Source organism: Tersicoccus mangrovi, assembly GCF_036881825.1.
GTDB lineage: Bacteria > Actinomycetota > Actinomycetes > Actinomycetales > Micrococcaceae > Tersicoccus > Tersicoccus mangrovi.
Genome location: NZ_JBAJMW010000004.1, coordinates 281,672 through 492,621, shown reverse-complemented (window position 1 = coordinate 492,621; position 210,950 = coordinate 281,672). Strand labels below are relative to the sequence as shown.

General features: G+C 70.6%; 182 protein-coding genes, 1 rRNA gene and 6 pseudogenes (1 of these 189 cut by a window edge). 105 read left to right on the top strand and 84 right to left on the bottom strand.

From position 1 onward, the window contains the following. Nucleotides 1-250 precede the first annotated feature (250 nt). Nucleotides 251-367: ribosomal RNA gene (gene rrf / locus V6N00_RS10710) — 5S ribosomal RNA — on the top strand. A gap of 266 nt (nucleotides 368-633) precedes the next feature. Continuing rightward, nucleotides 634-1,146 carry a GNAT family N-acetyltransferase gene (locus V6N00_RS10705; protein ID WP_334232212.1) on the top strand — a complete coding sequence of 171 codons (513 nt, stop codon included), beginning with the start codon at nucleotides 634-636 and terminating at the stop codon, nucleotides 1,144-1,146. Between the two features lie 36 nt (nucleotides 1,147-1,182). Here V6N00_RS10705 and V6N00_RS10700 read toward each other — a convergent pair whose 3' ends face one another. From V6N00_RS10700 to V6N00_RS10690, 3 genes are all read right to left on the bottom strand, one after another. Further along, a complete protein-coding gene (locus tag V6N00_RS10700) occupies nucleotides 1,183-4,950 on the bottom strand; it encodes an error-prone DNA polymerase (protein WP_334232210.1) in 3,768 nt (1,255 codons plus the stop codon). Nucleotides 4,951-5,025: 75 nt separating this feature from the next. Next, nucleotides 5,026-6,639 (bottom strand): DNA polymerase Y family protein, encoded by a 1,614-nt coding sequence (locus tag V6N00_RS10695; RefSeq protein WP_334232207.1) that lies wholly within the window; start codon nucleotides 6,637-6,639, stop codon nucleotides 5,026-5,028. Nucleotide 6,640: 1 nt separating this feature from the next. Continuing rightward, nucleotides 6,641-7,513, bottom strand: coding sequence for a P-loop NTPase family protein (locus V6N00_RS10690; protein WP_334232205.1), 873 nt, complete (start codon nucleotides 7,511-7,513; stop codon nucleotides 6,641-6,643). A 217-nt stretch (nucleotides 7,514-7,730) separates the two neighbouring features. Here V6N00_RS10690 and gcvH point away from each other — a divergent pair, with 217 nt between their 5' ends. From gcvH to V6N00_RS10665, 5 genes are all read left to right on the top strand, one after another. Then, nucleotides 7,731-8,117: a glycine cleavage system protein GcvH gene (gcvH, locus tag V6N00_RS10685; protein WP_334232203.1), complete on the top strand. Its 387-nt coding sequence runs from the start codon at nucleotides 7,731-7,733 to the stop codon at nucleotides 8,115-8,117. Nucleotides 8,118-8,277: 160 nt separating this feature from the next. Continuing rightward, entirely contained in the window at nucleotides 8,278-8,745 is a 468-nt protein-coding gene (locus tag V6N00_RS10680; protein ID WP_334232201.1) for an FHA domain-containing protein, read from the top strand. 86 nt (nucleotides 8,746-8,831) lie between these two features. Then, nucleotides 8,832-9,497: a transcriptional regulator FtsR gene (gene ftsR / locus V6N00_RS10675; protein ID WP_334232199.1), complete on the top strand. Its 666-nt coding sequence runs from the start codon at nucleotides 8,832-8,834 to the stop codon at nucleotides 9,495-9,497. Between the two features lie 24 nt (nucleotides 9,498-9,521). After that, complete coding sequence (locus V6N00_RS10670) at nucleotides 9,522-10,040, top strand: bifunctional nuclease family protein (protein ID WP_334232197.1); 519 nt, start codon at nucleotides 9,522-9,524, stop codon at nucleotides 10,038-10,040. 263 nt (nucleotides 10,041-10,303) lie between these two features. Next, nucleotides 10,304-10,891: a MerR family transcriptional regulator gene (locus V6N00_RS10665; protein ID WP_334232196.1), complete on the top strand. Its 588-nt coding sequence runs from the start codon at nucleotides 10,304-10,306 to the stop codon at nucleotides 10,889-10,891. Between the two features lie 173 nt (nucleotides 10,892-11,064). On the opposite strand, the pseudogene V6N00_RS10660 reads toward V6N00_RS10665, so the two are convergent. Next, nucleotides 11,065-11,909 (bottom strand): annotated as a pseudogene (locus V6N00_RS10660) (ParA family protein). A gap of 189 nt (nucleotides 11,910-12,098) precedes the next feature. Here V6N00_RS10660 and V6N00_RS10655 point away from each other — a divergent pair. Then, nucleotides 12,099-15,524, top strand: a complete 3,426-nt coding sequence (locus tag V6N00_RS10655) for a pyruvate carboxylase (RefSeq protein ID WP_334232194.1) — start codon at nucleotides 12,099-12,101, stop codon at nucleotides 15,522-15,524. 10 nt (nucleotides 15,525-15,534) lie between these two features. Then, nucleotides 15,535-16,965 carry a mycothione reductase gene (locus V6N00_RS10650; RefSeq protein ID WP_334232192.1) on the top strand — a complete coding sequence of 477 codons (1,431 nt, stop codon included), beginning with the start codon at nucleotides 15,535-15,537 and terminating at the stop codon, nucleotides 16,963-16,965. A gap of 48 nt (nucleotides 16,966-17,013) precedes the next feature. Here the strand turns inward: V6N00_RS10650 and V6N00_RS10645 are convergent, their stop codons facing one another. Continuing rightward, nucleotides 17,014-18,819: an AMP-dependent synthetase/ligase gene (locus V6N00_RS10645; protein WP_334232190.1), complete on the bottom strand. Its 1,806-nt coding sequence runs from the start codon at nucleotides 18,817-18,819 to the stop codon at nucleotides 17,014-17,016. Between the two features lie 216 nt (nucleotides 18,820-19,035). On the opposite strand from V6N00_RS10645, the gene V6N00_RS10640 reads away from it, so the two are divergent. After that, on the top strand, nucleotides 19,036-20,160 hold the full coding sequence (locus tag V6N00_RS10640; protein ID WP_334232188.1) for an ROK family glucokinase: 1,125 nt from the start codon (nucleotides 19,036-19,038) through the stop codon (nucleotides 20,158-20,160). A gap of 161 nt (nucleotides 20,161-20,321) precedes the next feature. Here the strand turns inward: V6N00_RS10640 and V6N00_RS10635 are convergent, their stop codons facing one another. Beyond that, complete coding sequence (locus V6N00_RS10635) at nucleotides 20,322-20,726, bottom strand: hypothetical protein (RefSeq protein ID WP_334232186.1); 405 nt, start codon at nucleotides 20,724-20,726, stop codon at nucleotides 20,322-20,324. Continuing rightward, entirely contained in the window at nucleotides 20,723-21,529 is an 807-nt protein-coding gene (locus tag V6N00_RS10630) for an alpha/beta hydrolase (protein WP_334232185.1), read from the bottom strand. The genes V6N00_RS10635 and V6N00_RS10630 overlap by 4 nt, the downstream gene beginning before the upstream one ends. Nucleotides 21,530-21,648: 119 nt before the next feature. Between V6N00_RS10630 and V6N00_RS10625 the strand changes: the two genes are divergently transcribed. Both V6N00_RS10625 and V6N00_RS10620 read left to right on the top strand, forming a co-directional pair. Further along, nucleotides 21,649-22,386, top strand: coding sequence for a lysophospholipid acyltransferase family protein (locus V6N00_RS10625; RefSeq protein WP_334232260.1), 738 nt, complete (start codon nucleotides 21,649-21,651; stop codon nucleotides 22,384-22,386). Between the two features lie 125 nt (nucleotides 22,387-22,511). Continuing rightward, the gene (locus V6N00_RS10620; RefSeq protein WP_334232258.1) at nucleotides 22,512-23,876 is read left to right on the top strand and encodes a class II 3-deoxy-7-phosphoheptulonate synthase; all 1,365 of its coding nucleotides are present in this window, start codon (nucleotides 22,512-22,514) and stop codon (nucleotides 23,874-23,876) included. Between the two features lie 127 nt (nucleotides 23,877-24,003). On the opposite strand, the gene V6N00_RS10615 is transcribed toward V6N00_RS10620, so the two are convergent. Together V6N00_RS10615 and V6N00_RS10610 are read right to left on the bottom strand one after the other, a co-directional pair. Next, nucleotides 24,004-26,301 (bottom strand): Stk1 family PASTA domain-containing Ser/Thr kinase, encoded by a 2,298-nt coding sequence (locus tag V6N00_RS10615; protein WP_334232184.1) that lies wholly within the window; start codon nucleotides 26,299-26,301, stop codon nucleotides 24,004-24,006. Between the two features lie 217 nt (nucleotides 26,302-26,518). Continuing rightward, the gene (locus V6N00_RS10610) at nucleotides 26,519-27,754 is read right to left on the bottom strand and encodes a LysM peptidoglycan-binding domain-containing protein (protein ID WP_334232256.1); all 1,236 of its coding nucleotides are present in this window, start codon (nucleotides 27,752-27,754) and stop codon (nucleotides 26,519-26,521) included. A gap of 402 nt (nucleotides 27,755-28,156) precedes the next feature. Between V6N00_RS10610 and V6N00_RS10605 the strand changes: the two genes are divergently transcribed. After that, nucleotides 28,157-28,570 (top strand): Rv2175c family DNA-binding protein, encoded by a 414-nt coding sequence (locus tag V6N00_RS10605; protein ID WP_416385069.1) that lies wholly within the window; start codon nucleotides 28,157-28,159, stop codon nucleotides 28,568-28,570. Between the two features lie 74 nt (nucleotides 28,571-28,644). Here V6N00_RS10605 and V6N00_RS10600 read toward each other — a convergent pair whose 3' ends face one another. Further along, on the bottom strand, nucleotides 28,645-29,748 hold the full coding sequence (locus V6N00_RS10600) for a polyprenyl synthetase family protein (protein ID WP_334232182.1): 1,104 nt from the start codon (nucleotides 29,746-29,748) through the stop codon (nucleotides 28,645-28,647). 154 nt (nucleotides 29,749-29,902) lie between these two features. Here V6N00_RS10600 and dinB point away from each other — a divergent pair, with 154 nt between their 5' ends. The 24 genes from dinB to dnaE all read left to right on the top strand — a co-directional run bounded on the left by dinB (nucleotide 29,903) and on the right by dnaE (nucleotide 59,343). Then, complete coding sequence (gene dinB / locus V6N00_RS10595; RefSeq protein ID WP_416385068.1) at nucleotides 29,903-31,393, top strand: DNA polymerase IV; 1,491 nt, start codon at nucleotides 29,903-29,905, stop codon at nucleotides 31,391-31,393. Nucleotides 31,394-31,648: 255 nt separating this feature from the next. Further along, nucleotides 31,649-32,023: a DUF3040 domain-containing protein gene (locus V6N00_RS10590; RefSeq protein WP_334232177.1), complete on the top strand. Its 375-nt coding sequence runs from the start codon at nucleotides 31,649-31,651 to the stop codon at nucleotides 32,021-32,023. A 604-nt stretch (nucleotides 32,024-32,627) separates the two neighbouring features. Then, nucleotides 32,628-33,059, top strand: a complete 432-nt coding sequence (gene mraZ / locus V6N00_RS10585) for a division/cell wall cluster transcriptional repressor MraZ (protein WP_334232175.1) — start codon at nucleotides 32,628-32,630, stop codon at nucleotides 33,057-33,059. A 316-nt stretch (nucleotides 33,060-33,375) separates the two neighbouring features. Then, nucleotides 33,376-34,386, top strand: coding sequence for a 16S rRNA (cytosine(1402)-N(4))-methyltransferase RsmH (gene rsmH, locus V6N00_RS10580; protein WP_334232174.1), 1,011 nt, complete (start codon nucleotides 33,376-33,378; stop codon nucleotides 34,384-34,386). Next, entirely contained in the window at nucleotides 34,383-34,973 is a 591-nt protein-coding gene (gene ftsL / locus V6N00_RS10575; RefSeq protein ID WP_334232172.1) for a cell division protein FtsL, read from the top strand. The genes rsmH and ftsL overlap by 4 nt, the downstream gene beginning before the upstream one ends. 188 nt (nucleotides 34,974-35,161) lie before the next feature. Further along, the gene (locus V6N00_RS10570) at nucleotides 35,162-36,907 is read left to right on the top strand and encodes a peptidoglycan D,D-transpeptidase FtsI family protein (RefSeq protein WP_334232170.1); all 1,746 of its coding nucleotides are present in this window, start codon (nucleotides 35,162-35,164) and stop codon (nucleotides 36,905-36,907) included. Nucleotides 36,908-36,933: 26 nt separating this feature from the next. Further along, a complete protein-coding gene (locus V6N00_RS10565) occupies nucleotides 36,934-38,721 on the top strand; it encodes a UDP-N-acetylmuramoyl-L-alanyl-D-glutamate--2,6-diaminopimelate ligase (protein WP_334232168.1) in 1,788 nt (595 codons plus the stop codon). After that, nucleotides 38,718-40,226: a UDP-N-acetylmuramoyl-tripeptide--D-alanyl-D-alanine ligase gene (locus tag V6N00_RS10560; RefSeq protein WP_334232166.1), complete on the top strand. Its 1,509-nt coding sequence runs from the start codon at nucleotides 38,718-38,720 to the stop codon at nucleotides 40,224-40,226. Before V6N00_RS10565 ends, V6N00_RS10560 begins: the two co-directional genes overlap by 4 nt. Continuing rightward, the gene (mraY, locus tag V6N00_RS10555) at nucleotides 40,223-41,329 is read left to right on the top strand and encodes a phospho-N-acetylmuramoyl-pentapeptide-transferase (protein WP_334232164.1); all 1,107 of its coding nucleotides are present in this window, start codon (nucleotides 40,223-40,225) and stop codon (nucleotides 41,327-41,329) included. The genes V6N00_RS10560 and mraY overlap by 4 nt, the downstream gene beginning before the upstream one ends. After that, complete coding sequence (gene murD / locus V6N00_RS10550; protein ID WP_334232163.1) at nucleotides 41,311-42,927, top strand: UDP-N-acetylmuramoyl-L-alanine--D-glutamate ligase; 1,617 nt, start codon at nucleotides 41,311-41,313, stop codon at nucleotides 42,925-42,927. Before mraY ends, murD begins: the two co-directional genes overlap by 19 nt. A 135-nt stretch (nucleotides 42,928-43,062) precedes the next feature. Further along, nucleotides 43,063-44,394 carry a putative lipid II flippase FtsW gene (gene ftsW, locus V6N00_RS10545; RefSeq protein ID WP_334232252.1) on the top strand — a complete coding sequence of 444 codons (1,332 nt, stop codon included), beginning with the start codon at nucleotides 43,063-43,065 and terminating at the stop codon, nucleotides 44,392-44,394. Continuing rightward, nucleotides 44,394-45,518, top strand: a complete 1,125-nt coding sequence (gene murG / locus V6N00_RS10540) for an undecaprenyldiphospho-muramoylpentapeptide beta-N-acetylglucosaminyltransferase (RefSeq protein WP_334232162.1) — start codon at nucleotides 44,394-44,396, stop codon at nucleotides 45,516-45,518. The genes ftsW and murG overlap by 1 nt, the downstream gene beginning before the upstream one ends. Before the next feature lie 77 nt (nucleotides 45,519-45,595). Continuing rightward, nucleotides 45,596-47,020 carry a UDP-N-acetylmuramate--L-alanine ligase gene (gene murC / locus V6N00_RS10535; RefSeq protein ID WP_334232249.1) on the top strand — a complete coding sequence of 475 codons (1,425 nt, stop codon included), beginning with the start codon at nucleotides 45,596-45,598 and terminating at the stop codon, nucleotides 47,018-47,020. Continuing rightward, nucleotides 47,013-47,885 (top strand): cell division protein FtsQ/DivIB, encoded by an 873-nt coding sequence (locus V6N00_RS10530; RefSeq protein ID WP_334232161.1) that lies wholly within the window; start codon nucleotides 47,013-47,015, stop codon nucleotides 47,883-47,885. The genes murC and V6N00_RS10530 overlap by 8 nt, the downstream gene beginning before the upstream one ends. A gap of 300 nt (nucleotides 47,886-48,185) precedes the next feature. Then, the gene (gene ftsZ / locus V6N00_RS10525; protein ID WP_334232159.1) at nucleotides 48,186-49,583 is read left to right on the top strand and encodes a cell division protein FtsZ; all 1,398 of its coding nucleotides are present in this window, start codon (nucleotides 48,186-48,188) and stop codon (nucleotides 49,581-49,583) included. Nucleotides 49,584-49,590: 7 nt separating this feature from the next. After that, on the top strand, nucleotides 49,591-50,298 hold the full coding sequence (locus V6N00_RS10520) for a purine nucleoside phosphorylase YfiH/LACC1 family protein (RefSeq protein ID WP_334232157.1): 708 nt from the start codon (nucleotides 49,591-49,593) through the stop codon (nucleotides 50,296-50,298). Continuing rightward, nucleotides 50,295-51,107: a YggS family pyridoxal phosphate enzyme gene (locus V6N00_RS10515; RefSeq protein ID WP_334232155.1), complete on the top strand. Its 813-nt coding sequence runs from the start codon at nucleotides 50,295-50,297 to the stop codon at nucleotides 51,105-51,107. The genes V6N00_RS10520 and V6N00_RS10515 overlap by 4 nt, the downstream gene beginning before the upstream one ends. A gap of 119 nt (nucleotides 51,108-51,226) precedes the next feature. After that, nucleotides 51,227-51,733, top strand: coding sequence for a cell division protein SepF (locus tag V6N00_RS10510; RefSeq protein ID WP_334232154.1), 507 nt, complete (start codon nucleotides 51,227-51,229; stop codon nucleotides 51,731-51,733). Nucleotides 51,734-51,839: 106 nt separating this feature from the next. Next, nucleotides 51,840-52,139: a YggT family protein gene (locus V6N00_RS10505; protein ID WP_334232152.1), complete on the top strand. Its 300-nt coding sequence runs from the start codon at nucleotides 51,840-51,842 to the stop codon at nucleotides 52,137-52,139. A gap of 235 nt (nucleotides 52,140-52,374) precedes the next feature. Next, a complete protein-coding gene (locus V6N00_RS10500) occupies nucleotides 52,375-53,286 on the top strand; it encodes a DivIVA domain-containing protein (protein WP_334232150.1) in 912 nt (303 codons plus the stop codon). Between the two features lie 187 nt (nucleotides 53,287-53,473). Continuing rightward, complete coding sequence (gene lspA / locus V6N00_RS10495) at nucleotides 53,474-54,178, top strand: signal peptidase II (RefSeq protein WP_334232149.1); 705 nt, start codon at nucleotides 53,474-53,476, stop codon at nucleotides 54,176-54,178. Beyond that, nucleotides 54,175-55,113 (top strand): RluA family pseudouridine synthase, encoded by a 939-nt coding sequence (locus V6N00_RS10490; protein WP_334232147.1) that lies wholly within the window; start codon nucleotides 54,175-54,177, stop codon nucleotides 55,111-55,113. Before lspA ends, V6N00_RS10490 begins: the two co-directional genes overlap by 4 nt. Nucleotides 55,114-55,122: 9 nt before the next feature. Further along, a complete protein-coding gene (locus V6N00_RS10485; protein WP_334232145.1) occupies nucleotides 55,123-55,638 on the top strand; it encodes a hypothetical protein in 516 nt (171 codons plus the stop codon). A gap of 93 nt (nucleotides 55,639-55,731) precedes the next feature. Beyond that, entirely contained in the window at nucleotides 55,732-59,343 is a 3,612-nt protein-coding gene (gene dnaE, locus V6N00_RS10480) for a DNA polymerase III subunit alpha (RefSeq protein WP_334232143.1), read from the top strand. Between the two features lie 52 nt (nucleotides 59,344-59,395). On the opposite strand, the gene V6N00_RS10475 is transcribed toward dnaE, so the two are convergent. Beyond that, on the bottom strand, nucleotides 59,396-59,941 hold the full coding sequence (locus tag V6N00_RS10475; RefSeq protein ID WP_334232142.1) for a flavin reductase family protein: 546 nt from the start codon (nucleotides 59,939-59,941) through the stop codon (nucleotides 59,396-59,398). 220 nt (nucleotides 59,942-60,161) lie between these two features. Here V6N00_RS10475 and hisD point away from each other — a divergent pair, with 220 nt between their 5' ends. Then, nucleotides 60,162-61,616 (top strand): histidinol dehydrogenase, encoded by a 1,455-nt coding sequence (gene hisD, locus V6N00_RS10470; protein WP_334232140.1) that lies wholly within the window; start codon nucleotides 60,162-60,164, stop codon nucleotides 61,614-61,616. A 176-nt stretch (nucleotides 61,617-61,792) separates the two neighbouring features. Continuing rightward, the gene (gene nrdR / locus V6N00_RS10465) at nucleotides 61,793-62,377 is read left to right on the top strand and encodes a transcriptional regulator NrdR (protein ID WP_334232137.1); all 585 of its coding nucleotides are present in this window, start codon (nucleotides 61,793-61,795) and stop codon (nucleotides 62,375-62,377) included. Nucleotides 62,378-62,530: 153 nt separating this feature from the next. Here the strand turns inward: nrdR and ppgK are convergent, their stop codons facing one another. The 6 genes from ppgK to V6N00_RS10435 form a co-directional block, all read right to left on the bottom strand. Then, a complete protein-coding gene (ppgK, locus tag V6N00_RS10460) occupies nucleotides 62,531-63,307 on the bottom strand; it encodes a polyphosphate--glucose phosphotransferase (RefSeq protein ID WP_334232248.1) in 777 nt (258 codons plus the stop codon). A gap of 290 nt (nucleotides 63,308-63,597) precedes the next feature. Further along, entirely contained in the window at nucleotides 63,598-64,476 is an 879-nt protein-coding gene (gene map, locus V6N00_RS10455) for a type I methionyl aminopeptidase (RefSeq protein WP_334232136.1), read from the bottom strand. 40 nt (nucleotides 64,477-64,516) lie between these two features. Beyond that, nucleotides 64,517-65,014: an FBP domain-containing protein gene (locus V6N00_RS10450; protein WP_334232134.1), complete on the bottom strand. Its 498-nt coding sequence runs from the start codon at nucleotides 65,012-65,014 to the stop codon at nucleotides 64,517-64,519. A 531-nt stretch (nucleotides 65,015-65,545) separates the two neighbouring features. After that, nucleotides 65,546-66,064 carry a MarR family winged helix-turn-helix transcriptional regulator gene (locus V6N00_RS10445; RefSeq protein WP_334232132.1) on the bottom strand — a complete coding sequence of 173 codons (519 nt, stop codon included), beginning with the start codon at nucleotides 66,062-66,064 and terminating at the stop codon, nucleotides 65,546-65,548. Continuing rightward, complete coding sequence (locus V6N00_RS10440) at nucleotides 66,036-66,752, bottom strand: CE1759 family FMN reductase (protein WP_334232130.1); 717 nt, start codon at nucleotides 66,750-66,752, stop codon at nucleotides 66,036-66,038. Before V6N00_RS10440 ends, V6N00_RS10445 begins: the two co-directional genes overlap by 29 nt. Before the next feature lie 3 nt (nucleotides 66,753-66,755). Continuing rightward, on the bottom strand, nucleotides 66,756-67,952 hold the full coding sequence (locus V6N00_RS10435; protein ID WP_334232128.1) for an LLM class flavin-dependent oxidoreductase: 1,197 nt from the start codon (nucleotides 67,950-67,952) through the stop codon (nucleotides 66,756-66,758). A 136-nt stretch (nucleotides 67,953-68,088) separates the two neighbouring features. On the opposite strand from V6N00_RS10435, the gene V6N00_RS10430 reads away from it, so the two are divergent. The 3 genes from V6N00_RS10430 (at nucleotide 68,089) to V6N00_RS10420 (ending at nucleotide 72,749) form a co-directional block, all read left to right on the top strand. Further along, nucleotides 68,089-68,253 carry an SPOR domain-containing protein gene (locus V6N00_RS10430; protein WP_334232126.1) on the top strand — a complete coding sequence of 55 codons (165 nt, stop codon included), beginning with the start codon at nucleotides 68,089-68,091 and terminating at the stop codon, nucleotides 68,251-68,253. Between the two features lie 105 nt (nucleotides 68,254-68,358). Beyond that, the gene (glnA, locus tag V6N00_RS10425) at nucleotides 68,359-69,699 is read left to right on the top strand and encodes a type I glutamate--ammonia ligase (RefSeq protein ID WP_334232124.1); all 1,341 of its coding nucleotides are present in this window, start codon (nucleotides 68,359-68,361) and stop codon (nucleotides 69,697-69,699) included. Nucleotides 69,700-69,707: 8 nt separating this feature from the next. After that, complete coding sequence (locus V6N00_RS10420) at nucleotides 69,708-72,749, top strand: bifunctional [glutamine synthetase] adenylyltransferase/[glutamine synthetase]-adenylyl-L-tyrosine phosphorylase (RefSeq protein ID WP_334232122.1); 3,042 nt, start codon at nucleotides 69,708-69,710, stop codon at nucleotides 72,747-72,749. On the opposite strand, the gene V6N00_RS10415 is transcribed toward V6N00_RS10420, so the two are convergent. Further along, nucleotides 72,737-72,916, bottom strand: coding sequence for a hypothetical protein (locus tag V6N00_RS10415; RefSeq protein WP_334232120.1), 180 nt, complete (start codon nucleotides 72,914-72,916; stop codon nucleotides 72,737-72,739). The two genes, V6N00_RS10420 and V6N00_RS10415, sit on opposite strands and share 13 nt — an antisense overlap. 49 nt (nucleotides 72,917-72,965) lie before the next feature. Between V6N00_RS10415 and V6N00_RS10410 the strand changes: the two genes are divergently transcribed. Then, nucleotides 72,966-73,184 carry an AsnC family protein gene (locus V6N00_RS10410; RefSeq protein WP_334232119.1) on the top strand — a complete coding sequence of 73 codons (219 nt, stop codon included), beginning with the start codon at nucleotides 72,966-72,968 and terminating at the stop codon, nucleotides 73,182-73,184. Between the two features lie 70 nt (nucleotides 73,185-73,254). On the opposite strand, the gene glnA (V6N00_RS10405) is transcribed toward V6N00_RS10410, so the two are convergent. Then, a complete protein-coding gene (glnA, locus tag V6N00_RS10405) occupies nucleotides 73,255-74,679 on the bottom strand; it encodes a type I glutamate--ammonia ligase (protein WP_334232117.1) in 1,425 nt (474 codons plus the stop codon). A 213-nt stretch (nucleotides 74,680-74,892) separates the two neighbouring features. On the opposite strand from glnA (V6N00_RS10405), the gene V6N00_RS10400 reads away from it, so the two are divergent. After that, nucleotides 74,893-75,324 (top strand): RDD family protein, encoded by a 432-nt coding sequence (locus tag V6N00_RS10400; protein ID WP_334232115.1) that lies wholly within the window; start codon nucleotides 74,893-74,895, stop codon nucleotides 75,322-75,324. 104 nt (nucleotides 75,325-75,428) lie between these two features. Here V6N00_RS10400 and V6N00_RS10395 read toward each other — a convergent pair whose 3' ends face one another. The 4 genes from V6N00_RS10395 to lipB all read right to left on the bottom strand — a co-directional run bounded on the left by V6N00_RS10395 (nucleotide 75,429) and on the right by lipB (nucleotide 79,355). Beyond that, nucleotides 75,429-76,157: a DUF4191 domain-containing protein gene (locus tag V6N00_RS10395; protein WP_334232113.1), complete on the bottom strand. Its 729-nt coding sequence runs from the start codon at nucleotides 76,155-76,157 to the stop codon at nucleotides 75,429-75,431. A 127-nt stretch (nucleotides 76,158-76,284) separates the two neighbouring features. Then, the gene (locus tag V6N00_RS10390) at nucleotides 76,285-77,397 is read right to left on the bottom strand and encodes a DUF2382 domain-containing protein (RefSeq protein ID WP_334232111.1); all 1,113 of its coding nucleotides are present in this window, start codon (nucleotides 77,395-77,397) and stop codon (nucleotides 76,285-76,287) included. Nucleotides 77,398-77,652: 255 nt separating this feature from the next. Continuing rightward, nucleotides 77,653-78,660: a lipoyl synthase gene (gene lipA / locus V6N00_RS10385; protein WP_334232110.1), complete on the bottom strand. Its 1,008-nt coding sequence runs from the start codon at nucleotides 78,658-78,660 to the stop codon at nucleotides 77,653-77,655. Continuing rightward, nucleotides 78,657-79,355 carry a lipoyl(octanoyl) transferase LipB gene (gene lipB, locus V6N00_RS10380; protein WP_334232109.1) on the bottom strand — a complete coding sequence of 233 codons (699 nt, stop codon included), beginning with the start codon at nucleotides 79,353-79,355 and terminating at the stop codon, nucleotides 78,657-78,659. The genes lipA and lipB overlap by 4 nt, the downstream gene beginning before the upstream one ends. A gap of 109 nt (nucleotides 79,356-79,464) precedes the next feature. On the opposite strand from lipB, the gene V6N00_RS10375 reads away from it, so the two are divergent. Further along, a complete protein-coding gene (locus V6N00_RS10375) occupies nucleotides 79,465-81,222 on the top strand; it encodes a protein kinase domain-containing protein (protein ID WP_334232108.1) in 1,758 nt (585 codons plus the stop codon). A gap of 225 nt (nucleotides 81,223-81,447) precedes the next feature. Here the strand turns inward: V6N00_RS10375 and sucB are convergent, their stop codons facing one another. From sucB to V6N00_RS10360, 3 genes are all read right to left on the bottom strand, one after another. Then, on the bottom strand, nucleotides 81,448-83,322 hold the full coding sequence (gene sucB, locus V6N00_RS10370; RefSeq protein ID WP_334232106.1) for a 2-oxoglutarate dehydrogenase, E2 component, dihydrolipoamide succinyltransferase: 1,875 nt from the start codon (nucleotides 83,320-83,322) through the stop codon (nucleotides 81,448-81,450). A gap of 56 nt (nucleotides 83,323-83,378) precedes the next feature. Then, nucleotides 83,379-84,764: a dihydrolipoyl dehydrogenase gene (gene lpdA, locus V6N00_RS10365; protein ID WP_334232104.1), complete on the bottom strand. Its 1,386-nt coding sequence runs from the start codon at nucleotides 84,762-84,764 to the stop codon at nucleotides 83,379-83,381. A 98-nt stretch (nucleotides 84,765-84,862) separates the two neighbouring features. Then, a complete protein-coding gene (locus V6N00_RS10360; RefSeq protein ID WP_334232102.1) occupies nucleotides 84,863-86,449 on the bottom strand; it encodes a leucyl aminopeptidase in 1,587 nt (528 codons plus the stop codon). A 209-nt stretch (nucleotides 86,450-86,658) separates the two neighbouring features. On the opposite strand from V6N00_RS10360, the gene V6N00_RS10355 reads away from it, so the two are divergent. The 4 genes from V6N00_RS10355 to V6N00_RS10340 all read left to right on the top strand — a co-directional run bounded on the left by V6N00_RS10355 (nucleotide 86,659) and on the right by V6N00_RS10340 (nucleotide 92,218). Further along, the gene (locus tag V6N00_RS10355) at nucleotides 86,659-87,660 is read left to right on the top strand and encodes a proteasome assembly chaperone family protein (RefSeq protein ID WP_334232100.1); all 1,002 of its coding nucleotides are present in this window, start codon (nucleotides 86,659-86,661) and stop codon (nucleotides 87,658-87,660) included. 99 nt (nucleotides 87,661-87,759) lie between these two features. Beyond that, on the top strand, nucleotides 87,760-89,016 hold the full coding sequence (locus V6N00_RS10350) for an MFS transporter (protein ID WP_334232099.1): 1,257 nt from the start codon (nucleotides 87,760-87,762) through the stop codon (nucleotides 89,014-89,016). Between the two features lie 95 nt (nucleotides 89,017-89,111). Further along, on the top strand, nucleotides 89,112-90,479 hold the full coding sequence (locus V6N00_RS10345) for a DUF4192 family protein (RefSeq protein WP_334232097.1): 1,368 nt from the start codon (nucleotides 89,112-89,114) through the stop codon (nucleotides 90,477-90,479). Between the two features lie 278 nt (nucleotides 90,480-90,757). Continuing rightward, complete coding sequence (locus V6N00_RS10340) at nucleotides 90,758-92,218, top strand: RNA polymerase sigma factor (protein ID WP_334232094.1); 1,461 nt, start codon at nucleotides 90,758-90,760, stop codon at nucleotides 92,216-92,218. Nucleotides 92,219-92,430: 212 nt separating this feature from the next. On the opposite strand, the gene V6N00_RS10335 is transcribed toward V6N00_RS10340, so the two are convergent. Beyond that, nucleotides 92,431-92,655 carry a DUF7455 domain-containing protein gene (locus V6N00_RS10335; RefSeq protein ID WP_334232092.1) on the bottom strand — a complete coding sequence of 75 codons (225 nt, stop codon included), beginning with the start codon at nucleotides 92,653-92,655 and terminating at the stop codon, nucleotides 92,431-92,433. A 181-nt stretch (nucleotides 92,656-92,836) separates the two neighbouring features. On the opposite strand from V6N00_RS10335, the gene V6N00_RS10330 reads away from it, so the two are divergent. Then, a complete protein-coding gene (locus tag V6N00_RS10330; protein WP_334232090.1) occupies nucleotides 92,837-94,948 on the top strand; it encodes a DNA gyrase/topoisomerase IV subunit B in 2,112 nt (703 codons plus the stop codon). A 58-nt stretch (nucleotides 94,949-95,006) separates the two neighbouring features. Here V6N00_RS10330 and V6N00_RS10325 read toward each other — a convergent pair whose 3' ends face one another. Continuing rightward, nucleotides 95,007-96,044 (bottom strand): M56 family metallopeptidase, encoded by a 1,038-nt coding sequence (locus V6N00_RS10325; RefSeq protein WP_334232086.1) that lies wholly within the window; start codon nucleotides 96,042-96,044, stop codon nucleotides 95,007-95,009. Between the two features lie 7 nt (nucleotides 96,045-96,051). Further along, the gene (locus tag V6N00_RS10320; protein ID WP_334232084.1) at nucleotides 96,052-96,423 is read right to left on the bottom strand and encodes a BlaI/MecI/CopY family transcriptional regulator; all 372 of its coding nucleotides are present in this window, start codon (nucleotides 96,421-96,423) and stop codon (nucleotides 96,052-96,054) included. A 196-nt stretch (nucleotides 96,424-96,619) separates the two neighbouring features. Here V6N00_RS10320 and V6N00_RS10315 point away from each other — a divergent pair, with 196 nt between their 5' ends. Genes V6N00_RS10315 through cydD form a run of 3 tightly spaced genes read left to right on the top strand, consistent with a single transcriptional unit; the run spans nucleotide 96,620 to nucleotide 103,202 of the window. Continuing rightward, nucleotides 96,620-98,224, top strand: a complete 1,605-nt coding sequence (locus V6N00_RS10315; protein WP_334232081.1) for a cytochrome ubiquinol oxidase subunit I — start codon at nucleotides 96,620-96,622, stop codon at nucleotides 98,222-98,224. Nucleotides 98,225-98,260: 36 nt separating this feature from the next. After that, nucleotides 98,261-99,304, top strand: a complete 1,044-nt coding sequence (gene cydB, locus V6N00_RS10310) for a cytochrome d ubiquinol oxidase subunit II (RefSeq protein WP_334232080.1) — start codon at nucleotides 98,261-98,263, stop codon at nucleotides 99,302-99,304. Then, complete coding sequence (cydD, locus tag V6N00_RS10305; RefSeq protein ID WP_334232078.1) at nucleotides 99,291-103,202, top strand: thiol reductant ABC exporter subunit CydD; 3,912 nt, start codon at nucleotides 99,291-99,293, stop codon at nucleotides 103,200-103,202. The genes cydB and cydD overlap by 14 nt, the downstream gene beginning before the upstream one ends. 84 nt (nucleotides 103,203-103,286) lie before the next feature. On the opposite strand, the gene V6N00_RS10300 is transcribed toward cydD, so the two are convergent. From V6N00_RS10300 to V6N00_RS10285, 4 genes are all read right to left on the bottom strand, one after another. Beyond that, nucleotides 103,287-103,463, bottom strand: a complete 177-nt coding sequence (locus V6N00_RS10300) for a hypothetical protein (protein ID WP_334232076.1) — start codon at nucleotides 103,461-103,463, stop codon at nucleotides 103,287-103,289. 113 nt (nucleotides 103,464-103,576) lie between these two features. Continuing rightward, a complete protein-coding gene (locus V6N00_RS10295) occupies nucleotides 103,577-103,870 on the bottom strand; it encodes a recombinase family protein (RefSeq protein ID WP_334232075.1) in 294 nt (97 codons plus the stop codon). 213 nt (nucleotides 103,871-104,083) lie between these two features. After that, complete coding sequence (locus V6N00_RS10290; protein WP_076695455.1) at nucleotides 104,084-104,458, bottom strand: ArsR/SmtB family transcription factor; 375 nt, start codon at nucleotides 104,456-104,458, stop codon at nucleotides 104,084-104,086. Nucleotides 104,459-104,473: 15 nt separating this feature from the next. After that, entirely contained in the window at nucleotides 104,474-105,382 is a 909-nt protein-coding gene (locus V6N00_RS10285; protein ID WP_076695457.1) for a cation diffusion facilitator family transporter, read from the bottom strand. 48 nt (nucleotides 105,383-105,430) lie between these two features. Here V6N00_RS10285 and V6N00_RS17260 point away from each other — a divergent pair, with 48 nt between their 5' ends. From V6N00_RS17260 to V6N00_RS10270, 3 genes are all read left to right on the top strand, one after another. After that, nucleotides 105,431-105,976, top strand: a complete 546-nt coding sequence (locus V6N00_RS17260) for a DUF6804 family protein (protein WP_465193109.1) — start codon at nucleotides 105,431-105,433, stop codon at nucleotides 105,974-105,976. Then, nucleotides 105,973-106,920: a cytochrome c oxidase assembly protein gene (locus V6N00_RS10275; protein ID WP_334232073.1), complete on the top strand. Its 948-nt coding sequence runs from the start codon at nucleotides 105,973-105,975 to the stop codon at nucleotides 106,918-106,920. The genes V6N00_RS17260 and V6N00_RS10275 overlap by 4 nt, the downstream gene beginning before the upstream one ends. A gap of 557 nt (nucleotides 106,921-107,477) precedes the next feature. Next, a complete protein-coding gene (locus V6N00_RS10270) occupies nucleotides 107,478-107,717 on the top strand; it encodes a hypothetical protein (protein ID WP_143588396.1) in 240 nt (79 codons plus the stop codon). A 213-nt stretch (nucleotides 107,718-107,930) separates the two neighbouring features. Here V6N00_RS10270 and V6N00_RS10265 read toward each other — a convergent pair whose 3' ends face one another. The 3 genes from V6N00_RS10265 to cmtR (V6N00_RS10255) all read right to left on the bottom strand — a co-directional run bounded on the left by V6N00_RS10265 (nucleotide 107,931) and on the right by cmtR (V6N00_RS10255) (nucleotide 111,101). Then, the gene (locus V6N00_RS10265) at nucleotides 107,931-108,590 is read right to left on the bottom strand and encodes a DsbA family protein (RefSeq protein WP_334232067.1); all 660 of its coding nucleotides are present in this window, start codon (nucleotides 108,588-108,590) and stop codon (nucleotides 107,931-107,933) included. Nucleotides 108,591-108,621: 31 nt separating this feature from the next. Next, the gene (locus V6N00_RS10260; RefSeq protein WP_416385067.1) at nucleotides 108,622-110,307 is read right to left on the bottom strand and encodes a heavy metal translocating P-type ATPase; all 1,686 of its coding nucleotides are present in this window, start codon (nucleotides 110,305-110,307) and stop codon (nucleotides 108,622-108,624) included. A 422-nt stretch (nucleotides 110,308-110,729) separates the two neighbouring features. After that, nucleotides 110,730-111,101 carry a Cd(II)/Pb(II)-sensing metalloregulatory transcriptional regulator CmtR gene (gene cmtR / locus V6N00_RS10255; protein WP_076695463.1) on the bottom strand — a complete coding sequence of 124 codons (372 nt, stop codon included), beginning with the start codon at nucleotides 111,099-111,101 and terminating at the stop codon, nucleotides 110,730-110,732. A gap of 358 nt (nucleotides 111,102-111,459) precedes the next feature. On the opposite strand from cmtR (V6N00_RS10255), the gene V6N00_RS10250 reads away from it, so the two are divergent. From V6N00_RS10250 to V6N00_RS10230, 5 genes are all read left to right on the top strand, one after another. Continuing rightward, complete coding sequence (locus tag V6N00_RS10250; RefSeq protein ID WP_334232063.1) at nucleotides 111,460-112,707, top strand: sodium/calcium exchanger protein; 1,248 nt, start codon at nucleotides 111,460-111,462, stop codon at nucleotides 112,705-112,707. 33 nt (nucleotides 112,708-112,740) lie between these two features. Next, nucleotides 112,741-113,424, top strand: a complete 684-nt coding sequence (locus V6N00_RS10245; RefSeq protein WP_334232062.1) for a metal-dependent transcriptional regulator — start codon at nucleotides 112,741-112,743, stop codon at nucleotides 113,422-113,424. 229 nt (nucleotides 113,425-113,653) lie between these two features. Then, entirely contained in the window at nucleotides 113,654-114,211 is a 558-nt protein-coding gene (locus V6N00_RS10240; protein WP_334232061.1) for a recombinase family protein, read from the top strand. Between the two features lie 6 nt (nucleotides 114,212-114,217). Further along, entirely contained in the window at nucleotides 114,218-114,907 is a 690-nt protein-coding gene (locus tag V6N00_RS10235) for a helicase associated domain-containing protein (protein WP_334232058.1), read from the top strand. 99 nt (nucleotides 114,908-115,006) lie between these two features. Further along, a complete protein-coding gene (locus V6N00_RS10230; RefSeq protein WP_334232054.1) occupies nucleotides 115,007-115,168 on the top strand; it encodes a hypothetical protein in 162 nt (53 codons plus the stop codon). A gap of 11 nt (nucleotides 115,169-115,179) precedes the next feature. Here the strand turns inward: V6N00_RS10230 and V6N00_RS10225 are convergent, their stop codons facing one another. Further along, nucleotides 115,180-115,491 carry a hypothetical protein gene (locus V6N00_RS10225; RefSeq protein ID WP_188668857.1) on the bottom strand — a complete coding sequence of 104 codons (312 nt, stop codon included), beginning with the start codon at nucleotides 115,489-115,491 and terminating at the stop codon, nucleotides 115,180-115,182. On the opposite strand from V6N00_RS10225, the pseudogene V6N00_RS10220 reads away from it, so the two are divergent. The 3 genes and pseudogenes from V6N00_RS10220 to V6N00_RS10210 all read left to right on the top strand — a co-directional run. Then, a pseudogene (locus V6N00_RS10220) lies at nucleotides 115,405-115,713 on the top strand (LexA family protein); the annotation flags it as partial. The gene V6N00_RS10225 and the pseudogene V6N00_RS10220 sit on opposite strands and share 87 nt — an antisense overlap. Before the next feature lie 2 nt (nucleotides 115,714-115,715). Then, nucleotides 115,716-116,009: a helix-turn-helix domain-containing protein gene (locus tag V6N00_RS10215; RefSeq protein ID WP_188668856.1), complete on the top strand. Its 294-nt coding sequence runs from the start codon at nucleotides 115,716-115,718 to the stop codon at nucleotides 116,007-116,009. 683 nt (nucleotides 116,010-116,692) lie between these two features. Further along, nucleotides 116,693-117,976, top strand: coding sequence for a hypothetical protein (locus V6N00_RS10210; protein ID WP_229660029.1), 1,284 nt, complete (start codon nucleotides 116,693-116,695; stop codon nucleotides 117,974-117,976). A gap of 7 nt (nucleotides 117,977-117,983) precedes the next feature. Here V6N00_RS10210 and V6N00_RS10205 read toward each other — a convergent pair whose 3' ends face one another. The 5 genes and pseudogenes from V6N00_RS10205 to V6N00_RS10185 form a co-directional block, all read right to left on the bottom strand. Next, nucleotides 117,984-118,295, bottom strand: a complete 312-nt coding sequence (locus V6N00_RS10205) for a thioredoxin domain-containing protein (RefSeq protein ID WP_026936351.1) — start codon at nucleotides 118,293-118,295, stop codon at nucleotides 117,984-117,986. A gap of 10 nt (nucleotides 118,296-118,305) precedes the next feature. Then, on the bottom strand, nucleotides 118,306-118,830 hold the full coding sequence (locus V6N00_RS10200; protein ID WP_026936350.1) for a signal peptidase II: 525 nt from the start codon (nucleotides 118,828-118,830) through the stop codon (nucleotides 118,306-118,308). Continuing rightward, complete coding sequence (locus tag V6N00_RS10195) at nucleotides 118,827-119,435, bottom strand: cadmium resistance transporter (protein WP_076693368.1); 609 nt, start codon at nucleotides 119,433-119,435, stop codon at nucleotides 118,827-118,829. The genes V6N00_RS10200 and V6N00_RS10195 overlap by 4 nt, the downstream gene beginning before the upstream one ends. Beyond that, nucleotides 119,435-121,351, bottom strand: a complete 1,917-nt coding sequence (locus V6N00_RS10190) for a heavy metal translocating P-type ATPase (RefSeq protein WP_028707591.1) — start codon at nucleotides 121,349-121,351, stop codon at nucleotides 119,435-119,437. The genes V6N00_RS10195 and V6N00_RS10190 overlap by 1 nt, the downstream gene beginning before the upstream one ends. Next, nucleotides 121,348-121,461 (bottom strand): annotated as a pseudogene (locus tag V6N00_RS10185) (Cd(II)/Pb(II)-sensing metalloregulatory transcriptional regulator CmtR); the annotation flags it as partial. The gene V6N00_RS10190 and the pseudogene V6N00_RS10185, both read right to left, overlap by 4 nt. A gap of 274 nt (nucleotides 121,462-121,735) precedes the next feature. Here V6N00_RS10185 and V6N00_RS10180 point away from each other — a divergent pair. Further along, complete coding sequence (locus V6N00_RS10180; protein WP_046746337.1) at nucleotides 121,736-122,971, top strand: IS256 family transposase; 1,236 nt, start codon at nucleotides 121,736-121,738, stop codon at nucleotides 122,969-122,971. Between the two features lie 555 nt (nucleotides 122,972-123,526). Here V6N00_RS10180 and V6N00_RS10175 read toward each other — a convergent pair. The 3 genes from V6N00_RS10175 to V6N00_RS10165 form a co-directional block, all read right to left on the bottom strand. Then, the gene (locus V6N00_RS10175) at nucleotides 123,527-124,243 is read right to left on the bottom strand and encodes a class II aldolase/adducin family protein (RefSeq protein WP_062633823.1); all 717 of its coding nucleotides are present in this window, start codon (nucleotides 124,241-124,243) and stop codon (nucleotides 123,527-123,529) included. A 95-nt stretch (nucleotides 124,244-124,338) separates the two neighbouring features. Beyond that, nucleotides 124,339-125,544, bottom strand: a complete 1,206-nt coding sequence (locus V6N00_RS10170) for a thiamine pyrophosphate-dependent enzyme (protein ID WP_062633824.1) — start codon at nucleotides 125,542-125,544, stop codon at nucleotides 124,339-124,341. Between the two features lie 273 nt (nucleotides 125,545-125,817). Further along, nucleotides 125,818-127,272, bottom strand: a complete 1,455-nt coding sequence (locus V6N00_RS10165; protein WP_062633835.1) for an aldehyde dehydrogenase family protein — start codon at nucleotides 127,270-127,272, stop codon at nucleotides 125,818-125,820. Between the two features lie 265 nt (nucleotides 127,273-127,537). Between V6N00_RS10165 and V6N00_RS10160 the strand changes: the two genes are divergently transcribed. The 6 genes from V6N00_RS10160 to V6N00_RS10135 are packed head-to-tail and all read left to right on the top strand — an operon-like array spanning nucleotide 127,538 to nucleotide 132,168. After that, nucleotides 127,538-128,980, top strand: coding sequence for a Rieske 2Fe-2S domain-containing protein (locus V6N00_RS10160; protein ID WP_228164524.1), 1,443 nt, complete (start codon nucleotides 127,538-127,540; stop codon nucleotides 128,978-128,980). Next, nucleotides 128,977-129,567, top strand: coding sequence for a 3-phenylpropionate/cinnamic acid dioxygenase subunit beta (locus V6N00_RS10155; protein ID WP_062633826.1), 591 nt, complete (start codon nucleotides 128,977-128,979; stop codon nucleotides 129,565-129,567). Before V6N00_RS10160 ends, V6N00_RS10155 begins: the two co-directional genes overlap by 4 nt. Beyond that, the gene (locus tag V6N00_RS10150) at nucleotides 129,564-129,908 is read left to right on the top strand and encodes a hypothetical protein (RefSeq protein WP_085603657.1); all 345 of its coding nucleotides are present in this window, start codon (nucleotides 129,564-129,566) and stop codon (nucleotides 129,906-129,908) included. The genes V6N00_RS10155 and V6N00_RS10150 overlap by 4 nt, the downstream gene beginning before the upstream one ends. Then, the gene (locus V6N00_RS10145; protein WP_062633830.1) at nucleotides 129,889-130,083 is read left to right on the top strand and encodes a ferredoxin; all 195 of its coding nucleotides are present in this window, start codon (nucleotides 129,889-129,891) and stop codon (nucleotides 130,081-130,083) included. Before V6N00_RS10150 ends, V6N00_RS10145 begins: the two co-directional genes overlap by 20 nt. 10 nt (nucleotides 130,084-130,093) lie before the next feature. Next, nucleotides 130,094-131,332, top strand: coding sequence for an NAD(P)/FAD-dependent oxidoreductase (locus V6N00_RS10140; RefSeq protein ID WP_062633832.1), 1,239 nt, complete (start codon nucleotides 130,094-130,096; stop codon nucleotides 131,330-131,332). Continuing rightward, nucleotides 131,329-132,168, top strand: a complete 840-nt coding sequence (locus V6N00_RS10135) for an aldo/keto reductase (protein ID WP_005050739.1) — start codon at nucleotides 131,329-131,331, stop codon at nucleotides 132,166-132,168. Before V6N00_RS10140 ends, V6N00_RS10135 begins: the two co-directional genes overlap by 4 nt. Before the next feature lie 99 nt (nucleotides 132,169-132,267). Here V6N00_RS10135 and V6N00_RS10130 read toward each other — a convergent pair whose 3' ends face one another. The 3 genes and pseudogenes from V6N00_RS10130 to cmtR (V6N00_RS10120) form a co-directional block, all read right to left on the bottom strand. Next, nucleotides 132,268-133,092 carry an IclR family transcriptional regulator gene (locus tag V6N00_RS10130; protein WP_005050741.1) on the bottom strand — a complete coding sequence of 275 codons (825 nt, stop codon included), beginning with the start codon at nucleotides 133,090-133,092 and terminating at the stop codon, nucleotides 132,268-132,270. 119 nt (nucleotides 133,093-133,211) lie between these two features. After that, nucleotides 133,212-134,141, bottom strand: a pseudogene (locus tag V6N00_RS10125) (IS256 family transposase); the annotation flags it as partial. After that, a pseudogene (gene cmtR / locus V6N00_RS10120) lies at nucleotides 134,139-134,384 on the bottom strand (Cd(II)/Pb(II)-sensing metalloregulatory transcriptional regulator CmtR); the annotation flags it as partial. The pseudogenes cmtR (V6N00_RS10120) and V6N00_RS10125, both read right to left, overlap by 3 nt. 107 nt (nucleotides 134,385-134,491) lie before the next feature. Between cmtR (V6N00_RS10120) and V6N00_RS10115 the strand changes: the two are divergent. After that, nucleotides 134,492-135,520, top strand: a complete 1,029-nt coding sequence (locus V6N00_RS10115; RefSeq protein ID WP_229660028.1) for a DUF4113 domain-containing protein — start codon at nucleotides 134,492-134,494, stop codon at nucleotides 135,518-135,520. A gap of 293 nt (nucleotides 135,521-135,813) precedes the next feature. Here the strand turns inward: V6N00_RS10115 and V6N00_RS10110 are convergent, their stop codons facing one another. After that, on the bottom strand, nucleotides 135,814-136,554 hold the full coding sequence (locus tag V6N00_RS10110; RefSeq protein WP_229660032.1) for a nucleotide-binding protein: 741 nt from the start codon (nucleotides 136,552-136,554) through the stop codon (nucleotides 135,814-135,816). A 283-nt stretch (nucleotides 136,555-136,837) separates the two neighbouring features. On the opposite strand from V6N00_RS10110, the gene V6N00_RS10105 reads away from it, so the two are divergent. The 4 genes from V6N00_RS10105 to V6N00_RS10090 all read left to right on the top strand — a co-directional run bounded on the left by V6N00_RS10105 (nucleotide 136,838) and on the right by V6N00_RS10090 (nucleotide 141,430). After that, nucleotides 136,838-138,538: an HsdM family class I SAM-dependent methyltransferase gene (locus V6N00_RS10105; protein WP_334232033.1), complete on the top strand. Its 1,701-nt coding sequence runs from the start codon at nucleotides 136,838-136,840 to the stop codon at nucleotides 138,536-138,538. Next, nucleotides 138,535-139,455 carry a hypothetical protein gene (locus tag V6N00_RS10100; protein ID WP_188668852.1) on the top strand — a complete coding sequence of 307 codons (921 nt, stop codon included), beginning with the start codon at nucleotides 138,535-138,537 and terminating at the stop codon, nucleotides 139,453-139,455. The genes V6N00_RS10105 and V6N00_RS10100 overlap by 4 nt, the downstream gene beginning before the upstream one ends. A 449-nt stretch (nucleotides 139,456-139,904) precedes the next feature. Beyond that, entirely contained in the window at nucleotides 139,905-140,792 is an 888-nt protein-coding gene (locus tag V6N00_RS10095) for an HAD family hydrolase (protein WP_334232030.1), read from the top strand. Beyond that, nucleotides 140,789-141,430 carry a hypothetical protein gene (locus V6N00_RS10090; RefSeq protein ID WP_188668851.1) on the top strand — a complete coding sequence of 214 codons (642 nt, stop codon included), beginning with the start codon at nucleotides 140,789-140,791 and terminating at the stop codon, nucleotides 141,428-141,430. The genes V6N00_RS10095 and V6N00_RS10090 overlap by 4 nt, the downstream gene beginning before the upstream one ends. A gap of 158 nt (nucleotides 141,431-141,588) precedes the next feature. On the opposite strand, the gene V6N00_RS10085 is transcribed toward V6N00_RS10090, so the two are convergent. From V6N00_RS10085 to V6N00_RS10060, 6 genes are read right to left on the bottom strand one after another with little or no spacing between them, the layout of a single operon-like run. After that, nucleotides 141,589-142,026: a helix-turn-helix domain-containing protein gene (locus tag V6N00_RS10085; protein ID WP_334232028.1), complete on the bottom strand. Its 438-nt coding sequence runs from the start codon at nucleotides 142,024-142,026 to the stop codon at nucleotides 141,589-141,591. After that, the gene (locus V6N00_RS10080) at nucleotides 141,927-142,352 is read right to left on the bottom strand and encodes an arsenate-mycothiol transferase ArsC (RefSeq protein ID WP_233121040.1); all 426 of its coding nucleotides are present in this window, start codon (nucleotides 142,350-142,352) and stop codon (nucleotides 141,927-141,929) included. The genes V6N00_RS10085 and V6N00_RS10080 overlap by 100 nt, the downstream gene beginning before the upstream one ends. Further along, nucleotides 142,337-143,734, bottom strand: a complete 1,398-nt coding sequence (locus tag V6N00_RS10075; RefSeq protein ID WP_188668850.1) for an FAD-dependent oxidoreductase — start codon at nucleotides 143,732-143,734, stop codon at nucleotides 142,337-142,339. The genes V6N00_RS10080 and V6N00_RS10075 overlap by 16 nt, the downstream gene beginning before the upstream one ends. Before the next feature lie 20 nt (nucleotides 143,735-143,754). After that, nucleotides 143,755-144,171 (bottom strand): arsenate reductase ArsC, encoded by a 417-nt coding sequence (locus V6N00_RS10070; RefSeq protein WP_038566165.1) that lies wholly within the window; start codon nucleotides 144,169-144,171, stop codon nucleotides 143,755-143,757. A 20-nt stretch (nucleotides 144,172-144,191) separates the two neighbouring features. Further along, nucleotides 144,192-145,589, bottom strand: a complete 1,398-nt coding sequence (locus V6N00_RS10065) for an arsenic transporter (protein ID WP_038569915.1) — start codon at nucleotides 145,587-145,589, stop codon at nucleotides 144,192-144,194. A 5-nt stretch (nucleotides 145,590-145,594) separates the two neighbouring features. Next, complete coding sequence (locus V6N00_RS10060) at nucleotides 145,595-146,998, bottom strand: FAD-dependent oxidoreductase (RefSeq protein ID WP_038566168.1); 1,404 nt, start codon at nucleotides 146,996-146,998, stop codon at nucleotides 145,595-145,597. 116 nt (nucleotides 146,999-147,114) lie between these two features. Here V6N00_RS10060 and V6N00_RS10055 point away from each other — a divergent pair, with 116 nt between their 5' ends. The 6 genes and pseudogenes from V6N00_RS10055 to V6N00_RS10035 all read left to right on the top strand — a co-directional run bounded on the left by V6N00_RS10055 (nucleotide 147,115) and on the right by V6N00_RS10035 (nucleotide 151,039). Continuing rightward, nucleotides 147,115-147,468: an ArsR/SmtB family transcription factor gene (locus V6N00_RS10055; protein WP_038566171.1), complete on the top strand. Its 354-nt coding sequence runs from the start codon at nucleotides 147,115-147,117 to the stop codon at nucleotides 147,466-147,468. A gap of 402 nt (nucleotides 147,469-147,870) precedes the next feature. Beyond that, nucleotides 147,871-148,098 (top strand): hypothetical protein, encoded by a 228-nt coding sequence (locus V6N00_RS10050; RefSeq protein WP_051805400.1) that lies wholly within the window; start codon nucleotides 147,871-147,873, stop codon nucleotides 148,096-148,098. A 199-nt stretch (nucleotides 148,099-148,297) separates the two neighbouring features. Further along, nucleotides 148,298-148,900 (top strand): recombinase family protein, encoded by a 603-nt coding sequence (locus tag V6N00_RS10045; protein WP_076693229.1) that lies wholly within the window; start codon nucleotides 148,298-148,300, stop codon nucleotides 148,898-148,900. A gap of 6 nt (nucleotides 148,901-148,906) precedes the next feature. Next, nucleotides 148,907-148,993: pseudogene (locus tag V6N00_RS17255) on the top strand (hypothetical protein); the annotation flags it as partial. 319 nt (nucleotides 148,994-149,312) lie between these two features. Next, a complete protein-coding gene (locus V6N00_RS10040; protein ID WP_465193094.1) occupies nucleotides 149,313-150,302 on the top strand; it encodes a transposase in 990 nt (329 codons plus the stop codon). Further along, the gene (locus V6N00_RS10035; RefSeq protein WP_188668846.1) at nucleotides 150,299-151,039 is read left to right on the top strand and encodes an AAA family ATPase; all 741 of its coding nucleotides are present in this window, start codon (nucleotides 150,299-150,301) and stop codon (nucleotides 151,037-151,039) included. The genes V6N00_RS10040 and V6N00_RS10035 overlap by 4 nt, the downstream gene beginning before the upstream one ends. A 269-nt stretch (nucleotides 151,040-151,308) precedes the next feature. On the opposite strand, the gene V6N00_RS10030 is transcribed toward V6N00_RS10035, so the two are convergent. The 10 genes from V6N00_RS10030 to V6N00_RS17225 all read right to left on the bottom strand — a co-directional run bounded on the left by V6N00_RS10030 (nucleotide 151,309) and on the right by V6N00_RS17225 (nucleotide 160,962). Continuing rightward, entirely contained in the window at nucleotides 151,309-152,679 is a 1,371-nt protein-coding gene (locus V6N00_RS10030; RefSeq protein ID WP_076693350.1) for an NADH-quinone oxidoreductase subunit N, read from the bottom strand. Between the two features lie 2 nt (nucleotides 152,680-152,681). After that, nucleotides 152,682-154,169, bottom strand: coding sequence for a complex I subunit 4 family protein (locus V6N00_RS10025; protein WP_076693367.1), 1,488 nt, complete (start codon nucleotides 154,167-154,169; stop codon nucleotides 152,682-152,684). A gap of 2 nt (nucleotides 154,170-154,171) precedes the next feature. Beyond that, nucleotides 154,172-156,001, bottom strand: a complete 1,830-nt coding sequence (locus V6N00_RS10020; protein ID WP_076693351.1) for a proton-conducting transporter transmembrane domain-containing protein — start codon at nucleotides 155,999-156,001, stop codon at nucleotides 154,172-154,174. Further along, on the bottom strand, nucleotides 155,998-156,300 hold the full coding sequence (gene nuoK, locus V6N00_RS10015; protein WP_076693352.1) for an NADH-quinone oxidoreductase subunit NuoK: 303 nt from the start codon (nucleotides 156,298-156,300) through the stop codon (nucleotides 155,998-156,000). Before nuoK ends, V6N00_RS10020 begins: the two co-directional genes overlap by 4 nt. Continuing rightward, complete coding sequence (locus V6N00_RS10010; RefSeq protein ID WP_076693353.1) at nucleotides 156,297-156,854, bottom strand: NADH-quinone oxidoreductase subunit J; 558 nt, start codon at nucleotides 156,852-156,854, stop codon at nucleotides 156,297-156,299. The genes nuoK and V6N00_RS10010 overlap by 4 nt, the downstream gene beginning before the upstream one ends. Nucleotides 156,855-156,859: 5 nt before the next feature. Next, nucleotides 156,860-157,792 carry an NADH-quinone oxidoreductase subunit H gene (locus tag V6N00_RS10005; protein WP_076693354.1) on the bottom strand — a complete coding sequence of 311 codons (933 nt, stop codon included), beginning with the start codon at nucleotides 157,790-157,792 and terminating at the stop codon, nucleotides 156,860-156,862. Beyond that, a complete protein-coding gene (locus V6N00_RS10000; RefSeq protein ID WP_158067123.1) occupies nucleotides 157,785-158,933 on the bottom strand; it encodes a hypothetical protein in 1,149 nt (382 codons plus the stop codon). The genes V6N00_RS10005 and V6N00_RS10000 overlap by 8 nt, the downstream gene beginning before the upstream one ends. Continuing rightward, nucleotides 158,924-159,274 (bottom strand): NADH-quinone oxidoreductase subunit A, encoded by a 351-nt coding sequence (locus tag V6N00_RS09995; RefSeq protein ID WP_076693356.1) that lies wholly within the window; start codon nucleotides 159,272-159,274, stop codon nucleotides 158,924-158,926. The genes V6N00_RS10000 and V6N00_RS09995 overlap by 10 nt, the downstream gene beginning before the upstream one ends. 537 nt (nucleotides 159,275-159,811) lie before the next feature. Beyond that, nucleotides 159,812-160,453, bottom strand: a complete 642-nt coding sequence (locus V6N00_RS09990; RefSeq protein WP_334232012.1) for a DUF305 domain-containing protein — start codon at nucleotides 160,451-160,453, stop codon at nucleotides 159,812-159,814. A gap of 59 nt (nucleotides 160,454-160,512) precedes the next feature. Further along, nucleotides 160,513-160,962 carry a DUF6153 family protein gene (locus V6N00_RS17225; RefSeq protein ID WP_416385066.1) on the bottom strand — a complete coding sequence of 150 codons (450 nt, stop codon included), beginning with the start codon at nucleotides 160,960-160,962 and terminating at the stop codon, nucleotides 160,513-160,515. 296 nt (nucleotides 160,963-161,258) lie between these two features. Here V6N00_RS17225 and V6N00_RS17220 point away from each other — a divergent pair, with 296 nt between their 5' ends. The 4 genes from V6N00_RS17220 (at nucleotide 161,259) to V6N00_RS09975 (ending at nucleotide 165,025) form a co-directional block, all read left to right on the top strand. Further along, nucleotides 161,259-161,624: a DUF6153 family protein gene (locus tag V6N00_RS17220; protein ID WP_368855334.1), complete on the top strand. Its 366-nt coding sequence runs from the start codon at nucleotides 161,259-161,261 to the stop codon at nucleotides 161,622-161,624. A gap of 99 nt (nucleotides 161,625-161,723) precedes the next feature. Further along, the gene (locus tag V6N00_RS09985) at nucleotides 161,724-162,632 is read left to right on the top strand and encodes a F510_1955 family glycosylhydrolase (RefSeq protein WP_158067126.1); all 909 of its coding nucleotides are present in this window, start codon (nucleotides 161,724-161,726) and stop codon (nucleotides 162,630-162,632) included. Beyond that, nucleotides 162,629-163,378: a cytochrome c biogenesis CcdA family protein gene (locus V6N00_RS09980; protein WP_334232009.1), complete on the top strand. Its 750-nt coding sequence runs from the start codon at nucleotides 162,629-162,631 to the stop codon at nucleotides 163,376-163,378. Before V6N00_RS09985 ends, V6N00_RS09980 begins: the two co-directional genes overlap by 4 nt. Nucleotides 163,379-163,399: 21 nt before the next feature. Next, nucleotides 163,400-165,025 (top strand): multicopper oxidase family protein, encoded by a 1,626-nt coding sequence (locus V6N00_RS09975; RefSeq protein ID WP_076693360.1) that lies wholly within the window; start codon nucleotides 163,400-163,402, stop codon nucleotides 165,023-165,025. Between the two features lie 168 nt (nucleotides 165,026-165,193). Here the strand turns inward: V6N00_RS09975 and V6N00_RS09970 are convergent, their stop codons facing one another. The 4 genes from V6N00_RS09970 to V6N00_RS09955 form a co-directional block, all read right to left on the bottom strand. After that, complete coding sequence (locus tag V6N00_RS09970) at nucleotides 165,194-165,619, bottom strand: VOC family protein (RefSeq protein ID WP_334232007.1); 426 nt, start codon at nucleotides 165,617-165,619, stop codon at nucleotides 165,194-165,196. Next, the gene (locus V6N00_RS09965; protein ID WP_334232006.1) at nucleotides 165,616-166,056 is read right to left on the bottom strand and encodes an ASCH domain-containing protein; all 441 of its coding nucleotides are present in this window, start codon (nucleotides 166,054-166,056) and stop codon (nucleotides 165,616-165,618) included. The genes V6N00_RS09970 and V6N00_RS09965 overlap by 4 nt, the downstream gene beginning before the upstream one ends. Beyond that, nucleotides 166,053-166,409 (bottom strand): GrpB family protein, encoded by a 357-nt coding sequence (locus V6N00_RS09960; RefSeq protein WP_334232004.1) that lies wholly within the window; start codon nucleotides 166,407-166,409, stop codon nucleotides 166,053-166,055. Before V6N00_RS09960 ends, V6N00_RS09965 begins: the two co-directional genes overlap by 4 nt. A 137-nt stretch (nucleotides 166,410-166,546) precedes the next feature. Continuing rightward, complete coding sequence (locus V6N00_RS09955; RefSeq protein ID WP_334232003.1) at nucleotides 166,547-169,177, bottom strand: DNA gyrase/topoisomerase IV subunit A; 2,631 nt, start codon at nucleotides 169,175-169,177, stop codon at nucleotides 166,547-166,549. 172 nt (nucleotides 169,178-169,349) lie between these two features. Here V6N00_RS09955 and V6N00_RS09950 point away from each other — a divergent pair, with 172 nt between their 5' ends. The 4 genes from V6N00_RS09950 (at nucleotide 169,350) to V6N00_RS09935 (ending at nucleotide 174,944) form a co-directional block, all read left to right on the top strand. Further along, entirely contained in the window at nucleotides 169,350-172,202 is a 2,853-nt protein-coding gene (locus V6N00_RS09950) for a bifunctional acetate--CoA ligase family protein/GNAT family N-acetyltransferase (protein WP_334232002.1), read from the top strand. 94 nt (nucleotides 172,203-172,296) lie between these two features. Then, on the top strand, nucleotides 172,297-172,971 hold the full coding sequence (locus V6N00_RS09945) for a DUF5998 family protein (protein ID WP_334232000.1): 675 nt from the start codon (nucleotides 172,297-172,299) through the stop codon (nucleotides 172,969-172,971). Next, nucleotides 172,964-174,271, top strand: coding sequence for an alkaline phosphatase family protein (locus tag V6N00_RS09940; protein ID WP_334231999.1), 1,308 nt, complete (start codon nucleotides 172,964-172,966; stop codon nucleotides 174,269-174,271). Before V6N00_RS09945 ends, V6N00_RS09940 begins: the two co-directional genes overlap by 8 nt. Beyond that, nucleotides 174,264-174,944: a thymidine kinase gene (locus V6N00_RS09935; RefSeq protein ID WP_334231997.1), complete on the top strand. Its 681-nt coding sequence runs from the start codon at nucleotides 174,264-174,266 to the stop codon at nucleotides 174,942-174,944. Before V6N00_RS09940 ends, V6N00_RS09935 begins: the two co-directional genes overlap by 8 nt. A 140-nt stretch (nucleotides 174,945-175,084) precedes the next feature. On the opposite strand, the gene sepH is transcribed toward V6N00_RS09935, so the two are convergent. Then, on the bottom strand, nucleotides 175,085-176,578 hold the full coding sequence (sepH, locus tag V6N00_RS09930) for a septation protein SepH (protein WP_334231996.1): 1,494 nt from the start codon (nucleotides 176,576-176,578) through the stop codon (nucleotides 175,085-175,087). Between the two features lie 313 nt (nucleotides 176,579-176,891). Here sepH and V6N00_RS09925 point away from each other — a divergent pair, with 313 nt between their 5' ends. After that, nucleotides 176,892-177,191, top strand: a complete 300-nt coding sequence (locus V6N00_RS09925) for a DUF4193 domain-containing protein (protein ID WP_076695164.1) — start codon at nucleotides 176,892-176,894, stop codon at nucleotides 177,189-177,191. A gap of 157 nt (nucleotides 177,192-177,348) precedes the next feature. On the opposite strand, the gene V6N00_RS09920 is transcribed toward V6N00_RS09925, so the two are convergent. Beyond that, nucleotides 177,349-177,885 (bottom strand): DUF3093 domain-containing protein, encoded by a 537-nt coding sequence (locus V6N00_RS09920; RefSeq protein WP_334231993.1) that lies wholly within the window; start codon nucleotides 177,883-177,885, stop codon nucleotides 177,349-177,351. A 106-nt stretch (nucleotides 177,886-177,991) separates the two neighbouring features. Between V6N00_RS09920 and dut the strand changes: the two genes are divergently transcribed. The 4 genes from dut to V6N00_RS09900 are packed head-to-tail and all read left to right on the top strand — an operon-like array spanning nucleotide 177,992 to nucleotide 180,549. After that, the gene (dut, locus tag V6N00_RS09915) at nucleotides 177,992-178,477 is read left to right on the top strand and encodes a dUTP diphosphatase (RefSeq protein WP_334231991.1); all 486 of its coding nucleotides are present in this window, start codon (nucleotides 177,992-177,994) and stop codon (nucleotides 178,475-178,477) included. Then, the gene (locus tag V6N00_RS09910; RefSeq protein ID WP_334231990.1) at nucleotides 178,474-179,460 is read left to right on the top strand and encodes a DUF3710 domain-containing protein; all 987 of its coding nucleotides are present in this window, start codon (nucleotides 178,474-178,476) and stop codon (nucleotides 179,458-179,460) included. Before dut ends, V6N00_RS09910 begins: the two co-directional genes overlap by 4 nt. Further along, the gene (locus V6N00_RS09905) at nucleotides 179,453-179,734 is read left to right on the top strand and encodes a single stranded DNA-binding domain-containing protein (RefSeq protein WP_334231988.1); all 282 of its coding nucleotides are present in this window, start codon (nucleotides 179,453-179,455) and stop codon (nucleotides 179,732-179,734) included. The genes V6N00_RS09910 and V6N00_RS09905 overlap by 8 nt, the downstream gene beginning before the upstream one ends. Continuing rightward, nucleotides 179,731-180,549 (top strand): DUF3159 domain-containing protein, encoded by an 819-nt coding sequence (locus V6N00_RS09900; RefSeq protein ID WP_334231986.1) that lies wholly within the window; start codon nucleotides 179,731-179,733, stop codon nucleotides 180,547-180,549. Before V6N00_RS09905 ends, V6N00_RS09900 begins: the two co-directional genes overlap by 4 nt. Here the strand turns inward: V6N00_RS09900 and V6N00_RS09895 are convergent. Both V6N00_RS09895 and V6N00_RS09890 read right to left on the bottom strand, forming a co-directional pair. Next, complete coding sequence (locus V6N00_RS09895) at nucleotides 180,515-181,264, bottom strand: potassium channel family protein (RefSeq protein ID WP_334232244.1); 750 nt, start codon at nucleotides 181,262-181,264, stop codon at nucleotides 180,515-180,517. The genes V6N00_RS09900 and V6N00_RS09895 overlap by 35 nt on opposite strands. Nucleotides 181,265-181,272: 8 nt before the next feature. Then, a complete protein-coding gene (locus V6N00_RS09890) occupies nucleotides 181,273-181,947 on the bottom strand; it encodes a potassium channel family protein (protein ID WP_334231984.1) in 675 nt (224 codons plus the stop codon). A 153-nt stretch (nucleotides 181,948-182,100) separates the two neighbouring features. Here V6N00_RS09890 and V6N00_RS09885 point away from each other — a divergent pair, with 153 nt between their 5' ends. From V6N00_RS09885 to V6N00_RS09865, 5 genes are all read left to right on the top strand, one after another. Beyond that, nucleotides 182,101-184,083, top strand: coding sequence for an APC family permease (locus tag V6N00_RS09885; protein WP_334231982.1), 1,983 nt, complete (start codon nucleotides 182,101-182,103; stop codon nucleotides 184,081-184,083). After that, nucleotides 184,080-185,582, top strand: a complete 1,503-nt coding sequence (locus tag V6N00_RS09880; RefSeq protein ID WP_334231980.1) for a class I SAM-dependent RNA methyltransferase — start codon at nucleotides 184,080-184,082, stop codon at nucleotides 185,580-185,582. The genes V6N00_RS09885 and V6N00_RS09880 overlap by 4 nt, the downstream gene beginning before the upstream one ends. Nucleotides 185,583-185,880: 298 nt before the next feature. Continuing rightward, the gene (locus tag V6N00_RS09875; RefSeq protein ID WP_334231978.1) at nucleotides 185,881-188,718 is read left to right on the top strand and encodes an aconitate hydratase; all 2,838 of its coding nucleotides are present in this window, start codon (nucleotides 185,881-185,883) and stop codon (nucleotides 188,716-188,718) included. 282 nt (nucleotides 188,719-189,000) lie between these two features. Further along, nucleotides 189,001-190,740 carry an ATP-dependent nuclease gene (locus V6N00_RS09870; protein WP_334231976.1) on the top strand — a complete coding sequence of 580 codons (1,740 nt, stop codon included), beginning with the start codon at nucleotides 189,001-189,003 and terminating at the stop codon, nucleotides 190,738-190,740. Between the two features lie 358 nt (nucleotides 190,741-191,098). After that, entirely contained in the window at nucleotides 191,099-191,854 is a 756-nt protein-coding gene (locus tag V6N00_RS09865; protein ID WP_334231975.1) for a TIGR02391 family protein, read from the top strand. A gap of 1,351 nt (nucleotides 191,855-193,205) precedes the next feature. Here the strand turns inward: V6N00_RS09865 and V6N00_RS09860 are convergent. Then, nucleotides 193,206-194,327, bottom strand: a complete 1,122-nt coding sequence (locus V6N00_RS09860) for a carboxylate-amine ligase (protein ID WP_334231973.1) — start codon at nucleotides 194,325-194,327, stop codon at nucleotides 193,206-193,208. A gap of 153 nt (nucleotides 194,328-194,480) precedes the next feature. Here V6N00_RS09860 and dxs point away from each other — a divergent pair, with 153 nt between their 5' ends. The 3 genes from dxs (at nucleotide 194,481) to V6N00_RS09845 (ending at nucleotide 198,627) form a co-directional block, all read left to right on the top strand. Further along, entirely contained in the window at nucleotides 194,481-196,538 is a 2,058-nt protein-coding gene (gene dxs / locus V6N00_RS09855; RefSeq protein ID WP_334231971.1) for a 1-deoxy-D-xylulose-5-phosphate synthase, read from the top strand. A gap of 67 nt (nucleotides 196,539-196,605) precedes the next feature. After that, nucleotides 196,606-197,580, top strand: coding sequence for an aldo/keto reductase (locus V6N00_RS09850; protein ID WP_334231969.1), 975 nt, complete (start codon nucleotides 196,606-196,608; stop codon nucleotides 197,578-197,580). A 183-nt stretch (nucleotides 197,581-197,763) separates the two neighbouring features. Next, nucleotides 197,764-198,627 carry a helix-turn-helix domain-containing protein gene (locus V6N00_RS09845; protein WP_334231967.1) on the top strand — a complete coding sequence of 288 codons (864 nt, stop codon included), beginning with the start codon at nucleotides 197,764-197,766 and terminating at the stop codon, nucleotides 198,625-198,627. Nucleotides 198,628-198,668: 41 nt separating this feature from the next. Here the strand turns inward: V6N00_RS09845 and V6N00_RS09840 are convergent, their stop codons facing one another. From V6N00_RS09840 to V6N00_RS09810, 7 genes are all read right to left on the bottom strand, one after another. Further along, entirely contained in the window at nucleotides 198,669-199,049 is a 381-nt protein-coding gene (locus V6N00_RS09840; protein WP_334231965.1) for a Rieske (2Fe-2S) protein, read from the bottom strand. A gap of 194 nt (nucleotides 199,050-199,243) precedes the next feature. Next, on the bottom strand, nucleotides 199,244-201,379 hold the full coding sequence (locus V6N00_RS09835; protein ID WP_334231963.1) for a 3-hydroxyacyl-CoA dehydrogenase NAD-binding domain-containing protein: 2,136 nt from the start codon (nucleotides 201,377-201,379) through the stop codon (nucleotides 199,244-199,246). Then, nucleotides 201,376-202,632 carry a thiolase family protein gene (locus V6N00_RS09830; RefSeq protein ID WP_334231961.1) on the bottom strand — a complete coding sequence of 419 codons (1,257 nt, stop codon included), beginning with the start codon at nucleotides 202,630-202,632 and terminating at the stop codon, nucleotides 201,376-201,378. Before V6N00_RS09830 ends, V6N00_RS09835 begins: the two co-directional genes overlap by 4 nt. Before the next feature lie 111 nt (nucleotides 202,633-202,743). Continuing rightward, nucleotides 202,744-204,072 carry an HRDC domain-containing protein gene (locus V6N00_RS09825; RefSeq protein ID WP_334231959.1) on the bottom strand — a complete coding sequence of 443 codons (1,329 nt, stop codon included), beginning with the start codon at nucleotides 204,070-204,072 and terminating at the stop codon, nucleotides 202,744-202,746. A 58-nt stretch (nucleotides 204,073-204,130) separates the two neighbouring features. Continuing rightward, the gene (locus V6N00_RS09820) at nucleotides 204,131-204,766 is read right to left on the bottom strand and encodes a DUF3000 domain-containing protein (protein ID WP_416385064.1); all 636 of its coding nucleotides are present in this window, start codon (nucleotides 204,764-204,766) and stop codon (nucleotides 204,131-204,133) included. An 84-nt stretch (nucleotides 204,767-204,850) separates the two neighbouring features. Further along, nucleotides 204,851-205,294, bottom strand: coding sequence for a peptide-methionine (R)-S-oxide reductase MsrB (msrB, locus tag V6N00_RS09815; RefSeq protein ID WP_334231956.1), 444 nt, complete (start codon nucleotides 205,292-205,294; stop codon nucleotides 204,851-204,853). A gap of 150 nt (nucleotides 205,295-205,444) precedes the next feature. After that, nucleotides 205,445-205,921, bottom strand: a complete 477-nt coding sequence (locus V6N00_RS09810; RefSeq protein WP_334231954.1) for a hypothetical protein — start codon at nucleotides 205,919-205,921, stop codon at nucleotides 205,445-205,447. A gap of 193 nt (nucleotides 205,922-206,114) precedes the next feature. Between V6N00_RS09810 and V6N00_RS09805 the strand changes: the two genes are divergently transcribed. Beyond that, entirely contained in the window at nucleotides 206,115-207,353 is a 1,239-nt protein-coding gene (locus tag V6N00_RS09805) for an alpha/beta hydrolase family protein (RefSeq protein ID WP_334231953.1), read from the top strand. Between the two features lie 521 nt (nucleotides 207,354-207,874). On the opposite strand, the gene V6N00_RS09800 is transcribed toward V6N00_RS09805, so the two are convergent. Both V6N00_RS09800 and V6N00_RS09795 read right to left on the bottom strand, forming a co-directional pair. Continuing rightward, the gene (locus tag V6N00_RS09800; protein WP_334231951.1) at nucleotides 207,875-208,348 is read right to left on the bottom strand and encodes a SufE family protein; all 474 of its coding nucleotides are present in this window, start codon (nucleotides 208,346-208,348) and stop codon (nucleotides 207,875-207,877) included. Nucleotides 208,349-208,497: 149 nt separating this feature from the next. After that, nucleotides 208,498-209,418 (bottom strand): sulfurtransferase, encoded by a 921-nt coding sequence (locus tag V6N00_RS09795; RefSeq protein WP_334231949.1) that lies wholly within the window; start codon nucleotides 209,416-209,418, stop codon nucleotides 208,498-208,500. A gap of 213 nt (nucleotides 209,419-209,631) precedes the next feature. Between V6N00_RS09795 and zapE the strand changes: the two genes are divergently transcribed. Further along, on the top strand, nucleotides 209,632-210,666 hold the full coding sequence (gene zapE, locus V6N00_RS09790; protein WP_334231947.1) for a cell division protein ZapE: 1,035 nt from the start codon (nucleotides 209,632-209,634) through the stop codon (nucleotides 210,664-210,666). A 162-nt stretch (nucleotides 210,667-210,828) separates the two neighbouring features. On the opposite strand, the gene V6N00_RS09785 is transcribed toward zapE, so the two are convergent. Then, nucleotides 210,829-210,950, bottom strand: the final stretch of a protein-coding gene (locus V6N00_RS09785) for an antitoxin (RefSeq protein ID WP_334231946.1). 241 nt of this gene lie beyond the right edge of the window; 122 of the gene's 363 nt are visible here — the last part of the coding sequence; its start codon lies beyond the right edge, outside the window — the gene reads right to left on this strand; the stop codon is at nucleotides 210,829-210,831.

The following is a 210,950-nucleotide window of genomic DNA, read 5'->3' as shown; positions in this document are numbered from 1 at the left end:
TGTGGAAGCGAGGACTGAAGACTCGTGAAGCTGACCGGTACTAATAGGCCAACAACTTACACCACACACCACCCAGGTAACTGGTGTGGTGGCCAGGATTACCCTGTTCGCGTCCACCATGCAGCTCCCGATCAACAAACCCCACCCCACACACGTCTCACGTGTGACTGGTGTTGGGGGAACATCAGGGAAAGATGACACCGACCAGCTGGTGTCCCACAGTTTCACCCCGGAAATGGGGGAATAGTGTTACGGCGGCCATAGCGTGGGGGAAACGCCCGGACCCATCCCGAACCCGGGAGCTAAGACCCACAGCGCCGATGGTACTGCACTCGTGAGGGTGTGGGAGAGTAGGACACCGCCGGACAACCCGTAACCGAGACGCCTCGGACCACACCCCGCAACGACGCAGGGCACGGTCCGAGGCCTCTCGCATTTAACAACCCGACCACCACACCATCCCGGCACTCCCCAATCGGCCGGCCCTTCGCATCGTGAATCCGGCGATGTGTGACGCCGCAGCGGATGGGCAGCCTGCTGCCGGATGATTCTGTCGGCGGTGTTCCCTACACTCCTGATCACAGGGCGGACGTGGGCGTCCGCCACGAGACAGTCAGGCTGAGGAGGGCGACCATGGCAGGAACCATCACGCTGACCGCGCAGACCGCACCGCTGGAGCGTGAGCCGGCAGTAGTCACCCGGCCCGCGACCGACGGCGACATCCCCGTGCTCGGTCAGCTCTACTACTCCTCGTACGCGGACAGCCGTCCGTGGACCCAGGAGGAGGCCACCGCCGATGTGCGGAAGGTATACGCCGACGAGTTCGGCCGTTTCCTGCCCGAGGCGTCCCTGGTGGTCCCCGATGAGCAGGACAACCCGCTGGCGGCCCTGCTCGTGGTCGACGGCTTCCCCGATTCGGGCCTGCCCGAGGCGCCGTTCGTCCTCGAGCTCTTCACCCACCCGGACCACCGACGCAAGGGCTATGCCGAGGAGCTGGTGCGCCAGGCCCTCGCCAGGCTCGCGGAAGCGGGCTACGAGCAGGTGGCACTGCGCATCAGTGAGAACAACGCGGCGGCCCTGGCGCTGTACCTGACGCTCGACTTCCAGCGCTGGGACCCGCCGACGGACGACGACATCGACTACTGACGCTCCTCGTCCGCCGTGGAGAAGGCGTGGCCTCCGTCAGTGGAAGTCGCGCGAGGTCAAGCGCAGGGACAGGGGCAGCTCCTCGAGCCGGTCGGCCACGAGATTGGTGACTCCCTCGGCGGAGCGTTCCAGGACCCCGCGCACGATCATCGCCTTCGCGTCGCGCGCCGTCCGCCGGTAGCGCGCCCAGACCCCGACGCTGCAGATCACGTTGAGGATCCCCGTCTCGTCCTCCAGGTTGAGGAACGTGATGCCCTGCGCGGTCTGCGGCCGCTGCCGGTGGGTGACGATCCCGCACACCTCGACCCGTCGGCCCGGCACCGCCTGCAGCAACCGGGCCACCCGGAGCACCTTCCGTTCGTCCAGCCGGGCGCGCAGGTGGGCGATGGGGTGGTCGTCGGTGCTCAGCCCGGTCGCCCACAGGTCGTCGGCCACCGTCTCGACGGCGGACGGCGCGTCGAACAACGGCAGCTGCAGGGGGACCGCCGTGCCCGGCAGCTGGCCTTCCCGCTCGCCCGCCGCGTGGCCGGCCTGCCAGAGCGCCTCGCGTCGGTTCAGCCCCCAGACGGCGAACGCCCCCGCGGTGGCGAGAGCCTCCAGCTGCTCGACGGTCATCGTCACCCGCCGTGCGAGGTCCGTCATGTCCCGGTAGGCGCCGTTCGCGTCGCGTTCGGTCACGATCCGCGCGGCCAGGTCCTTGCCGATGCCGCTGACACCGGCCAGGCCCAGCCGGACCGCCAGCGCCGCGTCGCGCCGGTGCTCGGCCGAGACGTCGGGAGCGTGCTGATCGAAGGGACCGACGGGCGGTTGGGTGAACGCCAGGCAGGCGTCCCGGCCACCCGGGCGCGAGCGGCCCGCCCGCGATCCACCCGGCCGTGGGCCGGATCCGTCGTCGAGCGGCTCCATCCCGGCGTCGACCCCTGAGCGGGCGATGTCCGGGCGCAGGAACCGGACCCCGTGCCGGCGGGCATCGGCCACCAGGGTGTGGGGGGAGTAGAACCCCATCGGCTGGGCCCGCAGCAGGGATGCCGCGAACACGCCCGGATAGTGCAGCTTGATCCAGGAGCTGGCGTACACCAGTACACCGAAGGAGAGGCTGTGGCTCTCCGCGAACCCGAAGTTCGCGAACGCCTGGATCTTGTCGTAGAGGACGTCGGCCTGCTCCCCGGTGATCCCGTTGCGGGCCATCCCCGCGTACAGCTTGTCCCGCAGCGTCTCGATCTTCTCCCGGCCGCGCTTGGAGCCCATCGCCCGGCGCAGCAGGTCTGCGTCCTCGGCCGAGCAGTCGCCGATCGCCATCGCCATCTGCATCACCTGCTCCTGGAACAGGGGGACGCCGAGGGTGCGCTCCAGCACGGGGATCGTCCGCTCGTGCGGGTAGGTGACCGGCTCGTCGCCCGAGCGGCGCCGGATGTAGGGATGTACCGCACCGCCCTGGATGGGGCCGGGCCGGATCAGGGCGATCTCGATCACCAGGTCGTAGAACCGGCGGGGCCGCAACCGCGGCAGCGTGCCCATCTGGGCGCGGCTCTCCACCTGGAAGACGCCGATGGAGTCGGCCCGGCACAGCATGTCGTACACGGCGGCCTCCTCCCGCGGGATGGTCTCGATCGTCCATGCCTCGCCCAGGTGCTCGCCGACCAGGTCGAACGCGTACTGCAGGGCCGCGAGCATGCCGAGGCCCAGCAGGTCGAACTTGACCAGCCCCATCCACTCGCAGTCGTCCTTGTCCCACTGCAGCACGGTCCGGTCCGCCATCCGGGCGTGCTCGATCGGCACCACCTCGCCCACGGGCCGGTCGGTCAGCACCATGCCGCCCGAGTGGATGCCCAGGTGCCGGGGGAAACTCAGCACCGACTCGGCCAGGTCGAGCACCTGCTCGGGGATCTCGACGTCGGCGGCCTCCCGCAGCGACCCCCACCGCTCCACCTGCTTCGACCACGCGTCCTGCTGGCCCGTGCTGTAGCCCAGCGCCTTCGCCATGTCGCGGACGGCGTTCTTCGGCCGGTAGGTGATGACGTTCGCCACCTGGGCGGCGTTGCGCCGGCCGTACTTGCCGTAGACGTACTGGATCACCTCCTCCCGCCGGTCCGAGTCGAAGTCGACGTCGATGTCCGGCTCCTCCTCGCGCAGGCTGGAGAGGAACCGCTGGAACGGCAGGTCGTAGAAGATGGAGTCCACGGCGGTGATGCCCAGCACGTAGCACACCGCCGAGTTCGCGGCGCTGCCCCGGCCCTGGCAGAGGATGCCGCGGGAGCGGGCGAACCGGACGATGTCGTGGACGATGAGGAAGTAGCCCGGGAAGTCCTTGGCCTCGATCACGGCCAGTTCCGCCTCGAGCCGCTCGGTGACGGCGGCGTCGGCGTCCGGATAGACCTTCTGCGCACCCGTGCGCACCAGCTCGCGCAGCCACGACATGGGGGTGTGCCCGGCCGGGACGTCCTGGTGGGGCAGCCGTGGCCGGGCGGCGCGCAGTTCGAACGCGAGCTCCTCGGCCAGCTCGACGGTCGCGGCGACGGCGCCGGGGTAGCGGGCGAACCGTCGGGCCATCTCGGCCCCGCTGCGCAGGTGTGCCCCGTCGGAGCCGGGCAGCCAGCCGTCCAGGTCGTCCAGGCTGCGACGGGCGCGGACCGCGGCCACCGCGGTGGCCAGGGGGAACTGGTCCTCGGTCGCGTAGTGCACCCCGTTGGTGGCCACGCAGCGCAGACCGTGCCGGGCGGCCAGCCCCGCGAGCACGTCGTTGTGGGTGCTGTCCGCCGGGCCGCCGTGGTCGAGGAGTTCGACGACGACGTTGTCCCGGCCGAACAGCTCCATGAGCCGGACCAGGGCCGCCTCGGCCCTTGCCGGTCCCTCCTCGGCGGGACCGCCCTCGGTCAGCGCGCGCCGGACCGCACCCTTCCGGCAACCGGTGAGGATCACCCAGTGCCCGGCGGCCGCTTCGGCCAGGGCCGCCAGGTCGTAGACCGGCCGTCCCTTCTGCGCGTCCGCGGCGAGATGGGCCGACGTCAACGCGCCGGCCAGCCGGTGATAGCCCTCCTCCCCGCGGGCCAGGACCAGCAGGTGCTCCCCGTGCGGATCGGGCTCCCCGTTCTGCGGACCGGGCAGGCCGAGGGAGAGCTCGGCCCCGAAGACGGTGCGCAGTCCATGGGCCTCGGCGGCCTCGGCCATCCGCACGATGCCGTACAGCCCGTCGTGGTCCGTCAGGGCCAGCGCGTTCAGCCCGAGCCGGACGGCCTCCTCGACCAGATGCTCGGGCGAGGCCGCCCCGTCCAGGAAGCTGTAGCTGGAGTGGGCGTGCAGCTCGGCGTACGGCACGGCGGGTTCCTCGGACGGCGTCCGACCGGCAGGCGTCCCCGGAGCGGCGGTCCCGACAGCGGCGGGCACGGGCGGCGGCGTGTAGGGACCGCGCTTGCGGGAGAACGCCGGCCCGTCGCCGCCGTCGGGTCGTTGGGTGAAACCGGGTCGTTGGGGGAGACCCCGCCGCGGGGTGGAGCCCGGCTGTTGGAAGGAGCTGGGCTGTTGGAAGGAGCTGGGCTGGTGGAAGGAGCTGGGCTGGTGGAAGGAGCTGGGCTGGTGGAAGGAGCTGGGCTGGTGGGAGGAGCCGGGGCGTGGCAAGGCACCCGGCTGCGGGGTGGCATCCGGCTGCTCGGATTCCGCGTGCTCGGGCTCCGGCTGCCGTGACCCACCCGGCTGTCGTCCGTTGCTTCCGTCGCTCGCGCTGCGATCGGTGAGCGCCGGGCCGGGCCGGTCGGAGAGCGCACGCTCGAGTTCCCGCCACGGGATCGGGGGATTGCGCCATCCCATGTCCGTCCTTCTTCCTTCTCGTGCCCTCGAGCCGCCCGCCTCGCCACGGGTATCTCGAGTCCAGTCGTGCCGGGCTCAGTCGTATCGGGCTTCGGCCCACCACAGGGAGCCGGTGGTGACCAGCAGCCAGGCCGCCGACGTCTCGTCGATCACCTGCACCCGGTCCACCCGCCGGTTCCGTTCGGCGTCCCACCAGCGCTGCCGCACCGGCCACGGGCCGGCCCAGCTCAACACCGCCCGGGTCGTCCCGGTGCCCTCGGGATCCAACCGGTCCGGGGGAGCGGAGAGCTCACCGCGCCCGGCCAGCACCACGGGGGCGCCCGTGCCGTCGAGCAGCAGCACCGGGTGCAGCCGGTCGAACACGGTGGCCGGCGGAGGACCGGGCAGCGCACCCGGCCACGGCCGGGCCGCCTCGGCGCGCACCGGCGCCGGCACCGCGTCCCCCCACGGCACGAGGACCCGCCGCTCACCCAGCAGCCGGCCGCCCCCGGTGACCGCGGTGAGCACGCCCCGGTGCCCGAGCATCGACTGGATGCGGGTCAACCCGTGGTCCACGTGCTCATCCACCCCGGCGCCCCACAGTCCGTCACCGCTCTGCCCGATCGGCTCGGTGCGTTCCGGGGTCAGCCGGACCCGGGCGACGGGCTGCTCGAGGCGCCCGGCTCCGGGCGCCGGGCCCGAGGAGACCTCGCCCTCGAGCTGCCAGCGGATCCGATCCGTGATCTCGGCGGCGGTGAAGTGCCGGGGATGCGTCCAGGAACGCTCCGAGGCGATCCCGTCCTCGCCGGTCAGTGTCAGATGGATCCGGGTGCAGGCCAGCCCCGCGTCGGCCAGGGTGGAGACGACGTCCTCGGCCGCCACCCGGAACGCGAAGGCCACCTGGTCCGCCCGCGTCAGTGGGGGCTCGAACTCGGCGACCCGGTCGAAGTCCTGCGGCGGGGTGCGGGCGACGACGGACCGGGGATCGGTCCCGGCGGCCCACCGGTGCAGGTCCACCCCGGCCGCCCCGAACCGGGCCCGCACGGCCCCGGCGTCCATGGCGGCGAACTCGCCCAGCGTGTGCCGGCCCAGCCGGTGCAGCAGTGAGACCAGCACCGGATCCGGCAGCACCGCCACCGGCAGCGGTGCCAGGAACGCAGCCGACCGGCCGGCCGGGACGACGACCAGCGGCACCTCGTCCGTGGCCCGGTCGGCCGCCTGCTGCGCCGCGAACAGGGTGTCCGCGATGCCGATCCGCCCCGGCACGTGCTGCCCGTCGAGCACGTGCAGCAGTGCCCGGGCCGCTTCCTCCTCGGTGCCGTGATAGCGGCGCACTCCGCGGGCCCGCAGCGCGCAGCGCCCGGGCTCGATGATCTGCACCGCCGGGCTGATCTCCTCGAGCGCCTTGACCACCGGCTCGAAGGCCTGCTCGTCGGCTGCCGGATCCCAGCCGGTGACGGCGAGTTCCGGACAGCGGGACTGGGCGTCCCGCAGTCGTTGCCCGGGCTGCACGCCGTCGTGCTCGGCCTCGACGGAGGCCACCGCCACCCGGCCGCGGTCGACGACGGCAGCCGGCCCGGCGGAGGGCAGCCGACCGGTGGTGCGGGCCGAGATGACGGGCCACCGCGGGCTGAGCACCACGACCACCCGGTCGGTGCCGGTGCTGCCGCCGGTGCCCCTGGTCGCCGCGCGTCCTGACGACGGGCTCATCTCATCCCGCCCGGCTGGCGCGGCGTTCCCAGCTGGGCCGCCCCGTCGACGCGGTACTGCCTGATCCGGTGCTGCCGGCACCGACACTGCCGGCACTGGTGCCACCTGATCCGGTACTGCTCGGATCCGCGGTGCCCGTGCCCGGGACGAGTGCGAGCCCCGGCCGCACCGGGCCGCCCAGATCCACCTCGCCGGTGCGCCGGCGTCCTCCGGCCCTCCGGTCGAGCACCTCGACGAGCAGGTTCCGCCCGGTCAGATACCCGTGCCCGGATCCCAGGCCGGACCACCGACTGCCGGTGACCCGCAGCGTCGCCTCGGTCTGCGGCCAGGGTCCCAGCGTGATCATCGTGGCCCGCCGCTGGCGGAGCCGGGCGTTCAGCCGCGCGACGTCGCCCCCGGCGATGGAGGGCGGGGGGACGACGACCATTACGGAGAGCACGTCGATCATCGCGGCCGCGACGGCGGCCCACTGCTGCCCGGCCGAGGGCACGAGGATCAACCGCTGCAGGTCGATCCCCAACCCGGCGGCGGCCTCCGTGCCCAGGTCCGGCATGCCCAGGGCCCCGCACCAGGCCCCGTCCGCGGAGGCCTGCGCGATCATGCTCAGCGCCAGGGTGGTGGAGCCGAGGACGGCGTAGCTCGATCCCGCGACCAGTCCCTGCGGCAGGAGCGGCGTCAGTGCCTCGGGCACGGGGAACCGCTGCGCTGCCAGATGGGCGGCCTCCAGCTGCCGGATCCTCGACCGCAGGGACGCCGTGATCGCCGAGGTGGCCGCCGGCGATCGGGCCGGTTCGTGCTCCCCGGCAGCACCTCCCGTGAGGACGTCCGCCTCCGGCCCCGCGTCGGCGAGAAGCACGCCGCGCCGGGCGGACACCGGCGCAGGCGAGAAGGCGGGAAGAGACATGACCCCATGTTCGAACACATGTTCGAATGTGTCAATCGAGCCGTCCACAGGGTCGAACCAGGTCCCCGAGGACCGATGAAGCCGCTGGTGAGGGCCCTGTGGACAGTCGTCGGAGCGCGTGCGGTGATGTGCCTATACTCGACGGACTCTCCCTCGACGAGGGAGGCCGGGTCGAGGAAGGCGTCTCATGTCCACCATCCCCGAAGAACTCAGCTACACCGAGGAGCACGAGTGGATCTCCGCGGTGGACGAGCAGACCGTGGTGCGCATCGGCGTCACCGATTTCGCCCAGCAGGAGCTCGGTGACGTCGTGTTCGTGCAGCTGCCCGAGGTCGGCACCGCCATCAGCCAGGGCGAGGCCGTGGGGGAGATCGAGTCCACCAAGAGCGTCAGCGAGGTGTTCGCCCCGCTGGACGGGGAGATCGTGGCCCGCAACGAGGCGCTCGAGGACGATCCGGCGCTCGTGAACTCCGACCCGTACGGGGAGGGATGGCTCTTCGACCTCCGGCTGGACGACCCGCAGGCCGTTGACCAGCTGCTCGATGCGGCGGGCTATCAACAACAGGTAGGCTGAGACCACCGCGGAGGAACCACGCGCCGGCAGCCGGTGCGTACCTCGGCGTTGCGGTCGCTGCGGGGGAGCAGGCGACGCGACGGACCAGGCCGATGACCACGGGGACGCACCCCGGAGGGATGGGAAACGCAGCATCGTGAACACACCACGGGAGTCGTCGTTGGACACGACGTCGATCAACGTCGCTCCGATCACCGGAGCGCACCATGTGGTACCCCGGCTCAGCCCCGAGGAGCAGGCCTCCATCGACGCGCTGCCGGTGGGCTCCGCGCTGCTCATCGCCCACCAGGGGCCCAACGCCGGTGCCCGTTTCCTGCTGGACCAGCCGGTCACCACGGCCGGCCGGCACCCGAACGCCGACATCTTCCTCGACGACGTCACCGTCTCGCGGCGTCACGTCGAGTTCCGGCGCACCGACGAGGGCTTCGACCTCGTCGACAGCCGTAGCCTGAACGGCACCTACGTCAACGGCGACCGGGTGGACCAGGTGACCCTGACGTCGGGCGACGAGGTGCGGATCGGCAAGTTCCGGCTCACCTTCTACCCGTCGCGGGCCGCCGCGGCCGCGGGCGCCCGCAGCGCCGACTCCGGTCCTTCCGCCGTCGAACCGGGTCAGGGCGGGTCCTGAGGGTGCCCGGTTCCGACCCCGCATCGCGGCGCGCACCGGTCTCCGCGGCGACGGGGGCATCCGGGCGCGTCTTCACCATCGGCGAGGTGCTGTCGCGGCTGCGGCACGACTTCGACGCGGTGACCGCGTCCAAGGTCCGCTTTCTCGAGGAGAAGGGCCTCATCACCCCGCAGCGGACCCCCGCCGGGTACCGCAAGTACACGCACGCGGACATCGAGCGGCTGCGCTTCATCCTCGCTCTCCAGCGGGACCGCTACCTTCCCCTGAAGGTGATCAAGGAGTACTGCGAGGCCATCGACCGCGGAGAGCGGCCGGAGAACCTGCCGGCCGCGGCGGTCAGCCCCCGGATGGTCTCCCCGCAGCTGGCCGAGGACCTGTCCGCCCGCACCCGCCGGCTCTCGGCCCTCGAGTTGCGCCGGCAGGCGCAGGCGCCCAGCGAGCTGCTGCAGAAACTGGTCAGCTTCGGGCTGATCAGCCCCGTGGACGGCTACTACAACGAGCACGACCTCGCGGCGGTGCGCTCCTGCGTGCAGCTGCAGGCCCATGGCATCGAACCGCGCCACCTGCGCGCGTTCCGCGTGGCCGCCGACCGGGAACTCAGCCTCGTCGAACAGGCCATCTCGCCGCTGGCCTCCCGCCGGGACACCGCATCGCGGGCCCGGGCGGCCGAGGCGGCCCGGGAACTGAGCGAGGCGTGCCTGACCCTGCACCGCGCCCTGGTCAACGGGCGGATCGACCGGCTGGACGAGTGAACCGATGACGGAGCAGGTCGCGCGATGATCGCCATGGAGGTGCTGGGCGTCCGGATCGAACTGCCGGCCAACCAGCCGCTCGTGCTCCTGAAGGAGTCCCACGGCGAGCGGCACCTGCCCATCTGGATCGGTGCGCCCGAGGCCAGCGCCATCGCGCTCGCCCAGCAGGGCATCGTCCCGCCCCGGCCGATGACGCACGACCTGATGGTCTCCGTGATCGAGGAACTCGGGGCCGAACTGACCCAGGTGCACATCATCGCCGTGCGCGACGCCGTGTTCTACGCGCAGCTGGTCTTCGGCACCGGTGCGACCGTCTCGTCCCGCGCCTCCGACGCCATCGCCCTGGCGATCCGCGTGGACTGCCCCATCCTGTGCACCCCCGAGGTGCTCGACGACGCCGGCGTGCAGATCACCGAGGCCGGCGAGGTCACCGAGGACGACGACGAGACCGCTGCTCGTCCGTCCGAGGAGAACGCCGAGAACGAGCTGCGCCGGTTCCGCCAGTTCCTCGACGACGTCGAGCCCGAGGACTTCGAGAACTGACAGCAGGCTGTCCGGCGACGGCGTGTGCGAGGGCGACACGCCGCACCGGACGGGCCGGGGTCTTTGACCCGCCGCACCCGGGCCTCTAACGTCATTCCTAGACAGCTCCTTCGGGTCCCGTTCAGCCTCTCGCGACGAGGGTCTCGGCACGATCACGGTCCACCGCTTGTACCGGTGACCCCTGATGCGCCGGGGACCCCTCTTGGTAGACTTGGCCGGTTCCCGCTTCCCCCCAGTGGAGCTACTGATCAAGGAGGGTCCACGTGAGTCCGAAAGGTGAAACCGGCGAACTGCGCCGCGCCGCTCACGATGCGCAGCCCGAAGGTGCTCAGGGCCTGCTGTTCACGGAGGACCTTCCGGTCCTGGACGAGGACGCCGGTTACCGCGGACCGACCGCCTGCAAGGCCGCGGGTATCACGTACCGCCAGCTGGACTACTGGGCCCGTACCGGCCTCGTCGAGCCGGCCGTCCGCTCCGCCTCGGGTTCCGGCTCGCAGCGGCTCTACAGCTTCCGCGACATCCTCGTCCTGAAGGTCGTCAAGCGACTGCTGGACACGGGGGTCTCCCTTCAGCAGATCCGCACCGCGGTCGAACACCTCCGCCAGCGCGGCGTCGAGGACCTCGCCCAGATCACCCTGATGAGCGACGGCGCGAGCGTGTACGAGTGCACCTCGGCCGACGAGGTCATCGACCTGGTGCAGGGTGGCCAGGGCGTGTTCGGCATCGCGGTCGGCCGGGTGTGGCGCGAGGTCGAGGGCAGCCTCGCCGAGCTCCCCTCCGAGCACGCGGACCAGCAGGACTTCCCCGACGACGAGCTCAGCCGTCGCCGCGCGGCGCGCCGCATCTCCTGACCCGCATCTCCTGAACCCGTCCCGGATCCGTCCGGGCCCCCACCGTCACGGCCGGTCCCTCCTGGGCCGGCCGTTCTCGTGTCCGGAACCGGTCCGGCCGTGTCCGGCTGAGGCGGGGCGCACGCTCCGGGGTGACGACGGATGTCCCCGGAGCCGGGTAGCGGGCCGCGGCTTCAGGCCGTGGTCGGCAGGGCGTCCGGCGCCTCGTCCTCGATCAGGTCGCCCAGACCGGCGAGCACCGCGTCGAAGTCCCGTGCCGCGGCGGCGGCCTCGGCACCGGGCCAGTGGTGCACCGCGTGCGCGGCGCCCTGGATCTGCTGCAGCACCGGGCGGTCGACGAGCGCGGGTCGCAGCAGGAGCGAGGCGAACATCCGTTCCATCTCGCGCAGCCGGAACGCCTGCTCGGGGGCTCCTGGCGTACGCGGTTGGCGACGACGCCGGCGGTGCGCAGCCCCGGGGCGTACTCGCGCCGGAACAGGTCCATCGCCCGCAGGGTCCGCTCGGTGCCGGCCACGGAGAACAGGGCCGGCTCGGCGACCAGGAGCACCCCGGAGCTGGCCGTCCACGCGATGCGGGTGAGCCCGTTGAGGGAGGGCGGGCAGTCGATCAGGGCGACGTCGTAGGCCGCGGCGGTCTCCTCGTCGCGGGTGAGGATCCGCTGCAGCCGCTTCAGGTCGCGGCGGCCGAGGTCGGGGCGATCGAAGATGCCGCTGTACGCCGACCCGGGCACGACGTCGAGCCGGCCGGTGGTGCCGGGCACCCGGGAGCGTTCCTCGCGGCTCCACGCGCTGGCGGCGACCGCCTCGGAGAGGCGCTGCCGCCGGTCGTTGCGCAGGAGGTGACCGGCGTCGATGCCGCGGCCCCGTCGGACGGCCAGGGCCGTCGTCGCATCCGCGTGGGGATCCAGGTCCACCACCAGCACCCGCAGCCCGGCGTGCAGGGCCGCGGAGGCCAGGCCGAGGGTGACCGTCGTCTTCCCCACGCCGCCCTTGAGACTGGTGATGCTGACGACGTGCACGCGTGACTCCGCTTCCTCTCCCGGCGATGCGCCGGCGGTGCGCACCGCTTCTCATCCTAGGGGAGACAGGCCCGCGGGAAGGGGTGTGACGAGGGGCACGCCCGGGGCCGCTCCCTGACGGCTAAGGTATGAACACACCTGACCCGGGCGCGCGATGACGCGCGCGACGACGCAGAGGAGTACCGCCTCATGTTCTCGAAGATCCTGGTGGCCAACCGCGGGGAGATCGCCATCCGGGCGTTCCGCGCCGGTTACGAGTCGGGCGCGAAGACCGTCGCGGTCTTCCCCTACGAGGATCGCAACTCGATCCACCGGCAGAAGGCCGACGAGGCGTATCTCATCGGCGAGGAGGGCCACCCCGTCCGCGCCTACCTGGACGTCGCCGAGATCATCCGCGTGGCCCAGGAGTCCGGCGCGGACGCGATCTACCCGGGCTACGGGTTCCTCTCGGAGAACCCGGACCTGGCGCGGGCGGCCGCCGACGCCGGCATCACGTTCGTCGGGCCGCCGGCCGAGGTCCTCGAGCTCGCCGGCAACAAGGTCGCCGCGCTCAAGGCCGCCAAGGAGGCGGGCATCCCGACGCTGGCCTCGAGCGAGCCGAGCGCCGACCCCGACACGCTGATCGCCGCCGCCGACGAGATCGGCTTCCCCATCTTCGTCAAGGCCGTCGCCGGGGGTGGCGGCCGCGGCATGCGGCGGGTGGACACCCGGGAGGGACTGCCGGAGGCCCTGAACGCGGCCATGCGGGAGGCTGACTCCGCGTTCGGCGACCCGACCGTCTTCCTCGAGCAGGCCGTGCTGCGGCCGCGCCACATCGAGGTGCAGATCCTCGCGGACGGCCACGGCAACGTCATGCACCTGTTCGAGCGGGACTGCTCCCTGCAGCGGCGCCACCAGAAGGTCATCGAGATCGCGCCCGCCCCGAACCTGGACGAGAACATCCGGCAGGCCCTGTACCGGGACGCCGTCGCCTTCGCGAAGGCCCTGAACTACCAGAACGCGGGCACCGTCGAGTTCCTCGTCGACACCGTCGGGGAGCGCGCCGGGCAGCACGTCTTCATCGAGATGAACCCGCGCATCCAGGTCGAGCACACGGTGACCGAGGAGATCACCGACGTGGACCTGGTCCAGTCGCAGCTGCGCATCGCGGCGGGCGAGACGCTCGAGGATCTGGGCCTGAGCCAGGACACGGTGCGGATCAACGGCGCCGCCCTGCAGAGCCGCATCACCACCGAGGACCCGGCGAACGGCTTCCGGCCCGACGTCGGGCGGATCACCGGCTACCGGTCCGCCGGTGGCGCCGGCGTCCGGCTCGACGGCGGCACCATCTACTCCGGCGCCGAGATCAGCCCGCACTTCGACTCGATGCTGGTCAAGCTGACCTGCCGCGGCCGTACCTACCCGATCGCCATCGCCCGGGCCCGGCGTGCGCTCGCCGAGTTCCGCATCCGCGGCGTCTCGACCAACATCCCGTTCCTGCAGGCGGTGCTCGACGATCCCGAGTTCGTCGCCGGCAACGTGGCGACGTCGTTCATCGACGAGCGCCCCGAGCTGCTCCAGGCCCGCGGCTCGGCCGACCGCGGTACCCGCCTGCTGACGTGGCTGGCCGATGTGACGGTGAACAAGCCCAACGGCGAGAACCCCGTGCACGACGACCCGGCGCTCAAGCTGCCCGTCGGCCCGTCCGACGGGGCCCTGACGACGACGACCCTGCCGGCCGTGCCGACGTCGGGCTCCCGGCAGCGGCTGCTCGAGCTCGGCCCCGAGGGTTTCGCCGCGGACCTGCGCGCCCAGCGGGCCGTCGCGGTGACGGACACGACGTTCCGCGACGCCCACCAGTCCCTGCTGGCCACGCGCGTGCGCACCCGGGACCTCGTGGCCGCCGGCCCGGCCGTCTCGGTGCTCACCCCCACGTTGCTCTCGATCGAGGCGTGGGGCGGGGCGACCTACGACGTCGCGCTCCGGTTCCTCGGTGAGGACCCGTGGGAGCGGCTCGCCAAGCTGCGGCAGGCCGTCCCGAACATCTGCCTGCAGATGCTGCTGCGCGGCCGCAACACCGTCGGCTACACCCCGTACCCGGTGGAGGTGACCGACGCGTTCGTGGCGGAGGCCGCCGAGACCGGCATCGACATCTTCCGCATCTTCGACGCCCTGAACGACGTCAGCCAGATGGAGCCGGCGATCGCCGCGGTCCGCAAGACCGGCACCGCGATCGCCGAGGTGGCGCTGTGCTACACGGCGGACCTGCTCGACCCCAACGAGACCCTGTATACGCTGGACTACTACCTGGACCTGGCGCAACGCATCGTCGACGCCGGGGCGCACATCCTCGCGATCAAGGACATGGCCGGCCTGCTCCGGCCCGCGGCCGCCGCGAAGCTCGTCGGCGCCCTGCGGGAGCGCTTCGACCTGCCGGTGCACCTGCACACCCACGACACGGCGGGCGGCCAGCTGGCCACCCTGATGGCGGCGGTCGACGCCGGCGTCGACGCCGTGGACGTGGCGACGGCCTCGATGGCCGGCACCACGAGCCAGGTCTCGGCATCGGCCCTCGTCGCCGCCCTCGCCCACACCGAGCGGGACACCGGCCTGAACCTGGACAACGTCAGCGCCCTCGAGCCCTACTGGGAGGCGGTCCGCCGGGTCTACGCCCCCTTCGAGTCCGGCCTGCCCGGGCCCACCGGCCGCGTCTACCGGCACGAGATCCCCGGCGGCCAGCTCTCCAACCTCCGGCAGCAGGCCATCGCCCTGGGCCTGGGGGAGAAGTTCGAGGCCATCGAGGACATGTACACCGAGGCCAACCGGATCCTCGGCCGCCTCGTGAAGGTCACGCCGTCGTCCAAGGTCGTCGGCGACCTCGCCCTGCAGCTGGTGGGGCAGGGCGTGGATCCGAAGGACTTCGAGGCGGATCCGCAGAGGTTCGACATCCCCGACTCGGTCATCCAGTTCCTCTCCGGCGAGCTCGGCGACCCGCCGGGCGGCTGGCCCGAGCCGTTCCGGACGAAGGCGCTGCAGGGCCGCACGGTCAAGCCGCGCACCGAGGACATCAGCGACGAGGACCGGGCCGCCCTCGCCGGTGACTCGCCGTCCCGCCGGGATGCGCTGAACCGCCTGCTGTTCCCCGGCCCGACGAAGGACTTCACGCACACGCGGGAGCTCTACGGCGACGTGTCCGTCCTCGACACCCGGGACTACCTGTACGGGCTGCGCAGCGGCACCGAGCACGTCATCCCGCTCGAGCGCGGCGTGCGGCTGATCGCCACCCTGGACGCCGTCGGCGAGCCCGACGACCGCGGCATGCGCACCGTCATGTGCACGCTCAACGGGCAGGGCCGCCCGGTGACGGTGCGGGACCGGACCGTCGAGTCGGACGTCAAGGAGGCCGAGAAGGCCGACCCCGGCAACGCCGGCCACGTCGCGGCGCCGTTCGCCGGAGCCGTCACCGTGACCGTCAACGAGGGCGACACCGTGGCCCCCGGTGGCACGGTCGCCACGATCGAGGCGATGAAGATGGAAGCGGCCATCACGAGCCCGGCCGGCGGCACCGTGTCCCGGGTCGCGCTGCAGGGCGTCGCCCAGGTGCAGGGCGGGGACCTGATCGTGGTCCTCGGATGACCGACCGCCGATGACCGCCCACCACGACCTGGTGATCGTCGGTTCCGGCTCGGGGAACAGCCTCCTCGGGCCGGAGTGGGACGACCGGTCCGTCGCCATCATCGAGGGCGGGACCTTCGGCGGGACGTGCCTGAACGTCGGGTGCATCCCGACCAAGATGTTCGTCTACCCGGCCGGTCTCGCGGGCGCACCCGCCGAGGCCGGTCGGCTCGGCGTCGACCTCACCCGCGACGCCGTGCACTGGCAGCAGATCCGGGACCGCATCTTCGGGCGGATCGACGCCATCTCCGCGAACGGCCGGGCGTACCGCGACGCCGGGCAGGAGAACGTCACGCTCTACGCCGAGCAGGCGCGGATGACCGGACCGCGCGAGTTCGTCACCGCGTCCGGGCGCACCGTCACCGGGGACCAGGTGGTGATCGCCGCCGGCTCCCGCCCCCGCGAACTCGCCGTGCTCGGCGCGGGCCTGCCGCAGGTGCACACCTCGGACACCGTCATGCGGATCCCGGAGGCGCCTCGCCGGTTGGTGATCGTCGGCGGCGGGTACATCGCCGCAGAGTTCGCCTCGATCTTCGCCCAGATCGGCGTCGAGGTGATCCAGGTGGTGCGCGGGACGGGCCTGCTCACGCACCTGGACGCGACCATCTCGGAGCGGTTCACGCAGCTGGCCGGCAAGCAGTGGGAGGTCCGGCTCGGCACCGAGGTCACCGCGATCACCCCGGCCGACGAGGACGCGCCCGGAACCGGCCCCGTGCGGGTGTCACTGATGGACGTCGACGGGAACGACGCCGGCCACGCCGACGCCGACCTCGTGCTCATGGCCGCCGGTCGCATCCCCAACACGGACCGGCTCGGCGCCGTCGACGCCGGGCTCGACCTGCACGACGACGGGCGGCTGCGCGTGGACGGGTTCCAGCGCGTGCTCGCCGACGATCGGCCCGTGCCCGGGCTCTGGGCGCTCGGCGACATCAGCTCCGAGCACCAGCTCAAGCACGTGGCCAACCACGAGGCCCGGGTCGTCGCGCACAACCTCACCGCCACCGGCCCCCTGCTGGCCAGCGACCACCGGTTCGTGCCGTCGGCCGTGTTCACGCACCCGCAGCTCGCTCAGGTGGGGATGACGGAGGACGAGGCGCGGAACCACTGCACCGCCGTGGGGGAGGAGCTCGCCGTCGCCGTCCAGGAGTACGGCAGCACCGCCTACGGGTGGGCGATGGAGGACGAGACGGGCATCGTCAAGCTGCTCGCCGAACGCGGCACGGGTCGCCTGCTCGGCGCCCACCTGCTCGGCCACGAGGCGTCGATGCTCATCCAGCCGCTGATCCAGGCGATGCACACGGACCTGCCGGCCCACCGGATGGCCCGCGGCCAGTACTGGATCCACCCTGCGCTGACCGAGGTCGTCGAGAACGCCCTGCTCAGCCTCAACACCGGCGGCTAGCGGTCTCGTCCCGACCGGTTCGGGGTCGTCAGCGCTGGTCGGCTGTGCTCAACGCTGCTTCGCCGTGTAGATGTCCTCGATGACGTCCTCGAAGTCCGCGATCACCCGCGCCCGCCGCAGCTTCAACGACGGCGTCAGGTGGCCGGTGGCCTCGGTGAAGTCGGTCGGCACCACGCGGAACGCCCGGATCGACTCGGCCCGGGACACCTTCTCGTTCGCCCCGTCCACGAGCTCCTGCACGCGGGCGAGGACGGCGTCGTTGCCGGCGGCCTCGGCCACGGACAGGGTCGGCAGGCCGTTGCGCTGCAGCCAGCCCGGCAAGGCCTCCTCGTCGAGCGTCACCAGCGCGCTGATGAACGGGCGGTGGTCGCCGACGACGATGCACTGGGAGATGAGCGTGTCGGCGCGGATGGCGTCCTCGAGGCCGCTCGGGGCGACGTTCTTCCCGCCGGAGGTCACGATGATCTCCTTCTTCCGGCCGGTGATGCGCAGATAGCCGTCGGCATCGAGCTCGCCCAGGTCACCCGTGTGGAACCAGCCGTCGGTGAAGGCCTCGGCGTTCAGGTCGTCCCGTCGCCAGTAGCCGGGGCTGACGCACACGCCGGTCGCGAGCACCTCGCCGTCGTCGGCGATCCGGATGCCGTTGCCCGGCAGCGCCGGTCCCACGGTGCCGATCTTGATCTTCTCGGGAGTGTTCACGGTCAGCGGCGCCGTCGTCTCGGTCAGGCCGTAGCCCTCGAGCACAGTCACGCCGATGCCGTCGAAGAAGTGACCCAGGCGCTCGCCGAGGGGGCCGCCGCCGGAGACGGCGAAGCGGACCCGCCCGCCCATCGCCGCGCGCAGCTTGCCGTAGACGAGCCGGTCGAACACCGCGTGCTTGACGCGCAGCCCGAGCGGAACGGAGCCGTCCTGCCGCGCCCGCGACCAGTCGATCGCGACCTGCTCGGCCGCGGCGAAGATCTTCCCGCGCCCGCCGTCCTCGGCCTTGAGCTTGGCGGCGTTGTACACCTTCTCGAACACGCGGGGGACCACGAGGATGAAGTCGGGGCGGAAGCCCTGCAGGTCGCGCAGCAGATTCTTCACGTCCGGGGTGTGGGCGACGACGCAGCCGGCGGAGACGGCGAGAACTGCGATGAAGCGCGCGAACACGTGCGCCAGCGGCAGAAACATGATGGTGCGGGCGCCGTCGTGCGCGACGGACGCGATGGCGGCGGCCGCATTGTCGGACAGCCGCACGAAGTTGCCGTGCGTCAGGGCGACGCCCTTGGGCCGACCCGTCGTCCCCGACGTGTAGATGATGGTCGCGGTGTCCTCCAGGCCGGCGGCGCTGCGCCGTTCCTCGAGGGTGTCCGCGGGAACGTCCCGTCCGGCCTCGACGAGCGGGGCGAGACCGGCGTCGTCCATGACCCAGATCTCCCGCACCGCGGAGAGATCCTCCTGCCGCCGGGCCCGCTCGACGATGTCGCGATGCCGCTCGGACTCGACGAAGATCGCCGTGGCCCCGGAGTCGCTGAGGTTCCAGGCGACCTGGCTGGGCGCAGAGGTCTCGTACACGGGCACGGACACCGCTCCGGCGAACCAGATCGCGAAGTCGACGAGGGACCACTGGTAGCTGGTCGAGGACATGATGCCGATGCGGTCACCGGGCCCGATGCCGCCGGCGATCAGTCCCCGGGCGATCGCGGAGACCTCCGCGAGGAAGCGGGAGGCGGGCACGTCCACCCAGGCGTCGTCGGCGCCGCGGCGGGCGAACAGCGCGGGGTCGTTCGGACGGGCCACCTGCCGCAGCAGCAGATCGGTGATGTTCAGGTCCGGGTCCACTTCGACCAGGGCCGGGACGACGGCTTCGCGCACGAGAGCTCCTTCGACATCGTGTGCAGCACACGCACGGGTCGGCCCTGACGTGGAGGCCGTCGCCGCCGTCTGCTGGTCGGATCAGCTTATCGGCCGGATACGGGCATCATGACCGAAGTTACTAACGAGTAACTATAAGCCGACGGGTCTCCCGGCCAAACTCGCGGCGATCCCGCCGGCCGGGTCCGCCCATCTCTCCGACCTACACTGGCGGCCATGGACGACCTCTCGCTGCCCGCTCCCGGTTCCTCCCGCACCGCCGGCGGCCGCGACCGGTCCCTCGGGCTGGGCCGGGCCCGGCCGTGGCCGGTCGCCCGGCACACGCGGCGCGATCCCCTCGGCGCCCGGTCGCCGCGTCGGTTGCCGTCCCGGCTGGCCCGGCGCTCGCTGTCCCTCGGGGTCGACATCGGCGGGACGAAGGTGGCGGCCGGCGTGGTCAACGCCGAGGGGGCCGTCATCGCCCGGGCGCAGCGTTCGACGCCGGCCACCGACGCGGCGGCGGTCGAGGAGACCATCGTCGGGCTGGTCCGCGAGTTCTCCGCCGAGTACCGGATCCTCTCGGTCGGCATCGGCGCCGCGGGGTGGATGGACCTGAGCGGCTCGACCGTCCTGTTCAGCCCGCACCTGGCGTGGCGCAACGAGCCGCTGCGGGCCACGCTCGAGGCCCGGCTGGGTCGCCGGATCCTCGTGGTCAACGACGCGGACGCCGCCGGGTGGGGCGAGTACCGGTTCGGCGCGGGACGGCACGTCTCCCGGCTCGCGTGCATCACGCTGGGCACCGGCATCGGCGGCTCGCTCGTGCGCGACGGGCAGCTCGAACGCGGCGAGTTCGGCCTGGCGGGGGAGTTCGGCCACCAGATCGTCGTGCCGGACGGGCACCGGTGCGAGTGCGGCAATCGCGGCTGCTGGGAGCAGTACGCCTCGGGCAACGCGCTCGGGCGCGAGGCACGGGGCCTCGCCCGGGCGGCCTCGCCCGTCGCCCACCGGCTCCTCGCCGAGGCCGGCGGCGACCCCGAGGCGATCTCCGGTGCCCTCGTCACGGCTCTCGCCATCGACGGGGACCCGGCCAGCCGGGAACTGCTCGAGGACATGGGGACGTGGCTCGGGATCGGGCTGGCCAACCTCGCGGCGGCGCTCGACCCCGGGCGGTTCGTCATCGGCGGCGGCCTCGGCGCGGCCGGCGACCTCCTGCTCGAACCCGCCCGGCGCGCCTTCGCCCGGCACCTGACCGGCCGCGGCTTCCGCCCGGTCGCCCCGATCGAGGCCGCCGAGCTCGGTCCCGACGCGGGCCTCGTGGGAGCGGCGGATCTGGCACGCGTCAGTTCCCGCGCTCGCCGCTGATCACGCGGCAACCGACGGTCTCGTCCGCGCTCGTCCGCGCTCGTTCGCGGCTGCAGAGCCGGTCGGTCCCGTCTGTGCGTGCTGAGTCGGGCGGTGTCGACCTGGGCCGGACTGATCCGGGGCCGTACTGATCCGCGCGGTACTGAGCTGGGCGCCGAGCGTCAGACCTGCGCGCCGTCGTCGCCGTCGTGCCGGTCGCGCGGCAGCCGGTAGCCGAGGTACCCGGCGCTGACCAGGAACAGCCCGGCGAGGGCCCACGTGAGCAGGCTCGGGGTGGAGCGGGCGAACACGGTGATGACGAGCAGCAGCCCGAGGGAGACCCCCACGCCGGTCCACGCCGCCGCGAGGGCCGGCTCGGCCGTGCTCAGCGGCGCCGGCTCGGGCGGCACGAAGTCCTCCTCCGGCTCCTCGACGACGTGGTCGCGCGGGCCCGCAGGGTCGGGGCCGGCCGGGGTGGACGCCGGCGGTGGGGTGACGGGATCCGACTCGTGGAAGCGGCGGACCAGGTCCTCCCACGCCGCCTCGTCGTCCGAGCGGGACGGGTCCACCGGACGCGGGTCGCTCATCGCGCGGGCGCCTCGTCGACCGCGTCATCGCCGCGGGCGTCCATCCGAGTGCCCGGATGGACGCACGCGTCGAGGAAGCGGACCGAGGCGTCGAAGATCTCCGGAGCGTCGTTGTCCAGCGTCGCCACGTGGTAGCTGTTCTGCAGCCGGACGACCTCGGGTGCGGCCCGCAGGCCGTCCACGATCGCCGTCAGGCTGCTCTCGGGCACCACCCCGTCGACCGTGGACCTGAAGATCTGCACGGGAGCGTCGATGTCACCGAGCAGCGGCACGGTCGCGGCGAACAGCCGGGCCAGCTCGTGCGTCGCGGCCAGGGGAGTACGCGGGTAGGCCTGCTCGTCGACGCCGGGGGCCTTGATGTCGCTGCCGATCGCGGGCAGGGACCGGCGGACGTACTTCAGCGCGCCGACCCAGCGCGCCGCCGGGGACGCGAACGTCATCGCCGGGTTGACGAGCGTGACACCGGCGACGGGGTACTGGGCGGCCAGCCGCAGCGCGAGCGTCCCGCCCATCGACAGGCCGGCGACCGCGACGCGGTCGACCTGGTCGGCGAGGTCGTGGTAGGCGGTGACCAGGCTGCCGTACCACTGCTGCCAGCTCGTCCGATTCAGCTGCTGCCAGCTCGTTCCGTGCCCCTCCAGCAGCGGCACCCGGACCGCGAAGCCCGCGTCGGCGAGATGGCGCGCCCAGGGCAGCACGGAGACGGGGGAGCCGGTGAATCCGTGACAGACGACGACGCCGGTGCGCTCGCGCTCGCCGGAGCCGGCCCGGGAGAACGCGAGGAAGTCTTCAGTGGCCCGCATGGTCCTATCGTGCCACTGAAGGCACCGTCGTGGTCGGTCCCGTCGCCACGCGCAACATCCCGTCGCCGGAGCGGCTCGCCGGTAGGGTGATGGCGTCATCGGAGCGGGAAGGGCATTCCTTGGTCTACTGGTTCTTCAAGCACCTCGTCGTCGGTCCGCTCCTCGTCCTGGTCTTCCGGCCGTGGGTGAGCGGACTGCGCCACGTCCCCGCCGCGGGCGGGGCGATCCTCGCGAGCAATCACCTCTCGTTCTCCGACTCGGTGTTCCTGCCGGTCGTCGTGCCGCGCCCGGTCGCCTTCCTCGCGAAGCAGGAGTACTTCACGGGCAAGGGCCCCAAGGGGTGGGTGATCGCCCTGTTCTTCCGGCTCATCAACCAGATCCCGATGGACCGCTCCGGCGGCGCCGCCAGCGCCCTGTCCCTGACCGCCGGCGCCGAGGTGCTGCGCGAGGGCAGACTGCTGGGCATCTATCCCGAGGGCACCCGCAGCCCCGACGGCCGGATGTACCGCGGGAAGGTCGGCGTCGCGACGCTGGCGCTGCAGGCGGGCGTGCCCGTCGTACCCGTCGCCATGATCGGCACCGACAAGGTCCAGCCCATCGGCCGGATCATCCCGCACGTGCGGCGGGTCGGCATCATCATCGGGCCGCCGCTGGACTTCAGCCGCTACCACGGCCAGCACGAGGACCGCGCGGTGCTGCGGACGGTCACCGACGAGATCATGGACACCCTCTCCCGGCTGTCGGGGCAGGATTACGTGCCGGACGTGTACGCCGCCACCGTCAAGGCGCAGCTCGCCCAGAAGCAGAAGCAGAAGCGGTCCGGCGTCACCGACGGGGACACGACGCCGGCGGACTGAGCCGCACCCGCATCGCAGGAGCGCCGCGATGGTGAGGCGTCGCGCAGCGGTCCGTTTTCGGCGCCCGCTCGCCCCGCCGGTACGCTGGTCGCGTGAGTCTTGACGCAGCCACCCCTGGTTCCCGTATGATCCCCGCGACCGGCACCCAGGAGGGCGCCGCCGTGTATCCGGGCCTGGACGCGTGGCGCTCGCTGCCGATCGAGCAGCAGCCGGGCTGGCAGGACGACCCCCAGCTCGACGCGGCCCTGACCGAGCTCTCCTCAGCCCCGCCGCTCGTCTTCGCCGGCGAGGTGGACCAGCTCCGCTCCCGGTTGGCCGCCGCCGCCCAGGGCCGGGCGTTCCTCCTGCAGGGCGGGGACTGCGCCGAGACGTTCGAGGGCATGACCGCCGACCGGATCAGCGCCCGCGTGCGCACCATCCTGCAGATGGCGGTCGTGCTGACCTACGGCGCCTCGCTGCCGGTGATCAAGATGGGCCGCATGGCCGGCCAGTTCGCCAAGCCCCGCTCGTCGAACGACGAGACCCGCAACGGCGTGACGCTGCCCGCGTACCGCGGCGACATGGTCAACGGATACGACTTCACCGAGGAGTCCCGCCGCCACGACCCGAAGCGCCTGGTGCGCGCCTACCACAACGCCGCCTCCACCCTGAACCTGATCCGGGCGTTCACGCAGGGCGGTTTCGCCGACCTGCGGGCCGTGCACGACTGGAACCGAGGCTTCGCGGCCCACCCCGCGCACGTGCGGTACGAGTCGACGGTCGCCCAGATCGACCGGGCCCTGAAGTTCATGGCCGCGTGCGGCGCGGACTTCGACGCCCTGCGCGGCGTCGAGTTCTTCGCCAGCCACGAGGCGCTCGTCCTCGAGTACGAGCGGGTGCTGACCCGCATCGACTCGCGCAGCCGGCTGCCCTACGACACGTCCGCGCACTTCCTCTGGATCGGGGAGCGGACCCGCGACCTCGACGGCGCGCACGTCGACTTCCTCTCCCGCGTGCGCAACCCGATCGGCGTCAAGCTCGGTCCCAGGACGAGTCGCGAGGACGTCCTCGGCCTCATCGAGCGGCTGGACCCGGACCGCGAGCCCGGACGGCTGACCTTCATCAGCCGGATGGGCGCCGGCGTCATCCGCGACAAGCTGCCCGACCTCGTGACCACGGTCAAGGACAGCGGCGCGACCGTGCTGTGGATCACCGACCCGATGCACGGCAACACGGTCACCTCACCGAACGGGTACAAGACCCGCAACTTCGACGACGTCGTCGACGAGGTCCGCGGCTTCTTCGAGGTGCACCGCGAGCTCGGTACCGTGCCGGGCGGCATGCACGTGGAGATGACCGGTGACGACGTCGCCGAGTGCCTGGGCGGCTCGGACCGGATCGACCAGGAGGCGTTCCTGACGCGCTACGAGTCGGTGTGCGATCCGCGGCTGAACCACCAGCAGTCCCTGGAACTGGCGTTCCTCGCGGCGGAGTCCCTCGCCGGCCACTGAGCCAGATCCGTCCGACCGGGCCGGATCTGGTCGACTGAGCTCGACTGTCCGACCATCGACGGCGGCGGAGTGTCACGCTCCGCCGCCGTCGTCGTCTCCGCGTTCGGAACGACGACCGCGACGAGCGTCAGACGACGGTCAGGACGATCGTCGACCCCTCCGGTGCCGTCCCGCCGCGGGGATCCTGGGCCCTGACCGTGCCGAAGAAGCCGCCGAGCACGTTGCGAACGTCCACCTGGAAGCCTGCGGCCTCCAGCTCCCGGCGCGCGTCGTCCACCTGCCGGCCGATGAGGTTCGGTATCGCGACCATGCGCGGCCCCTTCGAGAGGGTGAGGTTCACGGTCGAACCACGCGGGGCCTGGCCGCCGGCCGGCGACTGGGAGGCGACCGCACCGTCGGGCACCGTGCTGCTGAAGACGCGGGCGGGCGCCACGGCGGCCACGAGCCCGGCGTCGGTGAGTCGCCGGCGCGCCTGCTCCTCGGTGGTGCCGGTGAGACCCGGGACGTCGACGGGCTGCCGTCCGCGGGAGACGACGAGGTCGACGTCCGCGCCGGCACGGCGCTGGGCGTCGGCGGCCGGGGACTGACTGATCACCCGGCCACTGGCCACCGTCTCGCTCCAGGCCCCGCTGACGGTGCCGACACCGAGCCGGGCGCCGGTGATCGCCTCCTGCGCCTCGGCGCTGGTCCGGCCGATCACCCCGGGCACCGCGTACAGTGTCGGTCCGGCGGAGACGTACAGGGTCACCGGCTGGTAGCGGTGGATCGAGGTGTCCGCGGCGGGGTCGGTGTCGATCACCGTGCCGGCGGCCGCGATCTCGTCGTTGACGCGGCGGACCGTGCCGGCGAGGCCCAGGTCGGCCAGGGACTGCTGGGCGACCGCGAGCGTGCGCGCCCGCACGTCGGGCACGGCGACCGCGACGCCGGGCCCGTAGCCGAAGAACCAGGCGAGCAGGCCGGCGATGAGCGCGACCAGGACGGCGAGCACGATGAGCAGGGCGCCGCGTCGTCGCGGGTGGCCGTGGTGCAGGGAGAGCGTGGGGGAGACGCCCCGGCCCCGGGCGGCCGGCCGGGCGTCCCTGCGGCCGCCGTCGTCACGGGGACCGGGCTCGTGGCCGCCCGAACCGGGGCGACCGGACGCGTCCTGGTCCCGGGAGCCGAACCGGGCGTCGCCGGCGGGGCCCGGGAGCACGGTGGTCGCACCGGCGTCGTCCAGCTCGGCAGCGTCGTTCAGCTCGCCAGGGTCGTCCAGTTCGGCAGGGTCGTTCAGCTCGGCAGGGTCGTCCAGTTCGGCAGGGGACCACGGCAGCGCCGTCGTCGGCGCGGTGCCGTCCGGTGAACCGGGGTACGGGACGGCCGTGGTGGCGGCGAGCGGGGCGATGACCTCGGTGTGGCCGTCCGCGGCGTGGATCGTCCGGGGCTGCCGGTCCGGTCGTGCCGGGAGGGCGGTCCGCTCGGTGTCCCGGGCCGCGGCCGCAGTGATGCCCGGACTCGGCGTCGGGCCGTCGTCCCCCTCGTCGCCGTCCCCGTCGTCCCGCACCGGGGCACCGAGGCCCGGACGACCGACCGGGGGGACGCCGGCACCGGGAGCGCCGGGACCGTCCGCGTCGAGGTCCTCGTCCGAGAGGGTGCTCTGGATGTGCCGCAGTTCCTCGAGCAGGGCACGGGCGTCGACCGGACGGTTGTCCGGATCCGCGGCGGCGCACCACTGCACCAGCTCGTCCAGCTCCGCCGAGAGGCCGGGCACGAGCCGCGACGGGGGAGGGACCGCGGAGTTGACGTGGGCGTAGGCGACCTGGACGGCGCTGTCGCCGGTGAACGGCTGGCGTCCCGTGAGCAGCTCGTGGAGCAGGACGCCGACGGAGTACAGGTCGCTGCGGGCGTCCGTGGGCTCCCCGAGGACGACCTCCGGCGCGATGTAGGCGACCGTGCCGAGCAGCGTCGTGGACCGGCTCGGAGCGGTGATCGCGCGGACCAGCCCGAAGTCGGCGACCTTGACCCGCCCGTCGTGCCCGATCAGCACGTTCTCCGGCTTGACGTCCCGGTGGATGAGGCCGGCCTCGTGCGCCGCGGCGAGCCCGTCGATCACCGGGTCGATCAGCGCGAGCGCGTGGCGCGGCGTGAGCCGCCCGCGTTCGTCGAGCACCTGGCGCAGCGTGCGGCCCGGCACGTACTCCATCACCAGGTAGACGACGTCGTCGTCGGCCCCCCGGTCGAGCACCTGGACGACGTGAGGGTGGTTCAGGCGGGCCGCGGCCCGGGCCTCGCGGATGAACCGGTCGAGGAAGTCGGGATCGGCGGTCAGATGGTCCGCCATCACCTTGACCGCCACCTCGCGATCGAGGCGGGTGTCGATGGCGAGATGGACGGTGGACATGCCCCCGCGCGCCAGCTGCTCGACGATCTCGTAGCGCTGGTCGATCACCCGGCCCACCAGCCGNTGTCGATGGCGAGATGGACGGTGGACATGCCCCCGCGCGCCAGCTGCTCGACGATCTCGTAGCGCTGGTCGATCACCCGGCCCACCAGCCGGTCGGGTACACGATGCACCCGTCGATCGTACGATGCAGACGGGTCGGGCCCCGGCGCAACACTCGCACCGGGGCCCGACCCACGGGGACCTGCCCCGTGACGCACTCGCGTCAGCTGAAGCGCTTCATGTGCGCCTTGACGGCGTTGACGTAGGCGCGGGTGTCGGAGAAGAAGCCGTGCTGCGCGAGCGAGCCCTGCCCCTGGTAGTACGAGCCGATCGCGTGGTCCAGGTCCTTGCTGGACCGCACGAGCGACCGGATGATCGCGACGCCGGCCGTGACGTTGTCGTACGGGTTCAGCAGGTTCAGGTGCCGGCCCACGAGCTGCGAGGCCCACTCACCGGACGACGGGATGACCTGCATGACGCCGATCGCGTTCGCCGGCGAGACCGCCGAGGCCGAGAACCCGGACTCCTGGTAGGCGAACGCCATCGCCAGCGCCGGGTTGACGCCCATGGACCGCGCGGTGCTCGCGACGATCTGCTGCATCTGCGCCGGGCTCGGCAGGTGGGCCGCGAGCAGCGCCGCCTTGTTCTTGTTCGCGTCCGCGACGACGTCCTTCGGGTACGTGTAGTGCAGGAACGTGCTGGGCACCTTCGTCGAGCTCGACTGCGGCGCGACGGTGGTCCCGCGACCCGGGATGACCAGGGTGCGGCCGGCGTAGATGATGGTCCGCACCGTCATGTGGTTGGCGTTCAGCAGCGACTGCAGGGAGATGCCGTGGCGGTTGGCGATCCCGCCGAGGGTGTCGCCGCTGCGGATCGTGTACCGGCCGGACGGCGCGGCCGCCGGCTTCGCGGCGGGCTTGGGAGCAGGCTTCGCCGTGCTGGCGACCACGCGGGGAGCCTGCGAGCCGGACAGGCGCAGGTGCTGGCCCGGGTAGATGATCGAGGACATCGTCAGCCCGTTCGCGGCGAGCAGCGACGACAGGCCGATGCCGTGGCGCGCGGCGATCGCCGAGAGGGTGTCGCCGGACCGCACGGTGTACGAGGTGGATGGGGTCGCCGGGGCGGCGCTGGCCGGCCGGGGAGCGGCGGCCGCTCGCCGGGCGGGGGCGCTGACGGTGCCGGTCAGTCGGAGGACCTGCCCCGGGTGGATGACGCTCGCGCCCGTCAGCCGGTTGAGGGCGAGGACGGATGTGGGATTGAGGCCGTACCGGGAGGCGATGGCCCACACGCTGTCGCCGCGCTGGACGGTGTAGCGGGAGGGGACGGCCCGCATCGGGGCCAGGCGGCTCGGGGCCTGCACGGCGGGGGCGCCGACGAGCGGCACGTGGGCGACGGTGTGGGCCGGCACCTGGACGGGTGCGGCGGCGGCGGGCTCGGCGAAGGCGAGCGACGAGAGCATCACGGCCGGAACGGTGGCGGCGGTGACAGCGGCTCCGAGAACACGGCGGCTCGACGTGGGCGTGTCAGAGGGGCCCGGGGGCACGGCATGAGAGTGGGCAGCAGACATGGTCGTCCTCGAGGATCGGGGGCACCCGGCACCGGAACCATCCTCTGCTTCCCCAGTCGGCATGATGAGGATGGTTCCGGTGTTGAAGGTGTGGCGAATGAGACAGCTGTGAATCTACCGGACAATCGCGATATCACAAACAGGTCTCGCGAAACCGGATTTCATCGCTGTGATGTCGATCGTGTCGCGCCGGTCGCGGCAGGGCCTCGATCCCCGGCAGGCCGCGGATCGAGCCGGGTCGGCGACGTGGGGCTCGACGTGGCACCGGAGCCCGGTCCGTGACACCCTGAGCGGGTGGATACGCATGACACGACCCCGTCCGACGGCACGACGTCGCAGCCCGCCCCGAACGGTGAGACCGACCTCACCGAGCTCGTGAGCGACTGGCTCCCCCTGCCCGACGTCGCCGAACGGCTGGGACTGCAGGTCACGAAGGTGCATCGCCTCATCGACGACGGCACGCTGCTCGCGATGCGCGTGGGACGGCCGCCGGTGCGCAGCGTCCCGGCCGACTTCATCACCGAGGACGGGCCCGTCGACAGCCTGCGCGGCACGATCAGCGTGCTGCGGGACGCCGGGTTCGGGGACGACGAGGCGCTGCGCTGGCTCTTCACGCCGGACGAGTCGCTGCCGGGCCGGCCCATCGACGCGCTGCGCACGGGCCGCAAGACCGAGATCCGCCGGCGGGCGCAGGCCCTCGCCTGGTGACTCGGCCGTCCACTCGCGCTCGCTGACGCTCCCGCCGATCGGCGGTGTCGGCCCGACGGAACAGGCCCGACGGCCTAGGCCTGCCGGGTCACCGCGCGATCGGCGAGGCCGACGAGGGCGTCCCGCACCTCGCCCGGAACCGCCAGGCGGCCGATCCGGTCGACGGCGGTCCGGTGGAGCTGTCCGATCAGGTCCTCGGTCCGGCGCAGGGCGCCCGAGTCGGTGAGGATCGCCCGGAGCCGTTCGATCGCCGCCGCATCCAGGTCCGGGCGGCCGAGGCAGCTGCTCAGGTAGGCGGCGTCGTCGGCTCCCGCGTCCTGCAGGGCGTAACCGATCAACACGGTGCGCTTGCCCTCGCGCAGGTCGTCCCCGGCGGGCTTGCCGGTCAGGGCCGGGTCGCCGAAGACGCCGAGGACGTCGTCGCGCAGCTGGAACGCCTCGCCCAGGGGCAGGCCCGCCGCGCTGAACTCGTCGATCAGATCGGGATCCCCGCCGGCGAGAGCCGCGCCGAGCACGAGCGGACGTTCCACCGAGTACCGCGCCGACTTGTAGGAGGACACCGTGCGGGCGCGCTCGACCGCCTCCGCGGGATCCCGCTGCGGCCCGGCGACCTCCTCGAGCACGTCGAGGTACTGGCCGGTCAGCACCTCCATCCGCATCCGGTCGAAGATCAGGCGCGCCGGGGTTCCGCTCGCGGCGGCCGGCCCGAGCGAGCCGAACACCTGCTCGCTCCAGCTCAGGCACAGGTCACCGGCCAGGACGGCCGCCGAGACGCCGAAGTGCGCGCCGTCCAGCGCCCAGCCCTGCTCGGCGTGCAGGGCCTCGAAGCGGCGGTGCACGCTCGGCACGGAGCGCCGGGTGTCCGAGCGGTCGATGATGTCGTCGTGGATCAGGGCCGCGGTCTGGAACAGCTCGAGGGCCACGCCCGCGGCGACGACGTCGACCGCGGCCGGGTCGGCGACCGCGGTCCAGCCCCGGTAGCAAAGCGTGGCGCGCATCCGCTTGCCCCCGCTGCTCAGGCTGGCGACCGCGTCGACGAGGTGCCGCCCGTCCGGCGAGATGGCGATCAGCTTCTCGCCCTCGGCACGCAGGAAGGTCGTCAGGGCGGCGTCGACGGCGGCCACGAAGGCCCGGTCGTCGGCGGGGACGTCGTGGACCTGGCGTACCGGTGCGGACATGCGGACTCCTCCGGTTCGGGGCTGCGGTCCTGCCAGTCTAGGGTCGGCCCGGGCAGCGCCGGCCGGCGTGCCCTCCGTCCCGGCCGGCGCGGGCGCGGCGTCTGCCGACCCGGCCGTGCGGGCCCGTCCGGAAATGTCGGCGGCGACTTCTAGCATGGACACCGTGAGCGGGCAGGGACGAACGCGGGCCGGGGTCGAGGGAGCGCCGGGGACGCCGTCCGCGCGCAACCCGCGCGGCAGCGTCATCATGCACGTGGACATGGACGCGTTCTACGTCTCCGTCGAGGAACTGGACGACCCGTCGCTGAAGGGGCACGAGGTGCTGGTCGGCGGGGCGTCGCCGCGATCCGTGGTGCTCTCGGCGTCCTACGAGGCGCGGGCCTACGGCGTCCGGTCGGCGATGCCGGTGGGGGCTGCGCAACGGCTGTGCCCCCAGGTGCGCATCGTCGTCCCGTCCATGGAGAAGTACCGGCGCATGTCGGCCCGCGTGATGGCGGAGTTCGCGCGCGTGACCGACCTCGTCGAACAGGTGAGCGTCGACGAGGCGTTCCTCGACGTGGGCAGCGCCGTCCGGCGACTCGGCGAGCCCCTGCAGATCGCGCGGATGCTGCGCGAGCGCATCCGGACCGAACTCGGCCTGCCGGCGACGGTCGGCATCGCCGACACGAAGTTCGTCGCCAAGATCGCCTCGACGCAGGCCAAGCCCGACGGCCTGTTGCTGATCCCGTCCGAGCACACCGTCGACTTCCTGCACTCGCTGCCGGTGACGGCGTTGTGGGGCGTGGGGGAGAAGACCCGGCAGGTGCTGGCGAGGGCCGGCATCTCCACGGTCGCCCAGCTCGCGGCGACGCCGATCGAGACGATGCGGCGGATGCTCGGCGCCACCGGGGAACACGTGCACCGGCTCTCGTGGGGCATCGACCCGCGGTCCGTGACACCGGTTCGGGTGGAGAAGAGCATGGGCGCCGAGGAGACGTTCGCCGTCGACGTCGCGGCCGACGTGCGGCTCGAGGCGGAGTTGCTGCGCCTGGCCCACCGCACCGCCGCTCGGCTGCGCGCCGCGGGCCTGCAGTGCCGCACGGTCTCGATCAAGGTCCGCTACTCGGACTTCACGACCCTCACCCGGTCCCACTCGCTGGTGGAGGGCATCGACAGCGCCGCGCGGCTGCACGCCGTCTCCGTCGCCCTGCTGCGTGCGCTCGGACCGCGGCCCCTGCCGGTGCGCCTCATCGGTCTGCGCGCCGAGTCGCTGGCGGATGCCACCGGCGTCGCCGAGCAGCTGAGCATCGACCGGCAGGAGAACAACTGGCGCACCGCTGAACGCACCCTCGACGACGTCCACCGGCGGTTCGGTTCCACGGCCGTGGGCCCGGCGCGCCTGCTGCCGGGTCCGGCCGGCCGGCCGGGGGCGGGGGAGAGCGCCGCGGCGGCCCGTGGTGGGGCATCGACGGAGGGGCGTCCGAGGTCCTCCGGGAACTCCGCCGGCTCCCGGACCACGACGTCGCCCGGTGCCCGGATGCCGGCACCGGACGGGTCTCCGGACGCCCCTGGTACGGGGCGCGAACGGCGTCCCGGCGACGCCGGGACACCGCCGCCACAGGCCCGCTCCGGGTGGGGCCGCGAGGGATATCCCCGTCATCGATAAGACCGCTTTCCATTGCGTTCGGCGGGACCCTATTCTGGTGGAGGACACACTGTTCTGACTGCGCGGCCGCAACTCGACGGCGTGGTAGGAGCGACCCCTCGGGACGACCCCCCAGAAACTGCTCGGAATCCGAGCGATCAGGGAACATCATCCGTGCGAGAATCGTTCTCCAGACCAGGAGTCGGAGTTTTCCTCACGGGCCAATCAGCGGGGCGCGGGGATCCTTCAGGTCGGATCGAGGGCAAGGAGGCAGTGATGCCACTGTCGGAGCACGAGCAGCGCCTGCTCGAGCAGCTGGAACAGCAGTTGCACAACGAGGACCCCAAACTGGCGAGCACACTCGGGTCCGGGTCGACGCGATCGGTGGCCGCCCGGCACATCATCCTCGGATCGCTCGTGGCCGTGGTCGGCGTTCTCGTGCTGTTGTTCGGCATCTCGTCGCAGATCATCGTGCTCGGCGTCCTCGGCTTCCTCATCATGGGTGCCGGCATCTACTGGGCCTCGTCCCGGCGCCGCCGCACCCCGGCGGACGGGGCCGCCGGCGGGGGGAGTTCCGCCCGGCCCCGGCGCAGCGCCTTCATGACGTCCCTCGAGGAACGATGGGACGAGCGTCGGCGCGACGACTCCTGACACCGTCGGTCACGTCGGTGGACCGCCGGCCCCCCGGCCGGACGTCACGGTCGTCCGGCTGACGAGGTTGCACGACACCTGATCACCGAGCTTGCGAAGGGCCCGCCACGGCGGGCCCTTCGTCATGTCCGGGGTGTACCCGAAGCGCCGGTCGTCGGCGCCTGTTCCTCCCGCTCCGTGACGGCGGTCCTCCACTCCGCTCCACCGGGGTCCTCCACTTCCCTCCACGACGAGCGTCGAGCCCCGGGGCGGTGCCGGCGCGACGGCGCCGTCGATCGCGTACCGCCGTGCCACCGAGAGCAGACCGCCGACACCGGAGATCGCCGGATTGACAGGGAAGCAGGGGTGCCGCCGAGGGGTGCCGCATCGTGCGGCGTCGGGTCGGACGCTCTCCTCCCGGCCCCGGAGAAGGCACTCCACTCGCGTGAGCCGCCGTGCGCTCCGATCCGGTGTCCGCGGCGTCGTGTGCCCGCAGCCCACACCCCCGATCCGCGCCAGGACGCGCGGACACGGCGATCGGGGAACGATGTGCGTTGACAGTGGAGGGCGGTGGAGTAAAGTGGAGCGTAGTAGAGGATGACGGAGACGCGCTTGGGGGTGCGAGGTGTTCCTGGGAACGTACTCGCCCCGTCTCGACGAGAAAGGGCGTCTCATTCTTCCGGCGAAGTTCCGCGAGGAACTGTCGGAGGGCCTGGTGCTCACCCGAGGGCAGGAACGTTGCCTCTACGTGTTCAGTCAGAAGGAGTTCGAACGAGTCCACGAACAGATGCGACAAGCCCCCATCTCGTCGCGTCAGGTCCGGGACTACATTCGGGTCTTTCTCTCCGGCGCCTCCGACGAGGTGCCGGACAAGCAGGGACGGGTCACCATCCCTGCGGCGCTGCGGGACTACGCAGGGCTGGACCGGGAACTGGCCGTGATCGGCGCAGGGACCCGAGCCGAGATCTGGGACGCCCAGGCCTGGCAGGGGTACCTGACGGAGAAGGAGAACGCCTTCTCCGAGACCGACGAGGACGCCCTGCCGGGTGTCTTCTGAGGCCACGACGATGACGACGGGAACCCTGCGACGCGCCGGATGCGCTGTGGTGGGATCTCCAGCCGCCCGTCCTCTCGACCTGACTCACCTTCCCCGGAGTCAGGCTGACGGGGGCAGGCGCGGATGGGGATCCGACTGCACCGACATCACGGCGCGTCGCGCGCGTCCGTCCCGGCTCACGGGCCATCCGGATGCGATTGTTGATCAGGACATGACGACGCCGGACCACCCCCTCCCACGGAGGCGGCCCGGCACGGCCGTGACACTGCTTCCCGGTCGCCGGGACGGTGCGCGGCACGAGGTGGGGCGAGGTGTGATGAGCGGGCAGAAGCCGACGTCGATGCGCCACACCCCCGTCCTCCTGAACCGCACGCTCGACCTTCTCGCTCCTGCCCTCGACCGCCCCGGTGCCGTGGTGCTGGACGCGACGCTCGGCATGGGTGGCCACAGCGAGGCGATGCTCACCCGCTTCCCTGATCTGCGCCTCATCGGCGTCGACCGCGACCCCCAGGCCCTCGCGCTGGCCGGGGAACGCCTCGCCCCCTTCGGTGATCGGGCCACCCTGGTCAAGGCCGTCTACGACGAGGTGCCCGACGCCCTCGCCGAGGCCGGCGTGGACCACCTCGACGGCGCCCTCTACGACCTCGGCGTCTCCTCCCTGCAACTCGACGAGGCCGACCGCGGCTTCGCCTACGCCCAGGACGCCCCGCTGGACATGCGGATGGACACGACGACCGGCATCACCGCCCGCGAGCTGGTCAACACCGCGGACGAGTCCGAGCTCGTGCGGATCATCCGCCGCTACGGCGAGGAGAAGTTCGCCGGTCGCATCGCCCGCGCCATCGTCACCGCTCGCACCACCGCCGAGTTGGCGACCACGGGTGCGCTCGTCGACGTCATCCGCTCCGCCGTGCCCGCGGCCGCCGCCCGCACCGGCGGCCACCCCGCGAAGCGGACCTTCCAGGCCCTGCGCATCGCCGTGAACGAGGAGCTCGACGTGCTCGAGCGGGCCGTCCCGGCCGCCCTCGCCGCCCTCGCGCTGCACGGCCGGATCGTCGTGCTCTCGTACCACTCGCTCGAGGATGCCATCGTCAAGCGCGACCTGGCCGCGGCGTCGCGGTCGAGCGCCCCGAAGGGCTTCCCCGTCGAGCTGCCCGAGCACCGGGCGCGCTTCCGCCTGCTCACCCGGGGTACCGAGACCCCGACCGAGCAGGAGATCGCGGCCAATCCCCGCGCCGCCTCGGCCCGCCTCCGGGCGGCCGAACGCATCCTCGAGGATCCCGCACCACCCCGCACTGGCCACCACACAGACAGGAGAGGCGCATGAGTGCCGTCACCACCCAGCCCGATGCGCCCGCCGTCCACGAGGCCGCCGGCCGCGCGCGCACCGAACCGCGCCGCCGGACGCCCCTGTCGGTGGTCCCCGCCGGGCCCAGCCGCCGTCGCACGCCGTTCGTCGTGTTCTGCTTCCTCGTCCTGGCCTCGGCGCTGGTGGCCGTGCTCGTCCTGAACATCAACGTGTCCGGCGGCCAGTACGAGCTGATCAAGCTGCGCAACGAGCAGACGGCGCTGACCGAGGGCAACGAGGCGCTCACGGCCCAGGTGGAGAACAACGTGGCGCCCCAGAACCTCGCCGCGAAGGCCGCCAAGGCGGGCATGGTCCCCGCCCCGGCGCCCGGGTACATCAACCTGGACCGTCTCAGCGTCTCCGGCAACCCGACCGCGGCCGTGAAGAAGGACGCGCCGAAGGTTCTCATCCCCGCTCCGGCGGTTCCCGGCGCGCCCTCCCCGGTGAAGACGGGGGACAAGGCCGATGATGGCAAGAAGGGGTCGGCCGCGTCGAAGGGCACGGCGCCCCAGCCGGTCGATCTGCACGGCGGCACCATCGAGGCGCCGCGGCAGAAGGGCCAGTGACCCGCGGCATCCGCGGGACCACGAACCCCTGACGAACGGCCGACACTTGTCGGCCGCCGCCGGGACCACCAGCAGAGAACGACCGAGGAACGACGCGGCGGGCAGTCACCCGTGCGCGCCGCTCCTGAAGCGATGGGAAGAGCGTGGCAGCAGGCAGGACGACGACACCTGGACGGACTCGCGACGGGATGGCGCAGGCGGTGATCGGCCGGCGGCTGCGAACCGGGCTGGTCATGCTGCTGGCCCTGCTCGTGGTCCTCGGCGGCCGGCTCTTCTGGGTGCAGGGCCTGGATCCCTCGGGCCTCGCGCAGGCCGTCACGGCGAACCGCACCCGCGTCATCGACATGCCGTCCACGCGGGGCGAGATCGTCGACGCGAACGGCAACGTGCTCGCCAAGAGCGTGCAGAGCTTCAACATCACGGTGGACCAGACCCTGTTCCAGGACTACGACCGTGCGCAGGACAACGGCGCGATGACCCACGTGACCCGCGACCAGGCCATCGCCCAGTTCGCGGGTGTGTTGAAGATGGACCCGAAGAAGGTCCGCGCCGCTGTGACGGGCGACAAGCGGTTCAACTACGTGGCCCGCAACGTCAGTCCCGCGGTGCGCACCCGGATCATCGACCTGGACAACCCGGCGATCTACTCCGAGTCCAACACGCAACGCGTCTACCCGTCCGGCGCCGTCGCCGGCGGCCTGGTCGGTTTCATGAGCTCGGACAACCGCGCCCTCGCCGGCCTCGAGCTGACGCAGGACAAGCAGCTGACCGGCACGGACGGGCAGCGGAAGTTCGAGATCGGGGCCAACGGCGTCCGCATTCCCAACGCGACCTCCGAGGACGTGCCGGCGAAGAACGGCGAGACCGTCAAGCTCACGATCAACCAGGACATCCAGTGGGTCGCGCAGCAGGCCATCGCCAACCAGGTGGCCGCGAACAAGGCCGAGTGGGGCACCGCCGTGGTCGTCGAGGTCGCCACCGGCAACCTGATCGCCGTCGCCGACTCGACCACCGTGGACCCGAACAACCCGGGCGCCACCCCGGCCGACCGGCGCGGCTCGCTCGCCGTCAGCGCCGCCTACGAGCCCGGCTCGACCACCAAGATGATCACCGCCTCCGGCCTCATCGAGGAGAAGAAGGCCACCCCGCTCTCGCAGTACCTGCTGCCGCCGACCTACACCATCGACGGGCAGACGTTCTCCGACTCGTTCGAGCACGGGTACGAGCGGCGCACCCTCGCCGGCATCCTCGGCTGGTCGATGAACACCGGTACCGTCATGGCCGGCTCCGCGCTGACCCGTCAGCAGCGCTACGACTACCTCAAGCGCTTCGGCATCGGCCAGCCCCTGAACCTGCCGCTGCCCGGCACCAGCCAGGGCATCCTCGCCCCGCCGGACCAGTGGGACGGCCGCCAGCAGTACACGGTGCTGTTCGGCCAGGGCGTCTCCCAGACGCCCGTGCACACCGCGATGGCGTTCCAGACGATCGCCAACAACGGCATCCGTCTGCAGCCGCGCCTGATCGACGCCTACATCGACCCCGACGGCACCGAGCACAAGGTGCCCATCGCCCCCGGCACGCGCGTCGTCTCCGACGACACCGCGCATCAGGTGCAGCAGATCATCGAGGGCGTCATCACGGACGGCGGCGCCAAGGACGCCCAGCTGGAGGGCTACCGGGTGGGCGGCAAGACCGGTACCTCGGAGAACCCCGGACCCAACGGTCACTTCGACGGGTACACGGCGTCCTTCGTCGGGATGGCGCCGATGGAGAACCCCAGGTACGTCGTCGGCATCGTCCTGCAGAAGCCGCAGGGCAACATCTACGGCATCTCGACCGCGCCGGCGTTCAAGACGATCATGAGCCAGGTGCTGAACACCTACAAGGTGCCCCCGTCGACGGGCACCCCGCCGCATCTGCCGCTGAACTACTGAGCGCCGGACGCGCTACGGTGAACAGGATGCCTACTGATCATTCAGCCTCCGCCGACGCTGCCCGCGTCCCGGCCGGCGACCACGCGAATGCCGCCGACGAGCCGCCGGCCGGTGCGGCCGCGCTGCGGCCCGCCCACCCCCGCTCGGTGCCGCTGTCGGAGCTGCGCACCCTGATCGGGGCGCAGGCCGGTGCGGCCGGTGCGGCCGGTGCCGTCGAGGCCGTCGACCCCGCCGTCACGGGCGTGAGTCTGAACACGTCGCAGACCCTGCCGGGCGACCTCTATGCGGCGCTTCCCGGCGCCCACCGGCACGGGGCCCAGTTCGCGGCCGCCGCGGTCGAGGCCGGGGCCGTCGCCGTTCTCACCGACCCCGAGGGCGCCGCCCTCCTCGGAGCGGACACCGCCCGGGCCGGCGTCGCCGTGCCGGTGCTCGTCCACGCGCAGCCGCGCACGGTCGTCGGTGCCCTGTCGGCGCGGGTGTTCGGGCCGGCGCAGGGCGAGGCCGCCCCGGCGCTGTACGCGGTGACCGGCACGAACGGCAAGACCACGACGACGTACCTGACCACCGCCCTGCTCGGGGCCGCCGGAGCGAAGACCGGGCTCATCGGCACGATCGAGATCCTCGCCGGGCGCACGCCGATCCCGTCGGTGCTGACCACCCCCGAGGCGCCGCAGGTCCACTCCGTCCTCGCCCTGATGCGCGAGCACGGCGTCGGTGCGGCGGCCATGGAGGTCTCGTCCCACGCACTGTCCTACCACCGGGTCGACGGCATCCGCTTCGACGTCGCCGGCTTCACCAACCTGACCCAGGACCACCTGGACCTGCACGGCAGCATGGGGGAGTACTTCGCCGCCAAGGCACAGCTGTTCACGCCCGAGCACACCCGCCGGGCGGTGGTCCTGGCCGACGACGACTGGGGCCGCGCGATGGCCGCCCACGCGGCCGAGCAGCTCGGCGCCGACGCCCTGACGACGCTGCTCGTCGACGGCGCGGACGCCACGGCGAGCGACGGCACGACCGACCTGCCGGGCGCCGTCTGGCGCGTCATCGACGTGGTGCGCGACGGCCTCGGCCACCGCTTCACCCTCGCGGGCCCCGACGGGGCGCGGCTGCGTGCCCGCACCGGCCTGCCCGGCGGCTTCAACGTCGCCAACGCCGCCCTGGCCGTGCTCATGGTGCACGCCGGGGGCATGGACGCGCCGCAGCTGCAGCGCCTGCTGGACGAGACGGACGCCCTCACTCCGCAGGTGCCGGGCCGGATGCAGGTCATCGGCACCGCGCCGCACGCTATCGTGGACTTCGCCCACAATCCCGACGCCCTGGTCCGCGCCCTCGAGGCAACCCGGCCGGCCGGCGACGGGAAGCTGCTGATCGTCTTCGGCGCCACGGGCGACCGGGACGCCACCAAGCGTCCCCTCATGGGCGAGATCGCGGCCCGGCTCGCGGACGTCGTCATCGTCACCGACGACGACCCGCACGACGAGGATCCCGCCCCGATCCGCGCCGCCGTCCTCGCGGGCGTGCACCGGGCCGTCCTCGACGAGCGGCTCGGCACGGTCGTCGAGGAGGTCCACCCGCGGGCGCAGGCCATCCGGCGCGCCGTGGAGCTCGCCGGGCCGCAGGACAGCATCCTCGTGGCCGGCCGCGGACACGAGGTGTGGCAGGAGGTCAAGGGCGTGAACCTGCCGCTGGACGACCGGCAGGAACTGGCCGACGCGCTCGCCGCCGGCCGGCGCGGGCAGGCACCCGCCGACGGGGCCGCTCCCGAGCCCCGGGACGGCCGTCACGACGAGGAAGGCAACACACGAGCATGATGGACCTCACGGCGACGCAGATCGCCGAGATCACCGGCGGTACGCTCACCGCCGGCGCCGATCCGGAGGCGGTCGTCACGACCGTCGCCACCGACTCCCGCGAGGTCACCGCCGGCACCCTCTTCGTCGCCAAGCCCGGGGAGGTGGCCGACGGACACGACTTCATCCCCGCCGCGCTGGCCGCCGGCGCCACCCTGATCCTCGCCGAGCGGGAGACCACCGACGACACCGGCCGCCCGCACCCGGCCGTCGTCGTGCCCGACGCCGTGCTCGCCATGGGCGCCCTGGCCGCCGACCACGTCGCCCGCCTGCGTGCCGCCGGAGACCTGACCGTCGTCGGCGTCACCGGGTCGGCCGGCAAGACCACGACCAAGGACCTGACCACCGCCCTCCTGGCGACGCAGGGGCCGACCGTCGGACCCATCGGGTCCTACAACGGCGAGGTCGGCGTCCCGCTGACCGTGTTCACCGCCGGCCCGGACACTCGGTACCTCGTCATCGAGATGGGCGCCACCCAGCTCGGCAACATCGCCTACCTGGCCGACATGGTCCGCCCCGACCTCGGTGCCGTGCTCATGGTCGGCAGCGCCCACCTGGGCGAGTTCGGCTCCGTCGAGAACATCGTCACCACCAAGGGCGAGCTGGTCGAGGCCCTGCCGTCGACCGGCACCGCGGTCCTCAACCACGACGACGAGCGGGTCCGCACCATGGCCGCCCGCACCGCCGCCCCGGTGCTCTGGTTCACCGCCGACCCCCACGCCGCGGACGACCCGCAGCTCGCGGACGCCGTGCGTGCCTCGAACCTGCACACCGACACCGACGGGCACCCCGTCTTCACGCTCCACCTGCCCGCCGGACCTGCCGGCGCGACGAGCGAGCACGACATCACGAGCCGCCTGATCGGCGTGCACCACATCGGCAACCTGCTCGCCTCCGCCGCCCTCGCCCACGCCGCCGGGGTTCCCGGCGCCGCGATCGCCGAGGTGCTCACCAGCAGCGGCGCCGTCAGCCGCTGGCGGATGGAGCGCACCGACCGGGCCGACGGGGTGACCGTCATCAACGACGCCTACAACGCCAATCCCGACTCCATGCGCGCCGCCCTGCGCACGCTCGCCGCGCTCGGCGCCGACTCGGGCCGGCGCACGTGGGCGGTCCTCGGCACGATGCTCGAGCTGGGGGAGGGCTCCGTCGCCGAGCACGACGCCGTCGGCCGCGCCGCGGTGCGCCTGAACATCGCTCAGCTCGTCGTCGTGGGGGAGGACGCCCGCGCGATCCACACCGGTGCGGTGATGGAGGGCTCCTGGGGCGACGAGTCGCGCTGGGTGCCCGACGCCGACGCGGCCGAGGCGCTGCTCGCCGACGCGCTCCGCCCCGGCGACATCGTGCTCGTCAAGTCCTCCAACGGGGCCGGCCTGCGCCACCTGGGCGATCGGATAGCATGGGGGCCGATGAGCAGCCAGGGCACGGACGAGGGTCCCGCAGCGCCGGAGGTCACCGCGCCGTGATCGCGCTCATCCTCGGCGGTGGCCTGGCCCTGCTCTTCTCCCTGATCGGCACGCCGCTGTTCATCCGCCTGCTCGTGCGGCGCGGCTACGGCCAGTTCATCCGCGACGACGGCCCCACCTCGCACCACACCAAGCGCGGCACGCCCACCATGGGCGGCACCGTCGTCGTCGCCGCGGTGGTCGTGAGCTACCTGCTCACCCACCTCATCGTCTTCCTGCTCAACCCGCGCGCCGAGGGGCCGACCATCTCCGGCGCCCTCCTGCTGTTCCTCATGTGCGCGATGGGCGGGGTCGGCTTCCTCGACGACGCCCTGAAGATCTCCAAGCAGCGCAGCCTCGGGTTGACCGCGGTCGCCAAGCTCGTGCTGCAGGGCATCATCGGCATCGTCTTCGCCGTGATGGCGCTCGGCTTCCCCGACGCCAACGGCGTCACGCCGGCCTCGACCGCCATCTCCTTCGTTCGGGACACGCCCGTCAACCTCGCGTTCGCCGGTCCCGCGCTCGGCGTCGTGCTGTTCGTGATCTGGGCCAACCTCATCGTCACCGGGACGACCAACGGCGTGAACCTGACCGACGGGCTGGACGGCCTCGCCGCCGGCGCGTCGATCATGGTGTTCAGCGGGTATCTGATCATGGGCTTCTGGCAGTACAACCAGAACTGCGCGTCCCCGCGCATCGCCCACGGCGCCTGCTACATGGTCCGTGATCCGCTGGATCTGGCGATGCTCGCCGCGGCCCTCATCGGCGCCCTGGTCGGGTTCCTCTGGTGGAACACGTCGCCGGCGAAGATCTTCATGGGCGACACCGGTTCGCTGGCCCTGGGCGGTGCGGTCGCCGCGTTCTCGATCCTCTCCCGCACCGAGCTGCTGCTCATCGTCCTGGCCGGCCTGTTCGTCATCATCTCCCTCTCGGTGATCCTGCAGGTCGGGTTCTTCAAACTGACCAAGGGCAGGCGCCTGTTCAAGATGGCGCCCCTGCAGCACCACTTCGAGCTCAAGGGCTGGGCCGAGGTGACCGTCGTGGTCCGCTTCTGGATCGTGTGCGGGCTGTGCGTCGCCGTGGCCGTCGGCATGTTCTACGCCGAATGGGTGGCCCTCGCGTGAGCCCGGAGCCCTCCGCCGAGCCCCCTCTCACCGACACCGACCGCACTCGGGACCTGCGCTCCTGGGACGCGGACTGGTCCGGACTGCGCGTCGTCGTCGCCGGCATCGGCACCGCCGGCTTCGCCGCCGCGGACACCCTGATCGAGCTCGGCGCCGCCGTCGTCGTCGTCGACGCGGCCGACACCGACGCCAGCCGCCAGGCCGCGGACACGCTGCGCATCGTCGGCGCCCGCGACGTCCTCCTCGGCCCGGACACGGGCGGCACCCTCCCGGTGATCGACGACGCGCAGCCCGAGCTCATCGTCGTCTCCCCCGGCTGGCGCCCCACCGCCCCCCTGCTGCGTGCCGCGCAGGCCGCCGGTGTGCCCGTGTGGGGCGACACCGAGCTCGCGTGGCGGGTCAGCGAGCGCGCCGGCCGGAAGACGCCCGCCTGGCTCGCCATCACCGGGACCAACGGCAAGACCACCACGGTCGGGATGACGGAGGCCATCCTGCAGGCCGCCGGCCTCAGGGCGATCGCCGTCGGCAACGTCGGCACGCCGATCCTCGATGCGCTGCGCGACCCGGTCGAGTACGACGTCCTGGCCGTCGAGCTCTCCAGCTTCCAGCTGCACTACAGCCACAGCCTCTCGCCGCTGGCCAGCGTGTGCCTGAACGTCGCCGAGGACCACGTCGACTGGCACGGCTCCTACGAGGCCTACCGGGACGCCAAGGCCTCGGTGTACGCCCGGACCCGGGTGGCGTGCGTCTACAACGCGGAGCAGATCGAGACCGAGCGGATGGTCGAGGACGCCGACGTCGTCGAGGGGGCCCGTGCGATCGGGTTCACGACCGGCGCCCCGGCCGTCAGCATGCTCGGCATCGTCGACGGCCTGCTCGTGGACCGTGCCTTCATCGCCGAGCGCCGCGACAGCGCCGCCGAACTCGCCCAGATCTCCGACATCGGGGACCTCGTGCCGCGGCACCAGGTGGCCAACGCCCTCGCCGCCGCCGCGCTGGCCCGCGCCGCGGGCGTCGAGCCGGTCGCCGTGCGCGACGGGCTGCGCGCCTACCAGCCCGGCGCCCACCGCATCCAGCCGGTCGCGACCCTCGACGGCGTGCTGTGGGTCAACGACTCCAAGGCCACCAACCCCCATGCGGCCGATGCGTCGCTGGCGGCGTTCCGGCCGGTCGTGTGGATCGCCGGCGGCCTGTCCAAGGGCGTCGCCTACGAGGACCTCATCACCCGTCACCGGGAGCGGCTCAGCGCCGTCGTCCTGATCGGCGTGGACAGCGCCGACCTGCGCACGGCACTGGCACGACACGCTCCGGATGTGCCCGTCATCGAGCGCGACGCGGGCGAGACTGGAACCGGGCAGCCTGCCGGGGCAGGATCAGACGTCATGGCCTGGGCCGTGTCGGCCGCCGCCGCGGTGGCCTCCGACGGGGACACCGTGCTGATGGCACCGGCGGCCGCCTCGATGGACCAGTTCGTCTCCTACGCCGAACGCGGCGACGCCTTCATCCAGGCGGTGCGGGACCTCTCCACAGGGGAGCGCACCGCTGGTGCCGGCCCCACCGGGCAGGGCTCCACCGACGGTGGCGCGGACGTCGACTGACGTCGTTCGCCGGTCGACCGACCGGCACCAGGACGACGGCGGTCGAACCGCCCGCCCCCGGGTCGAGGTGCTCGCCCGTCCGGCCGGGACGACGAGACCGGTCCCCTCGCTGCAGACAGGAGTTCCCCCGTGGTCATGACGCCCCCGCGTCCCCAGACCCCTCGAGCCGGGTCCGCCACCGCCGTCCGGCCGTCCGGCTCCCGGCCGGCATCGGCCCCGGCGCCGCGCGTCCCCCGGTCGACCCTGTTCCGGCTCATCGCCGGCGTGTGGGCGAGGATCGAGGACCGGGATCAGCGGTCGGGCAACTCGAGCTACTACCTGATCCTCGGCGCGACGATCGCACTGACCGCGGTCGGGCTGCTCATGGTGCTCTCCTCGTCCGCGGTCGAGGCGATCGCCGAGGAGGGTTCCTCCTACGCGCTGTTCATCAAGCAGGGCATGTTCGGCGTGGGCGGCCTGGCCCTCATGTTCATCCTGAGCCGGCTGCCCGTGCGGACCATCAAGCTGCTCGCGTGGCCGACCGTCGGATTCGCCGTGCTGCTGCTCCTCGCGATCTTCACCCCCCTCGGGTACGAGGTGAACGGCAACCGCAGCTGGCTGCGGCTCGGTGGCCTCACCGCGCAGCCCTCGGAGGCGGCCAAGTTCGCGCTCTGCGTGTGGATGCCGCTCATCCTCGCCCGCAAGGGCGCCCTGCTCGGCCAGCTCAAGCACGCGCTCATCCCCGTGCTGCCCGTCGCCGGCATCATCATCGGGCTCGTCGTCCTCCAGCACGACCTCGGCACCTCGCTGCTGCTGACGCTCATCGTGATCGCGACCCTGTTCTTCTCGGGCGTGCCGAAGCGGCTCTTCCTCGTCGCCGGTCTCGTCGCCGCGGCCGGCGCCATCGTCATGGCGCTCGGCAGCGGTAACCGCATGTGCCGCATCACCGGCTGGCTCGGCGACGGCCAGTGCGTCGGCATCAACGACCAGGCCAACGCGGGTCTGGGCGCCCTCGCCTCGGGCGGCTGGTGGGGCGTCGGCCTCGGCCAGAGCCGGCAGAAGTGGTTCTACATCCCCGAGGCCCACAACGACTTCATCTTCTCGATCATCGGGGAGGAGCTCGGCCTCGTCGGCACCATCGTCGTCCTGTGCCTCTTCGGCATCCTCGCGATCGCGATCCTCCGCGTCATCATGCGGCACACCGACCCGTTCGTCCGGATCACCTCCGGCGCGATCCTCACCTGGATCCTCGGGCAGGCGTTCGTCAACATCGCGATGGTCACCGGCCTGCTGCCCGTCATCGGCGTGCCGCTGCCGTTCATCTCCTACGGCGGCTCGTCGCTGCTGGTGGTGCTGTGCGGCATCGGCGTCGTGCTCTCCTTCGCCCGGACCCGCCCGACGCCGCGGCGCGCCGGTTCCGGCCTCGGCCGCCCGTCGCTGCTCGCCCGCGACGGCGAACCCGCCTTCACCGGACGGGGGCGCGCCTGATGACCGGCCCGAGCATCGTCCTGGGTGGCGGCGGCACCGCCGGCCACGTGTCCCCTCTGCTGGCCATCGCCGACGCGATCCGCGCCACCCGGCCCGACGCCGACCTCGTCGCCGTCGGCACGCCCACCGGCATGGAGACCCGGCTCGTGCCCGCCGCCGGGTACCGGCTGGCGACCATCGAACGCGTGCCGATGCCCCGCTCGCTCTCCGCGGACCTGCTGCGGCTGCCCACCCGCCTCGCGAAGGCGGTGCGGCAGGCCGGCGAGATCCTCGACCGGGCGCACGCCGACGCCGTCGTCGGTGTCGGCGGCTACGTGTGCACCCCGCTGTACCTGGCGGCCCGACGCCGGGGGGTGCCCATCGTCATCCACGAGGCCAACGTCACCGCGGGCCTGGCCAACCGGGTCGGCGCGCGATTCGCCACGACCGTCGCGACCGCCTTCAGCCAGACGAAGCTGCCGCACGCGAAGCTCGTCGGCATGCCGATGAACCGGGCCATCGCGGACCTGGACCGCTCCGCCGCCCGGGCTGCCGCCCGCGCCCGGTTCGGCATCGACCCGGACGCGCGCCTGCTCGCCGTCACCGGCGGCTCCTCCGGCGCGGCGTCCCTGAACCGAGCCCTGATCGCGGCGCTGCCGGCGCTGGCCGAGGCCGGGATCAGCGTGCTTCACGTGACGGGGCGGGGCAAGCGGATGGAGTCCGCCCCCGGCGTGCCCGTCACCGCGGAGCACTACACGCAGGTCGAGTACGTCGACGGCATGGCCGACCTGTACGCGGCCGCCGACCTGCTCGTCGCCCGCGCCGGCGCCGGCACGGTCAGCGAGGTCGCCGCCGTCGGGCTGCCCGCCGTCTTCGTCCCGCTGCCGCACGGCAACGGCGAGCAGGCGCTGAACGCGCGCTTCCTCGTCGACGCCGGTGCCGCCCTGATCGTGCGGGACCCCGAGTTCACCGCCGACTGGATCGGCGCCCACGTGCCCGAGCTGCTGCACGACGACGCGCGGCTCTCCGGCATGGCCGCTGCCGCCGCCGAACGCGGCATCCGCGACGCCGACCGGACCATGGCGGCGCTGGTGCTCGAGGCCGCCGCGCAGCACGCGAACCACACGACCGGGGGCGCCCGGTGAGCGATTCCACGACGGCCCGTCCCGACGCGCTGGCGCGGCTGGGCCGTGTCCACCTCATCGGGATCGGCGGCGCCGGCATGTCCGCCGTCGCCCGGATCCTGCTCGCCCGCGGGGTGCCGGTCAGCGGGTCCGACGGGCGGGAGTCCGCCGTCCTGGCCGCCCTGCGGGACCTCGGCGCGACCGTGCACGTGGGCCACGACGCGGCGCACGTGGCCGACGTCGACACCGTCGTCGTCTCGACCGCGATCCGACCCACCAACCCCGAGCTGGCCGCGGCCCGCGCCGCGGGGGTCACCGTCCTGCACCGGTCCGAGGCCCTCGCCGCCGCGATGACCGGGACCGACGTCGTCGCCGTCGCCGGCACGCACGGCAAGACCACGACGACCGCGATGACCACCGTGCTGCTGCGCGAGACCGGCCGCGACCCGTCCTTCGCCATCGGCGGTGACGTCTCCGCCCTCGGCGTGAACGCCGCCCACGGGACGGGCGGTATCTTCGTGGCCGAGGCGGACGAGTCCGACGGGTCGTTCCTGAACTACGACCCGCACGTGGCCGTGGTGACGAACATCGAGCCGGACCACCTCGACCACTACGGCACCGCCGAGGCCGTGCACGCCGCGTTCGCGGACTTCGCCGCCCTGCTCGGCCCCGACGACACCCTCATCGCCTGCCGCGACGACGCCGGGTCCGCCGACCTGGCCGCCGCCGTGCGGTCCGGCGCCGTCTCCCGGGCGGGCGCGCCGACCGTGCTGACCTACGGCACCAGTGTCGTCACCGACCCGGAGCACGACGCGCTGATCGAGGACGTCGTGCCTGCGGGCGCCGGCAGCCACAGCCGCATCACCCTGCCCGGCGGCGTGAGCACCGAGCTGACCCTGCGCGTGCCGGGGGAGCACAACGTCCGCAACGCCGCGGCGGCCCTGCTCGCCGGCACCGCCCTCGGCGTCGACCCGGGGGAGGGGAGCGCCGCGCTCGGCACCTTCACCGGCGCTGGCCGCCGCTTCGAGTACCGGGGCGCCTCACCCGACGGCACCGTCCGCGTGTTCGACGACTACGCCCACCACCCCACCGAGGTCGCGGCCGCGCTGGCGGCCGCCCGCTCGGTCGCCGGCACCGGAGCCGTGCACGTCGTCTTCCAGCCCCACCTGTTCTCCCGTACCCGCATCTTCGCCGCCGAGTTCGCCGCCGCGCTCGCCGCAGCCGACCGCGTCACCGTGCTGGACATCTACCCGGCCCGCGAGGAGCCCGAGCCGGGCGTCACGAGCGCCCTGATCACGGACCGGTTCGCTCCGGGCGACGCCGTCGTCCTCGAGTCCGACCCCGAGCGCGCCGTCCGGGCCGTGGCCGCCGCCGCCCGGCCGGGGGACCTGCTGCTGACCGTCGGCGCCGGCGACGTCACCGCGCTGGGCCCGCGCCTGGTGGACGCCCTGGCCGCCGCGGCCACGACCACCGTCGAACCGACCGACTCCACGACGCCCGCACCGGAGGCCGACCATGAGTGACCGCAGCCCGCGCGACCGGGACCGCGAGTCCGGCCCGTACCGCTCGGAGATCCGCGTCGGCTCGACCGGCAAGGTGAGCCTGCTCGAACCCGAACGGCCCAGCTCCGTGCTGCTCGAGGACCGCCCCGGCGCGGACGGGTCGACGGTGCTCGACTTCCCGCGCACCCACCGGCGTCACCGGCGCCGCGCCTGGCTGATCGGCGTCGCCGCGACGGTCGTCGTCGTCGCCGCCCTGATCGCCGTGCTCGTCTTCTCGCCGCTGCTCGCGATGCGCCACGTCAGCGTCGCCGGCAACCGACTGACCACGACCCGGGCCGTCACCGACGCGCTGTCGTCGCTGCAGGGCACCCCGCTGCCGCAGATCTCCCGCGACGAGGTGCGCAAGCGGCTCGCGTCGATGCCCGCCGTCGAGGACGTCTCCGTCGAGGCGCGTCCGCCGTCGACCCTCGCCGTGACCATCCACGAGCGCACTCCGGTGGCCATCCTCAAGGAGGGCGGCAACTACCTCCTGATCGACCAGAACGGCACCCAGCTCGCCACCGCCACGGACCGGTCGACGGTGTCGCTGCCGATCATCGACGGCGGCACCGCCGTCATCGGCAAGGACGTGTTCCGCGCCATCACCGCGGTGCTCGCCGCGCTGCCCGCGGACGTGCTCGCCAAGATGGAGCACGCCTCCGCGACCTCCGTCGACTCCGTGGCGCTGACCCTGCAGGACGGCAAGAAGGTCATCTGGGGCAACTCCTCCCAGCGCGAGCTCAAGGCCAAGGTGCTCGCGGCGCTGATCGCGCGCCCGCAGGATCCGGACACGCCGGCCGTGCAGGTCTACGACGTCAGCACCCCGTCGCGCCCCGTCACCCGCTGACCGGAAGTCGCGCCGCGCACCGATACCGGACACGCCGACGACGTTGTTTGCTCCCGGCGGGGCCACCGCCTACCGTTCTTCACGACGTCGTACTTGACATAACTCTAACCCTCAACCTGAGGGTTAAGGTCACGGACTTCGGCTTCGTGTCGCACTCGACCCCCGTGCGAGCATGGAGGCGCAGTCGTGGCCCTGAGCAGTTGAGGGACCTCACGCACCGGTGAGGGACCACCCGCAAGGCCAGGCACCGGACCGCAGCGTCCGGCACGGCGAGGAACGAACGAACAAGGGATCGAGAACGTGGCAGCACCTCAGAACTACCTGGCCGTCATCAAGGTCGTCGGTATCGGCGGCGGCGGAGTCAACGCCGTGAACCGGATGATCGAGGTGGGATTGCGCGGTGTCGAGTTCATCGCCATCAACACCGACGCGCAGGCCCTGCTGATGAGCGACGCCGACGTCAAGCTCGACGTCGGGCGGGAGCTGACCCGCGGCCTCGGTGCCGGCGCGGATCCGGAGGTCGGCCGCAAGGCCGCGGAGGACCACGCCGAGGAGATCGAGGAAGTCCTCAAGGGCGCCGACATGGTCTTCGTGACCGCCGGTGAGGGTGGTGGCACCGGCACAGGTGGCGCCCCGGTCGTCGCCCGCATCGCCCGCGGCCTCGGCGCCCTGACCATCGGCGTCGTCACCCGCCCCTTCACGTTCGAGGGCCGTCGCCGCTCCAACCAGGCCGAGTCCGGCATCGACACGCTTCGCGACGAGGTCGACACGCTCATCGTGATCCCGAACGACCGGCTGCTGTCCATCAGCGACCGCAACGTCTCCATGCTCGACGCGTTCCGTTCCGCCGACCAGGTGCTGCTCTCCGGTGTCCAGGGCATCACCGACCTGATCACGACCCCGGGTCTGATCAACCTCGACTTCGCCGACGTCAAGTCGGTCATGCAGGGTGCGGGCTCCGCCCTCATGGGCATCGGCTCGGCCCGCGGCGAGGACCGCGCGGTCAAGGCCGCCGAGCTGGCCATCGCCTCCCCGCTGCTGGAGGCCTCGATCGACGGCGCCTACGGCGTCCTGCTCTCCATCCAGGGTGGCTCCGACCTCGGCCTGTTCGAGATCAACGAGGCCGCCCGCCTGGTGCAGGAGGTCGCGCACCCGGAGGCCAACATCATCTTCGGCGCCGTGATCGACGACGCCCTCGGCGACGAGGCCCGCGTCACCGTCATCGCCGCCGGTTTCGACAGCCCGGACAACGACGACGACCGCGCCGCCTCCGCGGCCTACGCGGCCAGCCAGATCGGTGCCGGCGCAGGCCAGTCCCGCAGCGCCGGCCAGGGCGGCCAGGGTGGCCAGTCCCGTCCCGCCGGCGGCAACCGCCCGGCTCCCTCGCGTCCCTCGTCCCGTCCGGCCGCCCCCGAGCGTCCGGCCCCCGCGCCGAGCGGTCAGGGTGGTTACGGCCAGAACGGCTACGGCCAGGGCAACGGTTACCGTGACGGCGGCCAGGAGCCGGTTCCCGCCTACGCGCCGGACGGTGTCGGCTCGAACGGTTCCGGCTCGTCCGCCTCCGGCCAGAACGGCGCCGACCGATCGTCCTCGCGCGACGACGCGGGCTACGAGGAACTGCCGGCCGTCGTCGAGCCGGGCCCCGGTCAGGTCGGGCGCCGCGGTGACGACCTGGACGTGCCGGACTTCCTCAAGTAGTCCCGCCATGTTCCATCACCGCGAGCAGGTCGCGGCCGGCACCTGGATCGGGTTCACCGATGCCGGTGCCGGCAACCTGGCCAGCCGTCTCGGGGGCGACCCCGCGGCGGTGGCCCGGAACCGCGCCGCGCTGCTCGCGGAGATGGGCGTGACCCGCGGGTCACTGCGCTTCATGCACCAGGTGCACGGCACGGCCGTGCACCGCCTCGGCGTCACGGAGGCCCCGGGCGTGCCCGTCGCCGATGCGCTCGTCGACGCCGCCGGGGCGAGCGCCCTGGCCGTCCTCGTCGCCGACTGCGTACCGATCGTCATGGTCGCCGACCGGCCGGACGGCACGACGGCGACGGCGGTCGCCCACGCCGGCCGGCGCGGTGCCGCCGGCGGTATCGCGACCGCCACCGTGCGCGCGCTTCGTGCCGACGGCGGCGAGCGGATCCGTGCCTGGCTCGGCCCGGCCATCTGCGGCGCCTGCTACGAGGTGCCCGGCGACATGCGCGCCGAGGTCGACGCCGTGCTGCCGGGCTCGGCCTCGACGACCCGCGAGGGCACCGCCGGTCTCGACCTGCGCGCCGGGCTCGAGCGCCAGCTCAGGGAGGCCGGCGTCGAGGTGACCGTGGTGCCCGGGTGCACGCGGGAGACCGAGGACCTCTTCTCCTATCGCCGGGACCAGGCCACCGGCCGGACCGCGGGCCTGGTCTGGCACGTGGCGCCGTGACCTCGTCCCCGGACCCCTCGTCGTCGAGTCCAGACGAGCGCACCGGGGACCTGCGGGCCCGGCTCGCGGCGGTCGACGCCCGGATCGACCGGGCCACCGCCGACGCCGGCCGCGCGGATCGCCCCCACCTCATCGTCGTGACGAAGTTCTTCCCGGTCGAGGACGTCCTGCGCCTGGCCGGGCTCGGTGTGCGTGACGTGGGGGAGAACCGGGACCAGGAGGCCGCCGCGAAGGCGGCTGCCGCCACGGCGGCATCGAACGGCGCGGCAGCGAACAGCGCCGCATCGAGTGATGCAGGGGACCTGCGCTGGCACTTCATCGGCCAACTGCAGAGCAACAAGGCGAAGTCCGTGGTCCACTACGCCCGCAGCGTGCACTCGGTCGACCGTTCCTCGCTCGTCCGTGCGCTCGGCCGAGCCGTCGCCGACCACCGGCCGGCCGAGCTGGGGCCGCTGGCGTGCTGGGTGCAGGTGGACCTGGACGACGCTGCCGGTGGCGATCCCGACAGTGGTGCGACGGGGGGCCGGGGCGGCGCCGCGCCGGCCGACGTCGTGTCGCTGGCCGACGCGATCGCCGCCACGGACGGCTTGACCGTCGCGGGGGTCATGGCGGTCGCGCCGCGGGGCGCCGACCCCGACGCCGCCTTCGCCCGACTCGCCCGGATCGCGGCAGATCTGCGCGCCGCGCACCCGTCCGCGGACGGCATCTCGGCGGGCATGAGCGCGGACCTGGAGAGCGCCATCGCGCACGGGGCGACACACCTGCGTGTCGGCTCGGATGTTCTCGGCCCGCGTCCGGCCGTGGGGTAGCGTCCTAGACAGCAACCCACTCCAGCCCCCCAGCCCGGTGAAGACCGGGAACCACCGGGGACGGCGCCGACCGGAGCGGGTCCACGGATCGACGCGCACGACGCACAAGGGAGATGTTCATGGCCGGGACGATGCGGAAGGCAATGGTCTACCTCGGACTTGCCGACGGCGATGAGGACTACGACGCGCCTGCCCCGGTGCAGCGTCAGGAGACCGCCTACGAGCAGCCCGAGCGCGAGACGCGACGGGAAGCCCCGCGCCCCGTCCCCGGCAGCGACGACTACCGTGCGCCGGTCACGCCCATCAAGCGGGCCACGTCGTCTCGCGAGGAGAGCACCGAGTTGCACCAGATCACCACGGTCCACCCGCGCTCGTACAACGACGCGAAGGTCATCGGCGAGAGCTTCCGCGACGGCATCCCCGTCATCATGAACGTCACCGACATGGGGGAGTCCGACGCCAAGCGCCTGGTCGACTTCTCCGCCGGCCTCGTCTTCGGTCTGCACGGCAGCATCGAGCGGGTCACCAGCAAGGTCTTCCTGCTCACCCCGTCCTACGTCGAGGTCCTCGGCGAGGAGAAGAAGCCGCAGGACACCACCGCCGCGGGTTTCTTCAACCAGAGCTGAGCCTGTCGCGCGGAGCCGACCACCAGGGTGGACACCGGCTCCGCCCCGGCAGAGCCGGTAGACTCCACGCCACCGGTACGCGAGCAATGAGGGATGTGCGCCTGACGTGAGTCTGGTCTTCGGAGTGATCTGGGTCCTCCTGATGCTGTTCGTGGTGAGCCTGTTCATCCGCCTCGTGTACGACTGGGTGCAGATGTTCGCGCGCGGCTGGCGCCCCCAGGGTGCGGCCCTCGTGCTCGCCACGTTCATCTACACGGTGACCGACCCGCCGGTGAAGTGGCTGCGGCGCACGATCCCGCCGCTGCGGCTGGGAGCCGTCTCCCTCGACCTCGGGTTCCTCATCCTGCTACTCGTCACGGGCATCCTCATGAGCATCACCTCGGGTCTCGCCGCCTCCTTCGCCTGACGGGCCCGGCGGCGTCCCCGCCGTCGCCTCGACCGTCGTCCGTCCATCGCGTCGACCCGATCGACGGCGATCGACGATGTCCGCTCCGGCCCGTCGTGGCGGGCGCTTCCCGTCCGGTCCCTCGCGTACAGTGGTCAGATGGCCGCCGTGTCCACCGGGGGCCCGCTGCCACGCCCCCGGGCCGTCGCGGGCCGGGTCGACACGAGATCGAACATCGAACAAGTGAGGTGACCTGATGGCTCTGACGCCCGAGGACGTTGTCAACAAGCGTTTCCAGCCCACCAAGTTCCGCGAGGGCTACGACCAGGACGAGGTCGACGACTTCCTGGACGAGGTCGTCGTGGAACTGCGCCGGCTGAACCAGGAGAACGACGAGCTGCGCCAGCGCCTCGCCCGCCACGAGAGCGGTGCGAGCGGCGACGGCCACACGAGCATCCGACCCGCCACGGCCGGTGACGCCGCCGCGACGGGCACCCCCGCCGCGACCTCCGGGGCCGCGGCCCCGGCCACCGGCGAGTCCGGCACGGAGACCGCTGCGTCCCCGGCCGTGAGCGGCACGGACGCGACCGGCGACGCCGGCACCGCTGACCCGACGTCGAGCGATGCCGCGCACGCCACCGACACGGACAGCACGGACGCTCACAGCACCGATAGCCAGGGCGCCGACGCGCGCACCGACCAGTCGCGCACCGACGCCGTGGATGAGACCACGACGACCGGCACGCCGACCCCCGGGGTGGATGCCGCCGCCGACACCGCCGTCCCGGCCACCTCCGGCACTCCGGCCACGGCCGCCGCCGGCCTGACGTCCGCGCAGGGCACGACGCCGGCCGCCGACAACGCCGCCGGCCTGCTCGCCATGGCGCAGCGCATCCACGACGAGTACGTCAACTCGGGCATCGAGCAGCGCGACAGCATCATCGCCGAGGCGCAGAGCAAGGCGGAGTCCATGGTGAGCGACGCCGAGGCGCACCGCACCAAGACGCTGACCGACCTCGAGCACCAGAAGTCGGACCTCGAGCGCCAAGTCGAGCAGCTGCGCGGGTTCGAGCGCGACTACCGCTCGCGGCTGAAGGAGTACATCGAGTCCCAGCTGCACGACCTGCAGACCACCGGCTCCGTCGAGCATCGCTCCGACAACGCCTGAGCCGACTCTGCCTGATCCGGCATCCGGTCGCGATCGGCCGGTCGGGACGTCACGTCCCGACCGGCGGTCCGGCCGACCAGCACCCGGCGCGGCCGGTGCCGGGGCGGTCCGTCCGCCCCGCCATCGGCTGCGCCGTCTGCGCTTCCCCGGTCCGGATCCCACCATCACCACGAGGAACAGCAGCATCATGAACGACGGCGACGACGCCCGCACGACCGCTCCCGCACCGGAGGCGGCCACCCCGCCCGTGACGTCCGTCGCCGATGCCCCCGGCGAGCCCGGTGACACCGCGACACGCTCGTCGGCCGCCCCGTTGCGGCGGCGCCGCGCCGGATACGTCGTGCTGCTGCTCGCCTGCGCGGCCTTCGCCTGGGTGCTCGACCAGTCGACGAAGCTCTGGGTGCTCTCGACCATGACGGAGGGCCAGGTCACCCCCGTCCTGCCACCGCTGCTGCGCTGGCACTTCATCCGCAACTCCGGAGCGGCGTTCTCCTTCGGCGAGGGCCACACCTGGGTGTTCACCCTGATCATGGTCGCCGTCGCCCTCTTCGTCCTGACCGTGCTCGTCCGCCGGGTCGCCTCCTGGTGGTGGGCGATCGCGCTCGGCCTGCTGCTCGGCGGCACCCTCGGCAACCTCACCGACCGGCTGTTCCGGGATCCCGGCTTCGGGGTTGGCCACGTCATCGACTTCATCGCCCTGCCGAACTTCGCGATCTTCAACATGGCCGACTCGGCCATCGTCGGCGGCGTCATCACCCTGTGCGTGCTGACCCTGCTCAGCATCGGCATCTCGGGGCAGCGCGAGACCGCGAGGGAGAAGCGCACCGACCTCGACACCGACGCGACCGCCGCCGACACCACCGCCGAGGACGGCCCGGGACGGCTGCGGTGAGCGCCGACCTGACCCCGACCCCGGTCCGCATCCCGGCCGACGTCGACGCCGAACGGGCCGACGCCGTCGTCTCCGCCCTGCTCGGCATCTCCCGCTCCGCCGCTGCCGGCCTGTTCGCCGGCGGCCACATCCGCCGCGGCGGCCACCCCCTCGCCAAGTCGGACCGGCTCACGGGCGGCCAGACCATCGAGGTCACCGTGCCGGAGCGCGATGACGCCACGGCCATCCGGCCCGAGGCGATCGACACGATGGGCATCATCGCCGACACGGACGACTACGTCGTCGTCGACAAGCCTCCCGGCGTCGCGGCGCACCCCTCACCCGGCTGGGTCGGGCCCACCGTCGTCGGCGGCCTGGCCGCGGCCGGCTACCGGATCTCCACCTCGGGCGCGCCGGAGCGGGCGGGCATCGTCCACCGGCTCGACGTCGGCACCTCCGGCGTCATGGTCGTCGCCAAGACCGAGCACGCGTACACCCGGCTCAAGCGCGCGTTCAAGGAGCGCACGGTCGAGAAGGTGTATCACGCGCTCGTCCAGGGCCTGCCCGACCCCATGGCCGGGACCGTCGACGCGCCGATCGGCCGGCACCCGGGCCACGACTGGAAGTTCGCGGTCATCTCCGACGGGCGGCCGTCCGTCACCCACTACGAGACCCTCGAGGCGTTCGGCCGGGCCACCCTCCTCGAGGTGCACCTGGAGACGGGGCGCACCCACCAGATCCGCGTGCACGTCTCGGCCCTGCGCCATCCGTGCGTCGGCGACCTGACCTACGGGGCGGACCCGCGGCTCGCGGCCGAGCTCGGGCTGACCCGGCAGTGGCTGCACGCCCGCCGCCTCGGCTTCGAGGACCCGCGCACGGGTGAGCCGGTCAGCTTCGAGAGTCCCTACGCCCCCGACCTGCAGTACGCCCTGGACGCGCTCCGTGACCATCCCTGAGGTGACGCCGTGGCGTCGGTGAGCTTCGGGCTCAACCGACGACGCGTCCGCCGCCAGTTCGCGGTGGCGGTGCTCGTGTGCGCGGGCATCCTGGCGAGCTTCATCGTCCTCGCCCTGCTGCTGGGCGACGAACTCGCCGGGCCCGGGCACAGCTCGTTCCTCGTCATGGCGCTCGGCACGGGCATGTTCTTCTCCGCGATCGCCCTCATCGTGCTCGCCACGCGCCTGTTCGACCTGCGCAGCACCCCCGCGCGCGTCACCGTCGACACGCGCGGCATCTGGATGGGGGAGACCTACTACTCCTTCACGGACCTGCAGTCCGTCGCCGTCACCCCCTCCGACCGCGGCAGGCCCTCCCGGCGCCGCCTCGTCCTCACCCCGCTCGACGAGCACCGGGTCGTCTACCGCCTCGGCGCCACCGCGACCGACGAGACGATGGAGGCCGACTACCGGCAGTTCGTCCAGGTGCTCACGACCGCCGTCGCGGCGCACCCCAACCTGCCGCCCATCGCCTTCCTCGACTGAGCTCCACCGACGACGCGCGCGACGACGCGCGAGGTGTCCGGCCGACGCGCGCGCCGCCCCGGACCTGTCGGTGCCGACCACTAGACTGGCTCGGTGGCATCCGGTTCCTCCCCGTCGTTCGTCCATCTCCACAACCACACCGAGTACTCGATGCTCGATGGCGCCGCCCGCCTCGACGACCTGTTCGCCGAGGCCAACCGCCAGCAGATGCCGGCGATCGCGACCACCGACCACGGGTACCTCTTCGGGGCCTTCGACTTCTGGAAGAAGGCCACCGACGCCGGCATCAAGCCGATCATCGGCGTCGAGGCCTACGTCACCCCGGGCACCGCCCGCTCGGACCGCACCCGCGTGCGCTGGGGCGATGAGAGCCAGAAGAAGGACGACGTCTCCGCGTCCGGCACCTACACCCACATGACCCTGCTCAGCTACGACAACCAGGGCATGCGCAACCTCTTCCGGGCGTCCTCGATCGCGTCCCTGGACGCCGCCTACGGCAAATACCCGCGTCTGGACCGGGAACTGCTCGAGACCTACAGCAGCGGCCTGATCGCCACCACCGGCTGCCCGTCCGGCGAGGTGCTGACGAAGCTGCGGCTGGGCCAGTACGACGCCGCCCGGCAGGCCGCCTCCGACTACCGGGACATCTTCGGCGCGGAGAACTACTTCTGCGAGGTCATGGACCACGGCCTCGAGTTCGAGCGGCGCACCGTCAAGGACCTGCTGCGCCTGGCCAAGGACCTGAACCTGCCGCTGGTCGCGACCAACGACCTGCACTACACGCACGAGGAGGACGCGAAGGCGCACGAGGCGCTGCTCGCCCTCCAGTCCGGCTCCACCCTGCTCGAGCCCACCTACGACAACGGCGGCAGCCGGTTCGCGTTCAGCGGCACCGGGTTCTACCTCAAGAGCGCCGCCGAGATGCGCTCCCTCTTCGCGGAGCTGCCCGAGGCGTGCGACAACACCCTGCTCATCGCCGAGCGGTGCGACGTCTCCTTCAACACCGACGCGAACTACATGCCGAAGTTCCCCTGCCCGCCGGGCGAGGACGAGACCTCGTGGCTGGTCAAGGAGGTCGACGCGGGCCTGACGTACCGCTTCCCGGGCGGCGTTCCGGACGACGTGCGCCAGCAGGCCGACTACGAGCTCGGCGTCATCACCCAGATGGGCTTCCCCGGCTATTTCCTCGTCGTCGCGGACTTCATCAACTGGGCCAAGAACAACGGCATCCGCGTGGGTCCGGGCCGCGGGTCCGGCGCCGGCTCCGTCGTCGCCTACGCCCTGCGCATCACCGACCTCAACCCGCTCAAGCACGGCCTGATCTTCGAGCGGTTCCTCAACCCCGAGCGCGTCTCGATGCCCGACTTCGACGTCGACTTCGACGACCGCCGCCGCTCCGAGGTGATCAAGTACGTCACCGAGAAGTACGGCGACGACCGCGTGGCCATGATCGTCACCTACGGCACGATCAAGACCAAGCAGGCGCTCAAGGACTCCGCCCGCGTCATGGGCCACCCGTTCAGCATGGGCGAGCAGCTGTCCAAGGCGCTGCCGCCGGCGGTGATGGCCAAGGACATCCCGCTGGCCGACATCCACGACCCGCAGGCCAAGCGGTACGGCGAGGCCGGCGAGTTCCGCGAGATGCTCGCCAACGACGCCGCCGCGCAGCAGGTCTTCGACACCGCGCTCGGCCTCGAGGGCCTGAAGCGGCAGTGGGGCGTGCACGCCGCCGGCGTCATCATGTCCTCGGACCCCATCATCGACGTCGTGCCGATCATGCGCCGCGCGCAGGACGGCCAGGTCATCACCCAGTTCGACTACCCCACGTGCGAGGGTCTCGGGCTGATCAAGATGGACTTCCTGGGCCTGCGGAACCTGACGATCATCTCCGACGCCCTGGCCAACGCGAAGCTGAACCGGGACGTCGACATCGACCTCGAGACGCTCGGCGTCGACGACGAGGGGGCCTACGACCTGCTCGCGCGCGGGGACACCCTGGGCGTCTTCCAGCTCGACGGCGGGCCGATGCGTGCCCTGCTCAAGCTGATGCGGCCGGACAACTTCGAGGACATCTCCGCCGTCATCGCCCTGTACCGGCCGGGCCCCATGGGCGCCAACTCGCACACCAACTACGCCCTGCGCAAGACCGGCGTCCAGGACATCACGCCCATCCACCCGGAGCTCGCCGAGCCGCTCGCCGACATCCTGGACACGACCTACGGCCTGATCGTCTACCAGGAGCAGGTCATGGCCATCGCGCAGAAGGTGGCCGGCTACTCACTGGGCCGCGCCGACATCCTGCGCCGCGCGATGGGCAAGAAGAAGAAGTCCGAGCTGGACAAGCAGTACGAGGGCTTCCACCAGGGCATGCTCGACAACGGCTACTCCGAGGCCGCGGTCAAGACGCTCTGGGACATCCTGCTGCCGTTCTCCGACTACGCGTTCAACAAGGCGCACTCGGCCGCGTACGGCCTGGTCGCGTACTGGACCGCGTACCTGAAGGCGCACTACCCGGCCGAATACATGGCCGCGCTGCTCACCAGCGTGGGCGACGACAAGGACAAGCTCGCCCTCTACCTGAACGAGTGCCGCCGGATGGGCATCACGGTGCTCCCGCCGGACGTCAACGAGTCCCTCGCGACCTTCACCCCGGTCGGCACCGACATCCGCTTCGGCATGGCCGCGGTGCGGAACGTCGGGACCAACGTGGTCGAGGCGATGGTGGCCGCCCGCATCGAGAAGGGCGCCTTCACGTCGTTCAACGACTTCCTCGCCAAGGTCCCGGCCTCGGTGTGCAACAAGCGCACGATCGAGTCGATGATCAAGGCCGGCGCGTTCGACGGCATCGGCGAGGCGCGGCGCGCGCTGGCCATGGTGCACGAGGAGGCCGTGGACCTCGTCATCGACCAGAAGCGCAAGGAGGACGCCAACCAGTTCGACCTGTTCAGCTCCCTCGGCGGGGGCGACGCGGAGCCCGGTTTTTCCATCGCCATTCCCGACCTGCCCGAGTGGGAGAAGAAGGACAAGCTGGCGTTCGAGCGGGAGATGCTCGGCCTCTACGTCTCGGACCACCCGCTCGCGGGGCTCGACAAGGTCCTGAGCGAGCACGCCGACACCTCCGTCGAGGCATTGCTGGCGGACGACTCCCGGCCCGACGGGTCGAGCGTGACCATCGCGGGCATGATCACCTCGCTGTCCCGGCGCATCGCGAAGACCTCGGGCAACGCTTACGCGCGGGCCGAGATCGAGGACATGTCCGGGTCGATGGAGGTCATGTTCTTCGGCAAGGCCTACGCGCCGATCGCCAACGTGCTGGCCGAGGACCTCATCGTCGTCGTCAAGGGCCGCCTGCAACGGCGCGACGACGGCAGCGTGACCGTCAGCGCGCAGGAGCTGTCCGTGCCGGACCTCTCCGGCGGCGCGCACGGACCGGTGGAGATCACCCTCGCCTCCCATCGGGCGACGGAGATGCTGCTGACCGAGATGGCCGACGTGCTGCGCAACCACCCGGGCAGCTCGGAGGTGCGGCTCAACCTGGTCGGGCGGTCCTCCGTCGAGGTGCTCCGGCTGCCGGTACGGCTGCGGGTCAACCCGGACGGCGCGCTGTTCGGCGACCTGAAGGTGCTGCTCGGCGCCGGGTGCTTCGAGGCGGTGCCGATGGGTGCGAGCGTCCCGCGGCCACCCGCTTTTGCGGGCGCCCGCTGACGGGCGTTCCCGTCAGCGCGCACCGGTGGAGCGAGCGGAGCAGACCGAGAGGTCAGATCTCGTACTCGAGGTCGCCGGCCAGGTAGTACCGGCCCGAGTGGTAGAGCAGCGGATCGGCCCCGTCCTCGTCCACCGGGGCGCCGCCGCCGACGATGCGGGCGACGATCACCGCGTTGTTGTCGAACGGGATCCGCGCCTCGATCAGGCCCACGAGCCAGCCGCGAACGCCGTGCAGCACCGGGACGCCCTGCGGGCCGAGGTCCCAGTTGTTCTCGTCGAAGCGGTCCCGTGTGCGGGCGAACCGGTCAGCCAGCGGCTGGTTGGCGACGCCGAGGAAGTGGACGCCGAGGTGGGTGGCGGCCTCGATGGCCGGCCACGACGAGGCGGTCAGCGCCATGTTGAACGTCAGGCGCGGGGGCTCCGCGGAGAGGGAGGCGAGCGACGTGGCGGTGAAGCCGTAGGGCACGCCGTCACGCATCGCGGTGATGATGGCGACGCCGGCGGCATGGCGCCGGAAGCCCTCCTTGAACAGGGTCTGCAGCTCCGCGTCACGGTGGACGGACTCGGTACCGGTGGTGCTGGTTCCGGACGTGGTCATCGGTCAACCTCGGGGTCGGGGTGCTCGGGGGGTCTTCACGTGCGCCGGACCAGGTCCGGCGCTTTTCACGATACGCCGGGCCCGGTGCCGAGGATCCTGTTTGCGACCATCCGTGAACGCCTGCGTGATCGACCGTGTGAACGGCAGCACCGGAATAGCACGGTCCGAGCGCCTCACACGGGAGAACGGGCGGCGCCGCCGTCCCGCCTACCATGGTGGGGTGAACGATGCCGCTGCCGTCCCCGACCGCACCACCCTGAAGGACACCGGCGCTCCGGACACCGGTGCGCCCGTCGACCTCTCCGGCCCCGGCGTCTCCAGCACCGGCGAGAGCGCCGACGTGGCGTTCGCGGTGCGGGACCTGCGGGAGTCGACGGCGACCGGCGGCGACCTGCGTGCGGCGATGCCCCGGGCCGCGGCCGTCGCCCAGGACGCGACCGCCACCGTCACCGCCCTCTTCGAGCGGTTCCAGGGAGCGCCCCTGCAGACGGTGCTCGACGTCACCGAGCAGTTCGACGGCGTGCGGCTGGAGCACCCGCGTGTTCCCGAGGAACACCTCGACGAGGCGCTCGCCCAGCTGGACCCGTCCGTGAAGTGGGCCCTCGAGACGGCGATCGAGCGGGTCCGCCGTTTCGCCGAGGCCACCCGCCCGGCCGACACCGCGGTCATGATGGCCGACGGCGCCCGGGTGGCCAACCGCTGGCTGCCCGTCTCCCGCGTCGGCCTGTACGTGCCCGGGGGGCTGGCCGTCTACCCGTCGTCCCTCGTGATGAACGTCGTGCCCGCCCAGGCCGCCGGCGTGCAGTCGATCGCGCTGGCCTCGCCGCCGCAGAAGGCCCATCGAGGGCGCCCGCACCCGACGATCCTCGCCGCGGCCGCGATGCTCGGCATCCGCGAGGTGTACGCGATGGGCGGCGCCCAGGCCGTCGCGTCCTTCGCGTGGGGCCTGCCCGGCGCCGAGCGCGCCGACGGCTCCACCGCGCCGCCGCTGCCGGCCGTCGACGTGATCACCGGACCCGGCAACGTCTTCGTCGCGACGGCCAAACGGCTCGTGCGGGGGCGGGTCGGCATCGACTCCGAGGCCGGCACCACGGAGATCGCGATCCTCGCCGACGAGACCGCGAACGCGCGCTTCGTCGCCGCGGACCTCATCAGCCAGGCCGAGCACGACCCCAACGCCGCCTCCGTGCTCATCACCGACTCCCCGGCGCTGATCGACGCAGTCCGCACCGCACTGGCCGAGCTCGTCCCCGCCACCCGGCACCACGAGCGGGTCGCCACCGCGCTGGCCGGGCCCCAGTCCGGGGCCCTGCTGGTGCGCGACCTGGACCACGGCGTCGCCGTGTGCGACGCCTACGCCGCCGAGCACCTGGAGATCCACACCGCGGACGCGGACGCCGTCGCCGGCCGCATCCGCAACGCCGGCGCCGTGTTCATCGGCCCCTTCAGCCCGGTGAGCCTCGGCGACTACTGCGCTGGCTCCAACCACGTCCTGCCCACCGCGGGCACCGCCACCTATTCCTCGGCGCTGAACACGACGACCTTCCTCAAGGCCGTCCAGTACATCGACTACGGCCGGGAGGGGCTCGCGGAGGTCGCCCCCGTCGTGCGGGCCCTCGCCGACGCGGAGGACCTGCCGGCGCACGGCGACGCCGTCGACATCCGCTTCGCCTGACGGTCCGGGCCGACAGTCCGACGGAGCCGAAGCCACTATATGTGGGGCGATCCGCTGGTCACACCACTACATGTGGGATATGCTGATGCCGGTCTCGCCGCTCGACCTCGACCGTCCGGGACCGCGGATTCGATCAGTCTCGAACAAGAGATCTGGAACAGCGGGGAGGTGACGACGTGAACTGTCCGTTCTGCCGATCGGCCGACTCGCGCGTCGTGGACTCCCGCATTGTCGACGATGGCGCGTCGATCCGCCGTCGTCGCCTGTGCTCGAACTGCGGCAAGCGGTTCTCGACGCTGGAGACGACGAGCCTGACCGTGCTCAAGCGATCCGGCGTCGCGGAGCCGTTCAGTCGCAACAAGGTCATCTCGGGCGTGCGCAAGGCCTGCCAGGGCCGCCCTGTCACCGAGGACGACCTGGCGATGCTCGCGCAGGAGGTGGAGGAGTCGATCCGCGCCGCGGGTGCCGCCGAGATCGACGCCCACGACGTCGGCCTGGCGATCCTGCGCCCCCTGCAGCGCCTCGACGTGATCGCGTACCTGCGCTTCGCGAGCGTGTACCAGAGCTTCGAGAGCCTCGAGGACTTCGAGGCGGCGATCTCGCTGCTGCGGCACGAGGCGGACGTCGCCGCAGGCCAGACGCACTTCGACGACGCACTCGCGAGCGTGCTGCCGGAGCGGGAGGAGCCGGCGGCGCCGGCGAAGAAGCCGCGGAAGCGGCGCACGTCGGCCGGCACGGCCGACCAGGGCGGACTGTTCTAGCCCTCACCACACGCCGGTGGTGGCCGCGGAGGGGAAGCCACGGCCACCACCGGACTCCACGTCAATCATGACCACGAGAACAAGAGCGAGAACGAGGACGGCCCGCGGCGATACGCCGGGGGCCGTCCTGGTTGCTGCCTCAGGCGCGAGCGTTCAGTCCTTCGACCGCTTCTTCGTGTAGTCGAACCGCAGTGCGGCGTGCAGGGCGGCACCGACGATGCCGGCGTTGTTCTTCAGGGTGGCCGGCACGATCCTCGTCTGCAGGTCCAGCTGCGGCAGGAAGTCCTCGCTGCGCTTGGAGATGCCGCCGCCGACGATGAACAGCTCGGGGGAGAAGAGGAACTCCACGTGCGAGAAGTACCGCTGCAGGCGGGGCACGTACTCCTCCCAGGTCAGGCCGTCACGCTCGCGCGCGGTGGCGGAGGCCCGGCTCTCGGCGTCGTACCCGTCGATCTCGAGGTGGCCGAGCTCGGCGTTCGGCACGAGCTTGCCGTCCATGATGTAGGCCGAGCCGATGCCGGTGCCCAGGGTGATGACGAGGACGACCCCGAGCTGGCCCTTGCCGGCGCCGTACTGCGCCTCGGCCAGGCCCGCGCCGTCGGCGTCGTTGAGCACCTCGACGGGGCGCTTGAGCTTCTCGGTCATCAGACGGTCGACGTCGGTTCCGATCCAGCTCTGGTCGACGTTCGCGGCAGAGCGGGCGACGCCGTTCTTGATGATCGCCGGGAAGGTGATGCCGACGGGCGCCTCGGGCTCGGGGCCCTCCGGGCGACCGGTCAGCTCGGCCACGACCTCGGTGACGACCTCGGCGACGGCCTCGGGGGTCGACGGGCTCGGGGTCGGGATGCGGAAGCGCTCGCCGATCAGCTCACCCTTCGCCAGGTCGACGATGCCGCCCTTGATGCCGGTGCCGCCGATGTCGACGCCGATGACCGGTCCGCGGAACCGGTGGTGGCTCGGAGCGGCCGCGGCGCGCGCGGCTTCCTTCTCGGTCTTCTCCGCCCGCTTGCGGGCCTGCTTGATCGCCTTCTCGGCGTCGTCGTCGTGCGACACGTGATGCTCCATCGGGTCGGGTACGGCCGTGGTACCGGCGCGGGGCCGGCGTGCTGTCCCTATCATGCCTGCTCAGCGCGCCGGAGGCGATCCGCGGCCGCGGGAGCGCCCGGGTCGTCCCGGCGGGCGGCAGCCCTCGGGTCGTCCCCGCGGGGACGACGTGAGGGTCAGGAGAGGGTGAGGATGTCCGCGCCGGTCTCGGTGACCACGAGGGTGTGCTCGAACTGGGCGGTGCGGCGGTGGTCCTTCGTCACCACGGTCCAGTCGTCGTCCCACATGTCCCACGCGATGGTGCCGAGGGTCAGCATCGGCTCGATCGTGAAGGTCAGGCCCGGCTCCATCACCTGGTCGTAGGAGGGCGCCGCGTCGTAGTGGGGGATGATGAGCCCGCTGTGGAAGGCCTCCCCGACGCCGTGGCCGGTGAAGTCGCGGACGACGCCGTACCCGAAGCGCCTCGCGTAGGACTCGATCGCCCGGCCGATGACGTTGATCTGGCGGCCCGGCTTGACGACCTTGATGGCCCGCCGCAGGCACTCCTCGGTCCGCTCGACGAGCAGGCGCGACTCCTCGTCGACGTCGCCCACGAGGAAGGTCCGGTTGAGGTCACCGTGCACGCCGTCCTTGTAGGCGGTGATGTCGATGTTGACGATGTCGCCGTCGGCCAGCACCGTGCTGTCGGGGATGCCGTGGCAGATCACCTCGTTGACCGAGGTGCAGATCGACTTGGGGAAGCCCTGGTAGTGCAGCGTCGACGGGTACGCGCCGTGGGCGACCATGAACTCGTGGCCGATGCGGTCCAGCTCGTCCGTCGTCACGCCGGGGGCGATGTGCTCGGCGACCGCGTCGATCGCCTGCGAGGCAATGCGACCGGCCCGCCGGATCCGCTCGACCACCTCGGGCGTCTTGACGTCCGAGGCCGTGACGCGCTCGGGCCCGGTGCGGCCCACGTACTCCGGTCGCGGGATCGAGGCCGGCACGGTGCGGATGGGGCTGAGGGTGCCCGGGACGATGGAGCCGACGGGCGCGGTGGACGGGGTGGAGAGCATCTCTCGATTCTAGCGACACCACCCCGCCGCACCGGCGGCCTCAGCGTTCGCTCACGCGTCGGGCGAACTGGTCGGCCCGGGCGATCAGCCCCTCGATCTGTCGGTCGACGACGAGCTGCGGGTCGGGGTGCATGTCCCCTTCGGGCGGGGCGATGCGCACGTTGGCGCTGCAGGCGAAATCGGCGCAGATCAGGGTGCCGACCGTGTTGCCGTTCCGCCCGGAGGCGCCGGCGCGGCGGGCGACCCACAGCAGGACGTCGTTCGTCGCCTCGACCGAGCGGCACAGCTCGCACAGGACGGCGCGGTTCTTCCGGGCCCCGCCGGCCGGTGCACGCAGGAGCACCGAGACGAGCCGGCCGTCGGTGGTGCGCAGGGCCAGGTAGCCGCGCAGCGGCATCTTCGGGTCGCGCCAGCCGAGGACGTCCAGGCCGTCCCAGTCGAGCCGGTCGAAGCCGGGCGGCGGGGTGAGCCGGGCCGACTCGGAGCGGCTGGCGTTGATGAAGGAGTAACGGATCTGGGACAGGGTGAGGGGCTGCATGGTGGTGGTCTTCCGGGTGGCGGCGTGCCTCCGGCCGGACGAGGTCCTGGCGCGCGACAGCGGGCCGGCGTGTTCGGCGGGAGGTGGGACGGGCGAAGAGCCGTCTGCCGTCATCGGTGGAGCAGGGTGCGGGCGGTCGATCGTGCGTCGACGCGCCGGGCCGTGCTCACACGGAGGGAGGTCGCGACCGTCCGGACGGTGCCGGAGGGATCAGCGGGAGAGGGCAGACGGGAGCAGGGCCGCGCAGCAGGCCACGAAGGCCACCTCGCGTCCCGGAGCGGTGGGTCGGTGACCCTGGCGCATCCACGTCTCCTCGAGAAGAATCCGGTCGCCGGCTCCGCTATGCGGGCCGGCGGTGTGCGACGTCCTGCGGGAGCCGACGTCGAGCCGCTCCATCCTGCCAGAGGCTCCCGGCGGTGTCCACCGCCGGTCTCCACCACCAACTGCTCCGAATGGACGCCGCCCGCGCAGTGGACGTCGCCGGGGCGGAGAACGGCCGTCCCGGCGACGATCACCACGCGGGCGCTTCGGTCACGGCTGCTCGTGCAGGGCGTTCGCCAGCCGGGAGAACACGCGCAGCAGCACGTCCGCCTCCTGCTCGCTGATCCGGTCGAGGACCCGGTCCCGCACGTCGCGCCCGTGCAGAGCGGCGGCCCGCCGGAAGAGGTGGCGGCCTTCGTCGGTGAGCACCGTCGCGGCGCCGCGCCGGTCGCCCGGCGTCGCACAGCGCTCGACCAGGCCCCGCTGCTCCAGGGTGCGGACCTGGTAGGTGAGCCGTGAGGGGGAGAAGACCATGCGGCCGGCGAGCTCGCCCATCCGCATCCGGTGGTCCGGCGCCTCGGTGAGCAGCAGCAGCAGGTTGTAGTCGGCCAGATGCAGGCCCAGCTCGGCCCGGAGCGACCGCTCGAGCTGGTCCTGGAGTGCCGCCGTGGTCTCGAAGTAGGCACGCCACGCCTCGGGCTTCCGGCTCTGACCGTCCGGGCGGGGGACGGCGCTCAGGGGTGGGGCGGCGTCCGGCTCGTCAGCGGTCCCCACGGAGGAGCTGGTCAAAGGGGATCACCTCCAACGGCTTCGCCTCACCGGTGTGCCGGCGAGGGCGGGCCGGCAATCGTCCCACCACGGACGCCAGTTCCCGGCCGGCCACGTCGATGCGCGACTGCAGGGGTGTGGTCCGTGCCGAGGCCTGGCCGCCCTCGACCTCGCCCCAGTCGTCGGAGGCGGCGTACACCGCCGACGGCATGATGCGGGTGCGCAGGTAGGAGAACAGCGGCCGCATCGCGCTGTCGATCATGAGCGAGTGGCGCGGCGTGCCCCCGGTCGCGCCGAGCAGCACGGGCACCCCCCGGAGCGCGTCGTTGTCCACGAGGTCCCAGAAGGACTTGAACAGGCCCGAGTAGCCGGCCTTGAAGGTGGGGGAGACGGTGACGACGCCGTCCGCCTGCTCCACCTCGTCGAGGGCGGACTGCAGCGCTTCGGAACGGGACGGGTTGACCATCGCCTCGGCGATGTCGACGGCGATCAGGCGCAGTTCGACGACGTGGACCTCCGGGACGATGCCCTCGGCGGACAGGGCGTCCGCCGCGGCGGCGGCCAGCCGGTCGGCCAGCTGACGCGACGACGACGGATCACCCAGTCCGCCTGAGACCACCACCAGGTGCCGGTCGCCGGGGGTGAACGGGTCGGTGGCCTCGCCGCCGAACGACGTCAGGCCGCCCGTGAGGTCGGGGATCTCGGTCATGGCTCAGGCTCCCGCCGCGGCGCTCGCGGCCGGCACGGCGTTCGCCGCTGCCTTCTCGGCGCGCTCGCGGGCATCGGCGAAGGCCTGGGAGCCCTCGGCGCCACCGGGCACGGGGTCCTCGCCGCGTTCGTGGCGGTCGACCAGGAACTCGTGGGTCGGAGCCTCGGGCACGTCGGCCGGCTTCAGAGCGTCGAACTCCTTGCGCAGCACCGGCAGGACCTCCTCACCGAAGACGTCGATCTGCTCGAGCACGGTGTCGGTCGGCAGGCCGGCGTGGTCGATGAGGAACATCTGCCGCTGGTAGTCGCCCACCCAGTCACGGAAGGACAGGGTGCGCTCGATGACCTGCTGCGGCGAGCCGACGGTCAGCGGTGTCATCGAGGAGAAGTCCTCCAGCGAGGGGCCGTGGCCGTAGACCGGGGCGTTGTCGAAGTACGGGCGGAACTGCTTGACGGCGTCCTGCGAGTTCTTCGCCATGAAGGCCTGGCCGCCGAGGCCCACGTAGGCCTGGTGGGCCTTGCCGTGACCGTAGTACTCGTAGCGCTGCCGGTAGAGCTGCACCATGGCGATGATGTGCTCCTTGTTCCAGAAGATGTTGTTGTGGAAGAACCCGTCCCCGTAGTAGGCGGCCTGCTCGGCGATCTCGGGGGACCGGATGGAGCCGTGCCACACGAACGGGGGGACGCCGTCGAGCGGCTGCGGGGTGAGGGTGAAGTCCTGCAGCGGGGTGCGGAACCGGCCCTTCCAGTCGACGTGCTGCTCGTGCCAGAGCCGGTACAGCAGGTTGTAGTTCTCGACGGCGAGGTTGATGCCCTGGCGGATGTCCTTGCCGAACCACGGGTAGACCGGGCCGGTGTTGCCGCGGCCCATGGTCAGGTCCACGCGGCCGTCGGCCAGGTGCTGCAGGTAGGCGTAGTCCTCGGCCAGGCGCACCGGGTCCATGGTGGTGATCAGGGTGGTCGCGGTCGAGAGCGTGAGCTTGTCCGTCTGCGCCGCCAGATAGGCCAGCAGCGTCGGCGGGTTGCCCGGAGCGACGAACGGCGGGTTGTGGTGCTGCCCGGTGGCGAAGACCTCGAAGCCGGCCTGCTCGGCGTGCTTCGCGATCTTCACGGTGTCCTTGATCCGCTGGTGCTCGGTGGGGGTCTTCCCGGTGGTGGGGTCGGTGGTGATGTCACCGATGGTGAAGATGCCGAACTGCATGGCGCGTCCTTCTCATGAAGTTGTTGAAATTTGAATCACCTGCGTCAACGCGTCCGCCGCGGATCTATTCCCGGGCGCCTAGCATGGAGATCCGGGCCGCGACCGCGGCCCGGCGCTGCGACGAAGGAGACCGGCCATGGCCGACTACTGGTACAACGTCAACACCCACCAGGTGGAGAAGGGTGCGCAGTCGGACTACACGCAGCTGCTCGGCCCGTTCGACACGGAGGCAGAGGCCCAGCAGGCGCTCGCGAAGGTCAAGGCGAACAACGACGCGTGGGACGCCGGCGAGGACGACTGACGATCCCGCCCGACGGCGGTCGCCGGCCCCGTCCGGCGCGGCCGGACGTGCACGGCTGACCAGTAGAGTGGCAACGATCGCTCCGTCGTCGTCAGGAAGGGTCCGATGGACCGCCAGCAGGAATTCGTCCTCCGCACCATCGAGGAGCGCGACGTGCGCTTCGTCCGGCTCTGGTTCACCGACGTCGTCGGCACTCTGAAGTCCGTGGCGCTCGCCCCGGCGGAGGTGGAGGGGGCGTTCGAGGAGGGCCTCGGCTTCGACGGGTCCTCGATCGAGGGCCTGGCCCGGATCTACGAGTCGGACATGCTGCTCGTGCCGGATCCCTCGACGTTCCAGATCCTCCCGTGGCGCGGGGAGACGGAGAAGACGTCCCGGATGTTCTGCGACATCCGCACGTCCGACGGGCAGCCGTCCTCCGCGGACCCTCGGCACGTGCTCAAGCGCACCCTCGCGAAGGCCGCGGACCTGGGGTTCACCTGCTATACCCACCCCGAGGCCGAGTTCTACCTGCTCGAGTCCGACGAGGTCGGACCCGACGGCCAGCCGGTGCCGGTGGACCGCGCCGGCTACTTCGACCACGTCCCGGGCGGCGTGGCCCAGGACTTCCGCCGCACCGCGGTGACGATGCTCGAGTCCGTCGGCATCTCGGTCGAGTTCAGCCACCACGAGGCCGGCCCCGGGCAGAACGAGATCGACCTCCGGTACGCCGACGCCCTGCAGACCGCGGACAACATCATGACGTTCCGCACCGTCGTCAAGGAGGTCGCCCTGATGAGCGGCACCTACGCGACGTTCATGCCCAAGCCCTTCTCGGAGCACCCGGGGTCGGGCATGCACACCCACTTCTCCCTGTTCGAGGGCGACTCGAACGCCTTCTACGAGGCCGGTGCCCAGTTCCAGCTCTCCCGCACGGGCCGCCAGTTCATGGCCGGCGTGCTCAAGCACGCGCCCGAGTTCACCGCCGTCACCAACCAGTACGTCAACTCGTACAAGCGGCTGTGGGGCGGCGGCGAGGCACCCAGCTATCTCTCGTGGGGCCACAACAACCGGTCCGCGCTCATCCGCATCCCCCTGTACAAGCCCGAGAAGGGCCAGGCCGCGCGCCTGGAGTACCGCGGCATGGACTCGGCCGCCAACCCGTACCTCGCGTACGCGTGCATCCTCGGCGCGGGCCTGAAGGGCATCGAGGAGGGCTACGAGCTGCCGCCGGCGGCCGAGGAGGACATCTCCGCCCTGAGCACGGCCGAGCGCCGCGTGATGGGTCACGATCCGCTGCCCTCCAGCCTGCACGACGCGATCCGGTCCATGGAGGAGTCCGAGCTCGTCGCGAGCATCCTCGGGGAGCAGGTGTTCGAGCACTTCCTGCGGAACAAGCGCGAGGAGTGGAACGAGTACCGGCGCCAGGTGACCGACTGGGAGCTGGAGCGCCACCTGAGCGTGCTCTGAGGACGACGATGAGCCTGACGCGCCAGCTGATCAGCGGCGGCTTCGCCGACCTGGAGAAGTCGGCCCGGTTCCTGGATGCGCCGGAACTGAAGACCGTCGACCGGGAACGCCTGCTCGCCGACCTCGCCGAGGCGGCCGACCCGGACCTCGCGCTGCAGTCCCTCGTCCGGCTCCTCGCCCTCCGGCCGCACCTGCGGTCCGTGCTCGACCAGCCCGCCCGCGCCACGTTCCCGCTGTTCCGGCTCCTCGGTGCGTCCGAGGCCCTCGCCGAGTTCCTGATGCGCCGGCCCGAGCACCTGGACGTGCTGACCGCTCGGCTCGCGCCCGAGCCGGAGACCGTGCCCGCCGGGCGGCTGCGCGACGCCCTGATGGCCGCCGTCGACGCCGACCCGGAGGCGGAGACGCCGGTGGCCGGGCGGACCGGCCCGGACGCGTGGGTGGCGCTGCGCGTGGCCTACCGCCGCCTGCTGACCGATCTGGCGATCCGCGACGTCTGCGCTCTCGACCCGCTCGACTTCCTGCCCGCCGTGGGCGCCGAGCTGGCCGACCTCGCCGCAGCCGCCCTCGACGCCGCGCTCGCCGTGTCCCGCGCCGAGGCTACCGCGACCCATCCGGCGGAGGACGTCGCCGCCGTCCGGCTGTGCATCATCGCGATGGGCAAGTGCGGCGCGCGGGAACTGAACTACGTCTCCGACGTCGACGTCATCCACGTCATCGACACGGTGCCCCGCCCCGACGGGAGCACCCTGACCGACGAGGCGGCGGTGACCATCGGCACCGCCCTGGCCGCCGGCGTCGCCCGCGTGATCTCGGCGTCGGCGCCCGAACCGGCGCTGTGGGAGGTCGACGCGAACCTGCGGCCGGAGGGCCGCGAGGGCCCGCTCGTGCGCACCCTCGCCTCCCACGTCACCTACTACCAGCGGTGGGCACAGAACTGGGAGTTCCAGGCGCTTCTCAAGGCCCGTCCCGCGGCGGGCGACCTGGAGCTCGGCGAGCGGTACCGGGCGGCGCTCGGGCCGCTCGTGTGGTCCAGCAGCGGGCGGGAGGGCTTCGTCGAGTCCGTCCAGGCGATGCGCCACCGGGTCAGCGAGAACATCCCGGCGAGGGACCGGGAACGGCAGATCAAGCTCGGCGCCGGGGGACTGCGGGACGTCGAGTTCAGCGTCCAGCTGCTCCAGCTCGTGCACGGCAAGGTCGACGAGTCGGTGCGGGTGGCGACGACGACGGCGGCGATCGACGCGCTGGCCTCCGCCGGGTACATCGGCCGGGCGGACGCGCGGGAGATGGGACACCACTACCGGTTCCTCCGCCTGCTCGAGCACCGGATCCAGCTGGTCCGCCTGCGGCGCACCCACCTGATGCCCGAGTCCGACCACGCGCGCCGCGCGCTGGCGAAGGCGCTGCTCGCCCCCGAGGAGACCGTCCGCCCCGCCCCCGAGGCACTGATGACCGAGTGGGCCCGCATCAAGCGCGACGTGCGGGCGCTCCACGAGCGGATCTTCTACCGGCCGCTGCTCAACACGGCCGCGCACCTGAGCGCCGACGACGTGCGGCTGAGCCCCGAGGCGGCGCAGGCCCGGCTCGCGGCGCTCGGCTACGGGGACCCGCGCGGCGCGATGCGGCACATCGAGGCGCTCACCGCGGGCGTCAGTCGGCGCGCCGCCCTGCAGCGGCAGCTACTGCCCGTGCTGCTCGGCTGGCTTGCCGACGGGGTGGACCCCGACGCGGGGCTGCTCGGGTTCCGCCGCGTCTCCGAGGCCCTCGGCACGAGCCCCTGGTACCTGGGACTGCTGCGGGACTCCAGTTCGGCCGCCGAGCGGCTCTGTCACGTGCTCTCCAGTTCGCGGTTGATCACCGATCTGCTCGAGGTCGAGCCCGAGGCGGTCGCCTGGTTCGGCAACGACGACGAGCTGCGCCCGGTGCCCTTCGCGGCCCAGTGGGCGGAGATCCGCTCGAAGATGTCCCGGCACGCCAGCGCCGACGCGCAGATCCGGCTGGTGCGCCTCACCCGCCGCCGCGAGATCCTCCGCACGGCGATCTGCGACGCCGCCGGCCTGCTGGACCAGGCCGCCGTCGGGCGTGCTCTCGCCGACGCGGACCGGGCGGCTGTGCTCGGTGCGCTGCACATCGCGGAGCGGGAGGTGTTCGGGGACCCGCAGGATCGGCCCGAGCCCCCGACCGCCATGCTCGTCGTCGGGATGGGCCGCCAGGGTGGGCGCGAGATCGGCTACGGCTCGGACATGGATGTCCTCTACGTGCACGACCCGCGGCCCGACGCCGACCCCACCGAGGCCCGGAAGGCCGCCGAGGCGATCGTCGCCCGGCTCGGTGTGCTCCTGCAGCAGCGGTGCACCCCGCCCGTGCTGGCCGAACGCCCGCTCACCCTCGATGCCGCGCTGCGACCCGAGGGCCGACAGGGGCCGATGGTGCGCACGCTCTCCTCCTATCGGGAGTACTACCACCGGTGGGCGGACACGTGGGAGGCGCAGGCGCTCCTGCGGGCGCGCCCACTGGCCGGCGACGACGACCTCGCCGCCCGGTTCGTCGAGCTGATCGACCCGGTCCGCTACCCGGCGAAGCTCGATCCGGCGGCGGTGCGGGAGGTGCGGCGTATCAAGGCGCGGGTCGAGGCGGAACGGCTGCCGCGCGGCGCCGATCCGTCCCGGCACGTCAAGCTCGGCCGTGGGGGACTGAGCGACGTCGAGTGGCTGGTCCAGCTGCTGCAGCTGCAGCACGCGGGCGCCGTCCCGGAGCTGCGCACGACGTCGACGCTGGATGCCCTGCACGCGGCGGTGGAGGCCGATCTGCTTCCCGCCGAGGCCGCCGCCGTGCTCGAGGAGAGCTGGCTGCTGGCCAGCCGGGTCCGCTGCGGCACGATCATCTGGTCCGGTCGGCCGTCGGACGTGCTGCCCGCCGACCGTCGGGCGCTCGAGGCGGTCGCTCGCTGGTGCGGGTATCCGGCCGGTTCGGCCGCGCGGCTGGAGGAGGACTACCTCCGACTCACCCGGCGAGCCCGGGGCATCTTCGAGCGTCGCTTCTACGGCACCTGAGCAGGTGTCCCGGTACTGCTGGCCAGGCCGTCGTCCCGCACGACGACGAGCAGGCCGGCGCCGGTGGGCACGAGGGCCTGGGTGAGGCCGGGCGTGGCGTCGACCGCGGCGCGGAACGCGCGCACCGGCGAGGGCGGGATCCACGGCACGAGCGTACGTCCGCGCATCCGTCAACCGTGATTGACTTGGGCGAGTTCGTCACCTAGCGTTGACGGCATGGAGGTGGACCGGTTGAGGACGCTGGTGGATTCGATGAGTGACGACGGGAACCCGACGAATGCCCTGTTCGCCGCGGCGGAGGCCCGGAAGGAGCTGGACCGCACCGAGGCCGCGCTGGTGCGCCGCGCGCGCCTGCAGGGGCTGACGTGGGAGATGATCGCTGTCTCGCTCGGGGTCAGCAAGCAGGCGGTACACAAGAAGTACGGGAAGGTCTGAGGACCGGAACGGAGACGGCGACGGCCGCGCACCCGTGTGGGTGCGCGGCCGTCGCCGTGTGCCGTGGTGCTCAGACCCCGTAGTACAGCTCGTACTCGTACGGGTTCGGGCGAGCGGCCAGCGGCAGGATCTCCGCCTCGCGCTTGTACTCGATCCAGCTGTCGATGAGGTCCTGGGTGAACACGTCACCGGCCTGCAGGAACTCGTTGTCGGCCTCGAGGGCGAGCAGCGCCTCCTCGAGCGAGCCCGGCGCCTTGGGGATGTCCTTGGCCTCCTCGGGCGGCAGCTCGTACAGGTCCTTGTCGATCGGGGCGGGGGGCTCGATCCGGTTCTTGATGCCGTCGAGGCCGGCCATCAGCTGCGCGGCGAAGCCCAGGTACGGGTTGCCCGAGGGGTCCGGCGCGCGGAACTCGATGCGCTTGGCCTTGGGGTTCGAGCCGGTGATCGGGATGCGGATGCCGGCGGAGCGGTTGCCCTGCGAGTACACCATGTTGACCGGCGCCTCGAAGCCCTTGACCAGGCGGCGGTAGCTGTTGACCGTCGGGTTGGTGAAGGCGAGGACCGCGGCGGAGTGCGCCAGCAGGCCGCCGATGTACCAGCGGGCGATGTCGGACAGGCCGGCGTACCCGGTCTCGTCGTAGAACAGCGGCTCGCCGCCGTTCCACAGCGACTGGTGGCAGTGCATGCCCGAGCCGTTGTCACCGAAGATCGGCTTCGGCATGAAGGTCACGGACTTGCCGTAGGCCCAGCCGGTGTTCTTGATGATGTACTTGAACTTCTGCAGGTCGTCCGCCGCGTGCAGCAGCGTCGTGAAGGTGTAGTTGATCTCCGCCTGGCCGGCCGCGCCGACCTCGTGGTGGGACCGCTCGACCTTCAGGCCGGCCTTGCCGAGCTCGATGCACATGGCGTCGCGCAGGTCCGCCTGGTGGTCCTGCGGCGCGACCGGGAAGTAGCCGCCCTTGAACGGGGTCTTGTAGGCGAGGTTGCCGCCCTCCTCCTCGCGACCGCTGTTCCAGGGCGCCTCCTCGGAGTCGATCCGGTAGAAGGAGTGGCCGGGGGTGCTCTGGAAGCGCACGTCGTCGAAGACGTAGAACTCGGCCTCGGGAGCGAAGAAGGCGGTGTCGGCGATGCCGGTCGAGGCCAGGTACGCCTCGGCGCGCTGGGCGACGCCGCGCGGGTCGCGGTGGTACGGCTCGCCGGTGCGCGGGTTGACGATCGAGAAGTTCAACGCCAGCGTCTTCTCGACCCGGAAGGGGTCGATGAACGCCGTCGCCGGGTCCGGGATGAGCTGCATGTCGGACTCCGCGATGCCCTGGAAGCCGCGGATCGACGAGCCGTCGAACAGCTGGCCGTTGACGAAGAAGTCCTCGTCGACGGTCTCGGCCGGCACGTTGAAGTGCTGCTGCACGCCGGGCATGTCGGTGAATCGGACGTCGATGAACTTGACGTCCTCTTCCTTGATGAAGCTCAGCACTTCGCTGGCACTGTTGAACATCTACCGTGCTCCTTCGCTGGGTCAGGCGGGGGCGGCGCATGAACGGGACGCGCCGATGCCGGACCGTCGGCGACGTCTCCGTCGTCCGGCCCTGCTGTTGTTGCGAGCCTACGGGCTCCGATTTGCCCGGACGTGTCACCGATGTTTCACGCACGTAACGGGCCCTGCCAGCGCACGGATCAGAGGGCGTGTCGCGGCGACTACGCTGGGACCGTGGTCGATCGTCGTGACATCGGGTCCTGGTTGCAGGGCCCACCCCGCCCCTCCGCGTACCCCGGGCAGCGGCTCGGCGCACCGGAGCGCGGACCGGGATCGGTCGCCCGCCTGGGCCGTCGGGTGGCGGCCCTGGTCGTCGACTGGGGCCTGAGCTACCTCGTCGCCGCGGCATTCTTCGGTGGCAACAACGTCGCCGTCCTCGGCATCTTCGCGATCGAGCAGATCCTGCTGGTCGGCACGGCCGGCTTCGCCTTCGGCCACCGACTGTTCCGGATGCGGCTGCAGCGTCTCGACGGCACGGCCCCGGGACTCGGGAAGGCCGCGGTGCGCACGCTCCTGCTGGTGCTCGTGGTGCCGGCGCTCATCAACGACCAGGACCAGCGCGGCCTGCACGACCGGGCCGCCGGAACGGTGCTCGTGCGGTTCTGACGCGGTCCACACACGACGAGGGCGGGACCACCGGTATCCGTGGTCCCGCCCTTGCGCGTGGCGTGCGTGTCGGCTGCGGTGCCGACGTCGTGCTTCGTCGCGGATCAGCGACCGCGCAGCGCGCGCCGGTCCGGACGCGCACGGGACGGGTCGATGCCCTTGGGGATCGGCAGCCGCGGCGCGAGCGAGGAGAGCCGCTTGCCGACGGCACCGACCTCCTGACGGGTCAGCTGCGGCTTGAGCTTGGTGATCGCGCGGGAGATCTTCGGCAGGGGCACCTGCCCCTCCTCGCGTCCCGACTCGATCACGTGGATGGCGACGTTCGGCAGCAGTCGGGAGAGTCGCTTCTGCTCGGTGCCGGCGAGGCGGCGGGCCCGGTGGGACGGTCCCTCGGTGACGAGGATGATGCCCGGGCGACCGACGACGCGGAACACCGTGTCCTTGGTGCGCGGATCCACGGCGACGGGCTGCTCCTCGACGATCCAGCCGCGCTTGAGCGTGGTCAGGGCGGCACCCGCGGCGCCCGGTTGGCCCTCGATCTGGCCGAACGCCGCGCGCTCGGCCTTGCGGGACAGGACGACCATGGCGGCCAGCACGCCGAGTGCGATGCCGATGATGAGCAACGTGATGACGTTGTTGATCAGGAGGCCGATGAGGAGGCTGAGGGCCACGATGCCGAGGAACACGGCGAGCATGACCCACACGACCATGGGGTCGTGGCGGCGGGTCATGGTGAAGACCTGCCGCATCTGGGCGAAGCGGCCCGGCTTCTTCGGCGCGTCAGTGGGCTTGCGGCCGAACCGGCGCTTCTTCGGCTGCGGGGATGTGGACACGGTTCAGTACCTCGATCGCGGGTCGGGAGCGTCTCCATCCTAGAGCACGCCCGTCCGGGCCGGACCGCACACACGGAACGGGGCCGTGCTCGACCGAGCACGGCCCCGGATCACGGGAAGAGGCGGATCAGTACCGGTCGGTGTCCGGCCGACGGGTGTCGGTCCGGTCGGCGTCGGTCAGACCCGTGGTGGCGTCCTGGTCGACGTCGACCTCCTCGTGCCGCACCTCGCCCGAGACCGTCTGCTCGTCGTGGACGGTGTCCCGGTGCACGACGATGCGCTCGGCGTCGACGACCTCCTTGTCGACCACCGGCACCTCCTCGCGCAGGGTGATGGTCTGCTCCTCGTCGGTGCCGATGGTGCCGCCGGTGTGCGCCTCGCCGTCGGCGATGGGCTCACGCTCGATCGTGACCTCCTCGCGCTCGACGGGCACCGTCACCGTCTGGTTCTCGGTCACTACGTGCTTGCGCAGCCGCAGCCGGCCGGTCTCGCGCGTCTCGGTGCCGACCCGCAGCCGCTCCTCGCGGCGCACGATCTCCTCGTCGCCGAGATCGTCGTGACCGTGCCGGTCGGCGTCGGTGAGACCGGCGGTACCCGCCGGTGTGGCCGTGCCGGTCGTGGCGGTGTCGGGATCGCGGAGGTCGGCGGTGTACCCGGAGGTGCCGACTGCATCGGCGTCCACACCCGAGGTGCCGGTCGTGCGGGCGTCGTCCACGCGGCCCGTGCCGGGGGTGGCGTACCCGGCGGTGTCACCCGTGCCGGTGAGCCCGGCGCGCGTGCCGTCGCGATCGACGTCGGTGTACTCGCCCTCGGTGCCGGTGCGATCACTGGCCGTTCCGGTGCCGGTGCCGACGCCCGCGGCGGTGCCGGTGCCCACGCCTGCGGTTCCGCTGCGGCCCGTGTCGCGCCCGGCGTCGCCGCCCGTGCCGCCGTCGAGGCCGTAGTAGCGGTAGAGCTCGGCCTCCTGCTCGGGGGAGAGGTGCTCGTCCTCGTCCATGTTGGGCGCGTCCTTGACGAACTTCTTCTCGTAGGGCACCCGCAGCCCATTCGCATCGCTCTGCGCGCGGTCGAGGGGGATGAAGGTCTCCTTGGTGCCGAACAGGCCCGTCCGGACGGTGACCCAGCTCGGATCGCCGGTGGCGTCGTCGACGTAGACCTGGCCGACGTCGCCGATCTTGTCGCCGTCCTGGTCGATGACGGTCGCACTCTGCAGCTGTTCGATCGAGAGATTAGTGCTCATGGAGGTGCTTCCTTCCTGTACCGGCAGCTGGTTCTCAGCCGCCTGCGATCACCCAGCCCGCGGACCCGGAAATGCTCGGTCCCCGCTGCCAAGTCCACTTCCGATCCTTTCCCGGGGCCACGATCAAGTCAATGGGTAGCCGTGGGCCGCGTCACGGAAACCGGAACGATCCGCGCACCGCGACATCGTGTCCGCACACGACGACGCGGTCGAGCCCCGCAGGGGTCGACCGCGTCACCGGTGCCGGGAGGGGAGTCAGCTCACGCGCGAGAGCACGCTCGCGGCCTCCTGCAGCGTGGACCCGGACTCGCCGATGTGGGCGAGCTCCGGAGGGATGGCCATGCCCTTCTTGCGCATCGCGGTGGCCCACAGGCGACCGGCCCGGTAGCTGGAGCGCACGAGCGGTCCGCTCATGACGCCGAGGAAACCGATCTCCTCGGCCTCGTCCCGCAGCTCCACGAACTCCTGCGGCTTGACCCACCGCTCGACGGGGTGGTGCCGCGGTGACGGGCGCAGGTACTGGGTGATGGTGATCAGGTCGCAGCCGGCGTCGTGCAGATCGCGCAGCGCCTGCGACACCTCCTCGCGGGTCTCGCCCATGCCGAGGATGAGGTTGGACTTGGTCACCATGCCACGCTCGCGGCCCCGGGTCAGGACGCCGAGAGACCGCTCGTAGCGGAAGGCGGGACGGATGCGCTTGAAGATGCGGGGAACCGTCTCGACGTTGTGAGCGAACACCTCGGGCCTGGCGTCGATCACGGCGTCCAGGTGCTCGACGTGGCCGGTGAAGTCGGGGATGAGGATCTCGACGCCGGTGCCGGGGTTCATCGCGTGGATGGCGCGGATGGTCTCCGCGTACAGCCACGACCCCTCGTCGGCGAGGTCGTCACGGGCCACGCCGGTGACGGTGGCGTAGCGCAGACCCATACGGGCCACGGACTCGGCGACCTTGCGGGGCTCCTGGACGTCCAGGCGGGCCGGCTTGCCGGTGTCGATCTGGCAGAAGTCGCAGCGGCGGGTGCACTGGGCGCCGCCGATGAGGAAGGTGGCCTCCCGGTCCTCCCAGCACTCGAAGATGTTGGGGCAGCCGGCCTCCTCGCACACCGTGTGCAGGCCCTCGGAGTGGACGAGCGACTTCAGGTCGCTGTACTCGGGGCCCGTCTTCGCGGTGGTGCGGATCCACGCCGGCTTGTTCTCGATGGGCGTCTCCGCGTTGCGGGCCTCGACTCGCAGCAGGCGACGGCCTTCGGGGGCGATGGTCACAGGAGCGCTCCTTCCGAGCGGGACGTGGTGCCGGACGCGGCGGCGTCCGAGCCGACGAGCAGGGCTTCGTGGGCGAGGAGCTGGGCCTCGAACAACGGGGCGAGATCGGCGGGGGTCACCTCGCGACCGGTCTCCTCGAGGATGGACGTGACGGAGGCGTCGGCGATCCCGCACGGCACGATCTTGCCGTACGGACGCAGGTCGCAGGTGGCGTTGATGGCCACGCCGTGCATGGTGACGCCGTCGGCGACGCGGATGCCGATCGCGGCGATCTTCCGGTCCGGTCCGCGGGAGTCGCCGGGCAGCCACACGCCGGAGCGGCCCTCGACGGTGACGCCCTCGACGCCGACCTCGCGCAGCGTCGCGATGATGATGGTCTCCAGGGCCCGGACGTAGGCGACGACGTCGAGGGGCTGGGGGAGGCGCAGGATGGGGTACGCGACGAGCTGACCGGGTCCGTGCCAGGTGAGCCGGCCCCCGCGGTCCACCGTGACGACCTCGGTGCCGTCGTACGGGTAGTCCGCCGGCTCGGTGCGTTTGCCGGCCGTGTAGACGGGCGGGTGCTCGAGCAGCAGCACGGTGTTCGGCTCCGTGCCGGCCGCCACCGCCCGGTGCAGTCGTTGCTGTTCGTCCCAGGCCTCGCGGTAGTCCACGAAATCCGGGGCGAGTCGTGCAGGGGGGAACCTCAACGTCATGTCCCTCAGCCTAGCCCTGGACACCGACCGGTCCGTCACCGGGCGTCCCGCGAAGGGGGACTGTGGATAACTCCGGCGGACCGTCCGGTGATCGGCGCACACTTCAGGCATGGACGCACGCGATCGAGGGCCGGCCGACGGGGCGGGCTGTCTCCGTGCCACGATGCCGGAGCTGCCCGGATACGAAGCACGGCGCCGCCTCGGCGAGGGCGGCTCGTCGGTGGTGTGGCTCGTCCGTCGCCGTGACGACGGCACGCTGGTGGCCGCCCGCATCGAGACGGCGACGCTCCCATCCTCCGGGCCGGGGAGAGCGGACCGCGCATCGACCCTGGGCTCGGCGGCAGCCGCGTTGGGACCGATCGCGGAGGACCACCTCGCGCACCCGCGCGGCGAGACCATCGCCCGGTGCGGACTGCCCGACCATCGACACCGCGCGGTCCTCATGGACCACCTGCCCGGGGGCAGCCTGGCCGAGGTGGTCGCGGCTCGCGGACCGCTCAGCCCCGGGGAGACCGTGACCGTCGTCGCTCCCCTGGCTCAGCTGCTGGCCGTGGGGCATGCCGCGGGGCTCACGCACGGGGACGTCAGCCCCGGCAACGTGCTGTTCGCGATCGACGGCCGCCCCGTGCTGGCGGACTGGGAGCTGGCGGGCAGGCCCGGACGACCCGGGCCGCCGGACGCGGGCACCGACGGATTCCGCGACCCCGCCGTGACGTCGGAGGGTCTGCTGCGACCGGCGGCCGACGTGTACGCGCTGGCGGCTCTGGCCTGGTTCTGCCTCACGGGCCGCGTCCCCGGGCCTGCCGAGCACCGGCCGCCCCTGCCGATCCTTGTGCCTGCGGTGCCGCGAGAACTGGCGGTGCTGCTGGACCGGGGCCTCGACCCCGATCCCGGGATGCGTCCGGGTGCGGCCGAACTCGCCCGGGGCGTCTTCGCGTCCGCGCCGCCCGAACCGGTGGACCTGCACGCCAGCGCGCATGCCAGCGTGAGACCGGAGCTGGTGACCCGGATGGACGCGCCGCTACGGAGGCGACGACGCTCCATCCGGGCGGACGGACCGGGGACGTCGCGAGCGGCCGCCCGGTCCTGGGAACCGTATGCCGCACGTCGCCGTGATGGTGGCGGTCCGACCGCGGCTCCGCTCGGACGCCGCAGCTCGCCCCGCCCCGTGGTCCGCCGTCGATGGGTACTGGTCGCGGTGCTGCTGGCCGCCGCGCTCGGGGGAGGAGCGGCCCTGGCGACCCCGACGCCGGGCACGGGTGGCGCGCTCTCGAGGGCCAGCCGGCCGCCGGCCGCTCGGTCGTCGACAGATCCGACGGGTTCGTCGGCCCCGACGGAGGTCCTGCGCCCGTCCCCGGCGCTCGTGTCGCCGCGTGCGGTCTCACCCGGGACGAACGCGCCGGCATCGCGGAGTCCGCGGGCAACGGGGTCACTCCCGACGCCGACCTCGCCGCAGCCCGACCCGGTCGCTTCGGCCGACCCGGTGGCGGCCGCCCGTGCGCTGACGATGGCGCGGGCTCGGGCATTCCGGGACGGGAGCTGGGACCGGCTGGCCGACGTCACCGTGCCCGGGTCGCCGGCCGCTGCCGCGGATCACGCTGCCGCGGCCGCGCTGATCGCGGCGTCGGGGCGTCTCGACGGCCTCGGAATCGAGGTCACCTGTGCCCGGAGCATCGCCGCACCGGCCGAGTCCACGGAACGGGCCGTGGTGCGTATCTGTGCCCGCTTCTCGGGGTACCGCCAGCTCGACGGTCGCGGGGCGCTCGTGCGCACGGTCGCGGCGTCGCCCGTGCAGGACGTCGACCTGCACCTGACGCGGTCGGGTGGCCGATGGCGGATCGACCGCGTGCAGGCATCGGGACGGTGACGCAGCCGTCTGCATCAGGCTTCGCGTCGCCGGTCACGGGTCTTCGGGGGATGCCGCGACCGGTCGGCCTGACGCGACGGTCTCCTGGCGAGGTTCTGAGGGCGACCGCGTGGCGCCGGTTTCGGGGGCGCGCAGCCCGTCGCCTGACCAGGCGTCAGGCCGGACACGCAGAACGGGGCGGGAGCGCCGCTGCGCTCCCGCCCCGTTCGTGGCGATGTCGTGCGATCAGAGCCCGAGGTCGGACTCGAATGCCCCCTCCTCGAGCCGCTGCTTGAGCGACTGCAGGAAGCGACCGGCGTCCGCGCCGTCGACCAGGCGGTGGTCGTAGGTCAGCGACAGGTAGCACATCGACCGGATGGCGATCGTGTCGTTGCCGTCACGGTCGGTCACCACCACCGGGCGCTTGACGATCGCGCCCGTGCCGAGGATGCCCACCTGCGGCTGGTTGATGATCGGCGTGTCGAACAGGGCGCCCACGCTGCCGATGTTCGTGATCGTGAACGTGCCACCGGACAGCTCGTTCGGGGCGATCTTGTTGGTGCGCGTGCGCTCCGCCAGGTCGGCGATCGCTCGTGAGATGCCCGCGAGGTTGAGGTTGCCGGCGTCGTGGATCACCGGGACCAGCAGGCCTCGGTCCGTGTCCACGGCGATCGCCAGGTGCTCGGAGTCGTGGTACTCGATCTCCTTGGAATCCGCGTGGAAGGACGCGTTGACCTTCGGGTGCTGCTTCAGCGCCTCGGCCACGGCCTTGGCGAAGAACGGCAGGAAGGTCAGCTTGACGCCCTCCTGGGCGACGAACTGGTCCTTGGCCCGCCCACGCAGCTTCGCGATGCGGGTCATGTCCACTTCCTGGACCTGGGTCAGCTGCGCGGAGACGTCCAGGGACTCCTTCATGCGCTGGGCGATGACCTGGCGGATCCGCGGCGCCTTCTGGGTGGTGCCGCGCAGTCGGGCGCTCTCCTCGGACACCGCACCGGACGCCGCGGCGGGAGCGGACGGAGCCGTAGCCGCCGGAGCGGCCTGGGCCGCCTCGGCCGCCTTCTTCGCCTCGGCCGCCTCGATGACGTCCTGCTTGCGGATGCGGCCACCGACACCGGTCCCCGTCACCGAGGACAGATCGACGTCGTGCTGCTGCGCCAGCTTGCGCACCAGCGGCGTCACGTAACCGCCGGCCTCGGCACCGGCCGCGGGGGCCTCCTGCTTCGGAGCCTCCTGCTTGGGGGCTTCCTGCTGCTTCGGGGCCTCCTGCTGGGCCGGCTCCTGCGTCGCGGGCGGCTGAGCGGCCTGCTGCGGCTGCGCCGGAGCGGACTCCTCCTGCTGCTTCGGCGCCGGGGCGGGCTCCTCGCGGTCACCGGACGGGGCAGCGGCGACGGGCTCGGCCTTCGCCTCGGCGGTCGCCGGCGCGCCGGAACCGGATCCGATCACGGCCAGGACAGCGCCGACCTCGACCGTCTCGTCCTCGGCAACCTTGATCTCCTGCAGCGTTCCCGCCACGGGGGAGGGGATCTCGGTGTCGACCTTGTCGGTGGAGACCTCCAGCAGCGGCTCGTCGACGGCGACATCGTCGCCCACGGCCTTCAGCCACCGGGTCACGGTGCCCTCGGACACGCTCTCACCGAGCGCGGGCAGGGTCACCTCGCTGCTCTCGCCTCCGCCGGAGCCGCCCTGCTGGCCGGCGTCGTCCTGGCTCGAGGCCTGCGGGGCGGACCGCTCCGGCGCGGACTCCTCGGGCGCGGACTGCTCCGGGGCCGCTTCCTGCTCGGCAGCGGGCTCGGTCTCCTGCTCGGCAGCGGGCTCGGTCTCCTGCTCGGCAGCGGGCTCGGTCTCCTGCGCGGACTCGCCGCCGGACGCGGCACCACCCTCGCCGGAGCCGATCCGCACCAGCGCGGCGCCGACCTCGACGGTCTCGTCCTCCTCGACGAGGATCTCCTCGATGACCCCGGCGACGGGGGAGGGGATCTCGGTGTCGACCTTGTCGGTGGAGACCTCCAGCAGCGGCTCGTCGACGGCGACCTCGTCGCCGACGGACTTCAGCCACCGCGTGACGGTGCCCTCGGTGACGCTCTCACCGAGGGCGGGAAGGCTGACGGTTTCAGACATGTCGTCCCCGTTTCTTCTGTGTACGAGTGATGTTCGCGTGGTGTGGGGGTGAGGTGTCAGCCGTGCAGCGGCTTGCCGGCCAGGGCCATCGCGGCCTCGCCGAGCGCCTCGTTCTGCGTCGGGTGCGCGTGCACCAGGGAGGCGACGTCCTCGGGGAACGCCTCCCAGTTGACGATGAGCTGCGCCTCGCCGATCTGCTCACCCATGCGGGCGCCGATCATATGGACGCCCACGATGGGGCCGTCCACCTGGCGCACGAGCTTGATCAGACCGGCGCTGCCGAGGATCGACGTCTTGCCGTTGCCGGCCAGGTTGTACTCCTGGATGGTCACCGCGTCGTCGCCGAACTTCTCCTTGGCCTTCGCCTCCGTCAGACCGACCGAGGCGATCTCCGGCTCGCAGTAGGTGACCTTCGGGATGTTGACGTCCTCGACGACGACCGGCTTCTTGCCGGCGATCTCCTCAGCGACGAAGATGCCCTGCTGGAAGCCGCGGTGCGCCAGCTGCAGGCCGGGGACGATGTCGCCGACCGCGTAGATGTTGCCGACGCCGGTGTGCAGCCGCTCGTTGGTGATGACGTAGCCGCGGTCCATCGTCAGTCCCGCCTCCTCGAAGCCGAGGTTCGCGGTGACCGGGCCACGGCCGACCGCGACGAGCAGCAGGTCCGCCTCGAAGGACTTGCCGTCCTCGAGGGTGGCCTTCACGCCGTTCTCGGTCTCCTCGACGCCGGCGAACCGGATGCCGGTGCTGAAGTCGATCTTGCGCTTCTTGAACGCCCGCTCGAGCTGCTTGACGATCGCTGCGTCCTCGTTGGGCACCAGCGAGGGCAGCGCCTCGATGATGGTCACGTCCACGCCGAACGAGTTCCACACGGAGGCGAACTCGCAACCGATGACGCCACCACCGAGCACCAGGGCCTTCTTCGGCAGGGTGTCCATGGTCAGGGCGTGGTCCGAGGTGATGACCTTCTTGCCGGTGATCTCCAGGCCGGGCAGGCTGCGCGAGTAGGAGCCGGTGGCCAGGACGATGTTCTTGCCGGTGTAGGCGGTGCCGTCGACGGTGACGGTGTCCTGGCCGGTGAGCTTGCCCTCACCCTCGATGACGGTGATGCCCCGGGACTTGATCAGCCCGGTCAGGCCGCGGAACTTGCCGGCGATGATGCCGTCCTTGTACGCGTTGACCGCGGGCATGTCGATCGAGTCGAACGAGGCCTTGACGCCGTACTTCTCCGCCGTCTTCGCGTTCTCGGCGATCTCCGCCGAGTGCAGGAGGGCCTTGGTGGGGATGCACCCGTTGTGCAGGCAGGTGCCGCCCAGCTTGCCCTTCTCCACCAGCCCGACCGAGAAGCCGAGTTCGGCCGACCGCAGAGCGGCCGCGTAGCCGGCGCTGCCCCCGCCGAGGATCAGGATGTCGAATGCCTGCGAAGCTGCCGGATCGGCCACGTGGATGCTCCCTCGCCTGTTCGTCCACCGAGCAGGGACCATCCCCTGCTCGGGCTGTCGTTTCGCGCTTCACCCTACTGTGGGCGCGCCATCCGACTCTACTCGCGCACTGCGCCGTGACGTGCCACGGACTCCGCCAGGGAGACGAGTGTGCGCACCCCCACACCGGTGCCCTCCTTCGGGGTGTAACCCCAGGCCCCACCCTCGTTGAAGGCCGGACCGGCGATGTCCAGGTGCGCCCAGGGCACGCGCTTGCCGTCGACCTCGGGGACGAACTCGTGCAGGAACAGTCCCGCCGTCAGCATGCCGCCGTACTTGCCGCCGATGTTGGCGATGTCGGCGACCGTCGAGTCCAGCCCGCTGCGCAGCTCGGCCGGCAGCGGCATCGGCCAGAACTGCTCGCCCACGGCGGCGGCCGCGTCGACGACGGCCTGCCGGGCGCCGTCGCTGCCCATGACGGCGCTGACCCGGGTGCCGAGCGCCACCATCTGGGCGCCCGTCAGGGTCGCGATGTCCACGAGCAGGTCCGGCTTCTCCTCGCCCGCGGCGACGAGACCGTCGGCGAGCACCAGTCGGCCCTCGGCGTCCGTGTTGAGCACCTCGACCGTGCGGCCGCCCTTGATTCGGATCACGTCCGAGGGGCGCTGGGCCGTCGCGGACGGCAGGTTCTCCGCCAGGCACAGCCAACCGGTCATGCGCACCTTCAGGCCGAGGTCCGCGGCGGTGAGGACGGCCCCGAGCACGGCGGCTGCTCCGGCCATGTCGGACTTCATCGTCGTCATGCCCGTCGGCGGCTTGAGGCTCAGCCCGCCGGAGTCGAAGGTGATGCCCTTGCCAACGACGGCCAGGTGGGCGCGGGCCCCCGAGGGCGCGTAGTCGACGCGGACCAGGCGCGGGCCGCGCGTGGAGCCCTGCCCGACGCCGGTCAGGCCGCCGTAGCCCTGCGCGGCGAGCTGCTCGTCGTCGAGCACGGTGACGGTGACCGGGCGGGACGCGGCGGCGGCCACGGCGGCGTCGGCGAACGACTCGGGGTACAGGTCCAGGGGCGGCTGGTTGACCAGCGAGCGGGTCAACCCGACGCCGCCGCCGATCGCCCGCGCGCGGTCGAAGGCCGGCCGGATCGTCCGGCCCGGAAGACCGGTCGGGATCAGGACGCGCTCGACGGGGGCGCGCAGCCCGGCGGCCGTCGCGTGACGGTAGGGCGTGTAGGCGTAGGCGCCGAGAGCGGCGCCCTCGGCGATCGCGGCGACGTCCTCGACGGTCGCGGCGGGCAGGCCGAGGACGACGGTGGCCGAGCCGGCCAGCTGCCGCACGGCCGAGCCGGCGGCCCGGCGCAGGGACTCCGCCCGGGCGAGACCGGCGTCCGTGAGCCGGCCGACGCCGGCCAGGGCCAGCGCGGACACGGACGGAATGCCGTCACCGGCGGGCAGGCGCAGCAGCTCGTCGGGCGAGCCCGAGGCGGCGAGGGCGGGCAGCGCGGCCTCGATGCGGGTGCGCTCCGCGGCGGGCAGCGGCCCGTCGAGGAGCACCGGGCCGTCGGCGCCCTGCGCGACGCCGAGCACGAGGACGTCCGCCCGGACGCGACCCAGATCCTCCCGGCACGCGTCGATGCGGACGGGCTCGGTGGGGAGCCCGGCGGAGGTGTCGGTGGTCTTGTTCTTCGCGGCCGTGTTCTTCCGAGCCATGGGGCTCCTCCTCGACGTGTCGGTGTCCGGTGCTGTCTCGATCCAATCACGGCGCACCGACCGAACACGCGGCGACCACCCGTCGCGGGAATGCGCCGTGCCCGTGCGAACGTTGAGGAAAGACAGGTGCACGACGGCGGAGCCGTCCGCGAGCGCCGAGAACAACGGTCACGGGAACCCGTCACCGTCGCGACCATCGAGGAGTCACCGTGCAGGAGCCGTCCACCCTCTACGAGGTGGTCTCCGACCTGGTCCACACCCCGCAGATCCGGGGTCTGAACCTCATCATGGGGTTGACCGGAGCCGCCGAGGCCGGTCAGGCCGCCGACCAGATCCGCACCGAGCTGCTCGACCGGCTCGAGCACGAACTCGTCATCGAGTTCGACGCCGACGCCCTCTACGACTACCGCGACCGCCGCCCCGTCATCTCCTTCGACGGCGACCACTTCGCCGACTACGAACAGCCGCGACTGCAGCTGCACGTGCTCAAGGACGAGATCGGCCAGCCCTTCCTCATGCTCAGCGGATTCGAGCCGGACTACCAGTGGGAGAGGTTCGCGAGCGCCGTCGTCGGCCTCGTCCAGCAGCTCGACGTGCGGCTGGTCAGCTGGGTGCACTCGCTGCCCCTGCCCGTCCCGCACACCCGGCCGCTCGCGGTCACGGCGCACGGGAACCGGCCGGACCTGATCGACGGCATCTCGGCATGGAAGCCGACCGCGCGGATGTCCGCGACCGTCGGCCAGCTGCTCGAGGTGCGTCTCGCCGAGGCCGGCAAGGACGTGGTCGGCTTCGCCGTGCACGTGCCCCACTACCTCGCGGAGGCGCGGTTCCCCCAGGTGGCCGTGACCGGGCTTGAGCACCTGAGCGCCGCCGCGTCGCTGATGCTGCCCTCCGACCGGCTGCGCGAGGCCGGCCGGGAGCTGGAGAAGTCGATCGACGAGCAGGTCGCCGCGTCCGAGGACGTGCGCGAGCTCGTGCACGGGCTGCAGCGCCAGTACGACGAGTACCGGCAGGGCCAGGAGCCGCGCCGGTCGCTGCTCGCCGGTCCCGATGGCGAGCTGCCCGACGCCGACGAGCTCGGCGCCGCGGTCGAGGCCTACCTGGCGACGATGGACGGCGACGAGAAGGACCAGCTGACCCTGGACACCCCGCCTGCCGAGTCCGACGAGCACGACGACGACGGCTCGGACGGCGACGCCCCGCAGCACTGAGCAGGAACACCGAGGGGCAGCACCGAGTGACCGGCGGCCGCGAGACCGTCAGGACGTCACGGTGCGGGACGCGGAGTTCCCGGCTGCGATGATGGCGGGGTGGGAACGCGTCGAGCCTGGGTCGTCTGGATCGCCGGGCTCGCCGCCTATGTGGTCGCCATCACACAGCGCACCTCCTTCGGGGTCGCGGGCGTCGCGGCGACCGACCGGTTCGACGCCACCGCGGCCGCCCTCTCCGCGTTCGCCGTCATCCAGCTCGTCGTCTACGCCGGTCTGCAGATCCCGGTGGGGGTGTTCGCGGACCGGTTCGGCTCGCGGGCGATGATCGCCGGGGGAGCGGTCCTCATGGCGGTCGGGCAGCTCCAGCTCGCGGTCGCCACCACGATCCCCACCGGGGTGTTCGGGCGCGTGCTCGTGGGCGCCGGCGACGCGATGACCTTCATCTCCGTGCTCCGGCTGGTGCCGCTGTGGTTCACGCCCGCTCAGGTGCCCCTGCTCAGTCAGATCACCGGCATCGTCGGGATGGGCGGCCAGCTGATCTCCTCGATCCCGTTCGCCGCCCTGCTCGGCGCCCGGGGCTGGTCCGCCGGTTTCCTCTCGCTCGCCGGCCTCGGGGTCCTGGCGGCCGCGATCGCGGCGGCGCTCGTGCGCAGCGAACCGCCCGGTGCCCGGATGCACCGCCACGCCCCGACGGTGCGGCAGACGGGCCGGGTGATCGCCGACGCCTTCGCCGAGCCCGGCACCCGGCTCGGCATGTGGAGCCACTTCACGGTCCAGTTCCCCGGTCAGGTGTTCATCCTGGCGTGGGGCTACCCCTTCCTCGTGTCCGCCCAGGGCGTCGCACCCGAGCGCGTGGCCGTCCTGATGACGGTGTTCGTGGTGGCGGGCGCCGTCGGCGGCCCCTTCCTCGGCCGGATCGTGGCCGTGCGGCCGCGCGTCCGTTCCCGTCTCGTGCTCGGCATCGCGCTCGCGATCCTCCTCGCCTGGACGACGGTGCTCGTCTACCCCGGCCGCTCCCCGTTCTGGCTGCTGACCGTCCTCGTCGTCGTTCTCTCGGCGGGCGGCCCGGGGTCGATGATCGGTTTCGACTTCGCCCGCGAGTTCAACCCGCCGCACCGGCTGGGCACCGCCAACGGCATCGTCAACATCGGCGGCTTCAGCGCGGCGCTGGTGAGCATGTACCTGATCGGCCTGGTGCTGGACGCGCTCAAGGCCACCGGCTTCTCCCACGGCGACCTCTACGCACTCGACTCGTTCCGGATCGCGCTGTGCGTCCAGGGGGTGCTGATCCTCGTCGGCGGCCTGGCACTGCTGCGGGTGCGCAGCCTCGTGCGGGGGCGCGCGGCTCCGGCCTGACGGTTCTCCCTCCCCAGCGGCCGGTCGCGATGCGGTTGTCCACATCCGGGCGGACGTCCGACCGCGGCACGGCGACGACGGCGCACCGTGGGGCCATGACGCCCTCACCTGCCGCCGCCATCCGTACCGCCGAGGACCTGCTCGCCTATGTGCCGCACGGGATCGGGCACTGGCCCCGTGAGAGCCTCGTGGTGCTGGCCGACTCCGGGGGAGCGGCCGGCGGCCTGCTGCGGCTGGACCTGCCGCCCCGGCGCACCGCGGCCGTCGGCGCGGAGATCGCCCGCTACGTGCACACCGTGCTGGCACCCGGATCGCCGCACGGCGTGTTCGTCGTCGTCTACACCGCGGCCCGACCCCGGCCCGGCAGCGGCCTGCCCGTCCTCGTCCACCGCCTCGTCCGCACGCTCGAACGCCTCGGCCTGGCGATCGTGGACTGCCTGTACGTCACCGACGACGGCTGGGGCCACGTCGACCGGGCGAGCGCCGACGCGCCGTGGTCCCGTCGCCGGCCGCTGGCGGACATCACCTCCAGCGTGCTCAACACCGAGCTCGTGTTCGCCGGCCACACGTGGGGGACGACGCCGGAGTCCGCTGTCCCGCCGGCCGGCACCGGCCCGGACGCCGAGGAGGTCAGGCGCTGGTCCGCGGTTCACGCTCCCGGCCCACGACCGGACCCGGCCGATCCCGCCTGGGTGCGAGCGATGGCGGGCGCATGGGAGGACGGTCTGACCGTCCTCGGAGCGGCATCCGACGGCCCGGCTCCACCGCTCGAGCCCGAGCTCGCCGGCCGGCTGCTGGCCGGCCTGCGGTCCCGCACCGTGCGGGACCTCGTGCTGTTCCAGAGTGCCGTCGGGCCGTCCCCGGTCATCGCCGATCTGCTCCTCGGGGCCGGCCCGGGTGCCGTTCCCGCAGAGGGTGCACCATCGCGGAGCGACCCCGAGCGAGATGGCCGCCACCCCGAGCCGGGACGGGTTCCCGGGACCGGCAGCGGCGACCTGCCGGAAGACCAGCAGCCCGACGGCGACCGTGCGAACGACCGGCTGCCGGACGATCTCGGGGCCACCGGCGGCAGCAGCGCGGCGGAGAGCTGCGCGCGCCAGGCACGGGACCGGGACGCCTGCCTGCGCGCCGGGGGCCTGCCGCTGCTCGCGTGCGTCATCACCGGCACGGTGGCGCTCGCGCCGGACTGGACGCGGCTGAACGCCGCCCACCGGCTGCTCGAGGCGCTCGCCTTCTACGCCGAGGGCGAGGCGCGGTGCGCGACGCTGACGCTGCTCGGCTGGATCGAGTTCGCCCGCGGACGGGGGTCACGGGCCCACCACTGCCTGGACGCCGCGCTGCTGGTGGATCCCCGGTACGAGCTGGCGCGTCTGTTCGACCGCTTCCTCGACCTCGGCCAGGTGCACGAATGGGCCCGGCACCGGTCGACGGCGTGGAAGGCCGACGGTCACGACGCCGCGTGAGTCGGCGCGTCGAGCGCCCGATGTGCCGTCCGGGAAGCTGTCGTGTCACAATGGACGGACGACCCTTCGAGTCCGTTCAGCCGCATCCGCGGCACCCAGCACGATGCTCCCGTTGCTCCCTCTCCCCACCGCACACCGGTGGCCCGGGGAACATTCCGGGGAGTACCGGTGTTTGAAGGAGCAAGACCCTTCAAGTGCGCCCGTGCGACGGACTTGACAGGGTCATAGTGGTGTTACCCAGTCTCGGGGCGCCGCGGACAGTCTGCGAAAGGTTTTCAGTGTCACCGGCGAAGAAGTCCAGTACCGCATCCGACGAGACGACGGCCACCCTCACCGAGGAGCGGGCCGCTCGCACGCCTGCCCGGAAGAGCGGCACCACGAGCAGGACCGCCGCCAAGCCGGCCGCGAAGTCCACCGCCGCCAAGACGGCCACGGCCGGCACCGCGAAGAAGACGACCACCCGGAAGACCGCCGCCGCGAAGTCGACGACCACCAAGCGCGCGACGACCCGGAAGAAGACCACGGCCGCGGACGAGGACCAGAACCTCGAGACCGCGGGCGAGGACACGATGGAGGACTCGGAGCCCGTCGAGACGGACCTGGACGCCGAGGCCGAGGCCACGGTGCCCGAGGACGACGAGGACGACTCGCGGCCCAGCGACAACGACGCGACCACCTCCGACGACGAGAACGGTCAGAGCTCCACCGCGAACGGCACCGCCGCGAAGCGCGAGGAGAGCACCGGCACCGGCTTCGTCTACTCGGACGCCGACGACGACGACGCTCCCGCCGTCCAGGTCGTCTCCGCCGGGGCCACCGCGGACCCGGTCAAGGACTACCTCAAGCAGATCGGCAAGGTCGCGCTGCTGAACGCCGAGCAGGAGGTCGAGCTCGCGCTGCGCATCGAGGCCGGCCTCTACGCCGAGCACAAGCTCGTGGACCTGCAGGCTGACGGCGCCGGCAAGGCGCTGGACAAGAAGTTCGAGCGCGAGTTGAAGTGGATCATCCACGACGGCAAGCGGGCCAAGAACCACCTGCTCGAGGCCAACCTGCGCCTCGTCGTCTCCCTCGCCAAGCGCTACACCGGCCGCGGCATGCTGTTCCTGGACCTGATCCAGGAGGGCAACCTCGGTCTCATCCGCGCGGTCGAGAAGTTCGACTACACCAAGGGCTTCAAGTTCTCCACCTATGCCACCTGGTGGATCCGGCAGGCGATCACCCGCGCCATGGCGGACCAGGCGCGCACCATCCGTATCCCCGTCCACATGGTCGAGGTCATCAACAAGCTGGCCCGCGTCCAGCGGCAGATGCTGCAGGACCTCGGCCGGGAGCCCACCCCCGAGGAGCTCGCGCTCGAACTGGACATGACCCCCGAGAAGGTGGTCGAGGTCCAGAAGTACGGTCGTGAGCCGATCTCGCTGCACACCCCGCTGGGTGAGGACGGCGACTCCGAGTTCGGCGACCTCATCGAGGACTCCGAGGCGGTCGTTCCCGCGGACGCGGTGAGCTTCACGCTCCTGCAGGAGCAGCTGCACTCGGTGCTCGACACGCTCTCCGAGCGCGAGGCCGGCGTCGTCGCGATGCGCTTCGGCCTGACCGACGGCCAGCCCAAGACCCTCGACGAGATCGGCAAGGTCTACGGCGTGACCCGCGAGCGGATCCGCCAGATCGAGTCCAAGACCATGTCCAAGCTGCGTCACCCGTCGCGGTCCCAGGTGCTGCGCGACTACCTGGACTGAGATCCCGCGCCGTGCATACCCGGACACGCAGGAGGCCCGTTCCCGACAGGGGAGCGGGCCTCCTGCGTTGTCACCGTGCGACGTCGCCACGCGGCCTGCGCTGCCGCCCGATCTGCGGCGTCGACCGGACACGCACGAGGCCCGCCCTCCGAACGGAGAGCGGGCCTCGTGTCAGTCTGTCGGTCCGGCGGGCGACGGTGTCGCCGGTCGGCTCAGTCCTCGGACGCCGTCGCGGGTGTCTCCCGGAGGCGGTCCGTCTCGTCCTGCCACGACGCGGCCAGGGGCCGCAGACGGGCCTCCACCTTGCGCGCGTGGTGCGCACAGAACGCCAGCTCGCCCCCGGAGGATTCGAGCACGACGCGGACGTACGCCTGCGCCCCGCAACTGTCGCACCGGTCCATGGCGGTCAGTTCCCGGTCTGCCACTGCTGTACTCATCGCTACCTCCTCGCTGGATGCTGTACTCCATACAACCACCCGCATGGCCCGAGTCATCTCAACCGCGCCACTCTTTCGCTGACCGCGTACCGGGTGTGCCTGCCCGGGAAGGCCCGCACGCTGGCCTAGGATCGAGAAGCCGGGCCCCGGCACACCCCCCACGAAAGGGAACCAGGATCACGTGACTGCGCAGCGCTCGGAATACAACGCCCGGCACCTGTCGGTGCTCGAGGGGCTGGAAGCCGTGCGCAAGCGACCCGGGATGTACATCGGGTCGACCGACTCCCGGGGCCTCATGCACTGCCTCTGGGAGATCATCGACAACTCCGTCGACGAGGCCCTCGCCGGGTACGGCCAGTCCATCACCGTCATCCTGCACGCGGACAACTCCGTGGAGATCCACGACGAGGGCCGCGGCGTCCCGGTCGATATCGAGCCCCGCACGGGCCTGACCGGCGTCGAGGTCGTCTTCACCAAGCTGCACGCCGGCGGCAAGTTCGGCGGCGGCTCCTACACCGCCTCCGGCGGCCTGCACGGCGTCGGCGCCTCCGTCGTCAACGCCCTCTCCTCCCGCTTGGACGTCCAGGTGGACCGTGGCGGCAAGACCTACCAGATGTCCTTCCGCCGCGGCGAGCCCGGCCGCTTCACCGACCGCGGGCCCCGCCCCACCGCCGACGCCGTCTTCGCCCCCTTCGACGAGGCGACCACCCTCGACGTCGTCGGCAAGACCAAGCGCGGCGTCACCGGCACCCGGATCCGCTACTGGGCCGACCGGCAGATCTTCACCCCCGACGCCCGATTCAACTACGACGAGCTGATCACCCGCGCCCGGCAGACCTCGTTCCTCGTGCCCGGCCTGCGGATCACGATCCGCGACGAGCGCCGCGTGCCGGGCACCCCCGGTGAGCACGGCGTCGCGGAGGAGGTGTTCCAGCACGACGGGGGCATCGCCGAGTTCGCCGACTACCTCGCGGTGGACGCGTCCGTGACGGATACGTGGCGCATCCACGGCAGCGGCTCCTTCACCGAGACCGTGCCCGTGCTCGACGAGAGCGGCCACTCCCGCATCACGGAGGTCACCCGCGACTGCGAGGTCGACGTCGCCCTGCGCTGGGGTATCGGCTACGAGACGACGATCCGCAGCTTCGTCAACATCATCGCCACCCCCAAGGGCGGCACGCACCAGGCCGGCTTCGAGCAGGCGCTGCTCAAGACGTTCCGCAAGGCCGTCGAGACCAACGCGCGGCGCCTGAAGGCCGGCAACGACAAGGTCGAGCGCGACGACGTGTTCGCCGGCCTCACCGCGGTGCTGACCGTCCGCCTCGCCGAGCCGCAGTTCGAGGGCCAGACCAAGGAGGTGCTCGGCACCTCGGCCGTGCGCGGCATCGTCTCCCGGGTGGTCGAGAAGGCCCTGACGGCGAAGCTGACCTCGACCGCGCGGGCCGAGAAGACCCAGGCCAACGCGCTGCTCGAGAAGATCGTCAACGAGATGAAGTCCCGCGTCTCGGCCCGGCAGCACAAGGAGACGCAGCGCCGCAAGAACGCGCTCGAGACCTCCACCATGCCGGCCAAGCTCGCCGACTGCCGGGTCAACGACGTCGAGAAGTCGGAGCTGTTCATCGTCGAGGGCGACTCCGCGCTCGGCACCGCCAAGCTCGCCCGCTCGTCGGACTACCAGGCGCTGCTGCCCATCCGCGGCAAGATCCTCAACGTGCAGAAGGCCTCGATCGGGGACATGCTCTCCAACGCCGAGTGCGCGGCACTGATCCAGGTGGTCGGCGCCGGATCCGGGCGGACGTTCGACCTGTCGGCCGCCCGCTACGGCAAGGTCATCCTGATGACGGACGCCGACGTCGACGGCGCCCACATCCGCACCCTGCTGCTCACCCTGTTCTTCCGGTACATGCGCCCCATGGTCGAGGACGGCCGGGTCTACGCGGCCGTGCCCCCGCTGCACCGGGTGGAGATCGTCAACCCGGGCGGCAAGGCCAACGAGACGGTCTACACCTACTCCGACGCCGAGCTGCACCGCGTGCTCGCGGGCCTGGAGAAGTCCGGGCGCCGCTACAAGGAGCCGATCCAGCGGTACAAGGGGCTCGGGGAGATGGACGCCGACCAGCTGGCCGAGACCACGATGGACCCGCGGCACCGCATGCTGCGCCGCGTGCGCTACCAGGAGGCCGCGACCGCCGAGACGGTGTTCGAGCTGCTCATGGGCTCCGACGTCGCCCCGCGCAAGGACTTCATCGTCGCCGGCGCCGCGTCGCTGGACCGGGACCGCATCGACGCCTGAGCGCCGAGCATCATCACGAGCGGCGCCCTGAGAAGGGGTGTCCTGACGCGAGCCGTCCTCAGGCGAGGAGGGCCGCCGGGGCGAGGACGAGCACGAGTGAGATCAGCCCGACGACGACCCGGGGCAGGGACCCGAGCGGTGCCGGGGGTCGCAGCAGCCGCGTGACCCGGGCCGGGGTGACCCGGCGCGGCGTCGCCATTGCATCGGCCTCCACGCCGTCCACCCGCACCACGGGGTCGACGGACGCGACGCGCTCGGCCTGCGTGCCCGCGGTGGCACCGGTCGCCCGCGAACCGGTGCTCCCGGAGGCGCCGCCGACGATGGCGATGGCGCGCACGAGGGTCGTCCGGTCCACGGTGTGGAGGGCGTCGTCGTCGGCCAGCATCTCCACCAGGTCCGTGACCGCACCGAGCGCGAGACGCGACGTCGGCAGCCAGGGCAGCGACGAGCGCCACGCGGCGAAGGCGAGCAGCAGCAGGTGGTGGTGCTGGGTCAGGTGGGCATGCTCGTGGGCGAGGACCGCGTCGAGTTCGGCCGGAGCCAGGGCCTGCAGCAGCCCGTCCGAGAGCACCGTGACGGACTTGGTGCCCCCGGGCAGGCAGTAGGCCAGGGGAGTGGGGTGCTCGACGACGAGCGTGTTGTCCTGCACGGCGCCGTCCCGCACCGCGCCGTACCCCGTGTCGTCCTGCTTCGCGGGCCGCCCGAGCAGACGCAGTGCGTCGCGGTGCGCGCGCCGGCGCTGGCTGATCCGCCGCCACGTCAGGGCCAGGGTCAGCAGCAGGTGGCCGCCGAGCAGCACCGCCGCGCACAGGGCGAAGACCGAGACGACGCCCAGCGTCGTGCTCAGGTCGATGCCGTGGTCGACGGCGTCGAGCACGGACGAGGACGCGGAGAGCAGGTCGTGCCCGGCGGGGGCCAGTCCGAAGGCGAGCAGGGCGCCGATCATGCACATGCCGCCGGAGAGCGCGATCGCCTGCCACAGCACGAGTGCGAGCGCCGGGCTGCGGGCCGTCCATCGCGCCCGGACCAGGATCATCGGCACCGGCCACGCGAGCAGCAGGGCCAGCAGCCCGAGGATCAGGCCGGTGCGGACCATGTCGACATCAGTCGCGGCCGCGAAGGATCTCGCGCAGCAGGGTGGCGTCCTCCTCGGACATCGAACCGACGAACCGGCTGAGCACGGCGTCCCGGTCGGCCGCCTGCCCCAGCACCTCGTTCATGAGGGACACGGTGTGCGCCTCGCGGCTGGAGACGGCCCGGTACTGGTGGGGCCGGCTCGTGCGGCTGCGGGCCACCAGACCCTTCTTCTCGAGCCGCGAGAGCACCGTCAACACGGTGGTCACCGCCAGTTCGCGGCCTGCGGCCGCGTCGGGGCTGTCGGCCAGCTGGTCCCGCAGTCCGGTGGCCGTCAACGGCTCCGGGCTGGACCACAACAGGTCCATGATGGAACGCTCCAGGTCCCCCAGGGACGCCATGGTTCCCCCTCTACACTGATGGCGGGTGCCCGATCGGGCACCCGCGACGATGTCGTACTGGTCACTAGATTACCGTGCGACGACGGGTTGTTCTACACTCGGTAGAAGCGGAGTATTCTACGAGATGTAGAAAACAAGCGGTGCGGCACGGACGCCGCGCCGAGCTCATGATTCACCCGGTCTAGGAGCGCACGGTATGGACCCCCTCGACATCGCCCGGTGGCAGTTCGGGATCACCACCGTCTACCACTTCCTCATGGTGCCGCTGACCATCGGACTCGGCCTCAGCGTCGCCGTCATGCAGACCCTCTGGCACCGCACCGGCGCCGAGCACTACCTGCGGATGACGAAGTTCTGGGGCAAGATCTTCCTGATCAACTTCATCATGGGCGTGGCCACCGGGCTCGTGCAGGAGTTCCAGTTCGGCCTGGCGTGGAGCGAGTACAGCCGGTTCGTCGGCGACGTGTTCGGCGCACCGCTCGCCATGGAGGCGCTGCTCGCGTTCTTCGTCGAGTCCACGTTCCTCGGCCTGTGGATCTTCGGCTGGAAGCGGCTGCCTCCGCGCATCCACCTCGCGACCATCTGGTTGGCCTCCCTGGCCACGATCGGCTCCGCGTACTTCATCATCGTCGCCAACTCCTGGATGCAGCACCCCGTGGGCGTGCAGATGATCGACGGCCGCCCGCACATGACCGACGTCGTCGCCGTCCTGACCAACAACACCGCGCTCGTCGCCTTCACCCACGCCATCACGGGCGCCTTCGCCGTCGGTGGGGCCATGCTCTTCGGCGTCGGCTGGTACCACCTGTGGCGGCGGCGCAAGGACGGGATCGACACCGTCGACGCCAAGGGCTACGTCATCCCGGGCTCCGGCAAGGGCGCCGGCCGCGACGTGATCGAGCACAAGGTGTGGTTCCGCACCCTCGTGATCGGCGGCTGGATCGCCGTCGTCGCCTTCGCCGGCACGGCGATCACCGGCGACGCGCAGGGCAAGCTCATGTTCCAGCAGCAGCCGATGAAGATGGCCGCCGCCGAGGCCGCCTGCCACTCGGGCACGCAGTTCTCCGTGCTCTCCGTCGGCCAGCTCGGCTCCCGCGACTGCTCCAAGATGGTCGCCGTGTTCGAGGTGCCCGGCGTGCTCTCCTTCCTCGCCAACGGGGACTTCACCACCCCGGTCAAGGGCGTCAACGAGCTGGTGCCCGAGTACCAGCAGAAGTACGGCACCACCCTGCCCAACGATCCCAAGTACGGGGCGCGGGCCGGCCAACCGATCCAGTACGTGCCCGTCATGGAGGTCACTTACTGGGGTTTCCGCCTCATGATCACCTTCGGCGGCCTCTCCGCGCTCGCCTGTTTCATCGGCCTGATCATCACCCGCAAGGGCACCGTGCCGTTGTCCAGGCCGCTCATGGTCTCCGCGGTGCTCGGCATCCTCGCCCCGTTCGGCGCCAACTCGGCGGGCTGGATCTTCACCGAGATGGGCCGGCAGCCATTCGTCGTCGCCCCGAACCCGGACTTCAGCGGGGTGGACCAGGTGTTCATGTACACGGCCGCCGCCGTCTCGCCCGGCGTCTCCTTCGGGGAGGTGCTGTTCTCCCTGATCGTGCTGACCTCGGTGTACGCGGTCCTCGCCGTCGTCGAGGTGAGTCTGCTGGTCAAGTTCATCCGCGGCGGCGTGGCCGCGGCGATGCCGGAGCTGGCGCACGCCGGCGCCCCGGCCTCCGACGACGACGAGGGGCCGAACGCCGACCACGGCCCGGACGACGGGAAGGACAGCGATGTCCTCGCCTTCGCCTACTGACACCGTCCCGTTCCGCCACCATCCGGGAGAGTTCTGATGGACGTCCTGCCCACCGTCTGGTTCGTGCTCATCGCGGTCCTGTGGACCGGTTACCTGTTCCTCGAGGGCTTCGACCTCGGCGTCGGCCTGCTGATGAAGCTCTTCGCCCGCGACGAGCGGGAGCGCCGGGTGCTGCTGAACACCATCGGCCCCGTCTGGGACGGCAACGAGGTGTGGCTCATCACCGCCGGCGGCGCCACGTTCGCGGCGTTCCCGATGTGGTACGCCTCGCTGTTCTCCGCGCTCTACATCCCGCTCGTCGTCGTCCTGCTCGGCCTGATCTTCCGGGCCGTGGCCATCGAGTACCGCGGCAAGCGGACCTCCCTGCGGTGGCGCACGGGCTGGGACTGGGCCCTGGCCGGCGGCTCCCTGATCGCCGCAGCCGGGGTCGGCGCGATGCTGGCGCTGACGACGACGGGCCTGCCGCTGAACGCCAACGGCGACCGGGTCGGCGGGCCGTTCGCCTGGTTCACCGGCTACGCCGTGCTCGGGGCTCTCGCCGTCGTGGGGTTCTGCCTCGTGCACGCGCTCGCGTTCATCGCCTTGAAGACGGACGGTCCGGTCCGCCACCGGGCGCGGCGTCTGCTCGTGCGGGTGCTGCCGGTGGGGCTGCTGCCGATCACCGCGTGGGTGCTCGTCGTGCAGGCGCGCAGCGGGTCCCTGCTGACCTGGCTGCCGATCATCGTCGCGGTCGCCGGGGCGGTCATCGCCTGGATCCAGGCGCGCCGGGACCGGGAGGGGCGGGCCTTCGCCGGCCTCGCGGTGTTCCTGCTCGGCGGCGTCGCGGCGATCTTCTCCGCCGCGTATCCGGTGGTGCTGCCGTCGTCGCTGAACGCCGCGTGGGACCTGACCGTCGCGAACGCCTCGTCCTCGGCCTACACGCTCGGGGTGATGACGGTGGTCGCCGCCTTCGGGGTGCCGCTCGTGCTGGTCTACCAGGGTTGGACCTACTGGGTGTTCCGCAAGCGCGTGACCGGTGAGCACATCCCCGAGGCGCACGACTTCGAGCCCGTCGCCGCCGCCGACCGTGCCGGCCGCTGAGCCCACGGCCGACAGCACGGCCGCAGCCGGCACCGGCCCGGCCGGATCCGCTCCCGCCGGGTCGACCGACGCCGGCGTGATCGAGGCGGAGGCGACCGGGTCCGGGTCCGGTCCGGCCGGGGCGTCGCGTCGTATCATCCGGCTCGGCCGGTTCCGTCGGGGCGGGCGCCCCCGCAACGGATCCCGCCGGACCGTGACGCCGCCGTGGGCGGGCGTCGCCCCGCGGGCGCTCTACCTGCTCGGCCTGACCGCCGCGCTCAAGGCGGCGGGGCTCGTCGCCGTCGCCCAGGCGATCGCGACGGGCGTCGCAGGCCTGGCTGCGGGCCGGGCGCCGGGAGCGGCCACCCTCGCCATCGGCGTCCTCGGCGCTGTGCTGCAGGCCGCCGCCCACTGGGGCAGCCAGGTCGCCGCCCGGCGGGCGGCGCTGGGGGAGAAGGAACGGCTCCGCGCCCGGTTGACCCGGCGCGCCGTCGACGGCGCCGGCCGGGACCTGCCCGGTGGGGGCGCCGGGTCCGTGGCCGTGCTCGCCACCCGCGGGCTGGACGACCTGGACAGCTACTACACGCAGTACCTGCCGGCCCTCGTCGGCTGCGCGGTCGTGCCGCTGCTCGTCGGTCTGCAGATCCTCGCCGCGGACTGGGTGAGTGCGCTCATCGTCGTGCTCACGGTGCCGCTGGTGCCGGTGTTCATGATTCTCATCGGGCTCGAGACGCGCGACGCCGTCGACGCTGCGGCGGGCTCCCTGTCCCGGCTCTCGGACCACCTCGTCGAGCTCGCCCGGGGCCTGCCCGTGCTCGTGGGCCTGGGCCGTGCCGGCGCCCAGCTGCGGGCGCTGCGGCGGCTGTCGGAGGACTACCGGTCCCGCACGATGCAGACGCTCAAGGTCGCCTTCCTCTCCTCGCTGGCCCTCGAGCTGATCGCCACCATCTCCGTCGCCCTCGTGGCCGTGTTCATCGGCGTCCGGCTGATCGCCGGCCAGATGGAGCTGCAGTGGGGACTGCTCGCCCTCGTGCTCGCCCCCGAGTGCTACCTGCCGCTGCGCCAGCTCGGCGCCGCCTACCACGCCAGCGACGACGGTCTGGCCGCCCGCACGCGCGCGCAGCAGTTGATCGACGCGCCGCCCATGCGGCGGCTGGTCGACTCCCCGGCGGAGCACGGCACTGCGACCACGCTCCCCGACGTCGTCGTCGAGGACCTGGCCATCACCTACCGCGGCCGGACCCGGCCCGCCGTCTCGGGGCTGAGCCTGACCGCCCCGGCCGGGACGATCACGGCGCTCGCCGGGCCGAGCGGCTGCGGCAAGTCCTCGGTGCTCGGCGTGCTCGCCGGCACCCTCGGCGACCACCCGGCGGTCGCGTCGGTGGCCGGCAGGGTACGCGGCATCGACGCGACCCGGGTCGCCTGGCTGTCCCAGCACCCCGTCACGACCGAGCCGACCGTGGCGGCCGAGGTGCGCGCGTGGGCCGGTGGCGTCACGGCCGGTGCTTCCGGTGACGACGGCGCCGACGACGACGGCGCCGCCGAGGACCGCGCGCTGGACGACGTCCTCGACCTCGAGACCGACACCGACTCCCTGGCCCGGCGGCTGCTGGACCGGGTCGGTCTGGCCGACCAGGCCGACGCCGAACCGGGCCGGCTCAGCCCCGGCCAGCTGCGCCGGCTCGGGCTCGCCCGGGTGCTGGCGCGCGTCGAGGCCGGTGCGACCGTCGTGCTGCTCGACGAGCCGACCGCGCACCTCGACACCGCCACCGCGCGGCTGATGGGCGACGTCATCGACTCGCTGCGCGGCCGGGCCACGGTGCTGCTCGTCGCACACAGCCGAGCAACTCTCGCCCTCGCCGACACGGTGATCAGCCTGCCTGCGGGATCCGCCGGGATCGACCCGGCCGACGAGTCGCCGAGGGAGGCGACAAACGTCGCGGAGCACGGTGGCGAGGCGCTCGCGCTCGCGCACGAGGCCGCGCCGTCGCTGCGGGTCGACGTCGTCACCCCGGCCCTGCCGGAGGGCACCGCGACGGCCCGCCACGGCAGCATCGCGGACGGGCGGCGGGCGGCGCCCAGCGACGACGCCGCCGACTCCACGGGCGCCGCGCCCGCACTCGTGGCGGGTCGAGCCGAGGAAGGCGGGCCGGACAGTGCCGCGCGGCGGTCCGCCAGCTGGCGCGCGCTCCGGCTGGCCCTGAACCCGCTGCGCCCCCGCTTCCTCCTCGCCGTCCTCGTCGGCACCCTGTCGACCCTGTTCGCCGTGTCCCTGACGGCGCTGTCGGGGTGGCTGATCGTGCGCGCGAGCACCCAGCCGCCGATCCTCTACCTGCTCGCCGCGATGGTCGGCGTCCGCTTCTTCGGCATCGGCCGATCGGTGCTGCGCTACCTGGAGCGGCTGTGGCTGCACGACGCGATCTTCGCCTCGCTCACCGACCTGCGCACCACGGTGTGGCGGGCCCTCGGCCGCCGTGCCGGCTCGCTCCGGGTGCTCGCCCGCGGGGAGGTGGCGGTGTCCCGGCTGATCGGCGACGTCGACCAGCTGCGCGACCTCGCGCCGCGGGTGATGCTGCCGCCGGTCGTGGCCGTCGCGACGTCGATCGCCGTGCTGATCGCCACCGGCCTGCTGGCGCCCCCGCTGCTCGGCGTGCAGATCGCGGCGCTTGCCGTCGTGCTGCTGGTGGCACCCGTCGTCGCGCTCCTGGCGGACCGCCGGGCGGTGGTCGCCGAACAGCGCATCCGCGGCGGCGTCCTGCGCCGGACGGCCGCCCTGATCCTGGCCGCGCCGGACCTCCGGGCCAACGGCATGGCCGCCCCGTTCCTCGCCCGGCTCGGCGCGGACGACCGGCGCGCCACGGACGCCGCGCGCCGTGCGACCGGGGCCCAGGGGGCCGCGGGCGCGGTGATCGTGCTCGCGCTGCTGCTTTCCGCGGTGACGATGACGGCGATCAGCGCGGGCCCGGTGATCGCCGGCGCGCTCGACCCCGAGGCCGTCGCCGTCATCGTCCTGACGCAGCTTGCCCTGGTGGACCCCTTCATCGACACCGTGACCGCGGTGCAGCAGATCCCGGCGCTGCGCGCGGCCGTCGACCGGTTCGCGGACCTGACCGGCCCCGAACCGGTCACCCCGCGCACCCGGCTCGAGGACGAGCGGGAGTCCGGCTCCGTGGACGCCGACCCGCTCGCCGCGGCGGACCTCGCCGAGGCGGTGTTCGCGTGGCCGTCCCCGCCGGACTCGAACGCGGACCCAGCAGGCGCCGTCTCGTTCGCCGTCGGACCGGTGGGCGCACAGCTGCCGGTGCCGGGCGGCGCCGGCGGGTGGCTCGTCGTCACGGGACCCTCCGGCTCGGGCAAGAGCACGCTGCTCTCCGGTGTGCTCGGCTTCCTGCCGTTCTCCGGCGGTCGGTACCTGCTGGACGGCGACCCGGTCGAGAGCGCGCCCGCGAGTACGGCGGGCCGCCAGCGTCTGACCCGCATCGCCTGGTGTCCGCAGGATGCCCACCTGTTCGACTCGAGCCTGCGAGCCAATCTGCTGCTCGCCCGGCCCCGGGACGAGGCGCCCACCGAGGACGAGCTGCGCCGTGCCCTGTCCGCCGTCGGGTTGCGGGAGCTGCTGGCCGACCTGCCCGACGGACTGGACACCCGGATCGGGGCGTCGGGCAGCGCGCTCTCGGGTGGTCAGCGGATGCGGGTGGCGATCGCCCGGACGCTGCTCGCGCCGGGGGAGCTGGTGCTGCTGGACGAGCCGACGGCCCACCTGGACACCGCCACCGCGGAGGCGCTGATGGCAGACCTGCGCCGGGGCCTGTGGAACCGGATGGTCGTCCTCGTCACGCACGACCCGACGCAGATCCTGCCCGGCGACGCCGTCATCGACCTGCCGGACCCGAACCGTCGAGGGGATCGGTCATCCTGAGCGGCTATCGGCGCCCGCGGTAGACCGCCATGCCTTCTCCGGTGAGCATGCCGATGGATGGAGGTGCCGCCGTTGTCTCTCCTCTCATCCTTCTTGCTCTTGCTCCTCCGGCTCCTCCGGGTAGCCAGACGGATCGTAGGCGGGGTCCGAGAAGTGCCGCAGAACGATGGCGAAGATCATCAAGGAAATTCCAGCAAAGAGCGTCGCTTGGAACACGAGGTGCACGTTCGTGACAGCGTCGACGCCAATGCCCGCAACCATGAGGAAAACGCTGAGACCAGCGAGGGCGGCCGATTGCCGCCGTCGCCTACGGGTGTGCCGTGAGGCGCTAGTGTCATCTGACGATCCGTCGGGGACTGGGCGCCGGGACACAGTCATGAACGATCAGCGGCTGTACCGGGCTGAGTGCCGCGCTCGACGAGCTGGTCGGCGATCGCCCGCGCGTCGAGCACTGACCGAGGGAGCCGGTCAAGCCTGGTCACGACCAGGACGTCACCGCAGCGGCTTGCGGCGAGGGTGGTCTCGAGGCCGGGGCGGGCACGGTTGATGGCGGTGAGCCCGTGGTCGACGTGGATGCGCTCGGCGTCGACGCCGAGTGCGATGAGCTGCTCGCGTTGGGCGGTGACGTCGTGGCCGGCGGTCGAGACGCGGGCGGATCCGATTTTCACGGCCTCAGTGTTGCAGAATGGGCCCCTTCATCGAGCAAATCATCGGGCGGGTCTATCGTGCACCGTCGATCCCGGCGACGGCGCGGCCAGGCGGGGGAGCGGGGGAGTGTGCGATAGGCGTTCGTCTAACGGACACCAGCGCGGTCGGCATTCCAGGCGGGGCTCAGGGAAAGCGGCGGTTCCTCGGCCTCGGGTCCCGCAGCCCGCGTGCGGTTAGTGGTCCGATTCTCCAAGTACGTGGATCGGGTTGGCGTGGGTGACGTGGTCGAGGGCGAGTTGGAGTAGGGCGCGGACGTGGGCGTCGTGGAGTTCGTAGTGGGCCTCGCGACCCACGCGGTGCACCCTCACGACGTGGTGCGCCCGTAGAAGCCGGAGGGCGTGGGACACGGCAGATTCGCTGGATCCGACGGTAGCGGCCAGGTCGCGGACCCGCATCCGCTCGTTCAGCAGTGCGGTGAGGATTCGGACCCGCGCGGGGTCGCCGAGCAGCGAGAACACGTCAGCGACCTGCAGGACGCTCTCCTCGGCCGGTATCTCTACCCTGATGTGCTGCCCGTCGTCTCCGTCAGGTTCCTGTGGGGCTCCCATGGAGTGTCACTCTAGCTAGACCGGCAGCTGACGCTCGTCGGTGAAGGTGACCGGTTCGCACTGGATGGTGGCGTGGTGGATGCCGTGTTCGTCGAGCACGGCATGGGTTGCCTGGAGGACCGTGGCGAAGTCGGCGCCGGCGGCGATGCGGACGTGGCCGGTCGCGTTCTCGATGCCCGAGGTGAGTGTCCAGACGTGCAGATCATGCACGCTGTCCACGCCCGGTAGGGCTTCGATCTGGGAGGTCAGCTTCGGCACGTTCACGTGGGCGGGAGCCACCTCGAGCAGGATCCGCAGGGCCTGGCGGGTGAGGATGAAGGTGCGGGGGAGGATGAACAGGCCGATGCCGACGCCGATGATGGGATCGGCGTAGGGCCACCCGGTGGTCCACAGAATGATCGCGGCGACGATCACACCGACCGATCCGAGCATGTCGCCCATCACCTCGAGCATCGCCCCGCGTAGGTTCAGACTGTTGCGGGCTCCAGATCGCAGCAGCAGGAAGCTGACCACATTGACGGCCAGGCCGATGACCGCGGTGATGAGCAGCGGCGGCCCGGGTACCGACGGAGGGTCGCTGATCCGGCGCACGGCCTCGACGATCACGTAGCCGGCCACTCCGAACAACAGGATCCCGTTGGCCAGGGCTGCCAGCACCTCCAGCCGATACAAGCCGTAGGTGCGCTGGGCGGTTGCGGGGCGGCGAGCCAGCAGGATGGCGGCAGTCGCCATGCCCAGGCCGAGGACGTCGGTTCCCATGTGTCCGGCGTCGGAGATCAGGGCCAGCGAGTTGGTCGTGAAACCAACCACAAACTCCACGACCATGAACCCGCCGGTGAGGCACAGGGCCGCGATCAGAGCCCGCAGATGGCGTCCGCTCGCACTTCCACCCGTGCTCGGTCCGTGCTGATGCCCCGCGCCCATCTCCCACCTCGCTTATTCATATGAACAGGTATTCAGATGTTAGCCTAAGTGCAACACCGGGAACACACCGTCCTTGAGGGCGGCGAAGTGGGCCGTGACTGGTCGACGCTCGCGTCCCGCGTCGATGCAGGAAGCAGAGCGGCCCTGCCGGCGTGGAGGCCGCCCGTGTGCTTGTTGACCACTTCGACGGAACGGAATCATGACCGACAAGACCTCCCGATCCTTCCGCCGGTGCAACGATTCGATGGTGGGCCGGCGGTGAGCAGGCGCGGACGGGTACCCTCGCCGTACCAGCGGAACGCCTTCGCTCCCGGGGCCGTCGCAGCTGCGGCACTCTTCCTCGCCCCAGTTCTGACCGGAGCGGGCTGGGGTCCGGTCGTGTTGTTCCTGACCGCGATCCTGGCGGTGATTGTCGGCTGGTTCGCGGTGCAGGCCAAGCATTGGTGGTGGGTGCCGGTGTTCACGCTGATCGCCGTGGTGTGGAACCCGGTCCTCCCGCTTTCCTTCGCCGGTCCGGTCTGGGGTGCCGCTCAGCCCGCCGCGGCGGTCGTCTTCCTCGTTGCCGGTGTGACGATCAGGGTGCGGCGATCGTGACCGGCAATGCGACGATCCTTCCGCCGCCGACACCAGAAAATTTGGTGGCGTTCTGGCCCGTCGGTGTGTCCGTGGTCGCGCCGATCGCCGTGGTGCTCGCCGTGTTGTACCTGCTCGGTGCGGTGGCGCTCTGGCGGCGGGGACGTCGCTGGTCGGCATTGCGCACGATCTCGTTCCTGCTCGGCTGCGGGATCCTGTTTCTCACCGGAAGTCTGGGGCTGAACCAGTACGCAGAGTGGCTCGTCGGAGCGCTCGTGTTCCAGCAGATCACCCTGATGACCGTCGTGCCGCCCTTACTCATCGTCGGTTCGCCGGGCCGGCTCATCCTCCGGGCGACACCGCACCGGGGGATCGGTCGTGTGGCGTTGCGCGTCGCACACGGTGGGCTGCGCTCCCGCGTGGCCAGCGCGGTCCTGCACCCGGCCGTCGCCATCATGGTCGCGGCCGCGCTCTACCTCGGGCTCTATCTCACCGACCTCGTTAGCGTGGCGATCGCCCTGCCGGCGGGGCACGAGCTGCTGCTGATGACCTTCCTCGTCGGCGGAATCGTCGCCGCCGTGCCGCTCTGGTCCTCCGACCCGCTACCGAGGGCCCCGTCCTACGCGGCCCGGCTGGCCGACGTAGGCGTCGAACTCCAGATCCACGCCATCTTCGGCCTGGTCCTGCTACGCACGCCCTCACTACTTTTCTCAGCGTTCTCCAGCCCGCCCCCATCATGGTCGGTCGACCCCCTCTTCGACCAGGCAGTCGCAGGCACCCTGGCGTGGACCTACGCCGAACTGCCCTTGTTCGTCATCCTGATCGTGACCCTCGCCCGGTGGGGCAGGCGGGACGCGAAACTCGCCGCCCGCCACCAACCACGGCACGAAGCCGACCTGGAGGAGTACAACGCCTACCTCGCCTCCCTCGAGAGACGAGGCTCGTCGTCTGCCGGCGACGAGTAGGGCCAGCGCGGTCGATAGCGGTCCCGGCCGTGCCGAGGTACTTGCCGTGGTCGACATCCTGCCCGACGCGTCACACGGGTGGCCGAGGCGGCATGCATAACCTTGACGTGGTCTGGCAGCGGACGCCTCAGGTCGTTGCGGCCGCTGCCGGCACGTCGAGGACCGTGGAAGGGTCCGCTAAACGTTCGTTTAACGAGACATTGCGAGCGTCAATCGATAATGCGCGCCGCGGAGAGAACGCCATAGTCGAACCAATAAGGTGGCATGACCGTCGTCATGCAAGACGATAACCTCACCATGACGGGGCCTCAACCCCTGATCGGGCCAACAGCTTCTTCCGAAAGGCACCAGTCGTTATGAACGCCACTCGAACCGCCGATCGTAGAATCGGAAGTTCCTTGCTAGGGGCGACGGCGCTCGTCCTGGTCCTTACCGCATGTACCCCGACTCAGGACCAAGCTGCGCCGGACACAAGGACCGCCGCCGCCACCGGTGCTGGCCCCTCGTCATCACCGACCCGCAGCACCGACGCCGTCTGCGCCCCCTTAGCTGAGCAGTTGGAATACCTGAACTTTTTCCCTTCCCTGCTTTCTCCCACGGACACAACCGGTGCGAAATCTCTAGACACGGCCTTCCATGCATTGCAGGCCAAGGCACCTAACGACCTCAAGCCCCGCCTGAAAGGGCTGGATCAGGTTATGGACGCTGCCATCAAAGATCCGAGCAAGTACAATGAGTCCGCATACATCGATGCGAAAATCAAAGTTGAGGACTGGGGTCAGAAATACTGCTCTTGACTTCCCCTTCGAAAGGTGAAGGGGTGGTTGAAAACGCCGGCTTCTGACCATGAGGCCGGCGAGACGGTCGAGGAACGGGGCACCTACGTGATGGTGACCGACTGCGCCGAGTCGATATGAGTCCGCGCCGGTCGGTCGTCGGGGACGGCGACGGCCCCGGCGGCCGGTAGGGGCGCACTGCCCGACCTTCGCTAGTGAGGGTTTGACTGGCGGTTAGCGGGCGAGGACGGCGTCCAGGGCGGCCGTCAGGTCGGCGGGCCCGGTCAGCTCCAGCTTCTTGCCGTCCAGGAAGAACGTCGGGGTTCCGGTTGCGCCGAGGTACTTGCCGTCGTTGACGTCCTGCTCGACGCGTTCCCCGGTAGCCGGGGCGGCGACCGCCCGGTCGTAATCCTCCATGTTCAGGCCCAGATCCTCGGCGAAGGCGCGGAACTGGCCGGGGTCCGGGACCTGTTGTTCTCCCCACTGCTTCTGGGTCTTGAAGAGCTGGCGGTACATGGACTCGAACTGTCCCTGTTGGGCGGCGGCCTCGGCGGCGAGGGCAGCGTTCATCGCGTTGACGTGTCCGGGTAGCGGGAAATAGCGGACGACGTAGTTGACCTTGCCGGCGTATTTGCCGCGCAGCTGTTCGACGAGCGGGTAGAACGCGCCACAGGCCTCGCACTCGAAGTCTAGGAACTCGACCAGAGTCGGAGCGTCAGGACCGGCGTCATCGAGGACATGAGAGTTGGAGCGCGCGGCGGGCAGGGCGCCGACGGTCTGACTGGGATCAGGTGCGGTGGGCCGATCCGGTCGAAAGGCGACGGTGAGGGCTGCTATCACCAGCACGATGACGACGGCACCGGTGATGTAGGTCGCGCGGGCAAAGGTCTTCACGGGGCGGGCTCCTGGTCGGGCGAGGGGTCGGTCAGACGGGTGTGAGTTGCGGCTGGGGTGCCGGCGTCGCGGCCAGGTGGCGCAGAGCGGTTGGGCGGCGGGCGGCGCGGAGGCCGTTGAGGATGACGACGACTTCGGCGACTTCGTGCACGAGGACCACGCCGGCGAGTCCGAGCACGCCGAACAGGGCGAGGGGGAACAAGACGATCACGATCGCCAGGGCGAGGCCGATGTTCGTCGTCATGATGCGCCGCCTGCGTCGCGCGTGGGCGAGGGTGCCGGGCAGGAGGCGGAGGTCGTGGCCGGTGAAGGTGACGTCGGCGGACTCGATCGCGGCGGCGGAGCCCTTCAATCCCATGGCGATTCCGACCGTCGCGGTGGCGAGGGCTGGTGCGTCGTTGATGCCGTCGCCGACCATCGCGGTGGGCCCTCCCTCGACGAGCGAGGCGACGGCGCGGGCTTTGTCCGCCGGAAGATGCTCCGCCCGCACGTCAGTGATACCCGCGTCCCGAGCGAGAGCCTGGGCAGTGCGGGTGTTGTCACCGGTCAGCATCGTCGTGTCGATTCCCTGGGCGTGAAGCAGGTGCACCGCTTCTGCTGACTCGGGGCGTAGTTCATCGCGGACGCCGATCAGACCCACGAGCTGACCGTCGGACTCGACGACGACCACGGTCATGCCCTGGGCCGCCATCTCCTCCGCGGCGGGTCGCAGGTGCCCGGGCGCGAGCCACCGGGTGTTGCCGATACGGATCTGGTGCTCACCCACCCGGCCGGTGATGCCGAGGCCCGCCTCCTCGACCACCTCGGTTGCGGGCTCGGCCCCCGGCGCGGCCGCAATCAGAGCAGCGGCCATCGGATGGGTGCTAGTGGCCTCCACGGCGCCGGCCCAGCTGAGCAGTTCGTCGCGGGAGACCCCGGGGACGGTCTTCACGTCGACCACGGCTGGTTCGTTGCGGGTCAGGGTGCCGGTCTTGTCCAGGGCGACGGTACGGATGGTGCCGAGTCGCTCGAACGCCTCTCCGGACTTGATCACCACCCCGAACTTCGATGCCGAGCCGATCGCGCTGATCACCGTCACCGGCACCGCGATCGCCATCGCACAGGGGGACGCGGCGACGAGGACGACGAGGGCGCGTTCCGCCCAGGTCCACGGATCGCCGACCAGGACGCCAAACAGGGCCACCAGCGCCGCGGCGACGAGCACGGCCGGGACGAGGGGTCGGGCGATGCGGTCGGCCAGGCGCGCCCGCTCACCCTTCTGGGCGTGGGCCTGCTCGACCAGGGCGACGATCTGCGTCAGCGAGTTGTCGCGACCGTCCGCGGTCGCCTCGATCCGCACCGTCGCCGATCCGTTCACGGATCCTGCGGCGACGTGGTCCCCGGGGCCGACGTGGACCGGGATCGACTCGCCGGTTATCGCGGACGTGTCCAGGTTCGTCCGGCCACCGATGACCAGGCCGTCCGTGGCGACCCGTTCCCCGGCGCCGACCACGAGAACGTCCCGTTCGCGCACATCAGGGGCGGGGATCGTGGCGTCGCCGTCGGGACGGGACACGCGCACCGTGCCGGGGATCAGGGCGAGCAGGGCCCGTAACCCTTCCTTCGCCCGATCCATCGCCCGGTCCTCGAGCTCCTCGGCGAGCGAGAACAAGAACGCCAGGGCCGCGGCCTCACCGACATGGCCAAGCAGCACCGCGCCGATCGCGGCAATCGTCATCAGCAGGCCGACGCCCAAGCGCCCCCGCCGCAGGCGGCGAATCGCCCCCGGTACGAAGGTGGAAGCGCCGGCCACCAGTGCCACCCCCTGCAGCACCACGGCAGGAACTGGGAGCCCTGCCCACGTGATGCCGTACCCGGAGAGCAGGAAGACACCGGAAGCCAGCGAGCGGACCAACGCACGATCGCACCACCACGAGGGGCGGTCCTCGCTGCGCTCGGACTTGGTCGCCGATCGAGCCGGGTCGGCGCCGCAGCAGGCGTCGCCTTCGTCACGATGCCGCACGGACGCCGCGGATCCGGGTGCCGACTCGGGGTCACCGGACGTGCAGCAGGCAGCACCGCCTGCCGGACGTCCGAGCAGAGTCGGACGGGGGATGGACGTAGTCGCGCGCTGTTCGTCGGGATCGCAGCACTCGTCGCTCACAGCGTTCCGCCCGGCTCGGCCCCGGTGCCGCAGCACAGCGGAATGTCGCAGTGTTCATCGGGGCAAGGACCGCCGTCGTCGTAGGCCAGCACCGTGTCCAGGAGGAGGGAGATCGCCCGGGTCAGATGGGGGTCGGCGATCTCGTACCGGGTCTGCCTGCCTTCCGGTGTCGCCACCACGATTCCGCATCCCCGCAGACACGACAGATGGTTCGAGACATTCGTGCGCGTCAGATGCAGTGCCTCGGACAACCGTGCCGGGTAGCCCGGGCCGGACAGCAGTTCCAGAAGAATCCGGGAACGGGTGGGATCGGCCATCGCCCGGCCGAGACGGTTCATGACACCGAGGCGAGACGCCATGGTCAGCATGGCCCTAACTATACAGCGGACACTGACCTGTTCGGGGTCCGGGCGCTGATTCTGCGGCGTGAGGCCGGGAACGCGGCGAGTTCATGGCGTCGAGAGCGATGACGCAACGGCAACTTCCGTATTCACCCGATCTAATGGCTTGCCTTCACGTAGACACACACGAATGTCGCTTGTGATCATCGATGGCGAAGGGGAGTAGTTCCGTCCTGGTGCAGCACCGGACGCGGCGTGTCGACATAGTGGCGATCAGGACGATCCGCCCGGTACGTCACCTCAGGTGATGAGGCGAGCGAGACCTTCGGCCCAAGGGCCGGAGTGTGTCGCGCTCTGGCGTCGTGCTGATCATTGGAGTGAACTCATGCCCGCTGCACTGTTGCGCCGTGTCGGTTTGTGCCTGGCCATCGCGGCCCCGGCCATCATCGTCCGATTCTCCGGCCTCGAGATCCCACCGCTTGCGGGCATGCTGGTCTTCGGTGCGGCGATCGTCGCCTCCGCCTTCCTGCTGGCGTGGGCCGCGGAAGCGGCGCAGAAGGACATCGCCGGGGCCCTGGCCATCGCGATCCTGGCGGTGATCGCCGTGCTGCCCGAATACGCCGTCGACCTCTACTACGCCTTCCGGTCCGGCACGGACCCGGCGTACGAGCAGTATGCGGCGGCGAACATGACCGGATCGAACCGGCTGCTGTTGGGCTTCGGTTGGCCGCTCGTGGTGATCGTGGCCCTGCTGGTGGCCAGGAAGACCGCCAAGGCGGAGGGCCGCCCCAGCCTAGGGTACCTGCCATTGCCGCGCGGCAGCCGCCTGGAGACCGGGTTCCTGGCCCTCCTGGGCCTGCTGGCCTTCGTGATCCCCGTGCTCGGGCAGATTCCCTTCTCGTTCGGCGTCCTGTTGGTGCTGGTGTTCGTCTGGTATCTCTGGCGTTCGGGTCAGGTCGAGAGCGAGACCGAGGAAGAACTCGTGGGGCCGGCCAAGCTGATCGGTGATCTTCCGCGCAAGACGCGCCGGGCGACAGTCATCGGGCTCTTCGTCGTCTCCGCATCCCTGATCCTGGCATCGGCCGAACCGTTCGCGGACGCGCTCGTCGAGTCCGGGTCATCGCTCGGCATCGACAGCTTCTTCCTGGTCCAGTGGCTCGCGCCCCTGGCTTCGGAGGCGCCCGAGTTCATCATCGCGGTGATGTTCGCCCTGCGGGGCATGGGCGCAGCCGCCATCGGGACCCTAATCGCCGCGAAAGTCAACCAGTGGAGCCTGCTGGTCGGTTCCCTCCCCATCGCGCACCTGGCCGGCGGCGGCGGTTGGGACCTGGCCCTGGACGCCCGGCAGACCGAGGAATTCGTCTTGACGGCGACGCAGACGCTGATGGGACTCGCGATCATTCTTGCGCTCCGTTTCCACTGGCAGTCCGCGATCGGCCTGGCGGCGATCTTCGCCGTGCAGTTCGCGGTGACGGACACCACCGGCCGCTACGTCCTGAGCGCGCTGCAGGCAGCGATCGCAGTAGTGTGGCTGATTGTCCATCGCCGGGAGATCGGGCCCACCCTGCGAGTCCCATTCCGGCGCCCACAGAGGTCAGCGGACGCTGAGCCGGCCATGCTGGAGGCGAAGTAACGGGCTATGGTTGCCGTCGATGGTGTCACCAAGGTGGTCGAGGACTACCTGACGCTGATCTGGAAGGCCCGGGAATGGCCCACGGACGGGCGACTGCCCACCACCTCCGACCTGGCCGCGTCCCTCAGCGTCACCCCACCGTCGGTGACGGCGAATCTGAAGAAGCTCGCTCGGCAGGGGCTGATCGAGTACGAGCCGTACGGGGAGATCCTGCTGACGGAAGCGGGACAAGAGATCGCCGTGCAGGTCGTCCGCCGACACCGCATCATCGAGACCTACCTGATGCGCTTCCTCGGCCTGACCTGGGACCAAGTCCACGCTGAGGCGGACGAACTCGAACATGCCATCTCGCCGTTCGTGCTCGAACGGATGGACGCCGCTCTCGGCTACCCGGCAGTCGACCCACACGGCCACCCGATCCCCGGTAGGGCAGAAGATGAACGACCGCCCGGCAGTCCGTTGAGCACGGTCGAGGTCGGGCAACTCGTCGTTGTCGTCAGGGTCTCCGACCTCAATCCGGGCATCCTGCGGTACTTGGCCGACGCCGGTATCACTATCGGCACCGAGTTGACCATCGACGAGGCGTTGGATGACACCGGGCTCCTGACTGCTCGGGTCGAAGGTGGGCGCTCCTTCCAGTGCAGTGCGCAGATAGCGGGCGCCGTCTTCACGGTGCCCACTGCTGTGCCTACGACGACCGAAGACCGGTCGTCGTAGACGCAGCAGGTATAGGCCGAAATCGACCGGTTCTGACACGTTGCTGCGACCGCCGTCGAAAACCCATAACCAGCAGGTCAGAATGCATGTCCAATGACATACTGTGTCAGAACGAGACCGAGTTGGATTCTGGAACATTTGGGGGAGTGGGATGCCGTCACGCTTGACGGTTGTCGATGGGACTGGCCGTGAGGTCGACGTCGAGGAGCCGCGAATCACGCCCAACGGCGTGAGCCTGGGCTACGCCCGCACGTCGACGAGGGATCAGTCGCTCGAGCTGCAGCGCCGGGCCCTGGAGGCTGCCGGCTGCTTCGACGTCTACGCCGACCGAGGCGTGTCCGGGAAGACGATGGCGCGGCCGCAGCTCGACATGTGTCTCCGCGCTTTGCAGCCGGGCAACACACTGGTGGTGTGGAAGCTGGACAGGCTCGGCCGGACGGTGAAGGGCCTCGCGGCCCTGCTCGATGAGCTGGCGGACCGCGGTGTTGGGTTCCGGTCGCTGACCGAAGGCATCGATACCGCGACTCCCACAGGCCGCCTCATGTTCCACGTGATTGCCTCCGTCGCGGAGATGGAACGCGAGCTGATCCGGGAGAGAACGAAGGCCGGTCTGGCCGCGGCGGCCGGCAAGGCCGGACGCCCACGAGCCCTCGAGCCGCACGACGTCGACCTGGTGCGCCGGCGGCGGGCCGAGGGGTGGACGCTGAATGCCATCGCAGCGGACCGGAAGGTCAGTCGGTCCACCATCATCCGCGCCCTCGACGTCGACGGCAATACGGAGCTCTGACGGGGCATGGTCGCGGTGGATCCGGACTGCATCGAGTACGGGTGCACGCACCCGCACGTAGGCCTGGACGAGTGGGCGCTGATGTGGATGCGCGGCCTCGAGCCACGCGAGATCGCTCGGCACTGCGGCGTGGACTCGTGGCGGGTGAACCAGGCGATCGCCGTGCGCGTGCGCCGCGACCCGACGATGCCGGCCCGTCGGCTCAAGAGGCACCTGCACCCGTTGCCGGCGACCCTCACCCAGAGGCAGGACTTCGGGCAGAAGATGGCCGACTACCGCGACTGGCTGCAGCGCAACGGGCGCGAGCCCCGCGAGAACAGCGGGAGCCGGTATGAGAGGGAGCTGTACGGGTGGCTGGCCCGCCAGCGGGCTGCCGAGCGCCGGGGGAACCTCAGTGCTGACAGGGCGGCAGCACTGGACGGGGTGAGTCGGTGGCGCCGGCCAGCGCTTGGCGCGTTGCGCGACGAGCACTTCGCTGAGCGGCTCGAGCAGCTGGCCGCGTTCGTCGATCAGCAGCATCGGATCCCGACCCGGTACGGGGGCGCGGGCGAGGAGGAGCGGCGGCTGGCGGTTTGGCTGATGGGGCTGCGAGCCGCCTCCCGAAGGTCCTGGCTCACGGCACACCGCGTGGAAGCGCTCGACGCCGTGGCGCCGGACTGGCGCGGGCGCAGGAGCCCACGGTTGCCGCAGGAGTAGGGCAGGGGGGGTACTCCGGGAAAAGCATGACAGCCGTGGACGGTCGGGCCGCATAGAGCAGCCGTGACCCCTTCACACAACAGGACCGTCCGGGCGCTCGTGAGCGTCGCCCTGGCCATCATGGTCCCCTTCGCCCAGCTCGCGGACCACTCTCCAACCCAGGTGATCCCGGCTGTGCCGGCGGCGATCACCGTCAACCCGCCGGCGACGTCGGTGGACGCCCGTCCCGTGGCTGGCGTAGTCATCCGCAGACGATGCTGATAGGTGCTCGACTACGCCCCACCCGGGTGACGTGACGCTGCTGCGGAGCCGCCGCCGGCGGCCGCCAGGCGGGCCGCGACCATGGGCACGGTCGCGCGGGCGACGTCGAGGTCGGCGCCGGCGTCGACGCACAACCGCATCGCCGCCACCGCCCACCAACACCCCGACGTCGGATCGGCCATCGCGGCCTTGTAGGTGCCGGCGGCCGCTCCGAGGAGGTCGCCGCGGCCGCCGGCATCCAGGTCGCCCCCATCGCCGTCCCGGCCGGGTTCCCCTCGCCGGCACAGGACTACTACGACGGGTCCGTCGACCTGAACGAGCACCTCATCCAGGACCGGACCTCCACGTTCGTGGTCCGGGTGTCGGGGGACTCGATGACCGGGGCCGGCATCAGCGACGGCGACGAACTCGTCGTCGACCGCGCCCGCCGGCCCACCGACGGTGCCGTGGTCGTCGCGATCCTCGACGGTGAACTGACCGTCAAGAGGCTCCGTCTCACCCGGGCCGGTGTCGTTCTGGCCGCGGAGAACCCGGCCTACCCCGAGTGATGGCTTCGCGCGGGATCTTCCAGACCTCCAAGCTGAAGCCACTGCTCGAGGAACGCGGGATCGACCTGTCCAGGGAGCAGGTGTATCGGCTGGTGACGCAACCGCCTCAGCGGGTGCGTCTCGACGTGTTGGCGGCGTTGTGCGATGCGCTGGAGTGCTCACTCGACGATCTCGTGACAATCGCTCGCCGAGAGGCATCGACCCCGGTGGCCGTGGGCGAGGAAGCGACGCGCGGGTCGATCGGTGATCTCCGTCCTGTCCGCGCAACCATCCGCCGTCCGCGTACGAAGTAGCCACGGTGGCCAAGCCTCCGCAGCAGCCGAGAGTCACGGAAGTTATCGACCTCGTGCGTCCCCTCGTTCCCGAGATCTTGCCCGAGCGTCTCGCTGAGATCGTGCATTCGGTTGCGCCAGTGCCCCTCACGCAGCGGCTTCTTGAGCTCGCGCTGATCAAGCAGCCTGGGGTCCTCGAGGGGCGGCATGCGAATGTGCCGGTGACCGTCCAGGATCTGGCCCGCGCGCTGGTAGAAGAAGGAGCAGACCGGGTAGTGCTGCCGACGTGCGAGTCCTGCGGCCGCTCGGTGAGAATGCCCCACAAGACGCCGAGCGGTGGTCGGCACTGCTCTCGTTGCGAGCGGAACGCCAGGTCCGTCTCCTGCGCTTCCTGTGGCCGGGTCCGACCCGTGCAGCGCACGATCGACGGACAGCGCTTCTGCCGCGAATGCTGGCGAGCCGACCCTCGATCGTTCGGTGACTGCTCGCGGTGCAGGCAGCACGCGACCATCATCGTCCGCCGCCCGGAACTCGTCTGCCTGGCCTGTTATACCGCACCGATCAAGACCTGCGGTCTCTGCGGAGAACCTGGCCGGGTCGCCTCCCACCTTGACGGGCGACGGGTATGCGCACGCTGCTATTACGCGATGCGTAGACCGCAGCCCTGTCCCGAGTGCGGGCGCAGGGTGTTCTTGACCGGTTTCATGAACGGTCAGAAGGTCTGCGCCGACTGCGCGGGCGCTCCGGTGACGATGGCCTGCCCTGGGTGTGGCTCGATCGAGGAGATCCGCAAGCATCATCTCTGCGTCGAGTGCCGCCGGCCCGTCGCGATCCAGCAGTTGCTCGCCGACGACGCGGGAGAGATCCGCGCGGACCTCCACCCCCTTGCGGACTATCTGCTCACGCACCACAGCAAAGCCGCATCGCTCGAACGCTGGATGCACAAGAGCAAGTGCGCGATGGTGCTCCGCGAGATCGCGGACGGAACCCTGCCACTCACCGCCGAGGCGATCATCACCCGAGCTCGGTCGGGACAGTCGGTAGCGTTCCTCCTCTCGCTTCTGGTCCGCTCAGGAGTGCTTCCGGAGATCGATGTCGAAGGCACGCGCTTCGACCACTGGCTCGATGGATGGTTGGCGGGCATCGAACATGCCGAGGACCGGCTGGTCCTGCGCCGGTACTGCACCTGGGAGCTCCTCCGGTCCACCCGGGCTTTCCGAGCGGTACCCCGCAGTACATCGAGTCCAGCCGCTGGCTTCCAAAGGCAACGGGCCGCGCTGAAGTACTGCGCCGCGCTTCTTCGAGAGATTCGGTCACAGCAAGAGACGCTGGCAACCTATCCGCAGCGCCGGCTCGACGCATATCTGACTGATTCACCGAGCCAGCGTGACGCGCTGGCACCATTCACTCGCTGGCTACGACGGCACCGGATGAGCACCCTCCGAGTCGAGTTCCGAGCCCATCGCCTCGAAGGGCGAAGCTACGCCTCCGACCACCGATGGCAGATGGCTCGCAAGTTCCTGTCGGATGCCGGCATGGACCCGAAGACCCGGGCAGCCGGGCTCCTCGTACTGCTCTACGGCATCCAGCTGACCCGCATCGTCACGATCACCCGGACACAGATCGATACGAGCTCGCGGCCCGTCACGCTGACCGTCGGGGCCGAGCCGATCGGGCTCCCCGAGATCCTTGGCGACGCCATCAGCGATCTCGCCGACGCCGCGAAGCACCATCCTGAAGGATGGCTGTTCCCCGGCCGGAACCCAGGCAATCACCTCACCCCGGGCCCGCTGAGCCGTCGTCTTCGCGCCGAAGGCCTGCTCGCGGGAAGCGCACGCACCACAGCGCTCATCGAGCTCACCCGGCAAATGCATCCCCGGATCGTCTCGGATCTCCTCGGCATCACGACCTCGTCCGCCGCCGCATGGTCGCGTCTCGCCGGCGGTGACTGGTCCGACTATCCGGCACTCCGTTCCGACCACGCCTGAACGAGCATCACACGTCAGCGCCCGGGCCGGAAATCGCTTCGCGCAACTGCTCGACGGTCGGCGACCCGGCGATCCCAGCTGGCGTGCGGAACATCCGGCAGGCGAGCCCGACGTGGGTACGCTCGTCGGCGAACGGGTCGATGCCGTCGACGAGCACGGTTGGGGAGCCGTGGAACCCGAGGCGCACGGCGTCCTCGGGGGTCTCGACCAGCTGACGTATGACCCTGACATCGGATCGGTCGTTGACTACTTCAGCGAGCCGCTGGTCGAGCACCTCCCAGTTGGGGCAGCCGTTGAAATACTGCAGGATGATCTCCATGATGGTCCTCTCAGTTCTCGTTGCCGCGGATCATCAGAAGCGCTCCGGCGATCGCGGCGGTGACGATCACGACGTCGGCGACGTTCCCGATGAACCAGTTCCCGTAGGCGAGGAAGTCCACGACGTGCCCCTGGGCGAACCCTGGAGCACGGAAAAGCCTGTCGCCGGCGTGGGAGGCGGCGGCCCCGCCAAGCGCGCCGATCACGATCGCCCACCCGGGGTGTCGGACACGGAACGCGAACACGATCGCGGTGACGGTGGCCGCGACGGCCACCAGCGCGAACACCCAGGTGGAACCCTCACCGAAGGAGAACGCCGCGCCGGGGTTGTAAGCGAGTTGCAGGCCCAGCAGGTCGCCGATCAGCGGGAGGCGCTCACTTACTGTGAGCGTGGCCTCCGCCCATGCCTTCGTCCCCTGATCGATCAGGAGGACGAGCCCGCCGAGCGCGAGTGCCCCCGCCGTGAGCCGCCAACGCCCCCTCTGCTGCCGCTCTCCCGACGTCAGCTCAGCATCGGCAGCCGCGTCCGGGGTCATGCGAGGACCTCGACGAGGCGGACGATGACGCCGGAATCGATCAGGATGAACAGGCCCAGGCCGATGAACACGACGGGTACGAGCCAGTGCTCGACGCGTTCAAGCGTTTCGGTGACGGCCTTGTGGGTTCCGATCAGGCGTCCAGCAGCGCACCAGACGGCGACGAGGACGAGGAACACCGCGATCATGACGACGACGTCGCCGGGCGAACTGGTGCGGAGGATCGGCGTGTAGAGGGAGATGTTGTCGGCCCCGTTGGCGATCGTGATCCCGGCGACGCCCCACAGCCCGACCGCGGTGATCTTCTCGTCGTCGTCATCGTCGTCACCGTTGCGTCGCAGGCCCCGCACGAGGGTCCAGATGCCGATGCCGAGCGGGATCAGGCCGAGGAAGCCCACCCATTCGTCGGGGACGATGGTCAGGCCGAGCGCGGCGATCACGCTGATCACGACGAGGGTGATGAACCCGAGGTACTGGCCTGCGACGATCTGCCACGGTCGCGGCTTCCCTCGGCTGGAGGCCAGGAACAGCACGGTCAGCACGACGATGTCATCGATGTTGGTCGCAGCAAACAAGCCGATCGCTGAGCCGATGGTCGCAAGCATCAGCTCTCCAGCCGTGGGGTACGCGTGCGGGCGGCGCGGAGTCCGTTGAGGATCACGACGACCTCGGCGATCTCGTGGACCAGCACCACAGCGGCGAGTCCGAGGACGCCGAACAGCGCGAGCGGCAGCAGCGCGGTGATGATCAGCAGCGACAGGACGATGTTCTGGTTGATGATGCGGCGTCCGCGGCGGGCGTGGTCGAACGCGCGCGGGATGAGGCGGAGGTCGTGGCCGGTGAACGCGACGTCGGCGGACTCGATCGCCGCGTCCGAGCCGGTCGCGCCCATCGCGATGCCGATGTCCGCGGCGGCCAGAGCGGGGGCGTCGTTGATGCCGTCGCCGATCATTGCAACCGACCCCGCCTTTGACAGCTCCCCGATCGCGGTCGCTTTGTCTTCGGGACGCAGTTCCGCGCGCACGTCGCTGATACCGGCCTGCGCTGCCAGCGCCCGTGCCGTGCGGGCGTTGTCGCCGGTGAGCATCGTCACCCCGACGCCCTGCGCCGCGAGAGTCCGCACCACTTCGGGGACCTCGGGACGCAGCTCGTCGCGGACGCCGATCGCGGCGACAGGGGCCCCGTCGCGGTGCACGATCACAACGGTCATGCCCTGCTCCTCCAGGCCCGCGACCTGGTCGCCGAGCACCCCGGCGTCGAGCCAGCGGGGGCTGCCGACGGTGATCCGAGTCCCGTCGATCTTGCCCTCGATGCCGTGCCCGGCCTGCTCGGTCACGCCCTCCGCAGCCTGGGCTCCGGGGGCTGCGGCGGTGATCGCCGCGGCCAGCGGGTGCGTGCTGTGCTGCTCCAGCGCGGCCGCCCAGGCCAGCGCCTGGGCGTCGGTCACGCCGTCCGCGGCGAGGACCGCGGTGACGGCGGGCTCGTTGCGGGTGAGGGTGCCGGTCTTGTCGACGGCGACGTGGCGGACCGTGCCGAAGCGCTCGAACACCGCGCCGGACTTGATGATCACGCCGAACTTGCTCGCCGCGCCGATCGCCGCGACCACCGTCAGCGGCACCGAGATCGCCAGCGCGCACGGGGAGGCGGCGACGAGGACGACGAGGGCTCGGGTGATCCACAGCTCCGGGTCCCCGAACAGCGAGCCGACCAGGGCGACCAGGGCCGCGAGGACCAGCACGCCCGGGACCAGCGGGCGCGCGATCCGGTCCGCGAGGCGCGCTCGCTCGCCCTTCTCCGCCTGCGCCTGCTCCACCAGCTCCACGATGGTCGTGAGCGAGTTGTCGGTGCCCGCCGCCGTCGTCTCGACCTCCAGCGCACCGGCGCTGTTGATCGCGCCGGCCGACACGGCGTCGCCGGGCTCGACCTCGACCGGGATCGACTCGCCCGTGATCGCCGAGGTGTCCAGGCTGGAGCGCCCCGCACGGACGACTCCGTCGGTCGCGATCCGCTCGCCGGGACGAACCACCATGACCTGCCCGACCGCGAGGTCCTTCGCCGCAATCTCCACCGAAGCGCCGTCGCGGCGCACGGTCGCGGTGTCGGGGACCAGCTTCAGCAGCGCTCGCAGCCCGCCGCGGGCGCGGTCCATCGCCTTGTCCTCCAGCGCCTCTGCGATCGAGTAGAGGAACGCCAGCGCCGCAGCCTCTTCGACGTAGCCGAGGACGACTGCGCCGACCGCGCTGATCGTCATCAGCAGCCCGATGCCCAGCTTGCCCTTGAACAGCTTCCGGATCGCGCCCGGCGTGAACGTCGACGCGCCCAGCAGCAAGCCGACCCAGAACAGCACCAGTGCCGGGATCTCCATGCCGGACCACTCAAGGATCAGACCAGCGAGGAACGCGACACCGGAGAAGACCGGCACCATGATCCCGCGGTCCCTCCACCAGGGCCGCTCCTTCTCCTCGCTCTCATCGACTGCCGTGGTCGTCGGCTCGTGCTCGCAGCCGCATGCCGCGCTCACGCGTCTGCTCCCGCTCCGCAGCAACCCGGAACGGTGCACGACGAGTCCACGCACGGAGCGTGCTCGTCGACAGCCAGAGTCACATCCACCAGCGCGATGAGAGCGGCCGCGNTCAGTATTGGTCCGTTCTCGCCCCGTGCAGTGCGAAGGTCAGCAGTGCTGGTGTCTCACCCCATCCTGACGCACAGGGGGCGGCTGGACGATCTCACCGAGTGGGCGCATGGTTTCACCGGCCGGGCCCAGTCGTTCCCCGGCTACCGGGCCTGGAGTCCCGCGGGGTGGTGGTCTTTCGGGCCCGCGGCGTCGTGACCGCGACGGGGTGAGCCATCGTGCGATGGTCAGTGAGAACGACCAAGAACTCACACAGAAAGACGACACCGCACGATGGCTCTTGACCAGTCTGCCCTCCTCGAGCTGCTCGGGGAACTGAAGCTCACCGGCACCACCGACCGCATCCGAGCCGCGACCGAGCGGCTCTACCAGGAGCTGATCGACGCGGAGACAGCCGCATTCATCGGCGCCGCCCCCTACGAGCGCACGAGCGAGCGCACGACTACCCGCAACGGTTCCCGGCCGCGGGTGCTGTCGACCACGGCTGGGGATCTGGAGTTGCGGATCCCGAAGTTGCGGCAGGGGTCGTTCTTCCCGTCGCTGCTGGAGCGGCGCCGCCGGGTCGACCAAGCCTTGTTCGCGGTCGTGATGGAGGCCTACCTCCACGGCGTCTCAACCCGGAAGGTCGATGACCTCGTCAAAGCGCTCGGCGCTGACACTGGCATCTCGAAGTCCGAGGTGTCCCGCATCTGCCAAGGGCTCGACGCCGAGGTCGCATCGTTCCGCGACCGCTCGCTGTCTGACATCGCCTACCCCTACGTGTTCCTCGACGCGACCTACTGCAAGGTCCGCATCGACCACCGTGTCGTGTCCCAGGCGGTCGTCGTCGCGATCGGCGTCGCCGCTGACGGGCGGCGGGTCGTGCTGGGCTTCGATGTCGGAGACAGCGAGACCGAGGAGTTCTGGAAGCAGTTCCTGCGCTCGTTGAAGACACGAGGTCTGGGCGGGGTGAAGCTGGTGATCTCCGACGCCCACGCCGGACTGAAGAAGGCCGCAGCGACCGTGTTGCAGGGCGCCGCCTGGCAGCGCTGCCGCGTCCACTTCATGCGCAACGTCCTGACCGCCCTCCCGAAGGGCCGGCAGGAGATGGTCGCCAGCGTGATCCGCACGATCTTCGCCCAACCCGACGCCGAGCACATCGATGCCCAGTTCGACGAAGTCGTGCGCATGATCGAGCGCGTCCACCCCAAGACCGCCGTGATGCTCACCGACGCCCGTGACGACATCCTCGCGTTCAAAGCGTTCCCCGCCCGGCATTGGCGACAGATCTGGTCCACGAACCCGCTGGAACGCCTCAATCGGGAGATCAAGCGCCGCACCGACGTCGTTGGCGTGTTCCCGAACAACGCCGCCCTGCTCCGCCTGGCCGGCTCCGTCCTCGTCGAGCAACACGACGAATGGGAAGCCGCCGACCGCCGCTACTTCTCCGAAGCCTCCATGACCGAGCTCACCGCGACCACCCCCACCATCGACGAGGCGGTGATACTCCCCGAGATCACCGCCGCCTAAACTAACGACAGCTGATCATCGCAACGAAGCGAAAGACCACCACTCAAACGGACGCGGCCCTACCGGGAGTCGAAGGTCCGAGTCTCGGAACGGCACCGGCGCCAGGTTGTCGTCGAGATCACGTTCGCTTCCCCCCATGACCTCATCCGGTGGGAGGACAGTAAGGAGCGGCAGGCGCACCTGCAACAGGCCGTGCCGCTCACGATCGGGCAGGCCCGTCCACTGACTCCGGACGCCCTCACCGGTGCAATCCCGACGGCCGGTCCCGCGCGCCCGCGGTGGTGGACGGCGCGATAACGCTGCACCCGAGCGCCCCGCCGAGACGATCCGGCGGGGCGCTCCCGTGTCCACCCCCCGGCCCGTCAAATGTCCGACCCCCCCCTACTACTGTTGTGTGTGTCAGATACACAACATGGCGCGAGCCGTTAGGCGCGGGCGGCGTGTGCCGGCATGCCGGACCGCCCCACCAGGGGCGAACGGCCGGCTTCGCCGACGCGATGACGCGCCGGCCGCGAGCGGGCGGATTTGCTCAGCGCGCCTGGAGGAGGCGCGCTTTCAGACGCTCTCCCCGCGCCTGGCGTTGGCTCTCCAGATCTCCCAGGCCCTCGTGAGCTGCCCGTTGTTGGATTCCGCGGCCGCGGCGCCCTCTTCTGCGGTGAGGGCGGTGTAGCCGCCGAGCTGACCGGCCGTCACCTGTGCTCGGGCGTTGAGGTCCGCGTAGACCGCGCGGGCGACCGCCTGCGGGATCGAGTCGCCCACGGCGACGAATCCGTGTCCTCGCATGAGTGCGACCGCCGCGCCCCCGAGGGTCGCAGCAAGGTCCGCGCCGAGCGAACCGCTGCGGATCAGCAGGTCGCTGGAGGACCCGACGCTGTCACGGATCTCGAAGACCGGGACCGCTTCGCCGAGGAAGCCCGCCATGTGCCACACCGCCTGCAGAGGCGTCCTGGAGATGCTGAAGGGCACCATCGACGCGGAGTGGCTGTGGACAACGGCCTGGACATCGGCGCGTGCCCGGTAGATCTCGCCGTGGATGAATCGTTCGAGATAGCTCGGTCTGTCGTCCGCGGTCGTCCCGTCCAATCCGATCACCTGAATGTCGTCGGGCGTGACGAGGCCGGGGGCCAGGTTTCTGGAGATGAGGAACCTGCTCGGGTCGTCGGGGTCACGGACGCTCACGTGGCCGAAAGCATCGAGGATGCCGTGGCGGACGAGAATGCGATTCGCATCGACGAGATCCTCTCGAACCCCTAGTCGATCACCAGTTGACATCCTTCATCGCTCCCTACTGCAGACGTACGTGTCGCTGTCAGCCCGAACACGCGGCTCACTCACCGTATACGGCGCTGTCACTCCTGCTCGACATCTCACGCGAACGCCTGCCCGAAGACCCGGACATCGCCCATCGCAGACGCGACCTGGATCAGCGTCGGCCCATCCTCGGCGAACGCGGCGGCGAACGCGCTCTCGAGCTCCTCCGGGTTGGACGCCCGCCAAGACTTCAGTCCCAGGCTTCGGGCGTACGATGCGTGGTCGATCGGGGGCCGGAAGGTCCAGCGCATCGCATCCTCTGCGCCGGGCTCTCCGAGCGAGCTGCCCATCGCTCCCGTCACGGTCGCGACGTCCCGCCAGCCCCCGTTGTCGAGGACGAGGTAGACGACCGGAACGTCGTACGCGGCAGCGGTGTGGATCGCTGTGGAGTTGAACATGAACCCGCCATCGCCGAGGACGGCGATCACTCGACGATCGGGACGAGCCATCTGGATGCCGACCGCCGCCGGCGCGCCCCAACCCTGAGCACTCGCCTTCCCCGAGAGGCCGAAATACGTCCACGGTGCGCCATAGTCGACGAGTGTGTCGATGAAGCCCTCCGCGGATCCGCACTGGTTGACGACGATCGTCTCGGAGCCGCCGAGGCGATGGATGAGGTCCGCGATGTGGGCCGCCGATACCGCGCCATCAGCCTCGCCGAGCAGGCGCGACCGCAAGGCTTCGCGGCCCGCTTCCCAGCGCTCTCTGAGCCCTCGCACCCGCCCGCCCGAGCTCACGGGTACCGCTCCGCCTTCAGCGAGGCGATCGGCGACCGCATCGAGCAGGCGCCCGGGGTGGCTGAGGATGCCGACCTGACCTGCGTACTGCCGGCGCAGAGCGAGCGGGTCCACGGTGACCTGCACCACGAGGCTGTCACCGAAATCCGGCAGGGGCATCGCCAGCCCCTCGGTGAGCTCGGCGCCGAGGAGGACGACGACGTCTGCGCCCTCCAGTGCAGGGCTCGATGCGGTCAGCTTGCCGACGTACCTCGGATTGGTGTTCGGGAAGGCGAGGTCGGCGCCCTTGATCTCCCCGAGCACGGACGCGTCCACCAGGTCGGAGAGCCTTTCCAGCGCGGCAATCGCACCGTACCGCGCGACCTCTGTCCCCACCACGATGACCGGACTGGCCGCCGTCCTGAGAATCTGGGCGAGACGCTCTACCGCATCCGGATCGAGCGCCTCATGCAGATACTCGGTCACCGGTCCCGGGGTGAACTCGATCTCCTCTTCCAGAAAGTCCATCGGAATGCCGAGGTGCACCGGACCGTAGGGAGGGGTGGAAGCGATCTGGAACGCTCGCTCGAGGAACTCCGGAAGCCGCTCCGCCCGGGGGATCTCAGCCGACCACTTCGTGTACTGCTGTGTCGCCTCTGTGATGGCCCGGGGAACGTTTTCGGCGCCCAGGCATCCCTGCAGGCGGCCTTCGCCTCGACGGGGTTTGCCCGAGGCTGACGGGAACAGCGCCTCCCAGCACCGCCGGCATGGATCGCGCCGCGCTTGCTGCGACGACGTACAGCGCGCAGCGCTGCCCCCCTACGAGAGCAGAACGGTCACGGTCTTCGTCTCGGTGTACGAGATCAGTTCGTCGAGGGACTCCTCGCGGCCGATCCCCGAAGCCTTCACCCCTCCGAACGGCAGTCCCCAGAAGTGCCGGCTGCCACTGTTGACGAGGATGTAGCCGGCCTCGATCTGCCGGGCGACGACGTGGGCGCGCGTGACGTCGCGCGTCCAGATGCTCGAGGTGAGCCCGTACTGGACGCCGTTGGCGATCCGTACGGCCTCCTCGTCGGCGTCGAAGGTGGTGACGGAGAGGACGGGGCCGAAGATCTCGTTCTGCTCGACGAACGACCCGGGGCTGACACCGGTGAGCAGCGTCGGCTCGACGAACCACCCCTCATCGAGGCCGGCGGGACGGCCGCCGCCCGTCGCCACGGTGGCACCCGCCTTCCTGCCTTCGGCGATGGCGCTGATGGACTTCTGGAACTGTGCCTCCGACACGAGCGGGCCCATGTCCACGGACGGGTCCAGCGGGTCTCCCACCCGGATCGCGGCCATGCGCTCGGCGACCCGGCCGATCACTTCGTCGGCCACCGAGGAGTGCACGAGCAGGCGGCTCGTCGAGCCGCAGCTCTGTCCGGCGACCCACGTGAAGTTCATACCCGCGACGGCACCGGCCGCAGCCGCCTCCAAATCGGCGTCGGCGAAGACGATCTGAGCGTTCTTTCCGCCCAGTTCGAGCGACACGTGCTTGACTCCGGTCTCGGCTGCATCCCGCTGGATCGATTGCCCCGTCGCGGTGGACCCGATGAAACCGATCCGGCGGACCTCGGGATGACGCACCAGCGCGCGTCCGGTCACCGCGCCGCGACCGCTGACGGTGATCAACAGATTGTCCGGGAGGATCCCGACCGCGAGCTCGGCCAGGCGCAACGAAGACAGCGGCGTCTGGTCCGGGGCCTTGAGGACCACGGCGTTGCCGGCGACGAGGGGCGCGGCGACCTTCGCCGCCGCGAAGAAGAAGGGATGGTTGAACGCACCGATACGCGCGACCACTCCGTAGGGCACCTGCATGGTGTAGTGGAGGTTCGTGCTCACCGGAATCGTCCGGCCACCGAGGTCGAGCGCCATGTCGGCGAAGATCTCCATGAGTTCCGCCGCCGCGTCCACATCGCCCCTCATCATCGAGAGGGTGAACCCGCCGTCCAGTGCGTCGAGAGTGGCGAGCTCCTCACGGTGCTCTCGGATCGTCGCAGCGAGTTGCCGGATCACGGCGGCCCGGGCTCGGGGCGGCATCGCGCCCCAGGCCGGCTGCGCAGCCTGCGCCGCCGCCACCGCGCGCCCGACCTCCTCCTCGGAGAGGTCGGGGGCGGAGGTCAGGGGACGCCCGGTCGTGGGGTTCTCGACCTCGTAGCGCGCGGCACTGGCCCACGGCTTGCCATCGAGAGTGACGGTCCATTCCCGGTCTGCGACATCGGTCGACGGGCTCATCATTGACTCCTCGTTTCCAGCAGAAGCGGTTTCTGTGTTCCAGAGGAGCATGCCCACCCTCTGGGACGGGAGGATGGTCCTCGCAGCCGCGACGCATCGCCTCCTCCTCCGAGCGCGGCCGCGAAGGCCTTCCTCGGGCCCACTTGACGTAAGGCGCGCGTGTGTGGCAGAATCAATTTCTGCAGATCAGAAACTATCCCTCGGCCTGCTTCGACGTGCGACGTCGGAGCGGTGTCGAAGCATTACACTACGGATAGGCGCGACGATGAGCACTTCCAGCATGACGATCTACGACGAGATCCGTCGCGGAATGATACCGGCGTACATCTACAACGACGCGGAGATCTTCGCGCGCGAACGAAAGAACCTTTTCAGCCGCGCCTGGCTGTTCGTGGGCCACGAGTCCGAGATTCCTCAGGCCGGCGACTACGTCGTCCGGCGAATACTCGACGACTCGTTCATCATCGTCCGCGACGAGAAGGGTGAGATCCGCGCCCACTTCAACATGTGCCTGCATCGCGGCATGCAGGTCTGCCGGGCCGAGATGGGGAACGCCTCGCACTTCCGCTGCCCGTACCACGGGTGGTCCTACCGCAACGACGGACGCATCGTCGGACTCCCCTTCCACGAGGAGGCCTACGGCGGCGAGGCCGGGTTCAGCCGAAAGGGCGCACGGCTCCTGCCGGCGCCGAACCTCGGTATGTACAACGGCCTGATCTTCATCAGCATGGACCCGGATGCGCCGAGCCTCGAGGACTACATCGGCGACTTCAAGTTCTATCTCGACTACTACACCCGGCAGAGCCCCAGCGGCATCGAGCTCCGGGGCCCGCAGCGGTGGCGCGTCAAGGCGAACTGGAAGATCGGCGCCGAGAACTTCGCCGGCGACATGTACCACACGCCCCAGACGCACACCTCGGTCGTCGAGATCGGGCTGTTCCGCGAGCCGAAGGCCGAGAAGCGCAAGGACGGCAACACATACTGGGCCGGCAACGGAGGCGGCACGACCTACAAGCTCCCGCCGGGCACGCTCGAGGAGCGGCTGCGGTACGTCGGCTACCCGGACGAGATGGTCGAGCGGATGAAGGCGACCTGGTCTCAGGAGCAGCTCGATGTCATCGGCCGCGACGGGTTCATGATCTCCGCGGCCTCGCTCTTCCCGAACATGTCCTTCGTCCACAACTGGCCCAAGGTCGAGGAGGGTTCGGACGAGGACGTGCTCCCGTTCATCTCCATCCGGACGTGGCTTCCGATCAGCGAGGACGAGACCGAGGTGTACTCCTGGTTCGCGGTCGACGCTGAGGCTCCGGAGGAGTTCAAGGCACTGTCGTACAAGGCCTACCTGATGTGCTTCGGGTCGACGGGCATGTTCGAGCAGGACGACGTGGAGAACTGGGTCTCGCTCACGAACACGGCGAAGGGATCAATGGCGCGGCGCCTGCTCCTGAACAGCCGCATGGGCATCCTCAAGGATGGATCGCCGGTCGTCGAGCCGCTCGGCCCCGACCAGTTCGCCGGCCCCGGCGTCGCGCACGTGGGCTACGGCGAGTACAACCAGCGCCATCTGCTCCACCGCTGGGCGGACTACCTGGAGTCGGAGTACGAGGGCGTCGACTTCCGTGCCCTGTCGATCGGCGGCGAGCCGCCACTGGATGTCGAGCCCCGACCTGCGGGCATCACGAACAATGGTCAGAAGGTGGTCCGATGATCGAGGAGACCGGCAAGGCAGTTTCCGAAGTCTCCCGGCTTCGCAAGTCGTCAACCCTCGCCGACCGGGTGGGCTCGTCCCTGCCCTTCACGAGCGAGCTGCACGCCACGATCCATCGCTGGCTCGTCGAAGAGGCCTACACTCTCGACCAGCAGCGGTATGAGAGCTGGCTGGACATGCTGACGGAAGACATCCACTACGTCATGCCCGTCCGCGTGACCACCGCACTCGGCACGCCCTTCAGCACGTCCCCCGGGATGGCGCACTGGGACGAGAACAAGTACTCGCTCAGCCGGCGCGTCGCACGGTTCCTTACCGAGCATGCCTGGACCGAGGACCCTCCGTCCCGGCTGCGTCACTTCGTGACCAACGTGCGGGTGTTCGAGACCGACGTGCCCGGCGAGGTGCTCGCCGACTCCGCGATGCTGCTGTTCCGCAGCCGAGGAGACGTGAACGAGCCGTCGATCATCTCCGCCCACCGGGAGGATGTGTTCCGTGACGTCGGAGGCGAGTACAAGCTCGCGCGCCGCGTCATCCTCGTCGACGAGTCGGTGCTGCGCACCCAGAACCTGGCGATCTTCCTGTGACCCTGGAGTGGGAAGGCGCCGACGTCGATCGGGCCGCCGCGATCGCCGCCGCCGAGGAGCGCGCACGTTTGGTCGCGCGCACCGTCGGCGAGCCGCTCACGATCGCCAACGAGTTCTCTGAGATCACGGTGAGCCGGGTCGAGACCCGCAACGGGACGCGTCTGCTCATCGACTCTCCGAAATCCGGACAATGGATCGCACTCGACCCGCTCGAGCTGGAGGCGCTCACCTGGCAGACCGTCCAGACGTTCTCAGCGATGATCGGGTCGCCGTACGCGCCCGTGTTCCCCGACCCCGACCCATCATCAACGAGGAATGACCATGGCCACGGTGAAGGCTGACCTCTCCCTCTGCCAGGGCTACGCGAACTGCGTCGTGGCCGCGGGAGACTACTTCGACATCGACGACGACGGCAAGGTCGTGCTCTTGCAGCTCGAGGTGCCGGACGCGGAGCGCACTCGCGTCGAGGAAGCCGCCCGAAGCTGCCCGGTCTCGGCGCTGTCTGTCGAGGGTTGAGCCGATTCGCATGTCTCACGTCGTCGTCGTCGGTGCTTCCGTCGCCGGAGTCAAGCTCGTACAGAATCTTCGTTCGGAGGGGTTCACCGGCGCGATCACGCTGGTGGACCAGGAGAGCCATCCCCTCTACGACCGTCCCCCGCTGTCGAAGAAGTACCTCAGCGGCGCCGCATCCGACCCGGAGATCGCGCTGACGACGGCGGAAGCGCTCGAAGGCCTGCGGGTCGAGACCCGTTTCGGCGTCGCCGCGACCGAGCTGGATCCTGCCGGCAAGACGCTGACGCTCGCCGACGGCAGCGAGCTGACCTACGACATCCTCGTCATCGCGACGGGTGCCCGAGCTCGCCGAACCCCGTGGGCTTCCACTCCCGGCGTCCACGTGCTGCGTACCCGCGCCGATGCCGACGAGCTGCGCAAGGAGCTCGTTCCGGGCCGCCACCTCGCGGTGGTCGGCGCCGGATTCATCGGCGCCGAGGCGGCCGCCACAGCGCTTGCGGCCGGTGTCAAGGTCACCATCATCGAACCGATCGGTGCTCCGATGGGCCGGGCGATGAATATGGAAGTGGGCGGTATCTTCGCGGAGAAGTACCGCAGGGAGGGTGCTGAGCTACGCTTCGGCGTCTCCGTCGAGAACGTCGAGCGCACGGGTGACCGCGTCCAGGTCACGCTCACCGATGGCGCGACGCTGGATGTCGACGCTGTCCTGCTCGGTATCGGAGCGGTCGTCAACACGGAGTGGCTCGAGTCGTCGGGCCTCGCGCTGGATAACGGTGTCGTCTGCGAAGGCACGCTTGCCGCCGTCGGCGTCTCCCACGTGTATGCGATCGGCGACGTGGCACGATTCATGAACCGACGGCATCCCGACCCGATCCGGTTGGAGCACTGGACGAGCGCGACGGATCAGGCGCTGATTGTCGCGCATAACATCGCTCACCCGGATGACCTGCGCAGCTACGACCCGACGGAGTATGTGTGGAGCGACCAGTACGACTGGAAGATCCAGATCGTCGGGCATACCGGATCTGATCACTGGACGATGGTGGGCGACCCTGCGCAGGACCGCTTCGCCGTCGTGTACGGCGAGAGCCAAGGGCAGGCCGAAGGTGCCGTCATCGTGAACTGGCCGCGTGCCCTCGTCGACGCCCGCCGCTCGGTCGCCTCGCGAGCGAAGGCGGACGAGCTGATACATCGGCTGCGCGCCCTCCTCGAGCCCTCGAGCACGGCTCCGGCGAAGGCGGCCGCCCGATGAGAGCTGACGACACCACCCTCCCCCTCCTGCACGGTCACCGCATCCCGCGAATCGGGGTGGGCACGTGGCCACTCACGGGAGACGAGTGCGCAACGATGGTCGAGAAGGCGGTCGGCTACGGTTACCGCCTGTTCGATACGGCGTACAAGTACGCGAATGAGGAGGCCGTCGGTGCCGGTCTGCGTGCATCGGGCATCCCTCGTGACGAGGTCTTCATCACGAGCAAGTTCAACAAGGAGGACCACAGCGTCGAGGGAGTGCAGCGCGCGTACGACCGATCGCTGAAGACCCTTCGCGTCGACTACCTCGATCTGTTCCTGATCCATTGGCCGGTTCCGGCCCTCGACCGATACGTCGAAGCGTGGAAGGGTCTGGTGAGACTGCTCGAAGAGGGACGAGTGAAGGCGATCGGCGTCTCCAACTTCAAGTCTCACCACCTTCAGCGCGTCGTCGACGCGACCGGTGTCGTCCCCGACGTCGATCAGATCCAGCTCAGCGTCGACATCGCCCGTGTCGAACAGCGCAGCTTCCAGCGCGCTCACGGCATCCTGACCGAGGCGTGGAGCCCGCTCGGACGCGGAGGAGCCCTGCTGTCCGATCCCGCGGTGACCGCGATCGCGTCGAAGTATGACAAGTCGCCCGCACAGGTCCTACTGCGCTGGCACATCGAGGAAGGGATCGTTCCCGTCCCGCGCGCCGGCGATGAGAAGCATCTCGCGCAGAACATCGACGTCTTCGATTTCACGCTCAGCTCGGAGGATATGGCGACGCTGAGTGGGCTGGATCAAGGCGAAGAAGCCGCCCGCGACCCGGACGATCCGGCCAACGGGCACTGAGGCCCACGGCGGCGGGTCGGTCGCTCCCGCAGCCACGCTCATCAGCGGCGTGTTCGCGTGCGCAGCGCATCCATGGGCGCTACGACGACCCGGGCCGGTTCACCCCAACAGTTCGGCGAGGCGGATCGCGGCGTCCTGCAGTGACCGCGCTAGGGACTTGACCTTGCCCGGCGGTAACCGCTGCACGGGCGCGGAGGCGTTGATCGCCAGTCGCAGTCCCGACGAGACGTGGACCGGGACCGCGACGCTCGCCACGCCGTCCTCGCTTTCCTGCCGATTCACGGCATAACCGTCCAGTCGTGTCCGAACCAGTTCGGCGACGAGTTCGTCTCGGGAACGTATGGAGTTCGGTGTGACGATCTCGAGCTGCTCGTCCGGGTACAGCCGGAAGAGCTGCTCGTCGCTCAGCTCGGCAAGCAGCGCCTTGCCGGTCGAGGTGCAATGCGCCGGCAGGGTCTTGCCCAGTCTCGAAACCACGCGCACGGCCACATCGGGCTCGGCAACGGCGAGGAATCGGACATGGTTGCCCTCGAGCGTGCCCAGGTGGCAGGTCTCACCGAGGGCGGCGCTGAGGTCCTCGAGGATCGGCTGCGCCAGTCTCGGGACATCCATCCTGCGCAGCACCGAGAAGGCCACCGTCGTCAGCGCCGGGCCAGGGCCGTAAGCCTTGGTCACCGGGTTCTGCCGCACGAAGCCGCGCCATGCCAGCATCGCGAGAAGTCGGTGCGCGGTCGAGGTCGCCACCCCGAGGAGGGCACCGGCGTCCGTGAGCCGCAGCTCGTGCTCCTCACCCAGCAGCAGGATCAGCTTCAGCGCGTTGTCGACCGACTCGATCGGATACTGGGGTGGATCGCCCGGCGACCCGAGCTGTCGATTCTGCACGGCAGAAAGCTTACTTGCAACGTGGGCGCGCTCCTCCTGCACCGCGCGCTCCGATGCCGACCCGACAGGCGGGAGGATCGTCTCCGCGGTGCCACTGCAGCCCGTGCCACGGTCAAGTCCCCGGTAGTGGTGTAGCCGTGTCGTGATCCTTCGGTGCTGGGTCAGGCGCTGAGTTCGAGGATGCTGTCTGTCACCTCCTCTGCCCCGGTGTCGGGGAGGAGGCGTAGGCGGGACTTGGCGAGGATGTCGAGGCCGAGGTAGCGGCGGCCTTCGGCCCATTCGTCGGTCTGCTCGGCGAGGACGGCGCCGACGAGGCGGACGATGGCGTCGCGGTTGGGGAAGATGCCGACGCTGTCGGTGCGGCGGCGGATCTCGCGGTTGAGACGCTCGTTGGGATTGTTGGACCAGATCTGTGACCAGAGCCCTTCGGGAAACTCGGTGAACGCGAGGATGTCCGCCCGTGCTTCGTCGAGGTGCGAGAAGGCGTCGGGGAGCTTGTCTTCGACGTAGTCGAGGAGCCGGTCGAACTGGGCGTTGACGGCGTCCTTGTCGGGCTGGTCGTAGACGGAGTGCAGCATCGCCTTGACCGCGGGCCAGAGGGACTTCGGGGTGACGGACATCAGGTTCGCGGCGTAGTGGGTGCGGCAGCGCTGCCAGGCCGCTCCCGGCAGGTTCGCGGCGATCGCCTCGACCAGTCCTGCGTGGGCGTCGGAGGTGACGAGGCGGACTCCGGTGAGGCCGCGGGCGACGAGATCGGCGAAGAACTGGTTCCAAGCCGACGCCGTCTCGGCCGTGGCGACGCGCATGCCCAGGACCTCGCGGCGGCCGTCGGCGTTGACGCCGGTGGCGACCAGGACGACCGCGTTGATCACCCGCCCGCCTTCGCGGACCTTCATCGTGAGGGCGTCTGCGGCGACGAATGTGAACGGCCCGGCATCCCCGAGGGGGCGGTGGCGGAACTGGTCGACGTGCTCGTCGAGGTCCGCGGCCATGCGGGACACCTGCGACTTGGACAGCGAGTCGATGCCGAGGGTCTTGACCAGCTTGTCCATGCGGCGCGTGCTGACGCCGGCGAGGTAGCAGTCGGNGAGGTGCGGATCAGCGATCTCATACCTAGTCTGGCGACCCTCCGGCTCAGCGACCACGATGCCGCAGTCGCGCAGGCAGGTGAGGTGGTTCGACACGTTCGAGCGAGTCAGCTCCAGCTCACGCGAGAGCACCGCCGGGTAGCTCGGTCCCTCGAGCAGGGTCATCAGGATCCGGGAACGCGTCGGATCCGCCATGGCCCGGCCGAGCCGGTTCATGACGTCGAGTCGAGAAGCAATAGTCAGCATGCACTGAACTATACAGCACAGGCTGATCAATCGCCGGATGCATCAGCCTCCGCCACAAGGCGAAACAGCAGTCGACATCTGATGAATACGCGACTCAGCAACAATCGGTGCTACCAGTAGAGCTGCTGGGCCGGTATGCGGCCTGGCAGGAGGTCTACTCCATCGACGAGTCCTTCCTCGGGCTCGACGCCCGCCGCGGCGCCTACGTCGATCAGGGCCGGGTGATCCGGACCGCGGTCGCCCGGCACACCGGCCTACCCGTGTGCGTCGGGATCGCCCGCACGAAGACGCTGGCGAAGTTCGCCAACCGGATCGCCAAACGGAACCGGCACCTGGGCGGGGTGTGCGACCTGGAGGCGATGCCCGCCGGCCACGTCGACGCCATCATGGCCCGTGTCCCGGTGACCGGGCTGTGGGGGATCGCCTCCCGGTTGGGCAAGCGGTTGAACCTGATGGGGATCGAGACGGTCGCGCAGCTACGCGACGCCGACCCGGTCCTGATCCGGGACCGGTTCAACGTGGTGGTGATGCGGACCGTGCTCGAGCTGCGCGGCATCCCGTGCATCGAGCTCGAGCCCGTCCGCCCGGACAAGCAGCAGATGATCTTCTCCCGCTCCTTCTCCACCCCGGTGCTCGGTGCGGAGCGGATGGCCCAGGTGATGGGCCTCTACGCCCAGCAGGCCGCCGCCCGACTGGCCAAGGAACACCAGGTCGCCAAGATCATGACCGTCTTCGCCTCCACCAGCCGGTTCCGGAACGACGTCGTCTCCTCCATCGTCTCCACCACGGTCCGGATGCCCAACCCGACCGCCGACCCGGTCCTGATGTCCAAGGCCGCGATCGAGACGATCCGGGCCCGCGTCGTCGACGACGCCCCCTACGTGAAGGCCGGCGTCATGCTCACCGGCCTCGAACCGGCCGGCGCCGCCCCCGTCTTCGACGAGTTCGTCAGCGTCCACGAACACCGCAACATCGGCGCCCTCATCGGCGAGGTCACCACCCGGTTCGGCACCCACACCATCGGCCTCGGCCGCGCCGGCCTCACCCGACCACCCGAGTGGACCATGAAACGGGAGCGCATGTCCCCGCGATACACCACCCACTGGCAAGAGTTGCTGACTGTCCAGGCTCGCTGATGAGGCACCACCGGTGGCGGCCGCAATGCCTGATCAACCGAGCGGGCACGCCGAGGTTGTGGCAGGTGAGGGTGCTGCACGCTAGGCTGATTCGCGTCGCAGAACCTCAGTTTCGGGAACAACTACGCCCAGGTGGCGGTGCTAGTGGTGCGATTCCGCTGGCTGACGAGCTGTGGGGAAACGGCCGAGGCGCGGCATTACTCCGTAGAGGTGTTCCCGGTTGAGCCCGGGTTGGAGCGTCGTTTCCCTGCTGGCTCATCCGACACGGAAGGGCCAGCAGGGGGACATGCCCGCTAGTAGGGAGACTCCTCGACGGGCCGGCGAACCGCGTTGTTAACCCGGACCCCAGCTGCACGTAGTTCCCTAGCGAAGCGTCGGAGGTCCACGCGCGTAGCCTCTGTCTTGCCCTTCGTGAGGGTGTAGAGCCGCCCTTGTGGAGATCGGAGTCGCAGCGTAGTAGCGCTGTCGGTCTTGACCGACCAACCTTGAGCCTGAGCGTTGGCTCGGAGAAGTGCAATCTCAGTCGCCAGGGCGTCGCCTGCCAGGTGCGGGCCAGCGCCGACGACAGCCTCCGCCTCCCGCCGACCAAGCGACCCAACCTGGCGGCCGATCTGCAAGGCGGCCGTGTTGACAGCAGCCTGCACGTTCCCATCCGGTCGTGGGTGATATGGGAGCCGCGTGAGCCCCAACGCGTCGGTCGGAAGCTTGGCTGACCCGGTGGCCAACAGGTAGGTGCGTTCCCGACCAAGGGCGCCCATGAACAGTCCGAACTCCAGAATGACGTTGTCACGGATGGAGGCACTGGTGTCTCCACGGCTCTCCGTTACGTCGTCTGGTGAAGCCACCAGAACGGCGAAGTCCGAGCGGCGCGCAACGCCGAGTAGAGCATCGAGCGGATAACTCGACGGGTCGAAGACCCCTTGGTCCCAAACGACGACCTGGCAGATCCCCCGTTCCTCGAGCACGGCCTGCAAGTTGTGGGCAACCTCGCGGCCCTCGGCGGACGAGCCGATGAAGAGGCGGGCTGGTTGCATGCTGGTCACCGGCTCAGCCTACGAGAGATCACTGGCCCAAAGTGGCGTCGGGCGAGGGTGGCGCCGTGAGGGTCACAAATGACGGTTTCTGACACGCGAGGGGGTGAGATCGGCTTGACCATGGTGAGGCCGGGCTCGGGAGTCTCACTCGTGAACTAGTGGCGCCGGCTGGGACCGCTGCTATCGACCGCGGTGGCAGTCCCACGCGGATCGACGGCGTCAGGGGAGACCCGATCAGGAGTAGCCTCGGTGCCGCTGCCCGACACGGACGTGGTCTTGGGGCGTGAGCCTGCTGTCCGTACGAGAGACTTGGACGGTGACTACTTCCCCTCTCGTCAGTGATTCGGCCGAGTTGAGGAAGGCGCGTGGAGCTTTCTTCACGCCTGCGCCCGTCGCTCGCTACATCACCGACTGGGGTATCCACCACGCCGCGGATCGGGTCCTGGAACCCTCGTGTGGGGAAGCGGCGTTCCTGCTCAGTGCGGTCGACCGCCTCCAACGTCTGGGTGCGTCCCCGGCGGACATGCGCCTGGATGGGGTGGAGCTACACGAGAGCTCGGCGGCGACGGCACGTACCCTGCTGGCGGACGTCGACGTGACGGCGGATATCAGCACGGGTGACTTCTTCGAGGTGACACCGACTGGCGCCTACGATGCTGTGATCGGTAATCCCCCCTACGTGCGGTATCAGGACTTCACGGGCGAATCGCGGGCCAGGTCCCGCGAAGCCGCGCTGCGGGCGGGCGTCTCCTTGACGGCGCTGGCGTCGAGTTGGGCCGCGTTCACGGTGCATGCCGCGCTCTTCCTCCGGCCAGGCGGCCGCCTGGGTCTTGTGCTGCCGGCCGAGCTGTTGAGCGTGAACTACGCGGCGGGAGTCCGCCAGTTCCTGATGGAGCGGTTCCGCCGGGTCGACTTGGTGATGTTCACCGAGCGAGTCTTCCCCGGCGTTCTAGAGGAGGTCGTTCTTCTCCTGGCGGAGGGTTACGACGAAGGCCCGGCGGGTCACTTCTCGGTGTACCAGGCCCGCAACTCCAGTGAGCTGAACGACCTGAACCTGTCCCATACGTGGACGCCGCTTCGGCCGGGGGAGAAGTGGACGGCGTCCATCATGGGCGCGGACGCACTCACGGCGTACACCGCGATGACCAGCCATGATGCCTTCGTCTCCCTCGAGGCTTGGGGGGACACCACCTTGGGGATAGTGACCGGCAACAACAAGTACTTCACCCTCTCGCCCGCCAAGGTGGCCGCTTTGGGGCTGAAGCAACGTGACCTGATCAGGATTTCGCCGCCCGGGAGTCGCCACTTGCGCGGTCTGACGCTGACCTCGCCAGCTCTGAAGCGACTCGGTGCGGAGGGGGCGGCCACCTACTTGTTTCGGCCAGCGAAGACGCCCTCCCCTGCCGGATGGGCTTACATCGGCGAGGGTGAGGCCGCAGGGGTGCAGGAGGCGTACAAGTGCCGGGTCCGGGACCCGTGGTGGCGGGTGCCGTTGGTTCGTCCGGCTGACCTGTTCATCACTTACATGAACGCCGACACCCCGCGGATCACCACCAACCGGGCGGCCGTGCGCCACTTGAACAGTGTCCACGGCATCTACCTGGCCGAGCAGAACGTCGAGATTGGGCGCGAGCTGCTGCCACTGGCGGCCCTCAACAGCGTTACCGTGCTGGGTGCTGAACTCGTCGGTAGGGCTTACGGCGGCGGGATGCTCAAGCTGGAACCACGCGAAGCTGACCGGCTCCCCATTCCAGGGCCGGGCACCGTCACCGCGGTGGCGGATTCGTTACGCCAGATCCGAACCCGGGTCGCCAATCGACTGCGCCGGGGAGACTTGACTGGAGCCGTGGCGATCGTCGATGAGGTCGTGCTGATCGGCGGGTTGGGTATCAGCCCAGACGCTGTCAGCTCCCTGAGGGACGCGCGCAACGTCCTCGCCGCCAGGCGTCTCGCCCGCGGTGCGGCCTCCGGGGACCGTCGATGAGCAAGTCCGACGCCTTCAGCGACTTCGATCCTGTCCTGGCCGCCCAACCGTTGACGGATCCCTGGACGCACAGCGCCGGGCAGCAGCCCGTGTACGCTCCCGACTACGACTTGCTGGGGAAGCTGCTGACCATTCCCGTGGCTGCGGGCAGCGCCTCCGAGAGCGGTCGCTTCGCCCGTGGCATCGACGCATGGCTTGCCCACGAGCTTCGCCGGGCGGGATTCAGCTCCGATGAGGTGTGGCCACGTGCGGAGCGCCCACGGGTCCTGCCCCGGGACTTGGCCGTGCTCCTGGAGAAGCTGCCGGATAGGGTCTCGCAAGACCTCCGTGCCCGGATCAGCAACATTCCCTCCGTTGCCCCCACCGACGCGAAAGTCTTGGGCAGGGCCTATGACAAGCAAGTTGACGTGGCCGTCGCCCGGTGGGATCGAGGCCCGGAGATCCTGCTGAGCACGAAGGCGCAGGTCTCCTCGTTCGCGAAGAACCTACCCAACCGGTTCGAGGAAGCCTACGGCGACGCCGGAAACCTCCGCGGCCGTTACCCACTAGCTGCGGTGGGGTTCTTCTTCCTGCAACGCTCCACGATCCTGACCAGGGAGCCGGATGCGTTCGAACGCACCGTCGACATGATGCGTAAGCTCCGCGATCTCGGCGGAAGCAACGGATACACGGCGACCGGGATGGCATTGGTCAGCTGGGACGAGACGCAGCCCAGCCCCACCGTGCGCGTCGAGTTGGACCGCGTCCCCGAGGACGTGGCGCCCCCGCAGTTCCTCGCGGCCATGATCCGTCAAGTCTTGGTCGTGACCCCCGTGGTCCATCACGTCGACGTTCGAGAGAGGATGGAGCGCCGAAACATTCCTGTCCCGGAAACCGACGACGTTGACACCAGTGACGTCGGTGTACGGGAGAGTTGAAATAGGCGCAAGCGGAGGACACCGGGCTCTCTGATCCACTCCTGGCTCGCACCAGCAGGAAAGCTTCGTTCGCGGTTCGCGGTTCGCGGTTCGCGGCTGGACCGGTGGACTGAAGCCACATGTGCCCGTAGGCGGGGCAAGGGTAACGGCTGGACCTCGGTCGCACCGCGGTGAGACGCCACCCCACCGCAACGCCCGAACCAGCGGTCAGGATCGAGGACCCGGCAGCCAGCACGGTGCGACCGAGGTCGAGGCGTTGCCCGACGGCGTGAAGGCCGAGCTCGGCGAGGCGGCAGAACGTGGTCAGCTCAGGTTAGGCGAAGGTAGCGTCGCGCACGTCGATGTCTTCCAGACCATCCTCGGGAGGGCATCGACGTTTACGCCGTCACCGACGCGCCCACCGGCAGGCTCACACCCTCAATTGGGAAGAGCGGTCTAGGGTGATGAACATGGCAGAGCAGCAACGGATCTTGATCACGGATCTCGACAATACGTTATGGGACTGGTTTGATGCTTGGTATCAGTCATTCTCGGCGCTTCTCGATGGACTTCAGGCGATCAGCGGCCTAGACCGTGAACTCCTGGAGATTCAAATCCGGGAAGTCCACCAACGGCGAGGAACGACCGAGTACTCGAATCTAGTTCGCGAAGTGCCCGCGCTTGTCGAATTCTCAGGTACGCGCGATCCGTTCGAGGTATTCGACGATGCCCTCCATGCGCAGAGTTCGGCGCGCAGACGCGAAACAAAGCTGTATCCGGGCGTCCGCGAAGTCCTCGATCAACTTAAAGCTCGAGGCATAAGAGTTGTCGCATACACAGAGTCCACGGCCTACTGGACAGAGTGGCGCATTAAACATACAGGATTAGACGGCGTCATCGACGTTTTGTACTCGTCTCCTGATCATGATTTGTTGTCGGGTATCGACCCGGCCGCCCTCCGTACTGGACGCTATCGTGGACAATACGGGCTGCGCAGCACCATTCACCGCCAGGTTCCGCTAGGGATACTTAAACCGGACACGCACGTCATTTCATCAATCCTACAGGAGGAAGAAGTGCCGAGATCGAATGCACTTTACCTTGGGGACAGCCTGATGAAGGACATAGCGATGGCTCAGGCTGCTGAGGTTCTCGACGTGTACGCTGAGTATGGCCGGGTGCAGGATCAAGAAGAGTATGACCTGCTCCGTCGCGTCACCCACTGGTCCCAGAAGGACGTCGAACGAGAGCGCGCGCTAGCCGGACCAAGAGCGGACGTCATCCCCACGGCGACGTGTCACGAGGCCATCAACGAAATCCTGCCGATTTTTGGCTCATCGTTTGCGGGGCTCAGGTGACTGCCGGCACGAACGATGCAGAAGACACGCCGGATGGCGCGACAACGCCATTGCATCAGACAGGAACGTCGTTAACCCCGGACCAAGAGGTCGGCTACTACATCGACATGTGGAAGAAAAGTGTCGAGGTACAAATTCACTTCAATGATATCGAGTGGCGAATAAGGAGCCTGGCGCTCACCGCAGCAACCTTCGCCTTGGGTGTCGCCGGAGTTGCTGCAAAAGACAATACACGCGTTTGGTTCGTCTCGCTCGGGTCCCTCATCATCCTGGCCGGACTGATTCTTTGGTACGCCTTCTACTTCGTTGACGCACACTGGTACCACTCCTTGCTCAAGGCTTCTGTCGCCCATGGTACGGAAATCGAAAGGCAAATAAAGGAGACGCTGCCGGCTGCAGGGGTGACCGCTTCTATTACCCAAGGCAGCGGATATAGAACCAAAGGTTTGGTAAAGCTGATAACTGGTAAGGACGAGTTACGTTCGGAGGATAAGCTTAAATGGTTCTATCGGGTTGGTGCGGGGGCTTTAATCGTTGCCGCGATCGTCCTGCAGGTCGGTGCCTTCATCGGACCAACAGGTAAGAGCCCAAGTGTGCCAACCCCTGCTCCTGTTTCAACATCCACGGCGGGACCGTGATGCGTTGGCAACATCTATATCCGACTGAGGCTAGCACTGTCCGTGACGGCGCGATCATGTAGGTGCCGGATAGTTTTATCGCATCTGCGAGTATAGGGCGCCTCGGTAAGCGTTACTACCACGTCGGTCGAATCAGTTGTTTTGTTCGACCGACGTCGTTAGGGGCGGGCACTCGTGGCTTCTAGTGGAGCTCCCGACCTCTTTCGAATCTCCCGGTACACCGTGGCTCGGGAGACCTGGAAGAGCTCGGCGAGCTCGGTGTGGGTGTGGTCGCCGGCGTCGACGAGGGTGAGCAGGTGCCGGCGCCGGCTGGGGGAGAGGGACGGGGCCCGGCCCTTGAGCCGGCCGCGTGTCTTGGCGATGGCCATGCCTTCGCGGGTGCGCATGCGGATGAGGTCGGCTTCGAACTCGGCGACCATGCCGAGAACGTTGAACTGTGAACAGCTTCGCTCTGTGTCGTCCTTCTGGCTTCGCTTCGTGTCGGGTAGCCCGGTCGCTACGGCTGCAGGAGCTCTCGTTCGATGCGTTCTGCGACGGCGTCCCGCATTGGTCGCACGTCTTCCGGTGACCAGGAGTTGGGGTCGGGGAACGACCACTCCAGGACCGTGCCGCCAGGTTCTGCGGGGAGTTCGAGTCCGGGCTTCATGAGGACGACGATGTCCGCGTGTTCGAGCAGGTCGGGCGTCACGCGCCGCGGCATGCGTGCGGTGATGTCGAGGCCGAGTTCGCCTACGGTCGCGGCGATCGAGGGGTTCACCTCGTCGGCCGGGGTGATGCCGGCGGAGGTGGCCGTGTATCGGTCGGGTGCGGCGAGTTCGAGGAGTGCTGCGCCGAGTTGTGAGCGGCCGGCGTTGTGCTTGCAGATGAACAGGACAGTGGGCTTCGTGGTCATGGATGCAAGTCCGGTCAGTTGGTGCAGCACGAGGTGTTGCCGGTAGCCGAATCAAGCGGAGTGCAGCAGGCAGCGTCCTCAGCGGCAGGAGTGGCGGTGGCGGGCGGGGTGGTGCAGCAGGAGCTGCCGCCGATGTCGGTGGAGCAGACACCCGTTTCGGGGAGGACGAGTTCGAGCTGTCGGGCTGCGGTGTGGTCGCCGGCGAGTTCGGCGGCGATGGAGCGGACCTGCTCGTAGCCGGTGAGGAGCAGGAACGTGGGCGCGCGGCCGTAGGACTTCATGCCGGCGATGAAGAAGTTCGGCTCCGGGTGCGCCAACTCGGCGACACCGTGCGGGGGAACGGAGCCGCAGGAGTGCAGGTTCGGGTCGATCAGTGGTGCGAGGGCTCGGGGTGCTTCGACGATGTCGTCGAGGCCGAGGCGGATCTCGCGGAGCATGTCGAGGTCGGGCCGGAATCCGGTGGCGTTCACGATGACGTCGACAGTGACCGCGAACGGCTCTCCCGCGCGCCGGCCGGTGACGGTGACCTGGTCGCAGTCGGCGCGGACGTCGTCGATCTCGTACGAGGCGATCTGCTGCAGCTGACCGGACTCGACGAGGCCGTGGACGGTGGACCCGAGCTGACCCCTGGCCGCGAGGCCGTCGGCTGCGTCGGCGCCGAGCCGGGCGGTGCCGGCGTTTCGGACAGCCCACAGCACTTCGGTACCCGGCGCGGTCTTGGCGAGGCTGGCGAGCTTGATGAGCGTGTTCGCCGCGGAGTGGCCGGCACCAACGACGAGGACCCGCTTCCCCGAGAACCGGGCCCGGTCGGCGCCGAGGACGTCAGGCAGTGCGTGGACGACGCGGTCGCCGAGGTCCGCGGCGGGTGCGAGCCCAGCGGCAGTGAGGGGGTTCGGTGATGTGTAGGTGCCGGAGGTGTCGACGACCGCACGCGCGGTGATGTCCGTGACGCCGTCGGCGGTGTGGAGGCGGAGCAGGAAGGGGGTGTCGGCGCGGCCGGTGGAGCGGGTGCGGTCCATGCCCTGCCGTGACACCGCCTCCACCCGGGTGCCGTAGCGGATCACCGGTGCGAGCTGCGGGGTCGCAGCCAGGGGCGCCAGGTACGTGTCGACGAGGTCCTGGCCAGTGGGCAACGACGCCGCTCGAGGCGCTTCCCAGCCGGTGGCTTCCAGGAGACGCTGCGCGGCAGGGTCGATGACGTACTGCCACGGGGAGAACAGGCGCGTGTGTCCCCACGCGCGGACGCTCGTCCCAACCGTCGGGCCAGCTTCGTAGACGACGACGTCGAGGCCGCGCTCGAGGAGGTGCGCGGCGGCAGCGAGCCCGACGGGGCCGGCACCGATGACCGCGACGGGCAGCCCGGTGAGGCGGTCCGCGTCGGTCCGGGGTGGGACGGTGAGGGTAAGCGTCATGGTCTGCGGCTTCCTGGTCGTTACGCGGTTGCTTCGGTGGGCAGCAGCTCGGCGAGGAGCGTCTGGACGCGGTGCTTGACGTCGTCGCGGATGGGGCGGACGTCCTCGATGCCGCGGCCGGCGGGATCGGTGAGTTCCCAGTCCTCGTACCGCTTGCCCGGGAAGATCGGGCACGCGTCGCCGCACCCCATGGTGATGACGGCGTCGGAGTCGCGGACGGCGTCGGTGGTGAGGATCTTCGGCTGGTTGCCGGCGATGTCGATGCCGTCTTCGGCCATCGCCTGGATCGCGATCGGGTTGATCTGGTCCTTCGGCGCACTGCCGGCGGAGAGGACCTCGACGCGGTCGCCGCCGAGTGCCTGCGCGTAGCCGGCGGCCATCTGGGAGCGTCCCGCGTTGTGGACGCAGACGAACAGGATCGTGGGCTTGTCACTCATGGGTGTGTGTCTTTCCGGGTTCAGCGGATGAGGGTGAGCCAGCCGGCGAGGGCGGCGAGGGTGACGGCGAGGACGGGGACGGTGAGGACGATGCCGGTGCGGAAGTACTGCCCCCACCCGATGTGGATGCCCTTCTTCTCCAGCACGTGCAACCACAGCAGGGTCGCGAGGGAGCCGATGGGGGTGATCTTCGGGCCGAGGTCGGAGCCGATGACGTTGGCGTAGACCATCACCTCGTGGGTGAGCCCGGTCGCTCCGGCTCCGCCGATGGCGAGGGCGGCGATGAGGACGGTGGGCATGTTGTTCATCAGGGACGCGAGGATCGCGATGGTGAACCCGACGCCGAGCGCCGTGACGAGCACCCCGTGGTCGCCGAACACGTCGAACAGCTTCGCGAGGTGGTCAGTGAGGCCCTGGTTCTGCAGGCCGTAGACGACGAGGTACATGCCGATGGAGAACAGCACGATCTGCCACGGCGCCTCCCGGATCGTCTTCCACACCGGAATCACCCGCCCCGACGGCGCACCCGCACCGCCACCGGCGGCACCGACGGTGGCGGTGCCGCCGGTGGTGACCAGGACCGGTGCGGCCTGGGCGCGGGCGAAGAGGAACGCGGGCTGCCGGGCGGCAACGAGCACGATCACGACCGCCCCGACACCAGCGACGGCCGCGAGCGGCACACCGAGTGGGTCGGCGGCGAAGTAGCCGACGAGCAGCAGGGCGAGGACGACCCAACCGGCGCGGAACGTCGCCCGGTCCGTGATCGCGGCGGTGGGGCTGGTGAGGGCGAGGACGTCGTACCGCTTCGGGATGCTCTTGCCGAAGTAGAGCAGCAGCATGCCGAGGGAGGCGAGGACGGAGACGATGCCGACGGGGATCATGACGGCGGCGTACTCGGCGAAGCCGAGGTGGAAGTAGTCGGCGGAGACGATGTTGACCAGGTTCGACACCACCAGCGGCAGGCTGCCGGTGTCGGCGATGAACCCGGTGGCGAGGATGAACCCGAGCGCTGCCTTCTGCGGCATGTTCAGGGCCCGGAGCATCCCGACGACGATCGGGGTGAGGATCAGTGCGGCCCCGTCGTTGGCGAACACGGCCGCGATGACGGCACCGAGGCCGACGATGAGGACGAACAGCAGCCGTCCGTTGCCGCGGCCCCAGCGGGCAACGTGGAGGGCTGCCCACTCGAAGAACCCGGCCTCGTCGAGGATCAACGAGATCAGCACCACCGCGACGAACGTCAGTGTCGCGTTCCACACGATCCCGACCACTGTCGGGATGTCGGAGAGGCCGACGACGGTGGTGGCGAGGGCGATGACGGCGCCGATGAGCGCGGTGTAGCCGATCGGGAACCCCTTGGGCTGCCAGATCACCACCACGAGCGTCGCGACGAAGATCGCCGCAGCCACCACAGCCATCACCATCAGCCGATCACCGCAGCCTGGTTCACTGCAGCCTGGTTCGCTGCGGCGGCGGCGCGTTCCCAGCCCTGCGCGGCGACCTGCACGGCGTCCCACGGGGACCCGAGCGGCGGCGTGTAGGAGAGGTCGAGGTCGATGACGTCGTCCACGGTGAGCTCCGCGTGGAGGGCAGTGGCGAACGTGTCGATGCGCTTGCTGATCTCTGCCGAGCGCTGCCCGACGATCTGCGCACCGAGGAGCCGACCGGTGCTCTGGTCGCCGGTGACGCTGATCGTCAGCGGGACCGCGCCCGGGTAGTACCGCTTGTGGTCATCCGCCACCGTCACCCGCGTCAACGGAGACACCTCCAGAGGGCCGGTCTCGTGCTGGCGGAGGCCGGTGCGGGCGGCGACGAGATCGAACACCTTCACCACCTGCGTCCCCACCGAGCCTGCGAAAACCTTGCTGCCGCCGAGCATGTTTTCCGCGGCGACGCGGCCCTGCTTGTGCGCTGTCGTCCCGAGCGGCAACCACGTGGTGCCGAGGAGCCGGTGGTGCGTCACGACGCAGTCACCGGCAGCCCACACATGCGGCACCCCGGTCCGCATCGATTCGTCGACGACGATCGCGCCGGCCTGACCGAGCCGTGCCCCAGCGGCGACCGCGAGGTCCGTGACGGGATGGACGCCGACGCAGACCACGACGAGGGCGAACGTGCCCTCCGCGTCACCGGACGTCGACCTGGTGGCGACGCGCCACTGCCCACCGCCTGTCGGGGCGATCCCGGTGACGGTCGACCCGGTCAGGACGGCCGCGCCATGGCGGCGGACCTCGGCGGTGACGAGGGACCCGAGCTCCGGGTCGAGGGTGGAGAGCACTTCCGGGCCACGCTGAATCAGCGTCGTCTCGAACCCGCGCGCGACGAGCCCTTCGGTCATCTCCAGGCCGATGTAGCCAGCACCGACGACCGCCACCCGGCTCCCCGCCGGCAGCAGCTCGAGGGCAGCGACCACCTGCTCCGCATCAGTCATGGAGTGCAGCAGGTGGATGCCAGATTCCCCGAACGGGACCCCGGCCGGGCGCACGGGCTCGGCGCCGGTGCCGATCAGCAGCTCGTCGTAGGAGATCTGCTCTTCCCCGGCAGCGCCGGTGACGGTGAGGCGGCGGCGGTCGACGTCGACGGCGGAGGCCCAGGTGGAGGAGCGGACGGTCATGCCGGCGGCTTCGAGGTCCGCGCGGGTGCGGTGCGCGAGGGACGCTTCCGTCGCGACGTCGCCGGAGACCCAGTACGGGATGCCGCAGATGGAGAAGTTCGGGAACTCGTCCGCGAGTACCACCGTCACATCGGTGGTCGGGTCAAGTTCGCGGGCGCGGAGCGCTGCGGCGATGCCGGCGTCACTGCCGCCGACGGCGAGGAGGTGAGTCATCAGGCTGGTCCTTCACGGATCGAGCGGGAGCCGAAAGCCGGCCCGTACATCGAAGCACGTCGATATCGATGAACGCAAATATAGACGCCCGTCGAAGTCGGTGGGAGGATGAGCCCATGACGATCGAGCTGCTTCCCATCCAGGACGTCACCGCGTGCTGCTCGCCCGTCACCACCGAGGCGATGGACCAGGCGTCCGCCGAGGTCCTCGCGAAGTCGCTCAAGGCGATCGCGGACCCGGCCCGGCTCCGGCTGATCTCGATGGTCGCCGCGCACGACGGTGCCGAGGCCTGCGTCTGCGACCTGCAGGAACCGCTCGGCCTGTCCCAGCCGACCGTGTCGCACCACCTCAAGGTCCTCGTCGACGCCGGGATCCTCCACCGCGAAAAGCGCGGCACCTGGGCCTACTTCTCCCTCATCCCCGGCGCCCTGGACACCCTCGCCGGCCTCATCACCGCGCCGGCGAAGTAGTCCACCGCGACATGGTGGCGCGAAGTGCTTGCCGAATGTCCGCCGGCCGTGTCAGAATCGTCCTGCGTTCATAGTGTGCGCCTACAGCCGGTCCTCTGGATCGGCTTTTTTCATGCCCGCCTGCTCCGCTACCCTGAGGCTGCTCGGCACGCGTCTGCCCGGGAATCTCGCGGGTGTCGCATAGGCGCTGTACGCTGACACTCAAGGCAGCACGACGCTGTCTCCGGCCGGCCCTCTCAGGACCGGCCTTTTTTATGCCCTGATCTGACTCGGGCATTCGCAGGGAGCTCTCGACGCTCCTGCCATCCGCTGCCACGCCTCGTTGCGCGCCGGCGGTCCTCATGCCCCCACCCGAGGACGGGTGGGTTCTGGCCGCAACTGGCCAACCCCGAAGGAGGCATCATGCCCATCACCGACACGGTGGACATGCTGACGGCCTCCGGTGGTACTGCTGCCCTGACTGGCGTCATCGCCGTCGCCGGCGGCGTGCTCAGCGCGTTCCTGTCCAAGCAGGTCGTCGCGCTGATCCAGCACGTCATCGACGTCATCGACGACCGCACGCTGGCCAAGGATCCCGAGCGAGCTCGCATCGTCGCAGAACTGCGTCGAGCCCGCCGCGGGCAGCAGTAACCACCGGTTCAAAAAGCCGCCCCTCATTCGGCCAGGAGGGCTCTGTCTCCATGTTGTAGCGAAAACGAACGATTCCGCTACAACTATCCGTACCGACGCCCCGCCAGGGTGCGAGGCGGCGTGTCATGTAACGGAACCCAGTCCCGGAATCTACGTGCCACCACTACCCCTCCGGATCGAGTTTCGCTACGTTCTCTTCATGGGCCACCTCCTCGGGTACGCGCGCGTGTCCACTACTGACCAGGACGCGGCGCTGCAGATCGACGCGCTCAACGCCGCCGGCTGCTACCGCGTGTTCGTCGACACCATGTCCGGGTCGCTCCAACACCGGCCCGAGCTGGACAAGCTCCTCGACCAGCTCCGCCCCGGCGACACTCTCGTCGTCTGGCGACTCGACCGGCTCGGCCGGTCCATCCGGCACCTCATCGATCAGCTGCACGCTCTCGCCGAGCGCGGGGTCGGGTTCCGGTCGCTGCAGGAGACCATCGACACCACCTCACCCGGCGGCCGGCTCGTGTTCCACGTCTTCGCCGCTCTGGCGGAGTTCGAGCGGGACCTCATCAAGGAACGCACCAACGCCGGCCTCGCCGCCGCCCGAGCCCGCGGCCGGACCGGCGGCCGACCGTCTCGCCTCTCCGCGGACCAGGTGCGCACCGCGCGCCGGCTGTACGAGCAGCAGGACATGACCGTCGCGCAGATCGGTGACGTGCTCGGCGTCAGCCGCACCACCATCTACCGTGCACTCGCGAAGCACGCCGAGCCCGTCGTGGCGCGACGAACCAAGCCTTCCCCAACGATGTAGCTACCCATGGACGCAAGCGAGCGGTGGGGCATCCTTCGACTGCACGTCGAGGACGCCATCCCGCTCGCCACCCTCGCTCGCACCACGGGCGTCGCCGAACGCACCCTGCAACGCTGGCTCGCCCGCTACCGAACCGGCGGATACCCGGCTCTCGCCGACGGCACCCGCACCGATCACGGCGCCCGACGGACGGCACCGGAACTGGTGCGCCTGATCGAGGGGCTCGCGCTCACCAAGCCACGACCCTCGATCGCCACGATTCACCGCCAGGTCGACAACCACTGCACCAAACGAGGTCTCTCAGCGCCGTCGTACTCGGTTGTGCGGTCGATCGTGAACGGGCTTGATCCCGGGATGGTGACGCTCGCGCTCGAGGGGCCCGCGTCATATCGGGACAAGCAAGCACGAACTGTTGCTCCGACGTCGTGCGGATCGCCCCAACGCGATCTGGCAGGCGGACCACACGATGCTCGACCTGCTCATCGTCGGACCCGACGGCAAGCCGGAACGGCCGTGGTTGACGGTGATCCTCGACGACTACTCCCGTGCGGTCTGCGGGTACATGGTGTTCCTCGGCGCCCCATCCGCCGCGAACACCGCGCTCGCGCTCCGGCAAGCGATCTGGCACAAGCCGGAACCAGACTGGCCCGTCTGCGGGATCCCGGACGTGCTCTACACGGACCACGGGTCCGACTTCACCAGCCACCGCCTCGGCGACACCGCCGCCGTGCTGCACCTCCGCATCATTTACTCCCAGGTCGCTCGACCACAGGGCCGCGGGAAGATCGAGCGGTTCTTCGGCACCATCAACACCGAGCTGCTCCCAACGCTCCCCGGCCACCTCGCGCCCGGATCCTCCGCGCCGACGCCGGCGCTAGATCTCGCCGGTGTCGAGAGTGCCATGAACACGTTCATCCGCCGCTACAACGCCCGCACCCACCGCGAGCTCCGGAAGAGCCCACTGGAAGCGTGGATCGCAGACGGGTGGCTGCCACGACTGCCGGACTCCCTCGAGCAGCTCGACGGGTTCCTGCTCACCGTCCCGACCACGCGCGTCGTGCAACGAGACGGCATCCACTTCGAAGGGCTTCGCTACACCGCAGCCACCCTCGCACCCTTCGTGGGCAGCACCGTCAGCGTTCGGTACGACCCCCGCGACGTCACCGAGATCCGCGTCTTCCACCGCGACGCGTTCCTCTGCACCGCCATCAGCACCCAGCACCAGACCGAGACGATCAGCCTCAAACAGATCCAAGCCGCCCGGAACGCGCAACGCAGAGCCCTGCGCGGGCAGATCCGCGAACGCATCGCGATCGTCCGCCCCACGCCCGATGATCACACCCCACCAGCACCCGCACCGGATCAACGGCGACTGAAGACCTACGAGGAGGACCGGTCATGACGAGCCAGTTCATCATCACGAAGGAACACCGCCGGTTCGCGGAGTTCGCGGATGCCGTTCGGAAGCAGAACACCATCGGCGTCTGCTTCGGCCCCGCTGGCGTCGGTAAGACCCTTTCCGCACGCCGCTACGCCCACTGGGACAGCATCGGCCCATTCATCGCCAGATGGGCCGCACGCAGTGAAGACGACACCAAGATCTACGCCGCCGCACACCGTGCCCGCACGGTCTTCTACACGCCCGAGGTCTCCGCCACGATGCGAGCCCTGCAGGACGACCTCCGGCACGGCCCCAACCCGTCGCTGCTCGAGCTGATCATCATCGACGAGTCCGAACGCCTCACCGGCAACGCCGTCGAGTGGCTCCGTGACCAGTACGACCGCACCGGCATCGCGATGATCCTCATCGGCATGCCCGGCATCGAGAAGCAGTTCAGCCACTACCCGCAGCTCTACAGCCGCCTCGGATTCGCCCACCAATACCGTCCGCTCGGCCACGACGAGCTGCTCTTCGTTCTCGAACGTCAATGGCGCAAGCTCGGCAAGACGCTCGACCCCGACGACTTCACCGACGCCCAAGCCATCGCCGCCGTCGAACGCATCACCCGAGGCAACTTCCGACTCCCCGAACGCCTCCTCCCACAGATCCAACGCGTCCTGAAGATCAACGAGCTCGACGTCATCACCAACGACGTCGTCGAAGCCGCCCGCAGCACCCTCGTCATCGGCACCACCTGACCCGACACCGACCGCAGCGAAAACGACGACACAGAGCGAGGCTGCTCACACCTCCGACCCCAACAGCTGCGCGGGCGAGTCGGGGAGTGGGGGAGTGTCCGTTAGACGTTCGTCTAACGGGCGTCACCCGCGCGGCGGGCGAAGTCAGGGCGGAACTGGTTGGCTCTGCGGGGGCGTATGCCAGTTCGACGCGCCGGGCCGCCGTCTTTTTCCGCGCCCGCACCGTCCCGATCGACCTCGCAAAGGCAGAATTTGTCGGAACGCGAGTGTCACCACTGCACCAGGGCCGGGACGCTGAAGGCGACGATGATCAGCGCACCGAGCGTCACGGCAGTGACCGCCTGCAGCTGCACAGCGGAGGTGCGCGACCGCGGTGCCGCTGGCCGTTGGAAAGCCGTTGACACCCAACGCAGCGCGTAGAACAGCGACGCGACCGAGACGGCGGCAGCGATGACCACCAGCCACGACATCCCGCCTTCCCAGGCCGCCGTGAAGACTGCGAGTTTGCCCACGAAAACCGCGGTCGGTGGTGTCCCGACGAGGCTCAGCAGGCCGACCAGAACGACACCCGTGATGACGGGATGTTCCCGTGCTGCACCACGCCAGGAGCGGACCATCGTGCGGTCCGGGAGCGCGGCGATCGCAGCGAACAGGGCCAGGTTCGTCACGGCGTAGACCACCAGGTAGGTCAGCAGGGCGGGGCGGGCAGACGGTTCGACGCCGATCACGGCGACGGGCATCAACATGAAACCGACTTGTCCGACTGTGGACCAGCCGAGCAGCCGTGGGGCGTTGCGTTGCCAGAACGCCGCGAGAGTGCCAAGGATCATGCTCGCAGCAGCGAGCACTCCGACCAGCAGCGGTGCGTCCACGGTGTCAGGCATGACGACGACGAGGCGTGCCAGTGCGATCAGGGCGCCGAGCTTCGGGACGGTGGTGATGAACGCCGCGATGCCGATACCGGCACCCTCCGCCGCGTCCGGGACCCAGAAGTGTCCCGGGACCGCGCCGGCTTTGAACAGCAGGCCGGCGAGGAGCCCGATGAACCCGAGCGCGGCCGCTGCCGCCGGTACATGTGGTAGCGCCCGTTGCAGCTCGGGGTAGGTGCTGCCGCCGGCGACACCGACGAGGACGGCGATGCCGAAAAGCATCACGACGCCGAAGATCGCGCCCAGCAGGTACGTCTTCATCGTCGCCTCGGCCGCGGTCGAGGAGCGGGACAGTCCGATCAGCGCGTAGAGCGGCACTGTCGCTAGGAGGAACCCGGTCGCCACGATGAGCAGGTCGTTCGCGCCGGTGAGCACGACCGTGCCGAGTGCAGCCAGGAGCAGCAGCGAGGCGGTCTCGCTCTCTCGAGCGGAGCCCCGGGACGACTGTCGTCCGATGAGCATCACGATCGCGGTCGCCACGGGTACGAGGATCCTGATCGTCGTCGTCGCATCGTCGAGCGCGTAGGAATCGCTGAAGACGGTCGGCGGCCCGATCCTCAGGGCGGCCGTGACGGCACTGACGCACGCCACCACGATCGCTGACCATGTCACGAATGCCTGCCTGCGTCGCGGAAGGAAGCTGCCGCCGAGCAGCGCGGCGATCGCACCGCCCATCAGGACGATCTCCGGCAGGAGGGCACCGTAGTCCATGTTCACGCTGGACCTCCGACCAGTGCGGACAGCTGCCGGGCGGCGGGAGCGATGAGCTGCAGTAGTGGTCCTGGCACGACGCCGATGGCCAGGGAGAGCAGCAGGAGCGCCCCGACCGTCGCGGTCTCCCGAGTGGTGACGTCGGTGAAGTCTTCGGCGAGGCGTTCCGTCGGTCCGGTGAACATCTTCTGCACGGTGCGGAGGAACAGGGCCGCGGTGATCAGGATCCCCGGCAGCGCGATCGCGGCGATCGCTGTTGCTCCGATGCTGCCGGCGAAGATCTGGAACTCGGCGATGAAGCCGCTGAAGCCGGGGATCCCGAGCGACGCGAACGCGGCGACGGCGAAGAGTCCGAAAAACCGTGGAGCGGGCTTCGCAAGACCGCTGTAGTCGCTGATCTCGTAGCTGCCCCGCCGGTCGTGGAGGACGCCCGCGAGCAGGAACAGTGCCCCGGTGATCAGGCCGTGGGACACCATCTGCACGGTCGCGCCGGTGATCGCCAACTGCTGCGCCTGCGCGGAGGACGACCCGGTCAAGCCGGCGGCGCCGATGGCGAGCACGACGTAGCCCATGTGGTTGACCGAGGTGTACGCGATCAGTCGTTTGACGTTCGTCTGCGCCAGCGCGACGAGGGCCCCGTACAGCACGGACACGAGGCCGACGATCAGGATCACCCACGCCCAGGACCGCCACGCATCCGGCAGCATCGGCATCGCGATGCGGAGGAATCCGTAGGTGCCCATCTTCAGTAGCACGCTCGCGAGGACGACGGAGCCGATGGACGGTGCATCGGTGTGCGCCGGAGGCAGCCAGGAGTGGAACGGCACGGTGGGGGTCTTGACGGCGAAGCCGACCACGATCGCTGCGAGGACGGCGCCAGCGGCGAAGGGTGTGCCGGTGAAGCCGTGCCGGGCCAGCTCGACCATGTCGAATGTGTGTGGTGTTGCTCCGAGGTAGAGGCCGATGAAGCCGAGCAGGAGCGCGAGGGACCCGAGGAACGTGTAGAGGAAGAACCGCAGCGCGGACCGCTGATGGTTGCCGTGCCCCCACCCTGCGATGACGAAGTACATGCCGACGATGGACAGGTCGAAGAACACGAAGAACAGCAGCAGGTCCTGCGCGGCGAAGACCCCGAGGCAGGTGGTCTGCAGGAACAGGAACAGTGCGGCCTGCGGGCGAGGCCGGTCGGTGTCCCGCATCGCCCAGAGCGCGCAGGCGAGGAACACGACGTTGGTCAGGAGCAGCAACGGGGCCGAGAAGCCGTCGATGCCGAGGTGATAGCTGGTGCCGGCGCTCGGCATCCACTCCACCCGCTCCTCCCACCGCAGCCCCGCCGTGTCGGTGGTGGGGATGGACACGAGGATCCCGAGGGCAAGCTCCACGACGCTCGTCATCAGCCACACCCAGGCGGCTCCGCGCCCGGACACGGGCCGCGCCAGAGCGAGGATCGCCGCGGCGGCGACAGGAAGGAACACGATCAGACTGAGCACGATCACCTCACGACCAGGAGCAGGACGGCTGCGACGGCAACGGTCACGGTTGCGCCGATGTAGTAGTGGTGGACCTGGCCGGTCTGCGGGCGTCGAGCCAATCGACCGAGTACCGCGACGCCGGAGCCGACCCACCCCGTCGCGGCGGCTGGTCCACGCTCGTCGAGCGCGCGTACGGCGCGGGCAGCCTGCCCGAGCGCACGCCCCGACAGGTCGACGGCTGTGCCGAAGCGGTCATCGAGACGTGCGAGGACGGCAGCCAGCCGCAGTGTCGGTGTGGCGACGACCGTGACAGCGGCACGTTCGAGTCCGAACCAGTGCGCCCCGATGCGGATGATGGGTGTGCGCCACAGGGTCAGGAGGATCACGATGACCGCGATCGCGGCGGACGCGGCGAGCTCCGGCCACGACACCGCCGGCCCGGAGAGTGGAGCGAGCAGCGGATGCAGCAGCGGTGTGCCGAGGAGCGCGAGTCCGGCGGCAGCGGCGGTGAGCACCACCATCGGAACGATCGCCAGGCGCGGCACCTGTCGGGTGCCGTGTTCCTCGTCGTCCCAGGACGCTTCCGGTGTTCCAGCGCGCCGCCACAGCAGCGCGATGATTCGGGCGGAGTACGCCGCTGCCAGTGCCGCTCCGGCGAGACCCGCCGTATACAGCCACGGTTGCTCCTCCAGGGCGGCGGCGAGGACGACGTCCTTGGCGTACCACAGGGACAGTGGCGGCAGGCCGGCCAGCGACATCGCACCGACGGTGGCGAGGACGCCGACCGCGGGCCACCGGGCGGCGACACCGCGGAGACCGGTGAACTGTTTCGTCCCGGTAGCCGTGAGCCACGCCCCCGCGGTGAGGAACAGCAGCGCTTTCGTGGCGGCATGGGCGACGAGCTGCGCGGCACCGCCGCTGACCGAGCCGACGCCGGCGGCGAGGACGACGAACCCCAGCTGGGATGCCGTCGATGCGGCGAGGACCTGCTTCAGATCCCGCTGCGCTAGTGCGACGATGCCGAGGACGATCGCCGTCGCGGCACCCACCCACGCCGCCGTCGGCCCTGCCCAGCCGGTGCCGCCCAGAAGCGGTTCGACGCGGAGGAGCAGGTAACCACCCATGGCGACCATCGCAGCGGAGTGCAGCAGTGCGCTCACCGCGCTCGGGCCTTCCATGGCTCGGGAGATCCAGAACGAGAACGGCAGCTGCGCCGCCTTCCCGAAGCCCGCAGCAAGCAGCCCCGCAGCGGCGACGTGCACCCACGGACCGGGCAGCGACTGCAGGGCAGTGAGCGACCAGGAGCCGCCGCCGGCGACAACCGCGCCGGCGGCGAGGTACATGCCGAGGTCCCCGGCGCGCGTCACGGTGAACGCGGTGAATCCGCCGGCGACGCGGGCGCGGTCCTGCCAGCGGAACCCGATGAGGGCGTAGGAGGTGGCGCCCATCACCTCCCACGCGGCGAGCAAAAAGGGCAGGCCGGTCGCGGTGACGGTGACCACCACAGCGGCGAGGAAGATCAGCATCAGCCCGTGGAATCGCGCCGCCGGACGGGTCCGGTCCGCGGTTGCGAACACGAGCACCAAGAATCCGATCCACACCACGGTCGGCAACACGACCGCGGCCAGGGCGTCGACACGGAAGTCCGGGCCGGAGTCCGTGAGCAGCCTCGGAACCCCGCCGGTCACCTCCGCACGCGTGACGGCACCGATCGTGGCGGCAATCGCCATGATGGCTGCCGTGGCGAGGCTGACGGTGACGGCGGCCCGTTCGGCGAAGCGTCCACCCGTTGCCAGTGCCGCCCCGACGAGGGCGGGCAGGACGATGGCGGTGATCAGCGCGGCGCTCACTGAGTGAGGTCCGTTGCGGAGTCGGTCATGTCGGAGTTCCGGGAACGGTGCAGGATCGTCGCGACCGCGAAGCCCATCGCCATCTCGATCGTCATCGCCGCGATGATCACCAGCAGCAGCACCTGTCCATCGACGGTCGGTGTGAGATACCACCAGAACGCGGCGGCGGCGAGGATGACGGCGTTGATCATCACCTCGATGCCCATCATCACCATCACGACCACCTGCTGTGAGATCGCGCCGTACAGTCCGATGGCGAACAGCGCGGCCACGACCAGCAGGACCAGTTGCAGGCTCATCGCCCCATCCCTCCCGGCTCCGGGTCGGCGGGGGTGTCCTGGAGGTCGTCGCCGAGCCGGTCGTACCGGCCGCGAGGGTTCGCCAGCACGAGGGCGGCAATGATCGTGGCGAACAGGATGGGGCTGATCGTCAGCATCACGAGCATCTTCGACCCCATGATCGCCTCACCGAGTGCCCGGGTGGTGTCCGCCGGTGCGGTTCCGGCGCGGGCGGGCCACGGAATGAGGAGCGCGGCCGCGGCGAGGCCGACGAACACGGTGGCCGCGATCACTGCCGCAGGGCGTTTTGCGTGGGTCATGTCCATCGGCATCAGCGCCGGGTTCATGCCCATGTAGGAGACCATGAACACGGCCATCACGGCCATCTCCATCACCATCATCAGGATCGTCACGACGCCGATGAAGTCCAGGTGTAGCACCAGGATGGCGACACCGACGCCGATGAACGACACCGCCAGTGCGTACGTCGCACGTGCCATCGAATCGACCCGGAACACCGCGGCTGCGGCGAGCACCGCGACCACGGCCGCGACCCAGAACACGATCGTCGCCATCGCAGTTACCCCTTTCCCATCACAGCCAGCACCGAGGTGACCAGCAGCTGCAGCAGAACCACCGGCAGCACGACGACCCAACCCAGTTCCGCGAGCCGCTGCGGCCGGACTGCCGGTATTGCGCGTCCGAGTAACAGGAACACGGCGAGTAACGCACACGTCTTCACCAGCAGCCACAGTGCCGGCGGGAGCAGCGGACCGGCCCCACCACCGAGGAACATCGGCACCGCGAACGCGGCGCCCGCAACAAGCAGGCACCACCTTCCAGCCAGGACGAGCAGCCGGTCGACGCCGGAGAGTTCCCCGAGGACACCCCCGGCGATGTCCGTGCCGGCGGGAAGGGAAAACGGTCCCCACGCAGAGAACGCGGCGACCGAGGCGCAGTAGACGACGAACGCGACCGGCATCGTCAGTGCGAACCAGACGGGTTGCTGCGCCGTGACGACATCGGTCAGCCGGAGGCTCTGCGCGCCGATCGCGGGAGCAGTCAGGGCGAACATCAGCGGGATCTCGTACGCCAGGGCCTGCGCCAGGAACCGGTACCCACCGATCAGCGGGTGCACACTGTTGCCACCCCACCCGAGCAGCCACCACAACGCCCAGAGGCTGACGTCAACGGCGTTGAACCACACCACGCCAACCGGGATATCCAGCGGCACCAGCGTGCCGACGGGAACGACGAGGGCGGCGAGGAACGCGGCGACGATGAGCCCGGACCCGCCGATCCGCCATAAGAGGAAGTCCGCGCCGAGCACGGTGCGGCGTTGCTGGCGGAGGAGCCGGCCGGTTTCCCGGAATGGTGAGAGGACCGCAGCGCGCAGCGGTGTCCCGCGGTCCCGTGCCACCAGGGCGGCGTTGCCGCCAGCGGCCGCGATGGCGAGGACGACGACGACGGCGGGCAGGACGAGCGCCCAGAGGGCGCTTCCGACGTCAACCATGGTGGTGCCGTTTCGCCGCGCCGGCAGGATCGGTGGTGTCCGTGCGACGACCGGGGTGCACGGTGAGTGCGGCGACGACGAGGCGGGCGCTGCCGATGTCGCGTCCTTCGACCAGTGCCGGAATCTCATCCACCGTCGTCGCCAGCTCCGGCTTCGGCTGGCGTCCGTTGAGCGCGGCGTCTGCGCGCTCGAGGCGCTCCAGCAGGACGGTGCGGACATCGACGCCAGGTCGAACCTGGGTGCCGCGCAGTGACCAGCGGAGCATGACGGATCGCTCGATCCGGCGGTGCAGCGGCCGGATGCGTTCCCGCGCCTGGTCGCGGTGGCCGGTCACGGTGAGGTCTCGGATGCGAAGCGTCCGCGCTGCCGCGGCGTCCCATCCGGCAACGGCGAGCACTTGGGCGGCCTGGTCGAGTGCGATGGCCGCAACGTTCTTTGGCTCCGCCGGCACGTGATCGTCGGCGTCGACCATCGCGGCGGCGGCGTCGGTGATGGTGTCGCCGGCGAGCGTCACGTCCAGGACGACGTCCGCGGGCCAGGCCGGCAGGACCGGGCCGAGCCGCCGGTGCAGCACGTCCATTTCCAGGCCGTCCCGATCATCGGCACCCTCGGCGAGCGGGTATCCCCCCGGACCGCTCATCGACATGTGATCCATCGACATGTGATCGTGAGCTCCCATGGTCATACCGTGGTCGTGCATCGATTCGTCAGCGTCACTGCCGTGAGCGTCATCCGAGTGCTCGTGGTTGGAGTATTCGTCGTCCGGATGCTCGTGATCGTTGAAGGCCTGAGCATCGTTGTTGTCGATCGTGTTCTCGCGGGCGGCCAATCGCTGTGCGTCTCGATCCGCGAGGGCCTCCAGCGCGGTCGCGAGGGCGGCGTCGATCTCGTCGGGGCTGGTGAGCGTGGCCCGGTGCTTCGGATAGGGCATCTGGTCCCACACGCGGTCGATGACGGTGTGCAGCTCTGGTCCGGGTGTTCCGCACACGAGGAGGACGTCGCTCTCCGCTGGGTGGATGGCGATGGCGTGACCGGTGGTCGCGGCCGCCGCTTCCAGTTCGATTCGGACCGCACTGCCGCCGGGGGCCTCGACGAGGAGCACATGCATAGGGGTTCGATGCGGACCGGCGATTACACCCATCGAAACGCTCCTTCGCGCCAGGCCCAGACCACGCCGGCGACCAGAACCCCGAGGAAGACGAACATCTCGATGACCGCCTCCGCGCCCATCTGGGCGACGACGACCGCCCATGGGTACATGAACAGCATCTCCACGTCGAACGCGAGGAACACCAGCGTCATCGGATACCAGCGGGTGTGGAAGCGTGAGAGCGCGTGTTCCTGGAGATCCCACCCGGACCCGAACGGCAGCACGTCCTTCCGAACCCGAGCGACCGTCATCGCTCGCGCCAGCAGCACCAGGGCGGCGATACCGAGCAGCGCGATACCGAGCACGATGCCGATAGCGATGTACGCGGACATTCGATCTCCTTCCCGAGCCGGAGTACCCCCGCAGGGTAACGCGGATGCGCGTAGGCGGGTGGCGAGACCAGTGCAGTGGATCGCTGGGACATGCGTTGCCAGCAATTGGAGGTGGGTGTTCCTAGGGCCGGGTCACCGCGATCCCGCGACTGCGTAAGCACGAGGGGCTCACGCAGGCGAGGGCGGCTGGAAGCTCACATCTGTTTGATAAGGCCTTCACTTCATTGATCCCCTTGCTCTGGAACGCAACGACGGGCTTCGCCATCGCCACCGCATCGGGGTTCTCTCCGCTGGTGGCCTCGGTCTTAGCCGTGCTGACCGGCTCCTCACGGTGACCGACCTGACCCGCTGGGCATGGCGCTCGGCTGTCCACAGGTGCCCGAAGTCGCCGACGATGCCGGAATCCGGCTTCGTGCCGCTCTCGACGCGGTCGATGAGGGTGCCGCGTAGGCATGGTTTCGGCCCCGGCTGCCCGCGCGGACCGTGCGTGCACCCCGCCCCTGCGGGGCGCACGCACAGTCCGCAGCCATGGCGGTACTACATCTGCGCCAGGATGGCCTTCATTTCGTCGATCTCCTTCGTCTGGGAAGTGATGACCGACTTCGCCATGGCGACGGCGTCAGGGTTCTTGCCACTGGAGACCTCGGTCTTGGCCATGCTGACCGCCCCCTCGTGGTGAGCGATCATCTGCGTCAGGAACAACTTTGACGCGGCCGCGCCGTCCGCGGCCTTGAGCTTGGCCATGTCATCGCCGCTCATCATGCCGTCCATGCTGTGACCCGAGTTGCTGGCCATCGCGCTCGGCTGTCCCCAGCTGCTCAACCAGCCGCGCATGGTGCTGATTTCCGGGGCCTGAGCCGCCTTGATCTGCTGGGCCAGCTTCTGGATGCGCGGGTCGATGCCCTGCTTGGCCAGAATCGTGTCGCTCATCTGTACGGCCTGCTCGTGGTGGGGCAGCATCATCTGCGTGAACATGACGTCCGCGTCGTTGAACGTGCCTTGGGAAGGTGATGCTGAGGGTGACGAGCTGGTCATCCCGCTCATGCCCCCGTGATCCATGGACCCCATGCTCGAGGAGGCAGCGGGAGCGTTGTTGGAGGCTTGGTTAGTCCCGCATCCGGCGAGGAGGAGTGCGCCGGTCAGGAGGGCGGCGGGTACGGCAAGGGTCTTGATATTCATTGGTTTCCTTCGATTCAGGCGAACGGTAATGAGTCGTGGCGCAGCACGGCGCCAAGCCGTCACGTTCGGCTGATCGAGAGAAGTATGAGGTCAGGTGCCGGGTCCGTGGTTCGAGGGCCAGGGACAAGCGCCCGGGAGGAGAGTGCGGTCAGTGCGTCGGACCGGGCAAGTGGCGCGATGGCGGGCGGGGCCGGAGGAGCTGACCCGGGGGCGGGAACGCACTGTGGGTCACCGGGTTGGGCGCAAGGATGATCATGGGTGTGGGCGTCGGAGGCTGCGGCGGACCGGTCGCCACCGACAGACGCATGATACGCCGAGGTGAGGGTGGGTGACTGCTCCAGCGGCGCCGCTGCGGTCGACCCGAGGTGGGCCGTCGTGTTCATCGCTCTCATGCCGTCCGTGCTGACGGCGTGCCCGCCGAGCACGTGCATTCCGATGAGTCCGAACGCCACGCTCAGGACCGCCAGTGCGGTCAATGCCGCACGCGCCGCTGGGGAAGGTCGAAGCATCTGGCGAAGTCCCGTCCGTGACAGATCGACATCGTATGAGTGGCCGCCCGGCCGGCCGAAGTTGACGGCGCGTGCGTCCCCGGGCCCGCCGGGGACGCACCGAGTTCAACATCTTACCCCTAGGGGGTATAGTGGGTCAACGTAAAGCCACCCGCGAAGGGTCATCAGATCATCGATCCGATGGTGTGCGCGAGTGGTCGAGGGTGGCCGTCCGGCCTGGCGATCGCTGGGTGTAGAAGGGGAGCGGAGTGCGAGCAGCGTGTCGCGTCGGCCGTGCCGCGTTCTCCGCAGCAACGATGCTGGTCGCCGTCTTGGGTGTGCTCGTGGGCCTGTTGGCTATGCACATCCTGGCCTTGGACCAAGCTGTGATGATCCCTCTCACATCCTCACACGCCGTCACGTCTCACGCCGGTGCCAAGTCCGCTGAAGCGCCGGCGGAGACCGCCGGTGCTTCGTGCCCAGTCGGTCACGGATGTGCGGGTGCGGGCATGCAAGCACCCTGCACTCCGGGAAGCGCCCCTCACCCGACACCCATCTCGGAGCCAGGATCGTGCGCGGCACCCGCATCGCAGACGGGAACCGCGGCCATCGGCCGCGCCGCGCATCGGCGACCGCCCGCGCGGGCGCCGAGCCTGATCGAACTCTCGATCAACCGAACGTAGAACCGCGACACCCGGGTGCCTCGCCCACCGGGCTCAGCGTCACGTTCCCTGCCCACCCGCGCGTGCATTGCCGCGCGTGTGGCTTGACCGGAAGTCATCATGCACAAGTTCATCGAACGGTCCGCCGCCGGCACGACTATTCTCACAGCAGCGGTAGCGCTCAACGGCTGCGGGGTTCCCGCTCACTCCTCGATGGCCGGGATGGGAGACCGGGCCGCGCCCTCGAGCATCGCCAGCCCCTCCAGCACCGAACCCAGCTCCGTGGCGGATTGGACACACGCCCACGGCATCCACGTCACCCCGGACGGTGCAACCGTCCTGGTTGCCACCCACAAAGGCCTTATCGATTACTCGAAGGGTCGGCCCGAACGAATCGGGCCGGCCAACGACTACATGGGCTTCACCGGGGGAGGGGCGACGCTATACGCGTCCGGGCACCCCGGGGCCGGCTCGAATCTGCCGGACCCACTGGGCCTGATCGGCTCCACCGACGGCGGGCGAACCTGGGTCGAATTGTCCCGCCAAGGCGAGTCCGACTTCCACGCGCTCACCGTCACCCGGGGCGGCCTGGTCGGCTTCGACGGGACACTGGTCACCACCCGAGACCTGAAGACCTGGACCCGGACGACCAACCAGATCCAGCCCTACGCCCTCGCCGGCCGCCCAGACACCACCGTGGTCCTGGCCACAACCGAGAACGGCCTTCGCCGCTCGACCGACGCCGGCCGGACCTGGACGACGGTGCCGAATGCTCCAGTGGTCCAATTCGCTGCCCTGTCCGGCCCCTCCACGGCGGTCGGGGTAGCCCCGGACGGGACCGTGCACACCAGCGCCGACGCCGGACAGACCTGGAAGCAGACTGGCACCGTCCCCGACCCCGTGCAGGCGATGACCGCCACTAAGTCGGGCAAGGGGACGCAGGTCTGGGCGGTCACCGCGTCCGGTGTTCAGCTCTCCACCGACGGCGGCAACACGTTCAACCCCTACACCGGCAAGGCCGGCCAATGAGCATCGGCCACTTCTTCGCGTCGGTGGTCTCCTCCGGCCCCCTCCTGGCGGCACTGCCCTTCGCCATCATCGCCGGCGCCGTGTCTTGCCTCTCGCCGTGCATCCTGCCGCTGCTGCCCGGATACCTGGGGTACGTGTCGGGTCTGAGCGGCGACAGCGGACCGCGGCCACGCGGACGCGTCCTCACCGGGGTCGGGCTGTTTGTTCTGGGCTTCGCTGCCGTATTCGCGGCCTATGGGGCGGCGTTCGGCATCCTCGGATCCTGGCTACTGCGCTGGCAGGATGCCCTGATCCGCGGGCTCGGCGTCCTGGTCATCGTCATGGGACTCGCCCTGCTCGGGTGGATCCCCTGGCTGCAGAACACCCGCAAACCCACCATGCGCCCCCGCACGGGACTGACTGGTGCGCCGCTGCTCGGTGTGGTCTTCGGGCTCGGCTGGACCCCCTGCATGGGACCGACCCTGGCCGCCGTCCTTGCCCTGAGTGCTTCCACCGCTGACGCCGGGCGCGGTGCCATCCTCGCTTTCGCCTACGCCGTGGGCATCGGCATTCCCCTCACCGTCCTCGCCGCCGGCTTCGGATGGACCACCCACGCCTTCGGATTCGTCAAACGGCACCTGCGTGCTGTGAACATCGTCGGCGCTGGCATGCTCATCGCCGTCGGCGCCTTGATGGTCACCGGCGTGTGGACCACGGTCATCTATTGGCTGCAGAACCTCTCGGCCACCTACACCACCCCCATCTGACCCGCCCAGGACTAACGCCTCATGAATTCCTCCCCCAGCCGACGCCAGTTCCTCGGACTGTCCGTTGCCGCCGCTTCCGCCGCCCTCCTGACTGCCTGCACCAGCGGCGGCCAGGACACGGCCACGTCCACCGCCTCCGGACGAACCCGGATTCTGCCCACCGACCGGCTCGTATCCACCACCGAGAACCGGCGACCCACCACGGGAAAGACCGTCTCTGCCGCCCTGACCGCGGCCCCGTTCACTGCGGCCCTGGCCGAGAAGAAGATCGGAACCTGGGGGTACAACGCGTCCCTGACCGGGCCCACTGTCCGCGCCCAGACTGGAGACACCATCAAGGTCGATCTCCGCAACCGGTTGCCTCAGCCGACCACCATCCACTGGCACGGGCTCGCGCTGCGCAACGACATGGACGGTGTCCAGGGCCTGACCCAGGACCCGGTGCCGGGCGGTAGCGCATTCGCCTACCAATTCACGGCTCCCCACCCCGGAACCTACTGGTACCACTCCCACATCGAGCTGCAGCGGGAGCGTGCCCTGTCCGGGGCGCTGATCATCGAAGACCCTAAGGATCCCGTCACCGCCGACCACGAATGGGTCATCGTGCTGGATGACTGGCTCGACGGGATCACCGGCACCCCGGAGCAGGCCTACGCCGCCGTCTCCGCCGGAATGGGATCCATGGGCATGGACTCGAGCTCCTCACCCAGCGGCATGGGCGGGATGGACCATTCGAACGTGGGCGGCATGGGCGGTATGGGAGGGTCGGGGTCTACTTCAGCGCCAGCAGATGGGAAGTCCTTCATGCTGATGGGTGCCACCAGCGATTACCTCGGCGGGGACGCCGGGGACGTGCGCTACCCGTTGCACCTGGTCAACGGGCGCACCCCCAACAATCCCGACACTCTCACCGCCGCACCCGGGGACACGGTCAGGTTGCGCATCATCAACGCCGCCGGCGACACCGCCTACCGCGTGGGCATCCCGGGGCAGAAGATTACCCTCACCCACACCGACGGATACCCGGTCGAGCAGGCGCAAGTCGACGCCGTCGTGCTGGGCATGGGGGAGCGGATCGATGCCCTCCTCACCGTCCGGGACGGCTACACCCCACTCCTGGCCCGACCTGAAGGCAAGAGCGGGCTCGCCCTCGGACTGATCAAGACCGGCACCGGCAAGCCCCCCATCCCCGAAGCGCTGCCCAGAACCATCACCGGCACCGTCACGGACGGGTCCCGGCTCACCGCCCCCCCTTCCGCGCGGCTGGCGCAGAAAAAACCCGACGTCGTGCACCGGGTCCGGCTCACCGGGTCGATGATGGCCTACGACTGGGGCATCAACGGACGCCAGTTCGACGAGAAGAACCCCTTCAACGGGGCCTTCGAGGTCGAACCCGGCCAACGGGTACAGATCGATTTCGTCAACGAGACCCCGATGTGGCACCCCATGCACCTGCACGGCCACACCTTCCAGGTCGCCACCAGCGGGGCACGGAAAGACACCGTGATCGTCCGCCCCAAGGAGACGGTCAGCATCTTTTTTGACGCCGACAACCCCGGGCAATGGCTCCTGCACTGCCACAACGCCTACCACGCCCAGAAGGGCATGATGGGGGTCCTGTCCTACGTGCAGAGGCAGAGCCAATGAGCCCGATGATGGAGCCGTCCGGTGGACCCTGCTGGCTGGCGGCCTGCAGATCGAGGGTTGCCGGCCGCATTATCCAGCCAGCTAAGGTGACTCGGAGCTTCCGAAACGTCTGATAGACGATCGTCTACCGTGCGGCCGGCCGGCGCCCGACAGATGACTGGAAGCGGATCAGGTATCCGTCGGGGTCGGTGAAGAGCACTTGCTGCACGCCCGCGTCCTGGTCTCGACGCGATACCACGTCGTCTCAATCGGCATGAATGGCTCGTGGCCGCCCGCCCGTAGGCGACCATCAAGGGTGGAGCTGTCGGGAACGGTGATCTGCAGGTTGATCCCGCGACCTAGAGGTGGTTGCAATGGAGCGGTGATCCAGTTCCGGCCGACTCCTACTTGCTCGAGCATGAGATGGGCAGCACCCAGAGCGATGTAGGCGAAACGCTCGTCGGGGCGGGCGTAGCGGACCGAGAATCCGCAGAGCCCACACCAGAACTCGAGGCTCCGGTCGAGATCCGTCACGAGCAGTTCGGGAACGAGAGCCGGCTCATGATCGTCAAGCACGGTGCCCATCGTCCCACTGGCCCGCTCGACAGCGCTCATCGGGCCATCGGTCCGTGGTCGAGAACGAAAGTCACGCAGACCACGGCGGTGTCGTCGTCGATTGTGAGGTGAGGAGCGCCGAGCGCCGCACGGAACTCTGCTGACGACCAGAACAGTTCGTGCTCGGCCCTCCAGCCCATGGCATCGGCGTGTCCCTCGCCTTCGTACTGAGCGTGCTCGTCAGTGACGTCGGCGAGGCGGCACACGTGCACGTCGACGACGCGAGTGACCGCGACTCGTGCGCCGGCGCTGTCAACGACGGCTTCGAGGTCCCCGACGCGGGGCAACGGCTCCCGCTCTCGTCGGTACTCCACGCCGAGAGAGGAGGTCGCGGTCTTCTCTCCGGCGAGGATGGCGGTAACCAGCCGATCTCGAAGTGGCCCAGGAAAGGCGTACCGGGCCACCGGCAAAGATTCGATGGAGGGCGTCGAGTTCACCGCCCCAACGTAGCCAGAGGACTTCCTCTTCGCGAAGCGGAAGTCGAGCTGGGCTGACGGAAGACCATCGCCTGTCGGGCATCTCTTGCCCATTGATCCAGGCGGGGCTGGACGTCGTTGAGGAAGGCGGTCTTGGCTCGCGTGTAGTCGTCGTAGTCGTCGTCATCAACGTGATCCATGGCAAGCGCTCGTTTGTCGTCCTCGTAGTGGGCGGCTTCGTCGGGATTGGCGCGGAGCCAGTCCCGGAAGGTGACGACGTAGTGAGCAAACGGCGAGTCGCTGCGCCTGACGTGCAGGATCACCGCCAAGTCGGCACCGCGCGGTGGACGGTAGAAGAGGAGCTTCCGGCACAACGCAGGATCAGCCTGGGCGCCGGGTCGAGGCTGGTCGAAATCAACGCCGGGCGAGGTTGGCCGGGAGCCTCGGGACAGTTCGATCCCGGGTCGGCTGCCGCCACCTGACGCGGCCGGTGGCCGCCGACACCCAGCTCTTACCAGAGCGTCTCGGTGTCCTCGGCCTCGCCGTCCTCGCTGACCGTCACCGCGACCTCGGGCGCGAGCGCTGTTTCCTCGGACAGTGTCACCGCCGCCGCGTCGTGCGCCACCGCCTCGACCACCGCCGCCGGCGCCGGGCCGATCGCGTCGATCGCCGCACCCGCCGGCACCCCGGAACCGTCCCGCCGGCCGTGCTCGGTCGGCAGCGCCCGTGAGGCGCCGTTGGCCGCCGCCGCCCGCGCCGGGCCGTGCCCGGCCCACGCGAGCGCCAGCTCCTCCTCGCCCTTGAGGAAGCGGTGGGCCCGCACGCCGGCGGTGCCGCGGCCCTTGGCCGGGAACTCGCTCAGCGGGGTGACCTTCACGGAGGGGTCCGCGTCCGACGCTGCCGCCGTCAGCGTCACGACGACGGCCTCGGGGTCCTCAGCCGTGACGACACCGAACGCGATGACGGCGTCTCCGTCACCCAGCTTGATGCCGGCCATGCCGCCGGCCGTGCGGCCCTGCGCCCGGACGAGCCCCGCCGGGAAGCGGAGCAGCTGCGCACGCCGGGTGACGAGGACGAGCTCGTCCGTGTCCGCCGCGGGAGCCACGCCGATCACGGTGTCACGGCCCTTGAGCGTGATGATCTCCCAGTCGTCCCGGTTCAGCGGATAGTCAGGGCTCACGCGCTTGACGACGCCGGCCGCGGTGCCGAGCGCGATCACCGAGCCCAGGGGGGCGAAGCCGATGAGGGATTCCCCACGCTCGAGCGTGAGGAACTCCTTGACCGGCACCCCGCCGGCCAGATTCGGGGTGCCCGCGGTCGGGGGCAGCTGCGGCAGGTCCACGACCTGCACCCGCAGCATCCGGCCGGTGTTCGTCACGGCGCCGATCTCGGCCCGCGCCGTGGTCCGCAGGACCGTGCGCCACGCGTCGTGCCGCTGGCGCGGCGTCTGCACCGGCAGCTCGGAGGCGTCCGAGGTGCGCGCCACCTGGCCCGACGTCGAGAGCAGCACCCAGCACGGGTCGTCGGCGATCTGCAGGGACGCGGGAGCGCCCTTTCCAGAACCGGCGGGACCGGCGGGCCCGGCGGTGACCGCCGCGGGCAGCGCGGGGGCGGCGTCGGCCTCGAGCAGGACGGTCCGCCGCGGCGTCCCGTAGGTCGCGGCCACCTCGGCCAGCTCGTCCGAGACGACGGTGCGCAGCCGCTCGTCGGAGGCGAGGATCGCCTCCAGCTCGGCGATCTCGGCCCGCAGTTCGTCCTGTTCCTTCTCCAGCTCGATCCGGGAGAACTTCGTCAGCTGCCGCAGCCGCAGCTCGAGGATGTAGCTCGCCTGCGCCTCGGAGAGGTCGAACACCGTCATCAACCGGGCGCGGGCGTCGGCCACCTCGTCCGAGGAGCGGATGATCTCGATGACCTCGTCGATGTCCACCAGCGCGATGAGCAGGCCCTCGACCAGGTGCAGCCGGTCCTTGCGCTTGCCCAGCCGGAACTCGGTGCGCCGTCGCACCACCGAGAGCCGGTGGCCGACGAACACCTGCAGCAGCTCGACGAGGCCGAGCGTGCGCGGCTGCCCGTCGACGAGCGCGACGTTGTTGATGCCGAACGAGTCCTCCATCGGCGTCAGCTTGTACAGCTGCGCGAGCACCGCCTGCGGGTTGAACCCGTTCTTGATCTCGATGACCAGCCGCAGTCCCTTCTTGCGGTCGGTCAGGTCGACGATGTCGGAGATGCCCTGCAGCTTCTTCGCCTGCACGGCGTCCTTGACCTTCTCGATCACCTTCTCCGGGCCCACCAGGTACGGCAGCTCGGTGACGACGATGCCGGTCTTCCGGGCACTGACCTGCTCGATCGAGACGGTCGCGCGCGTCTTGAACGAGCCGCGGCCGCTCCGGTAGGCGTCCCGCACACCGTCGAGCCCGACGATCCGCCCACCCGCGGGCAGGTCCGGGCCGGGCACGAAGCGCATCAGCGCGTCGATCCCGGCCTCGGGGTTCGCGATCAGGTGCCGCGCCGCCTCGATCACCTCGCCGAGATTGTGCGGGGCCATGTTGGTCGCCATGCCCACGGCGATGCCGGAGGAACCGTTGACCAGCAGGTTCGGGATCGCGGCCGGCAGCACCTCCGGCTGCATCAGCTGGTTGTCGTAGTTCGGCACGAACTCGACGACGTCCTCGTCCAGGTCCGCCGTCATCGGCTGGGCCGCCGAGGCCATCCGCGCCTCGGTGTACCGGGCGGCGGCGGGGCCGTCGTCGAGGGAGCCGAAGTTGCCGTGCCCGTCGATCAGGGGCAGGCGCAGGGTGAACGCCTGCGCCATCCGCACCATGGCGTCGTAGATCGCCGCGTCCCCGTGCGGGTGCAGCTTGCCCATCACCTCGCCGACCACGCGGGCGCTCTTGACGTGCCCGCGGTCCGGCCGCAGTCCCATCTGGCTCATCATGTAGAGGATCCGCCGCTGCACCGGCTTGAGGCCGTCCCGGGCGTCCGGGAGGGCGCGCGAGTAGATCACCGAGTAGGCGTACTCGAGGAAGGAGGTCTCCATCTCGGAGGAGACGTCGACGTCGATGATGTTCTCTTCGACCCTGATGTTCTCGACGAAGTCCTCGGGGGGCGGACCGTCGTTCGACGTCGGCTTGCGGCGTGCCATGGGCTCGGGAATCCTCCTGCCGCGGCCCCGTCCACCGGCCTGTCCGGCGGCGCGCGGGACCGTCGGTGCATCTGTCGTGGTGCGGTCGTGCGGGCGGTGACGTGTCGGCCGGACGACCCCGAACAGCGGGCCCGAACAGACAGCGCAACGGCGTTCACCGTACTGTGAGTCTATGGCGAACGGCGCCCCGACCCGCGGATATCCCCAGCACTGGGAGGCCGACGTCGTGCTGCGCGACGGCGGCACGGCGCACCTGCGCCCCATCCTGCCCGAGGACGCAGCCGCTCTGCAGGCGATGCACATGGCCCAGTCGCAGGCCTCGATCTACCTGCGGTTCTTCACCTACAAGTCGCAGCTCTCGGAGCGGGAACTGGCCCGGTTCACCGAGGTGGATCACGTCAATCGGGTGGCGTTCATCATCACGATCGGCGAGGAGATCATCGGCGTCGGCCGGTTCGACCGGCTCGAGGGATCCGACGACGCCGAGGTCGCGTTCAACATCTCCGACCACCACCAGGGCCGCGGCATCGGCTCCATCCTGCTCGAGCACCTCGCCGCCGCCGCGCGCGAGAAGGGCATCCGCACCTTCGTCGCCGAGGTGCTGCCCGAGAACCGGAAGATGCTCACGGTCTTCGCCGACGCCGGGTACGAGGTGCAGCGCCACTTCGACTCCGGCGTCGTCGAGGTCAGCTTCGACATCGATCCCACGGACCGCTCCCGGGCCGTGATGGAGTCCCGGGAACACCGCGCCGAGGCCCAGTCCGTGGCCGGGCTGCTCTCCCCGCACACGATCGCCGTCATCGGCTCGCGCGCGGACCGGCGCCGCGCCGACGACCTGCTCGCCCACATCCGCGGCGGCGGTTTCACCGGCACGGTGTACACGGTCACCGGCGAAGGAAACGGCGAGGCCACCGGGGAAGCCGATGACGCGGAGAATGCCGGACACACCATCGCGAGCCTGGCGGACGTGCCGGTGCCGGTGGACCTGGCCGTCATCGCGGTCAGCTACGCCGAGGTGCTGCCGACCGTGCACGCCTGCGCCGCGGCCGGGGTGCGCGGGCTGCTGGTCGCCACGGGCGGGTACGCCGACGACGCCGAGCACGGCCAGGACCGGCAGCACGAACTGGTGCGGGTGGCCCGCGCACACGGGATGCGGCTGATCGGGCCCGCCTCCCTCGGCATCGTCAATACCGACCCCGCGGTGCGGCTGAACGCCTCGGGACTCGCCCCGATCGAGCGCGGGGTGCTCGGCGTCTTCACCCAGTCCGCCGCGCTCGGCGTGCTGATGGACGCCGCGGCCCGGCGCCGCTGCCTCGGCGTCTCCCACGTCGTCTCGGCCGGCAACCGGGCGGACGTCTCGGGCAACGACGTCATGCAGTTCTGGGAGGACGACCCCGGCACCGCCGTCGTCGGCCTGTACCTGGAGTCGATCGGCAACGCGCGCAAGTTCTCCCGCATCGCCCGGCGGCTGGCCCGCAGCAAGCCCGTGATCGTCGCGAAGTCCGACACCATGGGCCTGCAGCTGCCGCCCGGGCACGCGGCCCGCACGAGCCAGGCGCCGATCGGGGCGCTCGACGCGATGATGCGTCAGTCCGGGGTGATCCGCGTGCGCACGAGCGAGAAGCTCATGGAGGTCGCCCAGCTGCTGGTCAGCCAGCCGCTGCCCGTGGGCGGCTCGCTCGGGGTGGTCGCCAATTCGCTCGCCCTGGGCGAGGTGGTCGCCGATGCGGCGCGCGAGGCCGGGCTGCACCTCGCGCGGATGCAGGCCGACGTCGTCCTCGGTGGAGACCCGGAGGCCTTCGCCGAGGCCGTCCGGGCCGTGCTGGCCGACGAGGCGGTGCACCTGCTGCTCGTGAGCCTGCTCCCGCTCGGGGACGTGCCGGTCGAGACGTGCGCCCGGATCCTGCTCGACGCCGGTGCCGCGGTGGGCAAACCGGTGGCCGCCGTCTTCACCGGGGTCGACGACGACGGGTGGACCGAAGGCGTCGCCGTGCCGGGAGACGAGCCGCGCGGGGACGACGTCCCGGACGACGCCGCGGTCACCGCCGAAGCCGCGCTCGTGGAGGACGCGCTCACGGACGATGCGGCGCTCGCGGAGGGCCCCTCACCGACCGACCCGGCGCCGGTCACCGGAGCCGTGGACCGGGTGCGCCAGGCCGGCCTGCCGTGCTTCATCGGTCCGGGTGCCGCCATCCGAGCCATCGCCGCCGCCGTCGGCTACCGCACCTGGCTGGACCGGGAGGAGGCGGACCTCGTCGACCCGCCCGGGGTACGGCGCAAGGAGGCCGCGGACCTGCTCGCCGGATGGCTCGCCGAGGCGGGTGCCGGGGGAGGGACCGAGCTGGTCACGCTCGACCCGACGCGGACCGCCGCCCTGCTGGACTGCTACGGCATCGCCGTGCTGCCCTCCACGTCGTTCACGACGCCGGACGAGGCGGTGGCGGCGGCCGAGGCCATCGGCTGGCCGGTCGTGCTCAAGACGACCGACGAGACCCTGCGGCACCGGCTCGACCTCGGCTCGGTGCAGCTGAACATCCCCGACGCCGCCGCGCTGCGCTCCGAGATCGCCCAGATGACGGCGATCCTGACGGGCCACGGTGCGGCGGGCATGGAGATCCAGGCGATGGCGCCCACCGGCCAGGGCTGCGTGCTGCGGGGAATGGAGGATCCGCTGCTCGGCCCGGTCGTCTCGTTCGGGCTCGCCGGTGACGCCGTCAACATCCTCGATGACTGGGGCCACCGGGCGCCTCCCCTGACCGCGACCGACGTCGCCGACCTCGTCCGCGCCCCGCGGGCGGCCCGCAAGCTGTTCGGCCACGAGGGACTGCCCGCCGTCGACCTGACCGCGCTCGAGGACCTCGTGGCCCGGTTCTCCGTCCTGAAGGATGAGCACCCCGAGGTCGGCATCATCGAGTTCAACCCCGTCCTCGCCTCTGCGTCGGGGCCCACGGTCCTCAGCGCGCACATCCGCATCGGCAATCCGGCCCAGCGCACCGACAGCGCCCGCCGCGCCCTGCGCAGTTGAGAAGGCTGCGCAGTTGAGGCGGCAGGTCGAGTCGGCCGTCCCCATCCCGAGGACGTCGACGCACGCGCGCGACCGGTTCTGAGACACTGGGGTCATGCCACAGTCCATCGGCTCGGCGGCCGCCGCCAAGAAGCTGAAGAAGACCCTCGACCACGCCGGCTTCTATCCGGCGCTCGTCGCCGACGTCATCCTCGACGCCCTGGACGGGCGCGAGCCGACGGGCGAGCTCGTCCACCTCGAGACGCACGTCGAGCGCACCGAGGTGCACCGCCACATCACCGTGCTCGTGATGACCGAGGACATGCTCGTCGTCGCGCAGGCCGACGACCAGCACCTGGACGAGGACGGCCCCGAACCGCTCGCCCATGTCTCCACCGAGTCGGTGCCGCTCGCCGCGGTCAGCTCGGTCGTGCTCTCCGCCGCATGGGCTCGCCCGCAGGACTACCGACCCGGCGACCAACCGCGCGAGGTGACCCTGGCGATCTCCTGGAGCGGCGCCCAGCGCCTCGACCTCGTGCCCGCCGGCTGCGCCGACCCGCAGTGCGACGCCGACCACGGGTACACCGGCACCACCGCCCTCGAGGACCTCGTGCTGCGCATCAGCGCCGACGCGGACGGCCCGGACGCCGTCGAGTCCGCCCGGCGGTTCGCCCGCGCCATCCGGTCCGCCAGCGCCGTCCCGGACGCGCACCCGCACCCCGCACCGGCCCGCAGCGGCACCATCTCCGCCCGGCTCGGACGCCCGCACCAGCCGCGTGCGGGTGCCTGAGCGGGCCACGCCCGCGTCCGGGCGGAGCGGGCCCGCGGCGTCGACGACGACCGGTGACGCCGCGCACGACGATGCTCGCGCCGCTTCCGCCGTTTCCGCCGCCGAGCGCGGCATGGACGGGCTCGCCGGTCCGCCGGACTACGCGCGCCGCTCCGTCTCGGCCGTCTTCACGAGCGCGGCCGCGGCCGCCGGGGTGCCCGGTTTCGACAACACCCTGAACCTGCCGGCCGCCACCCGGGTGTGCGTGTTCATGGTCGACGGCATGGGCCACGACCAGCTGACACGCCGCTCCGGCCACGCGCCCGTGCTCCGGTCCCTGCTCGCGGGAGAGCACGGTGCGACCACCCGGGTGCTCGACGCCGCATTCCCCTCGACCACTGCGGCCTCCCTCGCCGCCCTGGGCACGGGCCTCGCCCCCGGGCAGCACGGCCTGGTCGGCTACGACGTTCTCGACCCCGAGCGGGACGTCGTCGTCAACATGCTCGGCGGCTGGGATCCCGCCATCGACCCGAAGACCTGGCAGCCGCACCCCACGGTGTTCGAGCGCGCCGCCGCGCACGTCCCGGTCTCCACCGTCAGCCAGTCCCGCTTCGAGCGCTCGGGCATGACCCGCGCGGCCCTGCGCGGCGCCCGATTCCTGCCCGCGAGCACGCTGCAGGCCGCGACGACGGTCGCCACCGAGACCCTCGCCCCGGCCGGCCCGCACCTGCTGTACCTCTACGCGAACGACCTGGACAAGGCCGGTCACCGGTACGGCGTGAACTCGGCCGCCTGGGAGCACGCGCTCGAGGAGATCGACGGCGCCGTCGGCCGGCTGCTCGCCCGGCTGCCCCGGGGCACACTGCTGGCGATCACCGCGGACCACGGCATGGTCGACGTCGACGAGCCGCACCGCATCGACGTCTCCGCCGAGCCGGACCTGATGGCCGGCGTCCGGCACACCGCGGGCGAACCGCGCCTGCTCCAGCTCTCCCTCGCCCCGGAGGCGGACCGTGCCGCGGTGATCACCCGCTGGCGCGAGCGCTTCGGCCGAGTGGCGTGGGTGATGGACCGAGACCAGGTCATCGAGGCCGGCTATCTCGGGCCGGTCGACCCCGCGGTGCGGCCCCGGATCGGCGACGTGCTCGTCGCCGCGCGCGAGCCGGTCGCCTTCTACGACCGGTCCCGCGTGGGCGAGGGCCCGATGCGTATGGTCGGCCAGCACGGGTCCTGGACGGCCGCCGAGCGGCGCGTCCCGCTGGTCACCGTCGTCGCGCCGGGCCCGCAGGGCAAAGGCGGCGGGAAGAGCCGCCGTGGCTGAGCTGGTCTTCTTCACCGGCACGATGGACTGCGGCAAGTCGACGCTCGCCCTGCAGACGGACTGGACGCACCGTTCCCGCGGGCGCGAGGGCGTCCTGTTCACCCGGACGGACCGGGCCGGCACGGCCACCGTCTCCAGCAGGCTCGGCCTCGCTGCCCCGGCCGAGGAGGTGACGGACACGACCGACTTCGAGGCCGAGGTGGCCGTCCGCCGCGTGCACGGCCGCACCGTCGACTACCTGATCTGCGACGAGGTGCAGTTCTACCGGCCGGAGCAGGTCGAACAGCTGGCACGTGTGGTGGACGATCTGGGCGCCGACGTCTTCGCCTTCGGCATCGTCACCGACTTCCGCACGCGGCTCTTCCCCGGCTCCGCCCGGATGGTCGAGCTGGCCGACCGGATCCGCTTCCTGCAGGTGGAGGCGCTGTGCTGGTGCGGCCGCCGGGCCACCCACAACGCCCGCACCGTGGACGGCCTCATGGTGACCGAGGGCGAGCAGATCGTAGTCGGCGACGTCGAGCCGCTCGGCGCCGTCGCCGACGCGGCAGAGCGCGACGGCGTGGGCACCGTGGGGTACGAGACGCTGTGCCGGCGGCACCACCGGCAGCACCTCACCGCGCGCCGGGCCGGTGACGCTGGAGCCGCCGACATCCGCCGGGACGACGCCCGCTGACCCGAGCCCTCCGGGCCGGACAAGGAGCGCGAACCCCGCGCGCCGCCGACAGAACCCCCGCAGCAACGACGACGGCCCGCCGACGGAATGATCCGTCAGCGGGCCGTCGGTCGATGTCGCGGGTGTTCGGCGGCCGTTCCTCAGTCGCCGCGCTTGCCGAAGACGATCTCGTCCCAGCTCGGAACGCTCGAGCGGCGGGCCTTGCCCTTGGCGCCCTGGTCGCTGTCCTGCGGACGCCCCTTCTTCGGGGCCTCGTCGGACTCCTCGGCCGGGCTCGTGCCGCGTGCCGCCGCGGACGGCGCACCGGCCGGTCGCTGCTGCCCGGAGGACTGCGGAGCGGGTGACTGCGCGCCGGAGGCGCGCACCCCCTCGGACTCCGTGGTGCCGTCGTCGGTGGTCACATCCGCCGGCGCACCGTCGGAGGCGTCCGCGCCGGACGAGGCAGCGGCAGTCGTGTCCTCGGCGTGTGCGTCGGCGTGCGGCTCGGCGTCGCCGCCCGTCGCGTCCGCCCCGGCCTCGTTGCCGGGGACCGAACCCCGGTCGAAGCCGAGCAGGTCGTCCACCGAGACGTCCTCGGGAGCGTCCCCGCGCCGGTTGCGGCCGCGCAGACGGGACCGGCCGGAACCCCAGCGGTGGCCCTCACGGGCCGGTGACCCGGACGCGGACGACGCATCGCCGTCGTCGGGAACCTGCTGGCCGTCCTCGTCGATGGTCGTCGCATCCGGCGCCGGCTCGGCGCCCGCAGGAGTGCCGGCCGTGGCGTCCTCGCCGTCGTCGTCCATGCCCGGCAGCGCGTCCTGCCCCGGACGGGGGTGGGCGGCCGGGACGGGACCACGGCTGAGCAGCAGGGCCAGCGCGTCGTCAGCCTCCTCGTCGCTGCCCAGGCGCTGACCGCGGCGGGACCGCAGCACGTCCAGCAGATCGGCGGACTCGTCCTCGACCTCGGGCTGGGACTCGACGTCGAACACGGAGTCCGTCACGGCGGCCAGGCGGCGCGGCGGGATGGGACCGCTGAGCGGCTCGAGTTCGCTGAGGACCTGAGCCCAGCGGTTCGCGTTCGCCAGGTGCTTGCGGGAGGGGTCGAACACCCACTGCGCGGGCGGCTGCTCGCCGAGGTCGATCGCGGACTCCTCGGGCAGGTCGAACCGGGCGACGACGTCCCACGAGCCGTCCTGGCGGCGCCAGGCGTCCCACTGGACGGTGGCCGGATCGACGGCGAGAGAGCGCAGCCGCACCGCGACCATCCGGTCGAGCGTCGCGGGCTGGTCGCCGAACGCGGCGCGGTACTCGTCGTGGTGGCTCGGGGATGCGACCTCCACCTGGCGGGCCTGCCCGGCCAGCCAGTCGCGCTCGGCGCGGACGGGGGCCTCGTAGCGGCGGATGTGGTCCAGGTCGTAGCCGCTCTCGACGGCGATCTGCTCGGCGCTCGCACCGGCGCGGATGCGCGCCTGGATCTCCCGCGGCGACAGAGGAACCTTGACCGCGGGGGTCTGCCGGGCCTGCCGCCGCGGCACCCGCTGGGTCGCCACGCGCAGGGTCTCGTCGATCCGCACCTTGTACATGGCGCCGGCGTCGTCACCGAACAGCAGGTGATCGCCGTCCTCGTGAACGCCCATCAACCGGAGTTCCTGCATCGATCGCCCTCCACGGCATGAGAATGAGACGGCGCCCACACACGCGCGCCCGCCGATAACAATGGCACTAGAACAATGGCACGGAATCGCCCGCGACTCCACTTGGTGCGCCTCTCGGCGCGCCCCGTCCGGGACGGGCCTGGAACGGGCTTCGCCCACAGCGCAACACGAGCGAGGCGGGCATGAAACCGGGGTCTGCGATGTTGGAGCACGGCGTACACAACGCGTGCTGAACCGGGGTCCCGAGGCCGTATAGTATCTTTCTTCCCGTCCAGGGACCCCGCACGAACGACCGGAGCGTGAAGAGACACCAATGGCGACAGATTACGACGCGCCACGCAAGACCGACGACGAAACGAACGAAGACTCCATCGAGGAACTGAAGTCCCGCCGTACCGACAAGCAGTCGGCGGTCGTGGACGAGGACGAGGCGGAGGCGGCCGAGGGGTTCGAGCTCCCCGGTGCCGATCTGTCCGGTGAAGAGCTCCTGATCCGGGTGCTGCCCGCTCAGGCCGACGAATTCACCTGTGGTTCCTGTTTCCTGGTGCGCCACCGCTCGCAGATCTCCCGGCAGAAGGACGGCATGTTCATCTGCAAGGAGTGCGACGCCTGAGGCGCTTTCCCCGGTCCGTGTCCAACAGCGGCACGGACCGGACGACGTCGAACTGCCGTACCGGCCCGGTACGGCAGTTTTTTTCTGCCCGATCCCGCATCCCGCGTCATCAGCCTGACGGACGCCCGGCTCACGGCAGCGAGGTGAGCGGCAGCGCTCAGAACGTCGGTTGCGAGCCCTGCGTCAGGACGCCGACGAGCCGGCGCGGGTGCCGCGTCGAGGTGATCCAGTACGGCGTGGGATCGGCCGGGTCCGTGATGCCGATCGTCACGACCGGGTCCACCCAGCCGCGGATGCACTGGTAGGCGCGGGCGTTCAGCTCCATGCCGCGCTGCACGCGCGCCTCCTCCTTCGCGAAACCGGCCACCTCGCCCAGGTAGCGCCGCTCGATCTGCGCCCGCCCCACCTGGAGCACGGTCGGGGTGACGACGATGGTCGCGGCGGACCGGACCAGCGCGAACACGAGCAGACCCGCGAGGATGAGGAAGACGACGACGCCGGCCGTCATGTTGATCGGCGCGAACACGACGAGGGATCCGGCGGCGACGGCGATGCACACGAACCAGACCCAGAACGAGGGCCACAGGCGCTCCCGGTAGAGCACGGCGTCCTCGCCGCCCGGCTCCGCGACGGGCGAGGTGGACGACGCCGGGTCAGGGGTCGGCTGGGCGGGGTCGGGCTCGGAGCGGGGCATGTCTCCAGCATCCCACCGCGCGCGTGTCCGCAACCAATCGACGCCTCGCTGCGCGCCCACGGCCGCCGGTCGGGCAGCGGGGTCCGGCTGGTTAGAGTGGGGGACTGTGACCGACGAGAACGTCCCGACCACCGTGCGGGTCGCGATACAGCTACTGGACGCCGGCATCGAGCCGCCCGCCTACGCCCATCCGGGAGACGCCGGCGCCGACCTGCGCAGCCGGGTCGACCTGGTGCTCGAGCCGGGGGAGCGGGCGCTCGTCCCCACCGGCGTGGCCGTGGCGTTGCCGTTCGGGTACGTCGGCCTCGTCCACCCCCGTTCGGGGCTGGCGACGAAGCACGGCATCACCATCGTCAACGCGCCCGGCACGGTGGACGCCGGATACCGCGGGGAACTCATGGTGACACTGTTGAACACGGATCCGCGCGAGGCGTTCAGCGTCGCGCGCGGCGATAGGATTGCCCAGCTGGTCATCCAGCGCGTCGACCACGCCGCCTTCGAGGTGGTGACCGACCTACCGACCTCGGTCCGTGGCGCCGGGGGCTTCGGCTCCACCGGCGGGTTCGGGGTGAAAGGACTGAAGGACGCATGATCTTCGGACGCTCCAAGAAGCGCGGTTCCTCCGATCTGCCGATGACCTCGGCCGATCCGGTCGAGACCGCCGACCCGACTGCCCCCGGCATGGACAGCACCGGCACGGACGACAACGTCACGGACAGCACCGGCACGGACAGCACCGGCACGAACGCTGCCCAGGCCGGCGTCGCGGCGCCGCAGGCCGCTCCGGCAGCCGACGCCACCACCGATACCACCGCGAGTGCGGACAGCGCCGCAGCGGACAGCGACGCCGACAACACCCCACGGAGCGACACCGGTGCCACCGAACCTCCGGCAGCCGGTGCCGCTGCACCGGCACCCGAGGCCGGCACGGCTCAGCCGGCGGCCTCCTCCGCCGACGTCCTCGACCGGGTCGAGCACGGTCCCCACGACGTCGCCGAGATCACCGACCGCGAGGGCTACCTCGACCTCGGCGCCATCCTGATCAAGCCCGTCCAGGGCGTCATGCTGCGCCTCGAGGTGCAGGAGACGACCAACCGGGTCCTCGCCGCGATCCTCGACCTGGGGGAGAGCAGCCTGCAGCTGCAGGCCTTCGCCGCCCCCCGGTCCGCCGGGCTGTGGGACGAGATCCGCGCGCAGATCGCCGAGGGCGTCACCGCGCAGTCGGGCCAGGCCCACGAGGTGCGCACCTCTTTCGGCACCGAGCTGCTGGCCGCGGTGCCCGCGGTCGCCGGCGCCGACGCGGGGCTGCGCGTCGCCCGCTTCGTCGGCATCGACGGTCCGCGCTGGTTCCTGCGCGGCGTCATCACCGGCTCGGCCGCGACCGACGACGAGCAGGCCGCCGCCATCGAGGCGCTGTTCCGCGACGTCGTCGTGGTCCGCGGCACCGAGGCGATGGCCCCGCGGGACCTGCTCACCATCTCCATCCCCGGCGTCGAGGACGCCGGCACCACCCCGGACGGGTCCACCCCGGACGGCCCGCCGGAGCGGGGCCCCGAGGTCACCCAGATTGGCTGAGCAGGCCGCCGTCGAGAACCCCCACCGGGTCACGCTGACCGGAAGCCTCGAGTCGGTGACCATCCAGCCGATCGGCGCACCCCCGTACTACGAGGCCGTGCTCGACGACGAGGCGGGCCACCGCGTGCACCTGGTGTGGCACGGTCAGCGGACGGTGCCCGGCGTCAACGCCGGCGTCACCCTGCGCGTCGAGGGCACCGTCTCCCAGCAGGCGCACCGCTCGGTGATCTTCGACCCGCACTACGAGATCCTCCAGCACGGGGGCGAGGCATGAGCGGCCAGCACCTGCCGGGCACGCCGGGCGGTCCCGACGACGAGCCCGGCCGCACCGACCCGACCCGGCGTCAGGCCCGCGCGAGCGAGGCGGCCGGCGGACCGGACGCCGAGGCGCAGGCAGAGGAGCCGGACACCGCCCGCGGCGGCTTCGCCCGGATGGCCGCCGGCATGGCCGGCAGTTCGCTGAAGACGGACGACGCGGGTCGGATCGACGTCATGGCCGCGATCGGTGGACCGCGCGGCATCGTCGAGGCCGTGCTGCCGGGCCTGGTGTTCCTCGTGGTCTTCACGTTCGCCCGGTCCCTGACGCCGGCGCTCATCAGCGCGATCGTCGTCGCCGTCGCCTTCACGGTGTGGCGCCTGATCGAGCGGCGGCCCGTCGTCCAGGCGCTCTCCGGCCTCGTCGGCGTCGTGATCTGCGCGCTCTTCGCCGATGTGAGCGACCAACCGCTCAACTACTACGTGCCCGGTTTCTGGACGAACGTCGTCAGCGTCGTCGTGCTGGTCGCGTCCGTGCTGGCCCGCTGGCCGCTGGTCGGCCTCGTCTTCGGCCTGCTGCGCAGCGAGGGCAACGACTGGCGGCAGGTCCCCGCCCGCGCCCGCGTCTACACGCGCGCCACGTGGATGCTCGCCGCGATGTTCGCGTTGCGCCTCGTGGTCCAGTTCCCGCTCTACCTCGCGGGCAACCTCGTGGCGCTCGGCACCACCCGCCTGCTCATGGGGGTGCCGCTCTACGCGCTGACCCTCTGGGTGGCCTGGATGATCACCCGGCCGGCGATCAGTCCTCGCCGCGGGACGCGCTCGACCCGCTGACCGGCTCGGCCGCTCCGGCCGCCGTCGCGCCCGAGGGTGCGTGCGTGGTGGACTCGGCCGCACCCGAGAGGATGGCCCGCAGCTCGTCCTCCGCCTGGATGGTCGTCAGGAAGAACAGCTGGTCGCCGCCCTCGATGACGTCGTCCTCGCTCGGAGCGATCGGCACCTCGTCCCGCAGGATGGCGACGGCGGTCGAGTCCTCGGGCCAGGCGACGAACGCCATCGTGCGGCCCACCAGCGGCGACTCGTCCGGGACGGTGAACTCGACGAGCGAGGAGACCCCGGCGCGCAGGGTCAGCAGCCGGACGATGTCCCCGACCTCGACGGCCTCCTCGACCATGGCGGTCATCATGCGCGGCGTGCTGACGGCGACGTCGACGCCCCAGGCGTCGTCGAACATCCAGTCGTTCTTCGGGTTGTTCACGCGCGCGACGGTGCGGCCGACCCCGAACTCGGACTTCGCGAGCAGGGAGACGACGAGGTTGACCTTGTCGTCACCGGTCGCCGAGACGACGACGTGCGTGTTCGGCAGGTCCGCGTCGGCCAGGGTCGACAGCTCGCAGGCGTCGCCGATGAGCCAGCGGGCCCCGCGCAGGCCGGACCGGCCGATCACCTCGGGCTTGCTGTCGATCAGCAGCACCTCGTGGTCGTGGGCGAGCAGTTCACGGGCGATGGAGGATCCCACCGCTCCGGATCCGACGATGACGACACGCATCGACATGGTCAGTTCACCTCCGAGACGGGGCCGGCGGCCAGCAGTTTGGTGACCTCGTCCGAGCGGTCCACCGGCATCATGACGTGCACGGTGTCGCCCGGCTGGTACGTGGTGTCCGGCTCGGGGAGCATGCCCTCGCCGAACCGGGTGAGATAGGCCACACGCACGCCGGCGACGCGTTCGACGTCGGCCACGGGACGGCCGGACCACGCCTCGTCCAGGTTGACCTGGCTGAGGATGAGCCGCCCGGAGGACTCCCGGAAGTCCCCGGCGATCGCCTGCTCCGGGAGGATCCGGCGGAGCACCTGGTCCGCGGTCCAGCGCACGGTGGCGACGGTGGGGATGCCGAGGCGCTGGTAGATCTCGGCACGCCCGGAGTCGTAGATGCGGGCGACGACGTGGCGGACGTGGAAGGTCTCGCGGGCGACCCGGGTGGCCAGGATGTTCGAGTTGTCGCCGCTGGAGACCGCCGCGAAGGCGTAGGCGTTCTCGATGTCGGCGCGCCGCAGCGTGTCCTGGTCGAAGCCGATGCCGCTGACCTTGCGGCCGCTGAAGCTGGAGCGCAGGCGCCGGAACGCCCGGTCGTCCTGGTCGATGATGGCCACCGAGTGGCCGTTGTTGTCCAGCGTGTGGGCCAGGGACAGGCCGACGCGGCCGCAACCCATGATGACGAAGTGCGCCACGGACGCTTCTCCCTCGCTTCTGGTGTGAATGGCAGTCGGTGCACGAAGCCCCCGGCACATCCTACGCAGGCGGGGCGGGCCCTCCGGACACGCGGGCGCCGACGTGGCCGGCCTCGCATGGCGAGGGGTGGGACAAACGTCTAGGTTTGCTCTGTGCTGACGTTCTTCAACGCGATCAAGCGGATCCTGGTCGGCAAGCCGTACCGCAACGATCGCCTGGGCCACACCCTGCTCCCGAAGCGGATCGCCCTTCCCGTGTTCGCCTCCGACGCCCTCTCCTCCGTGGCGTACGCACCCGACGAGATCCTGTTGACCCTCGCCCTCGCCGGCGTGGGCGCGGTGACCATCTCACCCTGGGTGGGTCTCGCCGTCGCCCTGGTCATGCTGACCGTGGTGGCCTCCTACCGGCAGAACGTGCACGCCTACCCGTCGGGCGGCGGCGACTACGAGATCGCCAACGAGAACCTCGGCAAGCCCGCGGGCCTGACCGTGGCGTCCGCCCTGCTCGTCGACTACGTGCTCACGGTCGCGGTGTCCATGTCCTCCGCGTCCAACTACCTCGTCACCGCGGTGCCCGGCCTGCACGGCAAGCAGGCCCTGCTCGCCGCGATCGGCGTCGTGCTGCTCGTCGTCGTGAACCTGCGCGGTATCAAGGAGGCCGGCGCGGCCTTCGCCGTGCCCACCTACGTGTTCATGCTCTCGATCCTCGGCATGTGCGCCGTCGGCATCGTCCAGTCCGCGTTCGGCGTGCTGCGCCCGGCCGAGAGCGCGAGTTTTCAGATCGTGCCCGAGGCCGGCCTCGACCAGGGGCTCGTGGGCCTCGCGGGCGCCTTCCTGATCCTGCGTGCGTTCTCCTCGGGCGCCGCCGCCCTGACCGGTGTCGAGGCGATCAGCAACGGCGTGCCCAACTTCAAGCGGCCCAAGTCGAAGAACGCGGCGACCACGCTGCTGCTGCTCGGCGTCATCGCCGTGAGCATGATCGCCGGCATCCTCTACCTGGCCAGCGCCACGAAGGTGCACATGGCGCAGGACCCGGCCACGCAGTTCCGGCTCAACGGGGCCCCGCTGCCGGACGGCTACGTCCAGCACCCCGTGATCAGCCAGCTCGCCGCGGCCGTGTTCTCCGACGGGACGATCCCCTTCTACATCGTCGTCGCCGCGACCGGCCTGATCCTCGTGCTCGCCTCGAACACGGCGTTCAACGGATTCCCCGTGCTCGCGTCGATCCTCGCCAAGGACGGCTACCTGCCGCGCCAGCTGCGCACGCGCGGCGACCGGCTCGCCTACTCCAACGGCGTGCTCGCCCTCGGCGCTGCCGCCCTCATCCTGATCCTCGCGTTCAACGCGGACGTCACGCGGCTGATCCAGCTCTACATCGTCGGTGTGTTCGTCTCGTTCACCGCGAGCCAGCTCGGCATGATCCGGCACTGGGGCCGCGCCCTGAAGGTGACCCGGGAGGGTGCCGAACGCCGCCGTATCCTGCGCTCCCGCGTGATCAACACGATCGGCCTGACCATGACGGCCACGGTGCTCGTCATCGTTCTGGTCACCAAGTTCATCCACGGCGCCTGGATCGCCATCCTCGCGATGGGCATCATCTACGCGATCATGTGGAGCATCCACGCGCACTACGTCAACGTGGCCCGCGAGCTGACGGTCGACGGCTCCCGCGGCGACAAGGCCAGGGCGCTGCCCTCGCGCGTGCACGCCATCATCCCCGTGGGGCACGTGCGCAAGCCTGTGCTGCGGGCCCTCGCGTTCGCCCGCGCCACCCGGCCCTCGACCATCAGCGCGGTCGTCGTCGACGTGGACCCCGAGGAGACGGCGCAGACGCTGGCCGACTGGGACCGGCTGCGCATCCCCGTGCCGCTGACCATCCTCGCCTCCCCGTACCGCGACACCACGACGCCCGTGCTGCGCTACATCAAGAGCCTGCGCCGGGACTCGCCGCGCGACCTCATCGTCGTCTACATCCCCGAGTACGTCGTCGGCAAGTGGTGGGAGCAGCTCGTGCACAACCAGACCGCGCTGCGGATCAAGACCCGGCTGCACTTCGAGCCGGGCGTCGTCGTCGCCTCCGTGCCCTGGCAGCTCGCGTCCTCGGAGGAGGCCGCGCGCTACCAGGAGATGCTGTGACCGCCCAGCCGGCGGCCGATCCCGCGACGGGTGCCCCGGACGAGCTGGAGCTCACCCTCGGCCCCATCGCCCACGGTGGCCACACGGTCGCCCGGCACGAGGGCCGCGTCGTCTTCGTGCGGCACGGCATCCCGGGGGAGCGCGTGCGGGTGAGGGTCACGGAGGCCGGTGACGCCGCCTCGTTCTGGCGGGCCGACGTCGTCGACGTGCTCGAGGCGTCCGCCGACCGGCGGGAGCACCCGTGGGCCGAGGCGGACGCGCTCGCGGCGGCCGAGGCCGGCTCGGTGCCCGTGGGCGGCGCCGAGTTCGGCCACATCGCCCTCGCCCGGCAACGCGACCTGAAGCGGGAGGTCCTCGCCGAGCAGCTGCGCCGCCTGGCCGGGCTGGACACGGCGAACCTCGCGGATCTGTCCTCGCTCGACGTCGAGCCGGCGCCCGACGAGGACCCGGCCGGCCTGCACTGGCGTACCCGCGTCACCTTCGACGTCACCGCGGCCGGGCGCGTCGGCATGCACCCCCACCGCAGCGACCTCGTGCTGCCGGTCGCCACGATGCCGCTCGGCGTTCCCGCGGTCGACGCCCTCGGCCTGGCCAGCGTCGACCTGAGCGGGGTGGCCCGCGTCGAGGTGGCGGTACCGTCCGGCGGCATCGGAGCCAGTGCCGGCCGGCCTCTCATCACCCTGTTCCCCGCCGTTGCCGGTGACGATGACGGTGGCGACGGCGACGTTCCCGACGGCGACCGCGGTGTCGACGAGGCCGACCTGCACCGGATCGCCACGGCCGTGCCCGGCGCGTCCGTGTGCTGGCATGATCCGGTGACGCACGCGATCCACGCCCTGCGCGGGGACCCCTGGGTCACCGAACGCGTGGGGGAGCGCCACTACCGGGTCACCGGCGACGGGTTCTGGCAGGTGCACCGCGCCGCCCCGGACGTGCTCACCGCCGCCGTCCGCGAGGGTCTGGGCGACGTCGACGGGCTGAGCGTGCAGGACCTCTACGCTGGGGCCGGGTTGTTCAGCGGGCTGCTCGCCGCGGCCGGTGCGGCCGTCACCTCCGTCGAGGCGGCCCGGGCCGCCAGCGCCGACGCCGCCGTCAACCTCGGGGACCTGTCCACCGTGACCGTCCGCCACGGCGACGTCGCCCGGTACCTCGGCGGTCCCGCCCGCGGCCGCGGCGGCCCCCGGGGCCGATCCGTCGGCAGGGGCGGCCGTCGCGGTGGCCGCTCCGCACCCCGCCCGGACCAGGACACACCGGCGCCCGCGGACGCCGTCGTCGTCGACCCGCCCCGTGTGGGCCTGGACCGCCGGGTCACCGACCGCCTCATCGCCGCACCGCCCGCCCGGCTCGCCTACGTCTCGTGCGACCCGGCGTCCTTCGCGCGGGACCTCGGCCGATTCCGCACCGCCGGCTGGCGCCTGCACACCCTGCGCGCGTTCGACCTGTACCCGGACACGCACCACCTCGAGTCCTTCGCGCTGCTCACCCCGCCCACGCGCTGACCTGCCGCGCCGACCACTCGCCCGCTGTGTCGCCCCGCCGACCCGTGCCGGACGGAGTCGCCGGGACCCCCGGGCACCATGGGCGAACGGGCCGCCCCGAACGGCTAGGATGGACCTGCCTCGGGGCGGACCAGGCGGCGTCGTGACCGGCGCCGTGCTGCGGCCGGGCCGTGGGCAGCATGGTGGTGCCGGTGCCGCTCGACGGTGTCCGGCCGGGGAACGGACCCCGATCAGGCTTCGCCCGTCGCTGGGTCGACGGGTCGTCAGACAGTGAGTCGGAAGCGAGAGGAGCGTCGCTGTGAGTGCAGTCGACAGTTTTGGTTCCAAGGGCGTCCTCGACGTCAAGGGAAAGCAGTACGAGATCTTCCGGTTGAACGCCGTCGAGGGATCCGAGAAACTTCCCTACAGTCTCAAGGTGCTGCTGGAGAACCTGCTCCGCACCGAGGACGGCGCGAACATCACCGCCGACCACATCCGGGCCCTCGGCTCGTGGAACCCGGACGCCGAGCCGGACACCGAGATCCAGTTCACCCCGGCCCGCGTCATCATGCAGGACTTCACCGGTGTGCCCTGCGTCGTCGACCTCGCCACGATGCGTGAGGCCGTCAAGGAGCTCGGCGGCGACGCCAAGCGCGTCAACCCGCTGGCCCCGGCCGAGCTCGTGATCGACCACTCGGTGCAGATCGACGTGTTCGGCACCGGCAACGCCATCGAGCGCAACATGGACATCGAGTACCAGCGCAACGGCGAGCGGTACCAGTTCCTGCGCTGGGGCCAGACCGCCTTCGACGACTTCAAGGTCGTCCCCCCGGGCATGGGCATCGTCCACCAGGTCAACATCGAGCACCTGGCTCGGACGGTCATGACCCGGGAGGTCTCCGTGAACGGTGAGGCACCGACCCTGCGTGCCTACCCCGACACCTGCGTCGGCACCGACTCGCACACCACGATGGAGAACGGCCTGGGCGTGCTCGGCTGGGGCGTCGGTGGCATCGAGGCGGAGGCGGCCATGCTCGGCCAGCCCATCTCGATGCTCATTCCGCGCGTCGTCGGCTTCAAGCTGACCGGCTCCATCCCCTCCGGCGCCACCGCGACCGACGTCGTGCTGACCATCACCGAGATGCTGCGCAAGCACGGCGTCGTCGGCAAGTTCGTCGAGTTCTACGGCGAGGGCGTGGCCGCGGTGCCGCTGGCCAACCGCGCCACGATCGGCAACATGAGCCCCGAGTTCGGCTCGACCGCCGCGATCTTCCCGATCGACGACGTCACCCTCGAGTACCTGCGCCTGACCGGTCGCAGCCAGGAGAACGTCGACCTGGTCGAGGCGTACACCAAGGAGCAGGGCCTCTGGCACGACCCGTCGAAGGAGATCTCCTTCTCCGAGTACCTCGAGCTGGACCTGTCCACGGTCGTCCCGTCCATCTCCGGCCCGAAGCGGCCGCAGGACCGGATCGAGCTGACCAACGCCAAGCCTCAGTTCCGTGAGGACCTGAAGAACTACGTCGAGGACGGCCGGACCGAGCTGCACGGCGTGGACGAGACGTCCGCGGAGTCCTTCCCCGCCTCGGACGCCCCCGCCTACCACGCCAACACCGACGCCGAGGATGCGGCCGCAGCTCCCCGCGAGACCGTCTCCGCGGCCTCCGGGGCCACCGGGCGCGCTTCCAACCCGGTGTCCGTGACCATGGAGGACGGCCGCCAGTTCGAGCTGGACCACGGCGCCGTCTCGATCGCCTCGATCACCTCCTGCACCAACACGTCCAACCCGTCGGTCATGATGGCCGCCGCGGTGCTCGCCCGGAACGCGGTCGAGAAGGGCCTCGCCTCCAAGCCGTGGGTCAAGACCTCCGTCGCCCCGGGCTCGAAGGTCGTCACCGACTACTACGAGAAGTCCGGCCTGGTGCCCTACCTGGAGAAGCTCGGCTTCTACATCGTGGGCTACGGCTGCACCACCTGCATCGGCAACTCCGGCCCACTGGAGTCCGAGATCAGCCAGGCCGTGCAGGACAACGACCTCGCCGTCTCCGCGGTGCTCTCGGGCAACCGCAACTTCGAGGGCCGGATCAACCCGGACGTCAAGATGAACTACCTGGCCTCCCCGCCGCTGGTCATCGCGTACGCCCTGGCCGGCACCATGGACTTCGACTTCGCGAACGACGCGCTGGGCCAGGACGAGAACGGCAAGGACGTCTTCCTCTCCGACATCTGGCCGGACCCGGCCGAGGTGCAGCACATCATCGACGGGTCGATCGACACCTCGATGTTCGACGAGGAGTACGGCACGATCTTCGACGGCGACGAGCGGTGGCAGCAGCTGCCGACCCCGGCCGGCGACACCTTCGAGTGGGACAGCGAGTCCACCTACGTGCGCAAGCCCCCGTACTTCGAGGGCATGACGATGGAGACCACGCCGGTCGAGGACATCACCGGAGCGCGCGTGCTGCTCAAGCTCGGCGACTCCGTGACGACCGACCACATCTCCCCGGCCGGCTCCTTCAAGTCCGACACCCCCGCGGGCAAGTACCTGACCGAGCACGGCGTCGAGCGCAAGGACTTCAACTCCTACGGCTCCCGCCGTGGCAACCACGAGGTGATGATCCGCGGCACGTTCGCGAACATCCGGATCAAGAACCAGCTGCTCGACGGCGTCGAGGGCGGGTTCACCCGGGACTTCACCAACGGTGGCGAGCAGGCCGCGGTGTACGACGCGTCGGTGAACTACCAGGCCGCCGGCACCCCGCTGGTCGTCCTGGCCGGCAAGGAGTACGGCTCCGGTTCGTCCCGTGACTGGGCGGCCAAGGGCACCGCGCTGCTGGGTATCAAGGCCGTCATCGCCGAGTCCTACGAGCGGATCCACCGGTCCAACCTGATCGGCATGGGCGTGCTCCCGCTGCAGTTCCCGCAGGGCCAGTCCGCGGACTCCCTCGGCCTGGACGGCACGGAGACGTTCGCCATCACCGGCGTGACCGCGCTCAACGACGGCACCACCCCGAAGACCCTCGCGGTCGTGGCCAGCAAGGACGGTGGCGAGGACGTCTCGTTCGACGCCGTGCTGCGCATCGACACCCCGGGTGAGGCCGACTACTACCGCAACGGCGGCATCCTGCAGTACGTGCTGCGCCAGATCGCGAAGTAACGACCGTACGCACCCGCAGGAGCGGTGAGGGCCCGGTGGAGCGATCCACCGGGCTCTTCGCTGTTCCCGCACGTCCAGCTCGTCAGTCGTCCCTCCAGCGCCGCTGGGCGGGGCGATCGCGTCTTAGCGCGCCCGGACCAGTTCCGCCTGCTGGCGCAATTTGACTCTCGAGAAGCATCGCTTTGGCGGTAGTGGCGGCGCGCCACGACGTCTCGCGCATCCGAGCCGGGCGACGTGTGGGAGAGTCTAAGTGACCTGGAGAAGCAAGTTTGGAGATTCGACGTGAAGCTAGTGCGTCTTGACGTAAAATCGTTTCGTTCGTTCGTTGACGGCATAGACGTCTCGCTTGTGACCGGAATGAACTCGTTCGTCGGGCCGAACAACTGCGGTAAGTCGAATCTCGTTCGGGCGCTCAAGCTTGCACTAGATCCAGCGTATGACTTTCATGCGTCACGGGACGTTCCTGGTCAGCGACTCTATGCCTACCCGCGAACGACGCTCACCTTCAAAGTCGAGGGACGATCGAGTTCTGAAAAGACGCTACTCAAATATCTCCGGGAGTACGAGGAAAGCGTCGTCGGCAACGACAGGCCGACATACGCTGGCGCGAACGAGTTGCGCCTGGTCGTCACCTATCGTGGCAATCAAACGACTGGTTTAGTGAGGCAGGAGTACTTCGCCGCGAAGGGTGTGGGTGATCGTCGCGGGGACACAAGACTCAACGAGCGCGCGCTTAAGCAGTTCCGCAAGCTCGTGAGATTCGTACCTGTTGAGAGCGGCCAGAGCATCGAGATGCTTCTGCTCGGGCAGTTCCGGGAGATCCTCCACACCGTGTTGCGCGAAGAGTTGGGAACCGCATACGGGGAATCAGAGGGAGCCCGGATTGCGTATGAGGAGCATCTTCAAAACGGGTTGCTTGCGCCGATGCGCGAGAAGATTCTCAACCTCAGTCAACGACTGTTCCCTGAGGTGAAGGACATCGCTCTTGTCCCGTCGGTGACGTCCCTCGAAGAGACCCTGTCGAACATCCGAATTCGGCTTGAGGACTCGGTGATGACCGATCTGGCTTCCAAGGGCACAGGTATCGCTGGCGGTGTGCTAATCGCGCTACTGCGGTACCTCAGCGATGCGAGCAAGCAGTCTCTCGTATTCGCGCTCGAAGAGCCAGAGGCCTTCCTGCACCCGGCAGCTCAGCAAGCCCTGAGAGACGATCTCGAGCAACTTGCGGAACGAGATGACGTGACGCTGCTGGTGACGTCTCATTCGCCGTACATAATCTCCCGTTCGCCTAATGCACAGGTGGTCGCGCTGGAGAAGGGCGTGGACGATGGGATCTCGCGAGTTGTCGCGTCAGCGCTCGGGAACGGCGAGCATGCCAACGTCATGTCCGGACTCTTCGTCGACACCGTCGTTCCCGAACTCCTCGACCGCTACCATTCAGTGCCTCCGAACTGCGTACTGCTCCTGGTGGTGGAAGGTGAAACCGACAAGCAGTTCATCGAGTTGGCATCGTCGGCGCTGGGTCGCGCCGATGAGTTGACGTCGATCGCGATTGTGGCCTGCAAAGGAGCGCACTCCGCAGTCGCGCAGGCCATCCTCCTTCGCGCTGAAGCAAAGCAAGAGGTGATTGCCCTGTTCGACTCTGATGGGGACGGCCGCACCGCACGTGATTTGTTGTCTGGACGATTCGGCTTTGCGAAGAAGTCGATCCTTGAGTATCGCACGTTCGTCGGGGGTCATCAGGATGCTGAGAGCGAGTGGATGTTCCCGGCGGCGCTAATACAGAACTTTGTCGACGAGCAAGGCGAAGAGCTTGTGCTCAAATCGAAGGCGAAGCACGGCGGGGAGTACCGCTACGACTTCACACCTCGCGGAAAGCAGGATTTTCCGGGGTGGCTCGCGCAGAACGCCAAGCCCGAGCACTACAACAGGTGGTCAGTTTTACTCGACGATCTGAAATCACGAGTCAAGAGCCTGCAGCCCGCCGCAATTGGAGATAAGGGAACCACGGCTTCTAGTTGACGGGTGCAGGCGGGCAAAGTGACCAGCAACATAGGAAGATTCATTCGTGATGCCACGGCGTCCCGCCAACCCGGCCTGCTCTGGCCAATCTGAGTACGCTGCGTTGGCACGTGCGCAGATTCGTCACCCGTCGACCATGCGATCTTGTGCCGAAGTCCCACCGATGTCCTAACGGTGTTCTACCTTGGCGTACTATCCCCCACGCCTCTCGACGATACGCACTAATGCTGCCGATATCTGGCAGGTGGCTGACAACGTACGTGGTCCCGTTAAGGAAGCCACGGCCGGAGAGGCGGGATCCACGAACGGGCGACCGGCGAGTGCACCAGACTCTCAGGCCCACCGCTACCGTTGGTGCATGCGAGCAGACAAGGCCATTGGAGCACTCGAAGCGCTTAAGGAGGAGGCCTCGACTCGGCAGGTGATGGGCGGGGGCGAACACTGGACTAGTTGGAAAGGCAAGGTGCGCGGCGTGCTCGTAGCAGCACTCGGCAAGGACGACCATCTAGTCGACCGCTTCGATAAAGTCCGCTACTCACTCGGTATGTGGAGCACCAGTACGCCTGACCGCTACTTCGAACAAGCCCGCCAGAGCGGCATTCGCAACGCATGCGGCGTCATCGACGCTGCCTTGTACCATCTGCGCCTGCAAGTGACGGACGACGAACCCTTGGACCTTCGCTCCTTCGATCCCGAGCTCTGGGAGCATGTAAGGCACCTTGTGGAGGACGGCGATTGGGGCAAGGTCGCGTCACAGACAGCTATCTTCGTGGAACACCGCATCCGTACATGGACTGGCGAACCGAGCGGGAAGCAGGGTGAGGCGCTCGTTGGCAAGGGCCTCATGGCGCATGTCTTCGGCGATTCAAGCGACTGGAGACTGGGCTCACGGGCGGGAGAACGCGAAGGGTGGAGAGGTCTCGGAATGGGGTTCGCTCAGGCTCTCGGAAACGTAGACCGTCACCGCATTCAGAAGCGAGACGACGCCCGGCGATACGCCATCGGAGTCCTGGGCCTGGGCAGCCTCCTGCTCACTCAACTGCGTCATGAACACGGAGACCTCATCGAAGACCGGCAGACAGGCGAGGAGAACCGGCGGGAAGGCGTAGACTAACGGGGCTCACCCCGTAGCCCTCGTTCTTGGCCGCCCAGCAACGGGACCTGAGAGAATAACGGCATGTATCTCTCGGAGTTTTTACAGTCCGCTCGGCTCTGCAGAGAGAGCGAGTTCGGTCTCGCCGCATTCATGCGATTGCCAGAGGTTCTGCGTCTGCGATGGCCTGAGGACGTCGTAGAGCAGTGGCTTTACGACTTCGCTGATCATGATCCGTTCTTGCGGGATTACAGAGATGTGGACCTCGAGCAGCTCAGCTGGCAGGTGGAAGCTCTGGATACCGACGACTTCATGACCATGCCTACGGGGCCCTCGGAAGCGGACACGATCGATCATCTCGCGAAGGACCCAGATCACTGGATCGCCCAGAGGAGCCGCGGAGTCCACGTGGGTGTTCGGCTTTCTTGGGACGTCCACGGCACCTGGAAGCGCTGGCCCATTGTGATCGACCGAGATCTGTTGAGGCCAGGGAGTATTGGACTACAGCTCATTGAGGGGCGCACACGCGTGGGCGTGCTGCGCGGACGTCACAGACGAGGAAGGCTGGTCGCGCAGAAGCACCTTGCCTGGGTTGGGCGGCGACGCTCTAGTTTGGCGTAGCTCACACCACCTAGTACCCGGGAACCGTCCTCGTCGTGGCGACCGTATTCACGTTGCGGGGCAACGGGGTCGCTGTGCCGCGCGTGATGGACGTGCCCGCTGACCTTATTCAGCGTAGAGGTCTTCTCTGGGCTCGCCTCCCATCGAGAAGATCGGCGATCTCGACGCAGCACTGGTCGAGCCGCCTGGCAGTTCGGATCCCCAGTCCTTTCGCAACTCGCGCATCATTGTCGTGGGTATGAGGTTGTCGGGCCTGAGAGCGCATGACGATGCCTAGCGGACTCGCCGCGCCGTAGACCCCGCCTACGCGATCGAATCTGACCGTCTGGCGCTGGCAGGATCGGTGAGCATTGCCGTGATGGGCCACCGCGCCAAGCGCGGCTTGTCTCAGGCGGCCGCAGCCGCACGGAGACGAAGACGGTCATCATGGCCTCGTCCACCCACGCGCTCAGCGTCTGGTCCAGGCGCAGATCACCGACGGACACGCCGGCCGCGGTCGACCAGAAAGAGTGGTAGGTCCCGCCGACGCTGGCCCAGCCCTGGCCACCACGGTCGCGGCGGCCAGGGCGATAGCCGCCCACGTGTCGTTATTAAGCCAGCGGGCCCGGGTGATGCGGCGATGCAGGATCTCCTCGACGGACAAGGGCTGAGGCATGACGCGAATCTCTCCACGAGAACCGGGTGACGCCCATCGTCGTCCGATACGGACCCGACCACAACCGACTCGGCCGGCCGGGGTTGATCCGCCGGCTCAGGCCCGGCGGGTCTGCTCGACGAGCAGGTCGACGACGTCGGTCAGCCGGCCCTGCCGCCGGTGGGCGCGCTGCTGCTGGGCGGCCGACGAGCCGGCGGCGAGCACCCGCTCCTGCAGGTCGCGCACCTGCGCGAGGTCCCCGGACTCCTCCAGCCACGGCGCCAGGGCCCCGGTCAGCGCGCGCACGACGTCGCCGGCCGGCCGGGCGGTGGCCGTCGGCACGTCGATCAGCTCGCCCTCCAGCCCGGAGCGGGCCGCCCGCCACCGGGCCGCCCGGGCGAGCGTCTCGGGCACCGGCGGGCGGTCGGGGTCCTCGCGCAGGCCGGCCAGCTCCCGCTCCACGAGCGCCCGGTAGAGCCCGGCGATCAGGACGAGGGTGTCCAGGTCGGGGCAGCTGTCGCAGATCCGCAGCTCCAGGGTCGGGGCGACCGTCGCGGGCCGGACGTCCGTGTAGATCATGCCCGGGTCGGCGATGACGCCGGTGCCGACGAGGGCGGCCACCTGCGCGTCGTAGTCCGCGGCGTCGCGGGCGAGGATGCCGGTGCCCGTCGTCGGCCACCGCTGCCACAGCAGGGTGCGGGCGCTGGCGTACCCGGTGTCCGTGCCGTCGACGGCGAACGGGCTCGACGCGCTCAGGGCGAGCAGCGTCGGCAGCCACGCCGCGAGCCGGGGCGCCACCCGGACGGCGTCGTCGCGGTCCGGGATGCCGACGTGCACCTGGGAGCCGCAGACCAGCTGCTCCCGGGCGAGCACGGCGTAGTCGGTGAACATCCGCTGGTACCGCGGGCCGTCACTGGGCTCGAGGGGCAGGCCCGCGGCGAGCGGCATCGTCCCCGCCGCCGCGACGCCCAGACCGAGCCCGCCCGCGGCCCGCGCGAGGACGGCGCGCCGCTCGGCCAGGTCCGCTCGGAGCGCGTCCAGGCCGGGGACGACGGCGCTGTTCGTCTCCACGCAACAGCGCTGCAGCTCGGCGACGTAGCCGTCGTCGGGCAGCAGGGGGAGAAGCTCGGGCGCCCGGGGCGCGAGCCTGCGGGTGGTGAGGTCGACGAGGTGGAACTCCTCCTCGACCCCGAGCGTGCGCCCGGTACGCACCGGGGCGACGGCGGCATCGTCGGCCATGGTCCGAGGCTAGCGAACTTCCGGTGCGGTGCCACAGGCGCGGCGGGGACGCGGACCGGTCACCGGGGGAGCGTCCAGCGGCCACCCCGGCGCCCGGCGTACAGTGGAGAGTTCGCACGAAGGACGCCGCCGCGCGTGGAAGGAGCCGTACCCATGGGCCTGCTGGAGACCATCGCCCACCCCCAGGACCTCAGCCGCCTCACTCCGGCGCAGCTGGAGAAGCTGGCCGCGGAGATCCGCGAGTTCCTCATCACCAACGTCTCCCGCACCGGCGGCCACCTGGGCCCCAACCTCGGCGTCGTCGAACTCACGCTGGCCCTGCACCGCGTGTTCGACTCCCCGCGGGACAGCATCGTCTTCGACACCGGCCACCAGTCCTACGTGCACAAGCTCGTCACCGGCCGCCAGGACTTCAGCACGCTGCGCCAGCAGGGCGGGCTCTCCGGCTACCCGGAGCGGGCCGAGTCCGTGCACGACATCGTCGAGAGCTCCCACGCCTCGAGCTCCCTCTCCTGGGCCGACGGCATCTCGAAGGCGCGCAGGCTGCGCGGCGAGGACGACCGGTGGACCGTCGTCGTCGTCGGCGACGGCGCCCTCACCGGCGGCATGGCCTGGGAGGCCATCAACAACATCGCCGCGGACCGGGACCGGCGCGTCGTCATCGTCGTCAACGACAATGGCCGCTCCTACGCCCCGACCATCGGCGGCCTCGCGGACAAGCTCGCCACCCTGCGCGCCGGCATCGACCGCGTCCGCACCGCCCCCGCGTACGAGGGGGCCCTGGACTTCTGGAAGGAACGCCTGCAGAACGGCGGCGTCGTCGGCCAGTTCGCCTACAAGAGCCTGCACGCGACCAAGAAGGGCATCAAGGACTGGTGGGCGCCGCAGGGCCTCTTCGAGGACCTCGGCATGAAGTACATCGGCCCCATCGACGGGCACGATCTCGGCGCCGTCGAGGATGCCCTGAGCCAGGCCAGGCGGTACCAGGGCCCGGTCATCGTGCACGCGCTGACCGAGAAGGGCCGTGGCTACGGGCCCGCCCGCGCCGACGAGGCGGACCAGTTCCACGCCGTCGGCGTCATCAACCCCGAGACCGGGATGCCGCTGGAGAAGCCCGGCGCCCGCTCCTGGACGAGCGTGTTCAGCGAGGAGATCGCCGCCATCGCCGACGAGCGCGACGACATCGTCGGCATCACCGGCGCCATGACCATCCCCGTCGGCCTGCACACCATGGCCGCGCGCCACCCGGACCGCGTGTTCGACGTCGGCATCGCCGAGCAGCACGCCGTCGCCTCCGCCGCGGGCATGGCGTTCGGCGGCCTGCACCCCGTCGTCTGCCTGTACGCGACGTTCCTCAACCGGGCCTTCGACCAGCTGCTCATGGACGTCGCGCTGCACAAGGCGGGCGTCACCCTCGTCCTCGACCGCGCCGGCGTCACCGGTCCCGACGGCCCCTCCCACCACGGCATGTGGGACCTGTCGCTCCTGCAGATCGTGCCCGGCCTGCACCTGGCCGCCCCGCGCGACGCGGACACGCTGCGCGAGGAGCTCCGCGAGGCCGTCGCGATCGACGACGCGCCCTCGGTCGTCCGGTTCTCGAAGGGGTCCGTGGGCCCGGCGGTCGCCGCGATCGAGCGCACCGACGACGGCGTCGACGTCCTGGCCCGTACCGAGCCGGACGGCGACCGGGTGCCGGCCGGCACCTCCGTTGATGCCGCCACCGACGCCGCCGCCGACGTGCTGCTCGTCAGCGTCGGCGCGATGAGCGAGCTGGCGCTGGACGTCAGCCGCCGGCTCGCCGACCAGGGCATCTCCTCGACCGTGATCGACCCGCGGTGGGTGCTGCCCGTCGCCGACTCGGTGATCGCCATGGCCGCCCGCCACCGCATCGTCGTCGTCATCGAGGACGGCGTGAAGGCCGGCGGCGTCGGGTCCCGGCTGCGCCAGCACATGCGCGCCGCGGGCGTGGACACCGCCCTGAACGAGGTCGGCCTGCCGGTCGAGTTCCTCGCCCACGGGTCGCGCTCCCAGGTGCTCGCGCGGGTCGGCCTGACCGGGCAGCAGATCGCCCAGGACACGGTCGCCCAGGTGCTCGGCGCCAAGGTGCCCTACGCGCGCCCGTTGCCGGCGGACGCCGACACGCACACGGACACCGACGCCGAGCGCGCGGGGGAGAGCCGCGACGCCGACGCCCGGCGCCCGCGGAGCTGACGGCACCCGACGGCGGGCGCGTACGCCGGTGACGTGGGCGGATGCTCCGGCTCCGTAGACTGGAGCGATGGAACTCCGTCAACTGGGCATCTCCGGCCTGACCGTCTCCGCCGTCGGTCTGGGCTGCAACAACCTCGGCCGCGCGGACACCGCGAGTGAGACCCTCAAGGGCAGCCAGGCGGTGGTCGGAGCGGCGCTCGACGCCGGGATCACCCTGTTCGACACCGCCGACAACTACGGGCGGACGGGCGGCCTGAGCGAGGAGATGCTCGGCAAGAGCCTGAGCCGGCGCCGCGACGAGGCCGTCGTCGCCACCAAGTTCGGGATGAACACCCGCGGCGCCAACGGCCCGTGGAACGGCGCCCGCGGTTCGCGCCGGTACGTCATGACGGCGGTCGAGAACTCGCTGCGCCGGCTCGGCACCGACTGGATCGACCTGTACCACTACCACACGCCCGACGGCGTCACCCCGATCGAAGAGACCCTCGACACGCTGGACGACTTGGTGCGCGCGGGCAAGGTCCGCTACATCGGGCACTCCAACCGGGCCGGCTGGCAGATCGCCGAGGCCGAGTTCACCGCCCGAATGCGTGGCACCACGCGGTTCGTCTCCGCGGAGAACGCCTACAATCTGCTGGACCGGCGGGCCGAGCAGGAGGTGATCCCGTCGGCGACGGCGTACGGCCTCGGCGTCCTGCCGTACTTCCCCCTGGCCAACGGCCTGCTGACCGGCAAGTACGCCGGCGGCAAGGCCCCCGAGGGCTCCCGCCTCACCCACTCCCGCAGCGAGCTGCTCGACACGACCGACTGGCGGCAGCTGACCCGGTTCTCGGAGTTCGCCGCCGCCCGCGGTCTCAGCGAGGTCCAGATCGCCTTCTCGTGGCTGGCGTCCCGCCCGGCCGTCGCGAGCGTCATTGCCGGGGCCACCCGGCCCGAGCAGGCCACGGCGAACGCGGCGGCGCTGAGCTGGACCCCCACCGCCGAGGATCTGGCCGAGCTCGACGCGATCTTCCCGCCGGCGGAGAAGGTCGCCCCCTTCTGACGGCTCGTTCTCCACGGTGAGACAGCGATTCCCGCCCGGAAGCGTGGCTCTCTGAGCCTGGTGTTCGGGCGGGAACCGCTGACTCATGGACGGGAGGGACGAGCGTCTGGTCAAGGTACCGTCCGGGTCGTACGCTGAAGGTGTGAAATATCGCACCTATTGGCGGTGGGGAGTGCGGCGGCCGTGACCGTCGACCCGGCGCCGGTGTGGGCGGCCCTGGCCGACCCGGTGCGACGTGCGATCGTGGACCGGCTCCGGGAGGGCCCGGCCACGACCTCGGACCTGCAGGCGCTGGTCGGGAGCACCGGCCGCGGCGGCAGGACCGGCTACGGCGCCCTGCACCACCTCAAGGTCCTGCGCGAGGCGGGTCTCGTCCTCGTCGAGGCCCGCGGGCGGGAGCGCCTCAACCACCTCAACGCGGCCCGGCTGGTCGAGAGCACCCTGAGCTGGCTCTCGCCCCGGCAGGCCGACGACGCCCTGCGGCTGAACCGTCTCGCCGCGCTCGTCAGGAGGCCGGCGTCGACGGGCGCCGGCACGGAAAGGTTCACCGCCATGGCCGAGATCAACACCTTCAGCGTCCGCCAGTCCCTCCAGATCGACGCCGACCCGGCGACCGTGTTCCGGGCCCTGACCCGGGAACTGGAGGCGTGGTGGGGCGCCCCCTACCTGCTCATCGCCGAGGACGGCGAGGGGCCCACCCGGATGACGGTCGACCTCACGATCGGCGGTGCCGTGACCGAGAGCCGGGGGGAGCGCAGCGAGCTGTGGGGCGTCGTCAGCGGCCTTGAGCCGGACCGCGTGTTCGCGTTCACCGGATCGATGGGCATGCGCTCGGCGTGTACCGGCGAGGTGCGCTACGAGCTCGTCGCGGTCGACGGTGGCACCCGGGTCAACCTCAGCCACGACGCGGTCGGGGCGTTTCCCGCCGAGCGGGCCGCCGGGTACGACCGTGGCTGGGAGGACCTGAATCTGCGGCTGCAGGCCTGGGTCGAACAGGGAGAGCGCTACGGCGTGAGCGGCCAGAACCGGGACGTGCGGGCCGGCTGACCCTGCCCGACGGGCCGGTTCGCGGATGGAATGAGCCGGCGTCAGGCGAGGTAGACGGTCCCGCCGGTCACGGTGACCTTCCGCTCGATGAGCGGCGTGTTCGCCGGGCCCTGCAGCACGGCGCCGTCGGCCAGCGCGAACTCCGACCCGTGGCACGGGCACACGAACTTGTCGCCCTGGACGTCGACCGTGCAGCCCTGGTGGGTGCAGGACGGGCTGAACGCCCGGAACGTGCTGCCCGAGGGGTGGGAGAGGAACACCTGCGCGTGCCCGTGCCGACCAGCTTGCTGCTGCCCACCGGAACGTCGGCGGTCTTCGCCAGTTCCGGTCCGCGAGCTCCGGACGCGCCCGATGCGCCGGCCGCCGAGGAGCCGCCGGCCGCCGTGCCCTCGGAGGACGAATCCGACCCGGTGGGCGCGCACGCGGCCAGGGCGGCGGCCGCGACGGCCGAGGAGGAGAGCGTGATGACCACGCGCCGGGACGGGGAGGACGAAGGCTGTTCCATGCCCGTCAGCCTAGGGTCGGCCACCGTGGCGACCGAGCCGACCGGCACTCCTCCGGGGCGATTCAGGGGCAACACCCAGCGACCCCGGAGGAAATGCAGGTCAGCGCGTTGTCAGCCGCGGTCGGCGTGGAACCGGCGGCCGGTGACCCGCTCGGACGCGCCGACGCGGTCCAGGTACGGCGTGATGCCGCCCAGGTGCAGCGGCCATCCCGCACCGAGGATCATGCACAGGTCGATGTCTTCGGGTCCGGCGACGACGCCCTCGTCGAGCATCCGCCGGATCTCGTCGGCCAGCGCGTCCTGCGTGCGGGTGAGGACCTGCTCGGCGGTCGACGGGTTGTCGCCCACCTGGAGCAGCGCCAGCGTCTCGTCCGTGACGACGTCCTTGCCGTCCGCGTCCTTGTCGAACAGGCTCGTCCGGCCGGCGTCGATGAGGCGCTGCTGGTTCTCCGAGACGTGGAACCGGTCACCGAACGCGGCCTGCAGCGACTCCTGCACGTGGGCGCCGACCGGCAGGCCCACGAGGGCGAGCAGGGTGAACGGCGTCATCGGCAGGCCCATCGGCGCGAGCGCGGTGTCCGCGGTGTGCGCGTCCGTGCCCTCGTCGAAGACCTTGGTGATCTCGCCGAACATGCGGCCGAGGATCCGGTTGACGGCGAACGCGGCCGAGTCCGTGACCAGCACGGCGTTCTTCTTCAGGCCCTTCGCGACGGCGAACGCGGTGGCGAGCACGGCGTCGTCGGTCTTCGGGGCGCGCACGATCTCCAGCAGCGGCAGCACAGCCACCGGGTTGAAGAAGTGGAAGCCGACCACGCGCTCGGGGTGGGCGAGGTCCTCCGCCATGGCGGTCACCGACAGCGAGGACGTGTTGGTGGCGAGGATGCAGTCCTCCCGCACGACGGCCTCGACCTCGGCGAACACCTGCTTCTTGACCGAGAGCTCCTCGAACACGGCTTCGATGACGAAGTCGGCGTCGGCGAACTGGCCCTTGTCGACCGTGCCGGTGACCAGGGCGGTGATCCGGTTGGCGGCGTCGGCGCTGATCCGGCCCTTCTCGCGCAGCTTGGCGACCTCGGCGTGCACCCAGGCGACGCCCTTGTCCACGCGCGCCTGGTCCACGTCCGTCATGACGACGGGCACGGTGAGGCGGCGAGCGAACAGCAGGGCGAGCTGGCTGGCCATCAGGCCCGCGCCGACGACGCCGACCTTGGTGACCGGGCGGGCGAGCTTCGCGTCCGGGGCGCCGGCGGGACGCTTGGCCCGCTTCTGCACCAGCTCGAGGAACCCGTACACCGTGGTCTGGAACTCGGGGGTCGCGATCAGCTCGGCCAGGGCCTCGTCCTCCGCGGCGAACGCCTCGGCCTTCGTCCGGTGCCGGCCCTGGTCGAACAGCTCCAGGGCGCGTTGCGGCGCCGGGGTGGCGTTCGAGGTGCGGGCGGCGACGACGGCGCGGGCCTTCGCGACGGCGGCGTCCCATGCGGCGTGGTCGATCGTGGCGTCCTCGAGGGCCTTCGGCCGGGTCACGGTGACCGTGCCGGTCAGCACGCCGGCGGCCCAGGCGAGGGACTGCTCGAGGAAGTCGGCGCCCTCGAACAGGGCGTCGGCGATGCCGAGCTCGGCCGCCTGCGGCCCGGTGAGCGTGCGGTTGTTGGCCAGCGCGTTCTCGAAGATGACCTTCTCCGCGTCGGCCGGACCGATGAGGCGGGGGAGCAGGTAGATGCCGCCCCACCCCGGCACGAGGCCGAGGTACACCTCGGGCAGGGCCAGCGCGCCGGCGGCGGAGGAGACGGTCCGGTAGTCCGCGTTCAGCGCGATCTCCAGGCCGCCACCGAGGGCCACGCCGTTGATGAACACGAAGCTCGGCACGCCGAGCGAGGTGAGCAGCCCGTACACGTGGTGGCCCAGGCGCGCCATCGCCCGTCCCTGCTCCGGATCGCTCAGCCGCGTCGTGGCGGACAGGTCCGCGCCGGCGACGAGGTAGTGCGGCTTGCCGGTGATGCCGACGGCCACGATCTCACCCGCGGCGGCACGGTCGGCCAGCTTCTCCAGGGTCAGCCCGAGCTCGACGAGGGTGTTGGGGCCGAGCGTCGTCGGGCGCCGGTGGTCCTGGCCGTTGTCCAGGGTGATCAGCGCCATCGTGCCGGCACCCCCGGGCAGGGCGATGTCGGTGGTCAGCGAGTGGGTGACGACCTCGTCGGCGAAGGCGTCGGCGAGGTGCTGGAACTGCGCGGTGGTCTCGGCGCTCATGCCGTGGCTCCTTCGGTGCTCGCGGTGCCGGTGCCGGCGTTGCTGGTGGTGCCGTACTCGGCGTGGTGGGGGTTCTCCCAGATGACGGTGGCGCCCATCCCCAGGCCGATGCACATCGTCGTGATGCCGTACCGGACGGACGGGTCCTCCTCGAACTGGCGGGCCAGCTGCGACATGAGCCGGACGCCGGAGGAGGCGAGCGGGTGCCCCACGGCGATGGCGCCGCCGTACCGGTTGACGCGCGGGTCGTCGTCGTCGATGCCGAAGTGGTCGAGGAACGAGAGCACCTGGACGGCGAACGCCTCGTTGATCTCGAAGAGGCCGATGTCGTCGATGGACAGGCCCGCGGTGCGCAGCGCCTTCTCCGTGGCGGGCACGGGGCCGACGCCCATCACCTCGGGCTCGACGCCGGCGAAGGCGAAGGAGACCAGCCGCATCTTTACGGGCAGGCCGAGCTCGGCCGCGGCCTCCTCGGAGGCCAGCAGCGCCGTCGTCGCGCCGTCGTTCAGGCCGGCGGCGTTGCCCGCGGTGACCCGGCCGTGCGCGCGGAACGGCGTGCGCAGCTCCGCGAGGTCCTCGACCGTGGTGCCCGGGCGCGGCGGCTCGTCGACGGTGCGCAGCTCCCAGCCGGTGCCCTCCTTGCGGGTGGCGACGGGCACCAGGTCCGGCTGGATCTGCTCGGCGGCGTACGCCTCGGCGAGCTTGCGCTGGCTGGCGGCCGCGTAGCGGTCGGTGCGCTCCTTGGTGATCGCGGGGAACCGGTCGTGCAGGTTCTCGGCGGTGTTGCCCATGTTCAGGGCGGCGGGGTCGACGATCCGCTCGCTGACGAAGCGCGGGTTCGGGTCCGCGCCGACGCCCATCGGGTGGTGGCCCATGTGCTCGACGCCGCCGGCGATGACGACGTCGTACGCGCCGAAGGCGATGCCCGACGCCGTCGTGGTCACCGCGGTCATCGCGCCGGCGCACATCCGGTCGATCGCGAAGCCGGGCACCGAGCGGGGCAGGCCGGCGAGCAGCGCGGCGGTGCGGCCGATGGTCAGACCCTGGTCGCCGGTCTGCGTGGTCGCGGCGATGGCGACGTCGTCGATGCGCTCGGGCGGCAGTTCGGGATGGCGGCGCAGCAGGTCACGGATGCAGTGCACGACGAGATCGTCGGCCCGCGTGCCCGCGTAGTAGCCCTTCTCGCCGGCCCTGCCGAACGGGGTGCGGACGCCGTCGACGAAGACGACCTCTCGCAGCTGCCTCTGGTTCACGGATGACTCCTCGCACCGATCGGGTGTGCGCTGGTTCACGCACACGCCCGATGTTACCCATGGGTAACAAGGTGGCTCAACCCGCCGCGAGGCGGCTGGTGTCGGCGCAGGTCAGCGTCGGGTCGAGGACGCCCGGTCGGTGTCGATCGCGCCGCCGGCGGCGGGGACGTCCGTGATGCGCAGGGCGTCGAGGATGATGCCGCCCACCAGCTCCCGCTGCCAGGGGCGTGCGCCGGACGCGGTCAGCGCGAGCTCGACGGCGTCGGCGTCCACGGCGTCGCCCTCCGCGGGCGGACGCCAGATGAGCCGGCGCAGCAGGTCGGGCGTGAGCAGGTTCTCGATCGGGATGGTCCACTGCTCGGACAGCTCGGCGATGCGGGTCCGGGCGGCGGTCAGCCGGGCGGCGGCCAGCGGGTCCTTGTCGGACCACTGGCGCACCGGCGGCGGGGAGTCCCCGGCGACGTGCATCGGCGGGAGGTCCCCGGCGGTGCGGGCCGTGGCGATCGCGCGGAGCCAGCGCGGCCCCTCCCGTCGGGCGGCGCGCCCGTGGAACCCGCGCGTCTCGAGCAGCTGGGGCACGGTGCGGGGCATGGCCTGCGCGGCGGCGACGATCGCGGAGTCGGGGATCAGGCGGCCGGGGGCGACGTCGCGGTGCCGGGCGAGGTTGTCCCGCTCGAGCCACAGTTCCCGCACCGCGGCGAGCTGCCGCCGGTCGCGGATCTGGTGCAGGCCCGACGTCCGGCGCCACGGGTCGGTGCGCACGATCGGCGTCGTCGTGAGTCGGACGTGCTCGAACTCCTGCCGGGCGAACTCGTCCTTGCCCGCCTCGGTGAGGCGGGCGGCCAGCCGGTCCCGCAGCGCGACGAGCACCTCGACGTCGAGCGCGGCGTAGCGCAGCCACGGCTCGGGCAGGGGTCGCGTGGACCAGTCCACGGCCGAGTGCTCCTTGGCCAGGTGCAGGCCGAGCTCGGCCTCGATCACGGCGCCGAGGCCCACCCGGGGCATGCCGAGCAGCCGGGCGGCGAGCTCGGTGTCGAAGAGACGGTCGGGACGCATGCCCTGCTCAGCCAGGCACGGGAGGTCCTGGGATGCGGCGTGCAGCACCCACTCGACGTCGGCGAGGGCCTCCTGGAGCGGGTCGAGGCCGTCGAGGGCCTCGGGGTCGACGAGCCAGGTGCCCGCGCTCTCGCGGCGCAGCTGGACGAGGAAGGCCCGCTGGCCGTACCGGAAGCCGGAGGCGCGCTCGGCGTCGACCGCCACGGGACCGGTGCCGGCGGCGAGGGCGCGGGCGGCCCGATCGAGGCCCTCGGCGGTGTCGATCACCGGGGGGATGCCCTCGGCCGGGTCGAGCAGGTCGACGACGGCGGGGGCGGAGTCGTCAGGCGCGGCCGGCGTCGTGTCGTCGGGCGGTGTCTGACGGGAAGAAGGGCCTGTTGTCATGTCGGGTCAAGGATATCCCGTCCGCTCAGGTCGGACGGCGACCGAGTCGGACGATGTCTCAGGTCAGACGGCGACCGGGCAGCGAGGTGACTCCCTCGGGCAGCGGTGGCAGGCCCGCGAAGGTGCACACCATGTCGCTCCAGGCCTCGAGGTGATCGGTGACGTCCGCCTCGGCGGGGGTCCAGGAGGCGCGCAGTTCGATGTCGACGGCGTCGGGCCGGTCCGCGAGCGAGCCGTAGCTCTCCGAGAGGATCCGCGTGGCGGTGCCGCCGGCCTGCCGGAAGGCGGCGCCGTGGTCGGCGAGCGCCTCCTGCAGCCAGGTCCAGGCGACGGAGCCGAGCATCTGGTCGTTGCCCATCTCGGACTCGAGCTCGGCCCGGATGTACGTGACGATGCGGAAATGGCCGTCCCACACGGGGGAGCCGTCCGGGTCGTGGAGGAGGATGAAGCGGCCGTGCGCGAGCTCTGGGGCGTCGTCGCTGCTGAGCGCGAGGCGGGCCGGGCCGTGCACGGGCGTCATGGTCGGGCCGCTGGCCGTGACGTCGGCGCCGAGCGCGACGGCGAAGGGGGCGAGACGGCTGGGAGCGGGGATCTCGTGGAGCGCGAGTTCCCGGCGCACCCGCGCGCGCCGCAGGGCGCCGAGGGCCGTGAGGAAGTCGGCCGGCGCGTGCTCCAGGCCGCCGATCGTGGTCACCTTCGGAACACTAGTGGCCGGGGTACGGCGGGGGACCGAGGCGCGCCGCACGCGGGAGCGCGCAGTAGCGCCTCGGTCTCGCGGTCAGGCCTGAGCGGATCCATCCCCGTCACCGGCGTCGGGCACGAGGCGCATCGAGATGGAGTTCATGCAGTAGCGCAGGTCCGTCGGGGTGCCGTAGCCCTCACCCTCGAAGACGTGGCCGAGGTGCGAGTCGCAGGTCGCGCAGCGGACCTCGACGCGGTCCATGCCCATGGTGCGGTCGTGGATGTAGCGGACACGGTCCTCGGCCAGCGGGGCGTAGAAGGACGGCCAGCCGCAGTGGGAGTCGAACTTGGTGTCGCTGCGGAACAGCTCGGCGCCGCACGCGCGGCACTGATAGACGCCGGTCGCGTGGCTGTCCCAGTACTCGCCGGTGTACGGGCGCTCGGTGCCGGCGCGGCGCAGGACGGCGAACTCCTCGGGCGTCAGCTCCTGGCGCCACTCGTCCTCGGACCTGGTCACGGTGCGGGTCGGCTGGTCGGTCACGGATGCTCCTCGGTTCCGGTCGAGATCCCCGATGGCGAGATCCCTGATGTCGAGATGCTGGTCTCGGGCCGGGTCGCGGCCCGCTGGGGTCAACGCCCCGCGCCGGTACCGCTATTCCGCTGCGGGTGCCGTCGACGGTGCCGGCGGTGCTCAGGAGTCGCCGATGAAGCTGGACCCCGAGTACAGGTGCAGCACGGGCAGACCGAGCTTGTCCTGCGCGCGGGTGGCCCAGTCGGTGTGGAAGGTGTCCTCCACGGCGTGGGGGACGGTGATGACGACGGCCTCGTGGGCGTCGTGGGCCCGGACGGCGGCGACCAGCGCGTCGACCGGCTTCTCGGCCGCGACCTCCCCGGTCGCGGTGGCACCCGCACGCTCGAGCACGTCCAGCGACGCCTGCAGTGCCTGCTCCGGCCGTGCCCGGTCCGTGGCCGCGCGCTCGTCGCCGGCGCGGTCCGGCAGCTCGAACAGGCTGAGCCGGTCGATCAGCTCGACCAGCAGCGAGCGGCCGGTGCGGCCCGGGAGGACGACGTGGTACGCGACGTCCCGGTCGGGGTGCAGGGCGGTCAGGTTGGCGGCATCCGCGTCCAGCAGCGGCTGCTCGGTCAGCACGACGATCGTCTCGCTCATGCCGGAAGTCTAGTGGGGGACCGGTTCCCGCGGTTGCCCTGCCAGCGGCCCTGCGCCCCACAGGCGGGCGTTCCGCCGTGGGCGGGCGACCGTGACGGTCCGGCCGTGACGTTCTGCCGGGACCTCTCGCCGTCGCCGCGGTTCGCAGGCCCCTGCACGCCTGCGCTCAGGGCTGCGTGGTACGAATGGCCTCATGGCGATGGACTCCCGTGGTTCCGGTGCATCCGGGCCGTTGCTGCCGTGGCTGCGGTGGAGCGGCACCGGGCTGGCGGCCGGTGCCGCGGTCGCCTCCGTGCTCGCGGCCACGTCGTCGGGCCTGGCCGCCTACTACGCGCGCATGATCGTCATCCCGAACCGGCGCCGGGAGGACCTCGAGATCCTCGCCGTCGCCGGGGCCGCCGGTGAGCGGCGCGTCGTCCTGCCCGCCACGGCGGAGACGACGGTGCCCGGTCGGTACGCCCTCTACGTCGCCGGGGGCACGAAGCGCGCGCTCATCGGGGACGTCCTGTCCCTCGACGGGTCCACGGTGACCCGCGCGGTGACCGGTGGCGACGAAGCCGCGCTCGCCGCTGCCACCCGTGGCTGGTGGTCCGGTGACATCATCGCCGACCCGAGCGAGATCGGTCTGGCCCACGAGGACGTGCAGATCGGCACACCCGCTGGCCTCGCCCCGGCGTGGCGCATCGACCCCGACGACACCCGCACCGCCGAGGCCACCACCTGGGTGATCGGCATTCACGGGCGGGGCGCCCGGCGGAGCGAGACCCTGCGCGGTGCGGCCGTCATGCACCGGCTCGGCTACACGATGCTCGCCATCGCCTACCGCAACGACGGCGAGGCGCCGCGCGCGGACGGCGGCCGGTACGGCCTCGGTGGAACCGAGTGGCGGGACGTCGATGCGGCAATCGCGTTCGCCCTGGACCACGGCGCCGAGCGCATCGTGCTGCTCGGCTACTCGATGGGTGGGGCGGTCGCGCTGCAGACGGTCGCCCAGTCGACGTGGGCGGACCGGATCGGCGCCCTCGTGCTGGACGCCCCGGTGGTGAACTGGACCGACGTGCTCGGCTACCAGGCCCGGCTCAACCGCGTGCCGGACTCCATCGGCCAGTTCTCGCAGCTGATGATTTCCCACTCCGCGGGCCGGGCCGTGACCGGTCTCGTCGCGCCCGTGGACCTGAAGAGCATGGACTGGGTGTCCCGTGCCGACAATCTCCGCACCCCGACGCTGATCATCCACTCGGTCGACGACGACTTCGTGCCCGCCGGTCCCTCGGAGGAACTGGCGCGGCGCAACCCGGAGTTCGTGCGGTTCGTGCCCTTCGAGGCCGCCCGGCACACGAAGGAGTGGAACGTGGACCCGGAGCGGTGGGAGGCCGTGGTGGCGGACTGGCTGCCCACGGCGCTGCAGGCGTCGGACCCGGCCCCGCGCTGAGCGGGCCGCGTCGAGTGGACGTGTGCTGCGGTGTACGAGCCCGGGCGTGACGTCGTCCGTCCACTCGGTGGGCAGGCCGCGTCGAGTGAACGTTTGCTGCGGCGGACGGGCTGCCGCGTGACATCGTCGGTCCTCTCGGTGGGCGGGCCGCGTCGAGTGGGCGTTTGCTGCGGCGTGTGAGGCCCAGTGTGACATCGTCCACCCACTCGGTGGGCGGGCCGCGTCGAGTGGGCGTTTGCTGCGGCGTATGAGGCCCGGCGTGACATCGTCCGCCCACTCGGTGAGGGCCGCGTCGAGTGGGCGTTTGCTGCGGCGGACGGGCTGCCGCGTGACGTCGTCGGTCCACTGGGTGGGCGGGCCGCGTCGAGTGGGCGTTTGCTGCGGCGTATGAGGCCCGGCGTGACGTCGTCGGTCCACTCGGTGAGGGCCGCGTCGAGTGGGCGGATCGTGCGGTCCCGCGCCCGAATGCCAGTGCTTCTCCGCACCCTCGGCGGACGGAGCCGCCGAGGGTGCGGAGAGGCTCAGGAGGCGGCGGCGCCCTGCGCGGCGAGCTGCTGGGCGATTTGACGCTTGATCCGCATGAGCATCGCGCCCATGCCGCGCATGCGCAGCGGGGTGACGGCGCGGGTCAGGCCGAGCATGTCCGGCGTGTCCTCGGGGACGGCGAGGACCTCGGACGCCGTCGCACCGGCCAGGCCCTGCTGCAGGACGCTCGCGAAGCCGCGCGTCGTCGGCGCCTCGGCCGGGGCGGAGAAGTGCAGGTCGACCCGGTCGCCGCCGTCGGCGACGTCGACCTTGACGAACAGCGGCGTCTGGCACTCGACGACCTGCTCGAGCAGTTCGGGGTGCTTCCCGTACTCCGCCGGCAGGTCCGCCAGCTCACGGGAGAACTCGAGCAGCAGTTGCAGGCGCTCGCGTTCGTCGACGGCCTGGAAGTCGTCGACGATCTCGGCGAGCTTGACGGGCAGGGCGGGGGAGATGGGGGTGCTGCTCACGGTCATCCAGTCTAGTTCGGCGCGCCGCTCGCCGCCGTCGCGCTGCCGGGGGGAGCCGGAAACGACAACGGGCGCCACGGACCGAATGGTCCGCGACGCCCGTCACGGTGTAGTCGCCAGGGAAAGCAGCTCGGGGGGATCCGGGGCCGTCAGCGCGCGGCGGGAGCCTCACCGGGTGCGTCGCCCGTGGCGATCGGCACGCGCACCGCGTTGCCCCACTCGGTCCAGGACCCGTCGTAGTTGCGCACGGACTCGAAACCGAGCAGGTGGGAGAGCACGAACCAGGTGTGGCTCGAGCGCTCGCCGATGCGGCAGTAGGCGATGACGTCGTCACCCTCCTTCAGGCCGGCACCGTCGAGGTAGACCTTCTCCAGCTCCTCACGGGACTTGAACGATCCGTCCTCGGCGGCGGCCTTAGCCCACGGCACGGACGCGGCGGACGGGATGTGGCCGCCGCGCAGGGCGCCCTCCTGCGGGTAGGCGGGCATGTGGGTGCGCGCTCCCGAGTACTCCTCGGGGGAGCGGACGTCGATGAGCGGCTTGCCGAAGTGGGCGAGCACGTCCTCCTTGAAGGCGCGGATCTGCTCGTCGGAGCGCTCGACCTCGGGGTAGTCGCCACCGGTCGCCGGCGCCGGCGTCTCGGTGGTCAGCTCGCGTCCCTCGGCCACCCACTTGTCGCGGCCACCGTCCATGAGCCGGACGTCCTCGTGGCCGAACAGGGTGAACACCCACAGGGCGTACGCGGCCCACCAGTTGGACTTGTCGCCGTAGATGACGACGGTCGTGTCCCGGGAGATGCCCTTGGCGCGCATCAGCTCCGCGAAGGCGGCGCCGTCGACGTAGTCGCGGGTCACCGGGTCGTTCAGGTCGGTGTGCCAGTCGATCTTCACCGCGCCCGGGATGTGCCCGGTCTCGTAGAGCAGGACGTCCTCGTCGGACTCGACCAGGACGAAGTCACCGTGGTCCGGGTGCGCGGAGTCGAGCCGTTCGGCCACCCAGTCGGTCGAGACGAGCCGGTCGGGGTGGGCGTAGGCGCGGAACTTCTCGTTCGCATCCGCTGCGATGGTCATCGGAGATCCTTCTTCCGGTCGGGGTCTGATCCAGCCCCCACCCTAGTCGCGGCGTGTGGGGCGTGTCCGGCGTCCAACCCGCCCGCGTCATCCGCCGTCAACTCCCGCGCGCGTGCGCCTGCGTGTGCAGGGGAGCAGCCCGACCGCGCGTCCTGCTGCCGTACTGTGGGAAGGCACCGAGAACCGACGCACCACCCTGGGAGGAATGACGCCGTGGGCGAGATCGTGCATTTGGCCGACCGCAAGCCGACGGTCTCCGCCGACGACCTGCTCGCCGGTTTCCACCCCTCACCGCGCTTCGGGGAGGTCTCGTTCGACACCTACCGGCCGGACCCCGCGCAGCCCAGCCAGACGGAAGCGGTGCACGCGCTGAAGTCCTTCGCCGCGGCGATCGAGGCGCCCGCTCCCTCCGGGTGGCGGAAGCTGTTCGGCGCCCGGCCGCCCGCGACGAAGGCCGGCATCTACCTCGACGGCGGTTTCGGCGTCGGCAAGACCCACCTGCTGGCGTCCCTCTGGCATGCGGTCGAGGGCCCGAAGGCGTTCGGCACCTTCGTCGAGTACACCAACCTCGTGGGCGCCATGTCCTTCCGGCGGGCCGTCGACGCCCTGCGGGACTACCGCCTCGTGTGCATCGACGAGTTCGAGCTCGACGACCCCGGTGACACCGTGATGATGTCCCGGCTGATGCGCGAACTCGCGGACGCCGGCGTCAAGCTCGCCGCCACGTCCAACACGCTGCCCGGGTCGCTGGGGGAGGGCCGCTTCGCCGCGGTCGACTTCAAGCGGGAGATCCAGGTGCTGGCCGACCAGTTCGACGTCGTGCGGATCGACGGCGAGGACTACCGGCACCGTGGCCTGCCGGCCGCGCCGGAGCCGATGACGGACGACGCCGTGACCGCGGCCGCCGACGCCGCGGCGCAGGACGGGAGGACCGTGGCGCTGGACGACGTCGAGGCGCTCGTCGAGCACCTGTCCCAGGTGCATCCGAGCCGGTACCGGCAGCTGATCGACGGCGTCGACGTCGTCGCGTGGCGCGGCGTGCGCACCATCACCCGCCAGGACCAGGCGCTGCGGTTCGTCGTGCTCGCCGACCGGCTCTACGACAAGGACGTGCCGATCATCGCCAGCGGGGAGCCGCTGGACCGCTTGTTCTCCGAGGAGATGATGGCCGGCGGGTACATGAAGAAGTACTTCCGGGCGGTGTCCCGCCTCACCGCCCTGACGCGCGAGGGCGGCTCGGCGAGCTGACGGCTCGGGCGGCGTGGTCCGCTGCGCCATCTCACGGTGCTCTCACCGGGCCCGGACACACGTGAGCCGACGTCACCCGCAGGTGACGCCGGCTCACGGCTCGATCATTCGTCTGGGCAATGCTCCGTCGGCCTCACGTGGCCGCGGCTGCCCGTCGCGGCGTCAGCGCCCCAGGTCGGGGTCCACCTTCGTCGGATCGGGCTGCGTCGCGTCCTCGGTGGGCGCGGAGGGGGTCTCGGTGCCGGGCGTACCCGTTCCGGTGGTGCCGGTTCCCGCGGGCGTCG

Excerpts from the sequence above, each read along its gene's own strand:
- V6N00_RS10360 (WP_334232102.1), bottom strand. The coding sequence starts at position 86,449 with ATGGCTCGGAAGAACACGGCCGCGAAGAACAAGACCACCGACACCTCC.
- V6N00_RS09910 (WP_334231990.1), top strand. The coding sequence starts at position 178,474 with ATGATCTTCGGACGCTCCAAGAAGCGCGGTTCCTCCGATCTGCCGATG.
- glnA (WP_334232124.1), top strand. The coding sequence starts at position 68,359 with ATGGACCGCCAGCAGGAATTCGTCCTCCGCACCATCGAGGAGCGCGAC.
- lspA (WP_334232149.1), top strand. The coding sequence starts at position 53,474 with ATGAACGACGGCGACGACGCCCGCACGACCGCTCCCGCACCGGAGGCG.
- V6N00_RS09955 (WP_334232003.1), bottom strand. The coding sequence starts at position 169,177 with ATGGCACGCCGCAAGCCGACGTCGAACGACGGTCCGCCCCCCGAGGAC.
- V6N00_RS10475 (WP_334232142.1), bottom strand. The coding sequence starts at position 59,941 with ATGACCACGTCCGGAACCAGCACCACCGGTACCGAGTCCGTCCACCGT.
- V6N00_RS10390 (WP_334232111.1), bottom strand. The coding sequence starts at position 77,397 with ATGAGCACTAATCTCTCGATCGAACAGCTGCAGAGTGCGACCGTCATC.
- V6N00_RS09805 (WP_334231953.1), top strand. The coding sequence starts at position 206,115 with ATGGCGATGGACTCCCGTGGTTCCGGTGCATCCGGGCCGTTGCTGCCG.
- V6N00_RS10600 (WP_334232182.1), bottom strand. The coding sequence starts at position 29,748 with ATGTCCGCACCGGTACGCCAGGTCCACGACGTCCCCGCCGACGACCGG.
- V6N00_RS10260 (WP_416385067.1), bottom strand. The coding sequence starts at position 110,307 with ATGACGATTGCCGCGATCGGCGCGGTGCTGCTTGGCCATGTCGGTGAG.
- V6N00_RS09860 (WP_334231973.1), bottom strand. The coding sequence starts at position 194,327 with ATGGCCGACGATGCCGCCGTCGCCCCGGTGCGTACCGGGCGCACGCTC.
- V6N00_RS10005 (WP_076693354.1), bottom strand. The coding sequence starts at position 157,792 with ATGGTTGACGTCGGAAGCGCCCTCTGGGCGCTCGTCCTGCCCGCCGTC.
- V6N00_RS09850 (WP_334231969.1), top strand. The coding sequence starts at position 196,606 with ATGGAACTCCGTCAACTGGGCATCTCCGGCCTGACCGTCTCCGCCGTC.
- map (WP_334232136.1), bottom strand. The coding sequence starts at position 64,476 with ATGCTCTCCACCCCGTCCACCGCGCCCGTCGGCTCCATCGTCCCGGGC.
- V6N00_RS10300 (WP_334232076.1), bottom strand. The coding sequence starts at position 103,463 with ATGGTTGCGGGCATTGGCGTCGACGCTGTCACGAACGTGCACCTCGTG.
- V6N00_RS10100 (WP_188668852.1), top strand. The coding sequence starts at position 138,535 with ATGAGCAAGTCCGACGCCTTCAGCGACTTCGATCCTGTCCTGGCCGCC.
- V6N00_RS10500 (WP_334232150.1), top strand. The coding sequence starts at position 52,375 with ATGGCTCTGACGCCCGAGGACGTTGTCAACAAGCGTTTCCAGCCCACC.
- V6N00_RS10320 (WP_334232084.1), bottom strand. The coding sequence starts at position 96,423 with ATGGCGTCCCTGGGGGACCTGGAGCGTTCCATCATGGACCTGTTGTGG.
- ftsL (WP_334232172.1), top strand. The coding sequence starts at position 34,383 with ATGAGTGCCGTCACCACCCAGCCCGATGCGCCCGCCGTCCACGAGGCC.
- V6N00_RS10325 (WP_334232086.1), bottom strand. The coding sequence starts at position 96,044 with ATGGTCCGCACCGGCCTGATCCTCGGGCTGCTGGCCCTGCTGCTCGCG.
- V6N00_RS10450 (WP_334232134.1), bottom strand. The coding sequence starts at position 65,014 with ATGCAGCCCCTCACCCTGTCCCAGATCCGTTACTCCTTCATCAACGCC.
- V6N00_RS10695 (WP_334232207.1), bottom strand. The coding sequence starts at position 6,639 with ATGAGCCCGTCGTCAGGACGCGCGGCGACCAGGGGCACCGGCGGCAGC.
- V6N00_RS10670 (WP_334232197.1), top strand. The coding sequence starts at position 9,522 with ATGATCGCCATGGAGGTGCTGGGCGTCCGGATCGAACTGCCGGCCAAC.
- V6N00_RS10530 (WP_334232161.1), top strand. The coding sequence starts at position 47,013 with ATGAGTGACCGCAGCCCGCGCGACCGGGACCGCGAGTCCGGCCCGTAC.
- V6N00_RS09925 (WP_076695164.1), top strand. The coding sequence starts at position 176,892 with ATGGCGACAGATTACGACGCGCCACGCAAGACCGACGACGAAACGAAC.
- V6N00_RS10590 (WP_334232177.1), top strand. The coding sequence starts at position 31,649 with ATGCCACTGTCGGAGCACGAGCAGCGCCTGCTCGAGCAGCTGGAACAG.
- V6N00_RS10560 (WP_334232166.1), top strand. The coding sequence starts at position 38,718 with ATGATGGACCTCACGGCGACGCAGATCGCCGAGATCACCGGCGGTACG.
- V6N00_RS10160 (WP_228164524.1), top strand. The coding sequence starts at position 127,538 with ATGAGCACTTCCAGCATGACGATCTACGACGAGATCCGTCGCGGAATG.
- V6N00_RS10010 (WP_076693353.1), bottom strand. The coding sequence starts at position 156,854 with ATGGCGACGATCGTGTTCTGGGTCGCGGCCGTGGTCGCGGTGCTCGCC.
- V6N00_RS10440 (WP_334232130.1), bottom strand. The coding sequence starts at position 66,752 with ATGACCGAGATCCCCGACCTCACGGGCGGCCTGACGTCGTTCGGCGGC.
- V6N00_RS10655 (WP_334232194.1), top strand. The coding sequence starts at position 12,099 with ATGTTCTCGAAGATCCTGGTGGCCAACCGCGGGGAGATCGCCATCCGG.
- V6N00_RS09950 (WP_334232002.1), top strand. The coding sequence starts at position 169,350 with ATGGCGAACGGCGCCCCGACCCGCGGATATCCCCAGCACTGGGAGGCC.
- V6N00_RS10060 (WP_038566168.1), bottom strand. The coding sequence starts at position 146,998 with ATGACTCACCTCCTCGCCGTCGGCGGCAGTGACGCCGGCATCGCCGCA.
- V6N00_RS10435 (WP_334232128.1), bottom strand. The coding sequence starts at position 67,952 with ATGCAGTTCGGCATCTTCACCATCGGTGACATCACCACCGACCCCACC.
- murC (WP_334232249.1), top strand. The coding sequence starts at position 45,596 with ATGTCCGCCGTCGCCCGGATCCTGCTCGCCCGCGGGGTGCCGGTCAGC.
- V6N00_RS10565 (WP_334232168.1), top strand. The coding sequence starts at position 36,934 with ATGCCTACTGATCATTCAGCCTCCGCCGACGCTGCCCGCGTCCCGGCC.
- V6N00_RS09895 (WP_334232244.1), bottom strand. The coding sequence starts at position 181,264 with ATGCGTGTCGTCATCGTCGGATCCGGAGCGGTGGGATCCTCCATCGCC.
- V6N00_RS10070 (WP_038566165.1), bottom strand. The coding sequence starts at position 144,171 with ATGAGTGACAAGCCCACGATCCTGTTCGTCTGCGTCCACAACGCGGGA.
- V6N00_RS09835 (WP_334231963.1), bottom strand. The coding sequence starts at position 201,379 with ATGAGCGCCGAGACCACCGCGCAGTTCCAGCACCTCGCCGACGCCTTC.
- V6N00_RS10145 (WP_062633830.1), top strand. The coding sequence starts at position 129,889 with ATGGCCACGGTGAAGGCTGACCTCTCCCTCTGCCAGGGCTACGCGAAC.
- V6N00_RS10250 (WP_334232063.1), top strand. The coding sequence starts at position 111,460 with ATGCCCGCTGCACTGTTGCGCCGTGTCGGTTTGTGCCTGGCCATCGCG.
- V6N00_RS10510 (WP_334232154.1), top strand. The coding sequence starts at position 51,227 with ATGGCCGGGACGATGCGGAAGGCAATGGTCTACCTCGGACTTGCCGAC.
- V6N00_RS10050 (WP_051805400.1), top strand. The coding sequence starts at position 147,871 with ATGCCCATCACCGACACGGTGGACATGCTGACGGCCTCCGGTGGTACT.
- V6N00_RS10065 (WP_038569915.1), bottom strand. The coding sequence starts at position 145,589 with ATGGCTGTGGTGGCTGCGGCGATCTTCGTCGCGACGCTCGTGGTGGTG.
- V6N00_RS10210 (WP_229660029.1), top strand. The coding sequence starts at position 116,693 with ATGAACGGTCAGAAGGTCTGCGCCGACTGCGCGGGCGCTCCGGTGACG.
- V6N00_RS10205 (WP_026936351.1), bottom strand. The coding sequence starts at position 118,295 with ATGGAGATCATCCTGCAGTATTTCAACGGCTGCCCCAACTGGGAGGTG.
- V6N00_RS10165 (WP_062633835.1), bottom strand. The coding sequence starts at position 127,272 with ATGAGCCCGTCGACCGATGTCGCAGACCGGGAATGGACCGTCACTCTC.
- nuoK (WP_076693352.1), bottom strand. The coding sequence starts at position 156,300 with ATGAGCCTGCAACTGGTCCTGCTGGTCGTGGCCGCGCTGTTCGCCATC.
- V6N00_RS10000 (WP_158067123.1), bottom strand. The coding sequence starts at position 158,933 with ATGGGTGTAATCGCCGGTCCGCATCGAACCCCTATGCATGTGCTCCTC.
- V6N00_RS10410 (WP_334232119.1), top strand. The coding sequence starts at position 72,966 with ATGGAGGTGGACCGGTTGAGGACGCTGGTGGATTCGATGAGTGACGAC.
- V6N00_RS17220 (WP_368855334.1), top strand. The coding sequence starts at position 161,259 with ATGCTGGTCGCCGTCTTGGGTGTGCTCGTGGGCCTGTTGGCTATGCAC.
- dxs (WP_334231971.1), top strand. The coding sequence starts at position 194,481 with ATGGGCCTGCTGGAGACCATCGCCCACCCCCAGGACCTCAGCCGCCTC.
- glnA (WP_334232117.1), bottom strand. The coding sequence starts at position 74,679 with ATGTTCAACAGTGCCAGCGAAGTGCTGAGCTTCATCAAGGAAGAGGAC.
- V6N00_RS10045 (WP_076693229.1), top strand. The coding sequence starts at position 148,298 with ATGGGCCACCTCCTCGGGTACGCGCGCGTGTCCACTACTGACCAGGAC.
- V6N00_RS10570 (WP_334232170.1), top strand. The coding sequence starts at position 35,162 with ATGGCGCAGGCGGTGATCGGCCGGCGGCTGCGAACCGGGCTGGTCATG.
- V6N00_RS10095 (WP_334232030.1), top strand. The coding sequence starts at position 139,905 with ATGGCAGAGCAGCAACGGATCTTGATCACGGATCTCGACAATACGTTA.
- V6N00_RS10650 (WP_334232192.1), top strand. The coding sequence starts at position 15,535 with ATGACCGCCCACCACGACCTGGTGATCGTCGGTTCCGGCTCGGGGAAC.
- V6N00_RS10620 (WP_334232258.1), top strand. The coding sequence starts at position 22,512 with ATGATCCCCGCGACCGGCACCCAGGAGGGCGCCGCCGTGTATCCGGGC.
- V6N00_RS10200 (WP_026936350.1), bottom strand. The coding sequence starts at position 118,830 with ATGACCCCGGACGCGGCTGCCGATGCTGAGCTGACGTCGGGAGAGCGG.
- V6N00_RS10035 (WP_188668846.1), top strand. The coding sequence starts at position 150,299 with ATGACGAGCCAGTTCATCATCACGAAGGAACACCGCCGGTTCGCGGAG.
- V6N00_RS09810 (WP_334231954.1), bottom strand. The coding sequence starts at position 205,921 with ATGAGCGAGACGATCGTCGTGCTGACCGAGCAGCCGCTGCTGGACGCG.
- dinB (WP_416385068.1), top strand. The coding sequence starts at position 29,903 with ATGGACACCGTGAGCGGGCAGGGACGAACGCGGGCCGGGGTCGAGGGA.
- V6N00_RS10195 (WP_076693368.1), bottom strand. The coding sequence starts at position 119,435 with ATGCTTGCGACCATCGGCTCAGCGATCGGCTTGTTTGCTGCGACCAAC.
- V6N00_RS10075 (WP_188668850.1), bottom strand. The coding sequence starts at position 143,734 with ATGACGCTTACCCTCACCGTCCCACCCCGGACCGACGCGGACCGCCTC.
- gcvH (WP_334232203.1), top strand. The coding sequence starts at position 7,731 with ATGTCCACCATCCCCGAAGAACTCAGCTACACCGAGGAGCACGAGTGG.
- V6N00_RS10215 (WP_188668856.1), top strand. The coding sequence starts at position 115,716 with ATGGCTTCGCGCGGGATCTTCCAGACCTCCAAGCTGAAGCCACTGCTC.
- V6N00_RS10640 (WP_334232188.1), top strand. The coding sequence starts at position 19,036 with ATGGACGACCTCTCGCTGCCCGCTCCCGGTTCCTCCCGCACCGCCGGC.
- V6N00_RS10700 (WP_334232210.1), bottom strand. The coding sequence starts at position 4,950 with ATGGGATGGCGCAATCCCCCGATCCCGTGGCGGGAACTCGAGCGTGCG.
- V6N00_RS10635 (WP_334232186.1), bottom strand. The coding sequence starts at position 20,726 with ATGAGCGACCCGCGTCCGGTGGACCCGTCCCGCTCGGACGACGAGGCG.
- V6N00_RS10135 (WP_005050739.1), top strand. The coding sequence starts at position 131,329 with ATGAGAGCTGACGACACCACCCTCCCCCTCCTGCACGGTCACCGCATC.
- cydB (WP_334232080.1), top strand. The coding sequence starts at position 98,261 with ATGGACGTCCTGCCCACCGTCTGGTTCGTGCTCATCGCGGTCCTGTGG.
- V6N00_RS09900 (WP_334231986.1), top strand. The coding sequence starts at position 179,731 with ATGAGCGGCCAGCACCTGCCGGGCACGCCGGGCGGTCCCGACGACGAG.
- V6N00_RS10290 (WP_076695455.1), bottom strand. The coding sequence starts at position 104,458 with ATGGGAGCCCCACAGGAACCTGACGGAGACGACGGGCAGCACATCAGG.
- V6N00_RS10110 (WP_229660032.1), bottom strand. The coding sequence starts at position 136,554 with ATGCAACCAGCCCGCCTCTTCATCGGCTCGTCCGCCGAGGGCCGCGAG.
- V6N00_RS10030 (WP_076693350.1), bottom strand. The coding sequence starts at position 152,679 with ATGGACTACGGTGCCCTCCTGCCGGAGATCGTCCTGATGGGCGGTGCG.
- V6N00_RS10235 (WP_334232058.1), top strand. The coding sequence starts at position 114,218 with ATGGTCGCGGTGGATCCGGACTGCATCGAGTACGGGTGCACGCACCCG.
- V6N00_RS09975 (WP_076693360.1), top strand. The coding sequence starts at position 163,400 with ATGAATTCCTCCCCCAGCCGACGCCAGTTCCTCGGACTGTCCGTTGCC.
- rsmH (WP_334232174.1), top strand. The coding sequence starts at position 33,376 with ATGAGCGGGCAGAAGCCGACGTCGATGCGCCACACCCCCGTCCTCCTG.
- V6N00_RS10175 (WP_062633823.1), bottom strand. The coding sequence starts at position 124,243 with ATGTCAACTGGTGATCGACTAGGGGTTCGAGAGGATCTCGTCGATGCG.
- V6N00_RS09920 (WP_334231993.1), bottom strand. The coding sequence starts at position 177,885 with ATGCCCCGCTCCGAGCCCGACCCCGCCCAGCCGACCCCTGACCCGGCG.
- ftsW (WP_334232252.1), top strand. The coding sequence starts at position 43,063 with ATGACGCCCCCGCGTCCCCAGACCCCTCGAGCCGGGTCCGCCACCGCC.
- V6N00_RS10520 (WP_334232157.1), top strand. The coding sequence starts at position 49,591 with ATGTTCCATCACCGCGAGCAGGTCGCGGCCGGCACCTGGATCGGGTTC.
- V6N00_RS10630 (WP_334232185.1), bottom strand. The coding sequence starts at position 21,529 with ATGCGGGCCACTGAAGACTTCCTCGCGTTCTCCCGGGCCGGCTCCGGC.
- V6N00_RS09825 (WP_334231959.1), bottom strand. The coding sequence starts at position 204,072 with ATGACAACAGGCCCTTCTTCCCGTCAGACACCGCCCGACGACACGACG.
- V6N00_RS09985 (WP_158067126.1), top strand. The coding sequence starts at position 161,724 with ATGCACAAGTTCATCGAACGGTCCGCCGCCGGCACGACTATTCTCACA.
- V6N00_RS10155 (WP_062633826.1), top strand. The coding sequence starts at position 128,977 with ATGATCGAGGAGACCGGCAAGGCAGTTTCCGAAGTCTCCCGGCTTCGC.
- V6N00_RS10420 (WP_334232122.1), top strand. The coding sequence starts at position 69,708 with ATGAGCCTGACGCGCCAGCTGATCAGCGGCGGCTTCGCCGACCTGGAG.
- V6N00_RS09865 (WP_334231975.1), top strand. The coding sequence starts at position 191,099 with ATGCGAGCAGACAAGGCCATTGGAGCACTCGAAGCGCTTAAGGAGGAG.
- lipB (WP_334232109.1), bottom strand. The coding sequence starts at position 79,355 with ATGACGTTGAGGTTCCCCCCTGCACGACTCGCCCCGGATTTCGTGGAC.
- V6N00_RS10375 (WP_334232108.1), top strand. The coding sequence starts at position 79,465 with ATGGACGCACGCGATCGAGGGCCGGCCGACGGGGCGGGCTGTCTCCGT.
- V6N00_RS10285 (WP_076695457.1), bottom strand. The coding sequence starts at position 105,382 with ATGGGCGCGGGGCATCAGCACGGACCGAGCACGGGTGGAAGTGCGAGC.
- V6N00_RS10055 (WP_038566171.1), top strand. The coding sequence starts at position 147,115 with ATGACGATCGAGCTGCTTCCCATCCAGGACGTCACCGCGTGCTGCTCG.
- V6N00_RS10335 (WP_334232092.1), bottom strand. The coding sequence starts at position 92,655 with ATGAGTACAGCAGTGGCAGACCGGGAACTGACCGCCATGGACCGGTGC.
- V6N00_RS09795 (WP_334231949.1), bottom strand. The coding sequence starts at position 209,418 with ATGACCATCGCAGCGGATGCGAACGAGAAGTTCCGCGCCTACGCCCAC.
- sucB (WP_334232106.1), bottom strand. The coding sequence starts at position 83,322 with ATGTCTGAAACCGTCAGCCTTCCCGCCCTCGGTGAGAGCGTCACCGAG.
- V6N00_RS10315 (WP_334232081.1), top strand. The coding sequence starts at position 96,620 with ATGGACCCCCTCGACATCGCCCGGTGGCAGTTCGGGATCACCACCGTC.
- murG (WP_334232162.1), top strand. The coding sequence starts at position 44,394 with ATGACCGGCCCGAGCATCGTCCTGGGTGGCGGCGGCACCGCCGGCCAC.
- V6N00_RS09945 (WP_334232000.1), top strand. The coding sequence starts at position 172,297 with ATGCCACAGTCCATCGGCTCGGCGGCCGCCGCCAAGAAGCTGAAGAAG.
- V6N00_RS09995 (WP_076693356.1), bottom strand. The coding sequence starts at position 159,274 with ATGTCCGCGTACATCGCTATCGGCATCGTGCTCGGTATCGCGCTGCTC.
- V6N00_RS10610 (WP_334232256.1), bottom strand. The coding sequence starts at position 27,754 with ATGCTCTCGTCGCTCGCCTTCGCCGAGCCCGCCGCCGCCGCACCCGTC.
- murD (WP_334232163.1), top strand. The coding sequence starts at position 41,311 with ATGGGTGGCCCTCGCGTGAGCCCGGAGCCCTCCGCCGAGCCCCCTCTC.
- V6N00_RS10140 (WP_062633832.1), top strand. The coding sequence starts at position 130,094 with ATGTCTCACGTCGTCGTCGTCGGTGCTTCCGTCGCCGGAGTCAAGCTC.
- V6N00_RS17225 (WP_416385066.1), bottom strand. The coding sequence starts at position 160,962 with ATGCTTCGACCTTCCCCAGCGGCGCGTGCGGCATTGACCGCACTGGCG.
- V6N00_RS10180 (WP_046746337.1), top strand. The coding sequence starts at position 121,736 with ATGGCTCTTGACCAGTCTGCCCTCCTCGAGCTGCTCGGGGAACTGAAG.
- V6N00_RS10415 (WP_334232120.1), bottom strand. The coding sequence starts at position 72,916 with ATGCGCGGACGTACGCTCGTGCCGTGGATCCCGCCCTCGCCGGTGCGC.
- V6N00_RS10345 (WP_334232097.1), top strand. The coding sequence starts at position 89,112 with ATGACGCCCTCACCTGCCGCCGCCATCCGTACCGCCGAGGACCTGCTC.
- V6N00_RS09980 (WP_334232009.1), top strand. The coding sequence starts at position 162,629 with ATGAGCATCGGCCACTTCTTCGCGTCGGTGGTCTCCTCCGGCCCCCTC.
- V6N00_RS10705 (WP_334232212.1), top strand. The coding sequence starts at position 634 with ATGGCAGGAACCATCACGCTGACCGCGCAGACCGCACCGCTGGAGCGT.
- V6N00_RS10430 (WP_334232126.1), top strand. The coding sequence starts at position 68,089 with ATGGCCGACTACTGGTACAACGTCAACACCCACCAGGTGGAGAAGGGT.
- V6N00_RS09990 (WP_334232012.1), bottom strand. The coding sequence starts at position 160,453 with ATGAATATCAAGACCCTTGCCGTACCCGCCGCCCTCCTGACCGGCGCA.
- cmtR (WP_076695463.1), bottom strand. The coding sequence starts at position 111,101 with ATGCTGACCATGGCGTCTCGCCTCGGTGTCATGAACCGTCTCGGCCGG.
- V6N00_RS09970 (WP_334232007.1), bottom strand. The coding sequence starts at position 165,619 with ATGAGCGCTGTCGAGCGGGCCAGTGGGACGATGGGCACCGTGCTTGAC.
- sepH (WP_334231996.1), bottom strand. The coding sequence starts at position 176,578 with ATGCAGGAACTCCGGTTGATGGGCGTTCACGAGGACGGCGATCACCTG.